Below are 230,686 nucleotides of genomic sequence, written 5' to 3'. Positions count from 1 at the left end.
TTTGAACGAAGCCGAGCAAGTGATGGAAATGTTTGGCGATCATTTCGGCCTGAATATCATTCACGTTGATGCGGAAAATCGTTTCCTCGACGCGATGAAAGGCGAAGCCGATCCAGAAGCTAAGCGCAAGATCATCGGCCGTGTATTTGTGGAAATTTTCGATGAAGAATCGAAAAAATGCGCTAATGCAAAATGGTTAGCGCAAGGCACGATTTATCCAGACGTGATTGAATCTGCTGGCAGCGCTACAGGTAAAGCACATGTGATCAAGTCGCACCATAACGTTGGCGGTTTGCCAGACCATATGGAACTGGGTTTAGTTGAGCCACTGCGCGAACTGTTCAAAGATGAAGTGCGCAAAATTGGTCTTGAGTTAGGTCTGCCATACAACATGCTTTATCGTCACCCGTTTCCAGGACCAGGTCTTGGTGTGCGTGTATTAGGTGAAGTGAAGAAAGAATACTGTGACTTATTGCGCCGCGCCGATGCTATCTTCATTGAAGAACTGCATAAAGCCGACCTGTACAATAAAGTCAGCCAAGCCTTTACTGTGTTCTTACCTGTACGGTCAGTTGGCGTGATGGGTGATGGCCGTAAATATGATTGGGTTGTGTCACTTCGCGCCGTTGAAACCGTTGATTTTATGACGGCCCATTGGGCACATTTGCCCTATGATTTCTTAGGTCGTGTGTCTAACCGCATCATCAACGAAGTCGATGGTATTTCCCGTGTGGTTTACGATATTTCTGGCAAGCCGCCAGCGACGATCGAATGGGAATAAGTTAATTATTTGAATTAACGATTAAAAGGCGCCTAGTGCGCCTTTTTTGTTGTTTGATGGATTAACTTAGGCTGAATGACTCAGTCGTGAAATATCTGTGTTTGACTGATATAATCCGGCATTATTTTTTGGCTAATCGGTAGAGGGTGTGAGTGGACCAAACGCAGCAAGATGAACAATCGGAGCAAGACGAGCAATGGATGCAAGTCGCTATGCTGATGGCCGAGAAAGCTGAAGCCGAGGGTGAAGTACCCGTGGGTGCGGTATTGGTTAAAGACGGTCAGCAAATTGCAACGGGTTACAATTTATCCATTAGCCAACACGATCCTAGCGCCCATGCAGAAATTTTATGTTTGCGGGAAGCGGGGCGTTTGGTCGAAAACTATCGCCTGTTAGACGCGACTTTATATGTCACGCTTGAACCTTGTGCTATGTGTGCCGGTGCCATGGTGCATAGTCGGATAGCGCGGGTGGTTTTTGGTGCTCGGGATGAAAAAACCGGTGCAGCGGGTACTGTGGTGAATTTACTGCAACACCCGGCATTTAATCATCAAGTTGAAGTGACATCGGGTGTATTGGCCGACGCCTGTAGCGCGCAATTGAGTCGTTTTTTTAAACGGCGTAGAGAGGAGAAAAAAGCCCTGAAACAGGCTCAAAAGGCGCAGCAAGCGATTGAGTAAACAGCGGTAAAAGCGACAGGATTAATCCTGAGACTGAATAAAAGTAAAGAACAGTTTCTGACGATTCAAAATACGACGATGGCGAACTTTAAGTAAAGTACGACGACGCGCGACAGTATTGCTGATGGTTTTTCTTCTCATATTGACCCCATTCATTGTTATTATCGATGCCCTGCAGAGATGTATCGCAGGTCATAACCCCAAGACAGTAGCAGTTGCACTTGAGTGCAGCAATAGCACTGGTCAGATAAGCTGAACTAAGTGATGTTTTAATCGTAAACCTGAGTTGGATCCAGCCCAGTTAAGCCAGCTTGGATCTAGTTTTGACTCTAGCTCTAGCTTCTAAACCTAAGCTCACTGAGATCACTGAGCTTAGATCTAGAAGCTGGTTCTATTCATCATTGTCTAGAAACCTAGCTCTAACGCTTGGCTCAGGCAATGCAGATTACTTAGGTTGTTCTGGGCTCAATGTTCCAGCGGGAATGGCGGGTTCTTCCGACGCAAGATCGCTCGGTTCTTCCTCGGGGTTTTGCTGTTTCGACTGATTATCCACCCAGACTAACGTGTCGTAGTAGCGGCGAATACTGTCGACGTAATGGACCGCTTCACTGCCACGGGCATAGCCGTAGCGGGTTTTTTGATAGTACTTACGTTTTTGCAGCAGTGGCAGCACTTTCTTTAAATCTCGCCACGCATTGGGATTTAACTCCATTGATTCAGCTAGTTTACGCGCATCTTCAACATGGGCATACCCTATGTTGTAGGACGCCAGTGCAAACCACATACGTTGGCTCTCGGGAATGGATTCCGGCAGACGATTGATCATATCGTTCAAATAGGCCGCGCCGCCGCGGATACTTTCTTCCGCGTCCAAACGGTTGGTGATGCCAATTTCTTTTGCCGTAGGCTGAGTCAACATCATCATGCCACGAACTCCTGTTGCTGAGCGGGCATGGGGATTCCAATGGGACTCTTGATAGCTAGTCGCCGCAAGTTTTCGCCAATCTAAATTACCCGCATGGGTTTCGAATAACTGACGATAGCGGGGCAAAACGGTTTCGATGGCGCGAATAAATGCCCGAGTATCGACATAATCGAAGCGCTTCACATGGCCAAAGTATTTTTCGTTGAGATGATCGAGCGTGCCAGCCAGTTTTTCTTGGTGCCAAAAGGCCAGTAATTGGCTCATGAGTTCATCACTGCGGGTCGGCGGTAACAGCCAGACCACATCGAGCTTTTCTTCAAGTACGGGGCCTGAACGCAAATCGGGCAAGTAGCGGCGGTTGATTTGTACGCTGCTGGAGTCGGCGATAGTGTAGTCAATTTCTTTATTCGCGATCATGGCCAGCAATTCTTCGCTGTCTTTGTCGGTAATTTGATCCCACACCAGGGTTGGATAATGCTTTTGCAATTGAGTTAATGTCTCGACAAAGGAAGAGTCGGCGATGACAGTGATCTTACCTTTTAAGTCGCTGATGTCTTTGGGCGCTGGCATGCCTTCGCGATACACCAATACTTGATTAACGCGGTACAGCGGCGGTCCTAGGCGGAATTGTTCACGCCTTGCGGGCGTTTCTGTCATGCCTGCGGCAATGAGGTCGATTTCATTCTTTTTAAGGGCTTCGTACAGCTCGGTACGGTTAGTGTAGGGCACCATTTTTAAGGGCACATCTAAGTATTCGGCGAACAATACCGCCATATCGTAATCGAAACCGCTATCACCTTGGCCCGAAGTCATATAAATCTGTGGGCCGTAGAGTGTGCCGACTCTTAACTCAGTTAATTTTTTCGGCACGAATTCTGTTTCGTCCACGGTCACCTGCTGACAGGCAGTCAGTAAGAAACCTAAGATAAGAGCGAACAGGAATCGAGTCATTAAATGTGCTTATAGTAAATAAAATCAATATTATAGATAGCGAGTTAACAGTGGGGCATGCGTGGTGAACTGGCCGACATTGGTGGGATTATATCCGTTTGTCTGCGATAACGTAAAAAAAATCATTCGTGGGGGAAAATGGCGACTAAAAATGGTCGCGTTTTTTATATCACAGGAAACACTGTTTTGCGTAAGGTCACAGGTGATTTGTGGCAGACATTTCCTTATAATAGCGCCACCTCTGACCCCTGCAATAATAAATAATAAGGTGAATAGACGTGATGGAGATCATCCGCGGAGCCCCTGCACTCTCGACGTTTAGGGTGCAAAAGCTGATGGAGGCCTGCGAAAACGCTGCGCTTCCGGTACGCCAAATCTATGCTGAGTATGTCCATTTAGCGGATTTGAGCGAGTTGCTCGATACAAATGAACGGCAGCAACTTGAAAAAATTCTCACCTATGGACCTGCGATAGAAGCTCATATCCCCCAAGGTTCACTCCTGTTTGTCACTCCTCGCCCCGGTACTATTTCTCCTTGGTCTTCAAAAGCCACTGACATCGCGCACAATTGTGGCCTTGGTAAAGTGAAGCGTTTGGAGCGAGGCGTTGCGTATTATGTCGAGTCAGATGCACTGACAGTGGCGCAGCAACAAGCCTTAAATGCGCTGTTGCACGATCGCATGGTTGAAATCATGCTTGATGATTTTGCCAAAGCCGATGTGTTATTCAAACGCACTGAGCCTGCGCCGTTTAAAAGCGTCAATATTCTTGCCGAAGGTCGCCGCGCACTTGAAGTGGCTAACACAGCATTGGGCCTTGCCTTAGCCGAAGATGAAATCGACTATTTAGTCGAAAACTTCGTCCGTTTAGGCCGTAATCCCCATGACATCGAATTGATGATGTTTGCTCAGGCGAATTCTGAGCATTGTCGTCATAAGATTTTTAACGCAGATTGGACAATTGACGGTGAAATTCAGCCTAAGTCATTGTTCAAAATGATCAAGAACACCTTTGAATCCACCCCAGATCACGTGTTATCTGCCTACAAAGATAATGCCGCTGTGATGGAAGGCTCGGTTGCCGGTCGTTTCTTCCCCGATCCTGATGGGGTGTACAACTACCACACTGAACCTATGCACATCCTGATGAAAGTGGAAACCCACAACCATCCAACCGCCATCAGCCCCTATCCTGGCGCTGCAACCGGTTCAGGTGGTGAAATCCGTGATGAAGGCGCAACGGGTCGTGGTTCTAAACCTAAAGCCGGTTTAACGGGCTTTAGCGTATCAAATTTAAAAATCCCGGGTTTTGTTCAACCATGGGAAGGTAACTACGGTAAGCCAGATCGTATCGTGAGCGCGCTCGATATCATGACCGAAGGCCCACTGGGCGGCGCGGCATTTAACAACGAGTTTGGTCGTCCGGCATTGGTGGGTTATTTCCGTACCTACGAGCAGGAAGTCAGCAGCCATAACGGCGTTGAAGTGCGTGGTTACCACAAGCCCATTATGTTAGCCGGTGGTTTAGGTAACATTCGCGAAGAACATGTACAGAAGGGCGAAATCACCGTTGGCGCTAAGCTGATTGTGCTGGGCGGCCCTGCGATGAACATTGGTTTGGGTGGCGGCGCCGCTTCATCAATGGCATCGGGTCAATCGAGTGAAGATCTCGACTTTGCTTCTGTGCAACGTGAAAACCCAGAAATGGAACGTCGTTGTCAGGAAGTGATTGACCGCTGTTGGCAGCTTGGCGATAAAAACCCTATCCAATTTATCCACGATGTGGGCGCGGGCGGTTTGTCGAACGCTTTCCCTGAACTTGTGAATGACGGCGAGCGCGGCGGTTTATTCAATCTGCGTAATGTGCCTTCAGATGAGCCAGGCATGAGCCCGCTGGAAATCTGGTGTAACGAATCACAAGAGCGTTATGTGATGTCCGTTGCCCCTGAAAACCTCGCACTATTTACTGCAATTTGTGAGCGTGAGCGCGCCCCGTTTGCGGTTGTGGGTGAAGCGACAGCGGAGAAACACCTGACCCTTAGCGACAGCCATTTCGATAATAATCCTATCGATTTACCGCTCGAAGTCTTATTAGGTAAAGCGCCTAAGATGAGCCGCGATGTGGTATCAGCCAAAGCGGTATCGCCAGCGCTCGAACAAAACAAGATTGATGTTAAAGAAGCGGTTAAACGCGTGCTGAGCTTGCCTACAGTTGCGGATAAAACCTTCCTTATCACCATTGGCGACCGCACAGTTACGGGTTTAGTTAACCGTGACCAAATGGTGGGTCCATGGCAAGTGCCTGTGGCCGATTGCGCGGTCACTGCTGCAAGCTTTGATACCTACGCCGGTGAAGCAATGTCACTGGGCGAGCGTACACCGCTGGCACTGCTTGATTTTGGCGCATCTGCCCGTATGGCAGTGGCTGAATCAATTATGAACATCGCTGGTACCGATATCGGTTCATTTAAGCGTATCAAGCTTTCTGCTAACTGGATGTCTGCTGCGGGTCACCCCGGTGAAGATGCGGGTCTTTATGAAGCGGTTAAAGCCGTAGGTGAAGAACTGTGTCCAGAGCTGAGCCTAACCATTCCGGTCGGTAAAGACTCTATGTCGATGAAGACCGCATGGCAGCAAGATGGCGCGGATAAAACCGTGACGTCGCCAATGTCATTGGTCATCACTGCTTTTGGCGTGGTACAAGACATTCGTAATACAGTGACGCCAGAGCTGCGCACAGATAAAGGCGAAACGTCTTTACTGTTAGTGGATCTCGGTGCGGGTAAAAATCGTTTAGGCGGTTCTTGTTTAGCCCAAGTGTTTGGTGAGCTAGGTGATATTGCGCCGGATCTTGATGATGCTGCACTGCTGCGCGGTTTCTTTGAAACCATGCAAAATCTAGTGGCTAAGAAATCCGTTATCGCTTACCACGACCGAAGCGACGGTGGCTTATTTACCACCTTAGTGGAAATGGCCTTTGCGGGTAATACTGGCTTAGACATAGATGTAGAAGATTTGCAGGGCACGGATTTAGAGCGACTCTTTAATGAAGAGCTCGGCGCTGTGCTGCAAGTGAGCCGCGACAACGCTGCGAAAATTGCCGCTCAGTTTGCTATCGCGGGCGTACCTTGCCACGTGATAGGGACGTTAGCTGACGATCAACGCATCACCATTAAAGATGGCGCGCGTGAAATTTTCAGTGATAGCCGTGTTGCGCTGCGTACCTTGTGGTCAGAAACCACTTATCGTATGCAAGCCATGCGTGATAACCCAGCGTGCGCACTGGAAGAGTTCAAACTTAAGCAAGACGAAAGCGATTTAGGCTTAACGGTTAACTTAAGTTTCGATCCAAGCACTGACGTTGCCGCGCCTTATATTCTTAAAGGCGCTGCGCCTAAGATGGCGATTTTGCGTGAGCAGGGCGTTAACTCCCACGTGGAAATGGCAGCTGCTTTTGATCGCGCAGGATTTGAAAGCCGCGACGTGCACATGTCTGACATTTTATCTGGCCGTATCAGCCTAGAGGATTTCCAAGGTCTAGTGGCCTGTGGTGGTTTCTCTTATGGTGACGTATTAGGCGCAGGTGAAGGTTGGGCTAAGTCGATTCTGTTTAATGACCGTGCGCGCGATGAGTTTTCACGTTTCTTTGAACGTGATTCAAGCTTTGCCCTCGGCGTGTGTAACGGCTGTCAAATGCTGTCAAACCTGAAAGAAATCATTCCAGGAAGCGAACATTGGCCACGTTTTGTGCGTAACCGCTCAGAGCGTTTTGAAGCGCGTTTCAGCTTAGTTGAAGTGCAACAGAGCCCGTCGTTATTCTTCCAAGGTATGGCAGGTTCGCGTATGCCTATCGCTGTATCGCACGGTGAAGGTTTGGCTGAGTTTGCCAGCCCTGAAGCGCTGGCGATTGCCGAAGCGTCAGGCACAATTGCCCTGCGTTTTGTCAATGGTAAGGGTGATATCGCGACTCAGTATCCACAAAACCCGAACGGCTCGCCAAATGGCTTGACGGGGATTTGTACGACCGATGGCCGCGTAACCTTGATGATGCCACACCCAGAACGTGTGTTCAGGACTGTAGCAAACTCTTGGCATCCAGATGCTTGGGGTGAAGACAGCCCTTGGATGCGTATGTTCCGTAATGCGCGAGTGACCTTAGGTTAAGCGAGTAAACTCAGCGGCTTTTACCTGTATTGATAGGGAAAAGCGGGTTTAGTTAATCGTAAAAAAGGAGCGATAATTTCGCTCCTTTTTTTATATTTTAAATGCACTTTTATGAAATATCTTGCATTTCAAATCATTAACACTTGTTGCAAATAATCTAATAGACCAAAGTGATAAAACAGCATCTTTTTACGGTAAATACCTATTAATAGGTATGTTGCGTACTTGATACTGAGAGTGACGTTTTATGGGGTTCTAGAGTTGAAGGCAGATGTTGCGGCTTTAGAATAGAAAAAGCCCCCACTCTCAAGGAGAGAGGGGCTCGTTTTGCGCTAACAAAACTTCAAATTAATGCAATAAATTTCACGAGTAATTCGGGGAATTATTTCAGCTCATTAGCTGTATAAAGTTCAACAAAAACACGCTTGTAGCTGTTAACCAGACGTTCAAATAATTTAGTCATATCGATATCTCCACACCAAAAGTTAATACCTATGTGCGCGAAGTTGGCATTGACTGGGCTACGACACCAGTTCTACCAAATTGTCTCCTTAACACAGGACATATATTAAACAACTCAGATTAGCTTCTCAAACGAGAAAAAATACAATTATTCATTATTAAAACTAATGAATTTTAATGCTGTTTTTATATCTTTATTTCTATATGTTGATTTATTTATTGATTTTAAAGGTTTTTAATTGATTTACGCTAAAAATATTTTTAAGTTTTTTTTAGTTAATTTGTTGCAACATTATTTGTTTGTTAGTTTTTTGGTGGCTGGAGCTGATTTGTGGCGGCTAATCAATAAAAGTAGGGGTTTATATTAATTAACGCTTGCTCACTACTCCTGTTTTGTGTAGTTGTCAATCCCTCTCGATGGGGAAGTGTGTGCCTCACCGCAAAACCCACCTAAACCACTGAGTTTGATTGATTTGCATCAAAGCGAGGTGGTATAAAATAGCCACAAATGAAAACGAATAAATATCTTAACTATCTGATATTTATATCGATGAGATCATTTGATTGATTGAGTGGTAAGGTGTCGGTCTCAGTTACTTGCGATAGTGTGACTCGCGTCTCAATATGCGACGGATATTGGTACTTTTTAGCCCTTGCTGCTTCGAACTAATGCAAAAGATTAAATTTAACGGTTTATACTGATGTTCAGATATAAACACAAAATGAAAACTCACTATCCTACAAAGGCACTTGCTGTGATTGACGCGGGTTTTATCATAGCAATTGGACGCACCAAGTAAGGAGTCACCGATGATTGTTGAAGAGGTTGTTGAGCTATCGCGGTTGCAGTTTGCGCTGACAGCCATGTATCACTTCCTGTTTGTTCCCTTGACGTTGGGGTTGGCATTTTTGCTGGCTATCATGGAATCACTGTATGTGATGACGGATAAACAAATTTATAAAGATATGACTAAGTTCTGGGGTAAGTTATTTGGTATTAACTTTGCCTTGGGGGTTACCACAGGTTTGGCAATGGAATTCCAGTTTGGTACTAACTGGTCTTACTATTCGCATTACGTAGGGGACATCTTTGGTGCGCCTCTGGCTATTGAAGGTTTAATGGCCTTCTTCCTCGAATCTACCTTCGTCGGTATGTTCTTCTTCGGTTGGGATCGTTTCACTAAACGTCAACATTTAGTGGTGACTTGGTTAGTGGCCTTTGGCTCTAACATGTCGGCATTGTGGATTTTAGTGGCAAACGGTTGGATGCAAAACCCTGTGGGTTCAGTGTTCAATTACGAAACCATGCGCATGGAAATGACCAGCTTCGCCGAAGTGGTGTTTAACCCTGTTGCGCAGGTGAAGTTTGTTCACACTGTGGCTTCGGGTTATGTGGCGGGTGCCATGTTTGTACTGGCAATCAGTGCTTATTACATCCTCAAGAAACGTGACTTACCTTTTGCCCGTCGCTCATTCGCGATTGCGGCAAGCTTTGGTATGGCGGCAATTCTATCGGTTATCGTGTTAGGTGATGAATCTGGCTATAAAGTAGGTGAAGCACAGCGTGTTAAGTTAGCGGCGATTGAAGCTGAATGGCATACTGAACCTGCTCCTGCGGCCTTTACTGCGGTTGGTTTCCCAAATCAAGAAACCATGCACACGGATTATGCGATCAAAATTCCTTATGCTATGGGTATTGTGGCAACACGCTCATTGGATGAAGAAGTCACGGGTATCCATGACTTGATTGCTGAGCATGAAGTGCGCATCCGTAACGGTATGAAAGCCTATGCCATGTTAGTGAAGCTGCGTGCGGGTGAAGAAACGCCTGAATTACGTGCGGCCTTCGAAGAAGCAAAAGTCGACTTAGGCTATGGTTTCTTGCTGAAACGCTACACAGATAAAGTGGTCGATGCCACTGAAGAGCAAATTAAAGCCGCTGCTAAAGATTCTATTCCTAACGTAGCACCGATTTTCTGGAGCTTCCGTGTGATGGTGGGTCTAGGCTTTATCATGTTATTCGTATTTGCTGCGGCATTCTGGCAAAGCACACGTCATCAAATCGTCGAGAAGAAATGGGTACTTAAAGCTGCACTTTATAGCTTGCCATTGCCTTGGATTGCGATTGAGTGTGGTTGGTTTGTGGCTGAGTATGGTCGTCAACCTTGGACGATTTCTGAGGTATTACCGACCTTTATGTCTGCCTCAAGCTTAACGACTGGCGACTTATGGTTCAGTATCCTTTCTATCACCCTGTTCTACACTGTGCTGCTGGTGATTGAGATGTTCTTGATGTTTAAGTTTGCCCGCATTGGTCCGAGCAGTTTAAAAACTGGTCGTTATCATTTCGAGAAACTAGAAGCCTAAGCAGAGGATTTCATTATGTTTGATTATGAAATATTAAGAGTTATCTGGTGGGCTCTGATCGGCGTACTGTTCATCGGATTTGCGGTTACTGACGGTTTTGACATGGGTGTCGGTGCGTTACTGCCAATCATAGGTAAAGACGATACTGAACGCCGTATCATGGTCAACACTATTGCTCCCCATTGGGACGGCAACCAAGTGTGGTTAATCACAGCAGGTGGTGCGTTATTTGCCGCTTGGCCTATGGTGTATGCAGTGTCTTTCTCTGGCTTCTATGTCGCCATGATGTTAGTGCTGTTTGCCCTTTACATGCGTCCAGTCGGATTCGATTACCGTTCTAAAATTGAAAATCCAAAGTGGCGTAAGTCGTGGGACTGGGCCTTGTTTGCCGGCGGTTTTGTACCTCCACTGATCATAGGCGTAGCCTTTGGTAACTTGTTACAAGGCGTACCGTTTGAATTCGACGAGTTCCTACGTGCGACTTACCACGGTGGTCTATTCGGTCTGTTGAATCCTTTCGGTCTACTGGCAGGTCTTGTGAGCGTGAGCATGTTTATGATGCAAGGCGCTTCTTGGCTACAAATGAAGACTGATAGCGAGCTGCGAGTTCGTGCTGCGAAAGCCACGCAATTCTTCGCACTATTAGTGGCTGTGTTGTTTGCTGCGGCGGGCGTGTGGTTAGCCAATGGTATTGATGGTTATGTCGTGACATCAGTCCTTGACCATAATGCGGTGTCTAACCCAGCAATGAAAACAGTCGCGATTGAAGCGGGTGCTTGGCTTGCCAACTATGACAAATACCCCATCACTATGCTATTCCCTATCTTAGGTGTGGTATTGCCGCTGTTAGTGATTCTGGTGAGCCGCTTTAACCGTTCAGGTTTTGCGTTCCTATTCAGCTCACTGACTGTGGCTATGGTGATTTTGACTTGCGGTGCGGCTATGTTCCCATTCGTTATGCCATCGTCACTAGACCCTAACGTCAGTTTGACTATGTGGGATGCAACAGCCAGTAAAATGACCTTAGGTGTTATGACTGCTGCAGCTGCGATTTTCGTACCCATAGTGTTGAGCTACACTGTCTGGACTTACTTCAAAATGTTTGGTCGTATCGGCCGTAAGCATATTGAAGATAACAAAGCCTCACTCTATTAGGCATTAAGGAGCATCTGCTATGTGGTATTTTACGTGGATATTAGGGGTTTTGTTGGCCTGTTCTTTCGGGATTATCAATGCCCTGTGGCTTGAGAATACTGAGAACATGGACAGATCGGCTGATGATGCCGAGTAACGTCTAAACTCGATTTAAAAAACCTCGCTCTAGCGGGGTTTTTTATTGGGATTTATTTGCTGGGTGAGGCAAGGTTTAGCCTGTGCATCAGCAGAACTACCCTATTAGCCAGCATATCTAACTCCATAGAAGTGTGATGATGTAGCCGTGTGCTGAGGCAACGCAGCAGGTGCGCCTGATATCCGTTTTGTCGTGAGTGTGATGCCTGACAGATGTGGCGTCTAAGATTGAGAGGTTGTGACAAAGAGTGTGGATTATCAGGGCTGAATGCCTAAGTGAAGTTGCTACTGAGATTGAACAGGGAAGCATGAATAAGTGAGGCATGTCATTAAAGACACGTCATCAAGTGGCATCCTCTAAGACGACACCTTACCCAAAGGCATTTCACCCATTGAGGCTTTATCACTTTATCGCTTTTTGATGGCGATAGATACAGGCTATTGCTCCGTATTATTTAAAATCTTTACTCCTTATTCTTTTACATCGCGCTTTTAAAATAGCGAATATCAATAACTATCTCCTCAAGTCGCTTTCTTGAATGATGCCCCAAAACTGTTGAAATCGCGGCCATAAAAAATGCCACCCAGTGTGGGTGGCATTTGATAAACAACTCATTAAAAATTTGAGCTAGTTGAACCCGTCGCGCTAGTCTAATTAGGCCTTAAACTGGCTTATCTGGCGTTTTAAAGCAGCCGCTAAGGAAGACAGTTCATTGGCTGAATGTACGGTTTCAGTGGCACGGTGCTCGCCCTCATTTGCTAGTTCACTGATCTGATGCAGATTGTGAGTAATTTCCTCTGCAACACTGCTTTGCTGTTCAGTTGCCGAGGCGATATTACGTGAACTAATGGCGAGTTCACCAATCCGGCGGGTGATTTCCTTAAGCTGCTCGCCGGTTGCTTCGCCCTGTGCTGCGGATTCCATACCTAATTGATGACTCTGACCCATTTGCTCTGTGGTGCTTTTCACTTGGGTTTGTAGCTTTCCAATTGTTTGGCCAATTTCTAAAATGGATGATTGGGTGCGCTGGGCTAAGGTTCTCACCTCATCGGCAACGACCGCAAAGCCTCGACCTTGATCGCCTGCGCGCGCCGCTTCAATCGCCGCATTGAGTGCCAGTAAGTTTGTCTGCTCGGCAATGCTGTTAATCACTTCGGTGACTTTACTGATGGCTTCACTTTCGTGACTGACTTTTTCAACCGACTGATGACTGTTACTGAGCTGTTCACTGAGCTTGAGTAAATCTTGCACTACTTTAACTTGCTGATCTTGGCCTTCTTTGGCTGCGGCATCCACTTGCTGGCTCTGAACTGCGCCGTCTTGGGCATGGTTCGCCACATCACGAATAGAGGTCGACATTTCTTCAATGGCTGTGGCAATTTGATCCGTTTGTAGCATTAAGGCCTGAGCTTCTTCGCCATTCTGTTTGGCGATACTTTGTGCCTTAGAAGCCTGCTGCTCTAAACTCATCACCGAATCCTGCAGGGCAATGATCAACTGCCTTAACTCTGATGACATGGTCGATACACTGGTGGTGATGCGATCAACTTCGTTTTGACTCTGTGGTTCTGATGGCGCTAAGTGATGACTGAAATCGCCACTGCCTAGCCTTTCCATATGCACTTGTAGGGCATGTAACGGTTTAAGTGCACGGATTAATACTACTGAAAGCAGTGCTGTGATCAGTGCAATCCCAGTGAGGGCAACGATAGCGTTGATAGTGAGTAACTGCATACTTTCTTCATTGAGTTCACTCGCCTTAACTTGGCCTACCAACATCCAATTCCAGCCAGTTACGGTTTGGCTATAGGCAAACATAGGCTCATTTTTACCATTGATATAACTGTACTCAGAATCATCTTTCGTGGCCTCAGCCACACTTAACCCATCGAGCATACTCTCGGTGATAACCTCGCCCGCATTAAACTGAGGATGCGCGACAAGTACATTGTCCGCTTTACGCACTAACAGAAAATAACCGCTTTCTTCTAGGGTGAGTCTGTTTACTGCATCTTGTAATTGTTTTAACGAGCTGGTGATGTCAAAGCCAATATATAAGATACCAATGACTTGGCCTTGGACGTCCTTTACTGGGCGATAGACTGTCATATAGTCTTTGCCGAAGAGTTTGGCGTAGCCTTCGTATTCTTGGCCGCTGATCAGCGCTTGATAGCCTGGATGCGTTTTGCCGAGGAAGGTCCCTAGTGCACGGCTACCATCGGCTTTTTTGAGTGAGGTCGACACCCGCATAAAATCATCGCCATCACGCACGAATACCGTTGCCGTGCCGCCAGTCAGGTTAGCAAAACGATCGACTTTACTTTTTGAGGAGTTAATTTGTTCTTGTTCATGCATGAGGGCGGGGGAGCTGACTCCCATCACATTGACGGTTTTATTTGGTTTACTAAATTGCCCTGGATACATTTCCTTAAACACATCGGCGTTGCGCCTTGCAAGCTGTAAAAGGCTATCGTATTGCAGTTCTAACATGTCTGAAACGGCACGCATTTCGGACTTCATGGCACTCATGCCTTTATCTTCTAATACATTCGAAGCGGCTTTGTAGGAAACGGTACTGAGTATGCCAAAGATGGTGAGTGTGAGAATAAACGCGAGGGCACCTATTTGTTTAGCAATAGGCCAATTTTTATAATTCATCGTACGATCCTATAGGTAACGGTTACATCAATGTAGCCTAAGTCTCACTCCATGGTCTTGATATGGGTCTAGTATTTAAGCAATTGTATAGTCAATTCTTTGATATTTTACCAGTTTTAGACTTGAGTTAATGGATTCATTCCACAGACATGTCGGCAGATAAAAAGTCTCGCTAACTGGCTGTATTGTGATGGCATGGACTAAGCTGCTTAAGGTGAATGGAATTCATAGTGTCAGAACCATTATAGGGGAAGTGTATATGCTAGGTGAGAATCATGCGTTAGTTTATGAGTTTCCTGATTTTGTCGATCAAATTAAACATCTAAAAGTCAATAATAGCGTCTTTGCGACTATGGCCAGTCGTTATCATGAGCTCGACAATAAAATTAGGGCGCTTGAGTTAACTAAAGTGCCCACCGCCGATGAGCACTTTTTAGCGTTAAAATTAGAGCGGTTAAACCTCAAAGATAAACTGTATCAATACCTAGTCCACGATGCGATTTAAGCTGGAATGGCGGACTGATTGTTCGCCTTACGGGTTTTCATCAACAGCAAATACATAGTCGGTACCCAAACCAGAGAAAGCAAAGTCGTTAGCAGCGTGCCGCCCGCGATAGCAATGGCAAAGGGAGGCCAAAATCCACCGCCAGCAATGATAAGCGGAATAAACCCGCCTACTGTGGTGATGGTTGTCGAGCTGATATGGCGACCACAACTGCTGACGGTTGAGACTATGGTTTCCATATCGCCGAGTCTGGCACTTGGCATATCCTCAAGTTCGGCCAAGATCACTATGGCAGCGTTAATGGCCAGTCCCATCAAGCCTAGCAAACCTATGATGACAGGGAATCCAAATGGATAGCCGAACACAAACACGGCTAATAGGCCAAGCCCGGCTGATTGTATCGCGCTCAATAGAATAATCGCCGTGAGCCTAAAGGAGTTGAACGACAACACCACAGTGGCCAATAGCAAGGTGACGACTAACATCACATTGGACAGTAAATTGCCGACCGCTTCGTTACGTTTCGCGCTTTCACCGCCGATTTCAATGCGATAACCCGATGGCAGCGCGAGTTGTGCCACTTTATCTTTGACATCGTTCAGCACTTGGGCGGGTAACACACCACTGACAATATAGGCTTCTATGGTATTCACCCTTTGGCCGTTACGTCTTGGAATGGCGCCGCGGCTCACTTGAACTTCGTTGTGGGCGAGGGCAGAGAGCGCGACCGACTCACCCGAAGGTGTCACTAATTGAATTTCTGAAAGGCGGGTGACTTGTTCGCGACTGCCATCACCGAGTCGCACTCGAACGGGTAATGACTCCGTTTGCTCAAGCACGCTGCCACCGATAACGCCTGTGGTCGACATTTGGATCTGCTTGGCAATATCCGTCAGACTTAAACCACTCATCAGGCTGGCATCTTCATTCACTTGCAGCCACAGCTTAGGCGCACCGGCACTCAAGGTTGCTCGGGTATGGAGTACGTCCGGCGTTTGCGCGAGGATATTGCGGACTTCGTCGCCCAGCGATCGCAACGTATCGAGATTCGGACCGAAGATCATCAACTCTACCGGCGCATTAAAGGGCGGACCTTGCTCGAGTTTGCGTACTAGCACTTGTGCTTCGGGGAAAGCACTGTCGAACTGCTGTTGTAATTCGGGGATCAGCTCATTGGCACGTTCAAAGTCGGTCACTTTCACCATGGCCTGTGCATAGTTAGTCGCGCCCTGTTGGCGCTGTGTCAGGTTGTAATAAAATGAGGGCGTATTGCCGCCCACCACCCAATCAACTTGGGTGATCCCATTGACGGCATGGAGCTTTTTATCCATCAGTTGCACTTGGTTCAAAGTGTTGTCTAAACTCACATGGGGCGCAAGATAGACTTCAATTTGGAACATGTCCCTGTCCGATGGCGGAAAGAATTGCTCTGTCATCTTGCCCGAGGCGTAAAAACCTAATACTGGCGTAATGCCGATAAGCAGCGCACTGAGAATAGGGCGCTTAAGGGCGATTCTGAGGCTAGCTTGAAAATATTGGCTCACAAGCGGGAGATTTATTCCGTGTTGATACCAGACATCATGTTTGCCTTCATGGCTAAATCGTCCCGCGAGTCCCGCAATTATCGTGTGGGAAATCAGGTAAGAGCCCAGCAGCGCAAACATCACTGACATGGCAATGCCACCGACAAACTCTCCTGCTGCACCGGGCATCAGCACTATGGGCGCAAAGGCTAAAATCGTGGTAATCGTTGAACCTGCTAAGGGCAGCCAAAGGTGGTGTATGGTTTCGCTCACTGCGGCTAGGCGACTCATCCCTTGTTGGCGCCGTTGTGAGATGGCATCAACAATCACAATCGCATTATCCACCATGATCCCAAGGGCGACGACGAGTCCTGTCACCGACATTTGATGTATGGGCAGGCCGATATATTTCATGCAGGCCAAGGTAAACAGTGCCGTGAGGGGTAATGAAATCGCCACTATGATGGCGTTTCTGAGTCCAAGGGTGAGTAGCAATACCAGCAAGATGATCACAAACCCTTGCAGCAGGTTTACCACGAGTCCGCCAAGGCGATCGCTGGTGTAACTGTTTTGCTCGAATAGCCATTGGATCTGGATATTGGCGGGCACTTCGCGATTAAGTTCATCGACGACGCTATTCACTTGTGCTTGCCAGAGATCGACACGGTTATTGTTAAGCATGCGCGCGGCGACAAAAACGCCTTGTTCACCATCGACTAAGGCTATGCTGTCCGCGGGCGTTTTGGCTTGGCGCGTGACAGTGGCAATATCCCCAAGACGAATAATTTGGCCTTGGTTATCAATTTTGAGTGGCACTTGGCGAATGCGAATTAAAGAGTCGAGTTCGCCCGAGACTTCGACTAAGGCGCGAAACTCGTGGTTGTTGATTTCACCTGCGGCAATTTTACTGTCGGCGCCGCTGAGAATATGGGCGATGGAAGCGGGAGTGAGTTGTAACTGGCTCATCTTGTTGCCGTCAAGCTGCACTAGCATTTCTTCGGTCGGTGCGCCGTAGAGTTTGACAAAATCTGTGCCCGACAGCAGCCTGAGTCTGCTCTGTAATTCCTTCGCGTAGCGGTTGAGCATATCGACTCGAACGGGCGTATTGCTATTCCACACTAAGCTTAAAATGGCGGTGTAGGCATAACCAATTTGATCATCGAGTGTCGGGGATGGTATGCCCTCGGGCAGATTGATTTTCGCATCGGCTAATAAATCCCGCGCCCGAGACCACACGGGGTCGGTCTCCATAACAGTGTCTTTCAATTCTAACTGTATGACTGAAATCCCCGGCCGAGAGGTCGACTGGATCAGCTTGATTTCTTCTAAACGCCTGAGCTGATTTTCGAGCACTTCAGTGACTAAGGCTTCGACCCGCTCAGCTGAGGCCCCAGGGTACGGGGTGATCACAGAGGCGAAACGGTTGGTTATGTGTGGATCTTCAGTGCGCGGCAGACTCGAGATAGCACCAAATCCCGCAACCAGTAATAGTGCAATAACGAGGCTGACTAAGCGGCCGTTTTCAACAAAGGCTTTAATCATAACTACCTCGTGGTTGCGGCAATGGGAGATACAGCTTGGCCTACGACCAGCTTATGGAGTCCTTGGCTGACATAGATTTCATTGGGTTGAATTGCGCCTTGAATGTAGGCCATGTCCTGGGTGGTGTAGAGGATTTCCACATCTCGGCGCTCTATGATGGATTGCTGTTCATCCTTTGCGATGACATACAGATTCCATAACCCACGAATGCCATCCGTTAATGCCGAAATCGGCACCCAATACCCAGCTTGCTCAATTTGCTGCTGTTGATGCAGATACGCAATTTCACCGTTAATCACACGGGCATCTTGGGGTAGGCTTATCCTAAGTTGTAGGGTGCGACTGACGGGATTGACTTCGGCGCTAATACCGGCAATTTCGGCAGTAAAGATTTGATCTTGCACGCTGACTTGCACTTGTTGTTTTGGGTGAAACTGATCCGCTAACGCGACAGGTACGCCTATGTAGGCTTCAGGATTGATATTGCCCACTAAGGTGAATATAGGGCTGCCCGCAGCAACCACTTCGCCTAAGTTATGCAGTTTTTGGCTGATGGTGCCGTCAAAGGGCGCCACTAAGATGGATTTATCGAGCTTAAGTTGATTGGCATGCTGTGAGGCAAGTAGGCGGTTTTTCGCCGCGGCTAAGCTATTTAATTGTGAGCGGTTTTCATCTAATAGCTGCTCAGAGACATAGCCCGATTTTTTCAATTCTTGATTACGTTTTAGAGTACTGGTGGCCAGATCGACATCGGCTTGGGTTTGCGCCAGACTCGCTTGGATCTCCTGACGCTCGGCTTCGAGTAGTCGGGTATCGAGGATTGCCAGTATTTGACCTTGCTTCACTTTGATGCCGGAATCGGCCTGTAGCTCGTTTAACTTTCCTGCTAGTTCAAAGCCGACGCCAGTTGTGTTGCCCGCACGGATAGTCCCCGTGAAGGTTTGCTCGTGCTGATAGCTTGGTGTCAGGATCAACGCTTGGCTCGTGACTGTGGGCAGCGTAGCAGTAGTGGCGTGTTCAGTGACTTCCTTTTGGCAGGCGGATAATGTGACTAAAGCAAACACGCAGACGCTGATAGTGCGCCAAGAACGTCGGGCAGTTCGATCCATTTTAAGTGCTTCCGCTGTAAGTTAAACGTTAATGCAATGTAACTAGACTTGCTAGTCTAGTTGTGTGGAACTAGACTGTCTAGTCTATTTTGTGCTTAACTAATGCCAATTTATTATGTCTATCTATTCGAGAGTCGATATGACGCATTCTTCTGAGACGCAGTTACCTCTGAGCCGTAGCGAACAAAAACGTCAGCAAGTGCTTGTGGCTGCTATTGATTTATTTTGTCGTCAAGGGTTCCCTCATACCAGTATGGATGAGGTTGCCAAGCTTGCGGGTGTGTCGAAACAAACCGTCTATTCCCATTACGGCAGCAAAGATGAATTATTTGTTGCGGCAATCGAATCTAAATGTGTTGGCCATAATCTTAATGATGATTTGTTAAGTGATCCCACTAAGCCTGAATCGGCATTAACTCAGTTTGCCCTACAGTTTGGGGAGATGATCGTCAGCCCTGAAGCTATTACGGTATTCAAAGCCTGTGTGGCGCAATCCGAAAGTCATCCCGAAGTGTCGCAGTTGTTCTTCGACGCGGGCCCGAAACATATAGTGGGATTATTGGCGGATTATTTAGTGACAGTAGAAGCCCTAGGGCAATATCGATTTGGTAACGTTCACCATAGTGCGGTGCGTTTATGTTTAATGTTGTTTGGTGAGCTAAAACTCAAATTAGAATTGGGCTTGGCAGCAGATGAACTCGTTGGCGATAGAAATGAGTATATTTTGGGTTGTGCAGACATGTTCCTGAAGGCGCATCGGGTTTAATAAAACTTGCACAATATAAAAGTATCATTTTGTATCTCAACATTGAAAGCATGAACCTTTTAGCTTGATAGCGCGTATTATGCGCAAAAAATCTGTTAATCATTTTAAATGCAAGGAGCTGACGTGGCTAATCGAGAACTCTCACCATCGAGCGCAAAACTGCGCCTGCTGAAAAGCGCTGTATTACTGTTGCCGTTAATGAGTTGTGCCGCTATTGCAGCGGATAAACCTTCGCAGGAATACAAGCCTTTTAGATTAAGTGTCGCGCAGATCAGCACCCAGAGTGCCGAGGTTGCCAATGGTAATACTGAGCTACAAAGGGACAGTTTATTACTGAGTGCAGGGATGAATGTTCCGTTAAATCAGCAATGGTCTTTGGGCTTTCGTGTGGGTTACGACAGGCTGGATTATGATTGGCGCAATATCACGCTCACTGGTGCTAACAATGTCGCACCGCTGTTTGGTACCGACGGGCAGAATTGGGATCATATCAATCGTTACCGTGCCGGAGTGTCGTTAAATTATCGCATGGATAAACATTGGGCCTTCTTTTTAGCGCCGCAGATCCAATATGCCTACGCCGACACTGCATCGGCCAGCGAAGCCCAGAGTTACGGCATTGTGGCGTCTGCCATGTATGCATTTGATTCGGGGAATATGATTGGCTTTGGCGTCGCGTATCTTAATGATATCGATGAAGTTCGCACAGTACCTTATCTCGCCATGCGCTGGCAGATAGATGAACATTGGGCACTCGCCAATCCTTTCCAAGCCGGTTTTAGTGGTCCTGCAGGATTAGAGCTGAGTTATCGATTTAATTCCGATTGGAATGTCGGCTTTGGTAGTTCGCGTCGTACTGAGCGATTCCTTATCGAAGACGATGACACTGTGGTAGAAACGAACGAATGGGTGAGTTATTTACGTGGCGGTTGGCAAGCAACCCCAGCATTAGCAGTGAATCTTTACGCCGGTTATTACTTTGATGGTGAGTTAGAAGTGACCGACCAAACTGCGCTTGATATGGATAGCCAAGGCGCAGCGGCCTTGGATATCGAATTCAAATTCTAACGTTAATGTCAGTTATTTGCCCAGCATGGCCTCTTTGAGGCTTTTCTGGGCTGGCTTATCACCTAGCCAAATTTTTAACAGTGCTTGACGGAACATTTCACCTTCGATGGTGGCTTGTTCCTGACCATTTTTATAGGCCGTCACGCCGCGGGCTTTATTGGCGACTAAGGTAAATTGGTCACCTTCTTTAATTTCTTCGTTAAACAGCGCCATAAAGGCATCGATTTGCGGTTGAATATCGGCGGTGTTTTCTGCGGTCGCGTGCTCAAAACCTTCAGTGATCGCATCGCGCATTTTTTCTGAGGTGATCATGCCAGAGGTAATATTAAGGCGGATTGCCGCAATCGGAGCATCGATAACCGCTGCTGTGCTACTCAAGGCTGCTGGCAAATACAGACTGCCCACATATAAATCCATAAAGAACTTACTGCGAACGCCCGCGCCATTGAGCTGTAATGCTTGGCTATCTAACGTCACAGTATCGGCGACTTGCACACCTGATACTTCTTTGGCCATTAATGTGTGGGGTAATAACAGCGCGCTGGCTAGGGTAAGAGTGGAGAGTAACTTCATAATACACCTCATTTTCTATTTTAATTATTGGGTTTAAAGCAGATTTTATGAGTATTTACAGCAGAAAGTTGACCCCAACTTCTCAAATACTCGACACCGAAAATGGATGTTAATCTAAAGAAGAGGGGAGAGATAGGCTAATTGTGCCAAAGCATCATTCGAAAATGGTTAAATATGGCATACTCATCATTAAGTATGAGCATGCCAACAAGATGACTTATCGCGTAAAAGTATTGAAGTAATGGTATTGGCGTAAAACTATCGGCGGCAAATCATCCGCGAGTGCCTAGCTTGTACTGACCACTCTGTTCGAACATCACAGCTTGTTTCTGTTTTGGTGAGATCAAAATTGGACCGTCGTCGAAGAAGAGAAAACACTTCCAATTACGGACGAACACATCCCAACGAGTTTCAATAATCTGATATTTTTCATAGCAAAAATAGACGGTTGTTTCATCTGGCCATTGAATGAACTCGGCTAACATGGCGGGTAAACTGCTCTCTTCACTATCCCAAGCACTCTGCCAATGATCTGTATCCACCCAAGCATCAGCCTTCGCCGCCCAGTCTCCCTTAGTAAATTGCTCCGCACGACTACTCTTGTTGCTGATCCATTGATTCCAGATTTCCATCGCACTTTTATCTGTTAACGGCAGGATATGCGCCTTGTCCTCGTCAGTGACAGGCAAGTCTTTGTGGTTGAAAATCCACTTACGGCGGTAAGTTTCTAAAGGTATATAGGTATGAGCCAAACAAAATCTCCTAGGATATGCAGATGCGCAATGCTGAAACGAGGCTAATTATACGGTCTAGCGGAGCAATAGTGAAATCACCGAACACGAATATTCGAGATCGGCGATCTTGAGCCAGTTATTGTGGGGTGTTCATTAGCCTCGTGAGTTCAGCTAAGTACTCCCGTGCGACTTGATTATCGGGATCGGCATTAATTGCATTTGAAAACGCAGTGTGCGAAGCTTCTACTTGATTGATTTCAAACATGAATAAGCCAAGTTTTATCCATGTTTGTGTATCAGATGGATACTTCTCTAGGTAATCTAGGTAGACATTCACTGATTCTTGAATTTTGCCTTGGAGTTTTAAAATATGCGCATACTGAGGCATATACTCATCACTATGAGCCAATATTTTGACCAAAGTAGATGCCGCAAGCTCAAGGTCACTTAGTTTGAGCGCCAGTAAAATAATGTGCTTTAACTCCATCTCTGTGCAAAGTTCTTCAGGCAGAGCAAGTAAAGCATCTAATGCCTGCTGTGGCTGTTGTTCAAGGCTGAGTTGGAATGATAAGGCTAGGTGGTATAACCTTTGAGCTTCATTGTCAGATTCAATTAAGGGAAATAAGTTTTGGACTGTAAGTGATAATCCATAACTATTTTTATTAGAGTTAAGTCCCATAATTTTTTTATAGACGCGTTCCATTCCAGAGGCTTTATTTAGCGTATCGATATAAGCTTTTCGTACTTGAGTGATATCTTCTTCAAATTTTTCTTTTAATTGTGAAAAGATAACATTCTCATGCGAGTCAGATAATGAAACTTTATGGTTTTTACACCATAAAAAAACTCTACCAGGTTGACGGTTTTCTAGCCAGGTAGGGGCGAGTGGTGCTAATAAACTAGAATCAATTTCTAATATTCTAAAAACTATTTTTTCGTAAGAATTTATCACTAGCTTAAGAATGTTATGGCAGGTTGTATTGAATGCATCATAGTAACTTATAGTCATTTTGTTAATGTGTGACTGAGTCCAATTTTCTGTTTCTCTTGTAGTTAGAAATTTTGAAAACTCAAGATATCCATAAGTTTTAATTAATCTTGTTAGCTCTGGGTACTTAGAGTTTATACTTTTTTCAATTTTATTGACTTCATCAAGTATGACATCAGCGTTCAATGAGTTTAAATTGAGTTTTTTAGATAGTGTTAACGCTTTTTTTGTCAGCTTTAATAGTTTTGTGAGATCATCTTTAGCTTTTTTACATTCATTTAATGATTGTTCTAAGTCAAATTTTTTATTTTGGATGTTGCACTTTTTTAGGCTAGAAATTATTTTACTACCAAGTTCATCAAGAATGATTTTTTCAGGAGATATGTGAGAAATACCTTCGATTTTTGCAGCACTGTTTGACAAATTGATAAAATTAACATTAGGATATTTTTTAGCCTCAGATGCTAGTGACTCCATCGCATGCACAAGTTGTATTGGGGCTTCAGCTTGGTAGCCTGCATAGGTTTCAACCCATTTATTATTGTGTCCTAAATTAGGGCCTAGATTAGCTTCAACTGTGCCGTTTGCATGGGTATATCCAGATCTTGAGTAACAATAATCAACACCACTTAATAGTATTTTTTTGAACCCCATCTCAACAGCTAGACGAATCGAACTATTAGTTACTGTCGGCCCGACAGTAATGATGTTATCGTGATCCTTTTTACCACTCCATGGATACCGTTGACCTAGATATGCACTTTGTCCTTGCCACTGCGAGAGTACTTTTGGACTGACATGGTAAGAGTTTACTAGAAGTGTGTTTTCACTCAATGCAAAAATTTCTCGACTCACATCAAAGCTAAACTCTTGTGGATCAACGCAAGTGATAATATCAACTGAAATAGATTTTTTAGCTAGCTTACCTGCGATACGCGACACTGCGATAATGAAAAGATTGTCACTGTTCTTTATGATCCAATCAATATGGTCATCAAGTGAGGGACCGCCAGCAACGACTAAGCAAGTCTTCCCTTCAAATGTATTTCTGAGAAGCTTTGCAGGTGTGTGATTATCTGGAATATTCTCTAGCTGAGTCTGAAAGAATATTTTTTGGGTGAATGTAACTCTATGATTAAAATATTCATCTTGGACTTTGTTTTCTATTCTACTAAATAGTGAAGTATAGGCTTCTAGGTGTTGGGATGTGACACCAAGAGAAGCATAGATCTCATACTCTCCTTTAGCGAGGTATATTTTTATATCTTCTTGCTTTAACTGCTCTAAAAAATCAATTTCAGTTACTATTTTAAAGCTTTTTTGTTTAGTTATCGGGATGTCTATAATTAATAATGGCAGCACTTCATCTAATTCGATAAAAATAAATTTAGACCCTAAGGCGATTTCCTGTTCTAATACATAGCTTGCTAGTAGTCCTGAATCCATTCCAATAATAATATTAAGCTTATCTTTAAACGAAAATGCCTTTTTAAACTTATGGTTATAAATTGTTTTTGAATCAAGTTTTTCAAAAGTATGGCGGTTTATACTAGGTAAATAGTATTCATTAAATCGACTTATTGCGAAACTATTCAATATGTTGTTCATTAGTTATACATTCCTATTGGTCGGCAAGTAAGTCAATACGAGCTCTTATCTTACTATGCCAAGGCAAAAATTTGCTCAGGTAGAAAACAGCAATAAATGCGCCATGTTTTTTTGACAGTTTATATTGACATTTAGCCATCAGGTGTTGATTGACTAGTTAGAAAGGGCTGATTTGATGCAATAAAGCCAAAATTAGTCTATAAAATCATATAAATTTTACTAGTAAGTACCTATACTAATAGAGCTTTACAAGTGAGTAAACTACGTTCTAGCATTGATTTTATGCCATGTTGGCTTGTTTTTTGCTTCGATTGCTTTAGCCGTAAATCGTCAAGGTATAGGTTGCTACGGTTACATTATCTATATGGAAAGCTAAATTGAGCCACTGGGGAGGCCCTATGTTTGATAATAAAACAATTTTAATTACAGGTGGCACTGGGTCATTTGGGCAGAAATACACAAAAACAATTTTAGAAAGGTATAAGCCCAAACGGTTGATCATTTTTTCCAGAGATGAATTGAAGCAGTTTGAAATGCAGCAGATATTTAATGCTCCCTGCATGCGTTATTTCATTGGAGATGTGCGTGATGCAGATCGCTTAATGCAAGCATTGCAAGATGTCGATTATGTTATTCATGCTGCAGCATTAAAACAGGTGCCTGCTGCAGAGTATAATCCTATGGAATGTATCAAGACAAACATTTATGGTGCAGAGAATGTTATCAAGGCAGCTATTGCCAACAAAGTAAAAAAGGTAATCGCCTTATCGACGGATAAAGCGGCGAGTCCTATTAATCTTTATGGTGCGACAAAGTTGGCTTCTGATAAGTTATTCGTTGCAGCCAATAACATCGTTGGTTCAGGGAAAACACGCTTTGCTGCTGTCAGATATGGGAATGTCGTTGGTTCTCGTGGTTCCGTCGTCCCTTATTTTAAGCAGTTGATTGCTAATGGTGCTTCATCTCTTCCTATTACCCATCCCGATATGACACGCTTTTGGATTACACTCCAAGATGGTGTTGATTTTGTTCTTAAGAATTTCTCTAGAATGCAAGGTGGAGAAATTTTCGTACCTAAAATCCCTTCAATACGAATTTCCGATTTAGCGGATGCCTATGGTAATGGGTTACCACATGAGATCGTAGGTATTCGTCCTGGTGAAAAAATGCATGAAGTTATGTGTCCAGGTGATGATTCTCATCATACGATAGAATTCGATGACCATTTTGTTATCACACCATCAATTAAGTTTTTTGGTCGTGAAAGTGATTTTACAGTTAATGCTTTAAATGAAGTTGGCACTTTAGTTAATTCTGGCTTCGAATATAACTCTGGTAGTAATGTTCATTTTTTGACAGTTGAAGAAATATTAAAACTGGATGAGGAGTCATGTTTATGATTCCATATGGAAGGCACGATATTATTGCCGATGATATTGCAGCCGTTGTTGAAGTATTGCAATCCGACTTTTTAACTCAAGGCCCTAAAGTTCCTGAGTTTGAAAAGGCCATTTGTGATTACACGGGAGTCGCATTCTCTATTGTCGTTAATAGTGCAACTTCTGCTCTACATATTGCTTGTCTTGCCTTGGGTGTTGGTCCTGGAGATTTAGTATGGACATCACCGATTACCTTTGTAGCATCGGCAAATTGCGCTTTGTATTGCGGTGCTGAAATTGACTTCGTCGATGTCGACTCCGAAACAGGTAACATGTGTCCTGTTGCCCTTGCCAATAAATTACGTAATGCTGAGCGTTTACCTAAAGTTATTATTCCTGTTCATTTAGCTGGCCATAGCTGCGATATGCAAGCAATTGGCGATTTAGCTAAGCAGTATGCTGTGAGTGTTTTAGAGGATGCTTCCCATGCTATAGGAGGAAGCTATCAAGACCAGAAGATAGGCGCATGTCAGCATTCTGATATTTGTGTATTTAGTTTTCATCCGGTAAAAATAATCACGAGTGCAGAGGGAGGGGTTGTTACTACTCAACAATCCGACTTAGCTAAACGTATGGTTCAACTTCGTAGCCATGGAATCGTTAGAGATCATACTGTAATGCTTAGGGCGGATGAAGGTGATTGGTATTATGAACAGCACGAGTTGGGGTTTAACTATCGAATGACCGAGTTACAGGCAGCGCTCGGCGTGTCGCAAATGAAGCGACTCGATGCCTTTGTTTTGAAAAGAAATGAATTAGCTGCACTGTATCGTAAACAACTAATAGGCCTAGCTTTTAGTTGGGTTGAGCCTTTACCTAATACTCAAAGTGCTAGACATCTACAAATTATCCGCCTACATGATGCTTCTGCAAGAAAGCAGATATTCAACGATATGCGAGCCGCAGGTATACAAGTACATGTGCACTATTTTCCTGTACACCTTCAGCCATTTTATCTTAAAAAAGGTTTCCAACGAGGAGATTTTCCATCTGCGGAGCACTTTTATGAGCATATTTTGAGCTTGCCTTTATACCCTGGACTAGAGCTCGATGAACTGAACTTAGTGATAACCCAACTCAAGCTTCAGTTATCAAAGCAATGATAGTTTTATTTACGTGCAGTTAACCAGTAATAAGACTCGATTCTGCCATCTGTAAAGTTTTCATCAGTGACTTTCCCGATTGACTGAATGGTTAATCCTGCGCGCTCAATTAACTGACGTATCTCATTATCATCGTAATAGCTCTTCACTGTATCAACAGTTGTTCTGCGCTCTTCTTTTGCATTGAAAGAAATGATTAGACTTGCACCTAATTTAAGAACATGGCTAATTGCTTGAAGAGTAACTTCAGGTTGTTTCAGATAATGCATCAGCCCCCAACAGAGAACCATATCAAAGTGTTGGGCCGAGAAGGGGGTTAACACATCCGGTACCGAACCACATAAAAGTTGTTGTTGCGGTAATTGATAACGAGATTTAACTATTTCAAGTGCTGCCGCACTTTGATCGGCGCCATAAACTTGCCGAAATCCCAGCTCCAACAATGCTCTGATGTTACGCCCTTCGCCACATCCAAGATCTAAAAGTCGTGCATCAGGTTTTAGGTCCAGTCTAGAAACCTGTCTTATGACATTGATATCCGGCCAAACTAAAGGTTTTTTTGCTCGTACTTCCCGATAATGTGTTTCCCAGCTCATTCTTAAGCTCCTGTGTTAAATGAGAATGATTTTCCAGTTGTATTTGATAAAAATGCATTTAACTGCCATTGATACGTGAATGAGAGTATCAAGCAGCCGTCGACCTCTGCACATTCTTGGTATCCCGAATCTGGTAATTTGATCTTGTATTGTTCAAGTTTTTGCTTAAATAGCAGTAGCATGGGAACTGTTTTTTTTATCGACTCCGGGGATTTTCCGAGAGCAAGTTGAATGTTGTTTTCAAATACATCATAGCCATTGCTCATCATTGGAATGAAGATGTCATTGACTTTATCACCACCAATCTCCGCATGTACTTCGTAGATTTTACATTGCTTGTCAATTGGATTGAATTTCATCGCCGTTTGAAAAAAACCATGCTGAATTGTCAAAGCATTTTTCATACATGAAAACTGGCTTTGTGCCACTTCGTTTAGGTTTTGTGAGACGGTATACCAACCTATGCCGTCAAAGCTAGGTGGTCCGTTTGATATTTCACCTATGGTACATAGGTGAAATATCTGACTGTTATAAACGAAGTCAATTGAGACAATGTCCTGACCAAACAAGTACTCTTCAATATTTACCGAGCCATCTAAGGATACTGATGCCGCATTTGAGTAAGCTTGCTCTAAGTCTATGCTTGAATTACATAAACTCATTGCTGCGTGAGATTTTACAGTATTGGCAGGTTTTACAAAGACAGGGTAATCAATAGGATTATGAATATCGAATATTCTTGGTGCGGCAATATCATGTAGTCTGAGTGCGTGTAATAATTTTTGTTTGTGGGTGAAAACTTCACTATTATCTATATCTAGTCCAGGGAGTTTAAAATACTTAGCAATCATTGCGCAGCTAACCACTGGCTTGCCTGTTGATCTCGTTAGCACTGCGATTAATTTGATATTTTCTGCAACAATGGCATCTATGATCGGTGTCGCATCATAGGTACTGATATTGATAAACAGATCCGAAATCATCTTTCCTGGCGCTTGAGCATCGGCATCACAAGATACGACCTTAAAGCCCATTTCTTTAATTTTTAGGATCAGAGGAACTTGATTCTGCCCAGCTCCAACGCTGAGAATATATCCATCACAGCTTGACATGAGTATCCTCGATTAAACGGCTAACTAACTGACACAACTTGTTTTCCCCCTCCATTTCAAGGGAGTGCTGGCCTGCATTATTTAGACATCGCTCTCGAAACATTTGGCTTTCCGATGTAAATAGCGCTTGAATATCTTGGGTTATGGTCTCTCGTGAGCGACTAATGAGACAACATTCTGCCTTCTCTAGCGCATCCAGTTCTTGTGGTTCACAGAGTGAGTCAGTTGGCAGTAGCAGTGTAAGCGACCCAGAGGCAATCGCCTCAAACAGAGAAATGCCATAGCAGCAAATGACAATTTCTGACTTTGCCATTAGCTCGGATAAGTTTTCAGGGTTAATGACTTGGGTCCATCTTTCTTGGTTAGGCAGTTTCGGTTTGTCTGCATAGGGCCCCTGTACCCAAGTTATTTTATAAGTTGCTGGGACCTGTGTTTCTATTATTGCAGGTAACCAAGAGCCATATTGCAATGCATCACTGCCGCCAGTGGTGATCAGTATTCGCTTTTCCTTGGGCACTATTCTCTGCGGTGTGAACAGGTAATGCGACCAGCCGTATGTAGTTTTATCTGAGGCTGACAGACAAAAAAATGCAGGTACAAATATGGCATCCACTAAGAAATTGATATCAGCATCGGTTTTGTCGATGGCCAGCAGTTTAGTGTTTGCTGATTTTGCCTTGGTAAGGGCTGAATTTAAAAGAACCTTGTCTATGTAATGTGGATGAATGTCAACTATCCAGAGTGCGGTGCTATTTTCCAGCATTTTGGAAAGCGCCGATTGTTCGTTTTTGTACCATATTGCAGTACTTTGTAACCAAGGTAAGTCGGTGCGTTTGTCACCAACTATATGTAGAGTGACTCCTAACGATAAATGTTCTTGCAGTAAGTTAGCGACAAAAGCACTTCTCTTGAGATGCCCCATTCCGATATCTTTACCGACATGGCAGAGTATATGTGCCTTTTTATAGTGCGTATCTGGACGTTTTTGTTGTACGTGATTATTTAGAGCACGAAGTTCAGGATCCGCCAGAAGCTGCGACTGAACCCATTTCAAGTTCACAATAGAATCGCTAGTGTGCTCTTGGAACCAACGTTGGTATACCTTCTCCATGAAAAGGTAGTCGGCATGGGTATCGACTGAGATCCTATGCTTTATAGTCGAAAAATCATCACTGTCGGTGATGCTGAGTTTTTCTAAGACAGGTGTCAGTTTATCAGCATAGCCAACATGCTCACGAGACATGTCACTTTGACTCGCCGCTAACAGTTTCTTCCAACCCGTGAAGCTGTAAAATGCCATACCTTCGTGAATACTCATTATCCCCTCAGCAAGAATAATACTGTCTTTGATTGGATGGCGTTTTAATGCTTTGATCGCATGATCGATAAAATCTGGATCGACTAGGGGGCAATCGCCGCAGATGTAGACAATATATTGAGGTTGAAACGTATTTATGACTGCATCTAAGCGCCCCATGAGATCATTGACATCACCTTCGAAAGTAAAACAGTTTACATTTTGATCTTGCGACCAATTCACCAGTGGGCGGTTATAATCATCTGCCGTGGTAGCAAGTATGATGTCATCGATTTCCTTGCTGCTGGTTAACCTACACCATAGCCGCTCAATCATAGGCTTGCCGGCGAGGTGCAACAGATGCTTTCCTGGCAGACGGCTAGAATTTAATCGAGCACCAACTATGGCAATGGTCTTCATTTGCGGGTCTCACATTGGAGTGAACACGGACTGATACTGTATTCAAAACTTGGCAAGTAACCATCTTCCTTAAGCGTTTCATCGGCTTCAATGAGTGAAAACCATAACCTATTAAGGTAGTTGTCATTAATTTTTTGGCTAGAAATCATAGGTAATGCTGCACAGTGTGCGGGGTCCCATTTAAGTTTTACGCCAGAAGGCCCTGAACCGAAACGCACTTCTCCAGCCGTAGCGCCAAGTGCACTGGTAGCAGAGACAATTGATGATACTGGATTACCATGATTAAAATCATTTTTGGCCTGAAAGCTTTCCAAGGTATCGCTACCTAAGTGAGTTTGGTACCAGTTTCTTTGGCTGCAATCGAGTAATGTGACATACCCAAGCCGCAGTGATGCTTCAGGCCGAGTATGGTTATCAAAAGTGAAACCACAGGTTAGGTTTTCGCCACTTAATCTATACCATTTACTTAATCCACCTGAACGTAATGATTGATGACTGAGTATAAGTAAGTCATCGGCATTATTTAAAATTTGATACTCAACTTTATTGAGGTCCGTAACTCTGTCTCTATGTCTAAATCTTTCCATCAATAAGTGGTTGCTAAAAAAATCAACGCCATAGCTGATGTGGTCAAAGTAGCCATGTGAGAGTGTGCCTAAAATGGGGGTGAATCCCTGTGACACAAAACTCAACTTTTCTATGCACAATCCTCTGTTTGCGTTGAGTATTAGATGGATTTCTGGTGTTTGTATGCTGAGTTTTCGTCTTGCTTCGTCAAATTCAATTTGGACATTATCAGGGATGATATTTGTCTGCTGTGTATTTTGGCTGATTAAAGTCGATAACTTAAATATTGGCTTTTGGACTGTCAACGCCTCAAATCGTTTTTGGGTTAAATGAGTTCGCAGATCGCTGGCCCAACGTCGGCACAACTGCCGCCATTGATGATCGGTTGCAGTGGCTTTATTCAGTTTTTGGAAGTCAGCAAAACATTCACTGTTGAGTTGTAAGTCATTGCGCCCACTTAATGCCCAACGATTAATGTTATATTTTGCTTGTTTCTTTACTGAGACGGGATGTTCGGCATTAGTCAGTGTTAACGCAGGAGATGGACGCCATAATGTCATTACGTCACATGGAGGGCTCCATAAAAATTTTGCATCGCTATTTAATGTTTTAAATAGTAGGTCAATTCGTTGCCACTCTTTATCTGCTTGAACTGCTTCTGTGTTGTAACGTCCTGGGCGGTAATCGAACACTTCCGCATCACTGCCATAGAGAGGAAAAGCAAGGCATCCAGGTTGTATAACTTTATTGAGATATTGCAGATAGTCTTCGAGTAATAATTCCCCGTGTACATAGCGCTGAAACTTTTGGAAGGCGATTGCATGGTTCCAGATAACCTTAATTTCGTTACCTAATGCGGTAACTAGGGACTGGGGACGTTTCAATAAATCAGTATGCCAATTAGGATTATGCGAATAGGGGTTATCCCATTCCACAACAACAGCATCAAAGCCAACTTCAAGGTAAATATCCAGTAGCCCTGCTGAAACAGCTTGCTCATTAAGATAAGCGATTGTTGGTTTGTAACCTAGAATGCGGTTGTAGGATACTTGCCCAAGTCGAAGATTATGACGATTAACATCGGCAGGTACTAGTGGGCCTATGATCTGGCTGTCGCCACTCGCAATCAGTTCACAACGATTTTCATTCAGTAACGTTTTGAAGCACTTAATCCAATCGGGGTCTACAGATTGAATTGCTTCAAGCGTGTATGCTGTCATCTCCAATCCGAGCGGAATCCCACTTTCGATCAGTTGCAGCAAAGGCCAATAGCATCGCTGTACTACTTCAAGATGTGATTCTTTCTCTATGGATGAGAATGCCAGATTCATATGAAAAATAGCGTAAATCTTTACTGGCGTCATGCCGATATCCTATTCATACGTCACTTTGACAAGTGATAGTGCAGCTTGAGCTAGCTCAATGGCCTCATGCTTGCTGGTTGCTGTGGTAATGACAAAACCGCTTCGTTGAGTATGATTTGACAGCGGAGCTATGATGGAACCCGGAGTAATGAATATTTTGAGTAACTGAACTCCTGGTGCTGTAGAAGCAACATCATGATTGAAAATAGATTTGACTTTACCTTCAGGAAGATCCAAATAACGTATGGCTACCGCCTGTTGTTTCGAAGGTGTGACTTCTTCAACAGATAGACTTTGTCCAAGAGCGAGTTTGATGGCCTTTTCGACAAAGTTTACCCCGCACGCAAGTGGAATTTGAGTGGTTGAAAAGTAGCCACCTGAGAGACGACCAGCTATCTCGATCACCTTAGGACCTGTATCGGTAAATACCATGTCACCTTTTGCTACTCCGGAACAGATCCCCAAGGCTAACGCTGCATGCTCGACACATGAAATGACTGCAGAGCGAATACTTTCATTTGATGCTGTTGGAGCATCGCCACCATTTTCTATGATGAATGGCTTAGTGCGTTCAAGCCATTCATAGTTACGGTCAGCAAAACCTAAGGTATAACATCGGCTATTGTCTACTAGGGTTTCGGTACTAAATTGAGGACCTTCGAGATATTCTTCAAGCATCACACGGCCAGTAGGTGATTCATGATGTGCGAGTGTCCATGCTGCATCAAGTTGTGACGTCTGCTCAATGAGTTGCACTCCTCGAGCGCCTCGACTGTCTACGGGTTTTATCACCAAAGGGAAGCCAATCTCATTAGCGCATGTATGAAGTGAGGCTTTATTTGCCACGGCGCAAAAACGAGGAATAGGGATGCCCATTTTTTGGAGTTGTTGTTTCATTGCGAGCTTGTCAGCCACCCAATGGGCAGATTGTAGCGAAAGACCTGGCAGATTGAGTGCTCTTGCGACTATGGCGACGCTCATCGGCACATCTGCGCACATAGCAATGACGCCATGTATTTCGAGGCCTTTTTCTACCAGTGCTAAGGCTTGCTTTGCTATAGCTTCACCATCGTAAGTGCTTGCTTGGATAACGTGGTCTGCTTTGTCAAAACCGGGCGCTGTAGGGCTGCCATCAACAATAATGAGTCCTAGGCCCATGTCGCTAGCAAGGTTAATTCCTTCACAGGCTTCGATTCCAGCACCTATGATTAGTAGGTGCTTGCCTTGGTAGTCTTTATATTTAGCAGATATTTTTTGCATAAATGCAGATTTCCCTACCAATATTTAATGAAGCCAATGCGCGATACACTGCTCTCTTTGTTTCATTTAAACCTGCTTTGTCAAGTTGTAAGTCAAAGCGCATTCTTTTTTGATGACACGCACGTCCCAGTTGGTCATTGCCAACATAGGCATCGCCCATTAGTAAGAACATGTCCATTGGGAAAGTCGTTTCATTTAAGAAAACTTCCATACCAATGTTGTTTAGTAAATTAGCTAAGCTTTTGGGAGTGAAGTAATTGAGATGGTGCTTAGGGACTACCCACCAAGGTGAATACTCTCCTGATTTAACCAGTGCTTGTTGAAAGGGATTGTAGTCATTTGGTGCTGTGATACACATGATTCCATTAGGTTTCAAACACGTCCGAGCCAATGCTAGTAGCTCTATGGGGTTGGGGATATGTTCGAGCACCAAGCTTGCATGGATCACATCGAACTGTCCTAGTGTGGATGCAGTTGCTGGATTAAAAAAGTCATTGATTACATCAACACCCAATGAACGCGCATGTTGGCTCGCTTGGATAGAAGGTTCTATTCCAAGCACATTCCAGCCTCGTTCTTTACCGTGCTTTAGAAAGAAGCCAGGACCTGAACCTAAATCGAGTAAAGAGCGATTTTCGTCATCCAGTTGGTTTTCAAACGTATCATAGCGGTCGGAGTATTGCAGATTTAGCCATGCTTCATCTTCATGTTGCCGTTTAATGGAGAGTGGTTTTTCGACTGAATAAAACTCTTCTTTGTAAAATCGTTCCAGCGCTTCAGGTTCTGGCAGTGGAGTGACATGTTTAAAACCGCATTGAGTGCATTCAATGATGTCGAAACCGTCTTTGTTATCTATGACTGCGCCTGTATGTATTTCAGAGGTGTTCTTCATCAAGAAAGATCCTTTAGCGATTAATTGGCGGGTGTAGACGCAAAGTAATCACGCCTTTATCTCTTAGCCATTGTAAAGATTTATATATTTCTTCTTGCGAGGCAAATGAGGAGATAATTACTTTATCTCCTTGTTGCCAGTCGATTTGTGTCGGCGGCTGACACTCCCAGTTTCCTTGGGTCATGTGCCACTTTATTTGACTCGAGTCGGTTAGTCCTGCAATAGGGACTGCATTAAGCAGTGTGGTGTTTGCGAGTAACTGGCATGTATGAATGCCTGCTCCCCACAGGTAAACGTTACCAGGACCTTGAAGCAGTTTCATCGCAGAATTGACACAGCTTTGCCAATACTCGACTTCGCCGTTCCAATAGTCCGCCAGAATGGTTTTATTCTTTTCTGCAGGCTCTGTAGATATTGGAAACGAGCCTTGTTTTTTTGTTGTGGCAAGTACACCTATAACGGGAGAGAGATTGCTATTTAAATGTTTAATGATAGAAATGGGTGTGTAGTCGGCCAGAACCAATGATTTCAATAAACTGAACTCGTTATAATAATTGGTATGTTCAAAAGTAAAAAAGCCTGGGCATAGTGTATTACTATCGGTTAGTAACGGCACTTCAATGTATATAAATCCTTCATTAAGCGAGGATTGGCTTTTGTTGCATCGTTGCAATAGTTTTTGTGGTTCGTACAAGTGCTCTAAAACATGTGTCAGTAATATTAGCTCGAAACTGTCAGCAAATTGATATGTTTCGGCATTGGCATTGATGGAATGCACGCCATAACGTCGTTTAGCGATCGCAATTGCTGCTTCACTTAGCTCTATGCCCATCACTTCAGGCACACCTGCATTCTTGAATTGCGAGAGCGTAAAACCATCGGAACTACCGATTTGGAGTATGCTTTGTGGTAAGCGTGACATGCCTCTCTCAATAAAGTGCACTTGTTCGTTAACGTCTCGTATTTTAGAGGCTGAAGGAGCCTCCTCTCGACCAGGATTGGTGTACACCGCAGTGGTTCGATAATACAGATCCATCTTCTCCGGCGCTAACGCAGGGCTTTGGCAAACGCTGCCGCATTTCATACAAACTGAGTAGCCAATTTCAGTTTGCGGCAAGCCAGGGAGTAGCCATTGAGACTTAAAAATATTGTCTACTTTCCCATGGCATAGAAAACAGTTTCTGATCATCGTCTATCCTAATGTCAACTAGTTAAAGTACATGCCGCCATTAGCGTTGAGCGTTTGCCCGCAAAGATAATTGCTGTCATCGGAAGCAAGAAATAATGCGATGGCGTTTATATCGCGAGTATGGCCCAGTCGTTTGGCCGGAATTGCTGCCACTTTTTGTTTACCCAGTTCAGATGCTAACTCATTACGTGTCATTTCTGTTTCAACTAGACCTATTGATATAGCATTACAATTTATGCCATCGGCTGAATATATTTTAGCAATAGACTTAGTTAAGTTGAGTAAACCGGCTTTTGCCGCAGCATAATGAACTTGGTTAAATCCTCCCCACTGTCCACCAATAGAACTAATGTTGATGATCTTTCCCCATGTATTTGCTTGCATTGCTGGAATACAGGCTTGCGTTAGCAGGAATGGTCCACGTAAATTGGTATTGAGCATCACTTCAAAATCGTTAGCTGTGATTTCTAAGTAAGGCTTTTCTTGCGCAATAGCACCATTATTTATAAGAATATCAATCGTACGCGAAAAATGATGTTCAATTGCGTTAACACAAGTACTTATATTGTCAGGAATAGACTGATCTAGATAAAATGCATACACATTTGGACCTAGTTCCTCTGCTAACTCAGTTGCTGCATTAGCATTATGGCAATAGGTCATTGCTACTAAATAATTATTAGCGGCAAAGCTACGCACCAATTCAGCACCGATACCACGGCTCCCACCTGTTATGAGCACGAGCTTAGTCATGGTTCTTACCCCTTGGCTTTCCTTGGGCATCAAAATATGGCCACATCTTATCTGTTGCTTGTCCACCAAGTAGCATAGGTAAAATATCGTGTTGAGGATTTATCTCTACATGGAGTAAAACAGCCCCTTTGGCTTCGATGAATGCTGTGAGCGCTTGTTCTAGTTCAGTTTCTTGGGAGCAATGGATCGCTTGAATACCGTAACCTTGGGCTATGAGGGCAAAATTGGGCGAATGTTTATTGCCGCATGCAGTATCTGTTTCCCAATTCATCAGTTGAAACTGGGAAACAAGTCCTAATCTATGGTTATCGACAACAAGAATTTTAATATTAAGTCCTAATTCACTGATGACGTCTAGCTCTTGGATATTCATCTGAAACGAACCATCCCCAGCAATGCAGAGAATTGTAGACTCAGGAGCGTGAATAGCTGCACCGATAGCAGTAGGGAGGTCATACCCCATAGTGCCATGTCCTGCAGAAGTCAAAAGCTTGCGCTGCGGTAGTGCAAATCTGAAGTGCCTAGCAACCCAGTGTTGGTGTGCACCTACTCCAGTAGTGACTAAAGTACTTTCGGGTAAATTGTCACTGAGTTTTTTGAGTAGTTTATCTGGTGCAATACCTGGATATTCTGGATATGGCCAACTAAATTTGTCACGCCATTGCGTGATAGTGTTATTCCATTCAGAAAGTTCTGGAACTGATAATTTGTGTTGATTCTTTAATAAAGTATCGAAAAACTCAGTAAGTCCAGAATGAACCGCTGCATGGTGTGCTATCCGGCTGTGGGCTAATTCACCTTCATCAATATCAACTCTGAAAATTTTTGCATTTGCTGCAAAATTCGCTTTAAGCGTACCCGTTTGGCGGACATCTAATCGAGAGCCTAAAACCAGTAATAAATCGGATTCTGCAATGGCTTTACCTGCAATTTGGCTACCGGTATGACCATGAAAGCCTAAACAGCCATTATCATCAGTGGGTAGAACTCCGATACCCAAAAGACTATGACTGACAGCCGCTGGCCAATGGATTCTCAGTTTATGCAATGCTTCTACTAATGCAGGAGTCGTCATGCCATTACCGCAAATAATGACTGGCCTTTGCGAAGTATTTATTGCTTCAATTAGGGTATCAACAAATACATCAAGTTCTGCTGTATTGGTTTTCGCTAATGCAGCTGTAATCAGCTTGATTGGCTCTGTAACTGCGGTGCGTTGCACATCCATTGGTAAATCAATGGAAACGGGGCCTTTTCTGCCTTCTAAAGCAAGAGCCCATGCCTGTGGAAGGATTTCGTATAATTCCACAATATTTTTGGGTTGAAACTGTGCTTTAGTGATCGGCTTCATTAGTGCTGGGGTATCGACCTCTTGGAATCCTGATTGGCGAACAGACTTACTTCCGGTGAGATCTCCCGTACCTACTTGTCCAGTGAACACCAGCATAGGTATGCCATCAAAATAGGCATCAGCGACAGGCGTTAGCACATTCGTTACGCCAGGCCCCGATGTCACTGCAATAATACCGGGTAACTGCGTTAATTTCCCCTGAGCTAAAGCTGCGTAACCCGCTCCTTGTTCATTACGAGAAGTATAAACGGCAATACCAAATCGTTTGCATGCATCGAGGAGGGGAGCGATTGTTCCTCCTGGATAGTTATGGAGTGCATAAATACCCTGATGTGCCAAAAATTCGATAACAGCATCTGCTGCCACTGTGATGGGGGACAAACTCATTATTCTGATACTCCTAATTTCTCTCTTTGATGCCGCAATGGACGTAATCCATCAAGGGGATCCGCTCGCCATTCTCTATCTGAGGCTTCACTAGCAACAAATTGTTTTTCTGGGTTGCCATCAATCACATTGGCTAATTTTATACCTTGTATTACGGATGCTATCTGTTGTGGCAGCCAACAATGTCCTGAAGCATATTCATCGCCTTTTTCATCTAAATCTAAATGAAACTCTATGACATCGGCTCGCCATTTGTGTACAGCTCGGTTAAGTACCGCACTAGAAACAGTATGATCAGACCAGCCAACGTTAACTTTATAGCGATTTCTAAAGCTTTCTAATACCGCAAGATTGCATTCATTCTCAGGAGTTGGGTATGCCGATACGCAATGGAGCAAGGTGATGTCTTTCGCACCATTTTCTTTTAGCGTGAGTATCGCTTGATCTATCTCTTCTAAAGTAGCCATGCCAGTTGAAAGAACAACAGGTAATCCCGTTTTTGCACAGGCTACTAGTAGATCCGTCCATAACAATTCGTAGGAGGCAATCTTATAAAAATCGACATATGGAGCCAGTTCTGCAACTGCATCTAAGTAGAATGGCGTGCAAGAAAACTGAATGCCATATTCATCACAACTTTGTTTTAATTCAGGCAAAAAACTGACTGGGAGCTCCCAATCTTTGCGCTTTCGATGCGTTTCACTTTTAGCCAGAATCTCGGGAGCGAAAAGTTGCTCTATTTGGAAAAGCTGAAACTTTACGGCATCGCAACCAATGTCTGCAGCAGTTTTGATAAACTCAATACAACGCTGTAAGTCTCTATGATGGTTGCTGGAGACTTCAGCGATAAAAATAGGTGAATGTGTAGTCATAGTTACTCGCAAATGGCTCGGTATAGTCTATTAACGGCAAGTCTCTGGGAAGCTTGATGCCCTGGTACTCTGCTTTATCAGACTAGTTCTATTAGTTCATACTCTAAATAATCGGCAAGGCTTAACCAATCGTGTTGCTCTTGTGCCTGAAGCATAGAAGGCAATATTTGCTGAAAAGTCGAATTAAGGACAAGTTCTGGGCAGTTTTTTTCTATTTTATCAAGACATAACCGTAACTCTACTGAAGCCTTTGCTTCTTGACCGAGTCTAAATAAACCTGCCGTTTGCCGCAGTGAATCTTGTAGACTTAAGCTCATAATATGAGGTCCTTATACTGAGAACCGCGAATTTTAGCGCCTGATAAACTCGCTTGGTAAAACTTTACTTCTGGATGCTTGGCGATGTAGCGCTCCAAGTGTCTGAGATATGCTCTTAGGTTTAGATCCGTCGCTATCCGCTGGCCTTTGCCATTGATCAACCAGTGTTTAGCTTCCTTCACCTTCTGAATAACCGCATTAACCCATATTTGTTCTTTTATATCGTTTTGACCAAATTTGTGATCATTCCAGAACGCATGACTCTTGTTATTGCAATAACAAAAATCACACCCTAATAGGGTAATTTCTTTTGCCTTTAATTTGATCGCTAAATCAATTGCCGGATGAATGACGCTTCCACTCGTGAACAGTCTTAGTTTGGGATATCGAGAAGCGAGCTTGTCGTATATCTGACTGCCTCCATAGGCAATAAATCTTTGGCCTAACCAAGCATTAAGTACCATTGGATCAACTCGGGGAAAATAAACAAGATTGATGTCATGAGTCGAGGCTAGCGGTAAATGGTATTCACCTATCAATCCGTCAATGCAGATCACAATATCTGGTTTTATATTATTGTGAAGTAAACCACGTAATGCAGTATCGGCCGCTATGATGAGTGGCCTATGGGAACTTGAACTAATTTGTTGCAGATAATCATAATGCTCTTCTAAAGAAGGACCCGAGCCAATCACGATAGCTTTATAGCTACTATGACTATTTATTAAGCTCGCGGCATCAGGATCGTGAGTAATATAAAGTTGGTTATCCTCGAAGCGTTTTAATATTGCAGGATCATCAGACTGATGTCGTTGATTAGAGAACTCACGATTGAGTTCCATGACTAATAAGTCTCTGAGAGTCGCATTTTCATCACTGACAAGAGTGAGATCTGGCGTAATTGCAATATTAGGAAAATTTAACTTTGCGCTTGGAAGCGCAGTTAAATTAATGTTTGGATGTTTTAACCATTCGCTTTGATCTGTGTAACTGATGAGAAGGGCAAAAACGCTGAGATTTAAAATGCAAACATCAATTGAAAGATACTGTGGATTATCGATAAGTAAACTTGGTACATCTCCCATACCGACACCGTAGACGGTTACGTGAGTTGCATCTGTAGGTAATGTGCTGATAAAGAGCTGGGCTTCGGCAAGGCGGTCATGGCGGCTGCTGAGTTGAATGCCATTGACACTGATAGTTTGATTGCGACCGTTGACAAGGTGGGCATCTAATTCATTGATAGTTTGGTTTTTGACCGCAGCTGCTACGATAGGCCAACGCTTGACGATAATATTGAGATTAGACGCAAATAGCTCGGTCATTCCGTTTCTCCGGAAGATTTCTGGGAGTTTGATATCACCAAGGTCACTATCTGGTCTCTCCACAGGGACTCGAACCCCGATCGGCCGCTTAGGAGGCGGCTGCTCTATCCTGTTGAGCTATAGAGAGACGACAGTGATTATACTGGTTTTATCTCTGATTAAAAGGCTTATGATTTAGTTGCTTAAATCTTAAGCGCTATGTCGTTTATCTGCACATTGTAGGCTGCATTTTGGTCTAAAAGTACTGCTGTAGAGCTTTCTTCACTCACTTGTTCGATTTTTACCGTGGCTCGGCTTTTGGTTGCGACGGCGCGCATTTCATTGAGTCGATCGGGTAGGTTTTGCTGTAATACGACTTGGAATTTATCCCCGACACGAATGCCATGTTTACGGCCGAGATTTAAAATGATCCTGTCCGCTTGGCGGCTCACGACTTGGCCGAGTAAGGGTCTGCAATTGAGTGTGCTGTCTAAATCATGGGTAGCCTGTTGCATTAACTTAGTAATATTTTTGCCATAGGATGATCGCCAGAATCTGTCCGTATTCGGGGCAATAATGGCTTGTTCTTCAAATTCCCATGGCGCCGATGTGCTGTAGCTTTTACTCCAAACTTCTTCGCCACTGATCCCATGATAGAGGCTAAGTTTGAACTGGAATTGCCTGAGTGGAGCTTCATCCCAAAATCCTAGGAAGGTTGCCTGCACTGGCTCCATTGAGATATCCATAATTTGTGGTTGGAGGATATATTGGCTGTCGGTAATTTCACTAAGCCAGCTTGGGAGTCGATAACCGCGAATATCCACTAGATCTTGTTTAATGTCGAGCAGCTCTTTAGCGTGAGTGTGGCTAAAACCTGTGGAAGAGTAATCTTCTATAACACTGCCTAGTTTTTCGGAAATAACTTCTTCAAAACCGGAAAGCTGTCCGTATCTGAGCTGAGTACGATCTTTGATTTGTGCTTGAGGAATTAAAATCGCGGCCTTTAATTGTCCATTTGGACACTGCTGCGTAGGATCATCATTTAGATCGAGTCGTAAGGACACATAAATTTTGTTTCCCTGGATTCGTTCGCTAACGAGTTGGATGCTGATGGCTTGGGCGTTGCGATTTATCGCGAAGTTATTCTGTGTAAGGTTTCCGTTAGAGGTTTGTTGTTCACTGGAGATTTGAATGCCCGTGCTTAATGTCGCGTAGCTAACGGCTTGATTAATCGCTTCTTCCCTTGCTTGAGCCGTATTACCATTGATAATAGTCGCTTCACCACTGGCTTCCATCCATTCGGCTCGAATAGGTAAAGACAGCAGTGCAAGGCTCAAAATGATGAGCGAAGCTGAACGTGGTATGTGCATCAATACAATCCTTATCGCTAAGCTATTGGCGAGCTTGCTAATCGAGCCAGTTTCCTGACACTTAACCTAATATACCGACAAAGCAAATTTCATGCCTGACTAACGAGAGTTTTCGATAAAGTTTCCATTGGCGCAGTCGATATACAGCGTATGAGCATAATATTGTCGGGCTGGAGCAATTTTGGTCCGAAGATTGCTGGCTTTTGTTACTCACAAAAATGAGACGCATAGAGTGTGAGTTATTTAATTGCCAGTACACCCACAGATGAGGTAAATCCAATGCTAAAGCGTGTGATTATTCCCTTAACATTACTGATGTTAGGTGGATGTGTGGCTAAATCGGTTACACCGCCCAAGCCGAGTTTAGTGGATGGCAATGGGTTGCCGCCAACGGCAGTGATCAACCATTTAGCACAGCGAATTGTGACAGAGCTCGTTAAGCAAAATGATGCTCTGCGCTCTGATCAGCCAATTGTCGTCGCCACCCCTGTATTAGTGGGTGACATGAATGGCACAAATGCGTTGGCGCAGCAGTTACAGCAAGGATTAATGACGTCGCTCCATAGCTTTCAGTTTAATGTGGTTGATTTAAATTTAGCAGATGGCTTGAGAGTGACGGCTAATGGGGATTTTATTTTGACGCGAGATTGGCAACAATTGTCGAAAAATCTTCCCGTTGAGCATCTTGTCGTTTCGACTATGAGCCCAGTTACCAATGGTATGGCGATCAATACTCGGATTGTGAACATAAGTAACAATCGTGTGGTATCGGCCTCTCAAACTTTTGTGACTCAAAAAGAGTTGGCAAACTACATGCAGCCTTCGGAGCAAATTGTGTCACAAAATGGCATCTTATATCGTCAGGCGAGTCCAGGCATGAATGAAGTGCGTGTTTTAGGAGACGGAAAATGAAACGCTACCTTTTAGTTATTGCGGCGCTAATGCTAACTGGCTGCGCTGCTAAAGATAGATATGTGCAATGGGAAGATGTGCCGCCGCCGAGTTTTCCTAAGTTAACGGCCATAGGATATGCGCCCTTAGCGACTCAACCGGCTAAAGAGCAATCACAAAGAGTGTTGATGGCCATGCAAGCATCAAAAATTGTGGCCTATCGTGAATTAGCAGAACAAGTTTATGGGCAGAAAATAACGGCAAACAGCAGTGTCAGTGATTGGATGTTGACGGACGATAATGTTAAAGCGTCGGTTTCTGGCGTGATCCGTGGGGCGCGGGTCGTTAAGAGTTATCCGGCAGGCGATCATTATGTCACTGAGTTAGAACTGGATTTTTCACAGGTATGGGCGCTGTATCAACAACAGAGTCGTCCACAGCGAGTGAAAGAAGTCACGTATTTCTAGTCATTTCTACATGACTCTATTGAGCCGCGTACTATGCGAGTAGTTATGCGGCTTTTCTTTTCCTGCACAAGTATCAAAGTCTAATCTTTAATCAGAGCAGAGCTTAGAAGCGGGAAATACAGAGTGGGAATTGATGCGCCTGTTAGGCCTTTAAATCATTACCTAAACTTGAGATAGTTGAGGTCTTGCCTTTATCGTTATACGTAAGGCTGGAGGCGTTTCTGCTGGCTTGTAAAGCTTGAGCGAAGCGATTGAGACTGGCTAAATTCATCTCAATTAAACTGGCATTTTGATCGTTCAGTTCTTTGCATTCAGTTAATGCGTCTTTGACAACGGCCATTTTATGCACGAGTTCACTTTGCTGAGTGAGTTGAGACTTATCAGTGTGGTTTGCCAGAATATCGTCATTAGTCTTGAGTTCTTTTAGACATTGTGATTTTTCGTTAGCAAGAGAAAGCAGTAAATCGGCGTTTTGGTCAACCAAAGCGCCTTTTTCCTTGAGTATTATTTGCTTAAGAACAGCCAAATGGGCGTGTTGTAGATCTACCAGTTTAGCTATTTCAGTCATAGTTACTCTTTATTCAAGTCATTAAGTTCGGCTTCAAAACTTGCAATATTGGCAGCCAACTTTTCAGGGTCAATTTTATAGCGGCCTTCGGCGATAGCCTGTTTAATTTCGGCCACTTTCTTTTGATCAACTTCAGGAAGGCTCGCCATTTTAGTCTGAGCTCCTTGAAGTTGTTGTGCTTGCGCTGTAATCACCACTGAGTCGCTTCTTTGTGGTGTTGTCGATTTTGTGGCAACTTGAGCAGATTGATCGCTGCTAGTTTTAGTTGCACCTGAACGAACTTGTGTGGTCGTTGCAGTGTTGAGTTTGCTAATATCAATTGCCATTTTCGGCTCCAGCGTCGTGTGTACGGGATTTCTTAACTGGGGTATCGGCAGCTTATAAAAAAGCTTTAGAATATTTTACATTCTTACTTCAACTTCGCCAATGCCCGTGACTATAGCATCTAGTTCTTTGTTTGAACTGCTATTTTTGACTCTGATCCGATCGCCTTTATTGCCATCTTGTAGGGCTTCGCCCGCAGTTTTAAGTTCGAATGAGTTAGAACGAACATAAATAGATACCGAGTCGTTTTTACACACAAAGCATAAGTTATTGCTCAATATAGGATAATCCTTCGAGACGCGTCGTTTGACTCGCACACCAGCTAATTTACTTGGGTCATCAAATTCAGCGCCTCGTAAACTATTTTGCTCAATGTAACGGATTTCAACTTGGCTAGGGGAGATGAGTTCGCCAGGCGCTAAGGTTTCAGTTGTGACAACAACGGGGAATAAAATATCCACTCTAACCGACATATAAATCTGCCAAGGGTAAGCGAGCTCTTGCGTATTGCAGCTGACTTTTAGGGTGTTATTACGGCTAATTTCCCTGTCACTAGCCAATTCAACCTGAATTGGCGACGAACATTGTGACGGCAGCATTCTTGCGTCAACTATTTGCGGCGAAATATCGACTTTGGCATTCGCTGGCACGGATATCTTTTCTGAAATAAGCGCTTTAGCTAATTCTGAGATGGCCGATACGGTGGGAACAATAGGCTCTGCACTCGCAAAAACGGGCATGAAGAGGGCGAAAACACTAAAAAAACAGACTAAATTTACTTTCATAATGAAGAGACTAGCTTGTAACGCCAGAATGCACCTATACTTTTATCAAGTTCGAAGCTGACCACTGTAATAATAATTTGCATTACTGTCAGAAGATTGACTCAGTTTCGACTATGTTTATCGATAGATAAGACGTAAGCAATTAATATGCCTATACTCAAACGAGTCATAGGGCCGTACATAAACAGAACAACAAGGCAGAGTTATGTCGAGTATTCTTGATTCAGTCAACAAACGAACCCAGCTCGTTGGCCAAAACCGTTTAGAATTGCTGCTTTTTAAATTAAACGGTCGTCAACGGTTTGGGATTAACGTGTTTAAGGTGAAAGAAGTACTGCAGTGCCCGCCACTGACAACTTTGCCTAAACTTAATCCTTATGTTAAAGGTGTCGCGCATATTCGCGGTACGACTATTTCAGTTATTGATCTGAGTGCGGCAACAGGTGGTAGACCTTTAGCGAGTACTGAAAACTGTTTCATCATTATTTCTGAATATAACCGCAGCGTTCAAGGTTTCTTGGTCAGTTCTGTTGAGCGGATTATAAACATGAATTGGGAAGCGATTATGCCTCCGCCTCAAGGTGCTGGTCGTTATTCTTATCTGACGGCAGTAACTGAGATAGAAGGTGAATTGGTTGAAATTCTCGACGTAGAAAAAATCTTAGATGAGATTTCACCGGTTAAAACTGCCATCAGTGAAGAAGCCAATGAAAAGCTGACCCTCGACAGAACCCAGCATTACCATATTATGGTTATCGATGATTCTGCCGTGGCGCGTAAGCAAATTATTCGTTCACTCGAGTCATTGAACTTACAAATTGATACCGCAAAAGATGGTCGAGAAGCATTAGATAAGCTTAAAGAAATCGCCAAAGAAATGGACAATGTTGCCGATGAAATCCCTCTCATTATCTCAGACATTGAGATGCCTGAAATGGATGGTTATACCCTGACCGCTGAGATCCGAGATGATCCTAAGCTCAAGCATATTAAAGTGGTACTGCACACATCGTTAAGTGGTGTATTCAATCAGGCAATGGTTCAAAAAGTGGGGGCCAATGACTTTATCGCTAAGTTTAATCCCGACGAACTGGCTGCTGCCGTGAATAAACACTTAAGTTTGTAAGTGCAGTAGTTAGTACCTAGATACGCTTTACGCTATAATCTCGACTTTATAACATGATGGTTTCGCACTGATTTTGGTGCTTGCTATAGGATTTAGGATGTGAATGTGCCAAATAAATCACTCGCTGAAGCTGAATATAATCAATTTAGGTTGTTCTTAGAGCAACACAGCGGCATCGTACTGGGTGAAAATAAGCAATATCTGGTGCGCAGTCGTCTTGCTCCTCTGATGGGGAAATATAACCTGCCATCCTTATCCGATGTGGTTAAGCATTCGATGAAGCCTACGGAACGTGCGCTTCGGGCTGAAGTGATCGATGCTATGACGACCAATGAAACCCTTTGGTTCCGTGATCGTTATCCATTTGAGTTATTGCATAACGTTTTGTTACCTGAGTACAGTCGTTTAGGTCGTCCACTTAAGATTTGGTCGGCAGCGTGTTCGTCCGGGCAAGAACCCTATTCATTGGCGATGACGATTCTTGAGTATCAACAGAAGAAGCCTGGTGCGCTTGCGGGTAGTGCGTCAATTCAAGCCACGGATTTGTCGCCTTCCATGTTGGAACGTTGCAAAAATGCTGAGTACGATAGCTTGGCATTAGCGCGCGGTTTATCCGAGGAGCGTAAGCGTCAGTTTTTTGATGCTTTGCCTTCAGGCAATATGAAGTTAAAGGATAATGTTAAGCGTTTGGTGAACTTTAGGGCACATAATCTGCTTGAAAGTTATAGCTTACTTGGTAAGTTCGACATTATTTTTTGCCGCAATGTGCTGATTTATTTTGCGCCTGAGGCAAAGGCAAAAATTTTGCGGCAATTCGCTGCCGCTCTTAATCCAAAAGGGATTTTATTTCTCGGTGCATCAGAATCTATTGCTGGTTTAACGGATGAGTTTGACATGGTCCGTTGTAACCCTGGGATTTATTACCAGAAAAAGACTTAAGTCTGCTGCTTTAAAGAAAATTACCGACATTTGTCGGTAATTTTTTACCCATCACTTGCTCATCCCTATTGTTATTCTCATTATTCTCCTATGTTGGCACATGAATTGCTTTATTTCCGTGAGTGACACGAGGAGGCAATTTTATGGCGATCAATTTTGATAATGCACTGGGTGTGCATCAGTACACTCTCGGTATTAGAGCGCAGCGAGCTGAAGTCATTTCGAGCAATATCGCTAACGCCGATACGCCACATTATAAAGCCCGTGATGTAGATTTTTCTGCGGCAATGCAGGCCGCCCGTGGCCAACAACAGCAGCGTAATAGTCTTGAAATGCAAGAGACAGACAAGCATTTTGGTCTTGCTGAGTTGACTGGTCAATTTGTTAAGTTCCGCGTGCCAAATCAACCCGATACTGGTGATGGTAATACTGTTGATATCCAACAGGAACAATCGGCATTTATGCAAAATGCCCTTGAATATCAAATGTCGCTTGGTTTTTTAGACAGTAAGTTTAGTGGCATGAAGAAAGCGCTGAGAGGGGATTAATCATGAGTTTATTTAGCATATTTGATGTTGCTGGCTCAGGAATGTCGGCTCAATCGGTCAGGTTGAACACCACTGCGAGTAATATAGCTAACGCTGATTCCGTCTCGAGTAGCGTAGATAAGACCTATCGTTCCCGTCATCCTATTTTTGAAGCTGAAATGGCCAAAGCCCAAAGTCAGCAACAAGCCTCTCAAGGTGTTGCGGTAAAAGGTATTGTTGAAAGTGATCGACCACTACTAAAAGAATACTCGCCCGATCATCCAATGGCGGATGCGGACGGCTTTATTTATAAACCGAATGTTAATGTCATGGAAGAAATGGCAGATATGATTTCTGCTTCGCGCTCATATCAAATGAATGTTCAGGTCGCTGAAGCAGCTAAGTCTATGCTGCAACAAACACTTGGGATGGGTAAATAACATGTGTTACTTAGGAGGTAAGCTGTGAGCCTCATTAATCAAATTAACCAAGCATCGGCGCAGACGGCTCAAAATAAGAGTCAGTCAAATGCTGTTACGACCAATTCATCAACCAGCTCAACGGGCAATCCGTTTCTTGATGGCATACGTCTGCCAAAAGATTCGATTGTACCGGAAGCGAAAAGCCAACAGTTAACCCAAGATGATTTTTTCTCGTTATTAAGCCAACAGTTATCGATGCAGGACCCTTTTAAGCCTGTTGACAACGATCAAATGATTGCGCAGATGGCATCATTTTCGACGGTTGATGGTATCGGCAAGTTAAATGATGAAATTGTTAACTTAAACAGTGTCATGACGTCGAGCCAAGCACTGCAGGCATCGGGACTCGTTGGTCGTAAGGTATTGATCCCAACCGATACAGGCAATATTTCAGCAGAAAGCCCAACGATGAAAGGTGTGGTCAGTACCCCTGATAAAATTCCAGAGATTACTGTGCGTATCGAAGATGAGAAGGGCCAAGTTGTCACAACCTTTAAAGTCGATGGTAGCGATGGTGGTAACGTCGATGTGAACTGGGATGGTTTAGATAAGAATGGCCTGCCAGTGGTCGCAGGTAACTATACGATTAAGGCGAGTGGTTTAGTGGATGGGAAATCCCAAGAGCTGCCCGTTTCAACCTATGCTCATGTGAGTAGCGTTTCTTTAGGGACGGCCAGTACCGGCGCCATTCTTAACTTGAGAGGCGGTATGGGGATCAAGTTAACCGACGTGTTAGCTGTGTCTGAAACTTAAGTTTATACAAAATAATTTTGTAGAATCCGAATTGGGCGTTTGTTGTCCGCAATTGAATTGAGTCAAAAGTAGAGGTGAATTATGTCGTTTAACATTGCATTGAGTGGCATTTCTGCCGCACAGAAAGATTTAAACACCACGGCGAACAACATTGCGAATGCGAATACCATTGGCTTTAAAGAATCGCGTGCTGAATTTGCGGATGTTTACGCTAATTCTATTTTTTCAAATTCCAAGACAGCTGTCGGTGGTGGTGTCGCAACGAGTCAGGTCGCCCAGCAATTCCATCAAGGCAGCTTACAGCTGACAAGTAACTCCCTTGATATGGCAATTAAAGGCGGTGGCTTCTTTGTCACTGCCTCTGAGATCGGCAGTCTTGACCATTCGTTTACTCGTGCAGGGGCATTTAAAGTCGATTCAAATAACTACATGGTTGATTCTGCTGGTAATTTTTTGCAGACGTTCCCTGTGGATAAAGATGGTAACTCGACATCGGTAAGTTTGACTACAGCTAAACCAGTGCAAATCCCTGATACTGCAGGTAGCCCAATAAAAACTGAAAATGTCAGTTTACAAATGAATCTAAATGCTAAGGAAAGTACCCTTGACCCTGCTGCATTCGATCCTCTAGACCCTAAGACATACAATAACGTTACCTCAATGACTATGTATGACTCACTCGGTGAGCCACACATCATGACAACCTATTTTGTTAAGCCTAATGATGCCTCTTATAATGGAGAGAGCAATTGGGTGGCCTATTACGCTATTGATGGTAAACAAGTCGATTTAGATGGTGCTGCAGGTACTTATCAAACGGATACTACGGGCGATGGTAATCCTGACTCTACCAGTACAGCGCAAACAACCGGCGGTTGGAAGGGCTCTGTACTCAAGTTCAATTCTGTTGGTGTCTATACCGGTAGTGATCCAGCGGTCGTTAAGACTGAGACTTTAGGTGTGGGTGGTGCAGGCGTTTTAGGTGCTGGAGCTGATGGCACTCAAGATTTAACAATCAAGTTTAATGCGCCAACTCAATATGCTGCTCCTTTTGCGGCAACAGAGTTAACACAAGACGGTACTACTGTTGGTCGTTTAACTAACGTTGAAATTGGTGCTGATGGTTTAATTACTGCAAGTTACTCGAACGGTTCAAGTGTGCCTTTAGCACGAGTTGCCTTGGTTCGATTTGCTAACGAACAAGGTTTAACACAGGTGGGTAATACGTCGTGGAAAGCCAGTTTGAATTCTGGCCCTGCTCTTGCTGGTGAGGCAAACAGTGGTACTTTTGGTAGCATCAGTTCATCGGCGTTAGAGCAATCGAACATCGATTTGACCACTGAACTGGTTGATTTAATTTCTGCGCAGCGTAATTTCCAAGCAAACTCTCGTACCCTTGAAGTGAACAACACGCTGCAACAAACCGTATTACAAATCCGCTAATCATTACATTGTATGACTAAGTGTTGCCGCCAGTGGCAACACTTAGCCTTTATCTAGCTGTCAATTCACTTCATTTTCCTATTCTTCAATTCTATCAGTAAATTAAAAGTCAATTTTGTTGGCATGATGCTTGCTTTGCTATTCTCATGTAGAAAATTTGACGGAGCAGTCTGTGGACAAATTCCTTTATGTCGCCATGAGTGGCGCCAAGCAAAATATGAATGAGCTGGCGCTCCGTGCGAACAACCTAGCCAATGCTAATACCGACGGTTTTAAATCCGATATGGCGCAAGCTCGCTCGATGCAGGCCTTCGGTGAAGGCTTACCGTCAAGGGTGTTTGCGATGACAGAATCTCCGTCAGCAAATTTTCGCTCAGGTCCAATAAAAACGACTGGACGGGATCTCGATGTTGCCATTAAAGGCGACGGCTGGTTTGCCGTGCAGGCAAAAGATGGCAGTGAAGCCTATACCCGCGCTGGCAGTTTAAGTTTTGACTCCACTGGTTTATTACACAATGACAGGGGAAATCCTGTTATGGGTGATGCCGGTCCCATAGTGTTGCCACTTCCTATCGAGAAAGTTTCAATTTCTCAGGATGGCATTATTTCTGTGCGACCTCAGGGCGCTACTGCTGAAGTGGTGGAAGAGGTTGGTCGCTTGAAACTCGTTAATCCGGGTAATGCCGAGATGATGCGGGGTGAGGACGGACTGTTCCGACTTATGTCTGGCAATATCGCTCCAGCCGATCCTAGCGTAGGGGTTGAAAGTGGCGCGGTGGAAGGCAGTAACGTAAATCCTGTCGATGAAATGGTGTCTTTGATTGACCTTCAGCGTCAGTTTGAATTGCAAGTCAAGATGATGAAAACCGCGGAAGAAAATGATCGCGCTTCATCTTCATTAATGCGTATTAGTTAGGAGATAGATTATGCATCCGGCGTTATGGATTAGTAAAACTGGCTTAGACGCACAGCAAACTGACATTGCGGTGATCTCGAACAACGTGGCGAACGCCAGCACTGTGGGTTACAAGAAAAGCCGCGCAGTATTTGAAGATTTGCTTTACCAAACAGTTAACCAAGCGGGCGGTGTCAGTTCTTCTAACACTAAGTTGCCTAATGGATTAAACATAGGCGCGGGTACCAAAGTCGTTGCCACACAGAAAATGTTTACCCAAGGCAACATGCTGACCACGGATAACTCATTGGATCTGATGATTGAAGGCCCAGGCTTTTTTGAAATCCAGCTCCCTGATGGTACTGCAGCCTATACCCGAAATGGTCAGTTTACCTTAGACGATACGGGCCAGATTGTGACGCCAGGTTCTGGCTACGTGCTGCAACCCGCGATCACGATTCCTGACAATGCGACCAGTATTACCGTTTCCGCTGAGGGTGAAGTTTCAGTGAAAACCCCTGGTACTGCAGATAACCAAGTTGTGGGTCAGTTGACAATGACGGATTTTATTAATCCATCGGGTCTGGATCCTATGGGACAAAACCTATACACGGAAACCGGTGCGAGTGGCACGCCAATTCAAGGTACCGCTTCGTTAGATGGCATGGGAGCGATTCGTCAAGGCGCCTTAGAAACCTCTAACGTTAACGTGACCGAAGAACTTGTGAACCTTATCGAAAGTCAGCGCATTTACGAGATGAACTCTAAAGTGATTTCAGCGGTAGATCAGATGCTGTCTTACGTAACTCAAAATTTATAGAGGCAAACATCATGGCTAGATATCTTGTGTTGGCCGTCGCGTTATTGCTTGCAGCTTGTAGCTCGACGCAAAAGAAACCCCTTGCGGATGATCCCTTTTATGCGCCGGTATACCCAGAGGCACCGCCGACAAAAATTGCCGCGACTGGTTCTATTTATCAAGACAGTCAAGCATCTAGCTTGTATTCGGATATACGTGCTCACAAAGTTGGCGACATTATCACTATCGTTTTGAAAGAGTCGACTCAAGCGAAGAAGAGTGCAGGCAATCAGATCAAAAAAGGCTCTGACATGAGCTTAGATCCTATCTTCGCCGGTGGTAGTAATATCTCCGTTGGCGGAGTGCCAATTGATTTACGTTATAAAGATAGCATGAACACTAAACGTGAATCGGATGCGGATCAGAGCAATAGTTTAGATGGCAGCATCTCGGCAAACGTGATGCAAGTGCTGAACAACGGCAGCTTAGTGATCCGCGGCGAAAAATGGATCTCAATTAACAACGGTGATGAGTTTATTCGCGTCACAGGTTTGGTTCGCTCGCAGGACATTAAACCCGATAACACTATCGATTCAACGCGAATGGCCAATGCCCGTATTCAATACAGTGGCACAGGTACTTTCGCAGATGCTCAAAAAGTGGGCTGGTTAAGCCAGTTCTTTATGAGCGACTGGTGGCCCTTCTAAGGAGTCGTATCATGAAATATAAACTGGTGTTAGCCGTTGCCGTGCTAGTGTTTTCTCTACCTAGTCAGGCTGAACGAATTAAAGATATTGCCAATGTGCAGGGCGTACGCAGTAACCAGTTGATCGGTTATGGCTTAGTGGTTGGTTTGCCGGGAACGGGTGAGAAAACCAGTTATACCGAGCAGACCTTTATGACTATGCTGAAAAATTTCGGCATTAATCTTCCTGACAACGTCAAACCAAAGATTAAAAACGTCGCTGTGGTTGCCGTACATGCGGACATGCCTGCCTTTATAAAACCGGGTCAAGATCTTGACGTCACCGTATCTAGCTTAGGCGAAGCAAAAAGTTTACGCGGTGGCACCTTATTGCAAACCTTTTTGAAAGGCGTTGACGGTAATGTGTATGCCATAGCCCAAGGCAGCTTAGTGGTGAGTGGTTTTAGTGCCGATGGTTTAGATGGTTCAAAGGTGATCCAAAATACTCCAACTGTTGGCCGTATACCCAATGGCGCGATTGTCGAGCGCAGTGTGGCGACCCCATTTTCAACCGGCGATTATTTGACGTTTAACTTACGTCGTTCTGATTTTTCTACCGCACAACGGATGGCCGATGCGATTAATGAGCTATTAGGCCCTGATATGGCGCGTCCTTTAGACGCAACATCTGTGCAGGTCAGTGCTCCGCGTGATGTATCACAACGGGTGTCTTTTTTAGCAACGCTTGAAAACCTCGATGTTATCCCCGCAGAAGAATCTGCCAAAGTGATCGTTAACTCACGCACTGGAACCATAGTGGTTGGGCAAAACGTGCGCTTACTCCCAGCGGCGATTACCCATGGCGGCATGACAGTCACGATTGCCGAGGCAACCCAGGTTTCACAGCCAAACGCCTTGGCCAATGGTCAAACAACTGTCACGAGCAATAGTACGATTACAGCGACAGAAAGTGACCGACGTATGTTTATGTTTAATCCTGGCACTACGCTGGATGAGCTGGTTAGAGCGGTTAACTTGGTCGGTGCAGCCCCCTCAGATGTGTTAGCAATACTTGAAGCATTAAAAGTGGCAGGAGCTTTGCATGGTGAACTTATCATCATCTAATTTCTGTCGGGAAAATCATGGAAAAGCTTTCAAGTTCATCACATTTTCTTGACCTGGGCGGCTTAGATTCACTCCGCGCCCAGGCTCAGAAGGATGAGAAGGGCGCCTTGAAAAAGGTCGCCCAACAATTTGAAGGTATTTTCGTGCAAATGCTGATGAAAAGTATGCGCGATGCCAATGCGGTTTTTCAGTCTGATAGTCCTCTCAATAGCCAATACACTAAGTTTTACGAGCAGATGCGCGATCAGCAGTTATCGGTCGATTTATCTGACAAAGGGGTATTGGGCCTTGCCGATATGATGGTGCAGCAACTTTCCCCTGAAACCAGTCATTTCACGCCAGCATCGGTATTACGCGACGATGGCGGTATGAAAATGCTCCATGATGCTAAAGCGCTTAACGTGCCAATGCAGAGTGCAGTCGCGCCAGCGGCTGAATCCACAGTTGTTAATCATAGCGTACCCGCTGCCATTGCTCGACCAGCATTTGAGCCCGATAGAGCCATGGATGCAAACTCATCAATGGACATTGATACGCCTAATCGTTTACTGGCAATTGATACACCTAAGCCAAGCTGGAGCGAACAGTCACTTTCTGTCGTCGACCCTGTGATTAGCGGCCAAGTTTTGCCGACGGCCGCCTTTAGGGAAACCCAGAAGATAGTCCGTTTCGGTAGTCGAGAAGAGTTTTTGGCGACCTTATATCCACACGCTGAAAAAGCGGCAAAAGCATTAGGCACTCAACCAGAAGTATTGTTGGCGCAATCGGCTCTTGAAACCGGCTGGGGACAAAAAATTGTTCGCGGCAATAACGGCGCGCCAAGTCATAACCTATTCAATATTAAAGCTGATCGCCGTTGGCAGGGCGATAAGGCGAACGTCAGCACCTTAGAATTCGAACACGGTGTGGCAGTGCAGCAAAAAGCCGACTTCCGTGTTTACAGTGACTTTGAGCATAGCTTCAACGATTTTGTGTCCTTCATTGCCGAAGGCGATCGTTATCAAGATGCGAAGAAAGTGGCGGCTTCGCCAACTCAGTTTATTCGAGCTTTGCAGGATGCGGGTTATGCCACAGATCCTCGATATGCTGAAAAAGTCATTAAAGTGATGCAGTCCATCAGCGAAGAGCTGAAATCAATTCTGCCAGGAGAAGACAAATGATGAACCTTACAACCCTGTTTGTTCATAGGAGTGTCAACTAATGGCCGTTGATCTGCTGAATATTGCGCGAACTGGGGTGCTTGCCTCCCAGTCGCAACTGGGTGTCACCAGTAATAACATTGCTAACGCCAATACCGCGGGTTACCACAGACAAGTGGCAACTCAGTCGACTCTAGAATCACAGCGTTTAGGCAATAGCTTTTATGGCACTGGAACTTACGTTAATGACGTTAAGCGTATCTACAATGACTATGCCGCAAGAGAGTTGCGCATTGGCCAAACAACGCTCAGTGCCGCCGAAGCCAGCTACGGTAAATTGAGTGAACTCGATCAGCTATTTTCACAAATAGGCAAAGTTGTCCCACAAAGCTTAAATAACCTGTTTTCAGGGCTAAATAGCATAGCTGACTTACCAGCAGATTTGGGCATCCGCAGCTCGACCTTAACGAATGCGCAGCAAGTCGCCAGTAGCCTGAATCAGATGCAGTCTTATTTGAATGGCCAGCTCGATCAGACGAATGACCAGATAACCGGCATGACCAAGCGTATCAATGAGATAGGTACTGAGCTGGCAAAGTTAAATCTAGAGTTGATGAAGTCGCCGAATCAAGATGCGCAGCTGCTCGATAAGCAAGATGCACTCGTTCAAGAGTTGAGTCAGTACGCCCAAGTGAATGTCATCCCGCAAGAAAATGGCGCCAAGAGTATCATGCTCGGTGGCTCTGTAATGCTGGTTTCCGGTGAGATTGCCATGAGTATGGGGACTCAAGCGGGCAACCCATTTCCCAAAGAGTTACAGCTTAACTCAAGTATTAGCTCGCAAAGCGTCACTGTTGACCCAAGTAAACTGGGTGGTCAGCTAGGAGCTATGTTTGATTATCGTGACCAGACGTTAATTCCCGCAGGTCATGAGCTTGACCAATTAGCTTTGGGCGTGGCTGATAACTTCAACAAAATGCAAGCGCAAGGCATTGACCTCAATGGGCAAGTCGGCGCCAATATCTTCAAAGACATCAATGATCCTATGATGTCCTTAGGCCGTGCAGCCGGTTTTTCTGGTAACACTGGCAATGCAACATTAGGCGTCACCATCGATGACACCAGTCTATTAACTGGTGGTGCCTACGAGCTGTCATTTACCTCGCCTGCCACTTATGAGTTGAGAGATACAGAAACGGGGACGATAACACCGCTGACGTTAACGGGCTCGATATTATCGGGTGGTTCTGGATTTTCAATTGACATAAAAGCAGGCGCTATGGCGTCGGGGGATCGCTTTGCCATTCGCCCGACAGCGGGCGCCTCAAATGGCATTGAAGTTGTCATGAAAGACCCTAAAGGCATTGCCGCCGCATCCCCAAAGATTACCGCAGATGCCGCTAACTCGGGTAATACCCAAGTTAAGTTGACTCAAATTGGCAATCGCAATGCCGCAAATTTCCCTGTGACGGGCAGTGAATTGACAATAAAGCTCGATACCACAGTGTTGCCACCCACCTATGAAGCATTTGATGCCGCAGGAACATCACTTGGGGCTGCTACAACTTATACCCCTCCGAGTATCAGCGCTTTTGGCTTTACCTTTGAAGTTGACAGCAAAGCGGCTGCAGGCAATGACAGATTTACCTTCGATTTATCCTTCGCCGAGGGCGATAACTCCAATGCTGTTGCTATGGCTAAATTGAGCGAAAGTAAAGTGATGAATAATGGCAAATCGACCTTAGCGGATGTGTTCGAGAACACTAAGCTCGATATTGGCAGCAAAACGAAAGCGGCCGAAGTGCGTACAGGTTCGGCTGAGGCAGTATATCAGCAAGCTTATGCGCGCGTAGAGAGTGAGTCGGGCGTGAATTTAGATGAAGAGGCCGCAAATTTAATGCGTTTTCAGCAAGCCTATCAAGCCTCTGCGCGGATCATGACGACCGCACAGCAGATTTTTGACACCTTATTATCCTCAGTGCGTTAGGAGATTTAACTATGCGATTATCATCCGCGCAGCTCTTTAATCAAAGCATTACCAGTGTGCTGCAAAAGCAAACGGCGACCAGCAAAATTCTTGACCAATTGAGCAGTGGTAAGAAAGTCAATACTGCCGGTGACGATCCTGTGGCGTCGCAGGGTATCGATAATCTGAATCAAAAAAATGCACTCGTCGATCAGTTTATGAAGAACATAGATTATGCGACGAATCGTCTTGCTGTGACTGAAAGCAAACTCGGTAGCGCTGAAGATCTAACAGGCTCGATACGTGAGCAAGTTATGCGAGCGATAAACGGCACACTATCTGGAACTGAGCGGCAAATGATTGCCGATGAGATGAAAGGCAGCTTGGAAGAGTTGCTTTCTATTGCGAATAGTAAGGATGAATCTGGCAATTATATGTTCTCCGGTTTCAGTACCGATAAAGAACCTTTTGCTTTTGATAACTCGACGCCGCCTAAAATTGTGTATAGCGGTGATTCTGGCGTCAGAAATAGTTTAGTGCAAACGGGGGTTGCCATGGGGACAAACATCCCTGGCGATAGCGCGTTTATGAAAGCACCCAATGGACTTGGTGATTATAGCGTCAATTATTTGGCCAGCCAGCAGGGTGAGTTTAGCGTTAAAACGGCAAAAATTGCTGACACTGCAACTTATGTGGCTGATACATATACGTTTAACTTTACTGATAATGGCGCTGGTGGCACGAATTTACAAGTGCTCGATTCTGCCAATAATCCTGTCGCAAACGTCGCTAATTTTGATGCCACCAATCCCGTTAGTTTTAATGGTATAGACGTTAAAATTGATGGAAAACCCAGCGCTGGCGATAGTTTCACCATGGAACCCCAGGCCGAGGTCAGTATTTTCGATACGATCAGCAGTGCTATTGCATTAATCGAAGACCCTAATTCTGCTAACACACCTCAAGGGCGAGCTCAGTTGGCACAGATATTGAATAACATTGATAGTGGCGTCAATCAAATTAGTTCTGCCAGAAGTGTGGCGGGGAATAATCTGAAAGTTGTCGAAAGTTACACCGAGACACATACCGAGGAGAAAGTGGTGAACACATCAGCGCTATCGCTCTTGGAAGATCTCGATTATGCATCAGCGATTACGGAATTTGAAAAGCAACAGCTTGCATTGAACGCAGTCTCTAACGTGTTTAGTAAGGTGGGTTCTGTTTCCCTGTTCGACTTTATTTAACAGAAAGCAAGTACCTATCCATCTGTAAGATAAATTGTTAAAAATTTAGCCAAGCTCCAAGCCTTGGCGGTATAACTAGGAAGAGGAACTCAACATGGCTATTACAGTTAATACCAACGTGACTTCAATGAAGGCACAAAAGAATTTAAATACTTCTAGTAGCGGTTTAGCGACCTCGATGGAACGTCTATCAAGTGGTTTGCGCATTAACAGCGCCAAAGACGACGCCGCTGGTCTAGCCATTTCTAACCGCTTGAACAGTCAAGTGCGCGGTTTGGATGTGGGTATGCGTAACGCTAATGATGCAATTTCAATTGCTCAAATAGCTGAAGGTGCGATGCAAGAACAAACTAACATGCTGCAACGTATGCGAGATTTAACTGTTCAAGCGGAAAACGGTGCAAACAGCACTGATGATTTAGCTGCATTACAAAAAGAGATGGATCAATTAGCAGAAGAAATTACAGCGATTGGTGATAGCACTGCGTTTGGTAATACCAAGTTAATGACTGGCGGTTTTTCTGCGGGAAAAACCTTCCAAGTAGGTCATCAAGAAGCTGAAGATGTCACTATTTCTGTAGGGACAACTAATGCTGCAAGTTTATCCGTCAATACCTTATCAGTAGCTACTTCAGGCGGTCGTTCAACTGCTCTTGCTAATATTGATGCCGCAATTAAAACAATTGACAACCAACGCGCTAACTTAGGTGCGAAGCAAAACCGTTTAGCCTATAACATTAGTAACAGTGCGAATACTCAAGCCAACGTTGCTGATGCTAAGAGTCGTATTGTAGATGTCGATTTTGCGAAAGAAACTTCTGTTATGACTAAGAACCAAGTATTACAACAAACGGGTTCCGCAATGCTTGCACAGGCCAACCAGTTACCGCAAGTTGCATTATCTCTCCTTGGTTAATGTCACTGATGTAAAGTTGTATTGAAGTGCTTTTGCCTACTTATTCTAGAATTCTCTAGGAAAGTAGGCAAAGTTTTTATTAAAGAGGGATATTTATCTATTTGAAAAACCGATTATTTTTAAAAAATCATTATTTTTTTAAAATAATCCTAAAGATAAAAAAGGTGCTGCCGTTAAATATACTGTAACCACTAAGACCCGCCTGGCTTAAGTAGACAGGCAAGTTAACAAGCCAGGTATACAGAGGAAACGAATCATGGCCATTACAGTAAACACGAACGTCACATCATTAAAAGCCCAAAAGAACTTAAATTCTTCAGCAAGCGGTTTGGCCACATCTATGGAACGTTTATCCAGTGGTCTACGTATTAACAGTGCAAAAGATGACGCTGCAGGTCTAGCAATTTCTAACCGTCTGAACAGCCAAGTACGCGGTTTGGATGTAGGTATGCGTAATGCTAACGATGCAATCTCTATCGCCCAGATTTCTGAAGGTGCGATGCAAGAACAGACTAACATGCTTCAACGTATGCGTGATTTGACAGTGCAGGCCGAAAACGGTTCTAACAGTACTGACGATTTAACCGCTTTACAAAGTGAAATTGACCAACTTGCACTAGAGATCACAGCAATCGGTGATACTACAGCATTTGGTAGCACTAAATTACTTAATGGTAATTTCTCTGCAGGTAAGACCTTCCAAGTTGGACATCAAGAAGGCGAAGACATTACAATTTCAGTTAAAGCAACTAATGCTGGTGCATTATCTGTGAACACGCTATCAGTAGGAACTTCAGCAGGTCGTTCAACCGCACTTGCCGCGATTGATAAAGCAATTAACACGATTGATAGCCAACGTGCAAACTTAGGTGCTAAGCAAAACCGTTTAGCTTACAACATTAGCAACAGTGCTAACACTCAGGCTAACGTAGCCGATGCTAAGAGCCGCATCGTTGATGTCGATTTTGCGAAAGAAACATCGCAAATGACTAAGAACCAAGTGTTACAACAAACGGGTTCTGCAATGTTGGCACAAGCTAACCAATTACCTCAAGTGGCCTTATCACTACTGTAATATAACGTAGTAAAGTTGATAAGTGATAAGGGAGGTTCGGCGACGGATCTCCCTTTGCCACATTAAAAGGTTAATCAAGCTTTATAGTGTATTTGTTTTGTTAAGTTTTATTAAAACAATTACTTAATTTGCTGAGGTATGGCTATGGATATCAATATAGCAAGTTCATCTTCTATGGTTCACAATAAGGTTGAATTAGCTCAAGTGCCGCTAAAAGCATCTGCTTCAGATGTGGAGTTAAAGCGGGATACTGCGGTGTCGGCTATTGAACAAACCGTAGAACAAGATGCGACTGAGAATGAACAGAATCCGAGTAAGTTGACTCAGGTTGCCACAGAGTTGTCTGATATGATGTCTATGATGCGTAAAGGATTAGCATTTAAGGTTGATGAAACTTCGGGACAAGCTGTAGTTACTGTGTTGGATAAAGATACTGGTGATGTTATTAGGCAGATGCCGAGTGAAGAAGCATTAGCCTTAGCCGAAAAACTATCAGAAGTCACAGGGCTTTTGATGAAAACAGAGGCATAGATATTCGCATTGCTAATAGTGATAGTTGAAGAGTAAGAGGTTTATATGGCATTAACAGCGACAGGTATCGGTTCAGGATTGGATATCGCTAACATTGTTAAAGTGTTAGTCGATGCTGAAAAAACACCGAAAGAAGCGATGTTTAATAAAACAGAGGACAGCATCAAAGCAAAGGTTTCTGCTATGGGAACTTTAAAGAGTGCGTTGTCTACGTTTCAAGATGCCTTAAAAAAACTTCAAACAGGCGATGCTCTTAATCAACGGAAAATCTCTGTTAGTAATGAAACTTATATAACTGCTACTGCGGACAAGACGGCTCAGGCGGGTAGCTATGGTATTAAAGTTGAGCAACTTGCGGTAAACCATAAAGTTGCAGGAACAAATGTTGCAAATCCTGCACTGCCTGTTGGTGAGGGAAGTTTAGATTTTGGCATTAATGGTAAGAGCTTTTCTGTTGATGTTTCTGCTACCGACTCACTTGCGGCTATTGCTAAAAAAGTTAATGAGTCATCAGTTAATGTAGGTGTAACAGCAACTGTTATTACCAGTGATGCTGGCAGTCGATTGGTTTTTAGCTCTAATAAGTCGGGTGAAGACAATCAAATCAGTATTACAGCTAATGACACGTCTGGAACTGGACTAAATGATATGTTTGGTGCAGGAAATATTACCTCACTTCAAGATGCTAAAAATGCAATTGTTTATATAGATAATCAGCAAGTTACCTCACAAACTAATGAGATAAAGAATGCCATTACTGGTGTGACGTTAAATTTAACTGATGCTGATGTTTCTAAAACGACTACGTTAAAAATTGAACAAGATGACGATGCGGTAAAGACAAATGTGAAAGCTTTTGTCGATGCCTACAATAGTTTAGCGACAGCCGTTGATAAAATGTCGTCCTATGATAAAGAGAAAAAAACAGCTGCTGCATTACAGGGCGACTCTATGATTCGCTCGATAGAATCACAATTACGTAGTATTTCGAGTGAACGAGTGCCAACTGATACTGGTAGTTCGATAGCTTTATATGACATAGGTATTAAAACAGATAGATATGGTAAGTTATCTGTTGATGATACAAAACTTGATAAAGCACTTTCTGAGGACATGTCCAATGTCGAGGCGTTATTTTCAACGCCCGATAAAGGGCTTGCCAATCGTTTCTATGATCTTGCTGATAGTTATGTTAAATCACGTGGGCTGATTGCTTCTCGCCAAACCGGATATACCAATCAGCAAAGTCAAATTGCAGATCAAAGAGAAGCTTTTACGCTTAAAATGGACCAGTTAACAGCACGTTTAACTAAGCAGTTTAATGCGATGGATCTTGTTGTTGGTCAGCTCAATCAACAGAGTAGCGGTCTCGTTGACCGCATAAACTCACTTCCTGGCGCGGTAAGGAAGGGATAACCAGTTTTAAATAAGTAAGGGAAGTGTCAGTGAAACAACTTGAAGAGCTTAATGCCATCTTGAGTGATATCTTAAATAAATTGACTCAGATCCCTGCTGAAGAACCTCAAACTGATGAGTTGGTGTCGAATTTGCAAGTACTGGTTGGAGAGCGTCAACTTTTACTCGATGTATTAGTGGCTGATGCGAATATGACAGATGTTGAGTATCTTCAACGTCAACTTGACCTTACTCAAGAGTACACGAGTAAAGCAAGTGTTGTAATGGCAGATAGGCAAGCATTATTACATGCAGGCAGTAAGAATAAACGCCAGATTAGTGTTTATAAGACTATAGATTCAAATAGGTAGGTGTTTATGAGAGGTTCACTGCAATCATACCGTAAGGTTTCATTAGAAAGTGAAATTACCGTTGCTTCACCACATCGTATTATTCAGCTTATGTTCGCGGGAGCACTGCAACGTTTAGCGCAGAGTCGTCTTGCGATTGAACAAAATGATCTGTCTAATAAAGGTATGTATATTGGCAAGGCTATTGGGATTATTACTGGTTTAAACAATAGCTTAGATATGGATGCTGGTGGACAGATAGCAAGAAATCTGAGTGATCTTTATGATTTCATGTTGCGTAAAATTTCTGAAGCTAACATCAATAATGATGTGAAAGCGATTGATGATGTATGTGAGGTTTTACGTACCATCAAAGAAGGTTGGGATGCAATTCCTGCTGATAAACATAATATATCGGCACATTCTGAAGCGGGTTAATATAATAATTTTTTATTAGAAAAAGACGCACTTGTTGCGTCTTTTTTTTGGCTTAAAGTCAAATGTTTGACGTTTTTGACTAGAATCATTGCATAAATGAACTAAAATCAATTCAGTTTGGCATAAACCTCATCTGAGGCTTGCTTCTCGTCTGCTGATAATACAATATTCATCACAGTAGTGATGGTGGCACAGATTGTTACATTGAATTTGTTAAGCTTTTACAGCAACTAATCATAAATAATTAATGCGAATTAATACATATTAGAGCTTTACGGCCTACTGAATGATGCAAACAGATCAACGAATTTTACTTATCGGCCCCCCATCAGAGCGATTAAATCGCCTGTGTTGCATTTTTGATTTTTTAGGTGAGCAAATTGCACAAATTGACGCCGAAAAATTAAGTGCTAGCCTCCAAGATACTCGTTTTCGAGCTTTAGTTATCCTAACTGATGTTATGGATGCAGAGACGCTTAAAAACATCGCGGGCCAACATCCATGGCAACCTATGCTGTTGCTTGGCAACGTTGACGATCTGCAAGTATCTAACATTCTTGGAAATATTGAGGAACCTTTAACCTATCCTCAACTCACCGAATTATTACACTTCTGCCAAGTATTTGGCCAAGTTAAGCGTCCTCAAGTCCCCACAAGTGCGAATCAAACTAAGTTATTCCGAAGCTTGGTGGGGCGCAGTGATGGTATTGCCAATGTAAGGCATTTGATTAATCAAGTGGCGACATCTGAGGCTACTGTACTAGTACTGGGCCAATCCGGTACAGGTAAAGAAGTGGTCGCCCGTAATATCCATTATTTGTCTGAGCGCCGTGATGGCCCTTTTATTCCTGTTAACTGTGGTGCTATACCGCCAGAGTTGTTAGAGAGTGAACTTTTTGGTCATGAAAAGGGGTCATTTACTGGGGCAATTTGTTCTCGTAAGGGCCGTTTTGAATTGGCCGAAGGTGGCACGCTATTTCTCGATGAAATTGGTGATATGCCATTGCAGATGCAAGTTAAATTGCTTCGTGTACTGCAAGAACGGGTATTTGAGCGTGTTGGCGGCACTAAGACCATCAATGCCGATGTGCGCGTTGTAGCAGCGACACATAGAGATTTAGAAACCATGATCAGCGTGAATGAATTCCGCGAGGATCTCTATTACCGCCTAAACGTATTCCCGATCGAAATGCCCGCGTTGTGTGATCGCAAGGACGATGTGCCTTTGCTATTACAAGAGTTGGTTAGCCGAGTCTACAACGAAGGCCGTGGCAAGGTGCGTTTTACGCAGCGTGCGATAGAGTCGTTAAAAGAACATGCTTGGTCGGGTAACGTGCGTGAGCTGTCTAATTTAGTCGAACGCCTCACCATTTTATATCCGGGTGGACTGGTTGATGTTAACGACTTACCCGTTAAGTATCGCCATATTGATGTGCCCGAATATTGTGTAGAGATGAGCGAAGAGCAGCAAGAACGTGATGCTTTGGCTTCTATCTTTAGTGATGAAGAGCCGGTTGAAATCCCTGAGACGCGTTTCCCAAGTGAGCTACCGCCTGAAGGCGTGAACCTTAAGGATTTATTAGCAGAACTGGAAATCGACATGATACGTCAGGCACTAGAGCTGCAAGATAACGTTGTTGCTCGCGCGGCTGAGATGTTAGGAATTCGTCGTACAACGCTAGTAGAAAAAATGCGTAAGTACGGAATGACCAAAGATTAGTTTTCTATTTTATTGTTATATAAGTCGTTTTAACCTCTAAAGTTCAATTTCTAATTTGGCATAGATACTGCAGTCACTCCGTCATAAGCAATTTTTTGACGGAGTGACTATGTCAGCCAACCCACTAGCGCAAATTGAGTCATTCAAGCACACTAGCAAACAATGGAACCAACTGCGTGAGGCCGCTAATATGTCCAATCGAATGGAGCATATTTTACAGGCTATGCCATCCGGCGTGGTGATTATCAATGGCGACGGTATAGTCACGGATGCCAATCCGGTTGCAGTTGAATTACTAGAGCGCTCCTTGTGTGGCGTTCGCTGGATTGATGTGATCCACAGTGCCTTTGCGCCACAGGATGATGATGGCCACGAAGTGTCGCTGCGTAATGGCCGCCGCGTTAAATTAGCCATTACGCCACTCACGCCAGAGCCTGGTCAATTAATTGTGTTAACTGATTTAACTGAAACTCGGCTATTACAGAAAAACCTTTCCCATCTACAACGTTTATCTGCACTGGGTAAAATGGTCGCGACCTTGGCACATCAAGTACGCACGCCTTTATCCGCCGCTTTGCTATATGCCTCTAATCTTGCGAGTCCTAAGTTATCCGATGCCGCTAAAGCGAAATTCCAGCAAAAGCTTGTTGATAGGCTTAATGAACTGGAGCGTCAGGTTAACGACATGCTATTGATGGCGAAAGGCCGTCAGGATGAACTGGGAGATTTGATCACACTGGCTGAGGTTATCGACAATGTATTGGCAAATTGTGAGCCGATAGCGGCGAAGCAAGGTTGTGACTTGTCATTTGATGATGCATCAAGCAGTTCAATGTTAGCCAATTCAAATGCATTAAGCTCGGCGATTAATAATTTAGTGATGAACAGTATCGAAGCTGGCGCCACTGAGATTCGTATTCAGGCGAAAGAAGAGGGCGATCAGTTACTACTGAATGTCATCGATAATGGCAAAGGCTTAGATGCCAATATGCAGCAGAAGGTACTTGAACCTTTCTTTACGACAAAATCGCAGGGAACTGGGCTTGGATTAGCGGTTGTGCAATCCGTGGTGCGTAATCATGGAGGACAACTGCAATTAAGTTGCTTATCGAATAAAGGTTGCACTGTGTCTTTAGTCTTCCCAAGGGCTAAATCTGCGATGATATTACCTTTGGAGATTACCCATGTCTGAAGCAAAGTTATTGCTCGTTGAAGATGATGCCTCATTGCGTGAAGCCTTGTTGGATACCTTAATGTTGGCTCAATATGAGTGTGTTGATGTTGCCTCGGGTGAAGACGCTATTTTAGCCTTGAAACAACACCAATTTGATTTAGTCATTAGCGATGTGCAGATGCAAGGCATTGGTGGGTTAGGATTATTAAACTTCCTACAGCAACATCATCCTAAATTGCCAGTATTGTTGATGACAGCTTATGCCACGATTGGTAGTGCGGTGGATGCCATTAAATTGGGCGCTGTCGATTACTTAGCGAAACCTTTTGCGCCAGAAGTCTTGCTCAATCAAGTTTCCCGCTATTTGCCGTTAAAACAAAATGTGGATCAGCCAGTTGTTGCCGATGAGAAGAGTTTAGCTTTATTGGCACTGGCTCAGCGGGTTGCCGCTTCCGATGCCTCTGTTATGATCTTAGGTCCTAGCGGCTCGGGTAAAGAAGTCTTAGCCCGTTATATTCATCAACACAGTGGCCGTGCGGATCAAGCTTTTGTAGCCATTAACTGTGCAGCGATTCCTGAGAATATGCTCGAAGCCACCCTTTTTGGTTATGAAAAAGGCGCATTTACTGGTGCCTATCAAGCGTGTCCGGGGAAATTTGAGCAGGCTCAAGGTGGCACTTTGCTGCTAGATGAAATCTCTGAGATGGATTTAGGCCTACAAGCTAAGTTATTGCGGGTATTGCAAGAGCGTGAAGTTGAGCGTTTAGGCGGCCGTAAAACCATTAAGCTCGATGTGCGCGTGCTTGCCACATCCAATCGCGACTTAAAAGCCGTAGTAGCCGCCGGTGGCTTTAGGGAAGATCTCTACTATCGAATCAACGTGTTCCCCTTAGCTTGGCCCGCATTAAGTCAACGTCCTGCGGATATTCTGCCCCTTGCGCGCCATTTACTGGTTAAGCATGCAAAGGCATTGAATGTCGCCGATGTGCCTGAGTTGGATGAAAATGCACGTCGACGTTTATTGAGTCATCGCTGGCCGGGGAACGTACGTGAACTCGATAATGTTATACAGCGGGCTTTGATATTAAGAGCCGGTCAAGTGATCACCGCCAATGACATTATTATCGATGCGCAGGATGTGATTTTAGGCGCTGATGACCTAGATCAATTTGTTGCCGAGCCAGACGGTTTAGGCGAAGAGCTTAAAGCGCAGGAGCATGTGATTATTTTAGAAACCCTTAATCAATGCCAAGGAAGCCGCAAACTGGTTGCTGAAAAACTGGGGATAAGCGCCCGAACCTTAAGATACAAGATGGCAAGAATGCGTGATATGGGCATTCAACTGCCAAATTAGTCTTTAAATTCAAGTTATCATCTTGCAGCCTCCACATGAGTGTGAGGTTGCATTTATTAAAATATACCACCGAAAAAGTGACCTATTTTATCCAGAATCCTTAGTTTTAACGTCTTCTTATCCCGTCAATTTGTTATCAATCACGACCATTTGAAAACTTGGCCGTTATTTTGCATTGTCCTGTTATAGGTATTTTGATCGTCAAGAACTCGACGACTGGGAGCTCAGCATGCAAATAGGCGCAAATTCATTCCTGCAAGAAATGCAGAAACTCCAAGGCGAAATTACGCCGTCTTTTGGCGTTCAGCCAAATATCATGCAGCAAGTTAATAACACCAGTGGTGCGGACTTCGGTCAGTTACTCTCGCAAGCCGTCGGCAATGTCAGCGGTTTACAGTCGACATCATCAAACCTCGCGACGCGCTTAGAAATGGGAGATACTACCGTCACTTTGTCGGATACTGTTATTGCCCGTGAGAAAGCCAGCGTCGCCTTCGAGGCAACGGTACAAGTACGTAATAAGCTTGTCGAAGCTTATAAAGAAATAATGAGCATGCCTGTCTAGGCCAGTGAATAACCCAATTAGCAGGTACGAATCGTGAGCACAGAAATGATTGTCGGATCCAATTCCGACTTAGCTGACCAAGGTGTCCAGCAAGAACATAAGTCAGGAATGATGGGAAACCTTGGCGGTGTCGATATGATGCGTCAAGTAACTATGATTTTAGCCTTGGCGATTTGTTTGGCCTTAGCCGTATTTGTCATGCTGTGGGCACAGGAGCCTGAGTATCGTCCATTGGGTAAAATGGAAACTCAGGAAATGGTTCAAGTATTAGATGTGCTTGATAAAAATAAAGTTAAGTATCAAATCGACGTGGACGTGATTAAAGTCCCCGAAGATAAATATCAAGAAGTGAAAATGATGCTGAGCCGCGCAGGCGTTGACAGCCCTGCGGCCAGTCAAGATTTCTTGAATCAAGACAGCGGCTTTGGTGTTAGCCAACGTATGGAGCAAGCCCGTCTTAAGCACAGCCAAGAAGAAAACCTTGCCCGTGCAATTGAGCAACTACAAAGTGTTAGCCGCGCAAAAGTGATCCTCGCGTTACCTAAAGAAAACGTCTTTGCCCGCAATGCCTCAAAACCAAGTGCGACTGTGGTTATCAATACCCGTCGTGGCGGTTTAGGCCAAGGTGAAGTCGACGCTATCGTTGATATCGTTGCCTCTGCAGTACAAGGTTTAGAACCATCACGGGTGACTGTGACCGACTCTAACGGCCGTTTATTAAACTCAGGTAGCCAAGATGGCGCGTCTGCGACAGCCCGTCGCGAGCTTGAATTAGTACAGCAAAAAGAAGCCGAGTATCGCACTAAGATTGAATCGATTTTGGTACCTATCTTAGGTCCTGATAATTTCACCTCTCAAGTCGATGTCAGCATGGACTTTACTGCGGTCGAGCAAACCTCTAAGCGTTACAACCCTGATTTACCGTCTTTACGCAGCGAAATGACCGTTGAAAATAATACCACTGGCGGCTCTTCGGGTGGGATCCCAGGCGCACTATCGAATCAACCGCCAATGGAATCGAACATTCCGCAAGATGCGACTAAAGCGACTGAGTCTGTCACCGCAGGTAATTCGCACCGTGAAGCGACCCGTAATTTTGAGTTAGATACTACGATTAGCCACACCCGTCAGCAAGTTGGCGCCGTTCGCCGCATTAGTGTGTCGGTTGCGGTGGACTTTAAACCCGGTGCCGCCGGAGAAAATGGTCAAGTGGCGCGTGTTGCCCGTACTGAACAAGAACTGACCAATATCCGTCGTTTACTCGAAGGTGCCGTAGGTTTTAGCTCGCAACGGGGTGATGTGTTAGAAGTGGTAACGGTTCCCTTTATGGATCAACTGGTTGAAGACTTGCCAGCACTAGAACTGTGGGAACAACCTTGGTTCTGGCGTGCGATTAAGCTCGGTATTGGTGCGCTAGTGATCCTGGTACTGATTTTAGCTGTGGTACGTCCTATGCTGAAACGCTTAATCTATCCTGACAGTGTCAATATGCCTGAGGATGGCAGATTAGGTAACGAATTGGCCGAAATTGAGGACCAGTACGCGGCAGATACGCTAGGGATGCTCAATACCCAAGAGGCGGAATACAGTTATGCCGATGATGGTTCAATTCATATCCCTAATTTGCACAAAGATGATGATATGATTAAAGCTATCCGTGCGCTCGTGGCTAATGAGCCTGAGCTCTCTACTCAAGTCGTGAAAAACTGGTTACAAGACAATGGCTGAGAATAAAACGAAAGAAGTGGCTCCAGCGGCCCCACCTGCCTTTAACATTAAGGATATTAGCGGTGTCGAAAAGACCGCGATCTTACTCCTCAGTTTGAGTGAGGCCGATGCTGCATCCATTTTAAAACACTTAGAGCCGAAGCAAGTGCAAAAAGTGGGTATGGCGATGGCGGCAATGGATGAGTTCGGTCAAGAAAAAGTCATCGGGGTACATAAGCTGTTTCTCGATGACATACAAAAGTATTCTTCTATTGGTTTCAACAGCGAAGAGTTCGTTCGTAAAGCCTTAACCGCCGCGCTGGGTGAAGATAAAGCGGGTAATCTGATTGAACAGATTATCATGGGCAGCGGTGCTAAAGGTTTGGATTCGTTGAAATGGATGGATGCACGCCAAGTAGCGACCATTATTCAAAACGAACATCCTCAGATCCAAACGATCGTGTTGTCCTATTTAGAACCCGATCAGGCGGCGGAAATTTTTGGTCAATTCCCTGAAAATACTCGCTTAGACTTGATGATGCGGATTGCGAATCTTGAAGAAGTACAGCCCGCTGCACTGCAAGAGCTGAACGACATCATGGAAAAACAGTTTGCCGGTCAAGGTGGCGCACAGGCCGCGAAAATGGGCGGCCTAAAAGCGGCTGCCAACATCATGAACTATTTAGATACGGGTATCGAAAGTCAGTTGATGGAAACCATGCGCGAGTCTGATGAAGAAATGGCGCAGCAAATCCAAGACTTGATGTTCGTATTTGAAAACTTAATCGATGTTGATGACCGTGGTATTCAAGCCCTATTGCGTGAAGTGCAGCAAGATGTACTGATGAAGGCGCTTAAAGGCACTGATGATCAGCTGAAAGAAAAAATCTTGGGCAACATGTCAAAACGTGCCGCAGAATTGCTGCGTGACGATCTTGAGGCCATGGGTCCAATCCGTATCAGTGAAGTGGAAGTCGCCCAAAAAGAAATCCTGTCTATTGCCCGTCGCTTAAGTGACAGCGGCGAAATTATGTTAGGCGGCGGTGGTGGCGATGAGTTCCTCTAATCCGAGCGACAATAAACCGTCAAATAAGGTCTTGAGCGACGGTGATATTGAGTTTAGTCACTGGGCACTGCCAGATGTGACTGAAGCCGATGACGATTCTATCTCGAATTTGTTCGGCCATTCGAATCATCAAGCCGCTAAGCCGACGACAGTTGAGAGTGTTTCTCCGCCGACGATGGCCGAGATTGAAGACATTCGCGCCCAAGCCGAGGAAGAAGGGTTTGCCGAAGGTAAACAACAAGGTTACGAGCAAGGGCTAGAAAAAGGTCGCTTAGAAGGCTTAGAGCAAGGCCATACCGAAGGTCTCGCCCAAGGGCATGAGCAAGGATTAGAAACCGGTTTAGCTCAAGCCAAGGTTTTACTTTCGCGGTTTGAAGCCTTATTAACCCAATTTGAAAAGCCATTGCAATTACTCGATGGTGATATTGAGCTCTCCCTACTGAACTTGAGTATGACATTAGCTAAATCAGTCATAGGTCACGAATTAAAAACCCATCCAGAACAAGTGCTTTCGGCATTACGCTTAGGCATAGAGTCGCTACCAATTAAAGAGCAAGCGGTGACTATTCGGCTGCACCCTGATGATGTGATCCTTGTCGAACAACTTTATTCCACCGCCCAATTGACCCGCAGTAAATGGGAGCTTGAAGTCGATCCGACGTTAAGTGCAGGCGATTGTATTCTGAGCAGTCATCGCTCTTTAGTGGATTTAACACTTTCATCGCGTATCGATACTGTGTTTGAGTCATTACGAAATCAACATACGCATTTGAGTGATAAACAGCATCAACTGCAAGAGACGATTGAAGCTGAAGATACTGCCAAACAAGTTGCTGTGGCGCTTGAGTCTGAGCTTGATGATCAAACGGCTGATGACCAAGCTGTTGATACGGTTAACCAAGACGCTGAGGATATGCAATCTGCCTCGAATACAGGTGAGCACTTAGATACCCAATCGGATGCCAGAACAGATGCAAAATCGCCAACACCAACTGCTGAATAGGCTGAATCATCATCAGGATAAAGTGCCGCCATTTCGTGCTGTGGCAAGTGGTCAGCTGGTTCGTGTTGTTGGCTTAACCTTAGAGGCGAGCGGTTGCCGCGCGCCTGTGGGCAGCTTATGTTCCATCGAAACCATGGCGGGCGAGTTAATTGCCGAAGTCGTCGGCTTTGATGGTGAACTCCTTTATTTAATGCCTATCGAAGAATTACGTGGGGTATTACCCGGTGCCCGAGTGGTGCCTTTAGGGGAACAAACTGGACTTAATGTCGGCTTGTCCCTGTTAGGACGCGTGCTCGATGGTAACGGCGTGCCTTTAGATGGTTTAGGTGCGTTGCAGACAGATCAACAAGCGCCAAGACATAGCGCTGCCATTAATCCCTTATCCCGCCGTGCTATTACCGAGCCGCTGGACGTTGGCGTGCGCGCCATTAATGCCATGCTGACTGTGGGTAAAGGCCAACGTATGGGCTTGTTTGCTGGTTCTGGTGTGGGTAAGAGTGTGCTCTTAGGCATGATGACCCGCGGTACCACTGCCGACATTATTGTGGTTGGGCTGGTGGGCGAGCGTGGCCGTGAAGTCAAAGAGTTTATTGAAGAGATTCTTGGGGATAAAGGTCGAGCGCGTTCTGTTGTTGTTGCCGCGCCTGCAGATACCTCGCCGCTGATGCGCCTTCGCGCCTGTGAAACCTCGACACGTATTGCCGAATACTTTCGCGATTTGGGCTATAACGTCTTGTTATTAATGGATAGTTTGACGCGTTATGCCCAAGCTCAACGGGAAATAGCTTTGGCTGTGGGTGAGCCGCCTGCCACCAAAGGCTATCCGCCTTCAGTGTTTGCAAAGCTGCCGCGTTTAGTTGAGCGCGCCGGCAACGGTGGCCCAGGTCAAGGTTCAATTACGGCATTTTATACTGTGTTGACGGAAGGGGACGATCAACAGGATCCCATTGCCGATGCATCGCGGGCGATTCTTGATGGTCATATAGTCTTGTCACGTTCGCTTGCGGACTCTGGGCACTATCCTGCGATTGATATTGAAGCTTCTATTAGCCGAGTCGCGCCTATGGTGATCTCCAATGAACATTTGGAAGCGATGCGCCGCGTGAAACAAACTTATTCCTTGTATCAGCAAAATCGGGATTTGATTTCCATTGGTGCCTACGCACAAGGCAGCGATCCTCGAATCGATAATGCGATACGATTACAGCCGGCGATGAATGCTTTTTTACGCCAAACCATGCGTGATGCATTCAGTTTTGCCGATAGCCAAGTCATGCTCGGGCAACTTGCCACACAGTGTAAATAATGGCGTCATCGAATTAATCGAGGTCTAGTATGGCTAACGCCGATCCCTTGTTGTTAGTGTTAAAGCTCGCCAATGATGCCGAAGAACAAGCGGCGTTATTGTTAAAGTCGGCGCAGTTAGAGTGTCAAAAACGGCTGAATCAACTCAGTGCACTCAATAACTATCGCTTAGAATACATGAAGCAAATGCAATCCCAGCAAGGCCAAGCCATTAGTGCCAGTCACTATCACCAGTTTCATCGCTTTATTCGTCAGATTGATGACGCTATTACTCAGCAAAATCGCGTTGTGGCCGACGGTGAAAAACAAAAAGAATATCGACAACAGCATTGGTTGGAAAAACAGAAAAAACGTAAGGCAGTGGAATTACTGTTAGCGAGTAAAGAGAAGAAGCGCCAAGTTGTTGAACAAAAAAGAGAGCAGAAAATGACCGATGAATTTGCTTCTCAGCAGTTTTATCGCCGTCATCAGCGTTAGTGTAATGGTGCGTTAAATGATCGGTATCTTTGCCATTCACTAACCTCTATGAGTTCAGTTTTCTGTTGCCGCTTATGGTGCAGAACATTTGTTCGACTTTTTTCCCTGAGTTTTATTCTTTTCAATATGCCGCAGTAAAAACTGAAGTTTTGGCATCTTATTTGCTTTAATTTAGTCCATGACCCTGCAACCGCAGTGTTTAATTGACGTTTCTACCTAGCCATTTTCTTTTTCTGCTGGGTGATGTTTGGGAGCACTTATGCAACAAATGACCAATATCCTGTTGAGTAAAACAGGCAATTCTGCGGCCAACTCCGCTAAGACATTTTCCCAAGAGTCTAATAATGAAGACTTTTCATCTACACTTGCGTCAGTCTCCGCTAGCTCATTTTCTATTTCCGCGCCTAAAAAGGCTACAGCGAATACTGACGATAAAGTGCAGTTCGCCTCTACTGATAAAGTAAAAGATAAAGACATATCAACGGATGACGCTGACGTAAATCTCATCTTCGCCCAGATCAGCATGGCAAATGACATGAAAAAAACGGCATCAGATGGAGAGAGTTTGCCGTCTGACTCTTCCCAAGAGGAAAATAATGAGTCTGGTGACTCTTTATTGAAAAGTGATGCATTCAGTACCGTTGAGCTGTCGGGTGTACAAGCTTCAATGAAAGCGATTAACACAGAGCTTCCAGTTGTCGACATCTCAGGCTCAGCGCAAGGTAAGGCTGATATTTTAACGTCAAGTGAAGTTAACCTGTCAACTGAGAAAAGTAATAGCAAGCCCTCAAACGGCGATCTATTGAGTCTCCAAAAGGTATTGGACACTGATACTTCTTTTTCCTCTGAACTCAAAAAGCTAACTGGCCAACTTCAACTAGATACAGGGGCTTTAAATGAGACTGATGCCACTAATAAAGTATCTGCTGATAAAGAATCGGTAGAGATAATGCAAAAAAATACTCTAGTAGCCTCCAGTGGAACATCAGCAGAGATATTACCCGTTGAAGCAATCCAGGGTAAGAAAGTATTACTTGATGACACTTTAGATGCATTGAAGTCACAGTTATCTACGGATAAAAGCGTTGAATCTCATTCTGCATTTTTAAAGGGACAAGTCATTCCGCCGAACAGTAAAACATCTGAAAATTTGGATTTATCTGAATTTGTAGATACAGCAGAGACCGCGGCAAAGGCATCATCAAAAAATCTAGAAAGCGTGTTATTGAAAGAAGCAGATGTGAATGAACTTAAAGGTGATAAATCATTTTCAACGGACAAATATGCGCATCAAGTTGCGAGTCTAAACTCTGAACAGCGTGGTGCAAGGTTGGATCTTAATTCTGAGGCACTTGCAACCTCAGACGACGTAGACGAATCAACGTTGAAGCCTAATACAGCAAGCCAAACCTTAAAGTCAGAAACTCTAGCGCCATCGACTACTAAGAATGAAATGGCTGTAACATCTATAATCGCTGATGAAAGAGTGGATACATTGGACTTGGCAAGTCCCAAGGTGGCTGATACCTCTAACTTGGGTGAGAACGATGCGGATGACGTTACTGCCGAGAGCAATAAATCAACAGTGCGCAATGCTGAGATTGCAATACCTCAGCAAGTGAGTCGAAATGCCAATGTTGATGTTGCGGTTAGTAAAGTAGAAGTTCAGCCTATAGTTACAACACTGGATGCACAAAGCATCTTAGGTAACGCTGTTGATCCTAAGGACAGCATGGTGAGTGATACTGAGGTCAATGCTGATATCTCAAAAGCGGCAATGGATGCGGGGACTTTGTTAAAGGATGCTAAATACAGTGTGACGCTTGATGCTCAAAGAGATGCTAAGCCATTCGTTATGGGTGACGACGACAAGGGATCAACAACTGACATCAAGTCATTTTCTTCTTTAACTCAGTCATCGACGCCACTACAAGTTAATCGTCAGGAAACAATGCAAGTTCAGCTGTCATTACGTCAAGGTGTAGATCAACAGAATCAAATGCAAGAGATAATCCAACGGTTTTCACCCGTGATGAAGCAACAGTTGATCACTATGGTGAGTCAAGGTATTCAACATGCTGAGATTAGGCTTGATCCCCCAGAGCTTGGGCATATGCTGGTAAAAATCCAAGTGCATGGCGATCAAACCCAAGTACAGTTCCATGTCACTCAGACACAAACGCGTGATCTGGTTGAACAAGCTATGCCGAGATTGCGCGAGTTACTGCAAGAGCAAGGGATGCAATTGGCTGATAGTCATGTGTCTCAAGGTGGCCAAGGTGAACGTCGAGAGGGTGGTTTTGGCGATGGTGGCGGTTCAAATGGGACTGATGTGGATGAAATCTCGGCAGAAGAGCTACATTTAGGTTTAAATCAAGCCACTAGTGTAAATTCAGGTATAGATTATTACGCTTAAGTAGGTAACCTATAGCAATGACTAACATAGTTACGTTTCCATATTAATTAAACGTAAGTGTTTCTGCTTAAATTAAAGAGAATAGTGAATGGCTAAGGAAGAATCGTTAGAACTTGAGAACACCGAAGCTCCCAAAAGTAAAAAAAAGCTCTTTATTTTTATTGGAGTGGGGGTTTTAGTAGCTCTGCTTATTGCAGGTGCCCTGTGGTTTTTCCTTGGTAGTTCTGAGGACGCCGCTACGCCGACTGATGGAGCTGTCCAAACAATAACCCCTGCTGAAAGTGGTGCGCTCACTACAGCATCTTATGTGCCTATGCCCCGGCCTTTTTTGTTTAACCTCCCAGGCCCAGATCGTGCTCGTTTAGTTGAGATAAAAGTACAACTTATGGTGCGTGGTACAGACGATGATGTGCTGACACAAAAACACATCCCCCTGATTGAGGATGCGCTGTTAACGACCTTTAGCGGCGCTGATGTACAAAAACTCAGTACGCAGGCGGGGAAAGATGAGTTACGTCAGTTAGCACTCTTGAGTGTGCAAAATACTTTGCAGTCGGTTACTGGCCGTAAAGTTGTCGAGAAAGTGCTGTTTACTGGTTTTGTGATGCAATAACCCTTTAATTTCAGCACCAAAAGAGGCGAAGGCAATATAGTGAGTGATTTATTAAGCCAAGACGAAATTGATGCGCTACTGCACGGGGTTGATGACGTCGATGATGATGAAATTGACGCTGTTGGAGAAGATGCTCGCTCTTACGACTTCTCATCCCAAGATCGAATCGTTCGTGGGCGTATGCCGACGTTGGAAATCGTGAATGAGCGTTTTGCACGCCATTTGCGTATCAGCATGTTCAATATGATGCGCCGCGCTGCCGAAGTGTCGATTAACGGTGTACAGATGCTCAAGTTTGGCGAGTATGTACATACGCTATTCGTTCCTACTAGCTTGAATATGGTGCGTTTTAGTCCGCTCAAAGGTACAGCATTGATCACAATGGAAGCCAGATTGGTGTTCATCCTAGTGGATAACTTCTTTGGGGGAGATGGGCGTTTCCATGCCAAGATCGAAGGGCGGGAATTTACGCCTACTGAGAGACGTATCGTACAGCTATTGCTTAAAATAATTTTTGAAGATTATAAAGATGCGTGGGCACCGGTGATGGATGTGGAGTTCGATTATTTGGACTCAGAAGTCAATCCTGCAATGGCCAACATTGTCAGTCCTACTGAAGTTGTCGTGATTAACTCATTCCATATTGAAGTTGATGGTGGTGGCGGTGATTTCCATATCACTATGCCGTATTCCATGATTGAGCCTATTCGCGAGTTGCTCGATGCGGGTGTTCAAAGTGATAAGCAAGATACTGACATGCGTTGGTCGCAGGCATTGCATGATGAAATCATGGATGTGAAGGTTGGATTCGATGCCAACATTGTGGAACATGAATTAACGCTCAAAGATGTGATGAATTTTAAAGCGGGCGATATTATTCCGATTGAGCTGCCGGAATATATTATGATGAAAATCGAGGATTTACCGACATATCGTTGTAAAATGGGCCGTTCTAGAGATAACCTAGCGCTTAAAATACATGAAAAAATCCCTCGGCCAGAGACAGTTAAATCCGAGCTACAATTAGTGACGCGCAAGGGTAAATCTCGCGATATATCAGAATTATAAGGTGAAGTAAGATGAGCACAGACGATACGGATGATTGGGCTGCAGCAATGGCAGAACAAGCCTTAGAGGAAGCTAACGCGATTGAACTCGATGAATTAGTTGATGATTCAAGACCTATCACTAAGGCAGAAGCGGCAAAATTAGATACTATTTTAGATATCCCCGTCACTATCTCTATGGAAGTGGGCCGTAGCTACATTAGTATTCGTAACCTGTTGCAGTTAAACCAAGGTTCTGTGGTTGAGCTAGACAGAGTTGCAGGTGAACCCTTAGATGTGATGGTTAACGGTACGCTGATTGCGCATGGTGAGGTTGTGGTAGTAAACGATAAATTCGGTATTCGTTTAACCGATGTGATCAGTCAAACCGAGCGAATTAAAAAGCTTAAATAATACGAGCTGTATAAGTAGTTGGAACTTTAAATGAGCACATCGGTAATACAGAGTTTAGTGGCAGCGGTTCAAACGAGCGCCGATAGCCTCGGGGAAAGCGCAGCGAACATGACTCCAGCCGTTCCTACAGCAGCAAAAATGGCTGAACCTTCTCAAGTCGCAACCTTAGCGAGTATGTTAGGCGGCTTAATTCTGGTTTTACTCTTAATTTTTGCGTTAGCTTATCTACTGAGGCGGTTCAATTTAGTACCGACGACCAACGGTGTTCTAAAAACGATAGCCGTGACTTCCCTAGGACAAAAAGAGCGTTTAGTCTTGGTACAGGTGGGGGAACAGCAATATTTACTTGGAGTGAGCTCGCAGCAGGTGAGTTTGATTGATAAGTTAGCTGAACCTATCCATATAGAGTCTGATTCCTTTGCGAGTCGGCTACGTCAGGCGAAATTAAAACAATGACAACACGTATCCTCGCGTTAGTTGGCTTAGTTATTCTGTTATGCATGCCGTCGGCATGGGCTGCCGATGGTGTTTTGCCTGCGGTTACCGTAACAACAGGACCTGATGGTTCAACAGAATACTCGGTCACAATGCAGATTTTACTGTTGATGACATCGCTGAGTTTTTTACCTGCGATGCTCATTATGTTGACCTCTTTCACGCGGATCATCATAGTTCTGTCAATATTACGTCAAGCCATTGGGTTGCAACAGACGCCGTCTAATCAAGTCTTAATTGGCATGAGTTTATTCATGACCTTCTTTATTATGGCGCCGGTGTTTGACCGGATTTATGACGAAGGGGTTAAGCCTTACATTGAAGAGCAGTTAACCTTGCAGCAAGCGTTTGAAAAAGGCAAAGAGCCACTCAAAGGTTTTATGTTGGGGCAAGTCAGGACCACTGACTTAAAAACTTTTATCGAAATTTCAGGCTATAAGAACATTAAGTCGCCCGAAGAAGCTCCGATGAGTGTGCTGATCCCCGCCTTTATTACCAGCGAGTTGAAAACAGCTTTTCAAATTGGCTTTATGTTGTTCGTGCCATTTTTAGTGTTAGATCTTGTGGTGGCCAGTATCTTAATGGCCATGGGTATGATGATGTTATCTCCTATGATAGTGTCACTACCGTTTAAGATTATGCTGTTTGTGCTCGTCGATGGTTGGAGCTTAGTCCTAGGGACATTAGCGAATAGTTTCGGGTAGCCAAGGGAGAGTACGCACATGAGTCCAGAGGCGCTAATTGATATTTTTCGTGAGGCTCTCGCTGTTATTGTCATGATGGTGTCTGCCATTGTATTACCTGGGCTGGGTATTGGTTTGATTGTCGCCGTGTTTCAAGCCGCGACTTCGATTAACGAACAGACATTAAGCTTTCTTCCGCGATTATTAGTGACACTTTTTGGTTTGATGTTCATGGGACATTGGTTAGTAGAAACCCTAATGGATTTTTTTGTCGAGATGGTTAATCGCATCCCGCAAGTAATAGGCTAACCTAATGGAGCTGCTGCTCGATACCTTAATGCAGACCATTGCCGCTTATATGTGGCCGCTGTTTCGGGTTGCCAGTATGTTGATGGTTATGGTGGTATTTGGGGCGGCAACTACCCCAAGCCGCGTACGCTTATTATTGGCTATGGCGATTACCTTTGCGATAGCACCAGTTCTTCCTCCCGTTCAAAATGCCGATTTATTTTCACTCAGCGCAGTATTTATCACCGCGCAGCAAATTATTATTGGTGTTGCCATGGGGTTTGTGACTCAAATGGTGATGCAAGTTTTTGTATTAACCGGGCAGATTATCGGTATGCAAACCAGCCTAGGGTTTGCCTCTATGGTTGATCCAGGTTCAGGTCAGCAAACGCCGGTTATTGGTAACTTTTTTCTATTATTGGCGACATTGATCTTCTTAGCCGTAGATGGCCATCTGTTGATGATCCGTATGTTGGTGGCGAGCTTTGAGACCCTACCCATTTCTAATCAAGGATTAACACTCACTAGCTACCGTGCTTTAGCAGATTGGGGCTCGTATATGTTTGGTGCTGCATTAACTATGTCGATATCCGCGATTATCGCCTTGTTGTTAGTCAATTTGTCCTTCGGGGTGATGACCCGCGCCGCGCCGCAGTTAAACATTTTCTCTATTGGTTTTCCGATCACTATGATTGGCGGGCTGTTTATTCTTTGGTTAACCTTAACACCAGTCATGGAGCATTTTGATGAAGTATGGGCCGCGGCTCAAGTGCTGCTTTGCGATATGTTAGCGCTTCAATGTAACGCAGATGGCTTGATATGACGGTATTAGGAGCAGCCCATGGCTGAAGAATCAAGCGGTGAACGCAGTGAGGAGCCCACTGGGAGGCGTCTTGAACAGGCGCGGGAAAAAGGGCAGATTGCGCGTTCGAAAGAACTCGGTACAGCAGCAGTATTAATTTCGGCAGCATGTGGTTTTTATATGCTCGGTCCGAGTCTTGCCACGAGTTTAACGCGGGTGTTTGAGACTGTTTTTACCATGGACAGGGCACAAATTTTTGATACCGAAGAAATGTTTAATGTCTGGGGCGTTGTTGCGAGTGAAATTGCCTGGCCCATGGCAAAAATGATGTTATTGATTGTGGTGATTTCTTTTATTGGTAATGTTTCCCTTGGCGGAATGAATTTCTCGACCCAAGCTATGATGCCTAAGGCCAGTAAAATGAGCCCTGCAGCAGGTCTGAAACGCATGTTTGGTGTGCAATCTTTGGTTGAGCTGATGAAGGGGATTGCTAAGTTTTCTGTGGTGGCATTTTCTGCATTCTCATTACTCAGTTATTACTTCAACGATATTATGTTGCTGTCTAGCGACCATCTTCCGGGTAATGTTTACCATGCACTAGATTTGTTGGTGTGGATGTTTATCCTGTTATGTTCCTCTATTTTGTTGATTGTCGTCATCGATGTGCCGTTTCAAATTTGGAATCATAACAAGCAACTTAAGATGACCAAACAAGAAGTAAAGGATGAATATAAGGACAGTGAAGGGAAACCAGAAGTTAAAGGGCGTGTACGTCAGATGCAGCGCGAGTTAGCCCAGCGTCGAATGATGGCTGAAGTACCTAATGCCGATGTCATCGTTGTTAACCCAGAGCATTTTGCAGTAGCGATTAAATACGATGTACAGCGCTCCGCTGCTCCCTTTGTCATTGCCAAAGGCGTTGATGATGTCGCATTTAAAATTCGTGAGATTGCCCGCGCCCATGACATTGCCATTGTCTCAGCACCACCTCTTGCAAGGGCGATATACCATACGACTAAGTTAGATCAACAAATCCCCGAAGGATTGTTTACTGCCGTAGCACAGATATTGGCCTATGTTTTCCAGTTACGTCAATATCAGAAAGGACGTGGTCGTAAACCTATTCCAGTCCCGCTGAATCAGCCTATCCCTGATGAGTTAAAATATTAAGTTAGCAGCATCGGACACTTGTAAACAACAGTTAGATAATGTCACTTTATATCGATATTCCATTGTTATTTTTTCTGTATATCAATAAGTCACAAGGTATAATTCTTTTTAATTAGTCTGGTTGATTTTATTGGCGCGTTTTTTGCTTTTCGCTTATTACACGTCAAAATTTAGGTTATAGCGAATGGATGTTAAAGCGACTCTTGGTCAAGTAAAACAACTGCGGCTGAGCTCATTCAAAGGCATTGGTACGCCTATGGTTGTGCTTGCTGCATTGGCCATGATTGTTTTACCTATTCCTCCATTTCTATTAGATATACTCTTTTCATTCAACATAGCCTTAGCGCTCATCGTATTGTTAGTCGCTATTTATACCGATAGACCATTAGATTTTGCCGCTTTTCCAACTGTATTGCTGGTGGCGACATTACTACGACTTGCACTCAACGTCGCTTCAACTCGTGTGGTATTACTCGAAGGCCATAATGGCGGTGATGCGGCCGGTAAGGTGATTGAAGCCTTCGGTTCTGTGGTGATTGGCGGTAACTATGCCGTTGGTTTAGTTGTCTTTATCATTTTGATTATTATCAACTTTGCAGTGGTGACTAAAGGTGCCGGTCGTATCGCAGAAGTGAGCGCCCGCTTTACCTTGGATGCTATGCCAGGTAAGCAAATGGCAATTGATGCCGATTTAAATGCTGGAACCTTAAACCAAGACCAAGCAAGAATACGTCGCGCCGAAGTGACCCGTGAAGCTGATTTTTATGGCGCGATGGATGGTGCTTCAAAATTCGTAAAAGGTGATGCCGTTGCGGGTATCATGATTTTAGTGATCAACATCTTAGGTGGTTTCATCATAGGTATTGTTCAGCATGGCTTAAGTTTCTCTGAAGCGGTTGAAATTTATACCTTGCTGACTATCGGTGATGGTCTGGTGGCGCAGATCCCAGGCTTATTACTGTCAATCGCTGCCGCCTTGATGGTAACCCGTCAAAATGAATCGGGCGATATGGGCCAAATGATGATGAGTCAGATGTTTGACAGTCATAAATCATTGGGTATCGCCGCCGGAGTGTTATTTGTCATGGGTATTGTTCCTGGTATGCCACATATGGCGTTCTTAAGCTTCGCCTTTATTACTGCGGGTGCTGCCTATTTTGTCTATAAGCGTAATGAATCAAAACGCATTAAAGCCCTAGAACAAGTCAAATCTGGCCCGATTGAGAGACAAGATAAAGAGCCTAAAGAACTGGGTTGGGATGATGTACATCATGTTGATACTATTGGGCTTGAGGTTGGATATCGCTTGATCCCACTGGTCGATAAGGGCCAAGGTGGCGAGTTATTAAGCCGTATAAAAGGAGTCCGTAAGAAGTTATCGCAAGAGTTGGGCTTCTTAGTACCTGCGGTGCATATTCGCGATAACTTAGATTTGTCACCTAATGCCTACCGCATTTCTCTAATGGGCGTAGTCGTTGGTGAGGCGGATATTCGTCACGATTGTGAATTGGCGATTAATCCTGGCCAAGTCTATGGCAAGCTTGATGGTATCGAAACGCGCGATCCAGCTTTTGGTCTTGAAGCGGTATGGATTGCCCCTGAATTACGTGAACATGCCCAAACATTAGGGTATACCGTCGTTGATGCCGCCACAGTTGTGGCAACCCATATTAGTCAATTGTTGACCAATAATGCTGCTAAGTTGTTAGGATATGAAGAAGTGCAACAACTGATGGATATGCTTGCGAAACACTCGCCTAAGCTGGTGGATGGCTTTATTCCTGATGTCATGCCACTAGGACATGTCGTAAAAGTGATGCAGAACCTATTAAATGAAGGGGTTTCAGTCAGAGACTTGCGTACTATAGTGCAAACTTTGTTAGAATACGGCACTAAGAGTAATGACACTGAAGTCTTGACCGCTGCAGTGCGTATCGCGTTGAAACGTATGATCGTTCAGGAAATTTCAGGCCCAGAGCTCGAAATCCCTGTCATAACTTTGGCGCCAGAGTTGGAACAGATGTTGCATCAGTCAATGCAAGCAACCGGTGGTGATGGTCCTAACATTGAACCCGGTCTTGCAGAACGCATGCAGCAGTCCCTTGCCGATGCGGCTCAGAAGCAAGAAATGGTCGGACAACCCGCCATATTGTTGACGTCAGGTATGTTACGCGCGACGCTGTCACGTTTTGTTAAACATACTATTCCTAATCTCAGAGTCATTTCATATCAAGAAATACCTGATGAGAAGCAAATACGTATCGTATCTGCAGTCGGCCAGTAGAGGACGCATAAGTGAAGATTAAACGATTTTTTGCCAAAGACATGCGCGCCGCACTGGCCCAAGTGAAAGAAACACTCGGCTCAGATGCCGTCATTATGTCGAATAAGAAAGTGAATGGGGGCATCGAAATTGTCGCCGCCGTTGACTATGACGAACCGAAAGCAAAAACCGCAGCAACTGCGCCAGCGCCAACCTTTATGGACGTGAGTGACGATCTTGTGTCCCTGGGTGCTAAGCAGCCAGTACGGGTTGAAAGCCGAGCTAAGCCAGCTGCACCTGCTGACTCATTACAAGCCTTGCTAGAGAAGCAACAAAGCCGTTTGAATCAACAAATGTCGCATCAGCAAGTGGATGCCACGTTACCCGCATGGGCAAAGGGCTTACAAGCGCCGGCAACGGCAAAAGTGGAGCGTCGCGAAGCGCCTGCTACTTTTGATAAGAAGCCACAAACATCACAGAAACAAAGCGCAGATATTGAGGCAATGCGTGATGAGTTAGCCTCATTGCGTAATTTATTGACACATCAAGTGTCCTCTTTGATGACAGAACATAAGAAACGCATCGACCCCGTTGGTGCTATGCTCGAAGCCAAGTTACTCGAGGCTGAATTTTCCCCTGCTGTTGCGAATAAATTAGCGGCGCTGAGCCAACATTATACGCCTGCAGAATTAGTCAGAGCCTTACCTCAAAGTTTAGCTAATATGCTTGATAATCAAGGTGATGATATTGTTAAACAGGGCGGCGTGGTGGCATTGGTGGGGCCAACGGGTGTGGGTAAAACCACGTCGTTAGCGAAACTAGCAGCCCGTTTTGCTGCCCATCACGGTGCTGAGCATGTGGCTTTGATAACGACAGATCATTATCGCATCGGAGCCTATGAGCAATTAGCAACTTATGGCAAAATAATGGGCTGTCCAGTAAAGCAAGCTCATGATCTGAATGAATTAGAGCAAATTCTCTATCAGTTTAGGAATCGCAAGCTAGTATTGATAGATACGGCTGGCATGGGACAGCGAGATATGCGTCTTTACCAGCAACTTGATAATTTAACTGCAAATAGCAGGATACCTATCCGCAGTTATCTGGTACTGTCTGCGACAGGACAGCGCCGTGTGCTGCAAGATGCAGTCAATCATTTTAAACGCATTCCCCTATCTGGTGTCGTTCTCACAAAACTCGATGAATCTGTGTCGTTAGCAGGGGCATTAAGTGTGTTGATCCAAAACGGATTACCATTAAGTTATGTTACTGATGGACAAAGAGTTCCTGAAGATATGAAAGTTGCGGATACCTTAGATTTAGCCCAGCAGGCACTCGCAGCGTTAGATAGTACAGAACAACAATCATTACAAGACACAGCGTGGTCAGATAATATGGCCTGTGCATTTGAGTAGATTTATGACCCTGGATCAAGCAAGTGGTTTACGTATGATGAATCAACCCTATAACGAAAAAGTGAAAGTAATCGCGGTCACAGGTGGTAAAGGTGGCGTTGGTAAAACCAGCGTCTCCATTAATACAGCTGTGGCATTAGCCGAAAAAGGCAAGCGTGTCTTGGTACTTGATGCTGACCTTGGCTTAGCAAACGTCGATGTCATGCTGGGTATTCGTGCCGAGCGTAACCTCTCCCATGTTCTCTCTGGTGATGCAGAGCTTGACGATATTATCGTTCGTGGCCCTAAAGGGATTGGCATAGTGCCAGCCACTTCAGGAACACAAGGGATGGTGGAATTAAGTCCAGCGCAACATGCCGGGTTAATTCGCGCATTTAGTGAGATGCGGACTCAGTTTGATATTCTAGTCGTAGATACTGCTGCTGGGATTTCAGATATGGTGCTCAGTTTCTCACGTGCATCGCAGGATGTGCTGGTCGTTGTTTGTGATGAACCCACATCAATTACCGATGCCTATGCCCTGATAAAAATCCTCAGCCGTGAGCATGGCGTGTTCCGTTTTAAAATAGTTGCCAATATGGTGCGTAGTTTACGCGAAGGTATGGAATTATTTGCTAAACTCAGTAAAGTGACCGACAGATTTTTGGATGTCGCCCTTGAATTGGTTGCAACAATTCCATTTGACGAAAACTTACGTAAATCAGTTCGTAAACAAAAATTGGTGGTTGAAGCGTATCCTAAATCACCAGCAGCGATTGCGTATCAAGGGTTGGCAAATAAAATTCTAAGCTGGCCTGTACCGCAGCAACCTGGTGGGCATTTGGAGTTTTTCGTTGAGCGTTTAGTACAACGACCAGATTTTCAAGAGGAAAAAACGAGTGAATAAAGCCGCTGCGTATACTTGTTTAGACAATAAATCGTCGATCGTTGAACAGTATGCTCCGTTGGTTAAAAGAATTGCGCATCATTTACTCGCCAGACTACCTGCCTCCGTGCAGTTAGATGATTTACTCCAAGCTGGGATGATGGGGTTATTAGAAGCATCAGCCAAGTTTGATGGTGGCAAGGGTGCGAAATTTGAAACCTTCGCCGGCATACGCATACGTGGGGCCATGTTAGATGAAATCCGCCGCGGCGATTGGGTCCCTCGTTCCGTTCATCGTAACAACCGCAAGGTTGCACACGCTATAGATGAGTTAGAGCAAGCGCTGGGTCGTGATGCACGCGACACAGAAATTGCAGAAAAACTTGATATGACGCTCGATGAGTACCATCATATTCTTAACGATGTTTCTGTCGGAAAAATCATAGGGATAGAAGACTTAGGCGTATCTCAGGATATACTTACAGTGAGTGATCGGTCCGATGATGATTCATTTGAAGCATTAGCTGAGAACCAATTTCATTCTGCTCTGGTTGAGGCAATTAAATTATTGCCTGAAAGAGATGCATTAGTGTTATCCCTGTACTACGATGAAGCATTGAATTTAAAAGAGATTGGCGCCATTCTTGAAGTCAGTGAATCGCGGGTTAGCCAGATATTAAGTCAGGCAATGTTGCGATTGAAAGCTAAACTCAAGCACTGGACATAAGTATAATTATTAATCGAGCACAGAATGTCAGCTCACCGGAGGAAACCTTGGACAAGAATATGAAGATTCTCATTGTTGACGATTTTTCGACAATGAGGCGTATCATCAAGAACTTGTTGCGAGACTTGGGGTTTAACAACACCCAAGAAGCAGACGATGGCTCAACAGCCCTGCCGATGTTGCAAAAGGGGGATTTTGATTTTGTTGTTACAGATTGGAATATGCCCGGCATGCAAGGGATCGATCTGTTAAAAGCAATTCGCGCAGATGATTCGCTAAAGCATTTACCCGTATTAATGGTAACTGCTGAAGCAAAACGTGAACAGATTATTGCTGCCGCTCAAGCGGGAGTGAATGGATATGTGGTTAAGCCTTTTACCGCTGCAACGCTGAAAGAGAAGTTAGATAAAATATTCGAACGACTCGCTTGAGCAAGGATGAGCTATGAAGTCACAAACATCAGGGCTCATCACGCTCGAGCAAGCTCAGCACTTTGTTGAATTATTAAGTGCAGGTGAGCAAAGTCAGGCAGATGATTTATTTCGGGAGCTTGCAGCTCCACTGCAACGAGAATTATTCGAAGAGGTAGGGAAATTAACTCGGCAACTTCATAGTGCGCTGATGGATTTTCAAGTTGATAATCGTCTTTCTGAATTAGCCAATACAGAAATTCCCGATGCCAAGCAACGTTTAAATTACGTTATTGACATGACTGAACAAGCGGCAAATAAAACCATGGATGCGGTTGAAGAATGTTTACCTTTGGCCAATGCCGTAACGGTTAATATTCAAAAAGTCATGCCATCTTGGGACAGATTAATGCGACGCGAGATAGCACTGAGCGAATTTAAGGTTCTTTGTCACGATGTCCAAGATCTTATGTCCCGTAGTGCAAATGACTCGACTCGATTACGTGAATTGCTGAATCAAATTTTGATGGCGCAAGATTTTCAAGACTTAACAGGACAAATAATCCGTCGTGTTATTGATCTAGTAATGGAAGTTGAAAGTAATCTGGTTTCTATGCTGACGGTATTTGGTGAGCAACCTATGATTGAAACTCAGATTGCTCAGAAAAATAATATTGAAGCGGAAGGGCCGATAATGAATGCCGAGCTTCGTCAAGATGTAGTAACGGGTCAAGACGAAGTGGATGATCTTCTATCGAGTCTGGGTTTCTAACTGGGAGTCAATTTGATGGCCTTTGATGTAGATGAAGAGATACTCCAGGACTTTTTAATCGAAGCCGGTGAAATTTTAGAGCTTCTGCAAGAGCAACTCGTTGCGCTTGAAAATAATCCTGATGACACAAACTTGCTAAACGCCATTTTCCGAGGGTTTCATACCGTTAAAGGTGGCGCAGGCTTTCTTAGCTTAACTCCCATGGTCGATGTGTGTCATGAGGCTGAAAATACCTTCGATCTATTGCGCACAGGCAAACGCAGCGTAAACGCAGAGCTGATGGATATTATTTTGCAGGCTGTTGATGCTATTAATACCATGTTTGCTCAAACGCAGCAGGGCGAACAACAAGATCCCGCTGAGTCAGGCCTGTTGTCTAGACTTAAAATGCTGAGTTCAGGTGCGCCATTGCCATCTGAAGTTGCGTCTGCAGAGGTGGTAGAAGTTGTCGAACCAGAGCCTGTCGTTGAAGCCATTGTTGAAACTCCCGTCCCACAAGACATTCCCGCAGAGATAAGTAATAGCTCATCTTCAAGTATTGATGATATCAACGATGCTGAATTTGAAGCTTTGTTAGATGCGCTTCATGGCTCAGGAAAAGGCCCTGCGGCTGCTACCGCTGTGGCGTCTGAACCTGTGGTCGCTAAGCCAGCTGCGCCAGTTAAAGCGCCTTCAGCATCGGGTGATGACATCACTGATGATGAGTTTGAGGCATTGCTTGATGAACTGCATGGTTCAGGCAAGTTTAAAGCAGAGGAAGAAGTGCCAGCTAAACCAAAGGTCGCTTCGGCTCCCACGCCTCAACCGATAGTGGATGCCGATGAAATTACTGATGATGAGTTTGAAAGATTACTCGATGAACTCCATGGTAAAAATGCGGCCCCTGCAAAAACGGAAGTAAAAGCGCCTACTGCATCAGTAACGCCAGCTTCGACTGCAGCACCTAAAGTTGCGACTCCCTTACCAGTTAAAGCTGCCGCGCCTGCTCCAGTCCCTGTAGTTGCCGCAAAACCGAAAGTGGACATTGCGGTTGTTGAGAAAGCGCCAGCTAAAGCAAGTTCAGCAAATGTGCCTCAAGGTGAAACGACAGTACGTGTTGATACTGCACGACTCGACCAAATCATGAATATGGTGGGCGAGTTAGTGTTAGTGCGAAATCGATTAGTGAGCTTAGGCATCAGTCGTGACGATGAGGAAATGTCTAAGGCCCTTGCGAACTTAGATCTCGTGACTGCCGATTTGCAAGGCGCGGTGATGAAAACCCGTATGCAACCGATCAAGAAAGTGTTTGGTCGTTTCCCTCGGGTAGTACGTGATCTTGCGCGTACACTCAATAAAGAAATTGATTTGATTATGGTCGGTGAAGAAACCGACCTAGATAAAAACTTAGTTGAAGCGCTTGCTGATCCACTCGTCCACTTAGTGCGTAACTCAGTGGATCACGGTATTGAAATGCCAAATGAGCGTGAAGCCAACGGCAAGCCGAGAACGGGTACGATTACCTTATCTGCAAGTCAGGAAGGTGACCATATACTGCTGAAAATCGAAGACGATGGCGCAGGTATGGACCCTGAGAAACTAAAAAAAATCGCGATAACGCGTGGTGTGCTCGATGAAGATTCAGCTTCGCGAATGACTGACAGTGAAGCTTATAATTTGATTTTTGCGCCCGGTTTTTCAACTAAGGTCGAGATTTCAGATATTTCTGGTCGTGGCGTTGGGATGGACGTGGTAAAAACCCGTATCACTCAGCTTAACGGCACAGTGCATATTGATTCTATGAAAGGTAAGGGCACGATACTTGAGATTAAAGTACCGTTAACGCTGGCGATCATGCCAACCTTAATGGTTGATGTCGCTAAACAAGTGTTTGCATTACCTCTGTCTAGCGTGAACGAGATATTCCATCTCGATCTCACTAAGACCAATATCGTCGACGGACAACTCACCGTCATAGTGCGTAACAAGGCTGTGCCTTTGTTCTATTTGGAGCACTGGCTACATAGAAACAAAACCACCTTTAAACATGGCGATAAAAAGCATGGTCATGTGGTGATTGTACAATTAGGTATGATGCAAATTGGTTTTGTGGTCGATGCCCTAATAGGCCAAGAAGAGGTGGTGATTAAACCCCTTGGCGCTATGTTACATGGCACTCCTGGGATGGCTGGCGCGACGATTACATCGGATGGTGGTATCGCACTGATCTTAGATGTCCCTGGATTGTTAAAGCATTATGCGAAAAGTAAGAATTAGTTTCCAAGCTAAGGAATGGAATGGCCATTAAAGTATTAGTCGTTGATGACTCAAGTTTTTTCAGACGACGTGTTAGTGAAATAGTCAATCAAGATCCTGAACTGGAAGTTATCGCGACGGCCTCAAATGGGGCCGAAGCGGTGAAGATGGCTGCTGAGCTTAATCCTCAAGTTATCACTATGGATATTGAGATGCCCGTGATGGATGGCATTACTGCCGTCCGTGAAATCATGGCTAAATGTCCGACTCCGATCTTGATGTTTTCTTCTTTAACCCATGATGGCGCTAAAGCGACGTTAGACGCTTTAGATGCTGGTGCGTTAGATTTTCTACCTAAACGTTTTGAAGACATTGCTACCAATAAAGATGATGCTATTTTATTGTTGCAGCAGAGAGTTAAGGCATTGGGACGCCGCAGAATGTTTCGTCCAATTGCACGTCCTGTCGTCGCTTCAACACCTAGCGTGCGTCCAACAAGTAGCGTTTTAGGGACGACGAGTATAGCGTCGCATACTCCTGCCACTGCTCCTGTGAGGACCTCAACAGCAGCGTCGATTCGAGCAAGTGGTAAGCAGTATAAAATACTGCTGATCGGCACATCTACTGGTGGTCCAGTTGCCTTGCAAAAAATTCTTACCCAATTCCCAGCAAACTATCCGCATCCAATTTTATTAATTCAGCATATGCCCGCAGCTTTTACGCCAGCATTTGCAAGTCGTTTGAATGGATTATGTAAGATTGATGTAAAAGAGGCCGCTAATGGCGATCTTCTTAAACCAGGTTGTGCGTATTTAGCGCCTGGCGGTATGCAAATGATGGTTGAACGTACTGGAGGTAGTGGTCGATTAAAGGTCATCGCTGGCAGTGCGGACATGAACTATAAGCCTTGTGTTGATATCACCTTTGCTTCTGCCTCTAAAGCCTTTAGTGGTGATGTGCTTGCTGTTGTATTAACTGGTATGGGTGCGGATGGCAGAGAAGGTGCCCGCATGTTGAAAGCGGTCGGTGCGACCATTTGGGCACAGGATGAAGCCAGTTGTGTGGTTTATGGTATGCCTCAGGCTGTCGCTAGTGCAGGTATTGCCACTCAGTCGATTGCCTTAGACAACATGGCTGAATGCATTTTAAAAGAGTCTGTTCGTGTCTAAGAGTCAAAATCCGATGAGCACAAATAGTGTGCTCATTATCTTGCTTATGGCTATTGCCATTTTGTGTCTTGGCGCCTTGAGTCTCGATTATCGGCACAAAAATAGTTTGTTGCGAGAAGACATAAAGCGTTTGGAATCGACTCAGGTGCTGTTAATGGTCCCTGATGAACAAGCTGAGGCTATTGCAACCTGGTTAGCGTCTCACCCTAATCAGACTAAAGCTATGCTGCAATTGGCAGCTCCTGGTGAGCAAAAGGCTGTTGCGATAGGTCCAGAATCTACGCAGATTAGTGTCCCACCTTTGCTGGGTAAGCAAAGTGCAGCGATGGATACGGCGAAGGATAAGGCTAATCAGCAACCTTTAGTACCGACACTGCTGCAGACGCCAGAAGTAGAAGTTAAGGCTGCTACTTCGCCAATTGAACCGAATAAAGCACAGATGCTACCTGTAGTGATTTCTGAAAATGCCGATGGTGTTAAAGTGATTAGTTTACCGAATGGTGGTATTCGAGTAACGACGAGAAAAGAGCAGTAACCTTTGGAATGTGTGTGCTCAATATTCTCATTCATTAGCATTTAATCAATTTATATGGGGGTCACTTCTTGAAAGTCTGGACCATAGCGAATCAAAAGGGTGGCGTAGGTAAAACCACAACGGTAGCGAGTTTAGCGGGAACATTGGCTAAGCGCGGCAAGCGTGTGCTTATGATAGACACCGATCCACACGCTTCGCTAGGTTATTACTTAGGCATTGATTCTGAAGAGGTTCCAGGCTCTTTATTTGATGTGTTTCTGGCCCATAAAAGCCTCTCCAAAGAACTCGTTTTATCCCATGTAGTACCAACCTTAGTCGATGGTCTCGATTTATTGCCTGCCACTATGGCACTTGCAACTTTGGACAGAGCCTTAGGTCATCAAGAGGGAATGGGATTAGTACTGCGTAATTTATTAGCACTAGTTGCTGATGATTATGATGTGGCTATCGTTGATTGCCCCCCCGTACTTGGCGTTTTAATGGTTAATGCCCTTGCGGCAAGTCAGCATATTATCATTCCCGTGCAGACTGAGTTTCTTGCTATTAAAGGGCTAGAGCGGATGATTAAAACGATGGAGTTGATGGGGCGCTCGAAGAAGACGCGTTACAGCTACACGGTCGTGCCCACTATGTACGATAAACGTACCAAGGCATCACCCGCCGCTTTGCAAGTGCTTGGCGCAGAATACAGTGAGACCCTGTGGAAGGACGTTATTCCTGTCGACACTAAGTTTAGAGATGCCAGTTTGGCACATTTACCAGCATCGCATTATGCGAGTGGTTGTCGTGGCGTCAAAGCCTATGAAAGATTATTAGATTTCTTATTAGTTGGGGAGTTTGGCCATGTCAAAATCGGTTGATGAAACTGTTTTTGATTTTTTCGCATTATTGCTGCAGGAAGACGACACTCCAAGTCAGGTTGTTCCCTCTCAAAGCATTGTAACAGCAGACTCAAATCAAAATGTTGCCGTTAATCAAACGGAGGCTGCATTACTTGATGCCGCAATCTTGGCTGAAAATGGTCGTACGACTGCATCACAAGCTTTAGATAGGACGATAACGCCGGCGGTACAGTTGCAGCCAAAAGCAACGCCAAGACAACATGAGTTTGTTGCTCCAGTGAGTAAGATTGCTTCTCAAGTGAACAAGCAAGCGCTAGAAAAATTGTTGGCGCCTGTACTTAAGACTCAAACATTAGCACCGACGCCACCTCTTGTTGAGGTCACGCCTTTTGTTGATGTTCAACCCGTTGTCGAAGTACCGCAAGCCAAGCCTGTTATTGATGAGGCGGTTGTTGATGAAATAATTGCTGAAAAAGTCGTTGAGGCAGTGGTTGTGCCCGAAACACAAGTCGGGATTACGCCTCCTAGCGTGACAAAAGATTTGCAAGAAGTGCTCGATGATGAGTTTCAGGTACTATTCTTTAAAGTAGCAGGGCTGACATTGGCGGTGCCTTTGGTCAGTTTAGGCGGAATAGTTAAAATTGAGCGGATAAACCACATCTTTGGCCGACCCGCATGGTTTCTCGGTGTACAGACGCATAGAGAGGAGCAATTGAACATTGTTGACACTTGTGCGTGGGTTATGCCAGAAAAATACTCAGATAAACTGGCGCAATCGGTAAATTATCAATATCTTGTATTATTAGAAGGTAGTAACTGGGGATTAACTTGTGAGTCCTTGGTCAATGCGGTAAAAATTAATAAATCGCAAGTCAACTGGCGTAGTCAAGCAGGCAAGCGCCCTTGGTTAGCGGGTGTAGTGAAAGAGCAGATGTGTGGCATTTTGCACGTACAAGCCTTAGTTGAAATGCTTAATGCGGGTTTAGGTTGTCAGGACTCAATTGGTTGAGGTAAACATGAAAGATACAAGAAATGTAGCAGCAGTCGCTGCAAGTAAAGATGATGCAGTATTACAATGGGTTACCTTTAAGTTAGACCATGAAACTTACGGTATCAATGTAATGCAAGTGCAGGAAGTATTGCGTTACACTGAAATCGCTCCCGTGCCCGGTGCGCCTTATTACGTATTAGGCATCATTAACTTACGTGGTAACGTTGTCACAGTTATTGATACCCGATCACGTTTTGGATTGCAGTCTGCCGAAGTTGATGACTCAACTCGAATCGTTATCATCGAAGCTGAAAAGCAAGTCATTGGCATCTTAGTTGATAGTGTTGCCGAAGTGGTTTATTTACGCCGCTCAGAAATCGACAATGCACCAAATGTCGGAACGGAAGAGAGTGCTAAATTCATTCAAGGTGTGAGTAATCGCGACAATGAATTACTCATCTTAGTCGATCTCGACAAGTTATTATCCGATGAAGAATGGGCCGAATTAACTCAGATTTAATCAATTAGCGAGATAAGGCTGAATGATATCAATTCATTCAGCTATTTTGTGTATTTGCGAATAAATCGATGATTCTAAGTCTTTATGATTTATGGATAGACAAAGTATTTTATCGCGGTTTGAACAGTGGCTAATGATATTGAGTCATTTAAGTACAGCACTTTGGAATAGATAACTCAGTTGGAATGCCTGCTAATTTATGGCTATGAGTGAGTATAAGGATTTTTAATGGGCGATGAATTTTTGATCGCAGCGTTAGTCTATGTCATCGCATGCTTAGGATTAGTACTCTTTTTACAAAAACAATTGAGCAAACTAAGAAGCAAGGTCGAAGCATTAACCGTTTTAGTCAAAGAAGGTGATCGTCAGCGAGAGTCGTTTAAGCGTGAGTTGCAAGAGTTGCGCAGTGGCACTATCGGAGTCGGTCGGCGTGTGATTGAGTTAGAAAAACGCCTACTTCAGCAGTCGGAACGGATTGAAGAGACGACTCAGCAGGATCCACAGGCAAAACTTTATACTCGAGCCATGAAAATGGTCGCGCTTGGCGCTGGTGTGGATGAGTTGATTAAAGAATGCGAACTACCTAAAGCGGAAGCTGAGCTGTTGATCCGACTTCATCGCAAATGATCGCATAGAATTGATAGTGATACTTTGTTTAACTCTCAAAGCTAATTTGCCAAAATTAGCTTTTTATTTTATGCCTTCTCAACAATTTTTTGATGCATATTATTCCATTGCTCGGGAAACTTACCGTCGAGCATATACACAAATGCGATCAGTTCGGCGATAAGCAGATAAAGCTCCTTAGGAATTTCCTCTCCTAGCTCTAACAACTGTAGAAAATGGCTTAGATGGGGATCTTGATGGATATACACACCGTTAGCCTTGGCTAGCGCAATAATCTCTTCTGCGATAAGCCCTTCACCAGTAGCCACAATTTTAGGCGCGTTACGCCCATCGTAGCTCAGCGCGACAGCTTGCTTCGGTTCACTCTCTTCGCTCATTTGGTTCTTCCTAAAATTAGATGATGGATTCAATGTCTGCTTAGGTATTTTTTCTAGCTAAGCTTTTGTCTTTACGAGGAAATGATCACCCGGTAATAAGGTTGCTGGCACTTGCGCTATTTGCGTCGAGAGTTCACCTGGCGTAAACCCTAGCTGTGACAGTTTTTGGCTTAAGGGCGTTAAAAAGTTGTTGACCTTATTAAGTAGCATTTGGCTATTGCCTTTAAACTGGATATCCAATTGTTGATTGTGCTGTTGAGCTGCAATCAGTAGCGGACCTTGTGCTAAATTAAATTTGAGCTGTAAACGCCATCCGGCTTTTTTCTCTGGATCATCAGGATCCGCTTCTTGCTCAAATTTCCCTTCCAGTTGCTCATGACGTTGGTTAATGCCATAGGGTAGGGCAAAGAACCACACTAAATTGCCCGCGCTCTCATTGCTTGCCTGTTGGTATAAATGCAAGTTAGAGGCTAGTTGTCCCATGCTATCAAGACCGCCTGCTTTGCTCAGTTGGCCAAGTTGTTTAGCGGAAAAGCCAACTTTGGCTTGTAGTTGCTCAAGATAATCTGCGAGCTTCTTACTCATTGAATTCGAACTATTATTAGCTTTAAAGCCTAGTAGCAGTTGAAATAGTGAGGTAATCGCACTCGCATTCATAAACATTGTGGCTTGATTTGACTGAGGTGCGGCAAGGTTAAGAGTTGCTAGTCCCAGAATATTGGCTTTAAGCTCATCTAAATCATTTAGCTGGCTCAGTGGTGGTAATCCTATATGCGGTAAGTGCTTTAACAACTCTGAGGCTAAATTTGAGCTGTTGTTAGAACGAGATAGTTCAACAGGAAGTGCTCCCGCTTTATTGAATGCTTTTTGCAAAACATCAGCAACCTTTATAGTGCTGTCAGTTTTGGTATCATTCCCATGCTGTTCATTTTTTTGCGTATTGAGCCCTAAAATATTTTTTGGACTCACCGCAGCAATTTCCTCCACAGTTTCTTCATTCTGAGCACCAATATTAGTGGCTACATTTGTAAGCGGAGGAGTTGGAGCCAACCTCTTGGGGTTTTGCATTACCAACGCATTATTAACCTTAGGGTCTTGAGGCGGGATATCAACCGATGCTTTTACAAGGCTAGATCCAGATGTGGATGAGCTCCTTGTTGTTTGCTCGATAGTCGCGGTGGCAGAGCTAGGTTGAGTTATTTGTGATGGTGTTGAATGACTCAGAACAGATGGTGTAGCGAGTACCTGATTTGAGCCGCGAGTACTCAACATAGTTGGCATTGTTACTTTGACAGGCATAGCATCATTTGTTTTAGTTGCCTGCGTTGCCTGCGTTGCCTGCGTTGCCTGCGTTGCCTGCGTTGCCTGCGTTGCCTGCGTTGCCTGCGTTGCCTGCGTTGCCTGCGTTGCCTGCGTTGCCTGCGTTGCCTGCGTTGCCTGCGTTGCCTGCGTTGCCTGCGTTGCCTGCGTTGCCTGCGTTGCCTGCGTTGCCTGCGTTGCCTGCGTTGCCTGCGTTGCCTGCGTTGCCTGCGTTGCCTGCGTTGCCTGCGTTGCCTGCGTTGCCTGCGTTGCCTGCGTTGCCTGCGTTGCCTGCGTTGCCTGCGTCTGTGAATTTAGCGAACTTGAAGAGCGCGATGAGCTGTTAAGGTTCGTGACAGGCCCTTTACTGGTATTCGAAAGCGGTATGCCAGCATCGTTTGCTATTTTGTTTTTGACGCCTTCTGTACTCGTATTTAACTTTTCAGGTTGAGTTGTGCTACCGCTTAGCATAGTTGCCGGTGTATCTACCTTTGTCGTGGCAGTTTGTTTTGTTGGCTCAGGTAAAGAAACGATAGTTTCAAGTTTTTTTAAAAAGGAGGCGATGATCTGAACCGGTTCGACTTTGGCGATCACAATGTCAGAAGACGATTTATTTGTGGGAACCTGAGTTTCATTTACTGGCGCCCCAATAACGATTTCGAGTTTGCTCTGTATTGGGGTGAGTAATAAAATAGGCCGCCCTTGCTGAAAGGCTATTTTTGCTAAGAATTCTCCTTGATTCAGCTGAGGTCCAGAATCTTGTGCTACAACAGTGCCATTAGCAAAATGAAACGCTTTGTTAATAATGGTGACGTTCGGTAACGGATAGCCTTGAGTACGAGCCGCTAGAGCTGAAAGCTGTGCCTGAGATATGCCATTTTGTTGCGCCAAATTGATAACAGCTTCAGGGACTTTCAGAGCAATAGGCGTGGCTAAGGCAAGCAGTTGGCTGGTGGTATCTTGAGTCGCTGCAGCTGTCGGTGGAGTGTTTTGCGTATTGGGCGTGACTAGAAAAGTATTAGCCGTCAATAATATTTGCCGCTGCTGAGCGTTAACAAGCTTTAAATTATATTCTGTACCGTTTAGAATAATACTATCTCCCTCAGGGGAGGTTTGCACCTGAGCAGGAATGGCACGCGGAGTAGCACTGAGAGCATCAGCTTGGGCTGTCGCAGTGTGTAACTGCGGATTTTGACTGCTAACAAGTGGAATCGACTCCATTTAGTGACCTTATATAGTTTATCTGGCGATATATTCGTTTAGTAAAATTAACAATTGACCAATTTTTTTTGCCAAGTATGCTTATGCGCCTTGTGACAACGGAACTGTCATACTGGATAGTATGCCACTAAGACGAATTATCTTTATATCGTCATTTTTGTATTGTCACTTTAGCGAAAACTTGATGTCTAAGCTGTACATTTATATTAAGAGAGCGATATGAAGTTAAAATGGATGGGGTTATCTTTGGGGTTAATGCTGTTGCCAAAAGTGCAAGCGGCTGAAGTGCCCGTATCAGATACCATTCCGCAGGAAGCACCTGCTAAGGTACAAATCACCTATGATGATCCCCGCGACCCGTTCGAAGGGTTTAACCGTGCGATGTGGGATTTTAACTATCTCTTTTTAGATAGATATTTATATCGTCCTGTTGCCCATGGTTATAACGATTACATACCTATGCCTGCTAAAACAGGCGTCAATAATTTTGTACAGAATTTAGAAGAACCTAGCAGCTTGGTAAACAATGTGCTGCAGGGAAAGTGGGTCTGGGCGGCGAATGCCGGTGGACGCTTTACCATCAACTCTACAGTCGGTTTATTAGGTGTCATTGACGTCGCAGATATGATGGGTATGAGCCGTAAGCAAGATGAGTTTAACGAAGTACTTGGTTATTATGGCGTGCCTAATGGACCATACTTCATGGCGCCGTTTGCGGGTCCTTACGTCGTGCGAGAACTCGCGTCTGATTGGGTTGATGGTCTATACTTTCCCTTGTCTGAGTTAACAATGTGGCAAACCATTGTTAAATGGGGACTTAAAAATCTTCATTCCAGAGCGTCTGCGATCGATCAAGAACGACTCGTTGATAATGCACTCGATCCTTATGCCTTTGTCAAAGATGCGTATTTACAACATATGGACTATAAAGTCTATGATGGTAATGTTCCTCAAAAACAAGATGATGATGATGAGTTACTCGATCAGTATATGCAGGAGCTTGAGTAACCCTCTAGGCCGTACTTGACAGCATTTGTCGTTAGTATTCAAGTGTTAGCCTTATCGAAAAACGTTATCGGCATGTTCACTTGAGTAATGGTTAAGCGATGAACTCTATTCGGGAACTTTTATGGCGTTAAATGGTGTTGCGGTTCTTTTAGTTGAAGATGATCCGGTGTTTCGGCAGATTGTCGCAAGCTTTCTTGATACTAGAGGCGCACAAGTCACGCAAGCCTGTGACGGTGAAGAAGGATTATCATTTTTTAAATCGCAGCACTTTGATGTTGTTCTTGCAGACTTAAGCATGCCTAAGCTTGGCGGGCTCGACATGCTTAAGGAAATGACAAGGTTAGCGCCGCTAGTCCCTTCTGTTGTGATCTCTGGTAATAATGTCATGGCTGACGTTGTTGAGGCATTACGCATTGGCGCCAGTGATTATCTCGTTAAACCAGTATCCGATTTATTCATCATTGAACAAGCGATTAAACAAAGCCTCCATAGTTCCTACATTGATGATACTCAAGCTGCCGATTTTGAAGCCCTATCCCATCAAGAGTTAAGCGATAATCTCGCTTTGCTCGAACAGAGTGTTGCTGCCGCAAAGCAAGTGCAGCAACAATTATTCCCCGCTTCAAACATAAGCTATCCGGCGGCGAAGGTTGACTACAGTCTGTATAAAAATAGTGACATTAGCAGTTACTTTATTGATTCAACTATGGTCGGCACTGAGCACTTGATCATGTATATGGCGCATTTATATCCTGAAGATAATCGAGCCGCTTTTGCTTGCGTTCTGCTGAGAAGTTTTGTTAATCAGAAACTTAAAGATTTTCGAAATGGCCAGAGTCAAAGCATTATTGAACCATTCAATATGATGAGCTACTTGAATGAACGTTTAGTCAAGTCGGGTCTCGATATCAAAGCGGATATGATTTATGTCTCTATTGAGCTGACAAAGTACCGTGCTGCTATCGCGCAGGCTGGGAAGGGGCTGCGTTGCTATTTGCGTAATGACGAGGGATTAAGCCCGCTAGCACTCTCAGAGAGCCTTCAGCTGGGTGTATTAGATTGGGGTAAGCCGAGTATTCAGTTCCGCAGCATTTTACCGCAAGAGCAGTTGTGTATTGCGACCAGTGAGCCTGAACATAAACAAGCTTTGCTTGAGAATAAGTTTAAGGGATTGGTTTACGATGCAGCAATGCCCGAAGGTGGTTTCCTCCAGTTGAGTCTTTAGTTCGTCGCTAACGTAATTATGAAGTCAGTATTCAGTTCAAACACGACACAACGAAAAACGCCTTACTATGGCTAGTAAGGCGTTTTTGTTTTTCAGTCGAATAGCTAATTAGCGTTTTATTGCTTCATGCTCAGCAGTTACAGCAATTTCACTTTCTAATATTTCAGCTTCAGTCTGATGTTTGCTTTCAGCGCCATGCATCCAGTCCACTAATTTATCAGCCATAAAATACAGAATAATGCCTGAAAGAGCTGCTGTGATGGCAATGCCAGAGAAGATCGCCATTGCATTTGCCAGTTGTTCTTCCTTTTCACCGCCATGGCCGATGAATGATCCGACAACACCACCAATTTTGTTGGCGGCTGCAACGAATAGGAACCAAGCTCCCATCATCAAAGAGGCAATACGCAGTGGAGCCAGTTTAGTCACCATAGATAAACCGATAGGTGATAAGCAAAGCTCACCCATAGTGTGGAAGAAATAAGCGCCCACTAACCACCACATGCTCGATTTAACCGATGCATCACCGCCCATTTGCATTACAGCACCTATCATGAATAGGAAACCGATCGCGAGTAAGAACAGGCCAAGCGCAAATTTAACTGGAGAGTTAGGTTCATTCTTACCTAAACGGATCCAGATAGAAGCAATCACAGGTGCAAATAATACGATAAAGATAGCGTTTAATGATTGGAACCATGTTGTTGGGACTTCAAAGCTACCGACCATGCGATCGGTGAACTCGTTAGTGAACAAGTTCATTAAACCGCCAGCTTGTTCGAAACCAGCCCAGAATATAATTGTGAACAACCCCATTACCATGATGACTTTAATACGGTCACGTTCAACTTTGGTCAGAGGTTCTTTACGTACTTCACCTTTCTCTTCCGCTTTTTGCTTTTCAAGCTTAGCGGCTGGCACTCTGCCGATATCGCCTAAATACTTCTGTGCGAACAAAAATTGGATGATTAAAGAGAAAATCATACCAACACCGGCACAGAAGAAACCTGCTTGCCAGTTGTTAACAAACACTTCTTGTCCATCAACGATAGTAGCGTGTCCGAAGCTAGTATAAGCCCAGGCGACTATAAAGCCTGACAGGGCAGCACCTAAGTTGATGCCCATGTAGAAAATGGTAAATGCGCCATCACGACGGTGATCGCCTTCTTCGTAAAGATCACCCACCATAGTGGAGATGTTTGGCTTGAATAAACCGTTACCCAGAATGAGAGTACCCAGACCAATATAGAACACAGTTGTTTCTAAACCTGGGATCCAACTGTGCGGCGCGGCAAGCAAGAATTGACCCGCAGCCATTAATGCGCCACCAAAATAAATGGCTTTACGTTGACCCAGTACGTTATCAGCTAACCAGCCACCGATAAGTGGCGTTAAGTAGACTAACCCTGTGAAGGTACCATAAAGCGATAATGCTTCTGCTTGAGTCCAACCTAGACCATGTCCGCCATCACTCTGCACTTTATCGACTAGATAAAGTACCAAAATGGCGCGCATTGCATAATAACTAAAACGTTCCCAAAGTTCTGTTGTAAACAGCAGGAACAATCCTTTAGGATGCCCAAGCATCGTTCCTTGTGGTTTTGCTACGCTCATGAAGTCTTCCACCTTAAGCTCGTGATTGCCTGTGGGCCCCTGAAACAGGATGATGTCACCACAGAAAAATGGTTGTTACTCGTCCCAATATCGCCTGCAGGTTTAATCAGCAATCAATTAACACGAATGCATTCATTAATTGTTGAATAACCGCTAGTTACGTATGGGTTATTGTTACGTTCTTATAATAAAAGTAATGTTTTTAGCTGTAAAATGAGTATTTTCGCTAAAATCCCACCTTATATACCCCTTAAAAGCAACCAAAGTCAATTTTGGTAAGCTAAGTGGTGACATTATCAGCAATATAGTGTTGTCGTGATTTTAGATGTGAATTCGCAATGTAAGCGTGCATTGCCTGCATACCGAGCGAGAGGCTGGAATAGGCGAAAAACTACTTCCATCGACTTAGGCATCTTTGCTATGATTGCGGCCCGTGAATGGACGTCACTTAAAATAGGGTAGTGAGATTAGCGTATGAAGGCATGGTACCTTTTGTATTGTAAGCCTCGTAGTGAAGCGAGAGCGCAACAGAACTTAGCACTTCAAAATTTAGAGACGTATTTACCTATGGTCTCTGAAGAGAAATCTCAACGCGGACGGAAACAGGTCTGTCGTGTACCTTTATTCCCTAATTATTTATTCATCAATTTCGACCCAAGCCAAACAAGTGTTAGGCAGGTCCACTCTACTCGTGGTGTGAATCGAATCGTTAATTGTCAAGAAAAAATGACGCCCATTGACGACAGAATTATCCATGCCATTCGCATGAAAGAATTAACGCCTTCCCAAACGGTATTAGCCGAAGTACCAGAGCTAAAAACTGGGGAAAAAATTCGTTTTACAGATGGACCATTTGTTGATTTAGAAGGTATTTTCCAAGAAAAATGCCCGAATAAGCGTTGTCATGTTCTATTCAACATAATGGGACAAATAAAGACAGTTACAGTGCCAGAACAAACTGTTGAGCGGGTTAGTATTTAGCGAGTTGGATCACACTTCATTGTCAGACTTAAGATGAAGTTTTTGTAGGATATTAGCTATTTTAGTGATTATTGCTTTTTGCCTACAATAAATAAAAATCATTGAATAACCTATAAATCAATGAGTTACAGGTTATCTGAAATAGTTGGTTGGTTTGGCAATAAACTGTTGTTTAAAATTCGAACAAACGCCTTGTGTTTGCTTGTTAATTAACCAGCTAAAACTGAAAGTTTACAGTAAACTTGTAAAACTCAATGTTGTGATAATGTTTTAATAATCTGGTCGCCCATAGTGGAGGCTAGCTAAGTGTTAAAAGTGGATATTGATGCAAAGACGACAATTAGCCTAGTTAAGCTATTTGTTTTTGCTTACCCAAAGTAGAAATTGCTCGGCGTGTTTTCTCACAAGTTTGATGATGTGACTCGCTAGGAATACTAAAGGATTAGAGCCTTGCCATTCTTTATATCAAAGAATGTTATAGTTTTAATGCTTGAAAAATATGAATTTTCGCGTCGCGAAGGGCAATATAGAAGCCGCAATCTATGGGCGGTAGCGTGTCTGAAAGGCATCGAATGAATAGTTTCATTCGTTAAGCGGACGCCGAAGGCCTATGGCCGCCACGCGGATCGGTAGCGTGCCTCAAAGGTGAGAAACTGAAGGTTGAGCTCTCGAACGAGAGGTATGGATACCGAACAGGCGGTTATATAGGGATATATTTATCGAATGAATAGTTTCATTCGTTCAGCGAACGCCGAAGGCCTCCGGCCGCCACGTGGTACGGTTGCGTGCCTGAAAGGCATTATGTATTTCAGGTTATGTAAAGACATCAAGCTGTTTACTGCTTAAACGTAGAACGAATTGTGCTACATCTAAATTCTAAAAAATAAGTTTTGCCCCAATTTTTATAAACGGAGATATCTGGTGCTACGACAAGTCAAAAAATTCATCATACTAGGCATAAGTGCCGCGATTTTGATGGGCGCGCAGGCTAATGCCATTACGCCATCTCCGCAGATGATCGAGCAGTTCAAAGCATTACCTAAGTCTGAACAAGAAAGATTAGCACGCCAATATGGTGTTGACCCTTCAATGATAACTGGGGCTGGTGCTACAGCCACAGTTGTTGAAAATCCTACAGTAGTGACTCCGCGCGCGGCGAAAAATAACGTGGTAGACCAATCTGAAAGTGATCAGCTAAATCAAGCGACTAAGTCAGAATCTACGGTTGAGGCAATCGAAGACAAGAAAGAAAATCAACTCAAACGTTTTGGCTACGACATGTTCGCAGGTTCACCGAGTACATTTGCGCCAGTTAGCGATGTGCCTGTACCTGCTGAGTATATGATTGGTCCTGGTGATAGTCTGAATGTTCAGTTGTTCGGTAAAGAAAATAACCAATACACATTAACAGTGGGCCGTGATGGGGCCATTCAGTTCCCTAATTTAGGACCAATATCCCTTGTAGGGTTGAGTTTTGCTGAAGTGCGTGAATTATTACAGCAAAAAATTAGCCAAAGCATGATAGGTATAGAATCAAGTATCACTATGGGCGAATTACGCTCAATCCGCATTTTCGTTGCTGGTGATGCTTTCCAACCAGGCTCTTACACAGTTTCAAGTTTATCGACTATTACTCAAGCCCTATTTATTTCTGGTGGCGTTAACCAAATTGGTAGTTTACGCAACATTCAAATTAAGCGTGCTGGTAAAACGGTAGGCCACTTAGACTTATATGATCTTCTGCTTCGCGGGGATGCCTCTGGGGATATTCGTTTACAATCTGGTGATGTCGTGTTCATTCCCTCTTCAGGTGGTTCAGTGAGTGTGATGGGTGAGGTTCGTCGTCCTGCTATTTATGAACTCAAAAATAATGAAACAATGGCCGATGTTATTCGCATGGCGAGTGGTCTAAACCCAGGCGCTTATCCTAAAGCGAGTACGGTTGAACGTTTCAGTAACGAATCAGTTAAAACCGTAATCAGTGTAGATTTAACCGAAAATACTGGTTTAAACACCTTAGTTAAAAATGGTGACCTTTTAAATGTAAGATCAGCCTCAAGTCGTATCGATAATGCGATTACTGTCGCTGGTGCTGTAGTTCGTCCTGGTAAATATCAATGGACTAAAGGTTTGACAGTTGCGGATTTACTTCCTTCAATTTGGGGAGACCTCACCATCTCTGCTGATTTGGATTACGCTTTACTTGTTCGTGAAATTAACCAACGTGGCGATATTCAAGTTGAGCGTATTGCTCTCGGACGAGCAATAGGTGAACCTAAATCACACTACAATCCTCAATTAAATCCGCGTGATTCAATTATTGTGTTTGATTATGCAGACCGCGAAGCGCTACTAAAACCAATAATTCAGAAGCTGAGAGAGCAAAGTCGTTTTGGAGATGCTGCTAAGCTAGTTAACATTAATGGTAACGTGCGTTTTCCTGGACAATACCCAATTACTATTAATGCAGATGTCAAAGAGTTACTGATCGCGGCGGGTGGATTAGAGGAAGGTGCTTATACACTTGCGGCAGAATTAACTCGTCAAAATGTTTCTGAGCAAAATGGGGTGTCTATTGAGCATGTTCAGCTAAGTTTAGACCAGGTAATGCAAAATGATCCTGCTGCAAATATAAAACTGCAGAGTCGCGATATTCTAACTGTACGTACATTACCTGATTGGCAGGAGAATCGTTGGGTTATTATTAAAGGGGAAGTTAAATTCCCCGGTACTTACAGTATTCAACGTGGTGAAAGCTTAAAAGATGTCTTGGCGAGAGCGGGTGGGTTAACCACAGATGCTGCGCCACGTAGTGCGGTATTTTTACGCAAATCAGTAAAAGATAAAGAGCAGCTTGAGTTATCAAAACTTGCTGATGAATTGCGCCGTGAGATTGCCGCAAAAGCGTTGACGAAAGATACGCCAACCATTGGTTATAACGATGCGCAGCAGATGCTTAATGAGCTTGAGAATGTCAAAACAGTGGGTCGACTAGTCGTTGATGTCAATGCCATAGAACTGGGGATAGAGAGTGCTAACCTCACGCTTGAAGATGCTGATGCCTTGTACATTCCACCAACCAATCAAACGATTTCAGTTATGGGTCAAGTTCAACACCCAAGTACACACAGATACAAGCAAGGTATGACTTTCGATCAATATCTGGCTTTATCTGGCGGAGCGCGTAAACGTGCCGATGAATCTCGCTCATATGTTCTAAAAGCAGATGGTTCAGTCCAAATGCCAGAATCATCTTTCTGGTTTAACGGTGGCAGCTCAATGGAACCTGGCGATACCATAGTTGTACCGTTAGATACTGAATACAAAGATAACCTAACACTTTGGAGCCAAGTCACAGGTATTATCTACAACACCGCAGTTGCAGTGTCTGTAATATCTGGGCTGTAGAACTAAGGAGCTAGGAACGCCGCGTTGCGACTACAGAACGTCACTACGTGACTCACGGATAACGGAATGGGCTGCGCCCTTACGGTAAGCGAATTTCTTGTTGCTTATACCGTTATCTGTAAGCGAAGCGTTCTGTCAACAGTCAACGTTTCCGGTTCCGTCAACCGTTATTGGTTTTAAATTTTCCAAGGAGAGGATATGAAGTTTCAAAAGCTAGAAGTCTGGCAACTTAGTTACGAATTATCATCTTCTATTTATATAGCAACAAAAGACCTCCGAGATTGGGGCTTCAGAGATCAAATTACTCGGTCTGGCCTTTCTGTTCCGTCAAATATTGCTGAGGGAATGGAACGTTATGGCGCTAAAGAGCAAATACAGTTTTTATATATTGCTAAAGCTTCGCTTGCGGAATTGATTACGCAAGCCATGATTGGTAAAGATATTGGTTATTTAGAACCAAATTATGTTGATGAATTACTAATAAAAACTGAAAGATTATCCGCTATGCTAGCTGGGTTAATCAAATCGATTAAAGGTCGAAATTCAGAAAATAAATAAGCGCACGCCGCTTTGCGGCTACAGAACGTCACTACGTGACTCACGGATGTTACTAAGATAACGGAACGTCACTACGTGACTTACGGATAACGGAAGGGGCTTCGCCCTTTACGGAAAACAAATTATTTGTTGCTTTTACCGTTATCTGTGAGCGGAGCGTTCCGTCAACGTTCTTAGCTTTGCTTTTACCGTTATCTGTAAGCGAAGCGTTCTGTCAACCGTCAACGGTAACCCGTCCACCGTCTACGAGAACTAAAACAACGAGATAAGTTTTAAATGTCTAATGAAATAAACAAATATATACAAGATGCAAAGTTTCCGCCGGCTGTGCAAGATGACGAAATTGATCTTCGTGAACTTTTTTCGGTCATCTGGCAAGGCAAATGGTTAATCATTGCCATTACGGCAGTATTCGCTATTGGTTCTGTGGTATTTGCGATAATGCAACCCAATATATATAAGTCTGAGGCATTACTGGCCCCGGCAGCTGAAGAACAAGGTGGTGGGTTAAGTGCCTTAGCCTCTCAATTTGGCGGCTTAGCTAGTCTTGCTGGTGTTAATTTAGGTGCTAAGGGTGGCACAGATAAAACCCAGCTTGCCATTGAGGTATTAAAATCTCGCCAATTTACTAGCGATTTTATTCAAAAGCATAATATTCTCTCCGACTTAATGGCCGCCAAAAAATGGGATCGTGATACAGATAAAATTATCTATGATGAAGATACCTATAGTGAAGTCACGAATACTTGGTTACGAGAAGTCGACGCGCCTTTAAAACCAGAGCCTTCTATGCAAGAAGCGTATAAAGTTTTCAGTAAGATCTTATCTGTTAACTCGGATAAAGAAACCGGAATGGTAACATTATCAATTGAGCATTTATCCCCAACGGTTGCAGAGCAATGGGCTTCATGGTTGGTGCAAGATATTAATAAGGTGATGAAAGAGCGTGATGTGGCCGAGGCCAATCGCAGCAGTGAATTTTTAAATAAGCAAATCGCTTTAACTAATGTCGCCGATATCAAAACCATTCTTTATAAGTTAGTCGAAGAACAAGCAAAAACCATCATGTTCGCCGAAGTACGAGACGAATACGTATTTAAAACCATAGACCCAGCCTTCGCACCCGAAGAAAAGGCTAAACCGAAGCGCGCTTTAATTTGTGTATTAGGCACTATGCTCGGCGGTATGTTAGGTGTGATGTTTGTATTGGTAAGACATTTTATGAGAAAAGAGCATATTGGGACAGTTTGAAGAAAAACAGTAAAACCTACGCTCTGCAAGGGATAGCGAAGATCACGTTGTCTCAAAATGGATAAAAAGTGCCTCTGGTTGGTTTGAAAGGCTGAGATGAGAAAGTGAAAATTCTCAGATAAATTTTATGTATTTCGTTTAGTTGGAACTCAATCTATGAATAACAATCTTGAAAACTTGAACATCGGTATTATTGGGTTAGGGTATGTAGGATTACCTTTAGCTGTAGAGTTTGGTAAGCAATACAATACAATTGGTTTTGACATCAATGAACCACGAGTAAATGATTTACGCTTGGGTAATGACTCAACATTAGAATGCTCAAGCTCAGAACTGGCAGAGGCTAATTTACTAAAGTACACCTGTAAATTAGAGGATATAAAAGACTGCAACTTTTATATCGTAACGGTTCCTACACCTATTGATAGCAGCAATGCACCCGATTTGACACCATTGAGAAAGGCTTCTGAAGCGTTGGGGAAAGTGATTTCTGTCAATGATATCGTTGTTTTCGAGTCAACAGTATACCCAGGTGCCACAGAAGAGGTCTGTTTACCTATCATTGAACGAGTGTCAGGTTTAAAGTTTAACAAGGACTTTTTTGCAGGTTATAGTCCAGAGCGAATTAATCCAGGTGATAAAGTTAACCGCTTAACGACCATTGTTAAAATCACATCTGGATCAACGCCTCAAATAGCAGACTTTGTTGATTCTGTATATCGCTCAGTGGTGACCGCTGGCACTCATAAAGCTTCATCAATTAAAGTTGCTGAAGCGGCTAAAGTGATTGAAAACACTCAGCGTGATTTGAATATTGCGATTATCAACGAGTTTGCCAAAATTTTTAATCGTTTGGATATTGATACGGAAGAAGTGCTAAAAGCAGCTGGCACGAAGTGGAATTTCTTACCGTTCAAACCAGGTTTAGTAGGTGGCCATTGCATCAGTGTTGATCCTTATTATCTAACACATAAAGCTAAAGAAGTGGGCTATATGCCTGAGGTTATTTTGGCTGGACGTCGCATTAATGACGGTATGGGAAGTTATGTAGCAACCCAAATGGTGAAAAAACTCGCGAGCAAAAAGATTCATATTGACGAAGCAAATGTGCTTGTTATGGGGTTCACCTTCAAAGGTGATTGTCCTGATGTGCGAAATACCAAGGTTGTTGAAATAATTAAAGAACTTCAAAGTTTCAATATTAATGTAGATGTACATGATACTTGGGCTGACCCTGCGGAAGTTAAACATGAATATGGAATTGAACTGACTTCAGAGCTAAAAGAAAATTATTATGACGGTATTATTTTGGCAGTAGATCATAGTGAGCTTAAGGAAATGGGAATCGAAAAAGTAAGAGCTCTTGGTAAGGAAAATCATGTTGTTTACGATGTGAAATATGTATTTCCTCTTGAAGCCGCAGATATTCGTCTATGAGGATAAACATAATGAAAAAATTCGCTTTAATCGGTACCGGTGGTTACATCGCTCCTCGTCATTTGAAAGCAATCAAAGATACAGGAAACGATTTAGTTGTTGCTATGGATATCAATGACTCAGTTGGCATTATGGACATGCATTTCCCAGAGTCTGAGTTCTTTACAGAGTTTGAAGATTTTGCGGCTTATGTAGAAGATGAAGCTCTAAAAGGCAACAAGCTTGATTACATCTCTATTTGCTCACCGAATTACCTTCATGCACCACAGATGAAGTTTGCCTTAAAAAATGGCATAGATGTTATCTGTGAAAAACCATTAGTTTTGAGTTCAAAAGAGATTGATACATTAAAAGTGTATGAAGAAAAATATGGCGCTAAGGTCAACAGTATTCTTCAATTACGCTTACATCCATCAATTATTGCTTTGCGTGAAAAGGTTCAAAATAGCCCTGCTGATAAAGTATTTGATGTTGAACTTACATACATGACATCTCGTGGTAAGTGGTATTTAAAATCATGGAAAGGTGTTGATGAGAAGTCTGGCGGGGTTGCAACTAACGTCGGTGTACATTTCTTTGATATGCTTCATTTTATCTTTGGTGAAATTAAGTTTAATGAAGTTCATTATAAAGATGAACAAACAGTTGCTGGTTATTTGGAATATGAGAGAGCGCGTGTTAAGTGGTTCTTGTCTATCGATGCAAATAACTTACCTGAAAACGCTATTCAAGGCGAAAAGAAAACATATCGTAGTATTATGATCGGTGATGAAGAGCTAGAATTTTCAGGTGGTTTCACTGACTTACACACTCAAAGCTATGAGAATGTCTTAGCTGGAAATGGTTATGGGCTTGAAGAGAACCGAACTGCTATTGAAACCGTAGAGAAAATACGTGATCAAAGAGTTGTTGCCAATCCAGAACACTATCATCCATTAATGTCAAAGTTAGTCTAACAATTTTGGAACCTACAAAAATGAATTATATGAAACACGAAACAGCGATTATTGATGAAGGTGCTGTGATTGGTAATGATTCAAGAGTATGGCATTGGGCGCACGTATGTGGTGGTGCGAGAATTGGTGATGGGGTTTCGTTAGGCCAAAACGTTTTTGTAGGTAACAAAGTTACCATTGGCAATAAATGTAAAATTCAGAACAACGTATCGGTGTACGATAATGTGCATTTAGAAGAAGGTGTGTTTTGCGGCCCAAGTATGGTTTTTACTAATGTATATAATCCTCGCTCGCTTATAGAGCGTAAGGATCAGTACTTAGATACCTTAGTAAAAAAAGGCGCGACTTTAGGAGCTAACTGTACTGTTGTATGTGGGATCACTATTGGAGAGTTTGCGTTTATTGGTGCTGGAACGGTTGTAAATAAAAATGTGAAACCTTTTGCATTAATGGTGGGCGTGCCAGCGAAACAAATTGGTTGGATGAGTGCTTACGGAGAGAAACTGGATTTACCTTTATCTGGTAATGCTAAAGCAATTTGTCCTTATACAAATGATGTTTATATACTCACTGATGATAATCTCACCCGTGAAGAATCAATATAGAATTGAGTAATACAAATGCAGTTTATAGATCTTGAAGCACAATATCTTCACTTAAAAGATAAAATTAATACCCGTATACAAAAAGTCCTAGATCATGGGCAATATATTATGGGGCCTGAAGTACAAGAGTTAGAGGAAAAACTAGCTGAATATGTAGGGGTAAAACACGCTATTACGTGTGCTAATGGCACCGATGCATTGACTTTAGCGATGATGGTTTTAGGTATCAAAGAAGGGGATGCTGTTTTTTGTCCGACATTTACCTTTTTTGCAACGGCTGAAGTCATTGCTTTCGAAGGTGCGATCCCTGTATTCGTTGATTCAGATCCAGACACATTTAATATTTGCCCTATTGACCTTGAAAAACGTATTAAAGCAACTATAGCAGAAGGTAATTTAACGCCAAAAGCTATTATTGCTGTTGATTTATTTGGTTTGCCTGCAAACTACCCTGAGCTCCAAAAAATAGCGGATAAGTATAACTTAAAATTAGTTGAAGATGCTGCCCAAGGTTTTGGCGGTAGTATTAATGGTGCAAGAGCAGGAAGTTTTGGTGATATCGCTACAACAAGTTTCTTTCCAGCAAAACCATTAGGTTGTTATGGTGATGGTGGTGCAATATTCACTAATAATGATGAATATGCTGAACTTATAAAGTCATATAGGGTTCATGGTAAAGGTACTGATAAATACGATAATGTCAGAATTGGAATGAACTCTCGATTGGATACTATTCAAGCTGCCATTTTGCTAGAAAAGCTAGCAGAATTTCCAACAGAACTTATCAATCGTAATCGAGCTGCAGAAAAATACGATAAATCATTAGCTGGTGAATGTAAAACGCCTCAAGTACCTGAAGGTTATACAAGTTCATGGGCGCAATATACTTTAGTCTCTGAAAATCGTGATGAAGCAATGGCTAATTATAAAGTACAAGGTATACCAACTATGATTTATTATGGGACTTGTATGCATCAGCAAACGGCTTTTGCATATTTATTTCATGATGAAAAAGATTTTCCTGTTGCATCACGCTTAGCTAATCAAGTATTTAGTCTTCCGATGCATCCATATTTAGGTGAGACAAGTCTCGAGTCTATCTGTTTAATTTCAAAATGAATGGTCTTTGGAGTAAAGCGTTAAAGGTGTTTTTGGGGACGTCTGTTTTACAGATGTCTTCAATCTTGAATTTTATCGTACTTGCCAGATTGCTGACTTCTCAAGATTTTGGTAACTTAAGGCAGTTGATGCTTGTTAATCAAATTGTCTTTTCAGCCCTTTTTGCAGCAGTTCCAATTTCTTTATTATATTTTTGTGGAAAGTTTACAGACTCTTCTGATAAAAAAAGTGTCGCAAGGAAGCATTTGATATTGATACTGAACTGTGGTCTGTTCTGTTCGCTCTGTTTGTTTATCTTTAAAGATGCTCTCTCCTTAATTTATGGAAACCCCGACCTCTCTGGTTTGTTAGAACTTTTCTTCATCTTTCCTCTTTTTTATATGGTTTACAATGCTGTACCAGCATTTCTGATCGCGCTAGATAGAACTAATTTGATTAAGTGGTATTGCCCTTTGGTGGCGTTTATCAATACTGGCGTTATTCTGTGTGCTGCTGCCTTTGCATCATTTTCAGTTGTCTTCAATATCTTAGTCATTACAGCTGGTATATCTGCTGTTATAGCTATATTTCTCCTTGGTCACCTAACGAAAACTAAGCCGTTGGATAAGGTTAATGAAAAGGGTCTCAGTTATTCAGATATTGTGAGCTATTCTTGGTTTCTTGTTGCCGCGGCAATGATCTCAATCTTAGGGAGTAAAATTGATCAGTTTGTTATCTCTAATAAACTAGGACTTGAGGTCTTCGCAATATATGTCGTAGGCGCATTTCAGGTGCCAATCTATAGCCTTATTCAATCGAGTGTTAATTCAGTGATGTTACCAGAGTTGACCTCCTGCATGGTTAATAATGAGTGGGATAAGTTACGACACTTATGGCGAGAATCAGTTGATAAAATTAGTTTTTTTGCTCTACCATTAGCTGCTTTTTTAACGGTATTTTCATATGAATTCATTTCACTGGTTTTTGGAGAGCAATATGGAGAGGCTTCTAAAATATTTTTAATTTTTTCATTATTAGCCCCCATTAAGTGCATATCATTCGGTTTGATCTTTAGGGCGTCTGGTAAACCTCAATATGATGTAATAGGTGCTTTGGTGTTTTTAGGACTGTCCACGGTACTAACATTTCTTGGTGTTACAATGTGGGGGGAATTAGGTGTTGCACTTGGTGTTGTAACAGCAACACTGTTATTGGCTTTGTTAATGAGTGTTTTGGTTAAAGTGCACACTAAAGGTGAAGTAGGTTTTTTTGATTTGTTACCTAGTTTTTTCTTTTATAGATTCCTTGGGTGGATATCTTTGTTTTTTGTTATTAAGAATATAATTGAGTGGTTTGAATCTTGAAGAACATGTTAAAACGTTTAGTAAAAGAAAATCGATTTCTTTATAACAAGTTATACAATCTGGGCTTTGTCACTAAGTTCAATATGCGGCAGTATTATTTCAATCGTGTAGTAAACTTCTTATCCGGTAAGAAACAAGGAAAGTATAATTGTGCCCATTACAGCTCTAGAGTGATTGCTGGTGATAAGTTAATATTAGAAGGTTCTCAGAAAGGTACTTACTGTAGCCTGGTTGTCAGTGGTGGTTGTTATATTCAAGCCGGAAATGGTATTTCAATTGGTGAAGGTACAATTTGGGCTCCTAATGTAGCATTGATAAGTGCTAATCATAATATGGAAGATGACCAGAAAACCTGGTCTAGTAGTGATGGTATAACTATTGGCAAGAATTGCTGGATTGGTACACATGTAACTATTTTACCGGGTGTAACTATTGGTAATAACTGTATAATAGCCGCTGGAGCAGTTGTAACTAAATCATTTTTACAAGATAACTTAACCCTCGCAGGCGTGCCTGCGAAAATTATTAAACTTAATAAGTAGGCTGTATTATCAGTATTAAAAATATGAAAATTTTAACTATTATTGGCGCTCGTCCACAATTTATTAAAGCGGCAACGGTTAGCCGAGTCGTTGCAGAACGTACAGATGTCACGGAGATTATTGTTCATACTGGTCAACATTTTGATGCAAATATGAGTGATGTTTTTTTTGATGAAATGGCTATTCCAAAACCTGATTATCAACTGAATATTGCTTCTCTAGGCCATGGTGCTATGACTGGTAGAATGCTAGAGGAAATAGAAAAAGTAATTATTATAGAAAAGCCTGATTGGGTTCTAATTTATGGTGATACTAACTCAACACTTGCAGGTGCTTTGGCTGCGTCTAAGTTACATGTGAAAGTTGCTCATGTTGAGGCTGGATTGCGATCGTTTAACATGAACATGCCGGAAGAGCAAAATCGAATCCTAGCTGATCGTTTAAGTAGTATATTATTCTGTCCAACTACCAAAGCAATTTCCAATTTAGAACAAGAAGGCTACAAGGCGATTGGTACTAAAATGATTAACATCGGAGATGTAATGTTTGATGCTGCAAAATATTATATGCCTAGAGCCAAAAGACCAGTTAGTTTAGATGAATCAATTGGACAAAAATTTATTTTAGCTACTATCCACAGGGCTGAGAATACTGACAATCTTAAAAGATTAGAAAATATTATTAGTGCTTTAAATGAATTGAATAAGTATATTCCTGTAGTTCTTCCTTTGCACCCTCGCACCAGAAATATTATTGATAAAACAAATCTGAAACTCGAAGTAAAAATTATTGAGCCAGTTGGTTATTTAGAGATGATTTATCTACTTAAACATTGTCAATTTGTTACTTCTGATAGTGGTGGTGTGCAAAAGGAAGCATATTTTTTTAATAAGCACTGCTTAATTTTACGAGAAGAAACAGAATGGACAGAGCTTGTTGATGTTGGTGCAAATACTATAGTAGGTGCAGATAAGGAAGTCATATTAAAAAATGCTCTATTTATCATGGAAAATGGCTCTAGAGTTGATGCATTCAATAAGGATTTTTATGGTAAGATGAATGCTGCATCACTGATAATTGAGAATATGTTAAATTTTAAACAGTAGGAGCTAATGATGAACATTTGTTTCATTACCAATTTACCAGTATGGTCACTTGGTAATCGTAAAGGAGCTCCTTCTTTTTATAATACATTGAAACTTTATTCTGATAAAGGATATGCGGTAACTCTTTTAACTACAGAAGTGGGTTTGGAGTTACCTGAGTTAGATAACCTTAAAATTATAGTGATCTCATCTTATATCGTGACGCAAAACCGTAAATTTAAAGGTGCCTTTAGATTATTTCATAAGTATTACTGTTATAATCAAAACCAGAAGGTTGGCGAAAAACTTTTGAATGTTCATGCCTCTCAATCTGATTTAATTTACTCTTATGAAATAGGTTACACGTTAGCTGCCAAAAGATTTTGTAAAAAAAATAACATACCTTTTGTATCTCGTTTTCAAGGAACGATTCTTACAGATTTAATTCAACCTGTTTCTCTGTTAAGAAAGTTTAAATTATCATGTCAGTTTCAAGATCATATTGCTGCTTTGAAATGCCCTGCAGATTTAACAATTATGACTGATGATGGGACAAAGGGACTAGAAATAATTAATAAGCTTAGGAGAGAGGATCATAATGTTTTGTTTATTAGGAATGGTGTCGACTTACCAGATCCCGATAGCATAAAAGCTGATGATTATCCTATATTCCATAGTGAGAAAGATATTGTATTCTCTTCTATATCTCGTGTCCAAAAGTGGAAGAGGTTAGATCGTTCATTAGAAATATTTGAAAGGTTCTTAAGTGTATACTCCAATGCAAAATATTATATTGTAGGTGATGGTCCTGATTTGGAAAGAATTGTGGGGGTGGTAAACTCTAAAGGTTTAACTTCACATGTTCACTTTTTAGGTGCACTCAACAAAGAACAAGTTTATAAATTACTATTAGATACTCATTATTTTCTATCAAGTTATGAATTAAGTAACTTAGGTAATCCATTGTTTGAAGCCATTACCTGTAATTGCCTTATCATCACGCTAAACAATGGTGCGACTAATGAGTTAATCACTGATATGGAAACAGGGATACTTTCAGATGAAGAGCTCTTTATTGAAAATGCAGACAAGTTAATTAAATTACATGATAAGGAAACTGTCATAAATTCAATCAAAGAAAATGCCCTAAAGAAGTTATCTGTTAATTTCTTGAATTGGGCGCAGCGAATGGAAAAAGAGCATAACAATGTTTCTCAATTGTTGCGAAAATAATATTGGGGGATGATTTGAATATTTTACTTGCTACTAATATGTACCCAAGTGAAGGGGCTCCCTCATATGGAATCTTTGTTAAAAACACTCATTTAGCTCTCATAAATAATCCGTTAACCCAGGTTCATCTATGTTCAATGACGTTGACATCAGCTAAATTAACGCCTTATATTTTTTTTATTGTAAGTTTATCTATTTACTTTTAACAAAAAAAATTGATTTAGTTTATTGTCATTTCATATCTAGGACTGCGCTTCTTGGAATTGTTGCTAAGTATTTATTTAGAAAAAAGTTGGTCTTTAATATACATGGTAGTGATTATTTGATTCCAGCACGTTCCAATGGTCTAATGCACAAGATTAATGAAAAAGCTTTGAGCGTTTCTGATGGAATTGTAGTTCCTTCCAAAGTTTTTTTGGCCACAATAAAAAGATTATCCCCTAATTTAATTAAAAATAAATTTATGGTATCGCCTTCAGGTGGAGTCCTATTACCTGATATGATTAAATATACATCCAAATCAGATATTTTAGATTGTTTGTATGTTGGTCACGTTCATCCTAATAAGGGGATTGATGTTTTAAAGAATGCACTTGAAGCAATAGATTTTAAGTTGACGATGACTGTAGTAGGAAAAAAAAGTCCAGACTACAACTTTGAGGTTCGTAATCCACTTGTTTCTATTAAACTGATTGGTGAAGTTGAGCAACATGAATTAGCAAACTTCTACAAACAATCTCATGTGCTGATATTTCCAACTTTATATTTTGAAAGTCTAGGGTTGGTACCTATAGAAGCCATGGCTTATGGTGTGCCCGTTATTGCAAGTGATTATGGTCCTGTCACTGAATATTTGATTGATCAGAGTAATGGTTATTTGTTTGAAAAGGGCAATCATGCTGAACTCTCTCATAAAATAAGAGAGTTTAGCCAGCTGTCGCAACTTGAAAAAAAACATTTTTCTCTAAATGCATTTAAAGTCGCTCAGCAATATTCCCGTGAAGAAGTCGTATCAAAGTTACACTGTTTTTTGGAGAGTTGTATTGAAACAAAATAGAGTGCTTGATTGCCCAATATATCTTGTGAATACTGAGCAGGCAAAAGCAGATATGAAATATTTTATAGATACTCAAGCTAGAGGGTATTTTGTTGCCATTAATGCTGAAAAAATTTATAGATATAAAAAAGATCATGTATTGAAAAATGTAATTGATAATTCTCTTTATCCATACCCCGATGGTGCAGGTGCGGTGTTATCTGGAAAGCTGTTTCATAAGATAAATAGTGAAAAAATTAACATGCCTATTTTAGCTTTAGAGCAAGCAAATAAATATTGTTGGCGTGTCTTTATTTATGGTGCTAAAGAGGATGTTCATAACATCGCGTTAGAAAAAATTAAGCAGCAATATCCCAATATTGAAATCGTTGGTCATATGCATGGTTTTAACTGCCAGGAATCTGCTTTAAATGAAATAAAAATAACGCAGCCACAGCTTATTATGCTTGCTTTGGGCTCTCCTAAACAAGAGTATTTTGCATACAAATGTACAACTGAAGGTGCTGAAGGAATATTCATTGGTTGTGGTGGAGCTCTCGATATCATAAGTGGTAACTTAAAGCGTGCGCCGTTTTTTTTTATTAATAATGGACTTGAATGGTTGTATCGCCTAATTCAAGAACCATGGCGATTGAAAAGGCAAATGGTTTTATTTAAATTTTTATTTAGTGTCATATATCACCTTTTTTTTATTAGGAATAAGTAGTAAAATTCAATATATGTATCAAAATAATTATTTCAAATTTTCCAGAATAGATATTGGTCATATGCTGATGATATGGCTAATGTCTTTAACCTTGACCATAGATGCTGTAACTGGTTGGTCTATGCTTACCTTAAAGGTTAACTTTGGGTTATCGGCTCTTGTAAAAGGGGCTGTGTTATTTGGTTGTTTTTATTATTTATTACGATTCAACCCACTTCACTTTATTTTTGCAGCTGTTACTTTTTTGCTCTTAAATGTCGGTGAGATTTTAAATATTTTTGAGACTGGAGATACTAGCAAGTCTGTTTATTCAATTCTCCATACTACCAAACTAATAACCCCTTTTCTGGTTTTTTTATACATAAAAGAGCTTTTAATTAGACGACCTTATTTTTTAAATAAAATTAAAACTGTGATTAAGGTTAATTTGTATGTGTTCTTTTTTATAGTTTCCCTCGGGTTGTTAGGTTACGGTTTTAGTACTTATGGCAGTAAGTCAGCAGGAGAAGGTGTCGGAATAAAGGGTTTTTTTTATGCAGGGAATGAAATATCTGCTGTTTTTATTTTACTTTCAGCTTGGCTTCTTTTTCACTGTGTAAATAACTTTAGGAAATATTGCATTGCTTCCATTTTCGTTTTGTTTTTTGGTGTAAGCATTGCTACCAAATCTGCCATGTTGGGCGCAGTTTCCCTTTGTTTATTTATACCATTATTTTATGAAAGGAAAAAAATTTTTCACTTGACCTTATATAAAAGTGTTTTTATTGCATTAGCTATTTGTTTTATTGCTGCTTTATATTATATTTTCTTTGTCTCTGTAGCTGATAATTTAATAGTTAATAGGTTGGTATATATATATAATAATCAAGGTATCTTAGGGTTAGTACTTTCTGGTCGTGAAGCTTTTTTAGAAAATCTGTTTTCTTATTTCGTATATGGAGACTCCGTGACCAGTTATTTATTTGGAAACGGTGTTTCATATTATGTAACTAGCGACAAAGTTTCTTCTGAGATTGATTTTGCTGATATTGTACTGTGGAATGGTTTTTTAGGCCTATTTTTAGTCATATTCATGTATATCTTGTTAGTAGCAAAGTGCTTTAAAGAGTTTTTCAACGAGTCTTTCCTTTATGCACCAGGATTAGTTATGTTAAACTTATTGTTGCTATCAATTTCTAATTTTAGTGGGCATATATTTACTTCTGGTATGTTAGGAGTTTTTTGGGGCATAATAAATGTATTTGCTTATGTTCGCATCGGGGAAATGACTTCTATTGTTTATAGATGATATTTTATCTCATCATACCTTCATTTTTTATTGCGTATTCTTATTATTATATTAGATTATTTTGATTCGGTTCATTTGTAGTAATGCCATTTTCGGCTCGGATACCGTGTGGAAACTTAAGTTTAATGAACGCAATTAAAAGTAACCGTAAAAAGCGTAGTGCCCTTATCTCGGCATCTAGAGTTTCACAATCAATGTCAAGTCTATTGAGGAAGTTATGTTTTCGACTCTATAAATCAATAGTTTAGTAAATTAAATAAGACAGTTTTGAGACACATTCTTAAAACTGTCTCATTTTCAGTTTTCATTCAGCCAAATTGATTATTTTGTCCATTATCTTATGTTATCATAACTCATTGTCACTATTGGGCAAAGATTACTCAAGTCTCTTGGTTATCGTGGATAGGTAATTGCCTTGTTTTGAGTTATTTATTGAAATATCAGTAGTGTGAGTTTTATCCCGTATGAAGCATTTTGTCAAAAATCGAGTCCAGTATGTCGACCAGCTTTTCATTAGTCAGTGTATTTATTAGTTCATTCATTTGCTTGTTTGTATTCCGAAAAATTGCAAGGAAAATAGGCTTGGTAGACAAACCAAATGAGCGCAAGCTGCATGTTGGTCAGATCCCTTTAATTGGCGGCCTTGCGGTATTTACCGCTATCATTTTTAACATCTGCTTAGCCTTAGACGTCGACAGCTGCATGATGATCTATATGGCTTGCTCAACGGTGTTAATCGTCTTAGGTGTACTCGATGATCGCTTTGATTTAAGTTTCAAATCTCGCTTAGTGGTTCAGGCTGGTATTTCGTTAGCGATGATTTTAGTCGGCGAGAACAGTCTTCACTACCTAGGTGCTATGTTTACAGCCGAGGCCTTTGTTATCCCGACTGCTATTAGCTACGTCGTGACCATTTTTGCAGTGATAGGGGCAATCAATGCGTTCAACATGGTGGATGGTATTGATGGGCTATTAGGGGGGCTTGCATCGGTTACCTTCTCGGCATTAGGTTTGATGTTTTATCTTGCGGGTAACATAGGATTAGCGACATTTTGTTTGCTGTTTGCTGTGGCAATGCTGCCTTATATCATGCTCAATCTTGGCTTCCCTCTAGGTACTCGTTACAAGGTGTTTATGGGAGACGCCGGTAGCATGTTTATCGGTTTTACTGTGATTTGGTTACTGATTGTTGCAAGCCAAGGTGAGCGAGCGACGGCTATCCGCCCTGTTACGGCACTTTGGTTAATTGCGCTGCCCCTTATGGATATGGTGTGCATCATGATCCGTCGCATTCGTAAAGGCCAATCGCCGTTTAAGCCAGATCGAGAACATTTGCACCATATCTGTCAACGTGTGGGCTTGTCATCCCACATGTCATTATTAGTTATTTGTGCTGCTGCAAGTATGATGGCTGCAATTGGAATTTGGTCTGAGCTTGCTAAAGTGAGTGAAAATATTATGTTTTTTGCATTTTTAGCCACTTTTACTTTGTATTTTATCGTTATGAATAATATATGGCGCATTACTGCATTTTTGCGTAGAGACTTTAAATTTACTAAGTCTATTTAATAGCTTAAATAGAGCAGTACATTTCTGTTGCTTCATGGCTTATCTGTTTCATCTGTTACTGCTATAATTCTGTGTCATTTTTTTGAAATAAAATGTTATTAAAGTCATTTTTATGATGATGTATTTGGCTTAAGGAAGAGATTATGGAATACCTCATACCACTTGTTACTGTGTTTTGCTTAACCTGTGTTGCAATTAAAGTGTTTAACCCTATTGCTCAACGGGTCGGTTTAGTTGATTTACCGAATGAACGTAAGTTACATGTCGGTGCTATCCCTTTGATTGGTGGCATTTCTATTTATTTTAGTGTGCTACTTGTTTCTAGTATCGTCATCGAGCAGAGTCAAGTTTTTAACCTATACCTGATTTCAGCTGCATTAATCCTTTTTCTGGGTGTCCTTGACGATAGATATGATCTTTCAGTACGGGTGAGAATGGCTGCACAGGTGATTACTGCATCCATATTGATCTTTGGTGCAGGACTGTATTTAACATCATTTGGTCACATTCTACATTTTTTTGATTTTAAATTAGGCTATCTAGGCATTGTTGTTACAGTTTTAGCCGTTATAGGCGCAATCAATGCTTTTAACATGGTAGATGGTATCGATGGTTTGGCTGGCATGCTGAGTTTAGTTACCTTTTCATCTTTAGCTTTTTTGTTTTATTGGGCTGATAACAGCTGGTTTATGTTACCTCTGTTGTTTATCGGCGCAATTGTTGGGTACTTGCTTTTCAATTTGAAATGGCCGTTTCCTTCTTTTGAAAAAATATTCATGGGTGACGCGGGGAGTATGCTAATCGGTTTGACTGTCGTTTGGATGCTTGTTATTGGTACTCAACCTGATACGAGTGTGTTTAGCCCTGTCACTGCGTTATATTTAATCGCTATTCCGCTCATGGATATGACAGCAATTATGTATAGACGTGTAAAAAAGGGCATGTCGCCATTCAAGCCCGACCGTGATCACTTGCACCATATCTTTGAGCGTGCTGGCTACAATCGTAAGCAGACATTGATCCGTATTTCATTAGCGTCTTTATTGCTTGCTGTTATCGGTGTCGCAGCTGAGATTGCACATGTTCCTGAATCGATTATGTTTATTACTTTTTTGGTTATTTTTGCAGCGTACAATTGGGCTCTATCTAATGTATGGCAATTATTGACTTGGATTCGTAAGTAATCGCTCTTATAAATAGTTAGTTTCAAAATGCCAATTCAATTCAATTCAATTCAATTGAATTGGCATTTTGCTTTTTATCATTCGTTGAAGGATTTTTTATGTCTAGGAAGTATTTTGGGACTGACGGTGTGCGTGGCAAAGTTGGTACTTTCCCTATTACCCCGGATTTCGCGATGAAGTTAGGTTGGGCTGCGGGTACTGTGCTGGCGTCTAGTGGCACTAAAGAAGTACTGATTGGTAAAGATACCCGTAGCAGTGGTTATATGCTTGAGTCGGCAATGGAAGCTGGTTTTTCTGCTGCGGGTGTGAATGTTGCGCTTATTGGCCCTATGCCGACACCTGCGGTAGCGTATTTGGCTTCTACATTTCGTGCTGACGCAGGGGTGGTGATCAGCGCATCACACAATCCATTTTATGATAATGGCATTAAGTTCTTTTCTAATTCCGGTACTAAGTTAAATGATGCGCAGGAACTGGAAATCGAAGCCTTGTTAGAAAAGGCGCTGAACCAGAATGCGATGCAGTGTGTTGCCTCAGAAAAACTCGGTAAAGTGCGCCGTATCGATGATGCTGCTGGTCGTTATATTGAGTTCTGTAAAGGCACATTCCCAAATCATTTGTCTTTAGCGGGATTGAAGATCGTGGTTGATAGCGCCCATGGCGCCGCATATCACATCGCCCCCAATGTTTACCGTGAACTCGGTGCTGAAGTAATTAGCATCAATGATAAACCTAACGGCGTGAATATTAATGATCACTGTGGGGCGACGCATTTAGACAGTTTGCAAACTGCGGTTATGGTACATGAAGCTGATTTAGGTATTGCGCTTGATGGTGATGCCGACCGTGTCATGTTTGTCGATCACAATGGCCATGTAGTTGATGGTGATGAGATTTTATTCATCCTTGCTCATGCTGCCCACAGCAAAGGTGAAATGACGGGTGGCGTGGTTGGTACCTTGATGTCAAATCTTGGCTTAGAGCTGGCGCTTAAGCAGATGGATATCCCTTTTGTTCGCGCTAAAGTGGGCGACCGCTATGTCGTTGAACAACTTAAGCGCACAGGTTGGCAACTAGGCGGTGAGGGGTCAGGACATATTTTGAGCTTGCAGCATGCTTCAACGGGTGATGGCATAGTTGCATCCTTACAGGTACTTAAAGCTATTTTAGAGTCTCAAAAAAGTTTGTCTGAGATTAAAGTTGGCATGACTAAACTTCCGCAATTGTTGATAAATGTACGTTTAGCTACGGCTGATGCCGATAGCATTTTAGCGACAGCTAGTGTTCAGCAAGCCGTGATTAAAGCAGAAGAGATTTTAGGTGACCAAGGGCGAGTTCTGTTGCGCAAATCCGGAACAGAGCCGCTTATTCGGGTAATGGTCGAATCTACTGATACTATAATGACGCAGACTCAAGCCGAGTTTATCGCAGAGGCAGTAAGAGCGGCATAAGCCAGGAGCGAGAATCTAGGGCGTTACTTCGCAACTGCTAGGACGGCCTTCGGCCTCTAGGACGCTACTACGTGTATAACCTAGAAGCAAAGCGCTCTAGCAGGGTGGAGCCCGTTCGGCTTTTGTTGTAAGCGAAGCGTTCCGTCAACCATCAGCATCTTTGGTCTGCTTTTATCACTTCAATAAATTGCTCAAAATCCTCAAGATGATGATGTACAACATGTACAACATGTACAACATGTACAACATGTACAACATGTACAACATGTACAACATGTACAACATGTACAACATGTACAACATGTACAACATGTACAACATGTACAACATGTACAACATGTACAACATGTACAACATGTACAACATGTACAACATGTACAACATGTACAACATGTACAACATGTACAACATGTACAACATGTACAACATGTACAACATGTACAACATGTACAACATGTACAACATGTACAACATGTACAACGATATCGAGGTTGAGTTCTTGGTAGTCATATACTGCGATGTTTCTAAGTCCGACCATTTTCTTTAAGTTATCAACTAGTGGCTGAGTAATAACGTTATTTTGTGCGAGTAATGTAAAGCTATCACGGCTACTCAGGGGGATCCCCAGTTGTTGGCGGTTAATATGATTGGCTATTTCGATACTGGCTTCGCTGCAGCGTTGTAAATTGAGGATAACGCTGTCTCTAGGGCGGCCTTCGACCTTTAGGACGCAGCAAAAGGCGCTGCTGCTAGGACGCCACTACGTGGCGCTAGAACCTAGGCCCTAGAACCGAAGCGTTCCGTTAACTTCTTCGCTCTGCTTTTTCTCTCCTCCTATTTCTGCGTGCCGAAGGTGTCATAAATTGCGGTTTTTCTTAATTTTTGCGAGCTATAGGTTGCATTAACTAGCTTTTTTCACTATTTTTGAGTGCTATGGGTTGCATTTATAGTTTATTTGCTTTGGGGGGCTAGGTAATGCAAATTTTAACGGTGCAGATGAACATTGCCGGAGAATGGCGTGATGTTGCTATGGTGGGGTTTTATGCGCCTGAGAAGGGTACTGGCGGGCCATGTGTATTAAATTATGATATCGAACATGTCACGTCTTACTTCCATCAATTTGCGCAAACTGCAGTGAGTGTATCGTTACCCGTTGATAATATCCCGTTGCGGAGCTCTCACTGGCATCGCTTTTTGGAAGATATTATGCCTGCAGGCTCCAGCCGGGATTATTGGGTTAAGCGGCTTGGATTACAGGATATGCCTAATTTGGAAAGGGATTTCCAATTGTTGAAATATGGAACTATCGCGCCAATTGGCAACTTACGTATAAAAGAATCGGTGCCTGAAAAGGCTAAAAGGTCATTACCTGTTACCTTTAGTATCGCTGATGTCAGTGAGTTACAGATTGATTTTATTGAGTATGCACAATCTCGCGGGGCTGCTGCAGGTGGCGCCTCCGGTGCAGGCGGGGCTGCACCTAAGTTGTTAGTGCGATTAAATGAGCAGCAAGGTGTTTGGATTGATACCTTTCAAAATGATCCGCGCAATCTCGATCAGCCTTATTTAGTTAAATTTCCAAGGGGTAAAACCACTCTGGATAGCGATATTTTGCGTGCAGAGTATCATTTTTATCATGAGCTTACACAATTGGGCTTTGAGACTATCTCCGTTGAGTCGATGAAGCTTATTGAAGCTGAGCGTGGCCCTTCTTTATGGTTACCACGCTTTGATTATGGTGTCGAGGCGGGGGTAATGGTGAGTTATGGTATGGAGTCGGTTTATGCCATTTTAGGTGAGCCTACAGCAAAGCCTTTACTACATGCCGATGTGATTAGACGGCTTTTGGTCGCGTTTAATAAAAAAGAAAACTACGGTAATACTAGGACGCTACTTGACGTTGAGGCAGAGCTTGAAGGCAAGAGTGGCATTGCGGCGTTTGTGGTTGAATGGGTGCGAAGAGATTTATTAAATATTGCCTTTGGAAATTCCGATAATCATGGCAGAAATACCTCTTTTATCAAGTATGGAAACCGCGTCCAGCTGGCACCCATTTATGATTTTGCACCCATGAAAGCAGATTATGAGATGATCACTCGGACCTTTACCTGGGGCGAGGGGATGGAGTTAGGTGGCGTGTATAACTTTCCTGCCATTGCAGAACATTTATCCGATTTACTGTCGCCTAATGAGTTAATGAGCGCTTTGAATGAAACCGCCGTGCGTTTACTTGGTCTTGAGCAGCGTTTACGTCAGCGGGGTGTGCCTGAATTGATTCTTGCACATTCGGGAATTGGTTTTGCCACGTTAGAAGCGAGAATGCAGCAGTGGGGGCTATTATGACGGTTTTATCTAATGTTGCAACGGATTCGATTGAAACAAAAGGCAGAAGTGGTCGAAAAAAAATTTCGGTTAATCGAAAGCCTTTGACCCTTAAAGATAGGGAAGATTTATTATTAGCCGCTACATTGGGTCTCTTTTCGGGGAAAAAGACTCAAGGTCAAGTACTTAAATGGCTGAGAGTTGAGTTGTTATCACTGAGCCAGGACCAATATGCCAAAATGGTTGGCGTTAGCCGTAAAGCATTGTCTGATATAGAAAGCGATAAAGGTAAAAATGGTGTTGAGTTGATTAATCGAGTTTTTAGCGGAGTCGGGTTTCGTATTGCATTAATGCCAAAGGATAGTGTAGTGCTAAAAATGGCGGTAGAGGCGATTTAGAAGCTAAAATCTTGAACGCAGCAAAGCGGCTACGGGTGACGGCACGTAGCCGCTTTGCGACGACTGCATGGGGCAGATGCAAGAGATAGATTGCTTTAATTTGCAAGAGTGCAGGTGCTGCGATTGAGCGTTCCGTCAACCGTCTACGTTTGTAGCAACTTTGTCGAGTTTCTGCATTTTTGGTCACTTGGGTTTGTAAACACTTCATCTGAAGAAAATATTTATGTCATTAATGAAAATCATCAATACTTCGGCTTCAAGTCAATCCCGTAACCGCTCGCAAACACTCGAAAAATTATGGCAAGACTACGAAAAAAAACAATTAAGAAATAAACGCTATCGAACAAAATTAGAGGTTTTTTATCACGAGTTTACCTCTCAATTACTTGAAAAAGAGCTGGCGATATGTGAAGCCACGGCACAATGGGTGCGTCATTTATTGACTTTTGTGCAGCGCAAATCAATCAAGGGGCGCCAACGGGAGGCGCTGCTAGAATGGATCGAAGAAGAATTAATCATTATTGAATCGAATCCGTTTAATCCTATCAATACTCACGAAATACGCGATAGCTTCACTTGCCTGCTTATGGCTTATCAAGCAACGTTGCCTAAGCAAGACATTGGTCAGCACGAGCTTGATGCTGTTCGTGAAGAGTTAGAATCTATGTTCGGCTTTGAGTTGGATATAGACGATGCAGCACTGTCTGAACTTATTGATGAACCTGTGAAGTTCCAGGCTTTTTTTGAGCAAAAATTGGCTGAACAGCACAATAAGGCTTTTGATGACGGCGACGCTGACAATGCGTTTGAGCAAGATGAGACGGAGTATGATGCTGAAGAGGATGATTTTTTCTTTCAATCGACTCAATCAGAGCAAGCGTTAAGCCTTGAGTTATTTAGCGATAAAACCATGACCAAATTGTATCGGCAATTGGCGAATCAATTTCATCCCGATAAAGAGCCTGAACCCGCTAAAAAGGCGCTAAAAAAAGAGTTGATGCAGCAACTATCTCAAGCCAAGAAAAGCAAGGATGCTGTCGCCTTACTGATGTTGGCACTTGTATATCTGCCAGAGTATAAGCTTGAGGCCGATGCAGTTATGATAAAACGTATTGAGGCTGCGTTGCAGGTTAAAATTGGTTTGTTAAATCGAGATTATCAATCAATGCAGAATGGCAATGATATTAAAAGTATGATTTGGCAACGTTTTGGGAGTGGTTCAAAAGCGTCACGTGCTAAGGAGTTAGCGCAATATGGTGATGTGCTCACGATTGAAACTGAAGAGTTACTCGCAAAAGTGACTAAGATAAAAACAGTACAAGCGATACAAAAGGAATTAAACCAACGTAGCCAACGGGGGAGTTTTAAGGACATTTTTGATCTTGCTATGTTTAATGACGAAACTTTTGATGAATTTTGGCAATACAAATAGCGCAAGGGTGGAACTTCGTAACGGCTATGCCGCTGCAAAAGGCGCTTCCAGGACGTACATAAGCTCGCTCTAGAACGCCACTACGTGGCTCTAGGAACTAGACTACTCTAGCGGCGAAGTGCTCTAGTGTGCTTCGGATGCCGCTTTGCTAAGGGTAACAGCATGTTTCAAAGCGGCTACGGGCCGTCACTACGTAACTCACAGTTTACGGATGACGGTATAAAAGTGGGATCCCCGCATCGATGACAGCACCTGTATTTTTTTTCTCAAGTGTTCTATCTCCTGCATCTGACCACCATGGAGGGTGAATATGTCATATTTTGTATGGAACAAAATTGACCATGCAGTCGTTCGCGAGGATGCCGGCGTAAGCTCAAAGCGCTTGGCTTTTCCGAAAGCGCAGCGTTCTGTGAGTGAATTTGCGAACGTTCTGTTTTCCTTGAGCTTAAAACTTAGACTCAAGGAGGAGCGAAGCGACGCTCTGCTTTTCTGATATACTTCCTTACTTTTTGTTTTCTAAGATTTTGCTGTGTGGTAGATATGATGCGGATTTTGGTTACTGGTGGCTCTGGTTTTATTGGATCGGCTTTGGTTCGTATGTTGATTAAACAAACGGAGTCAGTGGTGCTCAACTTCGATAAGCTGACCTATGCGAGCTATCCTAAATCTCTGGCTGGTGTTGCTGATAGCGAGCGCTATCATTTTATTCAGGCTGATATTTGCGATAGAACGACATTAGACCAAGTTTTCCATGATTATCGGCCTGATGTTGTGATGCATTTGGCTGCCGAAAGTCATGTTGATCGTTCAATTGATGGACCTGCTGAATTCATTCACACCAATATTGTGGGCGCTTATACCTTGCTTGAGGCTTGTCGTCATTACTTTCAAGGCTTGACTGCCGATAAGCAAAAAGTGTTTCGATTCCATCACATTTCCACTGATGAGGTCTACGGTTCACTTGGTGATACGGGGCTCTTTTCTGAGACGACAGCTTATGCTCCCAGCTCTCCTTATTCGGCGAGCAAGGCATCGGCGGACCATCTTGTTAGAGCTTGGCATCGCACCTATGGTTTACCGATAGTCATCACTAACTGCTCTAACAATTATGGGCCTTTTCAATATCCTGAGAAATTGATCCCGTTAATGGTGTTGAATGCATTAGCTGGCAAGCAGTTACCTGTATATGGCAATGGTCAACAAGTTCGTGATTGGTTGTACGTTGATGACCATGTACGGGCGTTGTTTCTCGTGGTGACCCAGGGCACAGTGGGGGAGACTTATAATATTGGTGGCACTAATGAGCGGAGTAATCTTGAAGTCGTACATCAAATATGCGATTTACTTGAGGAGTTAGTACCCACTCATGCACAAGCACTTGCGGCTGATGGTGTTGGTTTTCGCAGTTTGATAGAACATGTTACTGACAGAGCAGGGCATGACGTTCGGTATGCTATTGATGCTAGCAAGATCCAGCGAGAGCTTGGTTGGCAACAATTAGAATCCTTTGATTCAGGCCTTAGGAAAACGGTCGAGTGGATAGTGGCTCGGTATCATAAATCGTAAATTGATTAATATTGCAGATTTGTACCGCTAGCGAGCATGGGAAAATTTGAGGTTACATATTATTTGAAGCTACTTATTCAGTGCAGTAGAAGCTAAGACATGTTGTTTAGTAAATTATCGAGGCAATTTCTACAACTATGTTTATAGCTAAATTTAACTGTTCCTAAATATGATGAATCTGAGAAGCAAGGATAGCTTTTATGTTTAACAGGCCGTAATGGTGACGCTAAGTAATCGACTTGGTGCTGTCGCTGCTAACTTTATATCTTCGCCTGATTTAATGATAAGCATGTCATAGGGCATAATCTTGATGAACTTGCCATTGTGCTCCCATGTCATTGTATCTAAGCAGCAGAGTAGTTGGATGATAGTTGTGTCAGCTTCAGTCTTGTGGTGCTCTTTTTTATTGTTGTTTGTAATTGCAGCATGTTCTACTATAAATATGCTATCAAAGTTAAGCCTTTGAGTATGTGCTTTAAATACGCCTCGTTTAGTCATCACATTGAAATCAATAACATCACTACCCAATAGTTGGCTTGTTATTGAGGTTTCACCTGCAAAGCAGAAGGGACTGTCTATGGGCGTGAGTCGTTTATACTCAGTTGTATCTGTGTCTCCCTGTATCCTTTCTTCTGCACCAAGGTCATTTATCTGTTTTCCCCCTTCATGGCTATCGATACTGAGTTCAACACCATCGCCTTCTAGGATGACCAGTTGTCTGTCTATGCCATTAAATAATGAAAAGGGTCCGTTACTGCTAATGCTTGCTATGCTGAGCCGATAATCGAATTCAGTAAGTTCGGCATTGATGGGGGAAATAAGTAGCTGTTTTGTGTTCCCGCCGCCATTTTTCCATGGCGTTGATGGGCAATCTTGATAGCGGATCAGTTGCGCTTGTTTATCTAAAGTCATTCCTTTGTCTCTGTATTTTACCCTGTGATTCAGTAATTATTTGCTTGCTCATCCTTGAGCCTTCTATTCGTTCCGTGAATGAGCTGAGTACATTTGAGCTTTAGAGGGTTACTGCACGATTTTATAATCGAATAGCTATGTTCCTCTCTTCAAAAAACACTCTGCTATTGTTTCTTTTTCAACACATAATTAGCAGCCAGATCGCCAGTAATTCTTTGGCCTTCAGTATCTAACATGATCAGCTGATTTTCACCGACCAGATACTGTGTACCATCTTCCAAGGTGATCTTTTGGCCTTTCTCATCCCACGCTGCTTTGCCCATCAGTTTAAAAATCTTCTCATCTTTACCCAAATAGACCGTTTCTTGAACAAAGCTATTATCAGATTGTAATGTGATCAGGGTTTGAATACCTTCGCAACTGGCGCAAGGCAACACACCTTCATAGCTGCCTGCCCAATCGAGTGAATTTTGGCTAGTATCACCAACAGGGACGGTTTTAGCGGCGTCTGTTTGAACTTGGGTCGTATCGACTGCGGTTTCTTCTTTTGTGGCTTCAGAGCATGCCGTGGTAAATAAGGCCAGAAGTGCGATGCAACATAGTGATTTGTTCATAGTGGCTCCAATAGAATTTCGAGGTGTTACGGGTTAAGTGCATTCATCATACCCGCCAAGGCTGGCTGAGCCTAACTTTGGCTATTTCTATTTTATAACAATAGCTTAAGTTGTAATCGCGTGTATTCCAAGTGGCGAGGATGTTAGTTATTAGCCTAAAGTCTGTAACCAATAAGATGAAAATTTATCCTTTGAAACTAGTCACTTTCGAGATTGAATCTATACTAAAGCTTAACTATTCATCGTATACGGTGGTTCTGTGGCGTTATTTAAGAAAAGTGCTGATGTTATCGAGGATAAATCCCATAAGCCTAAACATGGCATTTGGAAAGTTGCCATTATTGATGATGAGCCTGGGATCCATGAGGTGACTCGATTTGCTCTGAAAAATCTGACCTTAGATAATCGGGTATTACAGTTCTATTCCTGTTACAGCGCCGCTGAAGGTTTAGCGTTACTTCAAACCGAAACGGATATTGCATTGGCTTTTATTGATGTGGTCATGGAAACCGACCATGCTGGGTTAGAGCTCGTTCAAAAAATCCGTACTGAGTTAAATAATCACAGCACCCGCATCATTTTACGTACGGGTCAGCCGGGACAGGCGCCTGAAGATCAAGTGATTCGGGACTTTGATATCAATGATTACAAGGCCAAAACAGAGCTTACCGCGGCTCGGCTTAAGTCTTGTGTCTACACTTCACTGCGTTCCTATCGCGATATTAAAATCATCGAGCAAAGCCAGAAGGGGATGGAGAAAGTTATTGCCGCCTCCACCTCGGTACTTAAAAGTCATACATTACATAATTTTGGCAGTGCGGTGCTTGAACAGACTTTACAGTTACTCAATCTTGAAAGCTCAGCCCTTTATCTCACCAGCTATCATCAAGACCTTTACCTCGATACCCAAATGAATCTTCTGGCCGCCACGGGTGAGATGATCAGTTACTGTGAAGGTGGCAGCGTTGAGACGCTACCAGGGGATGTACGTGAGTATATTATCGAGGCTATCGCGCTAAAAACCTCGCTCGTTCGTGACAATATTTACGTTGGGTTTTATGAGCTAAGTGGTCATGTCACCAGTATTTTATATTTGCAGCACAACACTAAATTAACGGATTTTCAAGTCAGTATTCTTGAGCTATTTGCGGCCAATGTGAGCTTAACTTTCGAGAATTTGTCGGGCCGTGAAAATGTGCAGCAGACGCAAAGGGAGCTGATTTTAATCATAGGCGACGCCATTGAGCAGCGCAGTAAAGAGACCGGAGCCCATGTACGTCGGGTTGCGCGCATGACTGAAATGCTCGCGATTGCCATCGGCATGCACGCGGACTTTATCGAAACGATTCGATATGCTGCGCCGCTGCACGATGTGGGTAAAATAGGTATTCCTGAGAGTATTTTGCATAAGCCAGGCAAACTCGATGCCGAGGAATGGGCGATCATGCAAACCCATGCCGAGAAGGGCTATAACTTGCTCGCGGGATCAAATCGTATTATTGCCAAAATGGGTGCCCGAATTGCTTATACCCACCATGAGCGTTGGGATGGGCAAGGGTATCCCCGTGGAATTGCCAAGGAAGAAATCCCCATTGAAGGCCGACTCATGGCGATTGTCGATGTGATTGATGCGTTGCTTTCCAAGCGCAGTTATAAAGAGGCGTGGTCAGTCGATGCGGTACGAGAGTATATTTTGGCGCAATCGGGTAAGCAGTTTGACCCCGTATTGTGTGAAGCGAGTTTAAAACTGTTAGATGCGTTTGCCTCCCTACATATCCATATTCCGGACGAACCGCTATGACCCGAATGCTTGATCGAATCCTATTTGATGTCAGTAAGTCTCAGGTTATTGATGAGGGCGATCTCATTCAAGCATCACAACTTATTGTGAGTTCAATCTGTAAGGGATTACAGATCACGCGGGCGGGCATTTGGTTGTTTGGTCAAGATAATCAGACTATTGCTTGTTATTATTTACTCGACCACCAACAGCCGCAAGAAGCGTTAGTGCTCACTCGCGCGCAGTTTCCTCATTACTTCAGCTTACTCGACAATGAGCGCACCATTGTCGCTAATAAGGCGCAAACGGATCCTGCCACCAAAGAGTTTGTCGACACCTACCTGAAACCGAATCAGATCACCTCTATGCTGGATAGTCCCATTCGTCACCACGGCAAAATGGTGGGGATTATTTGTTCTGAGCATCAAGGTGAGGCGAGGGAATGGACGCGGGATGAAAAGGCGTTTGCTTCGGCACTGGCCGATCTCTTTGGTCGAGCCATGAGTGCCAAAGAGATCCTCGAATACCAACAACAGCTCAAACTCATTAATACCGATTTGGAGCATCAAGTTGAACTGCGAACAACCGAACTCGAGACGGCACTATCGACCTTAAAATCGACCCAAAAGCACTTAATTGAAAATGAAAAAATGGCCGCATTAGGCAGTTTAGTCGCCGGTGTTGCTCACGAGGTGAATACGCCACTGGGTATCGCGGTAACATCAGTGACCCATTGTTTGGATGAGTTATCGCTACTAAAAGGGTCATTCGAGAAAAACGATCTCGATGAAGATAAGTTTGTCAGTTTTATCAATACAATGCAGGATGGTTTATGTTTAATTGAGCGTAATCTATCCCGCGCCGCAGAACTGGTTCATAACTTTAAACGCACTGCCGCAGATCAATCGATATTGGAACGTGAGCGCTTTAATATAAAGAACTATATTTTCCAAATATTTAGTTCATTAAAGCCCTTAATGCGTAAGAAAAACATCACTTTAAAAGTCGAACTCGATGACAATATTTTCATTGATTCCTACCCCGGTGCGATCGCTCAGATTTTTACCAACTTAGTCGCTAACAGTTTTCGCCACGCTTTCCCCGATGATTTTGCTGGAGAGAAACAAATTGTCATTGTGGTTGAAAAGGAGGGTGCACAGATCAAGATGACTTATCAAGACAATGGCATCGGCATGTCCGATGAAGTGAAAGCCAAAGCATTCGAGCCATTTTTTACCACGGCGCGCCAAAGTGGTGGAACAGGTTTGGGGATGTCGATTATTTATAATCTGGTCACCCAAAAGCTCAATGGAAATGTTTCACTCTTCTCTGCGCCGAATCAGGGGTTACGTATTGAGATATTTATCCCAGAGCAGTAGCAAGTGCGAAGATTGGTAAGCACTAGGTTCAGCAAATGCGCTTGTCTTTATTGAATAGAGGATTGATTCATCTTACTGTTGCTGAATTGCTTTTAGTGCTTGGAATGTAAACGGCTATTGCGCTATTATTTTCGTTAATCGACTGACTCATCTGCTGTCATCCGTTCTTCCGGCTCGTCGTCTTTTATATGCTACAATCTGGACACTTCACCTAGCTTATCAATCTTAAATATTTCAATGAGAAAAGGCATTTTACTGGCGGGCGGTACTGGCTCGCGTCTTTATCCTATGACGCAGGTTGTCTGTAAGCAATTACTGCCCATTTACGATAAACCTATGATTTATTATCCACTTGTCACCCTGATGCAGGCTGATATTCGGGATATATTGATTATTTGCACTCCCCACGATTTACCGCTATTCCATGCATTACTCGGCGATGGCAGTCATTGGGGACTTAAGCTGCAATATGCCGAGCAAGCCTCTCCGAAGGGATTGGCGCAAGCGCTCATCATTGCTGAGCCATTTTTAGCGGGTGAAGCCTGTGCGCTTATTCTTGGGGATAATCTATTCTATGGTCAGCATTTAGCGGCAAATTTGCAACATGCTTGGCAAGCCCAAGCTGGGGCGACCGTTTTTGGTTACCATGTGGCGAATCCTAATGCTTACGGTGTCGTTGAGTTTGATGGTGCAGGTAAGGTGCTTTCTATTGAAGAAAAACCTCAACATCCACGCTCTCGTTACGCTATGCCTGGGTTGTACTTTTTTGACGGCCGCGCGGCCGCATTTGCAAAAACGGTTTTACCTTCGGCAAGGGGCGAGTTAGAGATTGTCGATGTTATCACTCGTTACTTAGCCTTGGGAGAATTGCGCGTCGATATTCTAGGGCGGGGGACAGCTTGGTTAGATACGGGCACGCCGGATGCGATGGCCGAGGCGACACAATTTGTTGCTGCCATTGAGAAACGACAAGGTCTAAAGATCAATTGCCCAGAAGAGACTGCATTTCGCAGCGGTTGGATCAATGCGCAGCAATTAGTTGAATTAGCTCAGCCTTTACTCAAAAGTGGTTATGGTGAGTATTTGCTCGGCTTACTCGATAAGCAGGTATTTGATGAAATGTAGCGCAACTGAGTTAGCCGAAGTGTTGGTGTTTGAACCGCAAGTCTTTGGGGATGAACGCGGTTTCTTTATGGAGACGTTTAGGCAATCCTATTTTGATGCCTGCTTTGCACAGCGGGGATTAGAGTCATGTGTGTTCGTGCAGGAGAATCACAGCCGTTCGCAACGTAATGTCCTGCGAGGCTTGCATTTTCAACGGCGTAAACCGCAGGGGAAATTAGTGCGGGTCTGTGCAGGGAGCATTTTTGATGTGGCCGTCGATATAAGGCCCGACTCGGCCACCTATGGGAAATGGGTTGGGCGAGTGCTATCAGCAGAGAATCATCTGCAAATGTGGATCCCACCGGGCTTTGCTCACGGTTTTTATGTTCTCAGTGATTATGCTGAGGTTATTTATCAATGTACCCAATACTATGATCCTGAAGATGAAAGCGTTGTCGCTTGGAACAGTGCTGAGTTTGCCATTGATTGGCCATTAATTACTGCACCGATTTTATCCACGCGAGATAGCATCGCCAGTTCACCATCATAAAGCCAATCACGGTTTGTATTAAAAGGAATGACAAGGCTGTGATATCGCCTAAAATGGCACTCGGTGTGCGGATTTCGGCAACCGATTGGGTCGAGGGTGGTTGGGATTTAGCCCAAAGCCTAGTGTTGGCAAAAGCATTAGAGAGCAGAGGTTGCGATTTTATTCATGTGAGTACTGGCGGGTTAAGTCCGCTGCAACAAATCCCTGTCGCTGAGCACTTTCAAGTGCCTTTTGCCGAAGCAATTAAAGCTGAGGTAAACATACCTGTGATTGCCGTGGGCTTAATTACAGATGCTAATAAAGCGGAAACTATTTTGGCTCAAGGGCAGGCCGATGCTATCGCGCTTGCTCGCACTATGCTCTATGACCCACATTGGCCTTGGCATGCCGCTGCAACATTAGGTGCAACTGTTAAAGCGCCGCCACAGTATTTACGTTCATCGCCCCATGGGATCAAGTCACCGATAGAGTAGAGTGCGTAACTTGCTATTTATCAGTGGCATTAAGTCCTCGATTTTTTAAACCGTTTTTATGGGTAGAAAACAAAACGGGCAAGAATTATCTTGCCCATTTTTAGTTTTAACTACGCACTCACTATTTCGCAGGTTCAACACTCGGTCTGGTATACCAAGGTGCTCGCGCATCTGTGACATCAAACAAGTTGTACTTACGTCCAAGCATTTGACCACCGTCACGGGTCAGTGGCATCCAAGACAAGAAAGCACGACTTTGAGTCGATTTTATGGTCATAAGATCGAATGGGATGGAAATATAGAAGCCCTTGGTAAAGCTGCCTTCGCCGTATTCTTCTGCTGATAAATTGGTTTTAGTCGCAAATGCACCGACAATAACACCGCTATCAAACTGTTTAGAGAAGTCAACCGTCACGCCTTTATCTTCGGTAAGATACTGCCCTGCGCTCACTCTAAGTAAAGTATTGGGGAACCACTCCGGCTGGTAATAAGCCGTTGCATGCCCAGTCACAACACCAGTTTGCACTCGATAAGCCCGATTTGTTAGAGGATCAAATTGGTTTTCGTCACTAAAGAAACCGAACATACTGTCGGGATCTCGTTGTTTCGCATAGTTAATATCAAAACCAAATGCCCATTGGCTATTGAGTGGGCGATAGAGAAATTCTGTCCCCACACCGCCATACATCATCTCTAAATAACCGCCATAGGCTTGGTAGGAAATGTTATCACTAAGATTATCCATCCATGTCAATTGGAGGTTATTAACCCTCACCGGGTTATCATGAACGTATTGGCGTATTAACGTTCTTACTCGTTTCAAGTCGGTACCGTCTGGTGGTACGTCATATAAAAACTTATCGTAGTTATCGTATAAGTTGAGATAAAGAGAACCGCCAAATTCGAAATTATCGGTAAACTTATAGTTTGCACTCCCAGTAACACCGATATTAAACATGTAGAAGCCTTCTGAGCCTCCGAAGGATTGCACCATAGTGGGAGCAACATCGAAGCCTAATTTATCCAGCCAATCTTTATCAGTACGCGTTACTAACTCACCTTGGGGTAAGCGTGCGACAGCAACTTGACTTGCATCAGTAACCTTAGCATTGAGGTAACCAAAGCTGGCTACTTGGGCAAATTTTTCTGCATCAATACGCGTTTCTGTAATCGGCTGGCTATAATGGGTCTCAATTAAGCGATACTCTTTGATTTGAGTCAGATCGCTATTATTGGCAAGTATAGTGGCAGCCCTTTGGTGGGCTTCATTTCGATCACGATATTTAGTTTGCTCTCCAACCACGGTAATACTGTCAAAGTCGAGGTAAATTTTAGCGTTGCTATAGCCTGAAATCGTTTGCAGATCCTGCGCAACCTTATTCCAGTCAATTGTTGTTTTTAACATTGCTTCTTTAGGCTGAACGATTAAAGGAGTGTCAGCTATTTCTTCTTTGATGTGTAGAGTGGTGTCAGCCGTCGCAATGATATTTTCTGAAGGGCTAACACTATCTAATGGAATATTGGCTGTTTGCACATGCGTTAATGGTGCCGCTGGTATTGGCTTATATTTAGCTGCAGCAGGATCGCGCTTTATCTGAGTTAAGGTATTGAAATTCGTTTGCAAACTAAAACCGAGCGTCCAAGTGTTACCACGTTCATAACTTAAATGCAGATCGCCCCAGTCACCAAATCGATACAGTAAACCATAGTTGAATTTGCTGTCCTGTGGCATAGCAATACCACCTTGAACAACAGGGAAGTCGGATTGATAATCGTTGCCGTCATATTCAAGCTTTAGACGCAACGGTTCCCATGGAGTTTGATACTCAACGCCACCATATAGTGCAGCACAGCCCTTAAACCAACGCTGATAATCAACAGTTCCCCCTTTACCGCCATAGGAAGTGTCACGATCGCAGTTATAGTTAAGATCTTTTTTATCTGAAGTTAGGTTACCGCTATTGCCGATATAGCCCCAACCTATGCCCAGAGTGAAGTCTAGTGGGCCAACCCGTTTAGTCGCTGCAATAAACTCGCCATCGAATAAGCCTGTTCCGCCAAAGTCGCGCACACCGAAAGATGTTTCTGGGAGCCAGTTTGTTTCTTCAAGCAACCGAACTTTAAAGTCAATACCTTTATCTGTGTATTTAGTGTTACCACTGAAACTGGGATCGCTGCTATAGAGTAAATCCTGTACCTGCGTATAACGAACAGTGGTCTCAAACCAAGGAAACAGTTGTACTGAGGCTGTGAAGTGCTGGTAGTCGTCGTTATAGCTAGTCGCAAAATTAAACTCGCCTTCAGGCGCCATTCGGCCTGTTGGCATTTGCATCAAACCAACACCACCAAAATCTGATTGCGAGGCTAACAGTGTTGGATAAGAAAACTCATCTGCAGTTACCTGGAGTAATGGTAATAATGCCAAAGACAGTGCAGATAATCGGCCTAAGGTATGGATTGTGTGGCTAGACTTTTTCATTACAGAGCCCGATTCCTGAGTAATTCAACAATGTTTTCATTCAGTTGAGTGTAGTCATCAAATAGATTTGAAAACTCAACGTAGAGACTTGCTCCAGGAGCAATATCTTGCTCTTGATGATTCCAATAAGCGATGGGTTGTTTTATCGCTTTGCCATCGGGTTGAATAATCCACACAAAACTTGTTTCAGCATTATCGAGTAACCCTGCTTGTTTGAGGTAATCTTTGCTAGTCTTTTGGCCTTGCCATGCCAAATCCCCTGTTTGAGCTACTGCACCAAGCACTGTAACAGTGCTTGGACGAGGCGGTAAGACTAATAGGAAACGACCATCAATTAGCGAATTGTATGAATCATTGATACGAATAAGGTCAATATCCAGAGGCTGCATTACGCGCTGCCCAAGTTGTAGACTGCGAATAAGTTGTGCGAGCTTAGCCAGTTTTGCGATGTAAGCACTGTCGTCTTTTACTTGGCCCATTTTAGCTAACTGGCTCAAGACTTGCTGACGTTTCGTTTCTAATGCGGCGGTATTTTGAATATCGAGTAATGCCGCACCTAACCAATAAATAGGAACAACCTCTTTATTCGTGGTTTTATTATATGCTGGGAGTTGCTGTAATCCGTCTTGTACTATTTGTTCTATTCGCACTGCTGTCGGGTAGTTTAGTTGAACCTGAGCATCCTGATTCGTAGATGTACTGATGAATAACTGGGTTTCAGCATGAACGGTTGCCGTTAGTGCTGAACTAAGTACAAGTGCCAATGGCGCGATGTAATATCTCATAATGGTTCCACTAAGATGCAAATGGCTTAAGTAAAGTTATATCGATAAAAGGCAGATTGGGTGCTATCTTCTGGCGGCTTTTAATGACGTGCCCATTATCTGGTTTTAACCAAAACTCATTTAAATATTGAATATTAAGACCTTCAACAGATACTAACTCGCTGTAATGCAATGCTTGAGTGGGAGTATCATTTATGAGTATCTTTTCCTCAGCGATAAAATCAAACTGTGAATTAAGTTTATACCCATAATGGTAGCCGGGTTGCCAGTCAAGCGTGCGAGTCCAAGTCTTAGGCGTGCTATTTAGATGCAGACCTAGGAGAATAGGATCGGGTTCTGAACTTTCAATAGCGGCTAAATTGCCTGTGAGCAGACTATGAGTTCTCACCAAACGCCCGTTCACAGTCACTAACATTGCTTTATCTGCAGAGAGCCATTTTAGCTCCATTGCTTCTGGCGCTGGTCTGACAGTGGTGAGGGTGTGTTTTGGTTCTGCTAAGGCTAAAACAACAAATGCTTGAGGTATATCTTCTATCTTGACATAGATGCTAGCGTAGGGATTGGCTTCTATTTGCTCGGTGGTGAGCTTAATATCGCTCTCTCCAATTAAAGCTAATTTAATCGTATCGTTGAGGGCGCTAATTCGTTGACTACAGCCGGCAATACCCATTAATGCAACTGAGGCTGTGAGTAAGAGTAGTTTTTTATTTATACGCATCCGAGTTGCTTATTCTCAATAGTAATAAATATCTAATGTAGAGATATCTGAGACTTATTTCAATAAATGAAGTGATTCTCACTTTCTCTAAACGAGCAAAAAAAACAACCGCCAATAGGCGGTTGTTTTATAGCTGCACCAGACGGATTAGTTGGTACCAGTAGTGTTGCTATTAGAAGTTGTAACTGGGTTACCATCAGAGCTGTTAGATATTACAACTGCGCCAGCAATTGCAGCAGCAGCAGCTACACTACCAGCAACAATAACACCAGTGCTAGTGCTTGCAGCAGTACCTGTACCTGCAGCTCCGCCGTCTGCTGCATTTGCAGCCATAGAGCTTAATGCTGTTATTGCAACGATAAGTGCTAGTGAAGTTTTTTTCATCGTGATTCCCTTTTAGAAAAAATTTAAGTGATTTTAGCTAATCTAGTAAAACATGATAGGGGATACTAGCTAAATGATCAATCTTAAATCCTAAAGACGATTCAGGCTTTCGATTGAAATTTTACTTAACTTTAGCTAAGCCCATTTATTTTAATGAGTTATTTATATTTGCTATGAACACGCCATAGAAACTTGCCATTATAAATCTGCTTTAGTCAATGAGTGCTGCATCATAGCTGTTAGCGATGAGGTTCTGCGCTATTTTCTGACTTTAAACCAAAAAACGCTTTAAGTTCGTCGATTTGCTCCATGGCATCTTTGTAGCCTAGGTCGATCAACGCGCTGGTGTAGGTTTTTTCGAATAATAGGTAGGACACGATACTCGAGTCGGATTGTCTATCAATACCAATAAAACCGAGTAAGGTTTTTACTGCCCATGGCATGTCATCGTAGAAGCGGGCGGCAATTTTGCTGAGGTCTTCGCTGGGCTTGATGACTAAGGTTTTAATTGGATGCAAGGCCAGCTTGTTACGGCTTGACTCGGGAATGAGGCTTAAGGTGTTATTGATCCTTTCGAGCCGCTCAAGGTCGCTGTTTAAAGTGTCGGAAAAGATCGTATCGAGTAGATGGCCCGCTATGGATGCGGTTTTAGGGTGATACTCCAGTTCCATTGGGAAGTGTTTGTGAGGACTCTCTAAGTTAATAACTAAGAGTTTTTCGGCGCCTAAATGGATAGGACTTGAGAGCGGAGCCAGTTGGTGGACCGAGCCATCGCCATAATAGGCTTGGTTGAGTTTAATCGAGGGGAACACCATAGGGATGGCCGAACTGGCGAGTAGGTGTTCAGTGTTGAGCATCATACGTTCGCCGCTGCGTCTAGCGCGGGTCCAGTTTTCGATATCCCGTGATGCTTGGAAAAAACTTACTGAGCGTGAGTTGTTGTAGCAAGAGGCATCGACGCTGAGTGCGGTGAGTGCGCCGCTGCGAATATTACGGTCGATACGTTTAAAATCGATTAATTCATTGAGCAGTTTTCGGAGTGGATCGTTATCGAGCAGACTGCCTGCATCGGTATTAACCTTATCATCCTGCATGCCTTTGAGTGCCATTTTACCTAGGTGGCCAAGCACGCCCGTGATGGATGCGCGATACACTTTGCGAGTTTCAAAATGGCGCCACACCCATTCGAGCTTTTTGACGCCAAGATGAAAACAGGAAGCATGGGTGGCAATGGAAGTGCCATTAATGGCACCTGCCGAGGTGCCACAAATGATTTTAAAGGGAATGCCATGATTACGCGGATAAAGCTGAACCAGTGCTTTTAGCACGCCGACTTGATAGGCGGCTCTTGCGCCGCCGCCACCTAAGACTAATGCAGTTGATGTAGGCAATCTTCAGACTCAATTTATTGTTTTAATAGTTTTATTAAAGCAACGCCCCCCTATAAAAAGCAAGTCGGTAGACTCAATTAGTTGCAAATTTCGATTTATAGTTTATTCGATTGCTGCAATATTTCGCTTTAGACAATTAATCCGCTGTAATCTTGATAGTTTGGCTGAGGCCAAAACAATGCTCTGCTGTTGGAAACTCAGCGGTTCTTACTTCTCTGGCGTATTCGGCGCAGGCGTGAGTGATTAAGGAGCTTAGGTCGATATAGCGTTTGGCAAATTTAGGCGTGTAGTCAGAAAATAAGCCTAAAATATCCTCAGTCACGAGCACTTGACCATCGCAGGCGGGTGAGGCGCCAATGCCGATTACGGGGATTGAGACTTCTGCCGTTACTGTGCGCGCCGCGAGTTCGGACGTTCCTTCAATCAGTATGCTAAAAGCGCCAGCCTGCTCAAAGTCTTTCGCTAAACGAACGAGCGCTTCGATGGCGGCAGCATCCCTTGCTTGGGTTTTAAATCCACCCAATTGATTGACGTGTTGCGGCATCAATCCTATGTGTGGCATCACAGGGATCCCTCGCTGGGTTAAAAAACGAGTGGTGTCTAGCATCTCTGTGCCACCCTCGAGTTTTACCGCCTGCGCGCCAGTACGTATCAATACTTGGCTGGCATGTCTAAAGGCTTGCTGAGGCGATTCTTGATAACTCCCAAAGGGCATATCGATAATCACGCAGGCATGTGCTGCGCCGCGAGTGACAGCAAGACCATGGTTAATCATCATTTCTAAGGTAACCCCTAGCGTAGAGTCTTGCCCATAAACCACCATACCGACGGAGTCGCCGACGATAATCATATCCACATGGGGATCGATAAGTTCCGCCATCGGTTTTTCATAGGCGGTGAGGGCAACTATGGGAGTTTTACCTTTCATTTTTTGTAAGGTGACGGGTGTAACACGGTTTTTATTCATGTGGATGCTCATGTCATCTCCAATTTGTTAAATCTGAGAGGGCATGTTAGCGCTTGCCGCTTTGGCGTTAGCTCGATAGATTGACTTAATGTCTAGATAAAAAGACACTTCTACACAGATAAGTGCTTTTATACAAAGAGGCGCTTCTATACGGAAGAGGCTCGATAATACGAAAAGAAGCTTCGATATAAAAATCACCTTGGGCGATCATACCTTGAATCAAGTAACCGACACTCCTTTATCCCAGCAGCACATCACTCAGCACACTCAGGTGGCGCCATCACGTTTAGCCGCCGCAGGGCTAAGCGCATCCATCATGTTACTTAAGCGAACACTCAAGCCGTTTGAACATGTGCAGCGCCATCGTCATTCTTGGGGACAGGTCATTTATGCCAGCCAAGGCGTGTTGAGTGTGATTACGCCTGCGGGGCGTTACATAGTGCCGCCTGAACAAGCGGTGTGGGTGCCTCCCTTTGTCGATCATGAGGTTATCGCGCTAAGTCAGGTGCAATTGAGCAGTCTGTATTTGGATGAAACCCAGATCGGCGGGTTTCCACCCGACTGTACTTGTTTGAGTGTGAAGCCTGTTTTGCAGTTGTTACTGCAAGAGGCTAATGACTTGGTGAAGAGTGAGGCAGGGCTGATTGACCCCGATTTTAAGGATAGCGTCATGCGGCTCTTGATGGTGATCCGTGATTTTATGGTGCTCGCACCTAAGGTCGCCTTGGATTTACCTTATCCTAAGGATAAAAAATTACTGCGCATTACCGAGGCTTTGCTTGCGGATCCGAGCGAGCAAAGCACTTTGGTGGATTGGCAGCGGGAGGTCGGCGCCTCGGCCCGCACGTTAGCGAGATTATTTAAACAGCAAACTGGGCTAAGTTATAGCCAATGGTTGCAAAGGCTTAGGTTGCAGGTGGCTATTCAAATGCTCAGCCGAGGTGAATCTGTGCTCACTACAGCGTTATCTTTAGGTTATGCCTCGGGTTCAGCCTTTGGTTATATGTTTAGGCAGTTGATGGGCGTCGCTCCGAGTCAGTACCTGTTAGCGCAAAATACCTTGCCAAAAATACAGTGCCAAGAATACAAAGATAAACAGCCACAGATAAAAGTCATGTCGTGAGTGATCGACGAAGGTCAATAAAAGTCCAATAAAAAGCCAATAAAAAAAAGCACTTAAGCTGGGCTTAAGTGCGTTTCGTTTTTGATCGTTAAGCTTTTCTATATTTCGCGTTGAGGCTTAGCCTTTCACTGCGTTTTTCAGGAAGTCGAGCAGTTGATCAAATGGAATATCTTGCTTTTCACCAGTGCGGCGGTTTTTGTATTCAAATACGCCTGCATCGATATTGCGATCGCCAATCACCACTGTGTGTGGGATACCAATCAGTTCCATATCGGCGAACATTACGCCTGGACGTTCTTTACGATCGTCCAGTAATACGTCAATACCCGCTTCGTTTAAGTCTTTGTATAACTGCTCGGCGATATCGGTTACGCGGTGCGACTTGTGCATGTTCATTGGCAGAATGCCCACGCTAAATGGCGCAATCGCTTCTGGCCAAATGATGCCACGGTCATCGAAGTTTTGCTCGATGGCTGCGGCCACAATACGGCTTACGCCGACGCCGTAACAACCCATAAATAACACCTGTGACTTGCCGTTTTCGTCAAGTACAGTCGCGTTCATCGATTTAGAGTAGTTAGTACCCAGTTGGAAAATATGACCCACTTCGATACCGCGCGCCATCGCATACGTGCCTGAACCATCTGGTGTTGGCTCGCCTTCGACTACGTTACGGATATCTGCAACTTGTGCTAATGGCAGATCGCGTTCCCAGTTGATACCAAAATAATGTTTGTCATCCACATTCGCACCAGCAGCAAAATCGTTCATGACGCTAACGCTGTGGTCGATAACGATAGGGATGTTAAGACCGATAGGGCCAAGTGAACCAGGACCTGCGCCAATGGCGTCACGGATCAGCGCTTCTGGCGCCATTTCTACTGGTGATGCCACTAAGTCTAACTTGTCGGCTTTGACTTCATTGAGTTCATGGTCACCACGAACAATCAGTGCCACTAACGGCGTCGCTTCTGATGCGCCGACGACGATCAAGGTTTTGACGGTTTTAGTGATATCCAGATCAAACTGCTCAACCAATTCAGCAATGGTCTTCGCATTTGGGGTATCGACTAAACGCAATTCTTCAGTGGCTGCGCCGCGAGGCTCAGTGGGCACTGGTGATTCAGCTTTCTCGATGTTAGCCGCGTAATCGCTACCCGTTGAGTAAGCAATTAAATCTTCACCGCTTTGCGCCAGAACGTGGAACTCGTGTGACATGCTGCCACCGATAGAACCTGTGTCAGCTAATACTGGACGGAAGGCTAAACCCATGCGCGTCAGAATGTTGCTATAGGCGTTGTACATGGCCTCATAGGTTTCATTCATAGTATCGACGTCAAGGTGGAAAGAGTAGGCGTCTTTCATCAAGAATTCGCGTGAGCGCATCATGCCAAAACGTGGGCGAACTTCGTCACGGAATTTGGTTTGGATTTGGTAAAGGTTCAGCGGTAACTGCTTGTATGAGCTGACTTCTTTACGAATGAGATCGGTGATCACTTCTTCGTGGGTTGGGCCCAGTACGAAGTCGCGATTGTGGCGATCTTTAAAGCGCAGCAGCTCGGGACCAAACTTTTCCCAACGACCTGTTTCTACCCACAAGTCTGCCGGTTGCACCATAGGCATTAGAATTTCAATTGCACCGGCTTTGTTCATTTCTTCACGAACAATGGCTTCGACTTTACGCAGTACGCGTAAGCCCGTGGGGAGATAGCTATAAAGGCCCGACGCATTACGACGGATCATGCCCGCACGTAACATTAATTGATGACTAATGACTTCTGCGTTGGCAGGAGTTTCTTTCTGTGTTGATAGCAGGTACTTGCTGACGCGCATTACCGATGTCCAAATTTGAGTTGAATGGTCGCCATTTTATCACCTGCTTTGATGATGTCACCTACGTATTTAGGTTAAATTCAACTAGCTGGGAGACAAATAGCATTTTTGAGAAGATTACAGAGGCAAAGGAAAGCGATTTAAGATGCGATTTGTGCTGGCCGATTTAGCTTTTATCACGCCTATCGCCAATCACTTTGGCAGGGTTGCCAGCCACTATCGCCCAGTCGGGCACATCTTTAGTCACTATGCTGCCCATACCCACTACAGCGTGATCGCCAATGGTCACACCATCGACTATGCCGGCCTGAGCGCCAATCCACACATCTTTACCTATAACAATGCCTTTGGAGTTGGCAGCTTGTTGATAGATGGGCGTATCTGGCGCCATGCCATGGTTGAAGGCATAAATAGTGACATTATTGGCGATGCGAGTCTGGCTGCCAATCTGAATACCGACCCTGCCACCATCGAAGGAGCAACCATGATTAATCGCGACTTCATCCCCTAGTGTGATGGGCCCGTGTAAAAAACAGTCGGCGGCGATCATGCAGCGATTACCCATGCGGATATCGCGATTGGGTTCGGCAAATAATTGCGCTTCGGGGGCGATAAAACAATGCTCGCCGATGTTTACTGTTTCGAGGGAACAAAGTCTTGCTTGAATATCATCCTGCCAAGGTTTTGCCCAGACTAAATGTTTCTCTTTTAAAGAGAAATACAGCCACGGCATCCAAGAGAGCCGCTTTTTATGCTGGCTTTGATAATCAGGCAAAGATGCTGGTTCTGAGCTAGGCGTAGACATTTAGCCACATTTCCCCGGTTTGAGTTCCAGTACCAAGATGTATTCTTGGTCATTATCATCGACTGCCATTTGCCAAAATACATCTAAATCATAGAGGGCGACTTGATATAACTTAGGATCATCCTTGGCTTTTTTATAGGCGGGGCGCGGATCTTGACCCAAGACTCCGCGGATAAGTACGGCTAAATCTGTGTAGGTTTCCTGCTGTGCATAACGCTCAATTTGTGCCTTGGCATTATCGGAATACACCACTGAAATCAGTTTTGGGGCGTCTTGAGCAATGCCGCCGACTGCATCGGTAATCGAATCCGAGAAAGGAATGTAAGGCTTAATATCGATAATGGGCGTGCCATCGACCAGATCCATACCGGAAATCTCAAGGCACACTTTGCCCTTGCGTTGTACTACGCCGTGCAGTTTCACCACTGACTGACCTATGCCATTAGGGCGAAAAGTGGAGCGAGTGGCGAATACGCCGAGTTTTTCATTGCCGCCTAATCGCGGCGGCCTGACTGTGGTTTTCCAACCTTGGGCAAGATTTTCATGGAAGCAAAACAGCAACCAGAGATGGGAATATTGCTCTATGCCACGCACCGCATCGATATGATTGACATGGGGTTCGAGTTCGACATAGCCGCGAGCCTCAACGAGTCCGGGTTGTCTTGGAATGCCAAACTTTTGTTTATAGGGGGTGCGGCATGTCGCTACTGCGACAATTTGGTTGGTAAATGTCATGCAAAAAATTACCTAAAAGGGTAAGTATCATAACCGCCTAAGTTCATCATTCTAAGCTCATCATTAAGGCCCATCTTTGAGCGCTAATTATGCAGCGTTAGCCATGAATCCTTGCTCATGGAACATCAGCCATTAAGCGGTTGATACGGGCAATCTTAGATCATCGAATCGCGAGCAGTGTGTTGCTCGCGTGGGATTTACTCTGCGGTAGCTGTTTTAACTGCTTGGCCGACGCACAGGGCGCGGCTGATACAACCTTGGGCGGCTTCATCTAACATCACACATTGTTTGATGATAATGCCGTTAGCGCCTTTATCTGCAGCGTTACGGCGGGCTTCCGTTCTGGCATCGGCTAATGACGCAGGTACGCTGTTGACATCGGCCTGACAGGATTCCCCTTGGACCAAACCTTTTAATTCATAATGACCTTTTGGCAAGGTATCGCCTTCATAGAGGGTGACATCGGATGCCTTGAAATAGTCATTGATCGCCTCACCGTCCAAATTACTGTTAAAACTGTAGTCGCTTGCACAGGCACTGAGCAGTAGCACTAATGCACTTGAGAGGATAATTTTCATGGTTTGACCTGAGATTGAGGAGAAAACTGCGCAGCCTTGGTAGGCTGCGCCGATGCGATATTATTATCTGAGTAAATTCTACCGCTTAAGGTACTTTTGATAAAGCTGCTGATGGCGATTATTCAGATCTATCTGCCGTCCTTCAATCCAGATAGCCTCAATCTTATTGGTCATAGGGTCGAGAATGTCCCCCTCGGACAATACAACACTGCCTTGGTATCCCACGGCAATCGCCCCTAAATCCTCGACATCTAACAGTTTTGCGGCATCTAAGGTGATCGACTTAAGCGCTTGCTCAGGCGTTAAACCATAGGCGGCGCTATAACCTGCTGCATAGGGTAAGTTACGGCTATTCCAGTCCGATGAGAACCCAAGGGCGAAGGGAATCCCTGCATTAGCAAGCAAGGAGGGGATTTTAAAGGGCAAATCTACTGGTTCATCTTTACGCTTAGGCAGACTCAAGGTATGAGGATAAATGACCCCAGCTTTAACTTCCCTCAGGCTTGAGGCCAAACGCCATGCATCGTATCCGCCGACAATTACCAATTTGAATTGGTATTTTTTTGTCAGGGCAATCACTTGCTCAATTTGACCAACACTGTCGGCATGGGCAAACAGTGTCGCTTTACCTTGGTATAGCGGCAACATGGCCTGCCAGCGCAGGTTGTTGGTTGCAGACTGTGGATCTTCATTCTTGTTGTCTTTACCGCTGGCCATATCACTTAAGAAATAGCGATAGCCATCCTCAAAGGCGATATTGAGCTGGTCGATTTCTTGCTGATTTTTCTCGATGGCTTTGGCTTTCTTTTTTTCATCTTCTGGCATGCGTTTAATTTGCGGCCAGTAGACATGGAACTGTCCTGCACTGGGTGTCAGTGCATCCTCTATCGTCCACGCATCGAGATCCACTAGCACCGATTGGCCAGCAATACCATCGCCGCTCGGGACGATTTGCGCGTGGGTAATGCCGTTGAACCGTATGGTCGGAATGAGCTCCGAATCCGCATTGTAAGCTGTGGCTGTGCTGATCTGCGGGTTGATATAACCCACCTCGGCGTTATCAACCGTGGGGCGGCTCATTTCAATTTCAACTAAGCCTAAACTGGTATCTAGGGCGATTAAGCCCGGATACAAGTGTTTACCGCTGGCATCGACGACTTGAGTGTCACTGGTTTCTGCGGTTGCACTGTTGGTTTGGCTGGTCAGTTGAGGTCCAACGGCCGTGATCTTGCCATTTTCAATCAAGACATCAGTGTTGCTGAGCACGCCTTGACTGACTGTGTGCACTGTGGCGTTTTTAATCAGTACGCTGCGGCTTTGTTTAGGTGTAGGCACGATATCGCTGGCCATAGCTGGGGCCAGCGTGGTGCAAATCGCGCCCAGTAGCGCCGCAAACAAAACGGGTTTAGATGAATGTTGCATTATTTGGCTCCCTCATGAGTGTGGCCCCATGCCTGATAGTGGGTGTCGCAGTGCCACTGTGGCTCGTTTAGTGGCGTGACTTTTTCACCCGCTTTGGCTTGATCATCACTGCTGAGAATTTTTTGGATAAGTGCGGCGCGCTCGTTGACTACGGCGAGCTGGGCGGCTTGGTCTTGATCGCGGTCAAAGTAGCGTTTTCCTTCAACCCATGCCTGCGTCACTTTGGCATAAATCGACAGTGGCTCTGCGTTCCACAGCACGACATCGGCCATTTTTCCTGGGGTGAGTGAACCCACAAATTCATCGACTCTTAATTGTTTGGCTGGATTGATAGTGACCATGTTCCAAGCATCTTCCTTCGACATATTGCAATACATCATAGATTTAGCCGCTTCTTGGTTGAGTCTGCGCTGCATTTCATAGTCGTCTGAGTTTATGCTGGTGGTCACGCCTTTGTTTTGCATCAAACACGCATTTTGTGGAATCGCGTCGTACACCTCAAACTTATAGGCCCACCAATCGGCAAAGGTCGAAGCGCCAGCGCCATGGGCGGCCAGTTCACTCGCCACTTTGTAACCTTCGAGCACATGGGTAAAGGTTTGCACTTTAAAGTGATAAGCCTCAGCTAAGCGGATAAACATCAGGATTTCTGACTGCACATAGGAGTGAATGTGCACATCACGCTGCTGATTTAATACTTCGGCCACTGCTTGCAGACGGTAACTTGGGCGCGGTGCAACGGTTTTTTTCTTATCGCTGGAGCGCAGGTCATCATAGGCTTTTAACGCATTTTCATAGGCGATGGCGGCATCGAAGGTCTCTTCAAATAAGGCTTTGACTCCCATACGCGTTTGCGGGAAGCGTTGCACAAATTTCTCGCCCCAATTACTCTGTTTGACGTTTTCACCTAAAGCAAACTTGATACTGGCGGGCGCGTTAGCAAATTTAAGTTGCTCGGCCGTTTCGCCCCATTTCATTTTGATCAGTTGCGATTGGCCGCCAATAGGATTGGCGCTGCCGTGGAGTAATTGCGCGCTGGTGACGCCACCCGCTAAGGCCCGATAGAGTGAAATATCGTCGGGATTAATAATATCGCCAATGCGTACCTCAGAGGTCACAGCATCCGTGCCTTCGTTGGTGCCACCATTAATGGCGATATGCGAGTGTTCATCAATAATGCCCGCGGTAAGATGTTTACCTGTTGCATCGAGGACTTGATAACCAGAAGGCGTACTGAGTTGCTGGCCAATTTTTTCGATGCGGCCATTGGCCATCAAGAGATCTGCATGTTCGAGAATGCCTTGCTTATCCGAGGTCCACAGGGTGGCATTTTTGATGTGCAGCTTCTCGATCTTAGGTGCTTCGCTTAGTCCATAAGCAACGTTAGGGAAGGTGAGGTGACTCACTAGGCTCGCGTTGGCTTTATCCTTGGGCGCTTGATGGTCATCTTGAGTGGCATTATCAACCGCTGCAGTTTGCGCTATCGCAATACCAGCAACATTTGTGGTGCGACTCTTGGCATCGACCATACGACCTTGAATGCCGTCATCGGCCATCCACAGCGTAAAGCGGCTAAGACCATTGATGCCCGCGGCGCTCAAATCGGCAGTAAAGCTTAATCGACCGTCGTCATCTAATTTAAGTTGGGTGAGCGCGATACTTTGCTCGCCACTGCTTAAGCTGCCTTGGATTTTGGGTTTATCACCTTTGCTCGCATCTTGCAGCGATAAATCCAGTGTGAGGTTATTGAGGCTTAATTGGTAATCCCCCAGTAATCTTGCTTGGGGCAGTGAGCGAAGACTTTGCTGCTGACCTTGCAACCAAACACTGTAGATCTGGCCATCTTTAAAGATATTGCCCTTAGTGACTACAAAGTCTGCCATGTAACCGGGTGCGAGTTTGCCGGTAAAATCTGCGGTGCCTGTCATCTCGGCGGCTTGGGTGGTCAGTGCAGCTAAGGCTTGCTCTTCAGTTAAACCTTGAGTAATGGCTTGGCGCAGGCGCGGCCAAAAAGCATCTGTCTTAATGCCAAATTGCGTTAGTGCGAAGGGAATACCCGCTTTGGCAACTTCTGCTGGATTGGTTGGCGCACGTTCCCACTGTCTTAAATCCGCCAGGGATACTTCGCGATCGGCATTATCTGTCTCGACATCGGGCGCCTGTGGATAGTTTAAAGGCAAGATTAACGGGTAGTTCAGCGCCTTTAACTCATTGATGCGCGAGTATTCTTGACCATTACCGAGCAGGTTGGCTGGCAGTTTATGTTCTTTGAGTAAATGGGCGGCACGCAATTGATCATTGAGATTTTTGGTTTCAAAGATAATTTGCTTATCGGCTAAATTATCTAAGCGCTCAAAGGCGATATTAAATTCGACTTGATTGTTTATTGCGCCATTGGCCGATTTGTTTTTATTTTGGTTATACCAATTGGCGTCGGCAAAGGTTTGTCTAATAAGCGCAATACTGCCCATTAATGATGAGGGATAATCTTGTTCAGATGAGCCTTTATCAAATGCCATAAAAGGTTGACTACGGGCGCGATAAATCACTTCGTTGGCGGTTTTGTCTGCTAATGACAGACTGACAGCCGTCCCTCGGAAGATTCCGTCGAGTTTGCTACTTTGCACACTCGTAAAGCCATTATTGATCCACTCTTTCGCGCGTTCTTTATTGGGATAAACGTAATTAAACCATTCTTTTTCAGAATGAATTGCGCCATTGTCTGCATTGCCGCCGATACGTTTAATATCGTAGACAGGACGAGTGAGCCCAAGTTTTGGATATTCGAACTCAATCCCATAATCGGTGAAAGGATCGATAAATCCAGGGTAAATAGTATAATCACTCAAATCGATTTTAAATGCGCCAGCTGGAATGTCACCGTGCTCAATAATGGCTTTAATTCGATTATTTTCAACCAATAAAGTGGCATCGCTTAAACGCTTACCCGGCGCAATCATTAATTCAGCATGGGTAAAAGCCGTGAGTTTATTGGAGGTTGTCCCTGTATTGATTTGGGCATATGTGGTCTGTGAGACTAAGCTAGCGATCATGCTGCAGCTTATAATTATCTTATTGTTTATCTGCATTATTTTATTCAATCGAGTGAGGGTGAATAAAGAGTAACTGAAAGCAGATGTAAATACTAAGGTTGAATTGTAACGCAATTTGAGCGGGAATGAGGCGTGGGATTAACGCTTGTTGTTTTAGATTGCAGTCAATAATGGATATAAAAAAGCCCGCAATGAATGCGAGCTTTTATGCAAATAGGTGTTGGTTACTCGAACCGCCGCACCGAATTGGATTAGATTAAGAAATCTTCCATAGAACGACCTTTGTTGATCTCGTTCTTAAATACGGTGGGCATACGGCCTTGGCCAGTCCACTGAACCATTTCACCGTCAACTTCGATTTGGTATTTAGCTGGACGAGGAGCGCGTTTTTTCGCGGTTGCTTTAACAGCTACGCCACCTAAGTCATCAATGGATAAACCAACGGCTTCCATTTGTTGACGGATTTCTTCAATCTTAGCATTACGAGCTGCCATGGCTTGTTCTTCTTCCTCAGCCATAGACTCGCGTTCTACTAAAATTTTATCTAATTTGTCGGCTAAATCACGTAACTCTTCAACGCTAAGTTCTTTAACTGCTGCTTTAAAACGACGGCCGTGAGTTAATATCTCTAAAAATTCGCTCATATCTATTTTCGTCCCACTCTAATTTTTAATACAGGATAATGGTGAACAACACCTAAATGATAGAAACTAATATAGCTCGAATCAAATAAAATTATGCGTTTTAAGTAAATTAAATATTATTTATATTTTGAACTTTTCTTATTTACTCAAATAAGTGTCCAAAAAAGTAGCCGTTGCGCGGATTAAAAAATGCAAACAGGCGTTTGACTTTGGTTGACGTTAACGTTAACAGGACGTAAAGTTGCTCTATCCTGCATTGGTATTAACCAATGTTTTGTCCATGTACATGAAAGTGTAGGAAGGAAACCCTATGAAAGTATTGGTGCCCGTTAAGCGCGTTGTTGATGCCAATGTGAAGGTCAGGGTCAAAGCTGACAATACAAGTGTTGACACTGCAAACCTAAAAATGGCGTTGAACCCTTTTTGTGAAATCGCAGTAGAAGAAGCGGTTCGTTTAAAAGAAGCGGGTAGCGCTACTGAAGTGGTTGTTGTCAGTATTGGTAATAAAGCCGTGCAAGAACAATTACGTACCGCGCTCGCATTAGGCGCAGACCGTGCGATTCATATCGATACTGAAGAAGAACTGGTGCCAGTATCTATCGCCAAATTGCTCAAAGCGGTACAAGACAAAGAACAAGCTGAACTGGTGATTTTTGGTAAGCAATCTATCGATGGCGATAACAATCAAACCGGCCAAATGTTCGCAGCGCTGATGGATATGCCACAGGCGACCTTTGCTTCTGAAATCAAATTGGAAGGCCAATCTGTGCAAGTCGCTCGCGAAGTTGACGGTGGTATGCAAACCTTACTTATGCCGCTGCCTGCAGTCGTGACTGCCGATCTACGTTTGAACGAACCTCGTTATGCTTCACTGCCTAACATTATGAAAGCCAAGCGTAAGCCATTAGAAGTCTTTACTGTCGCTGACTTGGGCGTGACGTTAAAGAGTCACCAAACGGTTGTGAAGGTCACTCCGCCAGCAGAGCGTAAAGCAGGCATCATGGTAGCGTCGGTAGCTGAGCTAGTTGAAAAGTTAAAAAATGAAGCGAAGGTGATCTAAATGGCCATTTTAGTATTAGCTGAACATGATAATGCCGCACTGAAACTCGATACGGCAAAAATCGTCACTGCCGCCCGCGCCATTGGCGATGAAGTGCATGTACTGGTTGCGGGTCACCAATGTGGCGAGGTTGTCCAAGCTGCACAAGCACTACAAGGCGTTAGCCAAGTGCTCGTTGCCGATGCCAGCGTGTATGAAGCGCATTTAGCGGAAAATTTTGCCAAATTGCTGGTGGACTTAGCGCCAAACTATGGCCACATTCTGGCTTCTGCTTCGAGCTTAGGTAAGGACACGCTTCCGCGTGTGGCAGCATTATTAGATGTTGCGCAAATCTCTGAAGTCATTACCGTCGTCAGTGCGGACACTTTTGTGCGCCCTGTGTATGCGGGTAACGCCTTAGCGACAGTGCAAAGCCATGATGCCATCAAAGTGATGACAGTGCGCGCCAGTGCTTTTGATGCTGCGCCAGAAGGTAACAGCGCGGCTGTGACGACACTCGATAAAGTGTTTGAAGCGAGAACTCAGTTTGTGTCTCAATCCCTGACGGTATCAGCCCGTCCAGAATTAGGTAATGCTGGCATTATCGTTTCTGGCGGCCGTGGTATGGGCAGTGGTGAAAACTTCGGCATGTTAGAGCAGCTTGCTGACAAGCTCGGTGCTGCGGTTGGCGCATCACGCGCGGCAGTTGATGCTGGCTTTGTGCCTAACGATTTACAAGTCGGTCAAACTGGTAAGATTGTTGCTCCTAACCTCTATATTGCCGTGGGGATTTCTGGCGCGATTCAACATTTAGCGGGCATGAAAGACGCGAAAGTCATCGTTGCTATTAACAAAGACGCGGAAGCGCCTATTTTCCAAGTTGCCGATTATGGCTTAGTTGCCGATTTATTTGAGGCGGTTCCTGAGCTGATCACAAGTCTCGGTTGATTTAAAGTGTGATCTAGGTCACATTAAGTGGCTTTGCGCTAGCATCTGCTAAGCCGCTTATGTTTTTATGTGCCTCACGCCCGCGTACGGGCGTTCTTAGAAGTAGAGGCGCGCCAAATATTAGTAGTGATCAGTAGGGTGATTCCGTTGATCGATTGCGAAAGGATTTGGTGCCGAAGTGGTTCGATTTATCACGATCAACTGCTGGGGTTGTACCTAATAGGTGCAACACTGCCATAGTATTTTCCGATACGGATATTGGAAATAGTTACTATGGAGCGCTACTGATAGGACAGGTGACCTTGGGTATCTATTGCCTTTCCCCACCAGTTCAGTCGCCCTCCATTCGTATTTAACGAAGATAATAATCAATGACTGTTATGAATTATGCCGATTCGGCACTTTCCTTGCTGCCGCCTGCGGTGGCTATTGTGTTGGCGATCTTAACTCGCCGTGTACTGCTTTCTTTGGGGTTAGGTATTTTAATTGGTGCTTTATTGCTCAATCAATTTTCACCTGTAGCGACGGGTGAATTTGTATTTAATGGTGTTAAAGGACTTTTTTGGACGGGCGAAGGCCTTAATTCGTGGAACTTATATATTCTCGGTTTCTTAATTGTACTGGGAATGATCACAGCGTTAATTACCGTAAGTGGCAGCGCGCGGGCTTTTGCCGATTGGGCTCGTTTACATATACGTAATAAACGTGACGCTAAATTATTAACTATGTTTTTAGGGTGTGTGGTTTTTATTGACGACTATTTCAATAGCTTAGTCGTAGGTTCGGTTGCTAGACCTGTTACCGACCGTTATTATATTTCCCGCGCTAAGTTAGCTTATTTATTGGATTCGACTGCGGCACCTGTGTGCGTTATTTCTCCAGTATCAAGTTGGGGCGCGTATATTATTGCACTTATTGGTGGAATATTAACGGCCCATGGTTTTGCAGATACGGGCCATTTGAGTATTTTTATTCAAATGATCCCAATGAACTTCTACGCAATCTTCTCCTTGTTGTTATTACTTTTCGTTGTCTTTATGGGATTAGATGTTGGGCCAATGCGCGAGCATGAACTCAATGCCCAACGTGGTAATTTATACGATGAGTCAAAGGGATTACCGCCTGGAGCCAATGCGGATTTACCTGAAGCCGAAACCGGTAAAATCTTAGGTTTATTCCTGCCGATTACAGTGTTGGTATTTGCGACCCTGTATTTTATGATCAACAGTGGCGCTCAAGTACTTGCCACTGAAGGGATTGAATTTAATATTATTTCAGCGTTTGAGAAAACCGATGTCAGTTCATCCCTTTTCTTTGGTGCATTAATCGGTTTAGCGATTTCGTTGATATTGAATTTAGTCCAAGGCGTTGAGAAATCAATGATAGTCAAAGGCATAGTGCAGGGCGCTCGCTCTATGCTGCCAGCGATTTATATCCTGTTATTTGCTTGGACTATCGCAGGCGTGATTGGCCAGCTCGAAACCGGCAAGTTTATGGCGAGTCTCGCGACGGGCAATATTCCGTTCGCCTTTTTGCCAGCCCTAATGTTTGTGTTAGCGGGTATTACTGCGTTCTCAACCGGTACTAGCTGGGGCACGTTCGGTATCATGTTGCCGATTGCTGCGGATATGGCGATGGGAAGTCACACTGGCATGATGTTGCCTATGCTTGCTTCTGTGCTGGCGGGCGCGGTATTTGGCGATCACTGTTCACCGATTTCCGATACTACGATTTTGTCGTCTACGGGCGCGAGTTGTCACCATATCGACCATGTCGTCACTCAGCTACCGTATGCATTGATTGCGGCGTTTATTAGCTTAACGGGTTATGTCGTACTTGGATTTACTGAGTCAGTTGTGGCTGGTTTAGTGGCCTGTAGTGTGGTGTTTGTGGTTAGCATCATAGTGCTAAAAATCAAATCTAAAGGCGCAATTAGCTAAACGCTAATTGAAACCTTGCACGGCAAAAGTTCACTGCGAATAAGTCAAAATAAATCAGCCAGCATTATGCTGGCTGATTTTTTGGTTAACGCTCTGCTTAACTTAATCTATAACCTAATCGCATTAAGGCTATCAACACTGAGTTTAAAGTGCTTGTTGCTTAGGTTTTTTGTAGCTTAGAGTGCTTGATCTAGACCGCGGCGTTTAAGCAATCCTTGTGTGGTTGGCTCTTGTCCACGGAAGTTTTTGTAGGCTTCCATTGGCGCTATGCTATTGCCCACTTCACGAATGGTTTTGCGGTATTTCATGCCGATTTCACGATTGAGCCCGCCTTGGGTTTGCACATAGGCAAAGGCATCCGCCGCTAAAATCTCACTCCACATATACGCGTAATAACTTGCCGAGTAACCACCGGGGAAGGCGTGGGCAAAGTAGGTCGACTTATAGCGTGGCGGCACGGCGCTGATGTTTAAGCCGTGCTTTTTCAGGGCATTGGCTTCAAAGGTGGCCACATCTTGCAGTGGTGCATCTGGGCTTAATGAATGCCACTCCATATCCACTAATGCGGCGGCCATGTATTCCAGAGTGTCGAATCCTTGGTTAAAGCTGCCAGATTTCAGCAGTTTTTGCAGCAATTCGTCGGGAATGGGTTTGCCAGTTTCATAGTGTTTAGCGTAGTTGGCTAACACTTTTGGATGGGCCGCCCAATCCTCTTCGAAGGTCGATGGGAATTCGACAAAGTCCCGTGAAACCGAAGTGCCCGCCAGACTAGGGTAAGTCACTTTAGAGAACATGCCGTGGGTGCCGTGGCCCATTTCATGGAACATGGTGGTGACTTCGTTATAGCTGACGAATGTGGGTTCACCCTCTGGCGCTTTCTTAATGTTCATCACGTTGACGACCACAGGTTTAGTGCCTTCAAGGAAGGATTGGCCGACAAACGAACTCATCCAAGCGCCGCCACGTTTACCTTCACGGGCAAAATAGTCGGCGTAGAAAATGGCCATGCTTGAGCCATCGGCATCAAACATTTCGTAGGCTTTCACATCGGGATGATAAACCGGTAAATCTGGGCGAGGTTTTAGGGTGACGCCATAGAGTTCTTTGAGTGTGTAGAACACGCCATCTTCGAGGACGCGGTTAAACTCAAAGTATGGGCGAATGCTATTACCATCAAGGGCGTATTTTTCTTGGCGGACTTTCTCGGCGTAGAATTCCCAGTCCCATGGCGCCAGTTCAAATTTGCCGCCAGTCTTGTCGATCATGGCTTGAATATCGGCCGCTTCTTTCTCTGTATTTGCGACTACGGCTGGCACCATAGAGCCAAACATGCTGTAAACCGCTTCTGGCGTTTTGGCCATTTGCGGCGCTAGGCGATAACTCGCCCAGTTTTCATAACCTAATAGGGTGGCGCGCTCAGCGCGCAGTTGCGCTAAACGAGATACCAGCGACGCCGTTTCGTTTTCACCACTTAAGCCACGGTTAGCTGAGGCTTCCCAAATGCGTTGGCGCAGTTCACGGTTTTCCAGTGAGGCCAATACGGGCTGACGAGTGGTGTTGGTGATATTGATCAGATACTTGCCATCGTGACCCGCCGCTTTAGCATCGTTTGCGGCCGAAGTGATGTCGCTGTCAGTTAATCCTGCAAGTTCATTCTTTGACTCCACGACCACGGCGATTTCTTTAGTTAGGCGCAGTAAACGCTGGGAAAACTCATTGGTCAGTGTCGATTGTTCTTCGTTAAGAGCACGGATTTTCACTTTTTGTTCGTCGGTGAGTTTTGCGCCCGCCATGATAAAGCGTTGATGATAGACCTCAACCAAACGCACAGCTTCTGGGGTTAAACCTAGGTTGGTGCGATCGTTATAAATGGCTTCGATACGGGCAAATAGCGCTGGGTTTAAGTTGATGTTGTCCGAGTGCGCCGCCATTTTTGGCGCCATTTCACCTTGAATTTTACGCAGCTCTGGATTGCTGTTCGAACCCGCTAGATTATAAAACACACTCGATGCGCGGCTGAGCAGGGCACCGCTTTTTTCCATAGCCACAATGGTGTTATCAAAACTGGCCGCTGCGGGATTATTCGCAATCGCGAGGATTTCTTGATAGTGCTCGGCCATGCCTTGCTCTAGGGCAGGCGTAAAATGCTCATTCTTGATGAGGCTAAAGTCGGGCGCTTGATATTGCAGACTACTGACTTGAAACAAGGGGTTTTGGACTTGTACCGACATGGCGTTAGGGGCTTTGCTTTCTGTGTTGCTACAACCTGCCATAAATCCGGCGGTGAGCGTGGCGCCGATGGCGATGGCAATAAAACGTTTACGCATAATTGAGTGACTTCCTTTGAATTGTTGTTTTTTTTAGGACTGTAACGTTAGTAACTTAAATGGGACTGAAAATGGCTTGTTATGGGGCTGTATCTAAATAAAAAGGAGTCCCGTGTTGATGAGACTCCTTTGGCGATTTCCTTGCAGGGAAAATCGGTACCGCTTTTTACTGACTATTTAATCATGCGATGATGAAATGATTAATTAGCGAGTAAACTTGTGGTATTTATCAATACCAGAGCTTCTACCTGTGTTATGACATACTGCACAGGATTCAGTCGTTGGTTGTTTAAACCAATCTGCCACGCTAGGAACGCTGATCTCACCACCGTTACTCACCATGTGCGCTTTCGCAGAATCAATCGTATGGCAGGCATAGCAGTTTGCAGATACAGGGCTTGTCATCTTGCTACCGGGTTCTAAAATGTATTGATTTGGAATTTTATCTAAATCAATCGCTTTATCATGGCAGGCAACACAACTGGTGACAGGATTGATCGCCCCTGCACCGTTAGCCGCATTCGCTTGAGTTCCATCCGCTTTCATTTCACCGACTTTAGCGCCATTACCCCAGTGCCAGCTGTGAACCATAGGGCCAAAACCTGCGCCTAAGGCGGCTGATGTCCGCGCCATGCCGTTGTCATGGCAAGCAATACAGCCATTACCGCCGTCATCGAAGGCCCCATTTTTGTGGAATGCAGTGGCATCGTTATGACAAGTAGTACAGCTGTTAGCGCTCACTATCTCACGACGTTCGAAGCCAGAGACTTTTTGAGTCGTGACTGGGTTAACGACGTCTGAGTAGGCGGTAAAGGATACGCCCATAGAGCCGTCATAACCTGTCGCTCTTAGGCTGCCATTACTTTGATAACGTTGATTGCCATCATATTCCATCCAATCTGCGGTACTGAATGTCACGCGGGCAGAGTAAACATAGTTAGCATTCACTGCGCTGATATCCGTCAGTAAGTGACAGATATTCTTAGTGCCGTCGGTGTTGTAACCATAGTAATAGTTAGTACGGTTACCTGGGCGGCCCACTAAACTGCCATTGTCATAGGCGTGCAGATAGGCACTGGCATATACCAGCGGTTTCTTGGCATCAAACACCAGCGGATTTGAATAGTTGAAGTTATCTTTGATACTAAAGATATTGCCATCAACATCCTTTACAGTAAGTGTTGTACACCAGCCTGGGGCGGCGACTGCGGCTGCAGCACCTGTTGGCGCATAGTGATCTGTTTTCGTTGATATATCATCGACTTTAACTGGGGCCGCTAATGTCACTTTGTACTTAGCGCGAATAGCTTGGCGTTCAGTAATACCTGACTTACCTTCATGCATAGTACGGACATCGGCACCATTACTTGGGATGATGACACCTGGCACGCCACCGCTATCATGGCAATCGATACAACCGGGTCCTGCTACGTTGATGTTAGTTGGAGCTTCAACGTGACAAGATGTACAGTTTTGTACTGAAAAGTCTTTAGTAAAATCTTGGTGATTAACATGGCCAATCTTAGACAGGGTGTTAGTCGCATAGCCACCTACAGAGAAACCTTCCGCATTGACAGCGCCGCGACTCACTGAGCCGTGACATGCTAAACAGCCTTCTACGAAAGTGACTTCACCGTCCATACCGGTTGCAACATAGCTTGCATGGCGGCGAGGACTGGTTGCGTAATCGACGTGACACGAATAGCAACTATCGGTTGTGGTGGAATGAGTGCCTTCGGGTTTATTGACAACTAAGGGGGCTGAACGTGCGATACCTGTTGCGCTATTGCCGCCAACGCGTAACCACACAATACCTTCAGTGCTCGGGTTTACCCCTAACATTGGGGCCACAAAAGTGTAGTGACCGTCGCCTAAAGAGGTCAGTGTGGCGCCTTCTGTCGCTTGAGTTGCCGCGCCACCAATATGCACATTGTCTGTAACGCCATTGAGATCACTTTCGGTACGGTTATTGATAAAACCTTTATCGGTCAACGCCGCGACTTTAGCCTCTGCGTTTTGCAGTCCGTTGATTAAATTATTATTCTCATCGGTAATTTCAAATTCGTAACTGATACTGCCTTCGCCAAAGCTGTAGTTGATCACTTTGACGTTCGTCAGCGTTGAGCTAGTGACTGGCGGTGGTGTTCCAGGTTCTCCTGGCGTGCCAGGTGTTCCCGGAATACCGGGCGTGCCTGGAGCCCCATCGACACCATCTTTGCCATCATCGCCACAACCAACAAGAGCACCAGTTAGTGCTAGAGCCACTAAGTATGCCAGTTTTCTAGAGGTGAAAATTCTCATCATTATCTCCATTTGATCCAATATGCGCATAAAGGACGGAGTGGAGCACTAAAGTTTGCAGGGTAGATTAGTGCTTTGACCGTTAGCTTTAATTTGCAAGCTATCGAATACTTTCTTTTTTTAAATTGAGCACATTTTGTCTCGAATGAAATACTACTGTTAACGTTATGTTTGTTTTTTTGAGCGCAACCCCATTAACACTTAATACTTTGGAGGTAGATCTCACTTTTGAAATTTAGCTTTATTCACTATTTCCTTATAAAACAACATTTAAGGTTCAGTTAAGCTTGTGTTAACAAAATTTAATCATTTTGTGGCTGGTGATGGCTTTTATCGTGCTAAGGATTAAATAAAGTGAGCTGGAGTTGGTTAAGTCGACGATGGGAGAGTAAAACGCTGGATAAGTCAGCGCAGTTGCAGTAATTCATGATAAAAGCTTAGTCGCTGCTAGTGTTCTGATGTGAAGCGCAATGTTAGACTAGCGGCCAATTTGGCTCCGATGGTAGACGCGTAAGCGCTAACGTTTTTTAAAGGGTATAAGTCTTGGCTCAATTGTATTTTTATTATTCGGCGATGAACGCTGGTAAATCCACTTCCTTATTACAGTCATCCTATAATTACCGCGAACGCGGTATGAATACCTTAGTGATGACAGCCTCCATAGATGACAGATATGGCAAAGGTAAAGTGGCCTCGCGCATCGGCATTGAAACGGATGCACAGGTTTTTAGCAGCCAAGATGATCTGACTCAGATGATTAGCGATGTGCATCAAGCCACACCATTAAGCTGTGTGCTGGTGGATGAGTGCCAGTTTTTGAGTAAAGAACAGGTTAAGCAGCTGACGCATGTGGTCGATAATATTGATATTCCCGTACTCTGCTATGGCCTAAGGACCGATTTCCAAGGTGAACTCTTTAGCGGCAGTCATTATTTATTAGCGTGGGCCGATAAGTTGGTTGAGCTGAAAACCATTTGCCATTGTGGCCGCAAAGCCAACATGGTGGTGCGCCTCGACGGTGACGGCAAAGTGATGCGCGAGGGCGAGCAAGTGGCGATTGGCGGTAATGAAAGCTATGAGTCCGTTTGCCGTAAACATTTTCGTGAGTTTATCTGGGATTAGTCTTTGCTAGCTGGGTGTAGTTGGCGGTGAGTTTTTTGTGTGGCTTATTGGCCCGTTCTGTTTCTGAGTCACAGTGTTTATGAGTCACATTGCTGCTAAGTCACAGTGTCGGCGAGCTTAATCGTTGAAAATACCTGTGTATCAACAAATTAAGACTTGGCGAAATTTACTCTTTGCTTAAAAATAGTATAAGTGGCCAGCTTAACATTAGCGTGAGTGAGTGGCGGTTGAGGATTATGGATACCACTCTTTTGGGTGAAACAAGGTTTGAGAAAGTGTGGATATACTATTCCACTATATAGAACGGATAGCTAAGGCCTAATGAACGTAATGGCTTAATGAGTTGATGTCTTGCTTTACTGAGTGGCAACGGATTTGCTGAGTTGCATGAAAGATATTTATTTTAGTGTTTTTTTGGAGCTGTTTTGCCTAATTCCCCGTCAGAGATGAAGTTCGAAAATTATCGTCCTCGTCCACCACAACCTGAACCTAAGGTAAAGGTTAAGACTCCGCGTAAAGCCAGATCAAAGGGCAGAGTCTGGTTCTTATTTTTTATTTTGATTTGCTGTATCGCATTATTGATTGGCCTTGAAGTGAAAACCTCGTTTTATCAAGCCAAATATATCAATCAATATGCAAAGACGCTCACCTATGAATTAGAAAACTCACCGAGCACAGCGGTGATTTATCCAAGTTATGGCCCTTTCGATGAGCGCCATGGCTATAGCAAGTTACCCCAGTATATCGACCGATTAATGCAACGGAATTTTCAGGTGACGCAGCAAGTGGCGTTTTCGCCTGCCTTGCAGGAATACGCGCAGCTGGGATTTTTCCCGCCTTATCACGAAAAGGCGCAATCAGGCTTAACGCTGCTCGATTGTCGCAATACCGATTTGTACGAGTTCGCCTATCCCAAACGGGTTTATCAGGACGACGATAAGATCCCCAATGAAATCGTTAATACCTTATTATTTATTGAAAACCGCGAGTTATGGACCACGGAAGATAAACTCAATCCCGTGATCGACTGGCCACGTTTTGTGGTGGCGGGGATGAGCCAAATTGCAGAGATGGTCGGCATGAATGTGTCAACCGCTGGTGGCAGTACGCTGGCGACTCAGATTGAAAAATTCCGCCATTCTTCCCAAGGCTTAACTTTAAGCATCAAGGATAAGTTACTGCAAATTGGCTCGGCCAGTGTGCGCGTGTACCAGCAAGGTGAGAATACCGAACCCGCTCGTAAGCGCATCGTCCAAGATTATTTAAACACAGTGCCATTATCCTCGGCGCCAAATCATGGTGAAGTGCATGGTATAGGTGACGGGCTGTGGGCTTGGTTTGGCACCGATTTCGATACCGCAAACAAGCTGTTAGCATCGCCACAAATCAAGGGTAATGCCGCCAAGCGTGGACAAGTATTCCGCCAAGTGGTCGCGCTGATGATCGCTCAACGTCGCCCTTCATACTATTTATTGCAAGGTCATGAAGATCTTGAAAATTTAGTCGATAGCCATATCCGCTTACTCGGCCAATATTACCTTATTGACCGTGGTCTGCGTGATGCCGCACTCGCGCAGAAATTGCAGTTTAGGGTCACAAAGCCGCAACGAAATACGCAATCGGGCGCCGATAAGGGCGTGAATACAGTGCGTATTCGTACCGCGGGCATGTTAAATGTGGGGCTGTACGATTTAGACCGACTCGACTTAACAGTAAACAGTAGCTTACACAGTGATTTACAGCAGCAAGTGAGTCACTACTTACGCAGCCTGGCGCAAGTGTCGACCGCTGAGCAAGTGGGTTTATTGGGCGAGCGTTTACTCGAGCCAAGCCAACTGCAAAACGTGCTGTATAGCTTTACGCTTTACGAGCGTACCGACACCGCCAACCGAGTTCGTGTGCAGACCGACAGTACCGACCAACCCTTTGATATTAACGAAGGCAGTAAGTTGGAACTGGGTTCAACCGCTAAATTGCGGGTGATGGCGACCTACTTAGAAATCATTGCTGAGATCCACGAAAAATATTCTAAAAAACATGGTATTGAACTGGAATCTATCATTATCGAACCTAGGGATCACTTAACCCGCTGGGCGATTGATTACTTGATTGTGAATCCTGACAGACGTTTAGATCGCATGTTAGATGCAGCGCTACAGCGGGAATATTCTGCCTCAACCAGTGAGCAGTTCTTTACCGGTGGTGGTTTGCATGTGTTTAATAACTTTAAAAAATCGGAAGATGTTAAGACTCCGACACTTTATCAAGCTTTGCAGGATTCGATTAACTTGCCGTTTGTGCGCCTCATGCGCGACATAGTCAATTACAGCAGCAGTATGCAAAATGAGGGCAATATGGCCCAATTGCTGCGTAACGATAAAGATCCGCGCCGCGACGAATACCTGCGGGTATTTGCCGATAGAGAGGGCAATACCTTCGTCACTAAGTTTTATCGCAAGTATAAAAAAGTGGCTGCGAATGAGCGTTTTGGGATGTTCTTCGACGGTTTATCCCAGTCGGAGCAACAATTAACGTCGGCGTATCGCTACCTCTTGCCCGATGAACCTATGTCGGCATTTAAGGCTTTTCTGCAGCAAAGATTGCCGCAGGTGAGTTATACCGATGGTCGTATTAAGAGCTTATATAACAAGTACGGTCCAGATAAATATAACTTGCCAGATCAAGGCTATATCGCACGGGTGCATCCGTTGGAATTGTGGGTGCTGGATTATCTTAATCACAATCCCGATGCCAATTTGAACGATGTGAAACAGGCGAGTGAAGCACAGCGCCAAGAGGTTTATCGTTGGTTATTTAGGACGCGACATAAAAACGCCCGTGACGTTCGAGTGCAAGTGATGCTCGAAGTGGAAGCCTTCCTCGATATACATCAGCGTTGGGCGCGTTTAGGTTACCCCTTTGATGCTATGGTGCCATCCTTAGGTTCGGCGCTCGGCAGCTCGGGAGATAGACCTGCGGCCTTGGCCGAACTCATGGGCATTATTCAGAATGATGGTTATCGTTTGCCTACCGTGCGTATCAATCAGCTGCATTTCGCCGCCGATACGCCCTATGAAGTGACGCTGGAGAATCAGAACACCCAAGGTGAGCGAGTCATGCGCCATGAAGTCGCGCAAGCCTTAAAAGCGGCGCTGGCGAACGTAGTGCAAAACGGTACTGCCCGTCGTTTGAAGGGCATTTTTACCGATGAAAAAGGCGAGATGTTAGCCATAGGCGGGAAAACCGGCACCGGTGATAACCGTATCGTGACTCAGATGCAGCAAGGTAAAAAAGTAGCGACGACTGCCATGAACCGTACCGCGACCTTCGTGTTTTATCTGGGGGATAAATACTTCGGCACTTTGACGGCCTTCGTGCCCGGCAGTAAATCCGATGATTTTAGTTTTACCTCGGCGCTGCCATTACAAGTGATGAAAGGCATGATGCCTATTCTGTCTCCCTATGTGAAAACCGAGCAGGGTATGTGCGTGGTAAACGAATAAAGACAGGAGTTTAGAGCCGTGCTAGTAATTGCAATCTAGTAACTGCCCGCTAACGACAAAGAGTGTTCCTGATGAACACTCTTTGTCGTTTTATCGCTTTAATTATCTATCGATTCTTGTAGGAGGGTTTTAACGTCTCATACCAAGCGATAAAGATTTATCATGAATAATTAAACTGTCCGCCTAAATAGCAGGAGTTTTGGCCGATTAACGGCATTCTCTGACTTGAAAATGCCCAAAGCAAGATAACTGAGTTACGCAGCATTAATTGTCATTGTTTTCCCAGTGACACGCCATAAACTCGTCCCTGAGGGCTCTACTAAAACATCCATGTTTTAGAAGGTCACTGGTGCAACAATGCCAATCTTACTAACCCTCTTGCTGCTCGTTTAGCTAAAAAGCTATTGCCCCAAAGCTGGCTAGCATTCATTTAGTGAATTGAAAACTGACGAATGAATTGCCCTACAAAATCTCATCTATTTACCCAATTTTTGGCCCTACCGTAAAGCGACTAACAATATATGGGTATACAGTCGTATTTAAATTTAGATGCTTTTGAGTGTTTTTAAACTCATTAGTTTACGCGTTTATCCAGCCTAAAATTTATAAAACCCTTAAAAATCATCCGCATAAACTTTCCCAAAATTAGTTAATCGGTTTGGAAAACGCGCATGCGCGTTTTTCCGGATGGTGTATTAGATAAAAAGCTGATAAGTTCTTTGCAATACAAGCAGTTAATGATGCGCGTTTTTACTGGTCTAATGAGGTAAACGCGCATGCGCACTAATAAAATGTTAGTTTACAAAGGGAGTTTGGTGGTGTTTGAGAGTATTGCGATCTATTCAGGATTAATTGCAACAATCTGGATATTCATTGGTGTTTATGTAGCAAGTAGGTTTTATGCTGGTTACAGCCATTCAAAGCAATTTTGTAGTGAGTTAGGTGCGACTGGTAGCCCAACTGAAAAATTGTCTCCTTTAATTAATAATTATCCTCTTGGTTTTCTATTTTGCTTTTTCGGTTGGTATCTGGCTCAACTCTCAAATGTTTCAACTTTAGTGAATATTGCTGGTTGGTTAGTTATAGCTCATGGTGTTGGTACATGGGTCGCCGGTTACTTCCCAATGGACGCCGATCCATTTACTAAGAATCCAACTTTTAATTGTAAGGTACATTCTTGGGCAGGTTTTATCATGTTGCTTTCATTAGTTGTAGCACCAATATTAATTGCTATCAGTCCAACAACTGAAATTATTCCATTATATTTCCGCATTTTTTCATTGGTTTCTGTTGTCGCTGCTGTTTATTTTCTTTTCGCAATGGCTAAAGCTGTAAAATCCCAAAGCAATCCTGGCATCCATCAGCGTATTTCATATGGCTTTCAGCTAATTTGGCTAAGTGCTTTTTCACTAGTATTGGCGTAATTGTAAACTAACAAGCAAATTAATCAGGACAAATAACAGTTGGTTTTTGCTCCTGCATCGCTTATTTTAACCAACTGATATTTTCCCATTATTTGGGCGTTACATACTTAGGAATCATCGTGCCCAGTCAGGAAGATATCTGCAAAAAATTTAATGCTTCATATACCTCTTGCTTAAGTAGTGACAAGCTCGGGGTAGCTCTTGAGACCCTGGGCAAACTACCAATTAATGGCGTTAGGCATAAAGCAGAGAATGGCACATGTGGCTGGTATATTTGGTGCGGCGAAGATCTATCGGAAGATGTTGACTTCTTTAAACCTTTACATGTTTCTCATGTCGGAGAATACCTACCCGAAGTTGAGGCATATTTATCACTTCCAGAGGGTTACCGTTTTTTGTTGGCAGGCGATTATGAGGATGTTTGGTATGATTCCGGTGTTATCGGTATGTAATCGGGTAGCCGGAGGTATCTAGCCTCCAGCCCCCACACCACCCTGCATGCGGCTCCGCACAGGGCGGTTCATTTAGAACGCCTAACCTGTTTTCTGGTTCGGATAGTGAACCGCGATCCATCCATCTCTCAGTGAATACAATCCTGCTTTCTTAAGATACTCATTACTCAGCGCTTGCTGTATTCCTGGTGTTTTCGAGCTCCGCCATGGGCCTTTACTTGTGATCCCACAAGCAACGGCAGCTTGGATCCTGACGCCACGTTTAAGTAAGTTTTGTACCTTAGTCCGCGGTTTTCGCCACTGACGCCAGTAGCACATACGCACTCGACGACGGATCCAATGGTCTAAATCGACACACCCTTGATAAGCGTTGGCTATGCCAAAGTAGTTGATCCAGCCTTGCATGTATTGCCGTACTTTAAACAATTGATATCCCATGCTAACGCCCCAATTTCGGTTCGTCAGGCGTTTCATCTTTTGTTTAAAAATGTGTAATGTTTTAGCATGCCACTGGATCTTCCCGCGGTTAAAGGTAAAACCGAGGAACTTGCTTTGACCTACCTCTACCACTTGGCTTTTCTGTTCATTAACAACCAGTTTTAGCTTAGTGGCAAGGTAGCGAGTAATACTCTTGAGTACCCGCTCTCCCGCTCGAATAGACTTTACCAAAATGATAAAGTCGTCCGCGTAGCGGGCGAATTTGTGCCCTCGGCTTTCCAGCTCTTTATCAAGACTGTCCAACATAATGTTAGAGAGTAATGGCGAGAGTGGGCCGCCTTGAGGCACGCCTTCGAAGCTTGCTTCAAATTGGTCGTTGACCATCACACCAGCTCGCAGGTATTTACCAATAAGCGCCAGCAGACGCTTATCCTGTACCTTGATCCTCAATTGAGTCATCAACAGGTCGTGATTTACTCGATCAAAGAACTTGGACAGATCAACATCGACGGCAAATTTGCGCTTCTGTTTGATGATATCTCTGACTTGCAAGACCGCTTGTTTGGCATTCCTATTCGGTCTAAAGCCGAAGCTATTAGCCGAGAAGAAAGGGTCAAACAACGGCGTGAGAATTTGAGCAATAGCTTGCTGTATCACACGATCAATGACGTTAGGGATACCCAGTTTGCGTTTATCGCCATCGGGTTTGTCGATCTCTACGCGTCTGACTGCTGAAGGGTTATATTCACCTCGTTCCAGTAGAGATTTACACCGTTGCCAACCGCCTTGTTGCATCCAAAGCGGGAAGGCTTCGATAGTCATGCCATCGATGCCAGCCGCGCCTTTATTGGCTTTAACTTGACGCCAAGCTCGGTGTAGATTTTCAGGTTCGAGTAGTTGTTGGAATAAATCGCTGTTGAAGGCCGGTTGCATATCAATACGCTGCCGATAGTAATCGTCTGGCGACGTAGTGGGTATCGACAAGTTTGACAAGACTCCTCCTTCTTCTAAATGTTCAGGCCTTCACCATATCCCAACCATTACGATGGGCGTTGGGCTACTATGCCGTCTGCTGACTTCTGCTTAATCACATACCGAGTTACCCCGTCATGCGCTATCGGTTTTCATCTGGTTCGCTCTTTTCAGTCGATGAGATTGAAAAGCCAAGGCACTTAATAGACCAGAGCCTTACTGGTTATTGACCGATCGCGTGTTAAGCAGATCTCCCCAGATAAGAACATGAACTTTCTTTGCACTGCTGCATCATTTACGGTGGCCATTAGATCACGTGGTTTCGTCGTCTTGTGCCAACTCACCTCTAGCCTACGCCTCATATGATGTTCTTGTTCATCAGCTCGCAAATTTGCTAGCGGCTTCCTTCAGACCAATCCTCGCGGATAAGCCCTTGCCATTCGCTAGTAGTTAACGTTTAATAACAGCATGTTATTGAACGGTGACCTTCCTACAGAGGACTTTCACCTCATTAGTTCATGCCCATGCTGGGCGTACACAAAGTCATATACAGCGAGCTACTTTTCCGTCGCTCAAATTATGACGAAAAAGACTGCCATAATTTAATCAACTACAAAGTAGCCGCGTAATGGCGGCGTTATATGCCACAAGGAGATTTGGCTTGTCGATTAGACTTCTTACTGAACGTTACCAACTTAATATCATTGCTCCTTTTCATTTAAGCGTTAATGGCGAAAAATACATCATTGATGCGCTAATTGAAGGTTATGGTGCACGTAAAGGCATGCTGATCTTTAAAAATGCGAATACTATTAAAGACATAAGGGATGAGATTGTGGCTTTGGGATATGGATATTCTTGTTTCGATATTAATACCAATGATGTAGCTGAAGGTTTTCAAGAAGTGCTAGATGACTGGGGTAAAAGTGGCATATAACAAGTTGCCTAAATTCGCCGCAAAAAAGTGCGGCTGGGACAAATACTCACAGGGCTTCGCCCAACAACGTTCGCATTTGCCCCTTGGCAAAGCGTTATATGCTTAAAGGGATTTAGTAACTTTAAATGAGCGTTATAAAACTTAGAAAGTTGGCAATATCTGCCTTTATTTTTTGTTTTGTATTATTTCTGTGGTCATATTATCGGATGGAAACATGTGGTTATGATTGCGGCATATTTACACTTCATAATGGAGGCTCAACAGTTTTTTATTATTTGCTATCCTTCTGGCTCGGGTTAGCATTTCTAGCGACTTTCTTGGGATCTACTTATTATTTATTTAGACTTAAACGCAAAATCAATTAGTACTAAATTAAAACGACAAAGGTAGTAAATTGCACGCATATAAAAAACATCATGGTGGGAATTTTACTCGCTGAAAAAGCGCTCCTAAAATCCCCATATGTTAAGCGTTAGCCCATAGAAATTTTAATTCGAAATTCACTAATTCGAGCTAAAAGTCTAACTCGGAATTTGTCCAAAAATGAGTTATCTTGAGTATGAAACTTTAATACTCAATTGCTGTTCTATTTATGCACCTAAGCGTAGATGAGTATGATGCTTTATTTTTCCACGTATTCAATCTGATGCTGTAGAATCAAGCACATGTGACGATTCAGTATAAAACTTTATTCCTCTCCCACCATTGAGCTTGTTGCACTGATCAAAAGGCTGTGGTTAAAGCGAGTGCTTAAGATTACTACGGTGAGATCTGGTAGATTTTTGATTTTGCTTCATCGGTCACAAGATAAATTAACCCATCAGGCCCTTGCACGACTGAGCGTAATCTTTGCCCCAATTCATTTTTCAGCAGCCGTTCTTCTTTAATAATCTTGTCGCCATCAAGTACTAAACGTACGAGCGTTTTTTCCTTTAGGCTGGCGAGTAAAATATTATTTTGCCACTGCGGAAATTTGTCACCTGTGTAAAACATAAAGCCCGCCGTGGCAATTGAGGGAACCCATTTGTAGACGGGTTGCTCCATTCCAGCTTTGTGGGTGCCTTCGCCTATTTTGCCGCCACCGTAATTCTCACCATAGGTAATCACAGGCCAGCCATAGTTTTTGCCCGCCTCATCAATATTGAGTTCATCGCCGCCCTGCGGTCCATGCTCGCCAGTCCATAATACTTTGCTGGTGGGATTAATGGCCGCGCCTTGCATATTGCGATGACCGATAGACCAGATCTCGGGCAAAGCGCCCGCCGTATTAACGAAGGGGTTATCCTTAGGCACTGAACCATCGGCATTAATCCGCACCACTTTGCCTAAATGATTGTCTAATGTTTGGGCGCTATCTTTTTCGCTGTAGCGGTCGCCAAGCGTAATAAACAGCGTGCCGTCAGGCGCCCACACTAAGCGAGAACCAAAATGGTGGCCACTGTTTATTTTGGGTTGCTGACTAAAAACGCGGCTGAGATTTTCAAGCTTGTTGCCATTGAGCGTGGCAAAACTCACCGCTGTGCTATTGAGCTCGCTTGCATCACCTTCAGCGGGTTCTGAATAACTGAAATAGATTTTTTTGCTGCTGGCAAAATCGGGTGCAAGCACCACATCGAGTAAACCACCTTGTCCCTTGGCATATAGTGGTGGCAAACCCGTTAAGGGTTGGCCCACTTTGCCTGCGGCGCTGACAATACGCATTCTTCCGGCGCGTTCAGTTACGAGCATGCTGCCGTCGGGTAAAAATGCCATACCCCAGACATTTTCTAACCCTTGGGCTATGGTTTTTACTTGAATGTTACCCGTTTCCGTTTTGACGCTAATGGTTGCAGCACTAGTGGTTTGCGCGTAAATAGCGGGCGAGCTTGCAACAAGACACAGGGCAAGACTTAAGGTACTGAGCTTCAAGGCCTTTAGCTTCAAGCTGCATAGTTTCTTCAAGCTGCATAGTTTAAAGGTGATCCGTTTCATCGCTATCCTTAGTCACAGTGCTTTCCTAAATGATGGCTCAGAGTAACAAGCCAGTAACCTAAGGGCAATTTCTCGATGTGACCTTGTAGCGAAACTTATCTGTCTTGTCCCCTTGAGTCCAAGAACTGCGCGTTGGCTAATGCATTCAAAGGCTAACGTATTAAAACTTTATGTATTAAAACCTTGTTTCACGCATGAAAGCCTAGCGCATGAAAAACCCTAAGGCCATTGCCAACCCAACTATCACAATAAAGCCGCGCAGCAAGGGCTGTGAAATACGATAGGCCAGCGCCGCGCCGACATAGCCGCCGATAATCGCCATCACAGCAAGCAGCAACAGATATTGCCCATCGATAACATTGCCCGCGGCATAAACCACAACGGCGATGGCGGTGAGCAGGGCAGAAATGAGATTTTTAAGACCGTTCATCCCATGTAGATTGGTCTGCCCCATCAGCCCAAAACTTGCGAGCAGTATAATGCCTAAGCCACCATTAAAATAACCGCCATAGATACACACAGCCGACAGTATCATCAGTGCTGTCATCGGACTTAACATTGGCGTTGAGGGGTTTTCGCCTTGCTCAGCGATTCTTCGTTTGAGCAACCAAGGGCCAACAATAAAGGCCGCGGTGGCCAGTAAAATTAGCCAAGGGATCAGTTTTGCGAAGACTTGCTCGCTGGTGGTCAGCAAAATACCCGCGCCAATACTGCCGCCGATTAAGGCAATCAAGATCAGATGCTTAAGGCTAAGACTCGCCGGATATTCGATATCTTTTCTAAAGCGCCAAGCACTGGCGATATAACCGGGTAACAGCGCGGCTGTCCCCGTTGCATTCGCCGCAATCGGTGGAACCCCGACAAACACTAACGCCAAAAGAGTAATAAAACTGCCACCGCCGGCAACCGCATTGAGCATTCCGCCTAAAAAGCCAGCGAGTGCAATAATAAGCCAGTCCATAGATACCGCTCCTTTGGGCAATGAGAGAGTTAAACTGAGTGTTCATCTGAGTGCTAAGAATGAGTCTGTTCTCGTGAGTCAATCTAAGTACGTCACCCTAACAGGATGATTTAGATATCCCAAACACCAGGCATAAAAATAACTGCAGCTATGGCTTCACTTTGCTCGGTAAAAACATCTTCTCCCCAGCAATTTTGCCCACGTTCTTGATAATAAACTTTAAAGGTACTGAGCATAGGTGTTCGAATGCAATACCAACCATCGAAGGTATTCTTGGCAAAATGCACCCAATGCTGCGCATCGGCTGTTTGGATTTGCTGAACGAGTAATTCATTTTGTGACAGCAAAGCCGCAAGTTCACTCTGGGTGGTGATCTGATGCTCGGCTTTGATTGCCTCTAGAAGATTTTTTAGTGTAATCATGGTGTCCCTTGCTTCTAGCTGCGAACCTAAACCACTCGCTAGCGAATTGCAGCTGCTATTGATGATTGGATCAGCGTCTCATAAATATCAGCTTGGCCTGCTGGAATAAGCTGTCTGTGAATTTCGCGGCGTTTTGCACTGTCGAATAAGCGCTCCGCAACCCAGCCGGTTAAATAGAGTGAGGACAGGCAGCCACCCGCAGTGGCAATATTGCCACTGATAACCAGAGCGCAGTCTTCTACATCCACGCCCATGGCCACTAATGCGGGTTTGGCATCGGGATGAGTCGTTGCCGAGATATAGTCGAGTAAGCCTAATTTGGCAAAGAAGAATGACCCCGCGCAGATACTGCCAAGCAATTGCCGTGTGGGATCTAATTTAAGGGCAGACATAAACTCAGTATCTTCGAGCGCGGCTGGCACGCCTTTGTAGCCACTGCTAAATAATACTACGTCTGCATCAGTGACTTCGGCCACATGACCATCGGTTTTGACAACCATTCCTAAGCTTGATGTATGGCTTTGCTTGGTCCCGAGTACTTTCACATTCCAGTCTGTTTTTGTCCTGCCGAGGATGTCACGCATGAGGAAAAAATCGATATCGGTAAATTCATCAAATATCACAATTGAAATCTGGTACATATGCTTTCCTTTGGCTTGCATTGTGGATGACTTAAGGCTTGAATACGCTCAACCTTAAGCCTTGGGTCCTCAATATGAATAGAATCATGATTTTATTGGTTATCCATTTTTTATGAAAATTTGGTTAATCAAAATCTTAACCAGCACTAAACGATGGCAGTCGCTTGGCGAAAATAGCATGGGCATCAAAATCTTGGCTTTGCATTCTGGTTAATGTGTTGGTTAACACTTCATCGGCTGCATCTTCAATCCGCAGGATATTCTCTGCTGCGACATAGTCGCTAAACGCTGTGCAGACTTGTTCAAACAAAGCCGTTACATCGCCAAAGGCCGGATGACTGAACTGCGGATTAGGCAAGCCCCTGAGGTCACGAAGCTTTAGCAGCATTAACGCCGTCAAGGGTATGTATGATAGATGTCCATTGTGGAACTCAAAAAAACACTTTTTATCCCCGATGATCGCTTGTTCTACCTGATCATCGCAGAGGTTTTGCAGCATAGTGCTGATGAATTCGATATCCTGTGTATCCCAGTTATCTAAAAATGACGCATAGGGGAAAGGAGCAGTTTTTCGCAGTGTCACTTGCACTTCAGTGGTAAAAGGCGGCTCGATATGCCCCAGATAACGGCCATACAGCAGCACCAAAAAATCGCCAATAAAGCCATGGGAGCGAACAATCCAGCCCGAACGCCGCGCGGTTGCATCAGCGTGGTACAGCTCGTCCGCCTCGTTTTTAAGCCCAGCTAACAGCATCAGCACAAGCCGAAACACGCTGATTGTAGACCACATAGCGTTTGCTATCCCGCCAGTTTTTTCTATCGATGAGCAATATTTATAGTAATCAATGGCGGTTGCAAAATAACCGTAAGCGAGCGAGCGCATCAGCGGCGCCGCCTCAAGCCTGCCAGATTCTATATACGCAAGTTGCGCCACATCGGCCAAATAACATTCGGGTACGCCGAATTCGGCACCAAACAACTCCCACTGGCGAAAGTCCTCATCAAACTCGCGGTATGGCTTAATTCTCTCAAAACCTTCTGTTACCCCGCTGTCGATATAATCGGTCAGTAAATACTGGTCATATTCAAAGACGTTTTTGGCATAATCGCGCATATGTTTACGACTGCGACTGCGCTTATTGAGAAACTTGGCTAACATCTTGAGCATCCTTATTATTTAGGCTGCGGCAAGTTTACCGCAACGGCGCTAAATATGACTATCTGTAGCATTTTTGAAGCAAGCATTAAGCGACTCCGTTGTTGCGATGGTGAACACACATTCGCCAGCAAAGAACCTTACTAACATATGGTGTTATCAGTTTAATGCGCGACATTGTTCATTATTGAATATGCTGGGATGGGTGAGTAAACCGCACTCTCGCGTTGGCGACCATCGGAAAAAGGGTGAGCCCCCAAGGATGGGTTTACGGCGTGTCGCTAGAGCATTAGTGCTGTTTATGGCGATAAGCTCTCAAAAAGTACCTAGACTGCAAAAGCTCACAGAAAACAAGGTTTGTAGTGAACAATCTGGTGGTGAATTTTACTCATGGTTCCCCGTTTTCGCGGGGATGACAAAAGCAACGAGGCCCAGAATCATTTTCTGAGCCTCGTTGGTATCGTAAAACGTCGGTTAACGCTCAAAACTCTTTAGGCTAAAGCTTCAAGCTAACTTGAGTTTCAACCTTAGCCGCTATACGTTACTTGCGCATTTTAGAGAACGCTTAAAACACCATTTCGGGTACATGCTCAGGTACGATTAATTTGCCGGCGGTTTTGCTGACGATTTCTTCTACGCTGACGCCTGGGGCGCGCTCTAAAAGATGGAATGCGCCATCTTTGATTTCGATAAAGGCTAAATCTGTGACGACGCGTTTAATGCAGCCGTAACCAGTCAGCGGCAATTCGCATACGGGCAGTAGCTTAGAATTACCGTATTTATCGGCGTGCATCATAGTCACGATAATGTTTTCAGCGCCAGCGACTAAATCCATCGCACCGCCCATGCCTTTGATGAGTTTGCCTGGGATCATCCATGAGGCGATTGAGCCGTTCACATCGACTTCAAAGGCGCCAAGTACGGTTAAATCCACATGGCCGCCACGGATCATGGCAAAGCTTTCCGCCGAGGAGAAAAACGAGGCGCCTTTGACTGCGGTAACGGTTTGTTTACCCGCGTTGATTAAATCGGGATCTATGGTGTCTTCGGTAGGGAATTCGCCCATGCCGAGTAGGCCGTTTTCCGATTGCAACATCACTTCCATGCCGCTGGGAATATAGTTAGCGACCAGTGTTGGAATACCGATGCCGAGGTTGACGTAGTAGCCATCTTTTAATTCTTTGGCGACGCGCTGAGCCAGTTGTTCTCTTGATAATGCCATGATATCTATCCTTTCTATTTGGCTTTGACGCTTTGGTCTTCACTCTTAGGTTTTTACCCTTAGTTGTTTACTTTAGGGAGCTAAGTGCCAATTGCGTTAACTGTGTTTCAAGGTTTTGCCAGCGCCTTTTATTTCGCGGCTTTTACCGTTCGCTGCTCGATACGTTTCTCGAACGTGCCTTGAATAACGCGGTCAACATAGATGCCCGGCGTGTGGATATGATCTGGGTCTAGCTCGCCCGGCTCAACAATAAACTCGGCTTCAACCACAGTGATTTTGCCCGCGGTCGCCATCATAGGGTTAAAGTTGGCGGCGGTTTTACGGAACACTAAATTACCCATGGTATCGGCTTTCCATGCACGCACTAAGGCAAAATCTGCGGTCAGCGACTCTTCTAACACGTAATGGCGACCTTTGATTTCGCGGGTTTCTTTACCATCAGCGACTGGCGTGCCGTAGCCTGTAGCGGTGAAAAATGCCGGAATACCTGCGCCACCTGCGCGGATTTTTTCCGCCAGCGTGCCTTGGGGCGTTAAAATCACATTGAGTTCGCCAGAGAGCATTTGTTGCTCAAAGGTGGCATTTTCACCCACGTAAGAGGCGATCATAGTGGCGATTTGGCGATGTTTTAACAGTAAGCCAAGGCCGAAATCGTCAACGCCAGCGTTGTTTGATATCGCCGTTAAGCCGTTAACGCCCATCTTAACCATTTGATTGATTAAGCCTTCTGGAATGCCGCATAGGCCAAAGCCGCCGACCATAATGGTCATGTCGTTTGATAAGCCGTTTAACGCTTCTTCATAGCTGCTGACGACTTTATTGAGTCCTGCCATTGTGATGTCCTTTTATGCTGTATAAAACGCGCGGGAAATAACGCGCGTTTTCAATAACGGTTGTTGTCGTTAATTATTGTTGTTCTATTTTGCTAACAGGGCCGTGGCCACTTTCGAGCCGTTGTTGCGATTCAGCTGTGTGCTGATTGCTTGCCCTGCCAACGCTAGCTTGTTGAGATCGATACCTGTCTCTAATCCCATGCCGTGCAGCATATACACTAAGTCTTCGGTGGCAAGATTGCCCGATGCGCCTTTGGCATAGGGGCAGCCGCCAAGACCTGCAACCGAGGAGTCAAACACCCGCACACCTAAGTCTAAGCAGGCCAAAATGTTAGCTAATGCTTGGCCATAGGTGTCGTGAAAGTGTAGCGCCAGTTTCTCAATAGGCACTCGTTCACTCACAGTTTGCAGCATTCTACGGGCTTTTTGCGGCGTGCCTACACCGATAGTGTCACCGAGTGATATTTCGTAACAGCCCATTTTGTAAAGGATTTCAGACACGCGGGCCACTTCACTGACCGCTATCTCACCTTCGTAGGGGCAGCCGAGCACGCAGGACACATAGCCGCGCACCGGAATATTGTGCGCTTTTGCTAATTCCATCAAAGGGATAAAGCGCTCAATAGACTCTTCAATCGAGCAGTTGATATTGCGCTGACTAAAGCTTTGTGAGGCGGCGCCAAATATCGCTACTTCGGAAGCTTTTGCATCCAGTGCCAGTTCAAAGCCTTTGACGTTGGGCGTGAGCGCGCTATACACCACGCCGCTTTGACGCTGTATTTGCTTGAGCACATCGGCTGAATCGGCCATTTGTGGCACCCATTTAGGTGACACAAAACTGCCCGCTTCGATGCGCTTAAGTCCAGCACCTGCCAGCGATTCAATCAAGGCGATTTTAGCTGCCGTCGGTACGGCGACTTCGTTTTGCAGGCCGTCGCGCGCGCCCATCTCGAAGATACTGACTCTATCTTTGGCGTCCGCTGCTTGACTTAGATTGACTAAAGACATCTTAGGCTTCCTTGATCGCGGTTGGCTCGTCTGTCTCTAACGGCTCAACGTTAAGCAAGGTTGCGCCATCGGTCACCAGCTCGCCCGCCTTAAAGTAGAACTCACTGACTATGCCATCAAAGGGCGCTTCGATTGTGTATTCCATCTTCATGGCTTCCATCACTAGCAAACCTTGGCCTGCTTTCACTTGTGCGCCGACATCAACTAAATGGGTGACTACCGTACCGTTCATGGGCGCTTTTAACTTGTCAGCATTACTGGCTTGTTCTTCGACCACTAAAGTTTGCACTGCTTTGAAGTGGTAACTGCCAGAGGATAAAAACAGTGTAAAGTCATCACCTTGGGCACTTACTGGCACTTTACTCTTATGGCCGTTGATTTCGGCGAGCAGTAAGTCTTGTTTCAGCTCGCCATTTAGCAACCAATCTTGACCGTGCAGTGGCAGCTGATACATGCCGCCTAAATCGAGCATCACTAACTGTTGCAATTCATGGGCGTCATCAAGCAGGGCAATATTGTGTTGGCTACAACTGTTGAGTCTAAAGCCGCTCACTTGACCCCAAGGCGAGTAAGGATCGGCGCTGTTGACAGCTTGCGCTTTGGCGGCTTCTTTACGGGCAAGCACTTGATACAGCGCGGCAAAGGCAAGCGCAGTGTCGGCTTCGCTTGAAGCTGTGCCTATTAGGGTGTCACCATAACGGCCAATAAAGTCAGTGCTAAAGTCGGCATTGGCAAAGGCTGGGTGCTCGGCAATGTTCGCCAAAAACTCGATATTATGCTTAAGGCCGCTGATTTGGTACGACTCTAAGGCATGCACTAAACGCTGCAGGGCGCGCGGACGCGATTCATCCCAGACGATAAGCTTGGCAATCATAGGATCGTAGAAGTTACTGATCACATCATTTTCGCGAATGCCCGAATCGATACGGACAAACTTGCTTTGCTCGGGTTCACGCAAAAAGTTGAGCTTACCGCTGGCGGGTAAAAACTCATTTTGCGGATCTTCGGCGTAGATACGCACTTCAAAGGAATGGCCGTGAATACGCACTTCATCTTGCTTAAGGGGCAGTGGCTGACCGCTGGCGACCAGCAATTGCCATTTGACTAAATCTTGGCCTGTGACCATTTCGGTGACGGGATGCTCAACCTGTAGACGGGTGTTCATCTCCATGAAATAGAAGCTATTGTCCGTATCTAACAGAAACTCTACTGTCCCCGCGCCAACATAATCTATAGCTTTAGCTGCCGCGACGGCCGCATCACCCATTTGGGCGCGCAGTGCATCACTTAAACCCGGTGCCGGCGCCTCTTCGACCACTTTTTGGTGGCGACGTTGAATCGAGCAATCGCGATCCGATAAGTAAATCGCGTTGCCAAAAGTGTCGGCAAACACTTGCACTTCGACGTGGCGCGGCTGGCGTAAATAACGCTCCATCAATAACTTATCGTTACCAAAAGAAGAGGCCGCTTCACGGCGCGCCGAGTTAACGGCTTCCATGATTTCGCCTTCATTCTCGACGATACGCATGCCTTTACCGCCGCCGCCATAAGCCGCTTTAATCAGCATAGGGAAGCCGATTTTCAGTGCCTCCGCTTTTAAGGTCGCATCGGTTTGGTCATCGCCGTGATAACCCGGCACTAAGGGCACGTTTGCCGCAGTCATAATGGATTTGGCGGCGCTTTTGCTGCCCATGGCATCGATAGCATCACTGCCTGGTCCCACAAAGGCAATGCCTGCGGCTTCACATTTACGGGCAAAGTCGGCGTTTTCAGATAAGAAACCATAACCAGGGTGAATGGCTTGGGCGCCGGCTTTTTTGGCGATATCGATAATCAAATCGCCCTTTAAATAGGAGTCTGCTGGCGCACTGCCGCCTAAGTAGAAAGATTCGTCGGCCATGGCGACATGGCGCGCTTCTTTATCGGCATCGGAATATAGGGCAACGGTGCGAACACCCATGGCATGGGCGGTCTTGATGATGCGACAGGCGATTTCACCGCGGTTAGCAATCAATAGCTTGGTAAACATGTGCTTGGTTAACATCAAAGGGCTCCTTGGGTATCACTTGGCTTTTGCATTGGCGTAGGAGAGGGGGCGGAGTGCGCTTGTTGCCAGTTTGGCTGACGTTTCTCAAAAAAGGCATTTAAGCCTTCTTGGCCCTCGGTTGATACCCGAATGCGGGCGATACGCTCGCTAGTGTAATCAATGGTGTTTTGGTCTATCACGCCATCTTCAAGGCGTGATAATAAGGTTTTTACCCATGCCATGCCTTGCGGACTATTGGCAAGTAGCGCATCAATCATAGGCTTTGCGGCGGCGTCTAAGTCATCGCTTATCTCATGGACGACATTAAGTTTTAATGCAGTTTCTGCACTAAAACGCTCGGCGGTCAGCATGTAGCGGCGCGATGCGCGGTTACCCATAGCGCGGGCAACGTAAGGGCTAATCACCGCAGGAATTAATCCAAGTTTTACTTCGCTCAAACAAAAACTGGCGCGCGTTGTGGCGATAGCGATATCGCTGGCGCAAATCAGCCCCAGTGCGCCGCCAAAGGCTGCACCTTGCACTAATGCAATGGTGGGTTTTGGAAAGGTATCTAAATCCTGCATCAGTTTCGCTAAGGCTTTGGCATCCGTTAGGTTTTGCTCAAAATCCATTTGGGCTTGCTTGCGCATCCAATTGAGATCGGCGCCGGCGCTGAAGTTTTTGCCGTTCGCTTTAAGCACCAGCACTTGGCAATCCTTATGCTCAGCAAAATAGCCAAGGACGCTAATCATCTCGCTAATCATCACTTCATCGAAGGCGTTGTGTACTTCTGCACGGTTAAGGATTAACTCGGCAACGCCGTCATTGAGTGAGTAACTCACGTGCTGCAAGTTGCTTAATTCCTGTGGCGTTATTGGTAAATTTGTCATAACTGTTTCCCTATCTTATTGATTTGCTGTGTATACGTATGGTTTACATACGGAACACACCAAAACGGGTGTCTTCGATAGGGGCGTTTAACGCCGCTGATAGGGCAAGGCCGACCACATCGCGGGTTTGCGCTGGGTCAATAATGCCGTCATCCCATAAACGGGCGCTGGCATGATATGGATGACCTTCTTTATCGTACTGGGCGACAATCGGCGCTTTAAAGGCTTTTTCATCCTCTAACGACCATTCTTCACCTTTACGGGCTAAACCGTCGCGACGTACTGTGGCGAGTACGCCAGCCGCTTGCTCGCCGCCCATCACAGAGATACGGGCGTTAGGCCACATCCACATCATGGTCGGTTCGAACGCGCGGCCACACATGCCGTAGTTACCCGCGCCGTAGCTGCCGCCGATAATCACAGTAAATTTAGGTACATTGGCGCATGAAACTGCAGTCACCATCTTAGCGCCGTGTTTGGCTATGCCTTCGTGTTCGTACTTTTTACCCACCATAAAGCCGGTGATGTTTTGCAGGAACAGCAGCGGAATTTTGCGCTGACAGCATAGTTCAATAAAGTGTGCGCCTTTTTGCGCCGACTCAGAGAACAGAATGCCGTTGTTGGCGACAATGCCGACAGGATAGCCGTGAATTCGGGCAAAACCGCACACTAAGGTTGCGCCATAGTTGGCTTTAAATTCATCAAAATCAGAATCATCGACGATACGGGCGATCACTTCTTTGACATCAAAAGGCTTTTTCAAATCAGTGCCGACAATGCCGTACAGTTCGCTAATGTCGAACTTCGGCGGTTTGACTGGGCTCAGCAGTGATTTGATTTCTTTTTGATGATTCAGGCGTGATACCGCGCGGCGGGCAAGCTCCAGCGCGTGCTCATCGTTTTGCGCTAAATGGTCCGCCACGCCGGAAATTTTGGTGTGGACTTCGGCGCCGCCCAGTTCTTCTGCGCTAACTTCTTCGCCAGTGGCTGCTTTCACTAATGGTGGGCCTGCTAAGAAGATAGTGCCTTGATCTTTTACAATAATGGATTCATCCGCCATGGCAGGCACATAAGCGCCGCCCGCGGTACATAAGCCCATCACCACTGCAATTTGGGGGATACCCTTAGCGGACATTTGCGCTTGGTTGTAAAAGATGCGGCCGAAATGGTCGCGGTCTGGAAACACTTCATCTTGGCGGGGCAGGTTAGCGCCGCCCGAGTCGACTAAATAAATACAAGGCAAGTGACAACGGCTGGCAATATCTTGGGCACGAAGGTGTTTCTTGACGGTAATCGGGTAATAAGTGCCGCCTTTCACTGTGGCGTCGTTGGCGATGATCATGCACTCGACACCGCTCACACGGCCGATACCGGCAATAATACCCGCTGCGGGCACTTCCTCGTCGTAGACTTCAAACGCCGCGAATTGCGATAGCTCTAAAAAGGGTGAACCTGCATCGAGCAGCTTTTCAACCCGCTGACGTGGCAGCAATTTACCGCGGGATAGATGGCGCTCCAGCGCCACAGGGCCGCCGCCGAGTTCGATTGTATTGAGTTTAGTTTTAAGATCGGCCACTAGGGCGGCCATATCGTCGGATTTTGCTTTAAATTCATCGCTACGGGCGTTGATACGACTGCTTAATTGCGTCACTTTGATTGTCCTTATAAAGCGGAAACTCGGTATCACCTTGCTCGAATGGGTGGCGCAAACTGTAAATTACAGTGAGGTGCTACCCATTCACTTGTGAGAGATTATTTGAACTCGCGTTATTTCGACTCATTGAACAGTTCGCGACCAATCAGCATGCGGCGAATTTCTGAGGTGCCTGCGCCGATTTCATACAGCTTGGCATCACGAAGTAAGCGGCCGGTGGCGTATTCGTTCACATAACCATTGCCGCCCAGCAATTGGATTGCATCCAGTGCCATTTTGGTTGCGAGTTCTGCGCTATACAGAATGGCGCCTGCGGCATCTTTACGGGTGGTTTCACCGCGATCGCAGGATTTTGCTACGGCATACACGTAGGATTTGGCGGCATTCATGCCGGTGTACATATCGGCTAACTTGCCTTGTACCAGTTGGAATTCACCAATCGATTTACCAAATTGCTCACGCTCGTGGATGTAAGGTACAACGATATCCATACAAGCGTTCATGATCCCCAGCGGGCCGCCAGATAGCACGACGCGCTCGTAATCGAGGCCGCTCATCAGCACTTTAACGCCGTTGTTGAGGCCGCCTAAAATGTTTTCTTCTGGCACTTCCACATCTTCAAACACCAGTTCGCAGGTGTTAGAGCCGCGCATGCCGAGTTTGTCGAGCTTTTGCGCTTGGCTAAAACCTTTCGAATCACGTTCAACGATAAAGGCAGTAATACCGTGCGCGCCTTTGGTTAAGTCGGTTTTCGCGTAAATCACATAGGTGTGCGCATCGGGACCGTTAGTGATCCACATCTTGTTGCCGTTTAAGATGAATCGGTCGCCTTCTTTGCGGGCGTGTAGTTTCATTGAAACCACGTCAGAACCCGCGTTTGGCTCACTCATGGCGAGTGCGCCAATATGTTCACCACTCACCAGTTTTGGCAGATACTTGGCTTTTTGCGCGGCATTACCGTTACGGTTGATTTGATTGACACACAGGTTTGAGTGGGCGCCATAACTTAGACCGATAGAGGCCGATGCGCGGGAGATTTCTTCCATCGCCACGACGTGGGCAAGGTAGCCCATGTTCGCGCCGCCAAACTCTTCGGGTACGGTTACGCCGAGCAGTCCCATTCCTCCTAGCACAGGCCAAAGTTCATTGGGGAAGGCGTTGTCGTGATCCACTTTCGCGGCAATTGGAGCGATTTCATTCGCGGCAAAATCCTGCACTGCATCGCGCAGCATGTCGACGTCTTCGCCTAGACCAAAATTCAGACTTGTGTAGAGAGAGTTCATTGCTTGTGTCCTTTCAGATGTTCTAATTTCAGATTGTTATCGTTTTTATGATTTTTAGGTGCTTGAGTCTTTTCAATCTTGTACTTAAATCCGTAGTGTTATCGCCATCAAATTGATTTGATTTTGTGTCAACGGAGATTTAGGCTTTTGCCGTTTTGTTATCTTCTAAGGCTAAGCGGCATTGCTGCTCGGCGGAATTGAGTTCCATCAACACCACTTTAATGTCGTCCATTTGCTGTTGTAGAGCGGATTTCTTTTCTTCCACTAGCGCCAGCATGGTATTGAGCTGTGCGGTGCTGCTCTTGTCGGCATCGTATAATTCGAACAAGCGACGGGTTTCTGCTAAAGAAAAGCCCAAGCGTTTACCGCGAAGAATGAGCTTGAGGCGCACTCTGTCTTTGAGGCTATAAATACGGGTTTGGCCGCGGCGTTTAGGCTTAAGCAAACCTTGGTCTTCGTAAAAACGAATACTTCGAGTAGTGATATCAAACTCTTTTGAGAGATCACTGATCGAGTAAGTCGTTTGTGGTGTGTTCGTTGCGCTCATTCATGCACCCTAAATAATCAGTTTTAAGCAAGATATATGAAGTTTACGTAAAGGTAAAGATTTTGACTTTTATTCTGTTGCCATAAAAGTGTCAATCCCAATTGCCATCAGCCTGTGCGGCCAGATTAAAACGGGTGCTTTAAATTAGTGTTCTCACATAAAACCACAAATCTTTTCTGGTTATAGGCTAACGTCTAATAGTGGGCTGGATGCCCCCCTGTTAATAATGGCTGTTGGAAGGGGTAGTTATTGCGGCTGACGATTTTAGCCGCAGTCCTGATTGGAGGACATATGTTGACCGAACAGCAAAATGCATCTGTAGCGCAAGCCGCAAATCAAAAACAGAACCAACAAAAACATCAAGCGTTGCACCAAGCATCCTTGCTTAATAAAGCCGAATTCTGGGGAGAAGCGGCGAAGACGCTCGATTGGATTAAACCTGCGCACACTGTGCTCGATGAGTCGCAGGCACCGTTTTATCACTGGTTCGCCGATGGTGAGATGAACACTTGTTATAACGCCGTTGATCGCCATGTGTTGGCCGGACGCGGTGATCAAGTGGCTATCCAATATGTGAGCCCAGTGACAGACACTGAATACGGCATTAGCTACGCGGAGTTACAGGCTCAAGTGAGCCGACTCGCGGGCTTTATGCAATCTATTGGGATAGAGAAGGGCGACCGTGTGGTGATTTATATGCCTATGGTGCCGGAAACCGCTTTCGCTATGCTGGCCTGTGCTCGCATAGGTGCGATTCATTCTGTGGTTTTTGGTGGTTTTGCCGCCAATGAACTCGCGACTCGGATTAATGATGCTAAGCCTAAATTGGTACTGTCGGCATCCTGCGGAATTGAGCCTTCGGGCGTCATTCCTTATAAGCCTTTGTTAGATAAAGCATTGGAACATGCTGTTCATCAGGTGGAGCATTGCCTGATTTTAAATCGCAGCCAGTATCAAGCCGATTTGCAGGAGGGCCGTGACTTAGATTGGCAAGCCGCATTAGCGACTGCACCTAAGGCCGATTGTGTTTCTCTTAAGGCCACAGATCCCTTGTATGTGCTTTATACCTCAGGCACCACGGGTCAGCCTAAAGGTGTGGTGCGCGATAATGGCGGCCATGCAGTGGCTCTGGCTTGGTCGATGCAACATATTTACGATATTCAAGCGGGCGATGTGTTTTGGGCCGCGTCTGATGTGGGCTGGGTTGTGGGTCATTCTTACATTGTGTACGGACCGCTGCTGGTGGGCGCTACAACCTTAATGTATGAAGGCAAACCTGTCGGTACGCCCGATCCCGGCGCTTTTTGGCGCACGATTGCTAAATATAAAGTTAAAAGTTTTTTCACCGCGCCGACGGCCATTCGCGCAATCAAGCGTGAAGATCCTGACGGTGAGTATCTACAAGGTGTTGATTTAGCTTGTCTTAAAAATGTGTTTTTGGCAGGTGAACGTTGCGATCCAGACACTTTAGTTTGGGCACACACTAAACTCGCTAAACCTGTTATCGATCACTGGTGGCAAACCGAAACGGGTTGGCCAGTCGCGGCAAATTTGATGGGCACAGCGCCCGTCGCCATTAAGCCGGGTTCACCCGCTTTACCTGTGCCAGGCTATGCGGTTGAAGTGGTGGATGAATTGGGAGAACAAGTTGCGCCCAATACCTCGGGGAATGTGGTGATCAAGCTGCCTTTGCCGCCAGGAACCTTAACGACACTGTGGCAAAATGATCAACGCTATCAAGACAGTTACTTGTCTATGTATCCAGGTTATTACTTAACTGGAGATGCGGGTTATACCGATGAGGATGGTTATCTCTACATTATGAGTCGTATTGATGACATCATAAATGTGGCGGGGCACAGGTTATCGACCGGACGTTTTGAAGAAGTCTTGTGTCAACATCCTGATGTGGCCGAAGCGGCTGTGATTGGTGTGGATGATCAGCTTAAAGGTCAGGTGCCTTTAGGATTAGTGGTACTGAAAAAGGGCGTGACGATCAGTGATGAAGAGCTGCATAAACAGCTTATTACCTTAGTTCGTCAAGAGATTGGTCCCGTCGCTTCCTTTAGGTTAGTCAGTGCGATTCAAAAATTGCCTAAAACGCGCTCTGGGAAGATTTTACGCGGTACTATGCGAAAAATTGCCGATAATCAGCAATATACCGCACCAGCGACCATAGAAGATCCACAGACCTTAGAGCTAGTGCGCACCGCGCTCACTCGCATGGGTTATGCCGATGCCTTAATCTAAGCTTGCGTTTAGTGAATGGGGATTTCATGTAGGAAATTCCCATTCTAAAAAAATCGCTTGCTGTTGCGAATTGAAACAAATATCCCCGCTCAATTTGAGCAATAGTCCTTTATGATTTGCTATTCTTGCCGCGTATTTATTGAATGTTTTTGCTACTTAATTGCATTATTTTGAGTTGTTTATATGCGGGAATTGAGCATTAGCAATTGTTTAATTGATCCATTCAACTAAAACCACCACTAGAAGCAATGTGTATCTATGGAGATTTTAGATACACTTCACTGACGACTTTGTATTCTCACCGGCTTAGGGACGACCCTAAACATGCCTTAATTTGGTAGGGGACGACCCCTAATTAGGAGTTCACTATGAGTTGGTTCTTATTAGTCCTTGCGGGTTTATTCGAAATTGGTTGGGCCATAGGGCTTAAATATACCGAAGGTTTTACACGTTTGTGGCCAAGTATCTTTACAGTGGCGTCGATGGCCGTGAGTGTGTTGCTACTAGGACTCGCGGTTAAGCAACTGCCTATCGGTACGGCTTACGGCGTGTGGGTCGGCATTGGCGCTATGGGCACCGCTATCGCGGGAATTATCCTGTTAGGAGAAGGAGTTAGCTTACTTAAGATTGCCAGTTTGATACTGATATTACTGGGCGTTTTAGGGCTTAAACTCGCAAACTAAGTTGTCGATAAACGTGCCAATACAAGTATCACTTGGGCTAAGTCCTAACTAACCCGTTTCGCAATACGGGATTGGCAATCTCACTGTAATCGAGATTGCCAATCGTATGCATCGCCTTTTCTCTCTGGTAATTAAGTTACAAAGATCGGTATAATTACCCCTCAAAATTGGTTAGCTCTAACCTCTGTGACCCGTGGGAATTATATAATGCAAAACCACAGCAATCTTAATGATATCGGCGTAATTGGCCTTGGCGTTATGGGTAAAAACCTAGCGCTAAACATCGCGGATAACCAATATCACGTCAGCGCATTTGACCTCGATCCTGTTAAAGTTAATGGTGTTATACAGCAAGAAAAACAGGAACGCGCTGGACTCGAACCTCGCATTCTTGGCTGTGCTAATCTTACCGAAATGTTAGCCAGTCTCACAAAACCCCGCATTCTTGTGCTTTCTGTTCCCGCGGGCGCACCCGTCGATGGTGTCTGTAGTGCTTTGATTTCTGCCGGAATTGAGTCCGATGATATCGTTATCGATACCGGTAACAGCCTATGGACTGACACTGTTGAGCGTGAAGCGCGCTACAAAGGTCAGTTTGTATTTTTCAGCTCTGCGGTTTCGGGCGGTGAAGTCGGTGCGCGTTTCGGTCCATCACTTATGCCAAGCGGCGATATCGATGCATGGCATCACGTGGCACCTATTTGGAAAGCTATTGCCGCTAAGGTTGATTCAAGTACAGGTTTACCCATAGAGCGCTTCGAACCGGGTAATCCAGTGACAGAAGGCGAGCCATGCACGACTTATATTGGTCCTGCGGGTTCTGGCCATTACGTGAAGATGGTGCATAACGGTATTGAATACGCAGATATGCAGTTGATTTGCGAAGCCTATCAAATGCTGCATGACGGTTTAGGCATGAGCGCTGCAGAAGTGGGCGATGTGTTTGAACGCTGGAACAAAGGTAGCTTAAACAGCTATTTGATGGGGATCAGTGCCGAAGTCTTAAAACAGGCCGATCCATTAACGGGTAAACCGTTGGTGGAAATGATCTTAGATAAAGCGGGCCAAAAAGGCACGGGTTTGTGGACGGCCGTAAGCAGTTTACAAATTGGTTGTCCGGCACCGACGATTGCTGAAGCTGTATATGCTCGCGCCGTAAGTACCCAAAAATCCTTACGTTTACAACTTAGCCAGAAATTGGCTGGGCCAAATGCACCTGCTATCGATGAGGCGCAAAAAGCGCAGTTGATTGAAGCCCTTGAAAGTGCGTTATATTGCGCGAAAGTGTGTTGTTACGCGCAAGGCTTCCAGTTGATGGCAATGACGGCCCATGAGCAAAAATGGCAGTTAAACTTTGCTGAAATTGCAAAAATTTGGCGTGCGGGTTGTATTATTCGCGCGACGTTCTTGCAATCAATCACTCAAGCCTATGAAGACAATGCCGAGCTTAGCAATCTGTTGATGGCCGACAGTTTCGCGTCAGCCTTATCTGAAAAGCAAGGCCTATGGCGCACTGCGGTAGCGACAGCGGTAATGCAAGGCATTCCAGCGCCGTGTATTAGCTCAGCACTGGCGTATTACGACAGTTATCGCTGCGAAACATTACCTGCGAACTTGCTCCAAGGTCAGCGTGACTTTTTCGGCTCTCATACCTTTGAGCGTATCGATACGCCAGCTGGCGAGAAATATCACTTAGATTGGAGCGCCAAAGAGCGCACCTTAGCTAAGGTTTAATCTAAGGTTCTGCCTGCTAACAAAATGAAAAACGCCCCTTGATAAGGAGCGTTTTTGTTTATGGGCGATGATTATATAACGGCTTATGAATTTTTGACTTCAATTCATTTTAAGTCACTAAGCTAAATCTTAAGCTTGAATTCCTAAGCATTCAGCTCAGATGAAAAGGCGATCAGCTTTTGCCAGAGTGCTTGGGCGACAGGGCCCAAAGGCGAGTGGGGTTTTCTCATCACATAGTAATCGAGTTGAATGTTGTTTTGTCTTTCGCGTAGATCCAAAGCAATCAATGCACCTTGTTTGAGTGAATCTTCAATCATATAGTGCGGCAGTTTGCCCCAGCCCATGCCACTTTGAATAAGCATTTTCTTGGTATAAAAATCATTAACATACCAACGTCGTTGCCCCGCTTGTACCCCAAACTCAATATTCGCAGTACCTGAGCCCGTATCTTGGATCACGATTTGATATTCGTTAACGAGCTCTCGTGCGTAGTTCAGTGTCGGATGACGCTCAAGCATGCGCGGCGCGGCAACATCGAGCAGGCTACCGGAAAATAGATAGGCTAATTCTAAATGGCTCGAACGTATGGGCTCAATTCCGCCAGCAGAGATGATGATTTCAGCTTTATCTTGATTCAACGCTTCGAGTGCACCAGTTAAAAATTCTTGTTTGAGAATAATTTGGGTATAGGGGAACTCATTTTGAGTCAGTTCTAAAATCGGTAGAATTCGAGCGAGATTGAAAGAAGCTTCAAAAGCTAAGGTGATACTCGCTTCGTTGCCTTTGGCTAAATGTTTCGCGACTTGCTTCATTTCCTGCGCTTCATTCAGCACCCGCTGGGTATGTTGCAGCAGTTTTCGGCCTTGCTCTGTGATGGCGAGTCGATAACCTTCACGGTTAAATAAGATGAGATCGAGTTGAGATTCTAACTGTTTGATACTTTGACTAATGGCGGGTTGGGTTTTATGTAGCTTGTCACTGGCGGCTTTGAGTGAGCCCGCCTCAGCCACGGTTTTAAACATCAGCAGTTGGTCTAAGGTCACTGGGATTGCTCGCAAGTCATAAATTATTAGTTTATGAGATATTAGATTTTATTCCATATTTATTTATCTTTTATCGGCTCATAATCTACTCCATTCTCGCTCGTCGTCTGCGCATTTATGCCCAAGACTGACGGCAATATTAAGATCAATGGGGTGTGTGCGATGCGATTTTCAAACTTATGTGGTGCTAAGGGCTCAAGTATCAATGGCTTAGTTGCTGAGGCCGATTCGCAGAAGCTGTTCCTTTGTGCCAATACACTCAATCGCGCCGCCGCAACCGTTACACTGGCGATGAGCATAGTGTTTTTTATCTCGGGATTTGCCAAGTTATTTGGCGTGCCTATGTTCCATGTTCCGTTTACTTTGATGAATCTTCCCACAGGGTTTGGCTATTTTATTGGTTTGATGGAAGTGATTGGCGCCCTTGGATTGTGTCTACGTGACTACCGAGTGTTATCGGCGAGCGGTTTGCTGGCGATTATGATGGGGGCGATTTATTTCCACTTTAACTATGAAGCGGCTATTAATGCACTGCCTGCATTGAGTTTATCGGCTGGACTCTTTCTAGTTATCAAACTGGATGAAATTATTGAGCGTTTAGTGCAATTTCAGCGGCAGTTGGCGCTGAGTCGCTCCGCATTTTAAGTGATAAAAATAGAGTCTGAAGTCAGTCGTACCGATATAAGTTAATCAACAAGAGAAAGCCATGATGCAAGTTAAAGCGAGTCGTATGCCTGTGCTATTTGTGCCCCACGGTGGTGGCCCAATGCCTTTGCTAAATGATGCCAATCATAAAGAGTTGCGTGCTTTTTTAACCTCAGTGACCGCGCCCATTGAAACCCCTAAGGCGATTGTGCTGATCACCGCCCATTGGGAAGAATCTGTGGTGACCTTGTCGAGTAGCCCTAAGCCCGGTATTTTATATGACTACTATGGTTTTCCACCCGAAGCGTATCAGCTGACGTATCCTGCATCGGGTGAGCCAGAATTAGCGGCACAGATTGCGAATATGCTCGCGGATAAAGGTATCGCCGCCCGCTTAGACAGCGAACGCGCATTTGATCACGGTACCTTTGTACCACTTAAGTTGATGTATCCCGAGGCGAATATTCCCGTAGTACAAATGTCGTTAGTCCACTGTCTCGATCCTGAAACCCATATAGCGATTGGCGAAGCCTTAGCGCCGCTGCGGGATCAAGGGGTATTGATTGTGGGCTCAGGGATGTCGTTTCACAATATGCGGGCGTTTTTTTCAAGCGATCCCACGGTCCAAAGTCGCAGCGCAGAGTTTGACTATTGGCTGACGCAAACATTAACCGCAAGCGTGAACACTGCCGAGGCCAAAACAGCATTGATTCACTGGCAAGCCGCCCCTGAAGCGCGGTTTAGTCATCCGCGGGAAGAACATTTATTGCCTCTGCATGTGTGTTTCGGCGCTGGTCACAGTGATTCATCCCAAGCGCTACGTAACTTTAACGGCATTTTGCTAAATACTCTGATCTCAGGCTATATCTGGCAATAATCTGGCAATAATCTGGCAATAATCTGATGTTGGATTACTGTCGTCGAACATGGCAGTAAACCTAAGGCTAAGCATATTCAGCCAATAAAAAAGGTTCGTATCCTCGACAGATACGAACCTTTGTTGTATTCAGGATTAAGCTGTGTGCTTGTAGCGACTAGTTGCATTAGCCTAGCGGCTTTACTCTTATGCGGTAAACACTAAACCCACGCTAAACAAAGTACTGAAAATCATGGTTAACTTAGCCGTGCGGCCGAGTAACGGATTTAACGCTTCACCAGACACCGCATAGAAATCGCTGCTGAGTTTACGGGCGATAAGCAGTGATAAGCCCGCGAGTAATACTGGTAACCCGGGTAAAATCCCCAGTAGAAAGCCTGCAATCACTAAGCCGAAGGGCAGGTAAATCAGCGCTTGATACAACACTTTTGATTGTGCTTCGCCGATACGTACTGCCAATGTGTGTTTGCCCGCTTGGGTGTCGGTACGAATATCGCGGGTGTTATTCACCAGCATGATCGCCGCATTGAACAGCCCAATGGCGCAGCCTAATAACCAAGCATTGATTGTTGTATCACCCGCCTGCAGATAATAACTCCCCACGACGGCGACCAATCCAAAAAAGATAAAGGCCGCGACTTCACCCAGCCCATGGGACGCGAGGGGATAGGGGCCACCACTGTAACCGAGTGCACCTAAAATGGCGGCCGCGGCGAGAATCGCGATAGGCCAGCCTCCGTGCCAAATTAAATAGGAACCCACAGCAAGTGCCATTAATAGGCAAAATATCATGGCATTGCGGACGCTCGTTGGTGGAATTAAACCACTTTGCGTCACGCGAACGGGTCCTAAGCGTTCGGCCGTGTCTATGCCGTTTTTAAAGTCAAAATAGTCGTTAGCGAGATTGACGGCAATTTGTAATAACACAGCGCACAGCATAGAAGTGGCAGCGATTAACCAGCTGTAACTCTCAAGATGCAGGGCGAGAATATTGCCTATCAATAGGGGACCTATGGCCGCGGGTAGCGTACGGGGTCTTATAGCTAAAATCCAAGGATTCATGGCGTCCAGTCGTTATTGGTAAATGGGAATGGTATCGAGCAAGGGCTCAATTAGCGCATAGCATAACAAGATTTAACACGAAAGTGAGCACTATCTAATAAACGCATTTAACAGAGTTTGAATTGGCGCACATATGTTCACTGATGTAGACGGAGATTTGTCGTCAAGCTCAAAGAAAATCAAAAAAGTCTGTGTTTCTATAGCGGATGTTGTTGGAGACGCTGCGCCGCCCAAGGCATAGGCGTACCGCAAAATCCTATGTTCAACTGGAAATACCACAGGTGCTAGTCGCCTTATGCGGGTTGTTTTTGAGCTATCATTGGCTGCGTTTTGCCGCTACTGTTATGCCGATAAGGATATATTTGGATGCGTTTCGATAATAAGGTGGCGTTAGTCACTGGGGCGGGAGCAGGGCTAGGTCGAGCCTATGCCATCATGTTAGCTGAGCGGGGCGCGAAAGTGGTGCTCGTTGATCAGCCGTTATCGTCATCCGAGTCTATTTCTACCGATAGCGCTCAAACAATGCCGGCCAACTTAGCATTGATGCAAACCTACTGCAGCATTATTAAACTCGGCGGTGACAGTCTCTACTTTGTGCTTGATGTTAGCCAGCGGGATGAAGTAAACCGCATGGTCGAAGAAGTGATCTTACGTTGGCATCGCATTGATATCTTGATTAATAACGCGGGGGTCTACGGTGCTTGTCCGTTCGAGCACATTAAGCTTGAGCAGTGGCAACGGCAATTGGATGTCGATCTCAATGGCAGTTTTTATCTGACGCAAGCCGTTTGGCCCTATATGCAACAACAGGATTATGGCCGGATCATGATGACGACGGGAGCTTCGGCCCTATTTGGTGATTTGCATCAAGTCGGTTTCAGCGCGAGTAAGATGGCGCTGGTGGGCATGGTGAATTGCTTATCGATAGAAGGAGAAATTCATAATATTCGCGTCAATAGTTTATGCCCGCAGGCCGTCACAGCGATGACCGCCAAACATTTAGCGAGTGCGATTCAGCCGTTATTTTCCTTTGAGTCATTAACCGCCACAACGGCTTTTTTGGTGAGTGAACAGGCGCCCAATGGTCAACACTTACTCGCAGGTGCGGGCAGTGTCAGCCATGGCATGTTTGTCGAGTTTCAGCCTATGTATTTTAATGAGGGGCTTTTTACGCCTGATAATCTCGCGCAGCAGTGGCCCCAGCTATACCAATCCTTTCCTGTGACTTTGCACTCCAGTGGTGAGGATAAAGTCTTGTCTTGGTCTCAGTTAAGCGCGCTAGAACACCATATTAAAATTGATTGATTTGATTGTGAAAAATCGATAGAAGACTGGTCAGCTTAAGGCGAACTGAGTTACCCTTTAGCATTAATGGCTAATTATGCAGTAGGATCCCATGAGTCAGGTATTAGACGATCTTTTATCATTACTTTCCCTTGAGCAAATTGAAATCGGCCTCTTTCGTGGTCAGAGCCAAGATCTGGGATTTGGGCATGTGTTTGGTGGTCAAGTGATGGGGCAAGCGCTGAGCGCCGCTAAACAAACCGTCCCCGCTGAGCGTAAGGTCCACTCATTACACTCTTACTTTTTACGTGCCGGTGACGAGAAGTTGCCGATTGTGTATGAAGTCGAAAATATGCGAGATGGCGGCAGTTTTAGTGCCCGCCGCGTGAGTGCAATTCAAAAAGGTCGACCGATTTTCCACATGACCTGTTCCTTCCAAGAACCTGAAGAAGGATTTAGTCATCAAGCGATGATGCCGCAAGTACCTGGACCTGAGGGTTTATTGAATCAGCAGGAATTAGCACTAACGATGCGAGATAAAGTGCCGCCGAGCATACTCGAAAAGTTTATGGCCGATGCGCCCATTGAGATGCGACTGGTTAATCCATTACATCCCTTTGCGCCCAAAGAAACTGAGCCGTACCGTCATGTGTGGATGAGGGCCAATGGTCCCATGCCAAATGACGCCCATATTCATGAATATTTACTCGCCTATGCCTCGGACTTTAACTTTCTCGTGACAGCGGCTCAGCCCCACGGCGTGTCGTTTTTAAGTCCTGGAGTGCGCATGGCGACGATAGATCATGCTATGTGGTTCCATCGCCCGATTAATATGGGAGAGTGGTTGCTTTACAGTATTGATAGCCCCAATGCCAGCGGTGGCAGAGGTTACGTCAGAGGGCAGTTTTTTAATCAACAAGGTGAATTAGTGGCTTCTTCTACCCAAGAAGGCCTGATCCGCATGGTAAAAGGACGTTAATATGTATCTGAAAATAAAGTCGTTTGTATTGTTATCGCTCATGGCAATTCTACTTAATGGCTGCGTGACGGTGAAACCTGAACCCCCGATTATCATCAATGGCGCAGCGGGTTATTTAGAGAAAATTCCCTTGCCTCAAGGTTGCCAAATCACCATTGCAATCATTGATTTGAGTACCCCGGGTATTATCGTCGCACAGAAAACCTTTAATATCGCCAGAGCGCCAGTGCCGTTTAAATTTACGCTGCCTGCAAAATCGATCGATAAGAGTATCCAATATGGCGTAGTGGCGATGATCAAGTTCCAAGACCAAGTGATCTTCCAAACCTATGACAGGTTCCCTGTCGTCAATAATGATAAGTTCACGACAGAAGTGTTAATGAAGGCGGTCATGGCGAATTAATCACTCCTAATTATTGCCTGCGCATCATTTTTGTATTGCTGAAGATGTAGCCCTTTCAATTTATATTGCAAGGGCTTTTTTTGGTTAATATTCGGGTATTCATGCTGTAAATGTAAAATCAAATATGATTTTGCTTTACACAGAGCTAAGAATATTAATGCATAAGTTAGTCTCTATTTATAAGGAGTGCCATTTTGTAAAAATGGCATTCCTACTGATTTTGTTTAAATATGGTTAAAGGGAGATTTAATTTGTGTTTAGTTTTATTTTCGTAAATGTTTATTTTGTAACGGATGTTTTTTACGAGTAATAATATTTTTACGGTCACTCGTTCTGTTTTTTGTGCGCACTATCTTGGTGCTCTAACATTTAAAGTTTAGAATTAAGGTGCTGATTTAAAATAACTAATCAGATTTTTGACTTTTGTTTATGAGCTTTAATTTACCTGCTATTCAACCTGCGAAACAATCTATTTCTCTTTTTTAAGATAAATAGAAGCTGATATACGATTTACTGAATAACGTTCTGTTAACTTGATGTTTTAATTTGTATCTTTGCGTGTTACAAATTGTCGCGATAAAACTCAGTGATCATCATCACAGTAAATTGAATGGTTATTCATAAAAAATGTCAGTTACAGGTGACGTTCTTGGTTGTTGCAGTGTGTTCATGCCACCAACCTGAGTTTTATAAATCATACAACTTATAAGAATTAGGGAAGTCACAATGAAAACTAAAATAGCACTAGCAGTGTCTATGGCGCTGCTATCGTCGGCGGCAAATGCGCAAACCGTTTTATCACCTACGGGTGAAACCTTGCAGTTAGATATTCCAAGTGAACTACAAGCCACATCATTACGCGGTAATGCTGCCGGGGCTGAAGTTAAGTTTGTACCAGAAGCGGATTTAGGCGAGGGTGAATTTACTTATATCGTTCGTTTACGCGACAGTTCAGTCGCTAATTATCAAGGAACGACTCCTGGCTTTAAAGCGACGAGCTCACAGAGAGTGCAGACAAGTGGCACTTCAAAAGTCGCGGTGAATGGCAAACTTGATGCTTCAAGACCTGAAGTCAAAAGCTATGTTAGCTATTTAAAAGTCAAACAAAACCGATTTCTAGCTAACGCAAGTGCGGCTATTGGCACCAATCTGCAGCCATTAACGACCTATCAGTATGCGTTAAACGGTATGGCGGTTCGCATGACTCAAGCTCAAGCGAAGAAAATGGCTGAGTTACCTGAGGTTGCGTTTGTTGAGCGCGAGCGCATGGAACAAATGGAAACCGACGTCAGCCAAGCGCTTATCGGTTCTCCAAATGTATGGGATGGCAGTGCAACGGGCACGAAAGCCATGGGTGAAGGCGTGATCGTCGGTATTATCGACTCAGGCATTAACTCTGACCATGCTTCATTTGCGGATGTTGGCCAAGATGGTTATGACCACACTAACCCATTAGGTCAAGGCATCTATATTGGTGACTGTAAAACTGATTTCGCCAGCATGTGTAACGACAAACTGATCGGTGTCCGTAGCTATCCAGAAATCACCAATAACTTTGATGACGTAAAAGTGTATGGTGACACCCCGCCGGCAAAAAATGGTGAGGATTACGGCGGACACGGTTCGCACGTTGCCAGTACAGCAGCGGGTAACATTTTAGTGAATGTCCCTTATGTGCAAGGTGAAACGGGTAAGTTAGAAGGTGATGGTATTGCGACGGGTCTTGAATTTGCGCAAATCTCAGGTGTTGCACCACATGCAAACATCATAGCTTATCAAATCTGTAATCCGGGTAATGCGGGCGACACTTATTCTGGCTGCCCGACCGCACCTATTTTAAAAGCGTTAGACGATGCAATCAAAGATGGCGTCGATGTGATTAACTTTTCAATCAGCGGTGGTGGAAATCCGTGGAATAGTGCAACAGAGCAAGGTTTCTTAGCTGCACGTAATGCGGGTATTTTTGCTGCCGTTGCTGCGGGTAACACACGTGCCGCGACAAATACTAGCCCTGCTATTAATCAAACACCTTACTCAACGCCTAAAAATGCGCCTTGGTATACTTCGGTTGCTAACTCGACCCACAATCGCGACATAGTTCGCGCCGTTGAATTTAATGGTAAAAACTACCACTACACTGCTGGCTCTGGCCCGGTTCAAACTGAAGTGCTCAAAGGTGTACCTGTTTATGCTGGCACAATCGATGCCGCTAATTTTGAAGCCTGTAAACCATTCGCTGCGGATGCTTTTAAAGACAAGATCGCGGTTTTAAGACGCGGTGGTTGTTCATTCGATATTAAAGTCGCTGCGGCGATGAAAGCTGGCGCTAAGGGTGTGATTGTTTTCAATAGAGATGGTGAAAATAATGCGCGTCTGACCATGTCTGGGCTAGATAAATTGGATATTCCAGCAGTATTTATTGGCGATATCGATGGCTTAGAACTGATTGCTGCTATGGCGGCAAATCCAGCGCTTGAAATCACGCTGTCTCCAACCCCTAAAGTCATCAGTAAAGAAGCGGATGTTTTATCAGCCAGCTCATTGATTGGACCTAACCTGACTAACGATGTACTGGTGCCTTATGTTGCTGCACCGGGTAGTGATATCTATGCTGCTTATTCAGATCAACAATTCGGCCATGATAAGGCGGGGACTGATCCTGCTGATTTCACGTTGATGTCAGGTACTTCGATGGCGAGTCCTCACGTTGCCGGTGCTGGCGCGTTACTTAAATCACTGCATAAGGATTGGACCCCAGATAACATTCGTTCTGCGCTAATGATGACAGCAACGACAGCCCAAGCGATGAAAAAGGCTGATGGCAAAACTGTTGCAGATCCGTTTGACGTAGGCGCAGGCCGTATTCGTGTGGATTTAGCGGCTAAATCTGGCTTAGTGATGGATGAAAGTGCCTTAAACTACGAGATTGCTAACCCTACAACAGGTGGCGATCCACGTAAGTTAAACATTCCAAGCATGGCTGATTCACGTTGTATCGATACTTGTACTTGGACACGTACTGTCACTGCAACGGCTGACGGTAGCTGGACAGCAAAAGGTGTTTCCGCAACCGATAAGTTCGCGTTAACTGTGACGCCAGAAAGCTTCAACCTGAAAAAAGGTGAGAGCCAAACTATCACAGTGACAGCGGATGTGACTGACGTAGGTGCAAGTTGGGGCTTTGGTAACTTAGTATTAGCTTCGGAAGCCTTCCCAACGGCTAACATGCCGATCGTTGCTAAGATTGCTAAACGCGACTTACCTGCGGTTGTTAATGTTTCAGCCTCACGTGATGCCGATGAGCGCAATTTGGCTCACTTGAAAGCAATTGATCTACCGGGTGTTGCGGCGACAGTGACTGAACTTAAGTTAAGTGCTACTTATGAATCAAGTGTGAAACAGGATTCAAATACCGATAGTGCATTTGATGATTTAGCCGATGGCGTAAAAGTATTTAGCTTTAACGTTGAAGACAAAGCGTTATATTTCAATGCATCAATCGGTAATACCACGTCTCCTGACTTAGACATGTTTGTGATACTCGATAAGAAAGATGGTAGTAAGCTTTCTATCGCGGCATCTTCTGCGTTTGGTGGTTCAAAAGAAAGTGTGTCTATTAAGGACCCAGTGAAAGGTGAGTATATTGTCGTGATACAAAACTATCAGGCATCTGCAGCCGATGCGGATGATGCTTTTAGTTTGAAACAAGTGACCTTATACGATGAAGCGGGTGATAACTTAACGGCAAATCTTACCGGTGATCATAAAGATTTCAATGTCAACTTAGCGTGGAAACAAGCGATGTTAGTGGGCGATGCTGGCTTGGCTATGCTGACTCTGACCACTACTGATGACAAAGTCGCACCGGTTAAAATTCCGGTTATATTTGAGCGCGTCAGTGATGATGTTTTACCGCCTCTAGGTAGCACTGTTTCTGGCGAGTTAACGCCAGGCGCCGCTAAAATGATGAAGACCCGTGTCGAAGCGAACAAAACGCAAGAAACCCGCGTTTACACCTTAGAAGCGTTATTACCAGAAGGTCATGAAGTGGCTAATATCAGCCATCAAGGTACGCAAGTGGGCAATAAGATCACTTGGACTATCGAGATGGCCTCTGGTGCCGCGGCGCAAGATGTGACGTTTGACTTAGTGCCACGTAAGGCAAGCCAAGACAACCTTGTGACTTTGACCAACAAAGTGAACAACGACTCGGCTGAAGTCTTGAAGCAAGAATATCAATTTGATGTTCCAGAAGTAGCGCCAGTGGCAGTGATTGAAGCACCGGTGTCTGTTCAAGAAGGTAAACCACTGTTTATCGATGCGAGCAAGTCATCCGATGCCAACAATGATCCATTAACCTACAAATGGACTCAGTTAGGCGGCGCGAGCTTTAACTTCGACGCTAATGCAGCCAAGCTTAATCTAGTGGCGCCAGAAGTGAGTGGTACAGCTCAAACAGTGTCATTCCAACTTACTGTAGCGGACAACCATGGCAACAAAGATTCAAGTGTCGTGTCTGTGTCTGTGACTGAAACACCAGCTAAGAAAGATGATGGTGGTTCATTAGGTTGGTTAAGCTTGTTATTGCTACCATTTGCCTTTGGTCGTCGTAAACAAGGCTAATCGCTCAGGGTTATATCGAGAGGTTTAACAGTAATTTAATAGTAAAAAGAGAAGGGCTGATATTGATATCAGCCCTTTTTGTTTTAATCGATTGAGGTTAGCGATTACTCATCAAAAAATCGACAAAGGCACGGTCTGCTTGACTGACGGGGCGTTGTTTTTTCCATGCGATATGCAGGTTCAAAAATACTGGTGGATCGAAGGGTTTAGCTAAAATGTCATCTTTTGAGCTGATTGCCATTTCGAGCACGCTGGTGATCCCAAATCCTTGGGAAACAATCTGTTTGATAAGGTTGATCAGATTAGTCTCGAAGGCGACATTGGGCTTTTTCCCCAGATCCTTGGCTTGCGATAAGATCCACTCGCGGTGGAAATAACCTGTCTTGAACATCACTAATTCATGGTCGAAAAAGTCATTGAGACTGACGGCGTTATGTTCCGCTAAAGGATGTTCGGCTCCCATAGCGATCACCATTTGCTCACGGATCAACAGCTGACTATCAAATTCGGGTTGTAGGTCTTGGGCGGTAATGATCGCAATATCCACTTCTTCCTGTTGCAACATACGCAGTGCGTCGCGCGTCCCGCCTTCAAACAGCGATAGTTTTAACTCGGGGTATTTATGCCGAAAAGCCATTAAGCGCGAGGGCAGGTAGAAAGATCCCAGCATGCCCGGTACGGCAATGCGGACTTCCCCCGAGGTGAGATTGGCCATGGCGCGGATTTGCGCTTCGGCCTGCTTAATCTGTTTCAGGATCAAAGTGGCATGTTGATGTAGGACTAATCCTTCGGCCGTAAGTGCGAGCAGCTTGTCATTCTTGTTGCTCGTACGATTGACTAAAGTCACGCCGAGTGCGACTTCTAAGCGCTTGATACTTTGGCTTAACGCCGGTTGAGCCATATTCAGTTTCTTGGCTGCGGCGGTAAAGCTGCCAGTACTGGCAAGGGCATCTAAATGTTTGAGTTGGCGGATATCCATCAATCGGGCCCATACTGTTGAATAGTGGCAAGGTCGGTGCGTTGTGGCTATAACAAAAATCAATGATAGCGATAGATATTATCTATTATTGTTATGTTATGCCCAGTGATAACCTTTGTCTATCCTATGAGTGATGCTTTGTCGAGGCTCCTGTGCAAGCCGTGTTAGATACTATGATTGATCATAAACAGCGTGATACCCGACTGATGTGGGCGCTATGTGTTGCCTCTGTGGTGGTGTATATCAACTTGTATCTGATGCAAGGCATGCTGCCGCTAATTGCGGAGCATTTTACGGTATCAGGGTCTAAAGCGACGTTAATCCTGTCGGTAACCAGTTTTTCCTTGGCCTTTTCATTGCTCTTGTATGCGGTACTGTCAGATCGTATCGGTCGACACACGCCGATCATTGTCAGCCTGTGGTTGTTGGCGTTATCTAACTTATTGTTGATTTGGGCACCGGACTTTAACGGGTTAGTGCTAGTGCGATTGCTGCAAGGTGCATTACTCGCTGCCGTGCCAGCGATTGCTATGGCGTACTTTAAGGAGCAGTTGTCACCGAGCACTATGCTCAAAGCCGCGGGCATTTACATTATGGCAAACAGCATTGGTGGCATTGTTGGCCGTTTGCTCGGTGGCGTTATGTCGCAGTTTTTATCTTGGCAAGAATCCATGTGGCTGTTGTTTTTAGTCACCTTAGCGGGCGTGGCTTTAGTGAACTATTTGCTGCCTTCACTTGCCGATGCGCAGGCCATGTCAAAGAGTAAAACTGAGCCCTCTTTATCAAAACGCGCCCGTTTAGCCCAAGATCTTCATGGCTTTAGCCATCATCTCACCGATGCACAAATGCGCTTGGTCTACGCGATTGGCGGCTTAACCTTTATGATGATGGTGAATCAATTTAGCTTTATTCAGCTGCATTTGATGGCGGCGCCCTATGAATGGAGTCGCTTTCAAGCAACCTTGATTTTTCTGTGTTATTCCAGCGGCACTATTGCGTCGTATTTCACCGCGAAATGGCTCGCCAAATTTGGCCAACATAAGTTATATCAGTGGTCTTGGTGCGTGATGTTGCTCGGCAGTTTACTGACCCTGTTTGATACCACTTTAACCATTAGCTTAGGTTTTTTGATGACGGCTTGTGGCTTCTTCCTTACCCACAGTTGCTGTAATTCCTTTGTCGCGATGCGCGCCAGTCGCGATCGGGCTAAGGCGACATCACTGTATTTATGCTGTTACTACTTAGGTGCGGCGATTGGCGGCCCTTATTTGATGATGTTCTGGCATGAGGCGCAGTGGCGCGGTGTGGTTATGGGGTCGTTAACCTTACTGGCCTTGATTGCCTTGGCCATCACCCGTTTACATTACCATCAAGCCAATGACGTTCGTGCGCTTGCATAGGCTTTGACAGGGCTATTGTTGTTAAAGCAAGAAACGTAAACGAAGTCGCTAAGCTATTATATGAAGTGATTAAATCAAATGAATAAAGGCCAACATCAACCGTTGGCCTTTATTTTTGGTGTGGGTCTTTTAATAAGTTGACTCAAACCTGCAAACCTGACTGGCTATGCTAAATTTGGGGCTGAGGTTCATGCCTTGAGTCTTATGGTCGATATTTAAGCTCACCCATTAAGTGCCCGATTTAATGTATTTGTTGCAGCTTAAGTACAGCGATTCACTAACCTTGATATTTCCAATAGGGCGGATTGCCATACACCTCTAGAAAGTAGTCAATCACAGCGCGGACATTCAATGAGGGAGTGCGGGAGTTTGGATAAATGGCAGTAATGTAATGCTGATCAATTTTTATTGCTGATTCGCAGTCCGTGAGCAATGAAATAAGTTGTCCATTTTTAAGAGAGTCACCGATTAACCAGTCAGGAAAGAGGACGATTCCCATATCATTTAATGCAGCTATGAGTAATGTTTCCGCATTATTTGAGGTGAGGATTGGGGTGATAGGCTGATGCAGCCATGTCGTCTTGTTCTTGTTAAAAAACCAGCGATTTTGACCCGAAGATCCGCTATAGACTAAGCATTGATGGTTTTTGAGATCGGCGGGTTCAGTGGGCATGCCATGCAGTGCTATATACGCTTTGGACGCCGCAAGATGATAGGTTTGGCTTCCCAGTATTCTTGAGTGGAGTGATGAATCAACCAAAGTGCCAATACGAAAGATAATATCGGCGGCACTAACATGCGGGTCGATATAATCGTCTGTTTGTGTGAGCTCCACTTGTACCTGCGGATATCGCCTTAAAAAACCCGCTAACCAAGGCGCAATATGTCGCTGGCCGAAAAAAACCGGGGCATTAATTCTGATCAATCCCTTAGGTTCTATCGTCCTATCTAATAATTCATTGCGGACTTCATTCAGTTGATCTGCCATGGAACGCGCATATTCAATGAAAATCCTACCCGATTCCGTGGGTATGATTGCCCTGGTATTTCGATAAAACAGCTGCTGTCCCAGAGAATCTTCTAGTTGGCTGATGACTCTGGAAATCATCGAGGGAGAGACGCCTTCCTTTCGAGCCACAACAGAATAGCTTTTGCTGTCATAAACGCCGATAAAAAACTTTAACGCTCGCATGTTGATTGAGTTTATATCATTCATTTTTGCAAATTCTGCACAGGTGTTTCCTGCATTGTCTCATTTATTGGTTTTATCGACTAGGGTACTCTTGCTGCCCTTAATCACAGGAGCTTATGTATGCAGTTTTTAATGATTTTTTTTGTTGTGCTAGGAGGGGCGGGATTATCCGTTGAAGCGGGCCTCCTAGGACCTTTAGGTGCTGAAGTCGGGGAGTTATGGGCAACCTTTAGCATTTTCGGTGTCGGCGCAGCACTCACCTTTATCTTGATGCTGTTTTTCAGTCCTCGAAATAGTCCCTCATTTTTCGCGCAACCCTCTTGGACATTAACGGGCGGCGTGCTGGGCCCTATTTACGTGGTGATACTCACGATCGCAACCCCAGCAATTGGGATTGCTATGACAATGATCGGTATTTTAGCAGGCCAAGTTGCGAAGAGTTTGTTGATTGACCACTACGGTTTATTTAGTACAGCGCATAGACGAATTGATACCAAACGTATTGTGGCACTGCTATTTATCGTCGCAGCATTAGTGCTGATGGCGCAAAGTTAAGGGCGAGTTATGACATTGATTATGATTATGTTGGCTGTGATTGGCGGGGCAACCTTGAGTATGCAAGCGGCGATAAATGGACAGCTGGGGAGTAAAGTGGGGGTGTTTCGCAGTGCATTTTTAACTTTTTCGACTGGAGCCTTGATCACTGGATTGTTGATTTTTTATTTTGAACCACCTCAAGCAGTGACACTGTTGGATGTGCCTAAATGGCAGTTATTAGGTGCAATGTGTGGCGTGCCTTATATCGTTATCATGGTGTTAGCCGTTCAGCGGATAGGTACAGCTGTCGCAACCGTGGCTGTTATTTTTGGACAGCTACTAATGAGTATGTTGATTGATAATTTTGGCTGGTTTGGCAATGAAACGATTCACTTTTCTACAAGTCGAATCGCAGCCGTGATCTGTTTGGCGATCGCACTTTATTTTATACATTCAAGTAATAAAACATCGGCGTAATAGATGATTCAGACTCATTTTTATGCTGTGATAGCGAACCCAGCCTAAGCTGGGTTCGCACTTTTTTGTCAGCGAAATGAGCTAGTCATCGGAGTTAATGTATTGCTTGCGGTCTAAATCGTATTTTCGCATTTTGTCGTAGAGGGTTTTACGGGGCAGTTCCAGCTGCTCCATCGTTTGCTTAATGCTGCCCTTGTTGTGGCTGAGCGCTTCTTCAATCAATACCCTTTCAAAAAACTCGACTCGTTGTAGTAAGGACATACTCGAGTGCAGGCTTGGGGTGTTGCCCAAAGTGCCAGCAAAGGCGGCTTCTCCGCCCAGCAGCACAAAGCGTTCGGCGAGATTACGTAACTCACGCACGTTGCCCGGCCAGTCGTGGGAGGTGAGTATGGCATTTTGCTCGGCATTTAAGGCGATAAGCGCTTTGTGATAGCGTGCCGATGCGACGCGGGCAAAGTGCAGGAACAGCAAAGGAATATCTTCACGGCGATCCCGCAGGGGAGGGATAGGCACAGTCACCAGATTTAAGCGATACAACAAGTCTTGGCGAAACTCCCCCGTGTCACACAGGCTCTTTAAATCCACCTTAGTGGCGGCAATTACCCGTATATCAAGGCTGATGCTTTTGTTTGACCCTAAGCGTTCAACTTTACGGTCTTCAAGTACCCGCAGCAGTTTTACTTGCAGCGACAGTGGTGTACTTTCAATTTCATCTAAAAATAATGTGCCGCCGTTGGCGTATTCAAACTTACCAATGCGCATCTTATCGACGCCGGTAAAGGCACCTGCTTCGGCGCCAAAGAGCTCACTTTCAATTAAGTTTTCGGGGATCGCCCCACAGTTGATGGCGACAAAGTTGGCTTGGCTGCGGCTGCTGTGATCGTGTAAATAGCGGGCGACGAGCTCTTTACCTGTGCCTGTTTCGCCTTCGATTAACACATCAGCTGGGGTGTCTATCACTTGATCTATGATGTGGCGCATGCGGTTGATGCCGACGCTGTTACCCAAAATGCGAGGGCCTGGTACGCTCTGACTTTCGAGATCCTTTTTAAGCTTACGGTTCTCTAGGGTCAGGCCGCGTTTATCTAAGGCGCGCTTGACCACATCGAGTATATGCTCGTTATTAAAGGGCTTTTCGAGAAAGTCGTAGGCACCTTGCTTTAAGGCATTGACTGCCATGGCGATATCCCCAAAACCTGTCAATAACACAACGGGGAGGTCGGGGTCCTGCAGGCGGATTTGTTGCATTAAGCTGATGCCATCTAATTGCGGCATGTTGACATCCGATATCACCATTCCCGCCCAATCCTTATGCAGGAGTTTAGCAATCCCTTTAGGCTCTGTGGTGGCGAGCGCCTTAATGCCCTCAAGTTCAAATAGCTGAACGAGAACTGTGCCTATGTGCGGCTCATCGTCGATGATGAGAACAGAATAATCTTGGATTGAATTGGGCACACTCATGAGACTAACGTTCCTCAAGCAAATAAATAGGTAAAATAATCTGGAAAATGGCGCCACCCTCTTCGGCATTGGCAACGTTAATTTGGCCTTGCATGGATTCGATAATACGCTGTGAAATCGATAAGCCCAGCCCCAGTCCGTGGCGCTCGTTGGTGGTAAAGTAAGGTTCGAATATTTTTTCCATTTGGCTTTCGCGCACGCCTGGGCCTGAATCTTGGATGCTGATGCAGAACTTATCTTCACTGGTCACGCGGATGACCAAGCTGCGTTTAACCGATTGTTGCATAGCGACAATGGCGTTGCTCATGATATTGACAAACACTTGCTGTAATCGGACTTTATCGCCCCAAACCTGATAGTTGCCATTGGGTAGCTGCACATCGAGTTCAACGCCTTGCTTGTCTATTGCGGGCTGAACTATGGTCAGCGCTTGTTTGATACAGCGGCCAATATCGGTAGCGCTATCCGTGCCTTGGCTCTTGCGAGTGAAGCTTTTAAATTGGCCGACAATATCGGCCAATCTATCGGTCAGTTCAATAATAATCTTGATATTATCCAGTGCCTTATCTTGCATATTACGGGCTAGAAAGGTTTGAGTATTTTGGGCGTAGCTGCGCAGTGCTGCAAGCGGCTGATTAAGCTCATGATTAATGCTGGCGGATAAACTGCCGATCACTGTCAGTTTTGCCGCTTGGATGAGTTCATCCTGAGTGTCTTTAAGCTGATGGTTCGCCTGCTGCAAGTCTTGAGTTCGTTCTTCTACGCGTTGTTCTAACAGGCTTTGTGCCAGCTGCATGCGCTGTAGGTTTCGGCGACGCTCGGCACTAAACAAGATGCTGAGCGCCAGCAACAGATAAATGCTGGCTGACAGTAACATCAATGCAGGTAAAGACGACAGCAAGGGTTTGATGGGCGCTAAGATGTGCACCCGCCAGCCAGCTTTGGCCATCAACTGATGATTATCCATGTATTGCTCATGATCTCTGCCCGTTTGCAATTGGTAGAGCATGGCTTGGCTGCCACTCTCATAGGGCGGCTTCATTAATAGTTCGCCTATGGGGCGTTCTGCATAACGCTTTGATGCATTAAGCGCATATTGTTTGGCTTGGGTAAGTGGAGTGAGTGACTTTAACCGCCACTCATCAACGCTAGAGATAAAAACAATGTCTTCAGGGTCGCTGATAAGGAATTGGTATTGACCCGCAATGGCAATGCTCGTGCTTTGCTGCTCGATACCGCTAATGTCCACTTTGACTATGATAGCGCCGAGTATGCCTTTGCCGCCTTGCTGATAAATAGGGTAAGAAAAGTAAAACCCACGCTTATCTGAGCTGGTGCCCACGGCATAATAACGGCCTAGATTGCCCGAAATAGCATCGGTGTAATAGGGTCTAAAGGAATAATCCTTGCCAATAAAGGAGAAACTTTGTTGCCAGTTACTGGCGGCAATCGCAATCCCTAAGGCATCAATCAGATAGATATCGGACGCCTCAGTGACATGCTGGATTTCTTCGAGATATAAATTAAGTTCTTGGACTTTATCGGGGTTTTGTTGATCGTTCAGTACATTGGCGAGCATAGGGTTAGTCGAGAGCACGTGGGGAATGCTTTCGTAGCGCGATAATGCACCATCGAGAAAGCTGACTAACTCCTTCAGTTGTTTCTCCGATTGGGTTTGGATCTCGATTTTACCTTGATGCAAATGCATCCAATAGGTCAGTTTGAGCGTTGCAAATAGGCCTGCAAGTAACACTACAGTGAGAAAGAGGCGTTTCTTGGCCTTAGGCGTCATGGGCAACATGGTGGCTATCCTGATAAAGCGACGGTATCAATCACTGAGACTGTGGATCATAAAACAAAGCGAGCCTGACTAGGCTCGCTTAAAAACTAACTGTAATCAAGGGGTAATCTCACAACCTTGCATTGTAGATTAATAACCACGCATCGAATCCAACCATTCTGGTAAGAAGAGCGAAATCTGTGGCACGTAAGTGATCAAGGTTAAGAAGGCTAACATCAACAGTAACCAAGGCAGAACCGACTGGATGACCCAACCAATACTCTTACCCGTGATCCCCGCGGTAACAAAGAGGTTGAGCCCCACCGGCGGCGTGAGCATACCTATCTCCATGTTCACCACCATGATGATACCTAAGTGAATAGGATCTATGCCTAAGTGAGTCGCGATAGGGAAGAGGATCGGCGCCATAATCAGTACAATTGCCGATGGCTCCATAAAGTTACCAGCAGCAAGTAGCAGTAAGTTAACGATGATCAGGAAGCCCCAAGCGGGTAAGCCCATGTTAACGATATGCTCAGCGATAATATGTGGAATACGCTCAGTGGTTAATACATGCGCGAACAACATAGCGTTAGCTATGATAAACAGCAGCATGATACTGACCTTAGCACCATCACGCACTACGTTACGTATGTCTTTGTCGATAGGCGTTTTAATTAGCCCTAGGAACATGTGACCTAAGTTACGTGCAGCGGCTTTAGGTAAGCTTTCACCTTGATTGCGCCAAGCCACCTCTTTTAATGGCCCAATGTCACGGTAACCAAATACCGCAATAAAGTACGCATACATACAAGCCACAGCCGAAGCTTCAGTCGGGCTCGCAACGCCGCCATAGATAGAGCCGAGTACGATAAGGATGAGTGCTAATCCACCCAAAGCTTTGGCGCTTGAAATCCCCAGTTGTTTAAAGCCTGGGAAAGGACGCGAAGGCAGGTTCTTAAAGCGGGCGACAATGTAGATAACGATCATCAGGATTAATCCCATCATTAAGCCTGGGATTAAACCTGCCATAAACATTCTTGCTGCGGACACTTCGGTCGCTGCCGCATACACCAACATCACAATGGACGGTGGGATCAAAATACCAAGTGTGCCTGAGGTGGTGATAACCCCCGCCGCAAACTTCTCGGGATAACCCGCTTTAACCATGCCCACAATCACGATTGAACCAATTGCCGCTACGGTTGCGGGTGATGAGCCTGAAACCGCCGCAAACAGCATACAGGCCATAACAGATGCCATCGCTAATCCACCACGGACATGTCCAATACTGTCCATGGCAAAATCGATAATCCGTCTCGCGACGCCACCGGTTGAGAGGAAGGCGGATGACAGAATAAAGAAGGGGATAGCGAGTAGAGTGTAATGCTCCGATGAAGACTCATACAGTTTGAGTGCCACTGAGGCTAAGGAGTCATTCGAGAAAAACAAAATGGTGAGCATGCTGGAAAAACCTAACGCGATAGCGATAGGCATACCGAGAAACATACACACTAATAGAGCGGTAAATAGGGTTGCAATCGCCATTATTTAGTCTCCTTTTCGTCAGAGACGGGTTCTTCATTGGCGTTTTTAACGCTTTCATCGATTAAATGCATACTTTCTTTCGCTTCATCGGCAAATTGGAAGCCAGTGACTTGGTCACGTAGGATGGCAATAAAGAGTTCGGCGAATCGCCAAGTCAACATCGAAAAACCAATGATCAAGATGCTCTGGGATAACCAAATTGGTACCGCGCCATCTTCAACATCAATCCTTAAGGTGTTCCAAGCAAAGTCTGGATCGAGGCTTTTTAAGAAAAATTGGGGGAAATTAATATCTTCCATAGGCACACCAATTTGATACATCTGGCTTAAGTAATCCCAACTGCCTTTTAAAAAGAGTCCGCAATAGACAATACAGACAAAGGCGGTAACGAGGGACGTTATCTTTTTGGCCCGAGGCGCTAAGTTTTTAACGAAGGCATCGACACCAATGTGCGCGCCAACTTTTACCCCATAAGACATACCAAACAACACAAACCAACCGCAAAAGGTCAGTGTGAGTTCTTGGATCCACAGAAAACCCGTATTGAAGAAGAATCGTGCGACGACTTCTGAAAACACTAACAACGTCATCAGAGTGATCAATAAATTGAGCACACCTTCTTCAAAATAACCAAATATTCGCGATATCACAGCCATAATCCCCTCGCTGAAATGGCCGCTTAACCTCGGTTGAGATTAAGCGGCTATCATCATTATTATTTATTTGCAGCTACAGCAGCTTCAATCACATCTTTACCGATTTGATCTTCAAACTTAGCCCAAACTGGTTTCATCACATCGACCCATTTTTGACGTTCAGCAGGCGTTAAAGTCACTAACTGTGAACGTTTAGAATCTAGGATTAACTGTTTGTCTTGGTTATCTTTCTCAGCGGCAATTTTGTTACCTAATGCGATAGATTCATCTAATGCTTCTTTGATGATCTTACGTTTATCAGCGGGTAAGCCTTTCCAGAAAGTGTCAGAGGTCACGACCATATAGTCGAGCACACCGTGGTTACTTTCAGTGATTTGGCTTTGCACTTCATAGAACTTTTGTGAGTAAGTATTTGACCATGTGTTTTCTTGACCATCGATAGCGCGGGTTTGCAGCAGGGTAAATACTTCAGAGAAAGGTTTTTTCACTGGAATAGCGCCGACAGCATCAAATTGAGCCGCCAAAACATCAGACGCCATTACGCGGAACTTCAAGCCCTTTGCATCAGCAGGATTTTTAAGTGGCGTGTTAGCCGAGAACTGTTTCAGACCATTGTGTAAATAGCCTAGACCTACAATCCCTTTACGGGTCATAGAGTTCAGCAGTGTTTGACCTGCTTCACCTTGTTGGAAACGGTTTACCGCATCCATATCATTGAAGAGGAAAGGTAAATCGAATACTTGTAGGCGTTTAGTGTAACGTTCAAATTTTGAGAGTGACGGCGCAACAAATTGCACGTCGTTTAACAGTAGTGCCGCTAACTCGTTGTTATCCCCAAATAACTGTGAGTTAGGAAATACACTGACCTTGTATTCACCCGGTAAACGTTGTTCAACGAGTTCTTTAAACTTAAGTGCCATTTGGCCTTTGGGCGTATTTTCTGCCACAACGTGCGAAAACTTAATTTCAATAGGTTCTGCAAATACGTTAAAGCTGGTTGCGAACACGGAGGCAACGGCGAGCATTTTGACTAAGGTTTTGAGTGGACGGGTCAATCCAGTTTGTTGATTCAATGTCATCTTGAGTTCCTTTTTCTGTTGTTAGGATTTGTCCTCAGTCTTGGTTAGTTTGTTACCAAGTTTGAGTAGGAATACAGCCTTGATTTCCCTGAGGTCTGTCTTACTAAAGGCAAATACCACGCCAACTTACACTGACTTCTGTAAGTGTTTGGTTACTAAAGTGTAGTTCATTTGATGTTTGTCACACTTTTAGTTTTGTGGGTGAGATCTCGCTCACAGTGATTTTCTGTTTGGGTGGAAACCCACCCATGGCGCGGATCTGCCTCAAATAGATAGCCCTTGGCGGTGCAGGTTTATTAAACAAACTTAGTTATTTTGAGATCAAAAAATGCCGCAAAAGTATGCGCTACGCTGAAACATGCGTGATGGATTATTTTGGGATAAGCAGTGTAGGCTGATTGTGTGGTTAATTGTGGTCAAGTCGATGGTGTTTGTCGTCAATCAAGACAAGGAGTCAGTTGGCGCAGTTAATCATCATCTAAAAGGATACGTTTTAGGATCGCATCGCTAGGCAACAACTCTAAGTGGCCTTGTTCGTCAAAGTACCAACCGGTAATAAAGCCCTTTTGGCGCATACTGACGAGATTATGCATGACTTCCCGTGCTTCCTTGAGTGCCGTTTGCTCATCGCAAGCGTGGGTATGCTTTAAATAAGCGGCAATATTGGCAAGAGAAGCGGATTGACTGACGCTGGCCATAATGTTGATCTCCAAACAATGCTAAAAGCAGAATGAAATCAGGCTGAGTGTCGATAGAGCTTGGTATTTTACGGATTATAAAAGGCGAAAGAGTAAAATTTAGCACTCGCTGATTGAGATCAAGCATAGTTGAGTCAGCGTGTTGGTAAAGTTTATTGGGGGGATAAATATGGTGGTCGCTACTGGGCTCGAACCAGTGACCCCCTCCTTGTAAGGGAGGTGCTCTCCCAGCTGAGCTAAGCGACCTGGGATGTAACTTGAGTATTGCAGAATATGGTGGTCGCTACTGGGCTCGAACCAGTGACCCCCTCCTTGTAAGGGAGGTGCTCTCCCAGCTGAGCTAAGCGACCTGGGATATAATTTGTGTATTGCAAAATATGGTGGTCGCTACTGGGCTCGAACCAGTGACCCCCTCCTTGTAAGGGAGGTGCTCTCCCAGCTGAGCTAAGCGACCTGGGATATAACTTGTGTATTGCAGAATATGGTGGTCGCTACTGGGCTCGAACCAGTGACCCCCTCCTTGTAAGGGAGGTGCTCTCCCAGCTGAGCTAAGCGACCTGGGAATTCTGATATTACACAATTTTTAAGTCATTATTCACTGAAGAATGGTGGTCGCTACTGGGCTCGAACCAGTGACCCCCTCCTTGTAAGGGAGGTGCTCTCCCAGCTGAGCTAAGCGACCTGGGAATGACTTTCACACAATGAGGCACATTAAGTTATATGGTGGTCGCTACTGGGCTCGAACCAGTGACCCCCTCCTTGTAAGGGAGGTGCTCTCCCAGCTGAGCTAAGCGACCTGGGATATAACTATTTTGTACAGCCATTATTTCTTTACAAATTATGTATAAAAACAATATATCTATAAAAACAATGGTGGTCGATACTGGGCTCGAACCAGTGACCCCCTCCTTGTAAGGGAGGTGCTCTCCCAGCTGAGCTAATCGACCTCGCTGTGTGGAGCCGTATTATAGGGAGGTTCGATCTAGTGTCAACGCTTTTTAGTGAAAAAAGCATTGGTCGCGCTATTTTTGTTCGCATTGGCTTAATGCTAATCACGCCGCCGATCAAAGTGTTAGTTTATTCGCCTGTCAATGGCGTGCAATTTGGGTGTTTGGGATGCCGCGATAGCTAGACTCATGTCATTCGTGAGCATTTCGGACGATAAAATGACAGGGTGTGAGTGACTCACAATGATTAGATGTTAGAGATTGAGTGGATAGCGGTGTATAGGCGTTGCGCCAAAGACACACTATTTATAGCTGAAGGCATGATAGGGGCAAAAGTAGGGCTGGGATCTAAGCGTAGCGAAATCAATCCATGAGTCTTAAGTCAGATAAATGGGGTGCAGGTTTGCGGGTGATAGCTGTGGCACCACTTTATATGTGCACCTTTATATAGGCTTCTCTATATAAGGAGGGGATTTAGCATCACGATTTTACTAGATAAGTGATACTGCAGAGCTTGTCCCATTTGCAGCGCCTGCTTTGACTGTTAGAATAAGCCCACTTTTTTATCGTGATTGTCTTTATCTAGACGACTTTATATAGGTTAGTGTCCCATTATGACAACTAAGACGCGTTTTGCCCCTAGTCCTACTGGTTTCTTACATGTTGGTGGTGCCCGTACTGCACTTTATTCTTGGTTACAAGCTCGTGCCAATAACGGTGAGTTTGTATTACGCATTGAAGACACTGATATTGAGCGTTCGACTCAAGCCGCCTGCGATGCGATTTTAGAAGGTATGAACTGGTTAGGTTTGACATGGGACGAGGGCCCGTATTACCAAACTAAGCGTTTTGATCGTTATAACGAAATCATTGCCCAAATGTTAGAAAAGGGCACTGCATATAAATGCTATTGCTCACGTGAGCGTATTGATGCGTTAAGAGAAGCACAAGCCGCCAACGGTGAAGCACAAAAGTACGATGGTTGCTGCCGTGACTTACCTGCTCGTGTTCTGTCAGCGGGTGAGCATGATGAGCCATTTGTCGTGCGCTTCAAAAATCCTATCGGCGGTTCAGTGGTATTTGATGACCATGTTCGTGGCCGTATTGAATTTTCAAACGATGCATTAGATGACTTGATCATCGCCCGTACCGATGGTGTGCCAACCTATAACTTCTGTGTGGTTGTTGACGATTGGGATATGGGAATTACCTGTGTGGTTCGTGGTGAAGATCATATCAACAATACGCCGCGTCAAATCAATATCCTTAAAGCATTAGGGGCGCCGATCCCAGAATATGCTCACGTCTCTATGATTCTCGGTGATGATGGCGCGAAATTATCTAAGCGTCATGGCGCAGTGAGCGTAATGCAGTACCGTGACGATGGCTATTTGCCAGAAGCACTGTTGAACTACCTAGTACGTTTAGGTTGGTCACATGGCGATCAAGAGATCTTCTCTTTAGAAGAAATGAAGCAATACTTTAAGCTCGGTGATATCAATAAAGCCGCTTCTGCCTTTAATACCGATAAACTGGTGTGGTTGAACCAACACTATATAAAGAGTCTTGCCCCAGAATATGTGGCGACACACTTACAATGGCACATGGACGATCAAAAAATTGATCTGTCAAACGGCCCAGCATTAGCGGAAGTGGTTACTGCATTAGCTGAGCGCGCTAAGACACTAAAAGAGTTAGCCGCTTCTAGCCGCTATTTCTATGAAGACTTTGCAGAGTTTGATGAAGCCCAAGCGAAAAAGCATTTACGTGGTGTTGCGTTAGAGCCATTGCAACTGGTTCAACAAAAATTAGCCGCATTAACTGATTGGACTGTAGAAGCTATCCATCAGGCGATTGAAGACACTGCAACAGAATTAGATGTGGGTATGGGCAAGGTTGGTATGCCTTTACGTGTCGCTGTAACAGGGGCAGGGCAGTCACCAGGCCTTGATATCACATTATTTTTAATCGGAAGAAGCCGTTCTGAGCAAAGAATATCCAAAGCGATTGAATTTGTAGCAGATAGAATAAATTCCTAAAAAACGAGTTGACACTTTTAGGTGCGCTGCATAGAATGCGCCACGCAGTTGAGACACAGACGAGCAAATGCTTGTAGTGCACTTAAATGTAGTTTAATAAGTTTGGGGCTATAGCTCAGCTGGGAGAGCGCTTGCATGGCATGCAAGAGGTCCACGGTTCGATCCCGTGTAGCTCCACCAAACTTACTGCAGATGTTAAGCAGGAACGTGAGTTCGAATTAATATGTCTGAGGTTACCTTCGTTCTTTAGAATAGAGTGCCTAGGACACCGTAGATGTTAAACGGGAACAATAAGTTCAAATTAATATGTCCGGGGTCCCCTTCGTCTAGAGGCCTAGGACACCGCCCTTTCACGGCGGTAACAGGGGTTCGAATCCCCTAGGGGATACCATCTATTTTTTATAGAGAGTGGTTCCTAGCAAATAACTAACGAGTTGTTTGGTAAGAACAAAGCATTTACTTCCTAGCCTACTGAAGTGAATGTGTTGCAAAGCTCGGTTACGAGTTAAATCATAAGTCCGGGTCCCCTTCGTCTAGAGGCCTAGGACACCGCCCTTTCACGGCGGTAACAGGGGTTCGAATCCCCTAGGGGATACCAAGTATTGGTTCCTGTCGAATAACTAACGAGTTGTTTGGTATGAACAAAATCTAAATTTCTGCTGATACGCATACTATTAAAGTTAGCAGTGTCGACAAAAATTTGGGGCTATAGCTCAGCTGGGAGAGCGCTTGCATGGCATGCAAGAGGTCCACGGTTCGATCCCGTGTAGCTCCACCAATTTACTGTAGATGTTAAACAGGAACGTAAGTTCGAATTAATATGTCCGGGGTCCCCTTCGTCTAGAGGCCTAGGACACCGCCCTTTCACGGCGGTAACAGGGGTTCGAATCCCCTAGGGGATACCAAATTTGGGTTCCTAGCAAATAACTAACGTGTTGTTTGGTAAGAATAAAGCATTTACTTCCTAGCCTACTGAAGTGAATGTGTTACAAAGCTCGGTTACGAGTTAAAACATAAGTCCGGGTCCCCTTCGTCTAGAGGCCTAGGACACCGCCCTTTCACGGCGGTAACAGGGGTTCGAATCCCCTAGGGGATACCAAATTTTGGTTCCTAGCAGATAACTAACGAGTTGTTTGGTAAGAACAAAGCATTTACTTCCTAGCCTACTGAAGTGAATGTGTTACAAAGCTCGGTTACGAGTTAAATCATAAGTCCGGGTCCCCTTCGTCTAGAGGCCTAGGACACCGCCCTTTCACGGCGGTAACAGGGGTTCGAATCCCCTAGGGGATACCAAATTTTGGTTCCTAGCAGATAACTAACGAGTTGTTTGGTAAGAACAAAGCATTTACTTCCTAGCCTACTGAGGTGAATGTGTTACAAAGCTCGGTTACGAGTTAAATCATAAGTCCGGGTCCCCTTCGTCTAGAGGCCTAGGACACCGCCCTTTCACGGCGGTAACAGGGGTTCGAATCCCCTAGGGGATACCATCTATTTTTTATAGAGAGTGGTTCCTAGCAAATAACTAACGAGTTGTTTGGTAAGAACAAAGCATTTACTTCCTAGCCTACTGAAGTGCATGTGTTATAAAGCTCGGTTACGAGTTAAATCATAAGTCCGGGTCACCTTCGTTTTTTAGAAGAGAGTGCCTAGGACACCGTAGATGTTAAACGGGAACATTACGTTCAAATTAATATGTCCGGGTCCCCTTCGTCTAGAGGCCTAGGACACCGCCCTTTCACGGCGGTAACAGGGGTTCGAATCCCCTAGGGGATACCAATTTTAATCAAGGTTTATCGAAACTTTGGTTAAAGACAATAAACCACCTCAAGGTGGTTTTTTTGTGTCTGAATTTTGAATATTAAATCGAGATCTCCCCGATTCATTTACGAGTCATACGCCTAAGCCGAATTTACCCACCAATCAAACCATCCACATTAAGATAAATAATGCTTCGAGAGACATACTTAGTGTGGTGAAGTCATTCTGTTCAATCGTATGATAAGAATTATTGAAGTGTTTTCCTGCTTAACCTTGCGTTAACCCATAGCTAAAACTTACCTTTCGGATTATTCAGTGTGTTGGCACTTTGAATGCTGCTACTTTCAATACTGATAAGTTGAACCGTTAATCGCGATTTATCTCATGCTTCCAATAGCTCAACGAGCGCAATTTGAAGTGAGCCGTTCTCACTGCATCTATTGTGCAAAATAGCGTATCGTTGCGGTGAATATGAGGGCGAGTGTAAGAGTGAAGCTTTGCGGGAAGAGGGCAGATTTAGGCGGAGACTTATTTGAGATAAAAAAGGCGACACTCATTGCTGAGTGTCGCCTTTCGTCATTTAACTTTTAATTTAGTCTACACCTAAGAATCCACCGGTTTGGTGTGCCCATAGCTGGGCATAAATACCGCCAGCGGCAATAAGTTCTTGATGAGTGCCTTGTTCGACGACTCGGCCTTGATCTAACACTATTAGCCTGTCCATCGCGGCAATGGTTGAAAGTCGATGAGCGATTGCAATTACTGTTTTACCTTGCATTAACTCATATAAACTTTCTTGAATGGCGGCTTCGACTTCGGAATCAAGCGCTGAAGTGGCTTCATCAAGCAGCAAAATCGGCGCATTTTTTAATAAAACCCGCGCGATAGCGATACGCTGTCTTTGGCCCCCAGAAAGTTTTACACCACGTTCACCCACTTGGGCATCTAAGCCATGATTACCGTGAGGGTCACTTAGATCCTTAATAAAGTCATAGGCTTGAGCTTGTTTAATGGCGCTGTCGAGCTGTTCTTCGCTGGCCGTTGGATTGCCGTAAAGAATATTCTCGCGGATAGTACGGTGCAACAGTGATGTATCTTGGGTCACCATACCGATTTGCGAGCGTAGTGAATCCTGCATAACCGTTTTAATGTCTTGATCGTCAATATTAATCTGACCTTTTTCAACATCGTAGAAACGCATTAGTAGATTCACTAAGGTCGACTTACCCGCACCAGAACGTCCCACTAAGCCAACTTTTTCTCCGGCCTTAATATTCAGATTCAGATCTTCAATCACCCCTGTCTGCTCGCCGTAATGGAAACACACTTGGTTGAAATCAATCTTGCCATAGTTGACGACCAGCGCCTTGGCGTCTGGCTCATCTTGGATGATCGTTGTTTTAGATAAGGTATTCATTCCATCGGTGACAGTGCCGATATTTTCAAATAACGAACTGATTTCCCACATGATCCACTGTGACATGCCGTTTAAGCGCAGTGCTAAACTGACCGCAATGGCAATGGCGCCGATAGTAATCGCGCTGTCAGTCCATAAAGCAATTGCTACCGCAGCAATGCTGAATGCGAGTATATAGTTGATGATTTGCACGCTGACGCTGATGCCCGTGACTAAGCGCATCTGGCGATAAACCGTGTCTAAAAATATCCGCATACTGGATTTGGCGTATTCGGCTTCTTTTTGCGTGTGGGCGAATAGCTTCACTGTGGTGATGTTGGTATAGCTGTCGACGATACGGCCTGTCATGGTTGAGCGCGCATCGGCTTGCTCGGTAGAGACACTTTTCAGCTTAGGCACAAAGTACCATTGCAGCCCAACATACAGTGCAAGCCACACTAGCATAGGTATCACCAAGCGCAGGTCGGCGCTGGCGATCATCACTAACATAGAAGTGAAATACACCAAAATGTATACCAATACATCGAGCAACTTCATCACAGTTTCGCGCACGGCTAAGGACGTTTGCATCACTTTCGTTGCGATTCGGCCGGCAAAATCATCTTGATAAAATGACACACTTTGCTTTAGCAAATAGCGATGTGCGAGCCAACGGATCGACATAGGATAATTGCCGAGCAAGGTTTGATGCATGATAAGCGCATGCAGTAATACCAAGATTGGCATCACAATCAGCACCATGCCCCCCATCAGCATTAAGGTCGTACCTTCGTCTTGAAATAAGGTTTCTGGATTTTTTTTCACAAGCCAATCTACTAATTGGCCCATAAATCCGAACAGCGACACTTCAAGCATGGCCAGCATAGCGGTCAGCACTGACATTAAGATCAGCGGCAGTTCGTAGCCTTTAGTGTAGTGGCGGCAAAAAGCATAAACCCCTGTGGGTGGCTTAGTCGGTTCATCATCGGGGAGGGCTTCAACCCAAGATTCAAATCGTTTAAACATGAATTAACTCTATGGTGAGATAAAAAATAGTCGCGTATAGCATATAGGATTTCATACCCTAAAAGCATTGAAATGATTGAGTTCCGTTTTCCGCTAGTGCTACATGCTAGTTTTACGTAAAGTAATGAACAAGAAATTAATTGTGAGCGAATATTGTCGGGCGTGATGAAAAATGAGTACAGATAGAGCGTCTGAGAGTGCGATTAAGCGTGATGAAATAGACTCAGTGCATTCACTGGAATCCAGTGCGGGGCTACTTTCTGCGTCTATTTGCCGTGAGGCGAGGATGAGCCGCGATCCGCGCTTTGATGGTAAGTTTTTTGTGGGCGTATTAACGACGGGGATTTATTGCCGTACCGTGTGTCCTGCCGTCGCGCCAAAAGAGCAGAATGTGCGTTATTTTGATTCGGCCGTGAAAGCCGCACAAGCTGGATTACGCCCGTGTTTGCGTTGTCGGCCCGACAGTGCGCCAGGCTCAAATCCATGGAAAGGCACAGGCACTACGTTGGCGAGAGCAATTAGTTTAATTGAAGCGGGCGCCTTAGCGGGGAAATCATCGGGAGAGCCAGCGTCGACTGTGACACAATTGGCTGACAGATTAGGGATAAGCAGTCGTTATCTCAATAAACTTTTTACCGAAGGCTTTGGCACTTCGCCTAAACAATATGCCTTATACAGGCAGTTACTGTTTGCAAAACAACTGCTACATCAAACCCAATTACCTATCACCCAAGTCGCGCTGGCGGCGGGTTTCAATAGTATTCGCCGTTTCAATGAGGCATTTAAGCAAACCTTACAATTGACGCCAACTCAATTAAGAAAGACCGCTTTAAACAAGGCGGCAAAGGAGCAGGTTATTGATTCATCAACAGGATTCGGTGAAATTGATACTTTGGGTGAATTTGTACCGCACTATGGATTAACCCTATATCAATACTATCGACCCCCATTAGATTGGGCATCGCAGCTGGCATTTTATCGCTTACGTGCAGTGAAAGGAATGGAGTGGTTCACGCCGCAAGTCAGTCATCCACAAGCGAGTGATGCAGTTCAAATTGCAGATGAGACCAATGTTTCAGCAGAAGCCAATGCTGACGATAACGGGCTCGAATATGGTCGCTGTTTTGCCATCGGCAAGATGCGCGGCACAGTGCAAATTATCCATGAGCCTAAGCTGAATCGCTTCAAACTTGCGATTGCTTTGACCGAAGATTCCGCCGTTGATGAGCTGCAATTGCTGGTCACTGAGGTGCGGCGCATTTTAGATCTCGATGCGGATATGCAACAGATTGAACAAGGCTTAAGTGCGCTACCGAGTTTAGGATTAACACCGTTTTCGGGATTGCGCATTCCTGGCGCAGGATCTTTGTTTGAAGCGGTTTGCCGCGCCATCTTGGGTCAGCAAGTGACGGTAGTACAGGCGACTAAACTACTGAATATATTGGTTGAAGCCTATGGCGAGTGTTTTAGTCTCAATGGCCGCGAGTATCGATTATTCCCAACACCCGAGGCGATTCGTGAGGCGAGTTTAACTGAGCTAAAAATGCCGGGCGCCCGTAAATTAGCGCTCAATGCGCTCGCGGCGTTTATCTGCGAACATCCTGAGGCAAGTGTCGATGATTGGCTCAGCGTTAAAGGCATAGGTCCTTGGACGATAGCGTATGCCAAGCTTCGTGGCTTAGGTGATCCAAACGTGTTTTTGCATTCGGATTTGATTGTTAAAAAGCATTTATTGGCCTTATATATCAAGAACAATAAGTTAGATGAAACGGCAGCCGCGGTAGTGAGCTATCCCCAATTGTGCGAGCAGCTGAGCCAACAAATTGCCCCTTGGGGCAGTTACTTAACCTTTCAGCTCTGGCACCAATAACCATCAAGCCGCCTCACATTGAACTGCCAGTTTAAAAAGATGAGTTAGCAGTTCAGTTGAGTACCAAATTAAGATCAAACAAAGAGCAAACGAAGAGACAGATTATGAAACATGCGATTCGTCAATTGAGCCAAGCGCCAAGCATTGCAGAATATCAACCCTGCGCCGTGGATACGTTTATCAGTCCTGCCGGAATATTGCAGTTAAATGCCAATGCTTATGGACTGAGTCATTTAACCGTTGTTGGCTCGGATCGCGCTGAGATTGCGCTTGCCAAGGTGAGTGAGGATGCCCTTAATCAAGCTAAGGCACATATTCGCGAAACTCAGGCGCAGCTCGCGGATTACTTTGCGGGTGAGCGGGTTGAATTTGATTTAAAGCTCGCGCCCAAGGGCACTGAATTTCAGCGCGACGTATGGCAAGCCTTGCTCAATTTAGATTACGGCCAGAGCTGCAGTTATGGGCAGATTGCCGAGCAAATCGGTCGGCCTAAGGCAGTGCGCGCCGTGGGCGCGGCTAATGGCGCTAATCCAATCGCGATTATCGTGCCTTGCCATAGAGTGATAGGCAAAAATGGCAAGTTAACGGGTTACGCCTACGGGCTTGCGATGAAACAGCAGTTGTTAACGCTGGAAACTGACAAGCACTGCCTCGATATTTAAGCTAGAATAGCCGCCTATTAAGATATTGGTGAGCAGTTAAACTTTCTATGACTCAGGCTTCTTCCTCTGCGGCAAGCTTTGCCCAACTCGGCATTATTGCACCTTTGCTAAATCGACTAACCGAATTAGCGTATGTTTCGCCCACACCAGTACAGGCGGCGACGATTCCCGCTGTGCTCGCTGGGCGGGATGTGTTAGCCGGCGCCAATACGGGCTCGGGTAAAACGGCAGCCTTTGCCGTGCCGCTGTTGCAGCAACTTGTTGAAGCAAAAACAGACGATAAGACAGGCGCTTATGTTCGTTGTTTGGTCTTAGTACCCACCCGTGAATTAGCCCAGCAAGTCGCAGACAGCTTTCTGTCCTATGCCTCGCATTTGAATGGCAAGCTAAAAATTGTCGCCGCGTTTGGCGGTGTGTCAGTCAATGCGCAAATGCAGAGCCTACGCGCAGGTGCTGACGTATTAGTGGCAACGCCGGGTCGTTTGTTAGATCTGTTGTCCAGCAATGCCATCAAACTTAACCGCGTTAGTGCCTTAGTGCTCGATGAAGCCGACCGCATGTTAAGCCTTGGTTTTACCGAAGAATTAGCCCAAGTGCTCGACGCGTTGCCCGCCAAGAAACAAACCTTATTATTCTCAGCGACATTCCCTGAAGAAGTCCGTGAATTAACGGCAAAACTACTGAATGATCCGCTTGAATATCAATTTCAAAGTGAACAAGAAAGCACAATTCATCAGCGGGTGATTACCGTTAATCGTCCGATGAAAACCGCATTATTGGCGCATCTGATTAAAGAACATCAGTGGTCACAGGCGTTGATTTTTGTGAGTGCCAAAAATACCTGTAATCATTTAGCGCAAAAGTTGTCTAAACGTGGGATCAGTGCGGAAGTCTTCCATGGCGATAAAGCCCAAGGCGCACGTACGCGAGTGCTCGATGGCTTTAAAAATGGTGAGATCAGTGTGTTAATCGCCACTGACATTGCCGCCCGCGGTATCGATATCGATAAACTGCCCGTGGTGATCAACTTTGATTTACCAAGAAGCCCTGCGGATTATATGCATCGCATTGGCCGTAGTGGCCGCGCCGGTGAAGCAGGCTTAGCCGTGACCTTGATTTCCCATGAGGATTATCACCACTTTGGCGTGATAGAGAAAAAGAACAAGCTTAAGTTAGTGCGTGAGCAAATTGTCGGTTTTGAAGCCGATGACGAAATGCCAGCCGAACTGTTAGAACAAGCTAAACCTGTCGCCAAGCCCGAAGGTACGGGTAAAAAAAAACGTAAACAGTTACCACCTGCCAATGCTGAATTTTGGGGTAAAAAGTCTTAAGTCGTTGGAAACAAGCTATTCTTAGCTTATCTCTGACGTCCCTTGTCATCTCACTTGTCGTAGGTAAGGTTTATGCAACACTTATTCTGGTTAGTTGAAGGTAAAGTCGCAGGGCGCAGTGGTCCCAATAAAGATCCTTGGGATTTGCAGGCGCTTAAAGAGGCCGGTATTGGTGCCATCCTGTCGGTCAATGGGGGCGAAGGCTGTGAGCCTAGCACCTTTAAAAAGCTCGATTTACGTTACGAATGTATTCCCTTTTCGCGCAATGTGCCGCCCCAAGATGGGGATGTGGCGATTTGTGTCGCTCAATTGCCCAAGGCATTAGCTTTTATTCAGCAGTGTGAAGCCGATGGCTTACCTGTGGTGATCCATTGTCGCTCGGGTAAGGATCGCACCAGTCTCATCATGGCCTATTACTTGATGGTCAATGGTGCTGCGCCATTACACGCTGTCAGCCAAGTTCGCAGTATTCGCGATATCGCCTTTACTGCCGATGGCTGGGATCAATTCGCCTTTGACGTTTTGTACGCATTACAAGACTAAGCCTTTTTTAGGCGACTTAGAGTCGAACCTATTCATTAATAGGCATAATAGTTTCATTCGTTTGACCTTAGTCATCAAATTTTTACTGTGTTAAGGTTAAGCTATCCGCAGGTTGGTTTTAGTGAGTTATCTATCTAATTATGAAAAGTAAGGCAAGTCAGTCACAGGGATTACTACTGTTTCGGTTATCACAGACTCAAGTGTTTGCCTTAGGCACGTTGAAAGTGCGTGAGCTGGTGCCGTACACACGTCTCAGTAAAATTCCTCAATCTCATCCGACGATTCTGGGGGCTTCAACTATCCGCGGCCATACGATTCCTATCATAGATATGGCAGCAGCGATTGGTTATCGGCCGATTGCCCCTGAAGAGCGGGAAAAGTGCTACATCATCATCACGGATTGTCAGCGGATGATCATTGGTTTCTTAGTGCGTGGTATTGATAAGATTATCGAATGTAACTGGCGTGATATTGAGGCTCCTTCGTCTAGTTTGGGTAAAAATGCCTATTTGACGGGCGTGACACGTTTTGAGGACCAACTGGTACAGTTGCTTGACGTTGAACTGTTATTGTCGAAAATCTTCCCCGATAATCCAAAGGCGAATCGGGCTATTTTGACCGACGTACAACGTGAAAAACTCAAGCCTATGAATATCCTTTTAGTGGATGATTCTAAGGTGGCACGTAAGCAGTTATCCGACGCCCTTGATATGATTAACATTCCTTATCGAGTGACCGCCGACGGTAAAGAAGCGCTAATCATGATGGAGCAAGCGGCACTGGAACATCACCCGATAGATATTCTGGTGAGTGATATCGAGATGCCGGGACTGGATGGTTACGAACTGGCTTTTGAAGTGCGTGATAATCCACTGACAGCCAAGGCTTACATTATTTTGCACACTTCTTTATCCAGCGAAATTAGCGTGAGTCAGGCCCATCAAGTAGGGGCAAATGAAGCACTGACTAAGTTCGATGCCCACGAGTTAATCGATGCTATGTTACGGGGCGCCGATCTCGCCTTAGACAAGCGCTAATCTGGCGCTTGTTAGTTTTTTGTATGCTTTTTGCGGGGCTAGGGTAATTTAGTTAGCTTATTTCCCCTCAAAACTAGACAAGTCCAGTCACATCCTATAAAAACCTTATTGGCCTCATTTCCGAAGGTGCGCGTTGGGGATCTCAACCGAAATATAATAACGATAGGTTAAACCATGAAACAAGAATCATCATTGTTAGCTAAGTTGGCTAATGGCAGTCTAGTAATACAAATCTTTTTGGGGATAATCGCTGGTGTGGTCTTAGCCAGTTTTTCACCGAGTAGCGCGAAAGATATCGCCTTCTTAGGCAGTTTATTTGTTGGGGCATTGAAAGCGATCGCTCCCATCTTAGTATTTATCTTAGTGGCGTCATCGATTGCCAACCAAAAGAAGAATACCCAAACCAATATGCGTCCCATTGTGGTGCTGTACTTATTCGGCACTTTTGCGGCCGCATTAACCGCAGTGCTCCTGAGTTCAATTTTCCCGACTAATTTAGTCTTAGTTGCGGGCGTGGAAGGCACCAGCCCACCACAGGGCATTGGTGAAGTCATCCATACCTTGTTATTCAAACTGGTTGATAACCCAGTGAATGCGTTAATGACGGGCAACTATATTGGTATTCTCGCTTGGGGTGTGGGCTTAGGTTTAGCCCTACATCATGCTACCGATTCGACTAAGCAAGTGTTTGCCGATATGAGCCACGGTATTTCACAAATGGTGCGTTTTATTATCCGTTTAGCGCCTATCGGTATTTTTGGTCTCGTTGCGGCGACATTTGCCGAAACCGGTTTTGCGGCGATTGCAGGCTATGCCCAGTTATTGGCCGTGCTATTAGGTGCGATGGCTATTATTGCTTTAGTCGTTAATCCATTGATTGTGTACGTGAAGATTAAACGTAATCCGTATCCGCTGGTATTTCAATGCTTGCGTGAAAGTGGTGTGACGGCGTTTTTTACTCGCTCGAGCGCGGCAAACATTCCGGTGAATATGGCGCTGTGTGAAAAGTTAAAGCTGCATGAAGACACTTATTCCGTTTCTATTCCCTTAGGTGCCACCATCAACATGGGCGGCGCGGCGATCACTATTACCGTATTGACCTTGGCTGCGGCGCATACCTTAGGCATTCAAGTCGATTTACTGACCGCATTGTTACTGAGTGTTGTTGCTGCTGTTTCAGCTTGCGGCGCATCGGGTGTGGCGGGTGGTTCATTATTATTGATCCCACTGGCTTGTAGCTTGTTTGGTATTTCTAACGATGTTGCCATGCAAGTGGTTGCTGTTGGCTTTATTATTGGTGTGGTTCAAGATGCAGCCGAAACTGCACTGAACAGCTCAACTGACGTTATCTTTACTGCTGCCGCTTGTGAAGCCGCTGAGAATAAAGCTAAACTGAGTTAACGAGTGCTGTTATTCGTATCGAAAAGTATTATGGAAGCAGTCACTTAGGTGGCTGCTTTTTTATGGGAGTCGTTATGATCTTTTTTGATTTTAGCGTGCTAGATGCTGCAAAGCCCTGGTATGGAATAAATGACACTGTGATGGGCGGTTTGTCCCGCAGTAAAATGACGGTTTCACCTTTAGGTTATGGTGAGTTTAGTGGCCATGTGTCGCTGGCAAATGGCGGCGGGTTTGCCTCAGTGCGCTGTGAGTTTAGCCCCATAGATGTCAGTGAATTTACTGGGATTTACCTCGAACTCGATGGCGACCGAACTAAAGACTATAAAGTGAATTTAAAGGATGTCGACACACCGCAAAGTACGGTATATCAAGCGCCTATGCCCACACCCACTCACCAAACCTTTGGTGTGAGTAGTGCCAGAGTATTGAATTGGCAGCGGATTGAAATTCCCTTCAGTGATTTTAAGCCCCAATGTCGGGGTAAACCCATTTCCCGTCCGAATATAGTATTGAGTCAGTTGTGCAGCTTAGGGTTAGTGATTGGCGCCCAGCAAAGTGGCGACTTTTCATTGAAAATCAGAGAAATCGGCTACTACTAGCGATTATAGTGAGTTTCCTATGGTGAATTTATTGTCGCGAGTTTCTTACTGCTAAGTGCTTATGGCAGATGGCTTGTTGCTAATGGCGCGGGTCATCTCAAGGCTTAATTGAATAAGAAAAAGAAAAAGGATAAGGCCGAGGCACTTATCCTTATGGTGGCGGTGCCAAATAGTGAACTTGGCGAAAGCCGCAGCTTAAGCGCCGATAATCCCTAATGGTTTGGCGGTTTGCCACGCACCGCGGGTAAAATCAGGGAAGGTGACTGAGTTACTGCGGTCATTGAGTGAATGTTCACTTAAGATATTCACCACCGACCAAGATGCACCATCGTACACATCCTGATCTAAAGCCTCACCATTGCGTAGGCAATAAATCATGCGCCATAGCATCACAAAGTCCATGCCGCCGTGGCCGCCGTTAATTTCAGCCTCTTTTCCTATGCGCTGCCACAGTGGATGATCGTATTTGTCGTACCACTTTTGCATGTCCATATCCCACTCGTGGTAACTTTGACCAAAGCCACCATTTTCGACGGCGATCCGATTCGGGAAGCCGGCAAACACGCCATTTGTCCCTTGGATCAAATTGTGGCGACTGTAAGGTCTTGGGGTCGTCGTGTCATGCTGGACCATGATGGTTCGGCCCTTAACGGTTTTAATCAGGCTGGTATTGATATCCCCATTGATGTACTTGAGCTGATTACGCTCATGATCGGCGGGGAATTCACGCTTAGCATAAAGCGCACGGCCAAGGGCGGGGGAACTCATCGAGGTCAGATAATCGAATCGGTCACCGCGGTTAATGTTCATATACTGGGAGACTGGCCCTAAACCGTGGGTTGGGTATAAGTTGCCGTTACGTTTGGTATGCCAGTAAGTCCGCCATGAGCCTGTCTTATGATCTATCTCCTTCATCTGCCAGCGTAGTTCGTGGATATAAGCGGCTTCGCCGTGGAGTAACTCTCCAAACACGCCTTGGCGCACCATGTTGAGCACCATTAGTTCTTCGCGGCCGTAGTTGACGTTCTCCATCATCATGCAGTTTTTCTGAGTTCGCTCAGCGGTATCGACAACTTGCCAGCACTCCTCAACCGTGAGCGCCATTGGCACCTCAACAAAGGCATGTTTGCCGCTTTCCATGGTTTCGATTGCCATAGGCGCGTGCCATTCCCACGGGGTCGAAATAATCACAATATCGATATCATCGCGGCTCAGCAGATCGCGATAGCTCAGGTCATTACCGGTATAGACAGCTGGTTTTGGCCGATTCTGTTTAACGATATGATCTACGGCTCTGTCGAGTACCGCTTGATGGGTATCACAAATGGCTTTGAGTTCAACGCCTTCTAAATGACAGAATTGCTCGACATGGCTAAACCCCCGCTCGCCAACACCGATAAAGCCGACTCGAACCACGTCCATCTTAGGTGCTATGAGTCCGATAACGGATTTACCGGCTTGCGGTTTAGGGGCAACGCTACTGGCGTAGGCATTGAGAGCAATATTGGCAGTAACGAGTCCTGCGGTGGCGGCACCTGCGGCCTTAAGAAAATTACGACGATGAATGTTATGCATAGCGTTTCCTGCTTTATTTTTGTTTTGTAGGGATATTGAAATATCACTTGGTCTTATTTGTACGGTAATTCACTTATGGGTTATATCAGAAACCCCATTTAAATTGGCAATAAAAGATGTAACAAGCTCATTCAACTCGCTAGATAAGTCTTTTAGCTGCCTTTACTTTAGCGATAAGTAAATAGTGATAAAGATCGCGTTTTTATTTGTAGATTGAGCTACACTGCCGATTAATTAGTCAAAGGTATTTATCTTTTATATTTTAAACATTTAGCAAATTTAAATTAACCATAAAGTTACATTTGACGGGCGGTTTGAAGTAATTTGCTGTAGTGGGGAGTAAAGCGTTAAATGGGTTCTATGCTTAATGTACTACCACAACTGACATTCACTTTAGGTGATTGGGTATTGCATAAGGATATCAGGATGTCTGGGATTGAAAAACGCCGTCGCCTTCATTGGCGGGAGACAGATATGCAAAATCGTGAAATTATAGGTCGTTGGTTAGATGGGCGTCCTTTATTGGGTGATAAAATTACCCTATATAAAGAAGACGAAAAATATTTTTTAGAAACTTGGTTTAGCGATGGCTGCCATAGTTTAGATGAAGTCTATATGTCGCAAATCGCTGAAGGCCATAAGCTAGAAGATGTTGGCGGTAATTTCTTTGGTGAATTCTTTATCGTGACACAGTCACAGCAATTACAATTTTGTAATGAGCAGGGCTGTTATTTCCAAGCGGATAAATTAGCCGCCGATGCCGATTTTGCTCAAGGCATGCGCGTCGCTTAAACGACTACAGTCGAATCCGTAAATAACTAAGGTCGCATTTTAGCTCAGTGCTAAGTCGCGACCTTTTGCTTTTATGGGATTGCAGCTATTGGATTGAGTTATTCGCTAAAGGGATGTTTGCTGCTAAAAAAGAGCGGTTTAGCCGAATAGGGATGGGTCAGACTTAAGCTTTGTGCATGTAAGCATAAACGCGGTGCGGCTTTGATAACCTCGGCATCACCGTAAAACTCATCGCCTAAAATCGCATGGCCTAGGGCAAGCATATGCACACGCAATTGATGGGTGCGGCCTGTTTCTGGCGAAAGCTCGACTAAGGTGCTGTTTTCTCTGCGTTCTAGTACACGGTAGTAGGTGAGAGCGCTTTTACCGCCAATCTCTCCAGCCTGTAGCGTCTTTTGATAGGGTGGATGCTCAGTGTCTGGCGCAATCGCGAGGTCAATCATGCCCTGTTCCTGCAGCACATGTCCCATCACTTCGGCAATATAGACTTTCTTACTCTGCCTATCTTGAAACTGCGTTTTTAAATGCGACTCGGCTTTTTTATTACGGGCGAACACCATAATGCCCGAGGTCGCGCAGTCGAGCCGATGCACTAAAATCGTTTCTGGATAAAGGGTTTGTAAGCGGGTTAATGCGCAATCGAAGGTGTGAGCAGCTCGACCCGGATTCGACAATAAGCCTGAAGGTTTATTGATGATAATCAGATCTCTATCTTTATAGCGGATGTCTAGCCAAGGAACTGCTGGGGGCTGGTAATCAAATATCTGCATTTTGTCCTCATTTTTGCGCGGCCATACTAGCAAAATTTACGCAGGCACACAGCATAATCTCATGCTCGCTTATTGCGAGAGGGGGGAGGGCAAATATTCAGCAGGCGTCTTACGGCTCCAAATGCGGGTATAAGCCATCAGCTGCGGATAAAAAGTGCGGAACGCGGTTTCGATTTCGATTTGCATTTTATTGACGACTTTGTGGGCATCTTTAAACAGTGCGGCTTGCGGATGCTGTTTTGCCACTTGTGCTAAGGCGTGTTGTAAGCCTTTTTCCGTGGTGTAGCTGCCTAGCCAATCAGCGCTGCGCATGGTGGGCAAGAGTTTAGCAAGTGCCTCTGGATGGTATGGGTCTACTCCTTGGGCGGCGAAAGAATCTAACGCGTCATAGGCCTTGTGGCTGAATTCATCCAAGGGTTGGTGATGATATTCTTCCCAATAGTAAGCTAAATAGTGATCGAAACTCACGGCCATGAGTTCTGCTGCTATGCTTCTTAAGGGCGCAGGGAAAGCTTCCATTAATTCAATCGTGAGTTCGTGGCTAGCGCATAGGGTATTAATCTCTTGGTTTAACCATAACGCTTGGCGTAACTCAATTGGAGCTTGTGCAATTGGCGCTTGAATATAATTACCCGCCACATTGGCGGCAAGGTGTGTTTTACTGATGTCGGCGAGATGTAAGTGTGTAAGAAAGTTCATTATTTTGCGCTTGGTTAACCACGTCGGTTCACGGTATCATGCACAAGCGCG

General features: G+C 44.6%; 193 protein-coding genes, 17 tRNA genes, 2 pseudogenes and 1 riboswitch (1 of these 213 running past the window's edge). Of the genes and pseudogenes, 132 read left to right on the top strand and 80 right to left on the bottom strand.

Going from position 1 to position 230,686, the window contains the following annotated elements:
* Both guaA and tadA read left to right on the top strand, forming a co-directional pair.
* Positions 1 to 781 carry the final stretch of a glutamine-hydrolyzing GMP synthase gene (guaA, locus tag AC5YB3_RS04650; protein WP_006085676.1) on the top strand. The gene continues 797 nt to the left of window position 1, outside the view, so the window shows 781 of its 1,578 coding nt (coding positions 798–1,578); the start codon falls outside the window, past its left edge; its stop codon occupies positions 779 to 781.
* Between the two features lie 152 nt (positions 782 to 933).
* Positions 934 to 1,461, top strand: coding sequence for a tRNA adenosine(34) deaminase TadA (tadA, locus tag AC5YB3_RS04645; protein WP_011847339.1), 528 nt, complete (start codon positions 934 to 936; stop codon positions 1,459 to 1,461).
* A 445-nt stretch (positions 1,462 to 1,906) separates the two neighbouring features.
* Here the strand turns inward: tadA and mltF are convergent, their stop codons facing one another.
* The gene (mltF, locus tag AC5YB3_RS04640; RefSeq protein WP_006082473.1) at positions 1,907 to 3,337 is read right to left on the bottom strand and encodes a membrane-bound lytic murein transglycosylase MltF; all 1,431 of its coding nucleotides are present in this window, start codon (positions 3,335 to 3,337) and stop codon (positions 1,907 to 1,909) included.
* 281 nt (positions 3,338 to 3,618) lie between these two features.
* On the opposite strand from mltF, the gene purL reads away from it, so the two are divergent.
* The 4 genes from purL to cydX all read left to right on the top strand — a co-directional run bounded on the left by purL (position 3,619) and on the right by cydX (position 11,620).
* The gene (gene purL, locus AC5YB3_RS04635; protein WP_494527164.1) at positions 3,619 to 7,500 is read left to right on the top strand and encodes a phosphoribosylformylglycinamidine synthase; all 3,882 of its coding nucleotides are present in this window, start codon (positions 3,619 to 3,621) and stop codon (positions 7,498 to 7,500) included.
* Between the two features lie 1,272 nt (positions 7,501 to 8,772).
* The gene (locus tag AC5YB3_RS04630; protein WP_012089727.1) at positions 8,773 to 10,329 is read left to right on the top strand and encodes a cytochrome ubiquinol oxidase subunit I; all 1,557 of its coding nucleotides are present in this window, start codon (positions 8,773 to 8,775) and stop codon (positions 10,327 to 10,329) included.
* A 15-nt stretch (positions 10,330 to 10,344) separates the two neighbouring features.
* Complete coding sequence (gene cydB / locus AC5YB3_RS04625; protein WP_006082470.1) at positions 10,345 to 11,484, top strand: cytochrome d ubiquinol oxidase subunit II; 1,140 nt, start codon at positions 10,345 to 10,347, stop codon at positions 11,482 to 11,484.
* A gap of 19 nt (positions 11,485 to 11,503) precedes the next feature.
* Complete coding sequence (gene cydX, locus AC5YB3_RS04620) at positions 11,504 to 11,620, top strand: cytochrome bd-I oxidase subunit CydX (RefSeq protein ID WP_006082469.1); 117 nt, start codon at positions 11,504 to 11,506, stop codon at positions 11,618 to 11,620.
* A gap of 654 nt (positions 11,621 to 12,274) precedes the next feature.
* Here cydX and AC5YB3_RS04615 read toward each other — a convergent pair.
* Positions 12,275 to 14,278 (bottom strand): methyl-accepting chemotaxis protein, encoded by a 2,004-nt coding sequence (locus AC5YB3_RS04615; protein ID WP_347098625.1) that lies wholly within the window; start codon positions 14,276 to 14,278, stop codon positions 12,275 to 12,277.
* 259 nt (positions 14,279 to 14,537) lie between these two features.
* Between AC5YB3_RS04615 and AC5YB3_RS04610 the strand changes: the two genes are divergently transcribed.
* The gene (locus AC5YB3_RS04610) at positions 14,538 to 14,783 is read left to right on the top strand and encodes an HP1242/YdcH family protein (RefSeq protein ID WP_432310627.1); all 246 of its coding nucleotides are present in this window, start codon (positions 14,538 to 14,540) and stop codon (positions 14,781 to 14,783) included.
* On the opposite strand, the gene AC5YB3_RS04605 is transcribed toward AC5YB3_RS04610, so the two are convergent.
* Positions 14,780 to 17,848: an efflux RND transporter permease subunit gene (locus tag AC5YB3_RS04605; RefSeq protein ID WP_494526658.1), complete on the bottom strand. Its 3,069-nt coding sequence runs from the start codon at positions 17,846 to 17,848 to the stop codon at positions 14,780 to 14,782. The two genes, AC5YB3_RS04610 and AC5YB3_RS04605, sit on opposite strands and share 4 nt — an antisense overlap.
* A 2-nt stretch (positions 17,849 to 17,850) precedes the next feature.
* Positions 17,851 to 18,957, bottom strand: coding sequence for an efflux RND transporter periplasmic adaptor subunit (locus AC5YB3_RS04600; RefSeq protein WP_494526657.1), 1,107 nt, complete (start codon positions 18,955 to 18,957; stop codon positions 17,851 to 17,853).
* A gap of 139 nt (positions 18,958 to 19,096) precedes the next feature.
* Between AC5YB3_RS04600 and AC5YB3_RS04595 the strand changes: the two genes are divergently transcribed.
* Together AC5YB3_RS04595 and AC5YB3_RS04590 are read left to right on the top strand one after the other, a co-directional pair.
* The gene (locus tag AC5YB3_RS04595) at positions 19,097 to 19,723 is read left to right on the top strand and encodes a TetR/AcrR family transcriptional regulator (RefSeq protein ID WP_259513581.1); all 627 of its coding nucleotides are present in this window, start codon (positions 19,097 to 19,099) and stop codon (positions 19,721 to 19,723) included.
* A gap of 123 nt (positions 19,724 to 19,846) precedes the next feature.
* A complete protein-coding gene (locus tag AC5YB3_RS04590; RefSeq protein WP_494526656.1) occupies positions 19,847 to 20,791 on the top strand; it encodes a DUF6268 family outer membrane beta-barrel protein in 945 nt (314 codons plus the stop codon).
* A gap of 12 nt (positions 20,792 to 20,803) precedes the next feature.
* On the opposite strand, the gene AC5YB3_RS04585 is transcribed toward AC5YB3_RS04590, so the two are convergent.
* The 3 genes from AC5YB3_RS04585 to AC5YB3_RS04575 all read right to left on the bottom strand — a co-directional run bounded on the left by AC5YB3_RS04585 (position 20,804) and on the right by AC5YB3_RS04575 (position 24,694).
* Complete coding sequence (locus tag AC5YB3_RS04585; protein WP_006085666.1) at positions 20,804 to 21,364, bottom strand: chalcone isomerase family protein; 561 nt, start codon at positions 21,362 to 21,364, stop codon at positions 20,804 to 20,806.
* A 272-nt stretch (positions 21,365 to 21,636) separates the two neighbouring features.
* The gene (locus AC5YB3_RS04580) at positions 21,637 to 22,116 is read right to left on the bottom strand and encodes a DUF2947 domain-containing protein (RefSeq protein ID WP_347098618.1); all 480 of its coding nucleotides are present in this window, start codon (positions 22,114 to 22,116) and stop codon (positions 21,637 to 21,639) included.
* A gap of 118 nt (positions 22,117 to 22,234) precedes the next feature.
* Positions 22,235 to 24,694, bottom strand: a complete 2,460-nt coding sequence (locus AC5YB3_RS04575) for a motility associated factor glycosyltransferase family protein (protein WP_494526655.1) — start codon at positions 24,692 to 24,694, stop codon at positions 22,235 to 22,237.
* A 398-nt stretch (positions 24,695 to 25,092) separates the two neighbouring features.
* On the opposite strand from AC5YB3_RS04575, the gene pseB reads away from it, so the two are divergent.
* Positions 25,093 to 26,094 carry a UDP-N-acetylglucosamine 4,6-dehydratase (inverting) gene (pseB, locus tag AC5YB3_RS04570; protein ID WP_071939709.1) on the top strand — a complete coding sequence of 334 codons (1,002 nt, stop codon included), beginning with the start codon at positions 25,093 to 25,095 and terminating at the stop codon, positions 26,092 to 26,094.
* Entirely contained in the window at positions 26,091 to 27,236 is a 1,146-nt protein-coding gene (gene pseC / locus AC5YB3_RS04565; RefSeq protein WP_494526654.1) for a UDP-4-amino-4,6-dideoxy-N-acetyl-beta-L-altrosamine transaminase, read from the top strand. The genes pseB and pseC overlap by 4 nt, the downstream gene beginning before the upstream one ends.
* A gap of 5 nt (positions 27,237 to 27,241) precedes the next feature.
* Here pseC and AC5YB3_RS04560 read toward each other — a convergent pair whose 3' ends face one another.
* From AC5YB3_RS04560 to AC5YB3_RS04495, 14 genes are all read right to left on the bottom strand, one after another.
* Positions 27,242 to 27,832: a class I SAM-dependent methyltransferase gene (locus AC5YB3_RS04560; protein ID WP_347098613.1), complete on the bottom strand. Its 591-nt coding sequence runs from the start codon at positions 27,830 to 27,832 to the stop codon at positions 27,242 to 27,244.
* A 2-nt stretch (positions 27,833 to 27,834) separates the two neighbouring features.
* Positions 27,835 to 28,944, bottom strand: a complete 1,110-nt coding sequence (locus tag AC5YB3_RS04555; RefSeq protein WP_347098611.1) for an ATP-grasp domain-containing protein — start codon at positions 28,942 to 28,944, stop codon at positions 27,835 to 27,837.
* Entirely contained in the window at positions 28,931 to 30,661 is a 1,731-nt protein-coding gene (locus AC5YB3_RS04550; RefSeq protein WP_432357865.1) for a cytidylyltransferase domain-containing protein, read from the bottom strand. Before AC5YB3_RS04550 ends, AC5YB3_RS04555 begins: the two co-directional genes overlap by 14 nt.
* A complete protein-coding gene (locus AC5YB3_RS04545) occupies positions 30,658 to 32,592 on the bottom strand; it encodes a glycoside hydrolase (RefSeq protein WP_347098608.1) in 1,935 nt (644 codons plus the stop codon). The genes AC5YB3_RS04550 and AC5YB3_RS04545 overlap by 4 nt, the downstream gene beginning before the upstream one ends.
* A 9-nt stretch (positions 32,593 to 32,601) precedes the next feature.
* Positions 32,602 to 33,852, bottom strand: coding sequence for an ATP-grasp domain-containing protein (locus AC5YB3_RS04540; RefSeq protein WP_347098607.1), 1,251 nt, complete (start codon positions 33,850 to 33,852; stop codon positions 32,602 to 32,604).
* On the bottom strand, positions 33,833 to 34,744 hold the full coding sequence (locus tag AC5YB3_RS04535; protein WP_071939702.1) for a class I SAM-dependent methyltransferase: 912 nt from the start codon (positions 34,742 to 34,744) through the stop codon (positions 33,833 to 33,835). The genes AC5YB3_RS04540 and AC5YB3_RS04535 overlap by 20 nt, the downstream gene beginning before the upstream one ends.
* Before the next feature lie 13 nt (positions 34,745 to 34,757).
* The gene (locus AC5YB3_RS04530) at positions 34,758 to 35,933 is read right to left on the bottom strand and encodes a class I SAM-dependent methyltransferase (RefSeq protein ID WP_347098606.1); all 1,176 of its coding nucleotides are present in this window, start codon (positions 35,931 to 35,933) and stop codon (positions 34,758 to 34,760) included.
* Positions 35,934 to 35,951: 18 nt separating this feature from the next.
* The gene (locus AC5YB3_RS04525) at positions 35,952 to 36,686 is read right to left on the bottom strand and encodes an SDR family NAD(P)-dependent oxidoreductase (RefSeq protein ID WP_347098604.1); all 735 of its coding nucleotides are present in this window, start codon (positions 36,684 to 36,686) and stop codon (positions 35,952 to 35,954) included.
* Positions 36,679 to 38,424, bottom strand: coding sequence for a thiamine pyrophosphate-binding protein (locus AC5YB3_RS04520; protein WP_494526653.1), 1,746 nt, complete (start codon positions 38,422 to 38,424; stop codon positions 36,679 to 36,681). The genes AC5YB3_RS04525 and AC5YB3_RS04520 overlap by 8 nt, the downstream gene beginning before the upstream one ends.
* The gene (locus AC5YB3_RS04515) at positions 38,424 to 39,296 is read right to left on the bottom strand and encodes an N-acetylneuraminate synthase family protein (RefSeq protein WP_494526652.1); all 873 of its coding nucleotides are present in this window, start codon (positions 39,294 to 39,296) and stop codon (positions 38,424 to 38,426) included. Before AC5YB3_RS04515 ends, AC5YB3_RS04520 begins: the two co-directional genes overlap by 1 nt.
* Positions 39,297 to 39,373: 77 nt before the next feature.
* A complete protein-coding gene (locus AC5YB3_RS04510; RefSeq protein WP_006082449.1) occupies positions 39,374 to 39,613 on the bottom strand; it encodes a hypothetical protein in 240 nt (79 codons plus the stop codon).
* Positions 39,610 to 40,938: a motility associated factor glycosyltransferase family protein gene (locus AC5YB3_RS04505; protein WP_347098598.1), complete on the bottom strand. Its 1,329-nt coding sequence runs from the start codon at positions 40,936 to 40,938 to the stop codon at positions 39,610 to 39,612. The genes AC5YB3_RS04510 and AC5YB3_RS04505 overlap by 4 nt, the downstream gene beginning before the upstream one ends.
* 51 nt (positions 40,939 to 40,989) lie before the next feature.
* Positions 40,990 to 41,065 (bottom strand) — tRNA-Arg (locus tag AC5YB3_RS04500).
* A 55-nt stretch (positions 41,066 to 41,120) separates the two neighbouring features.
* Positions 41,121 to 42,287, bottom strand: coding sequence for a flagellar assembly protein FlgT (locus AC5YB3_RS04495; protein WP_006082437.1), 1,167 nt, complete (start codon positions 42,285 to 42,287; stop codon positions 41,121 to 41,123).
* Positions 42,288 to 42,566: 279 nt separating this feature from the next.
* Between AC5YB3_RS04495 and AC5YB3_RS04490 the strand changes: the two genes are divergently transcribed.
* Positions 42,567 to 43,199, top strand: coding sequence for a FlgO family outer membrane protein (locus AC5YB3_RS04490; RefSeq protein WP_006085650.1), 633 nt, complete (start codon positions 42,567 to 42,569; stop codon positions 43,197 to 43,199).
* Positions 43,196 to 43,645, top strand: coding sequence for an LPP20 family lipoprotein (locus AC5YB3_RS04485; RefSeq protein ID WP_006085649.1), 450 nt, complete (start codon positions 43,196 to 43,198; stop codon positions 43,643 to 43,645). The genes AC5YB3_RS04490 and AC5YB3_RS04485 overlap by 4 nt, the downstream gene beginning before the upstream one ends.
* Positions 43,646 to 43,787: 142 nt before the next feature.
* On the opposite strand, the gene AC5YB3_RS04480 is transcribed toward AC5YB3_RS04485, so the two are convergent.
* The 3 genes from AC5YB3_RS04480 to flgA all read right to left on the bottom strand — a co-directional run bounded on the left by AC5YB3_RS04480 (position 43,788) and on the right by flgA (position 45,322).
* On the bottom strand, positions 43,788 to 44,213 hold the full coding sequence (locus AC5YB3_RS04480) for a flagella synthesis protein FlgN (RefSeq protein WP_006082434.1): 426 nt from the start codon (positions 44,211 to 44,213) through the stop codon (positions 43,788 to 43,790).
* 2 nt (positions 44,214 to 44,215) lie between these two features.
* A complete protein-coding gene (flgM, locus tag AC5YB3_RS04475; protein ID WP_006082433.1) occupies positions 44,216 to 44,539 on the bottom strand; it encodes a flagellar biosynthesis anti-sigma factor FlgM in 324 nt (107 codons plus the stop codon).
* Positions 44,540 to 44,614: 75 nt separating this feature from the next.
* Positions 44,615 to 45,322, bottom strand: a complete 708-nt coding sequence (flgA, locus tag AC5YB3_RS04470) for a flagellar basal body P-ring formation chaperone FlgA (protein WP_494526651.1) — start codon at positions 45,320 to 45,322, stop codon at positions 44,615 to 44,617.
* A 205-nt stretch (positions 45,323 to 45,527) separates the two neighbouring features.
* Here flgA and AC5YB3_RS04465 point away from each other — a divergent pair, with 205 nt between their 5' ends.
* The 50 genes from AC5YB3_RS04465 to AC5YB3_RS04220 all read left to right on the top strand — a co-directional run bounded on the left by AC5YB3_RS04465 (position 45,528) and on the right by AC5YB3_RS04220 (position 94,819).
* Positions 45,528 to 46,448 (top strand): chemotaxis protein CheV, encoded by a 921-nt coding sequence (locus tag AC5YB3_RS04465; protein WP_006082431.1) that lies wholly within the window; start codon positions 45,528 to 45,530, stop codon positions 46,446 to 46,448.
* A 99-nt stretch (positions 46,449 to 46,547) separates the two neighbouring features.
* Positions 46,548 to 47,387, top strand: a complete 840-nt coding sequence (locus tag AC5YB3_RS04460) for a CheR family methyltransferase (RefSeq protein WP_006082430.1) — start codon at positions 46,548 to 46,550, stop codon at positions 47,385 to 47,387.
* A gap of 143 nt (positions 47,388 to 47,530) precedes the next feature.
* A complete protein-coding gene (gene flgB / locus AC5YB3_RS04455) occupies positions 47,531 to 47,935 on the top strand; it encodes a flagellar basal body rod protein FlgB (protein ID WP_011847319.1) in 405 nt (134 codons plus the stop codon).
* A gap of 2 nt (positions 47,936 to 47,937) precedes the next feature.
* Positions 47,938 to 48,354 (top strand): flagellar basal body rod protein FlgC, encoded by a 417-nt coding sequence (gene flgC / locus AC5YB3_RS04450; protein WP_006082428.1) that lies wholly within the window; start codon positions 47,938 to 47,940, stop codon positions 48,352 to 48,354.
* Between the two features lie 24 nt (positions 48,355 to 48,378).
* Positions 48,379 to 49,149: a flagellar hook assembly protein FlgD gene (gene flgD / locus AC5YB3_RS04445; RefSeq protein ID WP_012587210.1), complete on the top strand. Its 771-nt coding sequence runs from the start codon at positions 48,379 to 48,381 to the stop codon at positions 49,147 to 49,149.
* Between the two features lie 81 nt (positions 49,150 to 49,230).
* Positions 49,231 to 50,592: a flagellar hook protein FlgE gene (flgE, locus tag AC5YB3_RS04440; protein WP_006085644.1), complete on the top strand. Its 1,362-nt coding sequence runs from the start codon at positions 49,231 to 49,233 to the stop codon at positions 50,590 to 50,592.
* A 172-nt stretch (positions 50,593 to 50,764) separates the two neighbouring features.
* Positions 50,765 to 51,508, top strand: a complete 744-nt coding sequence (flgF, locus tag AC5YB3_RS04435; RefSeq protein WP_494526650.1) for a flagellar basal-body rod protein FlgF — start codon at positions 50,765 to 50,767, stop codon at positions 51,506 to 51,508.
* A 10-nt stretch (positions 51,509 to 51,518) separates the two neighbouring features.
* Entirely contained in the window at positions 51,519 to 52,307 is a 789-nt protein-coding gene (gene flgG, locus AC5YB3_RS04430) for a flagellar basal-body rod protein FlgG (protein WP_006082422.1), read from the top strand.
* A gap of 11 nt (positions 52,308 to 52,318) precedes the next feature.
* The gene (flgH, locus tag AC5YB3_RS04425) at positions 52,319 to 52,993 is read left to right on the top strand and encodes a flagellar basal body L-ring protein FlgH (protein WP_012089711.1); all 675 of its coding nucleotides are present in this window, start codon (positions 52,319 to 52,321) and stop codon (positions 52,991 to 52,993) included.
* Between the two features lie 11 nt (positions 52,994 to 53,004).
* Positions 53,005 to 54,096, top strand: a complete 1,092-nt coding sequence (locus AC5YB3_RS04420; protein WP_006082420.1) for a flagellar basal body P-ring protein FlgI — start codon at positions 53,005 to 53,007, stop codon at positions 54,094 to 54,096.
* A 17-nt stretch (positions 54,097 to 54,113) separates the two neighbouring features.
* The gene (gene flgJ / locus AC5YB3_RS04415) at positions 54,114 to 55,256 is read left to right on the top strand and encodes a flagellar assembly peptidoglycan hydrolase FlgJ (protein ID WP_012197396.1); all 1,143 of its coding nucleotides are present in this window, start codon (positions 54,114 to 54,116) and stop codon (positions 55,254 to 55,256) included.
* 40 nt (positions 55,257 to 55,296) lie between these two features.
* Positions 55,297 to 57,222, top strand: a complete 1,926-nt coding sequence (gene flgK, locus AC5YB3_RS04410; protein ID WP_494526649.1) for a flagellar hook-associated protein FlgK — start codon at positions 55,297 to 55,299, stop codon at positions 57,220 to 57,222.
* Between the two features lie 11 nt (positions 57,223 to 57,233).
* Positions 57,234 to 58,445 (top strand): flagellar hook-associated protein FlgL, encoded by a 1,212-nt coding sequence (gene flgL, locus AC5YB3_RS04405; RefSeq protein WP_494526648.1) that lies wholly within the window; start codon positions 57,234 to 57,236, stop codon positions 58,443 to 58,445.
* A gap of 94 nt (positions 58,446 to 58,539) precedes the next feature.
* Positions 58,540 to 59,361, top strand: a complete 822-nt coding sequence (locus AC5YB3_RS04400) for a flagellin N-terminal helical domain-containing protein (RefSeq protein WP_071939687.1) — start codon at positions 58,540 to 58,542, stop codon at positions 59,359 to 59,361.
* 256 nt (positions 59,362 to 59,617) lie between these two features.
* Positions 59,618 to 60,436: a flagellin N-terminal helical domain-containing protein gene (locus tag AC5YB3_RS04395; RefSeq protein ID WP_347098584.1), complete on the top strand. Its 819-nt coding sequence runs from the start codon at positions 59,618 to 59,620 to the stop codon at positions 60,434 to 60,436.
* Between the two features lie 144 nt (positions 60,437 to 60,580).
* Positions 60,581 to 60,967: a flagellar protein FlaG gene (locus tag AC5YB3_RS04390; RefSeq protein WP_347098582.1), complete on the top strand. Its 387-nt coding sequence runs from the start codon at positions 60,581 to 60,583 to the stop codon at positions 60,965 to 60,967.
* 45 nt (positions 60,968 to 61,012) lie between these two features.
* Entirely contained in the window at positions 61,013 to 62,383 is a 1,371-nt protein-coding gene (gene fliD / locus AC5YB3_RS04385; RefSeq protein WP_494526647.1) for a flagellar filament capping protein FliD, read from the top strand.
* 29 nt (positions 62,384 to 62,412) lie between these two features.
* Positions 62,413 to 62,733: a flagella biosynthesis chaperone for FliD, FliT gene (locus AC5YB3_RS04380; RefSeq protein WP_220590735.1), complete on the top strand. Its 321-nt coding sequence runs from the start codon at positions 62,413 to 62,415 to the stop codon at positions 62,731 to 62,733.
* Positions 62,734 to 62,739: 6 nt separating this feature from the next.
* Positions 62,740 to 63,150, top strand: coding sequence for a flagellar export chaperone FliS (gene fliS, locus AC5YB3_RS04375; RefSeq protein ID WP_006082411.1), 411 nt, complete (start codon positions 62,740 to 62,742; stop codon positions 63,148 to 63,150).
* A 286-nt stretch (positions 63,151 to 63,436) separates the two neighbouring features.
* Complete coding sequence (locus AC5YB3_RS04370) at positions 63,437 to 64,870, top strand: sigma-54 dependent transcriptional regulator (protein ID WP_347098579.1); 1,434 nt, start codon at positions 63,437 to 63,439, stop codon at positions 64,868 to 64,870.
* Between the two features lie 109 nt (positions 64,871 to 64,979).
* Positions 64,980 to 66,062 carry a sensor histidine kinase gene (locus AC5YB3_RS04365; protein ID WP_494526646.1) on the top strand — a complete coding sequence of 361 codons (1,083 nt, stop codon included), beginning with the start codon at positions 64,980 to 64,982 and terminating at the stop codon, positions 66,060 to 66,062.
* Entirely contained in the window at positions 66,055 to 67,398 is a 1,344-nt protein-coding gene (locus AC5YB3_RS04360; RefSeq protein ID WP_006082408.1) for a sigma-54-dependent transcriptional regulator, read from the top strand. Before AC5YB3_RS04365 ends, AC5YB3_RS04360 begins: the two co-directional genes overlap by 8 nt.
* 229 nt (positions 67,399 to 67,627) lie before the next feature.
* Positions 67,628 to 67,963: a flagellar hook-basal body complex protein FliE gene (fliE, locus tag AC5YB3_RS04355; protein ID WP_006082407.1), complete on the top strand. Its 336-nt coding sequence runs from the start codon at positions 67,628 to 67,630 to the stop codon at positions 67,961 to 67,963.
* Positions 67,964 to 68,008: 45 nt separating this feature from the next.
* Positions 68,009 to 69,691, top strand: a complete 1,683-nt coding sequence (gene fliF, locus AC5YB3_RS04350) for a flagellar basal-body MS-ring/collar protein FliF (RefSeq protein ID WP_006085615.1) — start codon at positions 68,009 to 68,011, stop codon at positions 69,689 to 69,691.
* The gene (gene fliG / locus AC5YB3_RS04345; protein ID WP_006082405.1) at positions 69,684 to 70,736 is read left to right on the top strand and encodes a flagellar motor switch protein FliG; all 1,053 of its coding nucleotides are present in this window, start codon (positions 69,684 to 69,686) and stop codon (positions 70,734 to 70,736) included. The genes fliF and fliG overlap by 8 nt, the downstream gene beginning before the upstream one ends.
* Positions 70,723 to 71,739 (top strand): flagellar assembly protein FliH, encoded by a 1,017-nt coding sequence (gene fliH / locus AC5YB3_RS04340; RefSeq protein ID WP_494526645.1) that lies wholly within the window; start codon positions 70,723 to 70,725, stop codon positions 71,737 to 71,739. Before fliG ends, fliH begins: the two co-directional genes overlap by 14 nt.
* Positions 71,708 to 73,045 (top strand): flagellar protein export ATPase FliI, encoded by a 1,338-nt coding sequence (fliI, locus tag AC5YB3_RS04335; protein ID WP_494526644.1) that lies wholly within the window; start codon positions 71,708 to 71,710, stop codon positions 73,043 to 73,045. The genes fliH and fliI overlap by 32 nt, the downstream gene beginning before the upstream one ends.
* 29 nt (positions 73,046 to 73,074) lie before the next feature.
* Positions 73,075 to 73,521: a flagellar export protein FliJ gene (fliJ, locus tag AC5YB3_RS04330; protein ID WP_006082402.1), complete on the top strand. Its 447-nt coding sequence runs from the start codon at positions 73,075 to 73,077 to the stop codon at positions 73,519 to 73,521.
* Between the two features lie 259 nt (positions 73,522 to 73,780).
* Positions 73,781 to 75,937: a flagellar hook-length control protein FliK gene (locus AC5YB3_RS04325; RefSeq protein WP_494526643.1), complete on the top strand. Its 2,157-nt coding sequence runs from the start codon at positions 73,781 to 73,783 to the stop codon at positions 75,935 to 75,937.
* A gap of 88 nt (positions 75,938 to 76,025) precedes the next feature.
* A complete protein-coding gene (fliL, locus tag AC5YB3_RS04320; RefSeq protein WP_006085611.1) occupies positions 76,026 to 76,550 on the top strand; it encodes a flagellar basal body-associated protein FliL in 525 nt (174 codons plus the stop codon).
* 39 nt (positions 76,551 to 76,589) lie between these two features.
* Positions 76,590 to 77,618: a flagellar motor switch protein FliM gene (gene fliM / locus AC5YB3_RS04315; RefSeq protein ID WP_012587223.1), complete on the top strand. Its 1,029-nt coding sequence runs from the start codon at positions 76,590 to 76,592 to the stop codon at positions 77,616 to 77,618.
* Between the two features lie 11 nt (positions 77,619 to 77,629).
* Positions 77,630 to 78,010 carry a flagellar motor switch protein FliN gene (gene fliN / locus AC5YB3_RS04310; RefSeq protein WP_006082397.1) on the top strand — a complete coding sequence of 127 codons (381 nt, stop codon included), beginning with the start codon at positions 77,630 to 77,632 and terminating at the stop codon, positions 78,008 to 78,010.
* A 30-nt stretch (positions 78,011 to 78,040) separates the two neighbouring features.
* Positions 78,041 to 78,466 carry a flagellar biosynthetic protein FliO gene (gene fliO, locus AC5YB3_RS04305; RefSeq protein WP_242326024.1) on the top strand — a complete coding sequence of 142 codons (426 nt, stop codon included), beginning with the start codon at positions 78,041 to 78,043 and terminating at the stop codon, positions 78,464 to 78,466.
* Complete coding sequence (gene fliP / locus AC5YB3_RS04300; RefSeq protein WP_011847299.1) at positions 78,463 to 79,209, top strand: flagellar type III secretion system pore protein FliP; 747 nt, start codon at positions 78,463 to 78,465, stop codon at positions 79,207 to 79,209. The genes fliO and fliP overlap by 4 nt, the downstream gene beginning before the upstream one ends.
* Positions 79,210 to 79,227: 18 nt before the next feature.
* Positions 79,228 to 79,497: a flagellar biosynthesis protein FliQ gene (gene fliQ, locus AC5YB3_RS04295; RefSeq protein WP_006082394.1), complete on the top strand. Its 270-nt coding sequence runs from the start codon at positions 79,228 to 79,230 to the stop codon at positions 79,495 to 79,497.
* Between the two features lie 4 nt (positions 79,498 to 79,501).
* On the top strand, positions 79,502 to 80,299 hold the full coding sequence (gene fliR / locus AC5YB3_RS04290; RefSeq protein ID WP_006082393.1) for a flagellar biosynthetic protein FliR: 798 nt from the start codon (positions 79,502 to 79,504) through the stop codon (positions 80,297 to 80,299).
* An 18-nt stretch (positions 80,300 to 80,317) separates the two neighbouring features.
* The gene (flhB, locus tag AC5YB3_RS04285; protein WP_494526642.1) at positions 80,318 to 81,448 is read left to right on the top strand and encodes a flagellar biosynthesis protein FlhB; all 1,131 of its coding nucleotides are present in this window, start codon (positions 80,318 to 80,320) and stop codon (positions 81,446 to 81,448) included.
* Positions 81,449 to 81,632: 184 nt separating this feature from the next.
* Positions 81,633 to 83,732: a flagellar biosynthesis protein FlhA gene (flhA, locus tag AC5YB3_RS04280; protein ID WP_071939672.1), complete on the top strand. Its 2,100-nt coding sequence runs from the start codon at positions 81,633 to 81,635 to the stop codon at positions 83,730 to 83,732.
* A gap of 11 nt (positions 83,733 to 83,743) precedes the next feature.
* Positions 83,744 to 85,126: a flagellar biosynthesis GTPase FlhF gene (gene flhF, locus AC5YB3_RS04275; protein ID WP_432329981.1), complete on the top strand. Its 1,383-nt coding sequence runs from the start codon at positions 83,744 to 83,746 to the stop codon at positions 85,124 to 85,126.
* A 4-nt stretch (positions 85,127 to 85,130) separates the two neighbouring features.
* A complete protein-coding gene (locus tag AC5YB3_RS04270; protein ID WP_006082389.1) occupies positions 85,131 to 86,012 on the top strand; it encodes a MinD/ParA family protein in 882 nt (293 codons plus the stop codon).
* Positions 86,005 to 86,718 carry an RNA polymerase sigma factor FliA gene (locus AC5YB3_RS04265; protein WP_494526641.1) on the top strand — a complete coding sequence of 238 codons (714 nt, stop codon included), beginning with the start codon at positions 86,005 to 86,007 and terminating at the stop codon, positions 86,716 to 86,718. The genes AC5YB3_RS04270 and AC5YB3_RS04265 overlap by 8 nt, the downstream gene beginning before the upstream one ends.
* A gap of 47 nt (positions 86,719 to 86,765) precedes the next feature.
* Complete coding sequence (gene cheY / locus AC5YB3_RS04260; protein ID WP_007649667.1) at positions 86,766 to 87,149, top strand: chemotaxis response regulator CheY; 384 nt, start codon at positions 86,766 to 86,768, stop codon at positions 87,147 to 87,149.
* Positions 87,150 to 87,162: 13 nt separating this feature from the next.
* The gene (locus AC5YB3_RS04255; RefSeq protein WP_006082386.1) at positions 87,163 to 87,900 is read left to right on the top strand and encodes a protein phosphatase CheZ; all 738 of its coding nucleotides are present in this window, start codon (positions 87,163 to 87,165) and stop codon (positions 87,898 to 87,900) included.
* A 15-nt stretch (positions 87,901 to 87,915) separates the two neighbouring features.
* The gene (locus AC5YB3_RS04250; RefSeq protein WP_494526640.1) at positions 87,916 to 90,156 is read left to right on the top strand and encodes a chemotaxis protein CheA; all 2,241 of its coding nucleotides are present in this window, start codon (positions 87,916 to 87,918) and stop codon (positions 90,154 to 90,156) included.
* A 20-nt stretch (positions 90,157 to 90,176) separates the two neighbouring features.
* Positions 90,177 to 91,304, top strand: coding sequence for a protein-glutamate methylesterase/protein-glutamine glutaminase (locus tag AC5YB3_RS04245; RefSeq protein ID WP_494526639.1), 1,128 nt, complete (start codon positions 90,177 to 90,179; stop codon positions 91,302 to 91,304).
* A gap of 13 nt (positions 91,305 to 91,317) precedes the next feature.
* A complete protein-coding gene (locus AC5YB3_RS04240; RefSeq protein WP_494526638.1) occupies positions 91,318 to 91,839 on the top strand; it encodes a membrane anchored protein in chemotaxis locus in 522 nt (173 codons plus the stop codon).
* A 68-nt stretch (positions 91,840 to 91,907) separates the two neighbouring features.
* On the top strand, positions 91,908 to 92,699 hold the full coding sequence (locus AC5YB3_RS04235; protein WP_006082382.1) for a ParA family protein: 792 nt from the start codon (positions 91,908 to 91,910) through the stop codon (positions 92,697 to 92,699).
* Positions 92,683 to 93,690 carry a chemotaxis protein CheW gene (locus AC5YB3_RS04230; RefSeq protein ID WP_259528094.1) on the top strand — a complete coding sequence of 336 codons (1,008 nt, stop codon included), beginning with the start codon at positions 92,683 to 92,685 and terminating at the stop codon, positions 93,688 to 93,690. The genes AC5YB3_RS04235 and AC5YB3_RS04230 overlap by 17 nt, the downstream gene beginning before the upstream one ends.
* Positions 93,691 to 93,697: 7 nt before the next feature.
* Positions 93,698 to 94,192, top strand: a complete 495-nt coding sequence (locus AC5YB3_RS04225; protein WP_006082380.1) for a chemotaxis protein CheW — start codon at positions 93,698 to 93,700, stop codon at positions 94,190 to 94,192.
* Positions 94,193 to 94,420: 228 nt separating this feature from the next.
* Positions 94,421 to 94,819 carry a DUF2802 domain-containing protein gene (locus AC5YB3_RS04220; RefSeq protein WP_006082379.1) on the top strand — a complete coding sequence of 133 codons (399 nt, stop codon included), beginning with the start codon at positions 94,421 to 94,423 and terminating at the stop codon, positions 94,817 to 94,819.
* 68 nt (positions 94,820 to 94,887) lie between these two features.
* On the opposite strand, the gene AC5YB3_RS04215 is transcribed toward AC5YB3_RS04220, so the two are convergent.
* A complete protein-coding gene (locus tag AC5YB3_RS04215; RefSeq protein ID WP_006082378.1) occupies positions 94,888 to 95,196 on the bottom strand; it encodes an EscU/YscU/HrcU family type III secretion system export apparatus switch protein in 309 nt (102 codons plus the stop codon).
* Positions 95,197 to 95,253: 57 nt separating this feature from the next.
* Positions 95,254 to 97,716, bottom strand: a complete 2,463-nt coding sequence (locus AC5YB3_RS04210) for a flagellar hook-length control protein FliK (RefSeq protein WP_494526637.1) — start codon at positions 97,714 to 97,716, stop codon at positions 95,254 to 95,256.
* A gap of 219 nt (positions 97,717 to 97,935) precedes the next feature.
* On the opposite strand from AC5YB3_RS04210, the gene AC5YB3_RS04205 reads away from it, so the two are divergent.
* Positions 97,936 to 98,724, top strand: coding sequence for an MlaA family lipoprotein (locus AC5YB3_RS04205; protein ID WP_494526636.1), 789 nt, complete (start codon positions 97,936 to 97,938; stop codon positions 98,722 to 98,724).
* 121 nt (positions 98,725 to 98,845) lie between these two features.
* The gene (locus AC5YB3_RS04200; protein WP_494526635.1) at positions 98,846 to 99,949 is read left to right on the top strand and encodes a response regulator; all 1,104 of its coding nucleotides are present in this window, start codon (positions 98,846 to 98,848) and stop codon (positions 99,947 to 99,949) included.
* 108 nt (positions 99,950 to 100,057) lie between these two features.
* On the opposite strand, the gene AC5YB3_RS04195 is transcribed toward AC5YB3_RS04200, so the two are convergent.
* Complete coding sequence (locus tag AC5YB3_RS04195; protein WP_107948385.1) at positions 100,058 to 101,563, bottom strand: peptide MFS transporter; 1,506 nt, start codon at positions 101,561 to 101,563, stop codon at positions 100,058 to 100,060.
* 474 nt (positions 101,564 to 102,037) lie between these two features.
* Between AC5YB3_RS04195 and rfaH the strand changes: the two genes are divergently transcribed.
* The 19 genes from rfaH (at position 102,038) to AC5YB3_RS04100 (ending at position 123,883) form a co-directional block, all read left to right on the top strand.
* Entirely contained in the window at positions 102,038 to 102,544 is a 507-nt protein-coding gene (gene rfaH, locus AC5YB3_RS04190) for a transcription/translation regulatory transformer protein RfaH (RefSeq protein ID WP_115334226.1), read from the top strand.
* Between the two features lie 921 nt (positions 102,545 to 103,465).
* Positions 103,466 to 105,952: an SLBB domain-containing protein gene (locus AC5YB3_RS04185; RefSeq protein WP_494526634.1), complete on the top strand. Its 2,487-nt coding sequence runs from the start codon at positions 103,466 to 103,468 to the stop codon at positions 105,950 to 105,952.
* A gap of 198 nt (positions 105,953 to 106,150) precedes the next feature.
* The gene (locus AC5YB3_RS04180) at positions 106,151 to 106,510 is read left to right on the top strand and encodes a four helix bundle protein (protein ID WP_006085588.1); all 360 of its coding nucleotides are present in this window, start codon (positions 106,151 to 106,153) and stop codon (positions 106,508 to 106,510) included.
* A gap of 276 nt (positions 106,511 to 106,786) precedes the next feature.
* Positions 106,787 to 107,761 (top strand): Wzz/FepE/Etk N-terminal domain-containing protein, encoded by a 975-nt coding sequence (locus AC5YB3_RS04175; protein ID WP_494526633.1) that lies wholly within the window; start codon positions 106,787 to 106,789, stop codon positions 107,759 to 107,761.
* A gap of 156 nt (positions 107,762 to 107,917) precedes the next feature.
* On the top strand, positions 107,918 to 109,198 hold the full coding sequence (gene tviB, locus AC5YB3_RS04170; protein ID WP_494526632.1) for a Vi polysaccharide biosynthesis UDP-N-acetylglucosamine C-6 dehydrogenase TviB: 1,281 nt from the start codon (positions 107,918 to 107,920) through the stop codon (positions 109,196 to 109,198).
* A gap of 11 nt (positions 109,199 to 109,209) precedes the next feature.
* The gene (locus AC5YB3_RS04165; protein ID WP_494526631.1) at positions 109,210 to 110,154 is read left to right on the top strand and encodes a Gfo/Idh/MocA family protein; all 945 of its coding nucleotides are present in this window, start codon (positions 109,210 to 109,212) and stop codon (positions 110,152 to 110,154) included.
* Between the two features lie 20 nt (positions 110,155 to 110,174).
* Positions 110,175 to 110,759: an acyltransferase gene (locus AC5YB3_RS04160; protein ID WP_494526630.1), complete on the top strand. Its 585-nt coding sequence runs from the start codon at positions 110,175 to 110,177 to the stop codon at positions 110,757 to 110,759.
* 15 nt (positions 110,760 to 110,774) lie between these two features.
* Positions 110,775 to 111,878, top strand: coding sequence for a DegT/DnrJ/EryC1/StrS family aminotransferase (locus AC5YB3_RS04155; RefSeq protein ID WP_494526629.1), 1,104 nt, complete (start codon positions 110,775 to 110,777; stop codon positions 111,876 to 111,878).
* 65 nt (positions 111,879 to 111,943) lie between these two features.
* On the top strand, positions 111,944 to 113,221 hold the full coding sequence (locus tag AC5YB3_RS04150) for a lipopolysaccharide biosynthesis protein (RefSeq protein ID WP_494526628.1): 1,278 nt from the start codon (positions 111,944 to 111,946) through the stop codon (positions 113,219 to 113,221).
* Positions 113,222 to 113,226: 5 nt separating this feature from the next.
* Positions 113,227 to 113,763, top strand: coding sequence for an acyltransferase (locus tag AC5YB3_RS04145; RefSeq protein ID WP_494527163.1), 537 nt, complete (start codon positions 113,227 to 113,229; stop codon positions 113,761 to 113,763).
* Between the two features lie 23 nt (positions 113,764 to 113,786).
* Complete coding sequence (wecB, locus tag AC5YB3_RS04140; RefSeq protein ID WP_494526627.1) at positions 113,787 to 114,869, top strand: non-hydrolyzing UDP-N-acetylglucosamine 2-epimerase; 1,083 nt, start codon at positions 113,787 to 113,789, stop codon at positions 114,867 to 114,869.
* A 6-nt stretch (positions 114,870 to 114,875) separates the two neighbouring features.
* On the top strand, positions 114,876 to 116,081 hold the full coding sequence (locus AC5YB3_RS04135; protein WP_494526626.1) for a glycosyltransferase family 4 protein: 1,206 nt from the start codon (positions 114,876 to 114,878) through the stop codon (positions 116,079 to 116,081).
* A 322-nt stretch (positions 116,082 to 116,403) separates the two neighbouring features.
* Positions 116,404 to 117,138, top strand: a complete 735-nt coding sequence (locus tag AC5YB3_RS04130; protein WP_494526625.1) for a glycosyltransferase family 4 protein — start codon at positions 116,404 to 116,406, stop codon at positions 117,136 to 117,138.
* A complete protein-coding gene (locus tag AC5YB3_RS04125; protein WP_494526624.1) occupies positions 117,125 to 117,844 on the top strand; it encodes a WecB/TagA/CpsF family glycosyltransferase in 720 nt (239 codons plus the stop codon). Before AC5YB3_RS04130 ends, AC5YB3_RS04125 begins: the two co-directional genes overlap by 14 nt.
* Positions 117,845 to 117,923: 79 nt before the next feature.
* Entirely contained in the window at positions 117,924 to 119,132 is a 1,209-nt protein-coding gene (locus tag AC5YB3_RS04120; protein ID WP_494526623.1) for an O-antigen ligase family protein, read from the top strand.
* A 495-nt stretch (positions 119,133 to 119,627) separates the two neighbouring features.
* Complete coding sequence (gene wecA / locus AC5YB3_RS04115) at positions 119,628 to 120,701, top strand: UDP-N-acetylglucosamine--undecaprenyl-phosphate N-acetylglucosaminephosphotransferase (protein ID WP_494526622.1); 1,074 nt, start codon at positions 119,628 to 119,630, stop codon at positions 120,699 to 120,701.
* 143 nt (positions 120,702 to 120,844) lie between these two features.
* Positions 120,845 to 121,885, top strand: coding sequence for a UDP-N-acetylglucosamine--undecaprenyl-phosphate N-acetylglucosaminephosphotransferase (gene wecA / locus AC5YB3_RS04110; RefSeq protein WP_494526621.1), 1,041 nt, complete (start codon positions 120,845 to 120,847; stop codon positions 121,883 to 121,885).
* Between the two features lie 98 nt (positions 121,886 to 121,983).
* Positions 121,984 to 123,336 carry a phosphoglucosamine mutase gene (gene glmM, locus AC5YB3_RS04105; RefSeq protein ID WP_494526620.1) on the top strand — a complete coding sequence of 451 codons (1,353 nt, stop codon included), beginning with the start codon at positions 121,984 to 121,986 and terminating at the stop codon, positions 123,334 to 123,336.
* A gap of 220 nt (positions 123,337 to 123,556) precedes the next feature.
* Positions 123,557 to 123,883: a hypothetical protein gene (locus AC5YB3_RS04100; RefSeq protein ID WP_494526619.1), complete on the top strand. Its 327-nt coding sequence runs from the start codon at positions 123,557 to 123,559 to the stop codon at positions 123,881 to 123,883.
* Here the strand turns inward: AC5YB3_RS04100 and hepT are convergent.
* Positions 123,803 to 124,042: pseudogene (hepT, locus tag AC5YB3_RS04095) on the bottom strand (type VII toxin-antitoxin system HepT family RNase toxin); the annotation flags it as partial. The gene AC5YB3_RS04100 and the pseudogene hepT sit on opposite strands and share 81 nt — an antisense overlap.
* A gap of 269 nt (positions 124,043 to 124,311) precedes the next feature.
* On the opposite strand from hepT, the gene AC5YB3_RS04090 reads away from it, so the two are divergent.
* The 4 genes from AC5YB3_RS04090 (at position 124,312) to rfbB (ending at position 129,054) form a co-directional block, all read left to right on the top strand.
* A complete protein-coding gene (locus AC5YB3_RS04090; RefSeq protein WP_347673809.1) occupies positions 124,312 to 125,679 on the top strand; it encodes a type II toxin-antitoxin system HipA family toxin in 1,368 nt (455 codons plus the stop codon).
* Positions 125,676 to 126,056 carry a helix-turn-helix transcriptional regulator gene (locus AC5YB3_RS04085; protein WP_494526618.1) on the top strand — a complete coding sequence of 127 codons (381 nt, stop codon included), beginning with the start codon at positions 125,676 to 125,678 and terminating at the stop codon, positions 126,054 to 126,056. The genes AC5YB3_RS04090 and AC5YB3_RS04085 overlap by 4 nt, the downstream gene beginning before the upstream one ends.
* 223 nt (positions 126,057 to 126,279) lie before the next feature.
* Positions 126,280 to 127,488: a J domain-containing protein gene (locus tag AC5YB3_RS04080; protein WP_494526617.1), complete on the top strand. Its 1,209-nt coding sequence runs from the start codon at positions 126,280 to 126,282 to the stop codon at positions 127,486 to 127,488.
* A 543-nt stretch (positions 127,489 to 128,031) separates the two neighbouring features.
* Positions 128,032 to 129,054, top strand: a complete 1,023-nt coding sequence (gene rfbB, locus AC5YB3_RS04075) for a dTDP-glucose 4,6-dehydratase (RefSeq protein ID WP_494527162.1) — start codon at positions 128,032 to 128,034, stop codon at positions 129,052 to 129,054.
* Positions 129,055 to 129,258: 204 nt separating this feature from the next.
* Here rfbB and AC5YB3_RS04070 read toward each other — a convergent pair whose 3' ends face one another.
* Together AC5YB3_RS04070 and AC5YB3_RS04065 are read right to left on the bottom strand one after the other, a co-directional pair.
* A complete protein-coding gene (locus AC5YB3_RS04070) occupies positions 129,259 to 129,966 on the bottom strand; it encodes a HutD/Ves family protein (RefSeq protein ID WP_494526616.1) in 708 nt (235 codons plus the stop codon).
* Positions 129,967 to 130,130: 164 nt separating this feature from the next.
* Positions 130,131 to 130,580, bottom strand: a complete 450-nt coding sequence (locus AC5YB3_RS04065) for a copper resistance protein NlpE (protein WP_494526615.1) — start codon at positions 130,578 to 130,580, stop codon at positions 130,131 to 130,133.
* A 259-nt stretch (positions 130,581 to 130,839) separates the two neighbouring features.
* Between AC5YB3_RS04065 and AC5YB3_RS04060 the strand changes: the two genes are divergently transcribed.
* The 5 genes and pseudogenes from AC5YB3_RS04060 to AC5YB3_RS04040 all read left to right on the top strand — a co-directional run.
* Positions 130,840 to 132,381, top strand: coding sequence for a DUF3369 domain-containing protein (locus AC5YB3_RS04060; protein WP_494526614.1), 1,542 nt, complete (start codon positions 130,840 to 130,842; stop codon positions 132,379 to 132,381).
* On the top strand, positions 132,378 to 133,739 hold the full coding sequence (locus AC5YB3_RS04055; protein WP_494526613.1) for an ATP-binding protein: 1,362 nt from the start codon (positions 132,378 to 132,380) through the stop codon (positions 133,737 to 133,739). Before AC5YB3_RS04060 ends, AC5YB3_RS04055 begins: the two co-directional genes overlap by 4 nt.
* A gap of 237 nt (positions 133,740 to 133,976) precedes the next feature.
* Positions 133,977 to 134,864 (top strand): glucose-1-phosphate thymidylyltransferase RfbA, encoded by an 888-nt coding sequence (gene rfbA, locus AC5YB3_RS04050; protein WP_259564963.1) that lies wholly within the window; start codon positions 133,977 to 133,979, stop codon positions 134,862 to 134,864.
* The gene (gene rfbC / locus AC5YB3_RS04045; RefSeq protein WP_494526612.1) at positions 134,854 to 135,393 is read left to right on the top strand and encodes a dTDP-4-dehydrorhamnose 3,5-epimerase; all 540 of its coding nucleotides are present in this window, start codon (positions 134,854 to 134,856) and stop codon (positions 135,391 to 135,393) included. The genes rfbA and rfbC overlap by 11 nt, the downstream gene beginning before the upstream one ends.
* 32 nt (positions 135,394 to 135,425) lie before the next feature.
* A pseudogene (locus AC5YB3_RS04040) lies at positions 135,426 to 135,866 on the top strand (oxidoreductase); the annotation flags it as partial.
* A gap of 121 nt (positions 135,867 to 135,987) precedes the next feature.
* Here AC5YB3_RS04040 and AC5YB3_RS04035 read toward each other — a convergent pair.
* The 6 genes from AC5YB3_RS04035 to panB form a co-directional block, all read right to left on the bottom strand.
* Positions 135,988 to 138,345: a YjbH domain-containing protein gene (locus tag AC5YB3_RS04035; protein ID WP_494526611.1), complete on the bottom strand. Its 2,358-nt coding sequence runs from the start codon at positions 138,343 to 138,345 to the stop codon at positions 135,988 to 135,990.
* Positions 138,345 to 139,130, bottom strand: coding sequence for a capsule biosynthesis GfcC family protein (locus tag AC5YB3_RS04030; RefSeq protein WP_494526610.1), 786 nt, complete (start codon positions 139,128 to 139,130; stop codon positions 138,345 to 138,347). The genes AC5YB3_RS04035 and AC5YB3_RS04030 overlap by 1 nt, the downstream gene beginning before the upstream one ends.
* Before the next feature lie 10 nt (positions 139,131 to 139,140).
* Positions 139,141 to 139,848: a YjbF family lipoprotein gene (locus AC5YB3_RS04025; protein WP_494526609.1), complete on the bottom strand. Its 708-nt coding sequence runs from the start codon at positions 139,846 to 139,848 to the stop codon at positions 139,141 to 139,143.
* 147 nt (positions 139,849 to 139,995) lie between these two features.
* Positions 139,996 to 140,232, bottom strand: a complete 237-nt coding sequence (locus AC5YB3_RS04020; protein WP_311989347.1) for a hypothetical protein — start codon at positions 140,230 to 140,232, stop codon at positions 139,996 to 139,998.
* A gap of 239 nt (positions 140,233 to 140,471) precedes the next feature.
* Positions 140,472 to 141,623 (bottom strand): patatin-like phospholipase family protein, encoded by a 1,152-nt coding sequence (locus tag AC5YB3_RS04015; protein WP_311989348.1) that lies wholly within the window; start codon positions 141,621 to 141,623, stop codon positions 140,472 to 140,474.
* Positions 141,624 to 141,759: 136 nt separating this feature from the next.
* Positions 141,760 to 142,602, bottom strand: coding sequence for a 3-methyl-2-oxobutanoate hydroxymethyltransferase (panB, locus tag AC5YB3_RS04010; protein WP_012089661.1), 843 nt, complete (start codon positions 142,600 to 142,602; stop codon positions 141,760 to 141,762).
* 187 nt (positions 142,603 to 142,789) lie between these two features.
* Here panB and AC5YB3_RS04005 point away from each other — a divergent pair, with 187 nt between their 5' ends.
* Entirely contained in the window at positions 142,790 to 143,713 is a 924-nt protein-coding gene (locus AC5YB3_RS04005; protein WP_494526608.1) for an AraC family transcriptional regulator, read from the top strand.
* A gap of 117 nt (positions 143,714 to 143,830) precedes the next feature.
* On the opposite strand, the gene AC5YB3_RS04000 is transcribed toward AC5YB3_RS04005, so the two are convergent.
* From AC5YB3_RS04000 to AC5YB3_RS03970, 7 genes are all read right to left on the bottom strand, one after another.
* A complete protein-coding gene (locus tag AC5YB3_RS04000; protein WP_494526607.1) occupies positions 143,831 to 145,546 on the bottom strand; it encodes a proline--tRNA ligase in 1,716 nt (571 codons plus the stop codon).
* Positions 145,547 to 145,712: 166 nt separating this feature from the next.
* Positions 145,713 to 146,351 (bottom strand): acyltransferase, encoded by a 639-nt coding sequence (locus AC5YB3_RS03995; RefSeq protein WP_494526606.1) that lies wholly within the window; start codon positions 146,349 to 146,351, stop codon positions 145,713 to 145,715.
* Entirely contained in the window at positions 146,352 to 147,086 is a 735-nt protein-coding gene (gene tsaA / locus AC5YB3_RS03990; protein ID WP_107404193.1) for a tRNA (N6-threonylcarbamoyladenosine(37)-N6)-methyltransferase TrmO, read from the bottom strand. It lies immediately after the preceding gene.
* 197 nt (positions 147,087 to 147,283) lie between these two features.
* A complete protein-coding gene (gene rcsF, locus AC5YB3_RS03985) occupies positions 147,284 to 147,664 on the bottom strand; it encodes an Rcs stress response system protein RcsF (RefSeq protein WP_006082342.1) in 381 nt (126 codons plus the stop codon).
* 78 nt (positions 147,665 to 147,742) lie between these two features.
* Complete coding sequence (locus AC5YB3_RS03980) at positions 147,743 to 149,086, bottom strand: amidohydrolase family protein (RefSeq protein ID WP_494526605.1); 1,344 nt, start codon at positions 149,084 to 149,086, stop codon at positions 147,743 to 147,745.
* Positions 149,086 to 152,175, bottom strand: coding sequence for an amidohydrolase family protein (locus AC5YB3_RS03975; RefSeq protein ID WP_494526604.1), 3,090 nt, complete (start codon positions 152,173 to 152,175; stop codon positions 149,086 to 149,088). The genes AC5YB3_RS03980 and AC5YB3_RS03975 overlap by 1 nt, the downstream gene beginning before the upstream one ends.
* A 215-nt stretch (positions 152,176 to 152,390) precedes the next feature.
* The gene (locus tag AC5YB3_RS03970; protein WP_006082339.1) at positions 152,391 to 152,783 is read right to left on the bottom strand and encodes an H-NS histone family protein; all 393 of its coding nucleotides are present in this window, start codon (positions 152,781 to 152,783) and stop codon (positions 152,391 to 152,393) included.
* A 310-nt stretch (positions 152,784 to 153,093) separates the two neighbouring features.
* Here AC5YB3_RS03970 and AC5YB3_RS03965 point away from each other — a divergent pair, with 310 nt between their 5' ends.
* The 3 genes from AC5YB3_RS03965 to AC5YB3_RS03955 all read left to right on the top strand — a co-directional run bounded on the left by AC5YB3_RS03965 (position 153,094) and on the right by AC5YB3_RS03955 (position 156,710).
* Positions 153,094 to 153,843 carry an electron transfer flavoprotein subunit beta/FixA family protein gene (locus AC5YB3_RS03965; RefSeq protein WP_006082338.1) on the top strand — a complete coding sequence of 250 codons (750 nt, stop codon included), beginning with the start codon at positions 153,094 to 153,096 and terminating at the stop codon, positions 153,841 to 153,843.
* Positions 153,844 to 154,770, top strand: a complete 927-nt coding sequence (locus AC5YB3_RS03960) for an electron transfer flavoprotein subunit alpha/FixB family protein (RefSeq protein WP_432320105.1) — start codon at positions 153,844 to 153,846, stop codon at positions 154,768 to 154,770.
* Between the two features lie 95 nt (positions 154,771 to 154,865).
* Positions 154,866 to 155,062: riboswitch (Lysine riboswitch) on the top strand.
* A 79-nt stretch (positions 155,063 to 155,141) separates the two neighbouring features.
* Positions 155,142 to 156,710: a Na+/H+ antiporter NhaC family protein gene (locus AC5YB3_RS03955; protein WP_071939629.1), complete on the top strand. Its 1,569-nt coding sequence runs from the start codon at positions 155,142 to 155,144 to the stop codon at positions 156,708 to 156,710.
* A gap of 176 nt (positions 156,711 to 156,886) precedes the next feature.
* Here the strand turns inward: AC5YB3_RS03955 and AC5YB3_RS03950 are convergent, their stop codons facing one another.
* A complete protein-coding gene (locus AC5YB3_RS03950; protein ID WP_494526603.1) occupies positions 156,887 to 159,037 on the bottom strand; it encodes a M3 family metallopeptidase in 2,151 nt (716 codons plus the stop codon).
* Positions 159,038 to 159,241: 204 nt separating this feature from the next.
* Positions 159,242 to 161,338 (bottom strand): multiheme c-type cytochrome, encoded by a 2,097-nt coding sequence (locus AC5YB3_RS03945; protein WP_494526602.1) that lies wholly within the window; start codon positions 161,336 to 161,338, stop codon positions 159,242 to 159,244.
* Positions 161,339 to 161,881: 543 nt separating this feature from the next.
* On the opposite strand from AC5YB3_RS03945, the gene AC5YB3_RS03940 reads away from it, so the two are divergent.
* The 4 genes from AC5YB3_RS03940 (at position 161,882) to AC5YB3_RS03925 (ending at position 167,839) form a co-directional block, all read left to right on the top strand.
* Positions 161,882 to 162,460, top strand: a complete 579-nt coding sequence (locus tag AC5YB3_RS03940) for a thymidine kinase (RefSeq protein WP_261271414.1) — start codon at positions 161,882 to 161,884, stop codon at positions 162,458 to 162,460.
* Between the two features lie 425 nt (positions 162,461 to 162,885).
* A complete protein-coding gene (locus AC5YB3_RS03935; protein WP_006082332.1) occupies positions 162,886 to 165,963 on the top strand; it encodes a transglycosylase domain-containing protein in 3,078 nt (1,025 codons plus the stop codon).
* Positions 165,964 to 166,781: 818 nt separating this feature from the next.
* Positions 166,782 to 167,387 carry a DUF998 domain-containing protein gene (locus AC5YB3_RS03930; protein WP_006086154.1) on the top strand — a complete coding sequence of 202 codons (606 nt, stop codon included), beginning with the start codon at positions 166,782 to 166,784 and terminating at the stop codon, positions 167,385 to 167,387.
* A gap of 119 nt (positions 167,388 to 167,506) precedes the next feature.
* On the top strand, positions 167,507 to 167,839 hold the full coding sequence (locus AC5YB3_RS03925; RefSeq protein ID WP_494526601.1) for an immunity protein Imm33 domain-containing protein: 333 nt from the start codon (positions 167,507 to 167,509) through the stop codon (positions 167,837 to 167,839).
* An 81-nt stretch (positions 167,840 to 167,920) separates the two neighbouring features.
* On the opposite strand, the gene ltrA is transcribed toward AC5YB3_RS03925, so the two are convergent.
* Positions 167,921 to 169,270 (bottom strand): group II intron reverse transcriptase/maturase, encoded by a 1,350-nt coding sequence (gene ltrA / locus AC5YB3_RS03920; protein ID WP_494526090.1) that lies wholly within the window; start codon positions 169,268 to 169,270, stop codon positions 167,921 to 167,923.
* Between the two features lie 607 nt (positions 169,271 to 169,877).
* On the opposite strand from ltrA, the gene AC5YB3_RS03915 reads away from it, so the two are divergent.
* Entirely contained in the window at positions 169,878 to 170,186 is a 309-nt protein-coding gene (locus AC5YB3_RS03915; RefSeq protein WP_494526600.1) for a hypothetical protein, read from the top strand.
* Between the two features lie 759 nt (positions 170,187 to 170,945).
* Here AC5YB3_RS03915 and AC5YB3_RS03910 read toward each other — a convergent pair.
* From AC5YB3_RS03910 to AC5YB3_RS03850, 13 genes are all read right to left on the bottom strand, one after another.
* On the bottom strand, positions 170,946 to 172,157 hold the full coding sequence (locus AC5YB3_RS03910; RefSeq protein ID WP_494526599.1) for a PQQ-dependent sugar dehydrogenase: 1,212 nt from the start codon (positions 172,155 to 172,157) through the stop codon (positions 170,946 to 170,948).
* 202 nt (positions 172,158 to 172,359) lie between these two features.
* Positions 172,360 to 173,118 carry a sulfite exporter TauE/SafE family protein gene (locus AC5YB3_RS03905; RefSeq protein ID WP_494526598.1) on the bottom strand — a complete coding sequence of 253 codons (759 nt, stop codon included), beginning with the start codon at positions 173,116 to 173,118 and terminating at the stop codon, positions 172,360 to 172,362.
* A 110-nt stretch (positions 173,119 to 173,228) separates the two neighbouring features.
* A complete protein-coding gene (locus AC5YB3_RS03900; protein WP_494526597.1) occupies positions 173,229 to 173,540 on the bottom strand; it encodes a cytoplasmic protein in 312 nt (103 codons plus the stop codon).
* A gap of 38 nt (positions 173,541 to 173,578) precedes the next feature.
* Complete coding sequence (locus AC5YB3_RS03895; protein ID WP_494526596.1) at positions 173,579 to 174,181, bottom strand: DJ-1/PfpI family protein; 603 nt, start codon at positions 174,179 to 174,181, stop codon at positions 173,579 to 173,581.
* A gap of 136 nt (positions 174,182 to 174,317) precedes the next feature.
* Positions 174,318 to 175,340 (bottom strand): hypothetical protein, encoded by a 1,023-nt coding sequence (locus AC5YB3_RS03890; protein WP_432360565.1) that lies wholly within the window; start codon positions 175,338 to 175,340, stop codon positions 174,318 to 174,320.
* A 562-nt stretch (positions 175,341 to 175,902) separates the two neighbouring features.
* The gene (locus AC5YB3_RS03885; protein ID WP_006082325.1) at positions 175,903 to 176,559 is read right to left on the bottom strand and encodes a 3-oxoacid CoA-transferase subunit B; all 657 of its coding nucleotides are present in this window, start codon (positions 176,557 to 176,559) and stop codon (positions 175,903 to 175,905) included.
* A gap of 128 nt (positions 176,560 to 176,687) precedes the next feature.
* Entirely contained in the window at positions 176,688 to 177,392 is a 705-nt protein-coding gene (locus tag AC5YB3_RS03880) for a CoA transferase subunit A (RefSeq protein WP_006082324.1), read from the bottom strand.
* Between the two features lie 84 nt (positions 177,393 to 177,476).
* Positions 177,477 to 178,400 (bottom strand): hydroxymethylglutaryl-CoA lyase, encoded by a 924-nt coding sequence (locus AC5YB3_RS03875; RefSeq protein WP_494526595.1) that lies wholly within the window; start codon positions 178,398 to 178,400, stop codon positions 177,477 to 177,479.
* Position 178,401: 1 nt separating this feature from the next.
* A complete protein-coding gene (locus AC5YB3_RS03870; RefSeq protein ID WP_494526594.1) occupies positions 178,402 to 180,444 on the bottom strand; it encodes an acetyl/propionyl/methylcrotonyl-CoA carboxylase subunit alpha in 2,043 nt (680 codons plus the stop codon).
* Positions 180,444 to 181,316 carry an enoyl-CoA hydratase-related protein gene (locus AC5YB3_RS03865; protein WP_263173671.1) on the bottom strand — a complete coding sequence of 291 codons (873 nt, stop codon included), beginning with the start codon at positions 181,314 to 181,316 and terminating at the stop codon, positions 180,444 to 180,446. The genes AC5YB3_RS03870 and AC5YB3_RS03865 overlap by 1 nt, the downstream gene beginning before the upstream one ends.
* 43 nt (positions 181,317 to 181,359) lie before the next feature.
* Positions 181,360 to 182,967 carry a carboxyl transferase domain-containing protein gene (locus AC5YB3_RS03860; protein WP_494526593.1) on the bottom strand — a complete coding sequence of 536 codons (1,608 nt, stop codon included), beginning with the start codon at positions 182,965 to 182,967 and terminating at the stop codon, positions 181,360 to 181,362.
* Positions 182,968 to 183,083: 116 nt separating this feature from the next.
* Entirely contained in the window at positions 183,084 to 184,253 is a 1,170-nt protein-coding gene (locus AC5YB3_RS03855) for an isovaleryl-CoA dehydrogenase (RefSeq protein ID WP_012089637.1), read from the bottom strand.
* Between the two features lie 139 nt (positions 184,254 to 184,392).
* Entirely contained in the window at positions 184,393 to 184,800 is a 408-nt protein-coding gene (locus tag AC5YB3_RS03850) for a MerR family transcriptional regulator (RefSeq protein ID WP_006085528.1), read from the bottom strand.
* A gap of 291 nt (positions 184,801 to 185,091) precedes the next feature.
* Between AC5YB3_RS03850 and AC5YB3_RS03845 the strand changes: the two genes are divergently transcribed.
* The 3 genes from AC5YB3_RS03845 to gnd all read left to right on the top strand — a co-directional run bounded on the left by AC5YB3_RS03845 (position 185,092) and on the right by gnd (position 189,467).
* Positions 185,092 to 187,050 carry a propionyl-CoA synthetase gene (locus AC5YB3_RS03845; RefSeq protein ID WP_006082317.1) on the top strand — a complete coding sequence of 653 codons (1,959 nt, stop codon included), beginning with the start codon at positions 185,092 to 185,094 and terminating at the stop codon, positions 187,048 to 187,050.
* 368 nt (positions 187,051 to 187,418) lie between these two features.
* The gene (gene sugE / locus AC5YB3_RS03840) at positions 187,419 to 187,733 is read left to right on the top strand and encodes a quaternary ammonium compound efflux SMR transporter SugE (RefSeq protein ID WP_011847232.1); all 315 of its coding nucleotides are present in this window, start codon (positions 187,419 to 187,421) and stop codon (positions 187,731 to 187,733) included.
* Between the two features lie 207 nt (positions 187,734 to 187,940).
* Positions 187,941 to 189,467 (top strand): NADP-dependent phosphogluconate dehydrogenase, encoded by a 1,527-nt coding sequence (gene gnd / locus AC5YB3_RS03835; protein WP_268650486.1) that lies wholly within the window; start codon positions 187,941 to 187,943, stop codon positions 189,465 to 189,467.
* A 143-nt stretch (positions 189,468 to 189,610) separates the two neighbouring features.
* Here gnd and AC5YB3_RS03830 read toward each other — a convergent pair whose 3' ends face one another.
* Complete coding sequence (locus tag AC5YB3_RS03830; protein ID WP_432333512.1) at positions 189,611 to 190,510, bottom strand: LysR family transcriptional regulator; 900 nt, start codon at positions 190,508 to 190,510, stop codon at positions 189,611 to 189,613.
* A 162-nt stretch (positions 190,511 to 190,672) separates the two neighbouring features.
* On the opposite strand from AC5YB3_RS03830, the gene AC5YB3_RS03825 reads away from it, so the two are divergent.
* Positions 190,673 to 191,155, top strand: a complete 483-nt coding sequence (locus AC5YB3_RS03825) for a DoxX family protein (RefSeq protein WP_226060286.1) — start codon at positions 190,673 to 190,675, stop codon at positions 191,153 to 191,155.
* 61 nt (positions 191,156 to 191,216) lie between these two features.
* On the top strand, positions 191,217 to 192,032 hold the full coding sequence (locus AC5YB3_RS03820; RefSeq protein ID WP_494526592.1) for a DODA-type extradiol aromatic ring-opening family dioxygenase: 816 nt from the start codon (positions 191,217 to 191,219) through the stop codon (positions 192,030 to 192,032).
* A gap of 186 nt (positions 192,033 to 192,218) precedes the next feature.
* On the opposite strand, the gene AC5YB3_RS03815 is transcribed toward AC5YB3_RS03820, so the two are convergent.
* Complete coding sequence (locus tag AC5YB3_RS03815) at positions 192,219 to 193,094, bottom strand: 1,4-dihydroxy-2-naphthoate polyprenyltransferase (protein ID WP_006082311.1); 876 nt, start codon at positions 193,092 to 193,094, stop codon at positions 192,219 to 192,221.
* A gap of 366 nt (positions 193,095 to 193,460) precedes the next feature.
* Between AC5YB3_RS03815 and AC5YB3_RS03810 the strand changes: the two genes are divergently transcribed.
* The 4 genes from AC5YB3_RS03810 to AC5YB3_RS03795 all read left to right on the top strand — a co-directional run bounded on the left by AC5YB3_RS03810 (position 193,461) and on the right by AC5YB3_RS03795 (position 200,383).
* Complete coding sequence (locus AC5YB3_RS03810) at positions 193,461 to 194,399, top strand: SDR family NAD(P)-dependent oxidoreductase (protein ID WP_494526591.1); 939 nt, start codon at positions 193,461 to 193,463, stop codon at positions 194,397 to 194,399.
* Positions 194,400 to 194,490: 91 nt separating this feature from the next.
* Complete coding sequence (gene tesB / locus AC5YB3_RS03805; protein WP_006085518.1) at positions 194,491 to 195,357, top strand: acyl-CoA thioesterase II; 867 nt, start codon at positions 194,491 to 194,493, stop codon at positions 195,355 to 195,357.
* A 1-nt stretch (position 195,358) separates the two neighbouring features.
* On the top strand, positions 195,359 to 195,760 hold the full coding sequence (locus AC5YB3_RS03800) for a YbaY family lipoprotein (protein ID WP_494526590.1): 402 nt from the start codon (positions 195,359 to 195,361) through the stop codon (positions 195,758 to 195,760).
* 726 nt (positions 195,761 to 196,486) lie between these two features.
* Positions 196,487 to 200,383 (top strand): S8 family serine peptidase, encoded by a 3,897-nt coding sequence (locus AC5YB3_RS03795; protein ID WP_494526589.1) that lies wholly within the window; start codon positions 196,487 to 196,489, stop codon positions 200,381 to 200,383.
* A gap of 97 nt (positions 200,384 to 200,480) precedes the next feature.
* Here AC5YB3_RS03795 and AC5YB3_RS03790 read toward each other — a convergent pair whose 3' ends face one another.
* A complete protein-coding gene (locus AC5YB3_RS03790) occupies positions 200,481 to 201,362 on the bottom strand; it encodes a LysR family transcriptional regulator (RefSeq protein WP_006082306.1) in 882 nt (293 codons plus the stop codon).
* A 152-nt stretch (positions 201,363 to 201,514) separates the two neighbouring features.
* Between AC5YB3_RS03790 and AC5YB3_RS03785 the strand changes: the two genes are divergently transcribed.
* Positions 201,515 to 202,762, top strand: coding sequence for an MFS transporter (locus AC5YB3_RS03785; RefSeq protein ID WP_494526588.1), 1,248 nt, complete (start codon positions 201,515 to 201,517; stop codon positions 202,760 to 202,762).
* A 277-nt stretch (positions 202,763 to 203,039) separates the two neighbouring features.
* Here AC5YB3_RS03785 and AC5YB3_RS03780 read toward each other — a convergent pair whose 3' ends face one another.
* On the bottom strand, positions 203,040 to 203,978 hold the full coding sequence (locus AC5YB3_RS03780) for a LysR family transcriptional regulator (RefSeq protein WP_006085514.1): 939 nt from the start codon (positions 203,976 to 203,978) through the stop codon (positions 203,040 to 203,042).
* Between the two features lie 96 nt (positions 203,979 to 204,074).
* Here AC5YB3_RS03780 and AC5YB3_RS03775 point away from each other — a divergent pair, with 96 nt between their 5' ends.
* Both AC5YB3_RS03775 and AC5YB3_RS03770 read left to right on the top strand, forming a co-directional pair.
* Positions 204,075 to 204,509: a DMT family transporter gene (locus AC5YB3_RS03775; RefSeq protein WP_494526587.1), complete on the top strand. Its 435-nt coding sequence runs from the start codon at positions 204,075 to 204,077 to the stop codon at positions 204,507 to 204,509.
* A 9-nt stretch (positions 204,510 to 204,518) separates the two neighbouring features.
* Positions 204,519 to 204,968: a DMT family transporter gene (locus AC5YB3_RS03770; protein ID WP_115334280.1), complete on the top strand. Its 450-nt coding sequence runs from the start codon at positions 204,519 to 204,521 to the stop codon at positions 204,966 to 204,968.
* An 81-nt stretch (positions 204,969 to 205,049) separates the two neighbouring features.
* On the opposite strand, the gene AC5YB3_RS03765 is transcribed toward AC5YB3_RS03770, so the two are convergent.
* The 13 genes from AC5YB3_RS03765 to AC5YB3_RS03705 form a co-directional block, all read right to left on the bottom strand.
* Positions 205,050 to 206,429: a sigma-54-dependent transcriptional regulator gene (locus AC5YB3_RS03765; protein WP_012089626.1), complete on the bottom strand. Its 1,380-nt coding sequence runs from the start codon at positions 206,427 to 206,429 to the stop codon at positions 205,050 to 205,052.
* A gap of 4 nt (positions 206,430 to 206,433) precedes the next feature.
* Positions 206,434 to 208,230: a sensor histidine kinase gene (locus AC5YB3_RS03760; protein ID WP_494526586.1), complete on the bottom strand. Its 1,797-nt coding sequence runs from the start codon at positions 208,228 to 208,230 to the stop codon at positions 206,434 to 206,436.
* Between the two features lie 129 nt (positions 208,231 to 208,359).
* Positions 208,360 to 209,757 (bottom strand): TRAP transporter large permease, encoded by a 1,398-nt coding sequence (locus AC5YB3_RS03755; protein ID WP_011847220.1) that lies wholly within the window; start codon positions 209,755 to 209,757, stop codon positions 208,360 to 208,362.
* Complete coding sequence (locus tag AC5YB3_RS03750) at positions 209,757 to 210,413, bottom strand: TRAP transporter small permease (protein WP_006082296.1); 657 nt, start codon at positions 210,411 to 210,413, stop codon at positions 209,757 to 209,759. Before AC5YB3_RS03750 ends, AC5YB3_RS03755 begins: the two co-directional genes overlap by 1 nt.
* Before the next feature lie 59 nt (positions 210,414 to 210,472).
* A complete protein-coding gene (locus AC5YB3_RS03745; protein WP_063884723.1) occupies positions 210,473 to 211,492 on the bottom strand; it encodes a TRAP transporter substrate-binding protein in 1,020 nt (339 codons plus the stop codon).
* A 467-nt stretch (positions 211,493 to 211,959) separates the two neighbouring features.
* On the bottom strand, positions 211,960 to 212,190 hold the full coding sequence (locus tag AC5YB3_RS03740; protein WP_006082294.1) for a hypothetical protein: 231 nt from the start codon (positions 212,188 to 212,190) through the stop codon (positions 211,960 to 211,962).
* Between the two features lie 170 nt (positions 212,191 to 212,360).
* Positions 212,361 to 212,436, bottom strand: a tRNA-Val gene (locus tag AC5YB3_RS03735).
* A gap of 28 nt (positions 212,437 to 212,464) precedes the next feature.
* A tRNA-Val gene (locus AC5YB3_RS03730) sits at positions 212,465 to 212,540 on the bottom strand.
* A 28-nt stretch (positions 212,541 to 212,568) separates the two neighbouring features.
* A tRNA-Val gene (locus AC5YB3_RS03725) sits at positions 212,569 to 212,644 on the bottom strand.
* Positions 212,645 to 212,672: 28 nt separating this feature from the next.
* Positions 212,673 to 212,748, bottom strand: a tRNA-Val gene (locus tag AC5YB3_RS03720).
* A gap of 48 nt (positions 212,749 to 212,796) precedes the next feature.
* Positions 212,797 to 212,872: transfer RNA gene (locus AC5YB3_RS03715), tRNA-Val, on the bottom strand.
* A gap of 39 nt (positions 212,873 to 212,911) precedes the next feature.
* Positions 212,912 to 212,987, bottom strand: a tRNA-Val gene (locus AC5YB3_RS03710).
* A gap of 74 nt (positions 212,988 to 213,061) precedes the next feature.
* A tRNA-Val gene (locus AC5YB3_RS03705) sits at positions 213,062 to 213,137 on the bottom strand.
* A gap of 614 nt (positions 213,138 to 213,751) precedes the next feature.
* On the opposite strand from AC5YB3_RS03705, the gene gltX reads away from it, so the two are divergent.
* The 10 genes from gltX (at position 213,752) to AC5YB3_RS03655 (ending at position 216,952) form a co-directional block, all read left to right on the top strand.
* Complete coding sequence (gltX, locus tag AC5YB3_RS03700; protein ID WP_494526585.1) at positions 213,752 to 215,176, top strand: glutamate--tRNA ligase; 1,425 nt, start codon at positions 213,752 to 213,754, stop codon at positions 215,174 to 215,176.
* A 104-nt stretch (positions 215,177 to 215,280) separates the two neighbouring features.
* A tRNA-Ala gene (locus tag AC5YB3_RS03695) sits at positions 215,281 to 215,356 on the top strand.
* 135 nt (positions 215,357 to 215,491) lie between these two features.
* Positions 215,492 to 215,567, top strand: a tRNA-Glu gene (locus AC5YB3_RS03690).
* Positions 215,568 to 215,698: 131 nt separating this feature from the next.
* Positions 215,699 to 215,774 (top strand) — tRNA-Glu (locus AC5YB3_RS03685).
* Positions 215,775 to 215,878: 104 nt separating this feature from the next.
* A tRNA-Ala gene (locus AC5YB3_RS03680) sits at positions 215,879 to 215,954 on the top strand.
* 51 nt (positions 215,955 to 216,005) lie between these two features.
* Positions 216,006 to 216,081, top strand: a tRNA-Glu gene (locus AC5YB3_RS03675).
* Between the two features lie 118 nt (positions 216,082 to 216,199).
* Positions 216,200 to 216,275 (top strand) — tRNA-Glu (locus tag AC5YB3_RS03670).
* Positions 216,276 to 216,393: 118 nt separating this feature from the next.
* Positions 216,394 to 216,469: transfer RNA gene (locus AC5YB3_RS03665), tRNA-Glu, on the top strand.
* A gap of 118 nt (positions 216,470 to 216,587) precedes the next feature.
* Positions 216,588 to 216,663: transfer RNA gene (locus AC5YB3_RS03660), tRNA-Glu, on the top strand.
* A gap of 213 nt (positions 216,664 to 216,876) precedes the next feature.
* Positions 216,877 to 216,952, top strand: a tRNA-Glu gene (locus AC5YB3_RS03655).
* Between the two features lie 574 nt (positions 216,953 to 217,526).
* On the opposite strand, the gene AC5YB3_RS03650 is transcribed toward AC5YB3_RS03655, so the two are convergent.
* A complete protein-coding gene (locus AC5YB3_RS03650; RefSeq protein ID WP_126491623.1) occupies positions 217,527 to 219,356 on the bottom strand; it encodes an ABC transporter ATP-binding protein in 1,830 nt (609 codons plus the stop codon).
* A 172-nt stretch (positions 219,357 to 219,528) separates the two neighbouring features.
* Here AC5YB3_RS03650 and AC5YB3_RS03645 point away from each other — a divergent pair, with 172 nt between their 5' ends.
* The 7 genes from AC5YB3_RS03645 to AC5YB3_RS03615 all read left to right on the top strand — a co-directional run bounded on the left by AC5YB3_RS03645 (position 219,529) and on the right by AC5YB3_RS03615 (position 226,799).
* Positions 219,529 to 221,226: a DNA-3-methyladenine glycosylase 2 family protein gene (locus AC5YB3_RS03645; protein WP_494526584.1), complete on the top strand. Its 1,698-nt coding sequence runs from the start codon at positions 219,529 to 219,531 to the stop codon at positions 221,224 to 221,226.
* Between the two features lie 104 nt (positions 221,227 to 221,330).
* Positions 221,331 to 221,888, top strand: a complete 558-nt coding sequence (locus tag AC5YB3_RS03640) for a methylated-DNA--[protein]-cysteine S-methyltransferase (protein WP_494526583.1) — start codon at positions 221,331 to 221,333, stop codon at positions 221,886 to 221,888.
* 47 nt (positions 221,889 to 221,935) lie between these two features.
* The gene (locus AC5YB3_RS03635) at positions 221,936 to 223,219 is read left to right on the top strand and encodes a DEAD/DEAH box helicase (RefSeq protein ID WP_011847215.1); all 1,284 of its coding nucleotides are present in this window, start codon (positions 221,936 to 221,938) and stop codon (positions 223,217 to 223,219) included.
* Positions 223,220 to 223,291: 72 nt separating this feature from the next.
* Positions 223,292 to 223,762, top strand: coding sequence for a phosphatase domain-containing protein (locus AC5YB3_RS03630; RefSeq protein ID WP_006082288.1), 471 nt, complete (start codon positions 223,292 to 223,294; stop codon positions 223,760 to 223,762).
* A gap of 140 nt (positions 223,763 to 223,902) precedes the next feature.
* The gene (locus tag AC5YB3_RS03625; RefSeq protein WP_226060546.1) at positions 223,903 to 224,799 is read left to right on the top strand and encodes a chemotaxis protein CheV; all 897 of its coding nucleotides are present in this window, start codon (positions 223,903 to 223,905) and stop codon (positions 224,797 to 224,799) included.
* A 174-nt stretch (positions 224,800 to 224,973) separates the two neighbouring features.
* On the top strand, positions 224,974 to 226,200 hold the full coding sequence (sstT, locus tag AC5YB3_RS03620; RefSeq protein ID WP_006082286.1) for a serine/threonine transporter SstT: 1,227 nt from the start codon (positions 224,974 to 224,976) through the stop codon (positions 226,198 to 226,200).
* Between the two features lie 74 nt (positions 226,201 to 226,274).
* Entirely contained in the window at positions 226,275 to 226,799 is a 525-nt protein-coding gene (locus AC5YB3_RS03615; RefSeq protein ID WP_006085503.1) for a CIA30 family protein, read from the top strand.
* Between the two features lie 195 nt (positions 226,800 to 226,994).
* Here the strand turns inward: AC5YB3_RS03615 and AC5YB3_RS03610 are convergent, their stop codons facing one another.
* Positions 226,995 to 228,374 (bottom strand): Gfo/Idh/MocA family oxidoreductase, encoded by a 1,380-nt coding sequence (locus tag AC5YB3_RS03610; RefSeq protein WP_226060543.1) that lies wholly within the window; start codon positions 228,372 to 228,374, stop codon positions 226,995 to 226,997.
* Positions 228,375 to 228,725: 351 nt separating this feature from the next.
* Here AC5YB3_RS03610 and AC5YB3_RS03605 point away from each other — a divergent pair, with 351 nt between their 5' ends.
* A complete protein-coding gene (locus AC5YB3_RS03605; RefSeq protein WP_006082282.1) occupies positions 228,726 to 229,166 on the top strand; it encodes a hypothetical protein in 441 nt (146 codons plus the stop codon).
* A 98-nt stretch (positions 229,167 to 229,264) separates the two neighbouring features.
* On the opposite strand, the gene AC5YB3_RS03600 is transcribed toward AC5YB3_RS03605, so the two are convergent.
* Both AC5YB3_RS03600 and AC5YB3_RS03595 read right to left on the bottom strand, forming a co-directional pair.
* Positions 229,265 to 229,936 (bottom strand): RluA family pseudouridine synthase, encoded by a 672-nt coding sequence (locus tag AC5YB3_RS03600; protein WP_494526582.1) that lies wholly within the window; start codon positions 229,934 to 229,936, stop codon positions 229,265 to 229,267.
* A 69-nt stretch (positions 229,937 to 230,005) separates the two neighbouring features.
* The gene (locus AC5YB3_RS03595) at positions 230,006 to 230,635 is read right to left on the bottom strand and encodes an acyl carrier protein phosphodiesterase (protein ID WP_494526581.1); all 630 of its coding nucleotides are present in this window, start codon (positions 230,633 to 230,635) and stop codon (positions 230,006 to 230,008) included.
* Positions 230,636 to 230,686 lie beyond the last annotated feature (51 nt).

This window comes from Shewanella sp. 1311, assembly GCF_059338235.1.
Note: the sequence above shows the minus strand (reverse complement) of the source record. Positions and strands in the feature narration are given on the sequence as shown.

Bases quoted from the DNA above. Each gene is read 5' to 3' on its own strand.
- AC5YB3_RS03870 (WP_494526594.1), bottom strand. From the start codon at position 180,444: ATGTTAACCAAGCACATGTTTACCAAGCTATTGATTGCTAACCGCGGT.
- AC5YB3_RS04395 (WP_347098584.1), top strand. From the start codon at position 59,618: ATGGCCATTACAGTAAACACGAACGTCACATCATTAAAAGCCCAAAAG.
- AC5YB3_RS03810 (WP_494526591.1), top strand. From the start codon at position 193,461: ATGCGTTTCGATAATAAGGTGGCGTTAGTCACTGGGGCGGGAGCAGGG.
- flgC (WP_006082428.1), top strand. From the start codon at position 47,938: ATGAGTTTATTTAGCATATTTGATGTTGCTGGCTCAGGAATGTCGGCT.
- fliL (WP_006085611.1), top strand. From the start codon at position 76,026: ATGGCTAAGGAAGAATCGTTAGAACTTGAGAACACCGAAGCTCCCAAA.
- AC5YB3_RS04370 (WP_347098579.1), top strand. From the start codon at position 63,437: ATGATGCAAACAGATCAACGAATTTTACTTATCGGCCCCCCATCAGAG.
- AC5YB3_RS04160 (WP_494526630.1), top strand. From the start codon at position 110,175: ATGAATTATATGAAACACGAAACAGCGATTATTGATGAAGGTGCTGTG.
- AC5YB3_RS04575 (WP_494526655.1), bottom strand. From the start codon at position 24,694: ATGAACAACATATTGAATAGTTTCGCAATAAGTCGATTTAATGAATAC.
- flgM (WP_006082433.1), bottom strand. From the start codon at position 44,539: ATGGCAATTGATATTAGCAAACTCAACACTGCAACGACCACACAAGTT.
- AC5YB3_RS03975 (WP_494526604.1), bottom strand. From the start codon at position 152,175: ATGCAGATAAACAATAAGATAATTATAAGCTGCAGCATGATCGCTAGC.
- rcsF (WP_006082342.1), bottom strand. From the start codon at position 147,664: ATGAAAATTATCCTCTCAAGTGCATTAGTGCTACTGCTCAGTGCCTGT.
- AC5YB3_RS04560 (WP_347098613.1), bottom strand. From the start codon at position 27,832: ATGAGCTGGGAAACACATTATCGGGAAGTACGAGCAAAAAAACCTTTA.
- AC5YB3_RS03635 (WP_011847215.1), top strand. From the start codon at position 221,936: ATGACTCAGGCTTCTTCCTCTGCGGCAAGCTTTGCCCAACTCGGCATT.
- AC5YB3_RS03775 (WP_494526587.1), top strand. From the start codon at position 204,075: ATGCAGTTTTTAATGATTTTTTTTGTTGTGCTAGGAGGGGCGGGATTA.
- AC5YB3_RS03950 (WP_494526603.1), bottom strand. From the start codon at position 159,037: ATGCGTAAACGTTTTATTGCCATCGCCATCGGCGCCACGCTCACCGCC.
- AC5YB3_RS04195 (WP_107948385.1), bottom strand. From the start codon at position 101,563: ATGAGCGTAGCAAAACCACAAGGAACGATGCTTGGGCATCCTAAAGGA.
- AC5YB3_RS04135 (WP_494526626.1), top strand. From the start codon at position 114,876: ATGATGAACATTTGTTTCATTACCAATTTACCAGTATGGTCACTTGGT.
- AC5YB3_RS03630 (WP_006082288.1), top strand. From the start codon at position 223,292: ATGCAACACTTATTCTGGTTAGTTGAAGGTAAAGTCGCAGGGCGCAGT.
- AC5YB3_RS04100 (WP_494526619.1), top strand. From the start codon at position 123,557: ATGTACAACATGTACAACATGTACAACATGTACAACATGTACAACATG.
- gltX (WP_494526585.1), top strand. From the start codon at position 213,752: ATGACAACTAAGACGCGTTTTGCCCCTAGTCCTACTGGTTTCTTACAT.
- AC5YB3_RS04595 (WP_259513581.1), top strand. From the start codon at position 19,097: ATGACGCATTCTTCTGAGACGCAGTTACCTCTGAGCCGTAGCGAACAA.
- flgK (WP_494526649.1), top strand. From the start codon at position 55,297: ATGGCCGTTGATCTGCTGAATATTGCGCGAACTGGGGTGCTTGCCTCC.
- AC5YB3_RS04270 (WP_006082389.1), top strand. From the start codon at position 85,131: ATGACCCTGGATCAAGCAAGTGGTTTACGTATGATGAATCAACCCTAT.
- AC5YB3_RS04535 (WP_071939702.1), bottom strand. From the start codon at position 34,744: ATGAAGAACACCTCTGAAATACATACAGGCGCAGTCATAGATAACAAA.
- AC5YB3_RS04070 (WP_494526616.1), bottom strand. From the start codon at position 129,966: ATGACTTTAGATAAACAAGCGCAACTGATCCGCTATCAAGATTGCCCA.
- wecA (WP_494526621.1), top strand. From the start codon at position 120,845: ATGGAATACCTCATACCACTTGTTACTGTGTTTTGCTTAACCTGTGTT.
- AC5YB3_RS04325 (WP_494526643.1), top strand. From the start codon at position 73,781: ATGCAACAAATGACCAATATCCTGTTGAGTAAAACAGGCAATTCTGCG.
- sstT (WP_006082286.1), top strand. From the start codon at position 224,974: ATGAAACAAGAATCATCATTGTTAGCTAAGTTGGCTAATGGCAGTCTA.
- AC5YB3_RS03750 (WP_006082296.1), bottom strand. From the start codon at position 210,413: ATGGCTGTGATATCGCGAATATTTGGTTATTTTGAAGAAGGTGTGCTC.
- AC5YB3_RS03745 (WP_063884723.1), bottom strand. From the start codon at position 211,492: ATGACATTGAATCAACAAACTGGATTGACCCGTCCACTCAAAACCTTA.
- fliQ (WP_006082394.1), top strand. From the start codon at position 79,228: ATGAGTCCAGAGGCGCTAATTGATATTTTTCGTGAGGCTCTCGCTGTT.
- AC5YB3_RS04600 (WP_494526657.1), bottom strand. From the start codon at position 18,957: ATGGATCGAACTGCCCGACGTTCTTGGCGCACTATCAGCGTCTGCGTG.
- AC5YB3_RS03625 (WP_226060546.1), top strand. From the start codon at position 223,903: ATGAAAAGTAAGGCAAGTCAGTCACAGGGATTACTACTGTTTCGGTTA.
- AC5YB3_RS04555 (WP_347098611.1), bottom strand. From the start codon at position 28,944: ATGTCAAGCTGTGATGGATATATTCTCAGCGTTGGAGCTGGGCAGAAT.
- fliR (WP_006082393.1), top strand. From the start codon at position 79,502: ATGGAGCTGCTGCTCGATACCTTAATGCAGACCATTGCCGCTTATATG.
- AC5YB3_RS04485 (WP_006085649.1), top strand. From the start codon at position 43,196: ATGAAACGCTACCTTTTAGTTATTGCGGCGCTAATGCTAACTGGCTGC.
- AC5YB3_RS03815 (WP_006082311.1), bottom strand. From the start codon at position 193,094: ATGAATCCTTGGATTTTAGCTATAAGACCCCGTACGCTACCCGCGGCC.
- fliG (WP_006082405.1), top strand. From the start codon at position 69,684: ATGGCTGAGAATAAAACGAAAGAAGTGGCTCCAGCGGCCCCACCTGCC.
- AC5YB3_RS04525 (WP_347098604.1), bottom strand. From the start codon at position 36,686: ATGACTAAGCTCGTGCTCATAACAGGTGGGAGCCGTGGTATCGGTGCT.
- fliJ (WP_006082402.1), top strand. From the start codon at position 73,075: ATGGCTAACGCCGATCCCTTGTTGTTAGTGTTAAAGCTCGCCAATGAT.
- AC5YB3_RS04245 (WP_494526639.1), top strand. From the start codon at position 90,177: ATGGCCATTAAAGTATTAGTCGTTGATGACTCAAGTTTTTTCAGACGA.
- AC5YB3_RS03965 (WP_006082338.1), top strand. From the start codon at position 153,094: ATGAAAGTATTGGTGCCCGTTAAGCGCGTTGTTGATGCCAATGTGAAG.
- flgG (WP_006082422.1), top strand. From the start codon at position 51,519: ATGCATCCGGCGTTATGGATTAGTAAAACTGGCTTAGACGCACAGCAA.
- tesB (WP_006085518.1), top strand. From the start codon at position 194,491: ATGAGTCAGGTATTAGACGATCTTTTATCATTACTTTCCCTTGAGCAA.
- AC5YB3_RS03850 (WP_006085528.1), bottom strand. From the start codon at position 184,800: ATGAGCGCAACGAACACACCACAAACGACTTACTCGATCAGTGATCTC.
- rfbB (WP_494527162.1), top strand. From the start codon at position 128,032: ATGCGGATTTTGGTTACTGGTGGCTCTGGTTTTATTGGATCGGCTTTG.
- AC5YB3_RS04515 (WP_494526652.1), bottom strand. From the start codon at position 39,296: ATGACTACACATTCACCTATTTTTATCGCTGAAGTCTCCAGCAACCAT.
- rfbC (WP_494526612.1), top strand. From the start codon at position 134,854: ATGAAATGTAGCGCAACTGAGTTAGCCGAAGTGTTGGTGTTTGAACCG.
- AC5YB3_RS03770 (WP_115334280.1), top strand. From the start codon at position 204,519: ATGACATTGATTATGATTATGTTGGCTGTGATTGGCGGGGCAACCTTG.
- pseB (WP_071939709.1), top strand. From the start codon at position 25,093: ATGTTTGATAATAAAACAATTTTAATTACAGGTGGCACTGGGTCATTT.
- AC5YB3_RS03640 (WP_494526583.1), top strand. From the start codon at position 221,331: ATGAAACATGCGATTCGTCAATTGAGCCAAGCGCCAAGCATTGCAGAA.
- flgH (WP_012089711.1), top strand. From the start codon at position 52,319: ATGGCTAGATATCTTGTGTTGGCCGTCGCGTTATTGCTTGCAGCTTGT.
- purL (WP_494527164.1), top strand. From the start codon at position 3,619: ATGGAGATCATCCGCGGAGCCCCTGCACTCTCGACGTTTAGGGTGCAA.
- AC5YB3_RS04540 (WP_347098607.1), bottom strand. From the start codon at position 33,852: ATGCAAAAAATATCTGCTAAATATAAAGACTACCAAGGCAAGCACCTA.
- AC5YB3_RS04025 (WP_494526609.1), bottom strand. From the start codon at position 139,848: ATGCGTATAAATAAAAAACTACTCTTACTCACAGCCTCAGTTGCATTA.
- AC5YB3_RS03995 (WP_494526606.1), bottom strand. From the start codon at position 146,351: ATGTCTACGCCTAGCTCAGAACCAGCATCTTTGCCTGATTATCAAAGC.
- AC5YB3_RS03895 (WP_494526596.1), bottom strand. From the start codon at position 174,181: ATGTACCAGATTTCAATTGTGATATTTGATGAATTTACCGATATCGAT.
- AC5YB3_RS04390 (WP_347098582.1), top strand. From the start codon at position 60,581: ATGGATATCAATATAGCAAGTTCATCTTCTATGGTTCACAATAAGGTT.
- AC5YB3_RS04180 (WP_006085588.1), top strand. From the start codon at position 106,151: ATGAAGTTTCAAAAGCTAGAAGTCTGGCAACTTAGTTACGAATTATCA.
- AC5YB3_RS04200 (WP_494526635.1), top strand. From the start codon at position 98,846: ATGGCGTTAAATGGTGTTGCGGTTCTTTTAGTTGAAGATGATCCGGTG.
- fliF (WP_006085615.1), top strand. From the start codon at position 68,009: ATGATTGTCGGATCCAATTCCGACTTAGCTGACCAAGGTGTCCAGCAA.
- AC5YB3_RS04545 (WP_347098608.1), bottom strand. From the start codon at position 32,592: ATGACGCCAGTAAAGATTTACGCTATTTTTCATATGAATCTGGCATTC.
- AC5YB3_RS03605 (WP_006082282.1), top strand. From the start codon at position 228,726: ATGGGTTCTATGCTTAATGTACTACCACAACTGACATTCACTTTAGGT.
- AC5YB3_RS04520 (WP_494526653.1), bottom strand. From the start codon at position 38,424: ATGAGTTTGTCCCCCATCACAGTGGCAGCAGATGCTGTTATCGAATTT.
- AC5YB3_RS03905 (WP_494526598.1), bottom strand. From the start codon at position 173,118: ATGGACTGGCTTATTATTGCACTCGCTGGCTTTTTAGGCGGAATGCTC.
- cydB (WP_006082470.1), top strand. From the start codon at position 10,345: ATGTTTGATTATGAAATATTAAGAGTTATCTGGTGGGCTCTGATCGGC.
- wecA (WP_494526622.1), top strand. From the start codon at position 119,628: ATGTCGACCAGCTTTTCATTAGTCAGTGTATTTATTAGTTCATTCATT.
- glmM (WP_494526620.1), top strand. From the start codon at position 121,984: ATGTCTAGGAAGTATTTTGGGACTGACGGTGTGCGTGGCAAAGTTGGT.
- AC5YB3_RS04145 (WP_494527163.1), top strand. From the start codon at position 113,227: ATGTTAAAACGTTTAGTAAAAGAAAATCGATTTCTTTATAACAAGTTA.
- AC5YB3_RS04495 (WP_006082437.1), bottom strand. From the start codon at position 42,287: ATGCACATACCACGTTCAGCTTCGCTCATCATTTTGAGCCTTGCACTG.
- fliP (WP_011847299.1), top strand. From the start codon at position 78,463: ATGACAACACGTATCCTCGCGTTAGTTGGCTTAGTTATTCTGTTATGC.
- wecB (WP_494526627.1), top strand. From the start codon at position 113,787: ATGAAAATTTTAACTATTATTGGCGCTCGTCCACAATTTATTAAAGCG.
- flgJ (WP_012197396.1), top strand. From the start codon at position 54,114: ATGGAAAAGCTTTCAAGTTCATCACATTTTCTTGACCTGGGCGGCTTA.
- gnd (WP_268650486.1), top strand. From the start codon at position 187,941: ATGCAAAACCACAGCAATCTTAATGATATCGGCGTAATTGGCCTTGGC.
- AC5YB3_RS04605 (WP_494526658.1), bottom strand. From the start codon at position 17,848: ATGATTAAAGCCTTTGTTGAAAACGGCCGCTTAGTCAGCCTCGTTATT.
- fliD (WP_494526647.1), top strand. From the start codon at position 61,013: ATGGCATTAACAGCGACAGGTATCGGTTCAGGATTGGATATCGCTAAC.
- AC5YB3_RS03855 (WP_012089637.1), bottom strand. From the start codon at position 184,253: ATGAACTCTCTCTACACAAGTCTGAATTTTGGTCTAGGCGAAGACGTC.
- AC5YB3_RS04000 (WP_494526607.1), bottom strand. From the start codon at position 145,546: ATGCGCGTCAGCAAGTACCTGCTATCAACACAGAAAGAAACTCCTGCC.
- AC5YB3_RS04510 (WP_006082449.1), bottom strand. From the start codon at position 39,613: ATGAGCTTAAGTCTACAAGATTCACTGCGGCAAACGGCAGGTTTATTT.
- AC5YB3_RS03790 (WP_006082306.1), bottom strand. From the start codon at position 201,362: ATGGATATCCGCCAACTCAAACATTTAGATGCCCTTGCCAGTACTGGC.
- AC5YB3_RS04630 (WP_012089727.1), top strand. From the start codon at position 8,773: ATGATTGTTGAAGAGGTTGTTGAGCTATCGCGGTTGCAGTTTGCGCTG.
- cydX (WP_006082469.1), top strand. From the start codon at position 11,504: ATGTGGTATTTTACGTGGATATTAGGGGTTTTGTTGGCCTGTTCTTTC.
- tviB (WP_494526632.1), top strand. From the start codon at position 107,918: ATGAATAACAATCTTGAAAACTTGAACATCGGTATTATTGGGTTAGGG.
- AC5YB3_RS03945 (WP_494526602.1), bottom strand. From the start codon at position 161,338: ATGAGAATTTTCACCTCTAGAAAACTGGCATACTTAGTGGCTCTAGCA.
- flgB (WP_011847319.1), top strand. From the start codon at position 47,531: ATGGCGATCAATTTTGATAATGCACTGGGTGTGCATCAGTACACTCTC.
- AC5YB3_RS04030 (WP_494526610.1), bottom strand. From the start codon at position 139,130: ATGAGATATTACATCGCGCCATTGGCACTTGTACTTAGTTCAGCACTA.
- AC5YB3_RS04210 (WP_494526637.1), bottom strand. From the start codon at position 97,716: ATGGAGTCGATTCCACTTGTTAGCAGTCAAAATCCGCAGTTACACACT.
- AC5YB3_RS04490 (WP_006085650.1), top strand. From the start codon at position 42,567: ATGCTAAAGCGTGTGATTATTCCCTTAACATTACTGATGTTAGGTGGA.
- AC5YB3_RS04080 (WP_494526617.1), top strand. From the start codon at position 126,280: ATGTCATTAATGAAAATCATCAATACTTCGGCTTCAAGTCAATCCCGT.
- sugE (WP_011847232.1), top strand. From the start codon at position 187,419: ATGAGTTGGTTCTTATTAGTCCTTGCGGGTTTATTCGAAATTGGTTGG.
- panB (WP_012089661.1), bottom strand. From the start codon at position 142,602: ATGAGCATCCACATGAATAAAAACCGTGTTACACCCGTCACCTTACAA.
- AC5YB3_RS03780 (WP_006085514.1), bottom strand. From the start codon at position 203,978: ATGAATGATATAAACTCAATCAACATGCGAGCGTTAAAGTTTTTTATC.
- flgL (WP_494526648.1), top strand. From the start codon at position 57,234: ATGCGATTATCATCCGCGCAGCTCTTTAATCAAAGCATTACCAGTGTG.
- AC5YB3_RS03960 (WP_432320105.1), top strand. From the start codon at position 153,844: ATGGCCATTTTAGTATTAGCTGAACATGATAATGCCGCACTGAAACTC.
- AC5YB3_RS04220 (WP_006082379.1), top strand. From the start codon at position 94,421: ATGGGCGATGAATTTTTGATCGCAGCGTTAGTCTATGTCATCGCATGC.
- AC5YB3_RS04255 (WP_006082386.1), top strand. From the start codon at position 87,163: ATGAAGTCACAAACATCAGGGCTCATCACGCTCGAGCAAGCTCAGCAC.
- AC5YB3_RS03875 (WP_494526595.1), bottom strand. From the start codon at position 178,400: ATGTCTTTAGTCAATCTAAGTCAAGCAGCGGACGCCAAAGATAGAGTC.
- AC5YB3_RS03760 (WP_494526586.1), bottom strand. From the start codon at position 208,230: ATGTTGCCCATGACGCCTAAGGCCAAGAAACGCCTCTTTCTCACTGTA.
- AC5YB3_RS03615 (WP_006085503.1), top strand. From the start codon at position 226,275: ATGATCTTTTTTGATTTTAGCGTGCTAGATGCTGCAAAGCCCTGGTAT.
- AC5YB3_RS04615 (WP_347098625.1), bottom strand. From the start codon at position 14,278: ATGAATTATAAAAATTGGCCTATTGCTAAACAAATAGGTGCCCTCGCG.
- AC5YB3_RS04065 (WP_494526615.1), bottom strand. From the start codon at position 130,580: ATGAACAAATCACTATGTTGCATCGCACTTCTGGCCTTATTTACCACG.
- AC5YB3_RS04505 (WP_347098598.1), bottom strand. From the start codon at position 40,938: ATGACCGAGCTATTTGCGTCTAATCTCAATATTATCGTCAAGCGTTGG.
- AC5YB3_RS03970 (WP_006082339.1), bottom strand. From the start codon at position 152,783: ATGAGCGAATTTTTAGAGATATTAACTCACGGCCGTCGTTTTAAAGCA.
- fliS (WP_006082411.1), top strand. From the start codon at position 62,740: ATGAGAGGTTCACTGCAATCATACCGTAAGGTTTCATTAGAAAGTGAA.
- AC5YB3_RS04215 (WP_006082378.1), bottom strand. From the start codon at position 95,196: ATGAGCGAAGAGAGTGAACCGAAGCAAGCTGTCGCGCTGAGCTACGAT.
- fliH (WP_494526645.1), top strand. From the start codon at position 70,723: ATGAGTTCCTCTAATCCGAGCGACAATAAACCGTCAAATAAGGTCTTG.
- fliE (WP_006082407.1), top strand. From the start codon at position 67,628: ATGCAAATAGGCGCAAATTCATTCCTGCAAGAAATGCAGAAACTCCAA.
- AC5YB3_RS04250 (WP_494526640.1), top strand. From the start codon at position 87,916: ATGGCCTTTGATGTAGATGAAGAGATACTCCAGGACTTTTTAATCGAA.
- AC5YB3_RS04465 (WP_006082431.1), top strand. From the start codon at position 45,528: ATGTCGAGTATTCTTGATTCAGTCAACAAACGAACCCAGCTCGTTGGC.
- mltF (WP_006082473.1), bottom strand. From the start codon at position 3,337: ATGACTCGATTCCTGTTCGCTCTTATCTTAGGTTTCTTACTGACTGCC.
- AC5YB3_RS03890 (WP_432360565.1), bottom strand. From the start codon at position 175,340: ATGTTAGCCAAGTTTCTCAATAAGCGCAGTCGCAGTCGTAAACATATG.
- AC5YB3_RS03765 (WP_012089626.1), bottom strand. From the start codon at position 206,429: ATGAGTGTGCCCAATTCAATCCAAGATTATTCTGTTCTCATCATCGAC.
- AC5YB3_RS04225 (WP_006082380.1), top strand. From the start codon at position 93,698: ATGAAAGATACAAGAAATGTAGCAGCAGTCGCTGCAAGTAAAGATGAT.
- AC5YB3_RS04360 (WP_006082408.1), top strand. From the start codon at position 66,055: ATGTCTGAAGCAAAGTTATTGCTCGTTGAAGATGATGCCTCATTGCGT.
- AC5YB3_RS03800 (WP_494526590.1), top strand. From the start codon at position 195,359: ATGTATCTGAAAATAAAGTCGTTTGTATTGTTATCGCTCATGGCAATT.
- AC5YB3_RS04085 (WP_494526618.1), top strand. From the start codon at position 125,676: ATGACGGTTTTATCTAATGTTGCAACGGATTCGATTGAAACAAAAGGC.
- flhA (WP_071939672.1), top strand. From the start codon at position 81,633: ATGGATGTTAAAGCGACTCTTGGTCAAGTAAAACAACTGCGGCTGAGC.
- flgE (WP_006085644.1), top strand. From the start codon at position 49,231: ATGTCGTTTAACATTGCATTGAGTGGCATTTCTGCCGCACAGAAAGAT.
- AC5YB3_RS03865 (WP_263173671.1), bottom strand. From the start codon at position 181,316: ATGACAAATTTACCAATAACGCCACAGGAATTAAGCAACTTGCAGCAC.
- AC5YB3_RS04230 (WP_259528094.1), top strand. From the start codon at position 92,683: ATGTCAAAATCGGTTGATGAAACTGTTTTTGATTTTTTCGCATTATTG.
- AC5YB3_RS03910 (WP_494526599.1), bottom strand. From the start codon at position 172,157: ATGAAACGGATCACCTTTAAACTATGCAGCTTGAAGAAACTATGCAGC.
- flgA (WP_494526651.1), bottom strand. From the start codon at position 45,322: ATGAAAGTAAATTTAGTCTGTTTTTTTAGTGTTTTCGCCCTCTTCATG.
- AC5YB3_RS04550 (WP_432357865.1), bottom strand. From the start codon at position 30,661: ATGAAGACCATTGCCATAGTTGGTGCTCGATTAAATTCTAGCCGTCTG.
- AC5YB3_RS03880 (WP_006082324.1), bottom strand. From the start codon at position 177,392: ATGGCAGGACTCAATAAAGTCGTCAGCAGCTATGAAGAAGCGTTAAAC.
- AC5YB3_RS04165 (WP_494526631.1), top strand. From the start codon at position 109,210: ATGAAAAAATTCGCTTTAATCGGTACCGGTGGTTACATCGCTCCTCGT.
- AC5YB3_RS03645 (WP_494526584.1), top strand. From the start codon at position 219,529: ATGAGTACAGATAGAGCGTCTGAGAGTGCGATTAAGCGTGATGAAATA.
- AC5YB3_RS03795 (WP_494526589.1), top strand. From the start codon at position 196,487: ATGAAAACTAAAATAGCACTAGCAGTGTCTATGGCGCTGCTATCGTCG.
- AC5YB3_RS04400 (WP_071939687.1), top strand. From the start codon at position 58,540: ATGGCTATTACAGTTAATACCAACGTGACTTCAATGAAGGCACAAAAG.
- AC5YB3_RS03885 (WP_006082325.1), bottom strand. From the start codon at position 176,559: ATGGCATTATCAAGAGAACAACTGGCTCAGCGCGTCGCCAAAGAATTA.
- AC5YB3_RS03845 (WP_006082317.1), top strand. From the start codon at position 185,092: ATGTTGACCGAACAGCAAAATGCATCTGTAGCGCAAGCCGCAAATCAA.
- rfaH (WP_115334226.1), top strand. From the start codon at position 102,038: ATGAAGGCATGGTACCTTTTGTATTGTAAGCCTCGTAGTGAAGCGAGA.
- AC5YB3_RS03600 (WP_494526582.1), bottom strand. From the start codon at position 229,936: ATGCAGATATTTGATTACCAGCCCCCAGCAGTTCCTTGGCTAGACATC.
- pseC (WP_494526654.1), top strand. From the start codon at position 26,091: ATGATTCCATATGGAAGGCACGATATTATTGCCGATGATATTGCAGCC.
- AC5YB3_RS03740 (WP_006082294.1), bottom strand. From the start codon at position 212,190: ATGGCCAGCGTCAGTCAATCCGCTTCTCTTGCCAATATTGCCGCTTAT.
- AC5YB3_RS03595 (WP_494526581.1), bottom strand. From the start codon at position 230,635: ATGAACTTTCTTACACACTTACATCTCGCCGACATCAGTAAAACACAC.
- AC5YB3_RS04480 (WP_006082434.1), bottom strand. From the start codon at position 44,213: ATGACTGAAATAGCTAAACTGGTAGATCTACAACACGCCCATTTGGCT.
- AC5YB3_RS04035 (WP_494526611.1), bottom strand. From the start codon at position 138,345: ATGAAAAAGTCTAGCCACACAATCCATACCTTAGGCCGATTATCTGCA.
- AC5YB3_RS04205 (WP_494526636.1), top strand. From the start codon at position 97,936: ATGAAGTTAAAATGGATGGGGTTATCTTTGGGGTTAATGCTGTTGCCA.
- AC5YB3_RS04530 (WP_347098606.1), bottom strand. From the start codon at position 35,933: ATGATCAGAAACTGTTTTCTATGCCATGGGAAAGTAGACAATATTTTT.
- AC5YB3_RS04175 (WP_494526633.1), top strand. From the start codon at position 106,787: ATGTCTAATGAAATAAACAAATATATACAAGATGCAAAGTTTCCGCCG.
- AC5YB3_RS04240 (WP_494526638.1), top strand. From the start codon at position 91,318: ATGAGCACAAATAGTGTGCTCATTATCTTGCTTATGGCTATTGCCATT.
- fliO (WP_242326024.1), top strand. From the start codon at position 78,041: ATGAGCACATCGGTAATACAGAGTTTAGTGGCAGCGGTTCAAACGAGC.
- fliN (WP_006082397.1), top strand. From the start codon at position 77,630: ATGAGCACAGACGATACGGATGATTGGGCTGCAGCAATGGCAGAACAA.
- AC5YB3_RS03825 (WP_226060286.1), top strand. From the start codon at position 190,673: ATGCGATTTTCAAACTTATGTGGTGCTAAGGGCTCAAGTATCAATGGC.
- AC5YB3_RS04365 (WP_494526646.1), top strand. From the start codon at position 64,980: ATGTCAGCCAACCCACTAGCGCAAATTGAGTCATTCAAGCACACTAGC.
- flhB (WP_494526642.1), top strand. From the start codon at position 80,318: ATGGCTGAAGAATCAAGCGGTGAACGCAGTGAGGAGCCCACTGGGAGG.
- AC5YB3_RS04090 (WP_347673809.1), top strand. From the start codon at position 124,312: ATGCAAATTTTAACGGTGCAGATGAACATTGCCGGAGAATGGCGTGAT.
- AC5YB3_RS03650 (WP_126491623.1), bottom strand. From the start codon at position 219,356: ATGTTTAAACGATTTGAATCTTGGGTTGAAGCCCTCCCCGATGATGAA.
- AC5YB3_RS03610 (WP_226060543.1), bottom strand. From the start codon at position 228,374: ATGCATAACATTCATCGTCGTAATTTTCTTAAGGCCGCAGGTGCCGCC.
- fliI (WP_494526644.1), top strand. From the start codon at position 71,708: ATGCAAAATCGCCAACACCAACTGCTGAATAGGCTGAATCATCATCAG.
- AC5YB3_RS04055 (WP_494526613.1), top strand. From the start codon at position 132,378: ATGACCCGAATGCTTGATCGAATCCTATTTGATGTCAGTAAGTCTCAG.
- AC5YB3_RS03820 (WP_494526592.1), top strand. From the start codon at position 191,217: ATGATGCAAGTTAAAGCGAGTCGTATGCCTGTGCTATTTGTGCCCCAC.
- AC5YB3_RS04420 (WP_006082420.1), top strand. From the start codon at position 53,005: ATGAAATATAAACTGGTGTTAGCCGTTGCCGTGCTAGTGTTTTCTCTA.
- AC5YB3_RS03980 (WP_494526605.1), bottom strand. From the start codon at position 149,086: ATGCAACATTCATCTAAACCCGTTTTGTTTGCGGCGCTACTGGGCGCG.
- AC5YB3_RS04610 (WP_432310627.1), top strand. From the start codon at position 14,538: ATGCTAGGTGAGAATCATGCGTTAGTTTATGAGTTTCCTGATTTTGTC.
- AC5YB3_RS04020 (WP_311989347.1), bottom strand. From the start codon at position 140,232: ATGAAAAAAACTTCACTAGCACTTATCGTTGCAATAACAGCATTAAGC.
- AC5YB3_RS03755 (WP_011847220.1), bottom strand. From the start codon at position 209,757: ATGGCGATTGCAACCCTATTTACCGCTCTATTAGTGTGTATGTTTCTC.
- AC5YB3_RS04585 (WP_006085666.1), bottom strand. From the start codon at position 21,364: ATGAAGTTACTCTCCACTCTTACCCTAGCCAGCGCGCTGTTATTACCC.
- AC5YB3_RS04155 (WP_494526629.1), top strand. From the start codon at position 110,775: ATGCAGTTTATAGATCTTGAAGCACAATATCTTCACTTAAAAGATAAA.
- rfbA (WP_259564963.1), top strand. From the start codon at position 133,977: ATGAGAAAAGGCATTTTACTGGCGGGCGGTACTGGCTCGCGTCTTTAT.
- AC5YB3_RS03955 (WP_071939629.1), top strand. From the start codon at position 155,142: ATGACTGTTATGAATTATGCCGATTCGGCACTTTCCTTGCTGCCGCCT.
- AC5YB3_RS04120 (WP_494526623.1), top strand. From the start codon at position 117,924: ATGTCTTTAACCTTGACCATAGATGCTGTAACTGGTTGGTCTATGCTT.
- AC5YB3_RS03915 (WP_494526600.1), top strand. From the start codon at position 169,878: ATGGCGGCGTTATATGCCACAAGGAGATTTGGCTTGTCGATTAGACTT.
- AC5YB3_RS03900 (WP_494526597.1), bottom strand. From the start codon at position 173,540: ATGATTACACTAAAAAATCTTCTAGAGGCAATCAAAGCCGAGCATCAG.
- tsaA (WP_107404193.1), bottom strand. From the start codon at position 147,086: ATGACATTTACCAACCAAATTGTCGCAGTAGCGACATGCCGCACCCCC.